The sequence below is a fragment of the Leucothrix arctica genome (assembly GCF_003172895.1).
Lineage (GTDB): Bacteria > Pseudomonadota > Gammaproteobacteria > Thiotrichales > Thiotrichaceae > Leucothrix > Leucothrix arctica.
This window is the reverse complement of the sequence record NZ_QGKL01000042.1, coordinates 575812-747130: the sequence shown is the minus strand read 5'-3', so window position 1 is coordinate 747130 and position 171319 is coordinate 575812. Positions and strand designations below refer to the sequence as shown.

158 protein-coding genes (1 of these 158 cut by a window edge) are annotated in these 171319 nt (G+C 43.1%); 85 read left to right on the top strand and 73 right to left on the bottom strand.

What is annotated here, in order from left to right; genetic code table 11:
• Positions 1 to 74: 74 nt before the first annotated feature.
• Positions 75 to 653 carry a hypothetical protein gene (locus DKT75_RS20535; RefSeq protein WP_109826516.1) on the bottom strand — a complete coding sequence of 193 codons (579 nt, stop codon included), beginning with the start codon at positions 651 to 653 and terminating at the stop codon, positions 75 to 77.
• Between the two features lie 203 nt (positions 654 to 856).
• Here DKT75_RS20535 and DKT75_RS20530 point away from each other — a divergent pair, with 203 nt between their 5' ends.
• The 5 genes from DKT75_RS20530 to DKT75_RS20505 all read left to right on the top strand — a co-directional run bounded on the left by DKT75_RS20530 (position 857) and on the right by DKT75_RS20505 (position 5288).
• Positions 857 to 1426 carry a chalcone isomerase family protein gene (locus tag DKT75_RS20530; protein ID WP_109826514.1) on the top strand — a complete coding sequence of 190 codons (570 nt, stop codon included), beginning with the start codon at positions 857 to 859 and terminating at the stop codon, positions 1424 to 1426.
• A 607-nt stretch (positions 1427 to 2033) separates the two neighbouring features.
• Complete coding sequence (locus DKT75_RS20520) at positions 2034 to 2273, top strand: DUF2798 domain-containing protein (RefSeq protein WP_109826510.1); 240 nt, start codon at positions 2034 to 2036, stop codon at positions 2271 to 2273.
• Positions 2274 to 2287: 14 nt separating this feature from the next.
• Positions 2288 to 2677, top strand: coding sequence for a hypothetical protein (locus DKT75_RS20515; RefSeq protein ID WP_109826508.1), 390 nt, complete (start codon positions 2288 to 2290; stop codon positions 2675 to 2677).
• Between the two features lie 251 nt (positions 2678 to 2928).
• Positions 2929 to 3519 (top strand): YehS family protein, encoded by a 591-nt coding sequence (locus DKT75_RS20510; RefSeq protein ID WP_109826506.1) that lies wholly within the window; start codon positions 2929 to 2931, stop codon positions 3517 to 3519.
• A 191-nt stretch (positions 3520 to 3710) separates the two neighbouring features.
• Positions 3711 to 5288: an inorganic phosphate transporter gene (locus tag DKT75_RS20505; protein WP_109826504.1), complete on the top strand. Its 1578-nt coding sequence runs from the start codon at positions 3711 to 3713 to the stop codon at positions 5286 to 5288.
• 80 nt (positions 5289 to 5368) lie between these two features.
• On the opposite strand, the gene DKT75_RS20500 is transcribed toward DKT75_RS20505, so the two are convergent.
• Both DKT75_RS20500 and DKT75_RS20495 read right to left on the bottom strand, forming a co-directional pair.
• Positions 5369 to 6034 carry a hypothetical protein gene (locus DKT75_RS20500; RefSeq protein WP_109826502.1) on the bottom strand — a complete coding sequence of 222 codons (666 nt, stop codon included), beginning with the start codon at positions 6032 to 6034 and terminating at the stop codon, positions 5369 to 5371.
• Between the two features lie 66 nt (positions 6035 to 6100).
• The gene (locus DKT75_RS20495) at positions 6101 to 6751 is read right to left on the bottom strand and encodes an HAD family hydrolase (protein WP_109826500.1); all 651 of its coding nucleotides are present in this window, start codon (positions 6749 to 6751) and stop codon (positions 6101 to 6103) included.
• Between the two features lie 130 nt (positions 6752 to 6881).
• On the opposite strand from DKT75_RS20495, the gene DKT75_RS20490 reads away from it, so the two are divergent.
• Positions 6882 to 7385 (top strand): chalcone isomerase family protein, encoded by a 504-nt coding sequence (locus DKT75_RS20490; RefSeq protein WP_109826498.1) that lies wholly within the window; start codon positions 6882 to 6884, stop codon positions 7383 to 7385.
• Between the two features lie 52 nt (positions 7386 to 7437).
• Here the strand turns inward: DKT75_RS20490 and DKT75_RS20485 are convergent, their stop codons facing one another.
• The 4 genes from DKT75_RS20485 to DKT75_RS20470 are packed head-to-tail and all read right to left on the bottom strand — an operon-like array spanning position 7438 to position 9943.
• Positions 7438 to 7785 carry a hypothetical protein gene (locus DKT75_RS20485; protein WP_109826496.1) on the bottom strand — a complete coding sequence of 116 codons (348 nt, stop codon included), beginning with the start codon at positions 7783 to 7785 and terminating at the stop codon, positions 7438 to 7440.
• Positions 7782 to 8669, bottom strand: coding sequence for an NAD(P)-dependent oxidoreductase (locus DKT75_RS20480; RefSeq protein ID WP_109826494.1), 888 nt, complete (start codon positions 8667 to 8669; stop codon positions 7782 to 7784). Before DKT75_RS20480 ends, DKT75_RS20485 begins: the two co-directional genes overlap by 4 nt.
• Positions 8659 to 9216 carry a gluconokinase gene (locus tag DKT75_RS20475; RefSeq protein ID WP_211665511.1) on the bottom strand — a complete coding sequence of 186 codons (558 nt, stop codon included), beginning with the start codon at positions 9214 to 9216 and terminating at the stop codon, positions 8659 to 8661. Before DKT75_RS20475 ends, DKT75_RS20480 begins: the two co-directional genes overlap by 11 nt.
• Entirely contained in the window at positions 9170 to 9943 is a 774-nt protein-coding gene (locus tag DKT75_RS20470) for an SDR family oxidoreductase (protein WP_211665510.1), read from the bottom strand. Before DKT75_RS20470 ends, DKT75_RS20475 begins: the two co-directional genes overlap by 47 nt.
• Before the next feature lie 93 nt (positions 9944 to 10036).
• On the opposite strand from DKT75_RS20470, the gene DKT75_RS20465 reads away from it, so the two are divergent.
• Together DKT75_RS20465 and DKT75_RS20460 are read left to right on the top strand one after the other, a co-directional pair.
• Positions 10037 to 10984 carry a 2-hydroxyacid dehydrogenase gene (locus tag DKT75_RS20465; protein ID WP_109826488.1) on the top strand — a complete coding sequence of 316 codons (948 nt, stop codon included), beginning with the start codon at positions 10037 to 10039 and terminating at the stop codon, positions 10982 to 10984.
• A gap of 9 nt (positions 10985 to 10993) precedes the next feature.
• Entirely contained in the window at positions 10994 to 12031 is a 1038-nt protein-coding gene (locus tag DKT75_RS20460) for an L-idonate 5-dehydrogenase (protein ID WP_109826486.1), read from the top strand.
• Positions 12032 to 12062: 31 nt separating this feature from the next.
• Here DKT75_RS20460 and DKT75_RS20455 read toward each other — a convergent pair whose 3' ends face one another.
• Positions 12063 to 12938 (bottom strand): NAD(P)-dependent oxidoreductase, encoded by an 876-nt coding sequence (locus tag DKT75_RS20455; RefSeq protein WP_109826484.1) that lies wholly within the window; start codon positions 12936 to 12938, stop codon positions 12063 to 12065.
• Positions 12935 to 13357 (bottom strand): GlcG/HbpS family heme-binding protein, encoded by a 423-nt coding sequence (locus DKT75_RS20450; protein ID WP_109826482.1) that lies wholly within the window; start codon positions 13355 to 13357, stop codon positions 12935 to 12937. The genes DKT75_RS20455 and DKT75_RS20450 overlap by 4 nt, the downstream gene beginning before the upstream one ends.
• A gap of 88 nt (positions 13358 to 13445) precedes the next feature.
• On the opposite strand from DKT75_RS20450, the gene DKT75_RS20445 reads away from it, so the two are divergent.
• Positions 13446 to 14348, top strand: a complete 903-nt coding sequence (locus DKT75_RS20445) for an SMP-30/gluconolactonase/LRE family protein (protein ID WP_109826480.1) — start codon at positions 13446 to 13448, stop codon at positions 14346 to 14348.
• A 17-nt stretch (positions 14349 to 14365) separates the two neighbouring features.
• On the opposite strand, the gene DKT75_RS20440 is transcribed toward DKT75_RS20445, so the two are convergent.
• Positions 14366 to 15400, bottom strand: a complete 1035-nt coding sequence (locus DKT75_RS20440; protein ID WP_211665508.1) for a LacI family DNA-binding transcriptional regulator — start codon at positions 15398 to 15400, stop codon at positions 14366 to 14368.
• A gap of 224 nt (positions 15401 to 15624) precedes the next feature.
• Between DKT75_RS20440 and DKT75_RS20435 the strand changes: the two genes are divergently transcribed.
• The 9 genes from DKT75_RS20435 (at position 15625) to DKT75_RS20395 (ending at position 27166) form a co-directional block, all read left to right on the top strand.
• A complete protein-coding gene (locus DKT75_RS20435) occupies positions 15625 to 16716 on the top strand; it encodes an ABC transporter ATP-binding protein (RefSeq protein ID WP_109826478.1) in 1092 nt (363 codons plus the stop codon).
• A 40-nt stretch (positions 16717 to 16756) separates the two neighbouring features.
• Positions 16757 to 18085 carry an extracellular solute-binding protein gene (locus DKT75_RS20430; RefSeq protein WP_109826476.1) on the top strand — a complete coding sequence of 443 codons (1329 nt, stop codon included), beginning with the start codon at positions 16757 to 16759 and terminating at the stop codon, positions 18083 to 18085.
• Between the two features lie 94 nt (positions 18086 to 18179).
• The gene (locus tag DKT75_RS20425; RefSeq protein ID WP_170310691.1) at positions 18180 to 19094 is read left to right on the top strand and encodes a carbohydrate ABC transporter permease; all 915 of its coding nucleotides are present in this window, start codon (positions 18180 to 18182) and stop codon (positions 19092 to 19094) included.
• Position 19095: 1 nt separating this feature from the next.
• Positions 19096 to 19965, top strand: coding sequence for a carbohydrate ABC transporter permease (locus DKT75_RS20420; protein ID WP_109826474.1), 870 nt, complete (start codon positions 19096 to 19098; stop codon positions 19963 to 19965).
• Positions 19962 to 20687: a cytochrome b561 domain-containing protein gene (locus DKT75_RS20415; protein WP_211665507.1), complete on the top strand. Its 726-nt coding sequence runs from the start codon at positions 19962 to 19964 to the stop codon at positions 20685 to 20687. The genes DKT75_RS20420 and DKT75_RS20415 overlap by 4 nt, the downstream gene beginning before the upstream one ends.
• Positions 20688 to 20880: 193 nt before the next feature.
• The gene (locus tag DKT75_RS20410) at positions 20881 to 21483 is read left to right on the top strand and encodes an RNA polymerase sigma factor (protein WP_109826472.1); all 603 of its coding nucleotides are present in this window, start codon (positions 20881 to 20883) and stop codon (positions 21481 to 21483) included.
• 7 nt (positions 21484 to 21490) lie between these two features.
• The gene (locus DKT75_RS20405) at positions 21491 to 22753 is read left to right on the top strand and encodes a formylglycine-generating enzyme family protein (RefSeq protein ID WP_109826470.1); all 1263 of its coding nucleotides are present in this window, start codon (positions 21491 to 21493) and stop codon (positions 22751 to 22753) included.
• A gap of 87 nt (positions 22754 to 22840) precedes the next feature.
• Entirely contained in the window at positions 22841 to 24868 is a 2028-nt protein-coding gene (locus DKT75_RS20400) for a hypothetical protein (protein WP_109826468.1), read from the top strand.
• A gap of 129 nt (positions 24869 to 24997) precedes the next feature.
• Positions 24998 to 27166, top strand: a complete 2169-nt coding sequence (locus DKT75_RS20395) for an esterase-like activity of phytase family protein (protein ID WP_109826466.1) — start codon at positions 24998 to 25000, stop codon at positions 27164 to 27166.
• 156 nt (positions 27167 to 27322) lie between these two features.
• Here DKT75_RS20395 and DKT75_RS20390 read toward each other — a convergent pair whose 3' ends face one another.
• The 3 genes from DKT75_RS20390 to DKT75_RS20380 form a co-directional block, all read right to left on the bottom strand.
• Positions 27323 to 28057 carry a DUF1499 domain-containing protein gene (locus tag DKT75_RS20390; RefSeq protein WP_109826464.1) on the bottom strand — a complete coding sequence of 245 codons (735 nt, stop codon included), beginning with the start codon at positions 28055 to 28057 and terminating at the stop codon, positions 27323 to 27325.
• A gap of 389 nt (positions 28058 to 28446) precedes the next feature.
• Complete coding sequence (gene cydB, locus DKT75_RS20385) at positions 28447 to 29451, bottom strand: cytochrome d ubiquinol oxidase subunit II (RefSeq protein WP_109826462.1); 1005 nt, start codon at positions 29449 to 29451, stop codon at positions 28447 to 28449.
• Positions 29441 to 30862, bottom strand: coding sequence for a cytochrome ubiquinol oxidase subunit I (locus tag DKT75_RS20380; RefSeq protein WP_109826460.1), 1422 nt, complete (start codon positions 30860 to 30862; stop codon positions 29441 to 29443). Before DKT75_RS20380 ends, cydB begins: the two co-directional genes overlap by 11 nt.
• Before the next feature lie 451 nt (positions 30863 to 31313).
• Between DKT75_RS20380 and DKT75_RS20375 the strand changes: the two genes are divergently transcribed.
• The 9 genes from DKT75_RS20375 to DKT75_RS20335 all read left to right on the top strand — a co-directional run bounded on the left by DKT75_RS20375 (position 31314) and on the right by DKT75_RS20335 (position 38395).
• Positions 31314 to 31796 (top strand): RrF2 family transcriptional regulator, encoded by a 483-nt coding sequence (locus DKT75_RS20375; protein WP_109826458.1) that lies wholly within the window; start codon positions 31314 to 31316, stop codon positions 31794 to 31796.
• Between the two features lie 165 nt (positions 31797 to 31961).
• Positions 31962 to 33305: an MATE family efflux transporter gene (locus tag DKT75_RS20370; RefSeq protein ID WP_109826456.1), complete on the top strand. Its 1344-nt coding sequence runs from the start codon at positions 31962 to 31964 to the stop codon at positions 33303 to 33305.
• Positions 33306 to 33322: 17 nt separating this feature from the next.
• Positions 33323 to 33901, top strand: a complete 579-nt coding sequence (locus DKT75_RS20365) for a hypothetical protein (protein WP_109826454.1) — start codon at positions 33323 to 33325, stop codon at positions 33899 to 33901.
• A gap of 1 nt (position 33902) precedes the next feature.
• Positions 33903 to 34124, top strand: coding sequence for a DUF6500 family protein (locus DKT75_RS20360; protein ID WP_109826452.1), 222 nt, complete (start codon positions 33903 to 33905; stop codon positions 34122 to 34124).
• Between the two features lie 37 nt (positions 34125 to 34161).
• Complete coding sequence (locus tag DKT75_RS20355) at positions 34162 to 34608, top strand: hypothetical protein (RefSeq protein WP_109826450.1); 447 nt, start codon at positions 34162 to 34164, stop codon at positions 34606 to 34608.
• Between the two features lie 461 nt (positions 34609 to 35069).
• Complete coding sequence (locus DKT75_RS22565) at positions 35070 to 35351, top strand: YdcF family protein (protein ID WP_109826448.1); 282 nt, start codon at positions 35070 to 35072, stop codon at positions 35349 to 35351.
• A gap of 171 nt (positions 35352 to 35522) precedes the next feature.
• A complete protein-coding gene (locus tag DKT75_RS20345) occupies positions 35523 to 36101 on the top strand; it encodes a hypothetical protein (protein ID WP_109826446.1) in 579 nt (192 codons plus the stop codon).
• Positions 36102 to 36318: 217 nt separating this feature from the next.
• On the top strand, positions 36319 to 36969 hold the full coding sequence (locus DKT75_RS20340; RefSeq protein WP_109826444.1) for a peroxiredoxin-like family protein: 651 nt from the start codon (positions 36319 to 36321) through the stop codon (positions 36967 to 36969).
• A gap of 337 nt (positions 36970 to 37306) precedes the next feature.
• Positions 37307 to 38395, top strand: a complete 1089-nt coding sequence (locus tag DKT75_RS20335) for a YeiH family protein (RefSeq protein ID WP_211665506.1) — start codon at positions 37307 to 37309, stop codon at positions 38393 to 38395.
• Between the two features lie 115 nt (positions 38396 to 38510).
• Here DKT75_RS20335 and DKT75_RS20330 read toward each other — a convergent pair whose 3' ends face one another.
• The 4 genes from DKT75_RS20330 to DKT75_RS20315 form a co-directional block, all read right to left on the bottom strand.
• The gene (locus tag DKT75_RS20330) at positions 38511 to 39407 is read right to left on the bottom strand and encodes a tetrahydrodipicolinate N-succinyltransferase N-terminal domain-containing protein (RefSeq protein ID WP_109826442.1); all 897 of its coding nucleotides are present in this window, start codon (positions 39405 to 39407) and stop codon (positions 38511 to 38513) included.
• Positions 39408 to 39515: 108 nt separating this feature from the next.
• Positions 39516 to 40712 carry a succinyldiaminopimelate transaminase gene (dapC, locus tag DKT75_RS20325; RefSeq protein WP_109826440.1) on the bottom strand — a complete coding sequence of 399 codons (1197 nt, stop codon included), beginning with the start codon at positions 40710 to 40712 and terminating at the stop codon, positions 39516 to 39518.
• Between the two features lie 110 nt (positions 40713 to 40822).
• Positions 40823 to 41983: a DUF1501 domain-containing protein gene (locus DKT75_RS20320; protein ID WP_109826438.1), complete on the bottom strand. Its 1161-nt coding sequence runs from the start codon at positions 41981 to 41983 to the stop codon at positions 40823 to 40825.
• Positions 41984 to 42000: 17 nt separating this feature from the next.
• On the bottom strand, positions 42001 to 43296 hold the full coding sequence (locus DKT75_RS20315; RefSeq protein WP_109826436.1) for a DUF1800 domain-containing protein: 1296 nt from the start codon (positions 43294 to 43296) through the stop codon (positions 42001 to 42003).
• A 358-nt stretch (positions 43297 to 43654) separates the two neighbouring features.
• On the opposite strand from DKT75_RS20315, the gene DKT75_RS20310 reads away from it, so the two are divergent.
• Positions 43655 to 45886: an ankyrin repeat domain-containing protein kinase gene (locus tag DKT75_RS20310; protein ID WP_109826434.1), complete on the top strand. Its 2232-nt coding sequence runs from the start codon at positions 43655 to 43657 to the stop codon at positions 45884 to 45886.
• A 99-nt stretch (positions 45887 to 45985) separates the two neighbouring features.
• Here the strand turns inward: DKT75_RS20310 and DKT75_RS20305 are convergent, their stop codons facing one another.
• The 11 genes from DKT75_RS20305 to uvrB all read right to left on the bottom strand — a co-directional run bounded on the left by DKT75_RS20305 (position 45986) and on the right by uvrB (position 58272).
• On the bottom strand, positions 45986 to 48769 hold the full coding sequence (locus tag DKT75_RS20305) for a valine--tRNA ligase (RefSeq protein ID WP_109826432.1): 2784 nt from the start codon (positions 48767 to 48769) through the stop codon (positions 45986 to 45988).
• A gap of 130 nt (positions 48770 to 48899) precedes the next feature.
• Positions 48900 to 49196: a hypothetical protein gene (locus DKT75_RS20300; RefSeq protein ID WP_109826430.1), complete on the bottom strand. Its 297-nt coding sequence runs from the start codon at positions 49194 to 49196 to the stop codon at positions 48900 to 48902.
• Positions 49197 to 49208: 12 nt separating this feature from the next.
• Positions 49209 to 49628: a DNA polymerase III subunit chi gene (locus tag DKT75_RS20295; protein WP_109826428.1), complete on the bottom strand. Its 420-nt coding sequence runs from the start codon at positions 49626 to 49628 to the stop codon at positions 49209 to 49211.
• The gene (locus DKT75_RS20290; RefSeq protein WP_109826426.1) at positions 49628 to 51094 is read right to left on the bottom strand and encodes a leucyl aminopeptidase; all 1467 of its coding nucleotides are present in this window, start codon (positions 51092 to 51094) and stop codon (positions 49628 to 49630) included. Before DKT75_RS20290 ends, DKT75_RS20295 begins: the two co-directional genes overlap by 1 nt.
• A 49-nt stretch (positions 51095 to 51143) precedes the next feature.
• Positions 51144 to 51875, bottom strand: coding sequence for a CPBP family intramembrane glutamic endopeptidase (locus tag DKT75_RS20285; RefSeq protein ID WP_109826424.1), 732 nt, complete (start codon positions 51873 to 51875; stop codon positions 51144 to 51146).
• A complete protein-coding gene (locus tag DKT75_RS20280; protein ID WP_109826421.1) occupies positions 51875 to 52315 on the bottom strand; it encodes an RDD family protein in 441 nt (146 codons plus the stop codon). The genes DKT75_RS20285 and DKT75_RS20280 overlap by 1 nt, the downstream gene beginning before the upstream one ends.
• Positions 52315 to 52902, bottom strand: a complete 588-nt coding sequence (locus DKT75_RS20275) for an anthranilate synthase component II (RefSeq protein WP_170310690.1) — start codon at positions 52900 to 52902, stop codon at positions 52315 to 52317. Before DKT75_RS20275 ends, DKT75_RS20280 begins: the two co-directional genes overlap by 1 nt.
• Positions 52899 to 54398, bottom strand: a complete 1500-nt coding sequence (gene trpE / locus DKT75_RS20270) for an anthranilate synthase component I (protein ID WP_109826419.1) — start codon at positions 54396 to 54398, stop codon at positions 52899 to 52901. Before trpE ends, DKT75_RS20275 begins: the two co-directional genes overlap by 4 nt.
• A gap of 199 nt (positions 54399 to 54597) precedes the next feature.
• Complete coding sequence (gene rpe, locus DKT75_RS20265; protein WP_109826417.1) at positions 54598 to 55296, bottom strand: ribulose-phosphate 3-epimerase; 699 nt, start codon at positions 55294 to 55296, stop codon at positions 54598 to 54600.
• Positions 55297 to 55419: 123 nt separating this feature from the next.
• Complete coding sequence (locus DKT75_RS20260) at positions 55420 to 56016, bottom strand: outer membrane beta-barrel protein (RefSeq protein ID WP_158278931.1); 597 nt, start codon at positions 56014 to 56016, stop codon at positions 55420 to 55422.
• Positions 56017 to 56256: 240 nt separating this feature from the next.
• Entirely contained in the window at positions 56257 to 58272 is a 2016-nt protein-coding gene (gene uvrB, locus DKT75_RS20255) for an excinuclease ABC subunit UvrB (protein WP_109826411.1), read from the bottom strand.
• Positions 58273 to 58377: 105 nt separating this feature from the next.
• Here uvrB and DKT75_RS20250 point away from each other — a divergent pair, with 105 nt between their 5' ends.
• Both DKT75_RS20250 and DKT75_RS20245 read left to right on the top strand, forming a co-directional pair.
• Positions 58378 to 58995 carry a DUF4124 domain-containing protein gene (locus DKT75_RS20250; protein WP_109826409.1) on the top strand — a complete coding sequence of 206 codons (618 nt, stop codon included), beginning with the start codon at positions 58378 to 58380 and terminating at the stop codon, positions 58993 to 58995.
• A 34-nt stretch (positions 58996 to 59029) separates the two neighbouring features.
• Positions 59030 to 59656 (top strand): DUF4124 domain-containing protein, encoded by a 627-nt coding sequence (locus DKT75_RS20245; protein ID WP_109826407.1) that lies wholly within the window; start codon positions 59030 to 59032, stop codon positions 59654 to 59656.
• A gap of 95 nt (positions 59657 to 59751) precedes the next feature.
• Here the strand turns inward: DKT75_RS20245 and metG are convergent, their stop codons facing one another.
• Positions 59752 to 61788 (bottom strand): methionine--tRNA ligase, encoded by a 2037-nt coding sequence (metG, locus tag DKT75_RS20240; RefSeq protein WP_109826405.1) that lies wholly within the window; start codon positions 61786 to 61788, stop codon positions 59752 to 59754.
• 43 nt (positions 61789 to 61831) lie between these two features.
• Complete coding sequence (locus DKT75_RS20235) at positions 61832 to 62824, bottom strand: adenosine kinase (RefSeq protein ID WP_109826402.1); 993 nt, start codon at positions 62822 to 62824, stop codon at positions 61832 to 61834.
• Between the two features lie 224 nt (positions 62825 to 63048).
• On the opposite strand from DKT75_RS20235, the gene icd reads away from it, so the two are divergent.
• The 3 genes from icd to clpA are packed head-to-tail and all read left to right on the top strand — an operon-like array spanning position 63049 to position 66955.
• On the top strand, positions 63049 to 64305 hold the full coding sequence (icd, locus tag DKT75_RS20230) for an NADP-dependent isocitrate dehydrogenase (RefSeq protein ID WP_109826400.1): 1257 nt from the start codon (positions 63049 to 63051) through the stop codon (positions 64303 to 64305).
• Positions 64306 to 64333: 28 nt separating this feature from the next.
• On the top strand, positions 64334 to 64654 hold the full coding sequence (gene clpS, locus DKT75_RS20225) for an ATP-dependent Clp protease adapter ClpS (RefSeq protein WP_109826396.1): 321 nt from the start codon (positions 64334 to 64336) through the stop codon (positions 64652 to 64654).
• Positions 64655 to 64666: 12 nt separating this feature from the next.
• Positions 64667 to 66955 (top strand): ATP-dependent Clp protease ATP-binding subunit ClpA, encoded by a 2289-nt coding sequence (gene clpA, locus DKT75_RS20220; RefSeq protein WP_109826394.1) that lies wholly within the window; start codon positions 64667 to 64669, stop codon positions 66953 to 66955.
• Between the two features lie 113 nt (positions 66956 to 67068).
• Here the strand turns inward: clpA and infA are convergent, their stop codons facing one another.
• Positions 67069 to 67287 (bottom strand): translation initiation factor IF-1, encoded by a 219-nt coding sequence (infA, locus tag DKT75_RS20215; RefSeq protein WP_109826390.1) that lies wholly within the window; start codon positions 67285 to 67287, stop codon positions 67069 to 67071.
• Positions 67288 to 67518: 231 nt separating this feature from the next.
• Here infA and fabD point away from each other — a divergent pair, with 231 nt between their 5' ends.
• The 8 genes from fabD to DKT75_RS20175 all read left to right on the top strand — a co-directional run bounded on the left by fabD (position 67519) and on the right by DKT75_RS20175 (position 73941).
• Complete coding sequence (fabD, locus tag DKT75_RS20210) at positions 67519 to 68457, top strand: ACP S-malonyltransferase (RefSeq protein ID WP_109826388.1); 939 nt, start codon at positions 67519 to 67521, stop codon at positions 68455 to 68457.
• Between the two features lie 18 nt (positions 68458 to 68475).
• A complete protein-coding gene (gene fabG / locus DKT75_RS20205) occupies positions 68476 to 69216 on the top strand; it encodes a 3-oxoacyl-ACP reductase FabG (RefSeq protein WP_109826575.1) in 741 nt (246 codons plus the stop codon).
• Positions 69217 to 69299: 83 nt separating this feature from the next.
• Positions 69300 to 69536, top strand: coding sequence for an acyl carrier protein (gene acpP / locus DKT75_RS20200; protein ID WP_109826385.1), 237 nt, complete (start codon positions 69300 to 69302; stop codon positions 69534 to 69536).
• 117 nt (positions 69537 to 69653) lie between these two features.
• Entirely contained in the window at positions 69654 to 70898 is a 1245-nt protein-coding gene (gene fabF, locus DKT75_RS20195; protein WP_109826383.1) for a beta-ketoacyl-ACP synthase II, read from the top strand.
• A gap of 36 nt (positions 70899 to 70934) precedes the next feature.
• The gene (gene mltG, locus DKT75_RS20190) at positions 70935 to 71966 is read left to right on the top strand and encodes an endolytic transglycosylase MltG (RefSeq protein ID WP_109826380.1); all 1032 of its coding nucleotides are present in this window, start codon (positions 70935 to 70937) and stop codon (positions 71964 to 71966) included.
• A complete protein-coding gene (gene tmk, locus DKT75_RS20185; RefSeq protein WP_109826378.1) occupies positions 71963 to 72601 on the top strand; it encodes a dTMP kinase in 639 nt (212 codons plus the stop codon). The genes mltG and tmk overlap by 4 nt, the downstream gene beginning before the upstream one ends.
• Positions 72598 to 73560, top strand: a complete 963-nt coding sequence (locus tag DKT75_RS20180) for a DNA polymerase III subunit delta' (protein ID WP_109826376.1) — start codon at positions 72598 to 72600, stop codon at positions 73558 to 73560. The genes tmk and DKT75_RS20180 overlap by 4 nt, the downstream gene beginning before the upstream one ends.
• A 33-nt stretch (positions 73561 to 73593) precedes the next feature.
• Positions 73594 to 73941, top strand: coding sequence for a PilZ domain-containing protein (locus DKT75_RS20175; protein ID WP_109826374.1), 348 nt, complete (start codon positions 73594 to 73596; stop codon positions 73939 to 73941).
• A gap of 5 nt (positions 73942 to 73946) precedes the next feature.
• On the opposite strand, the gene DKT75_RS20170 is transcribed toward DKT75_RS20175, so the two are convergent.
• Entirely contained in the window at positions 73947 to 74288 is a 342-nt protein-coding gene (locus DKT75_RS20170) for an MGMT family protein (protein WP_109826370.1), read from the bottom strand.
• A 16-nt stretch (positions 74289 to 74304) separates the two neighbouring features.
• Positions 74305 to 76200 (bottom strand): hypothetical protein, encoded by a 1896-nt coding sequence (locus DKT75_RS20165; protein ID WP_211665505.1) that lies wholly within the window; start codon positions 76198 to 76200, stop codon positions 74305 to 74307.
• A gap of 368 nt (positions 76201 to 76568) precedes the next feature.
• On the opposite strand from DKT75_RS20165, the gene DKT75_RS20160 reads away from it, so the two are divergent.
• From DKT75_RS20160 to ampD, 7 genes are all read left to right on the top strand, one after another.
• A complete protein-coding gene (locus DKT75_RS20160; protein ID WP_109826367.1) occupies positions 76569 to 78152 on the top strand; it encodes a SulP family inorganic anion transporter in 1584 nt (527 codons plus the stop codon).
• 161 nt (positions 78153 to 78313) lie between these two features.
• Entirely contained in the window at positions 78314 to 80542 is a 2229-nt protein-coding gene (locus DKT75_RS20155) for a YgiQ family radical SAM protein (RefSeq protein WP_109826573.1), read from the top strand.
• Positions 80543 to 80668: 126 nt separating this feature from the next.
• Entirely contained in the window at positions 80669 to 81508 is an 840-nt protein-coding gene (locus tag DKT75_RS20150; RefSeq protein WP_109826364.1) for a D-hexose-6-phosphate mutarotase, read from the top strand.
• Positions 81509 to 81887: 379 nt separating this feature from the next.
• Complete coding sequence (locus DKT75_RS20145) at positions 81888 to 82601, top strand: hypothetical protein (RefSeq protein WP_109826362.1); 714 nt, start codon at positions 81888 to 81890, stop codon at positions 82599 to 82601.
• 42 nt (positions 82602 to 82643) lie between these two features.
• On the top strand, positions 82644 to 84338 hold the full coding sequence (locus DKT75_RS20140; RefSeq protein WP_109826359.1) for a vWA domain-containing protein: 1695 nt from the start codon (positions 82644 to 82646) through the stop codon (positions 84336 to 84338).
• 6 nt (positions 84339 to 84344) lie between these two features.
• Positions 84345 to 84731 (top strand): hypothetical protein, encoded by a 387-nt coding sequence (locus tag DKT75_RS20135; RefSeq protein ID WP_109826355.1) that lies wholly within the window; start codon positions 84345 to 84347, stop codon positions 84729 to 84731.
• A gap of 213 nt (positions 84732 to 84944) precedes the next feature.
• Positions 84945 to 85526 (top strand): 1,6-anhydro-N-acetylmuramyl-L-alanine amidase AmpD, encoded by a 582-nt coding sequence (ampD, locus tag DKT75_RS20130; protein ID WP_109826352.1) that lies wholly within the window; start codon positions 84945 to 84947, stop codon positions 85524 to 85526.
• Here the strand turns inward: ampD and DKT75_RS20125 are convergent.
• Entirely contained in the window at positions 85523 to 85918 is a 396-nt protein-coding gene (locus DKT75_RS20125) for a bactofilin family protein (RefSeq protein ID WP_109826350.1), read from the bottom strand. The genes ampD and DKT75_RS20125 overlap by 4 nt on opposite strands.
• A gap of 328 nt (positions 85919 to 86246) precedes the next feature.
• Between DKT75_RS20125 and DKT75_RS20115 the strand changes: the two genes are divergently transcribed.
• From DKT75_RS20115 to DKT75_RS20015, 21 genes are all read left to right on the top strand, one after another.
• Entirely contained in the window at positions 86247 to 86942 is a 696-nt protein-coding gene (locus tag DKT75_RS20115) for a hypothetical protein (RefSeq protein ID WP_109826346.1), read from the top strand.
• Between the two features lie 10 nt (positions 86943 to 86952).
• Positions 86953 to 88278 carry a hypothetical protein gene (locus DKT75_RS20110; RefSeq protein WP_109826344.1) on the top strand — a complete coding sequence of 442 codons (1326 nt, stop codon included), beginning with the start codon at positions 86953 to 86955 and terminating at the stop codon, positions 88276 to 88278.
• A gap of 6 nt (positions 88279 to 88284) precedes the next feature.
• Entirely contained in the window at positions 88285 to 88830 is a 546-nt protein-coding gene (locus DKT75_RS20105) for a GTP-binding protein (RefSeq protein WP_109826342.1), read from the top strand.
• Positions 88827 to 89486 carry a hypothetical protein gene (locus DKT75_RS20100; protein WP_109826340.1) on the top strand — a complete coding sequence of 220 codons (660 nt, stop codon included), beginning with the start codon at positions 88827 to 88829 and terminating at the stop codon, positions 89484 to 89486. The genes DKT75_RS20105 and DKT75_RS20100 overlap by 4 nt, the downstream gene beginning before the upstream one ends.
• A 24-nt stretch (positions 89487 to 89510) precedes the next feature.
• A complete protein-coding gene (locus DKT75_RS20095) occupies positions 89511 to 89873 on the top strand; it encodes a roadblock/LC7 domain-containing protein (protein ID WP_109826338.1) in 363 nt (120 codons plus the stop codon).
• A gap of 8 nt (positions 89874 to 89881) precedes the next feature.
• Positions 89882 to 91612: a FimV/HubP family polar landmark protein gene (locus tag DKT75_RS20090; RefSeq protein ID WP_109826336.1), complete on the top strand. Its 1731-nt coding sequence runs from the start codon at positions 89882 to 89884 to the stop codon at positions 91610 to 91612.
• A gap of 140 nt (positions 91613 to 91752) precedes the next feature.
• A complete protein-coding gene (locus DKT75_RS20085; RefSeq protein WP_109826334.1) occupies positions 91753 to 93021 on the top strand; it encodes a motility hub landmark protein FimV in 1269 nt (422 codons plus the stop codon).
• Between the two features lie 80 nt (positions 93022 to 93101).
• Positions 93102 to 93773, top strand: a complete 672-nt coding sequence (gene cmk, locus DKT75_RS20080) for a (d)CMP kinase (protein ID WP_109826332.1) — start codon at positions 93102 to 93104, stop codon at positions 93771 to 93773.
• A 164-nt stretch (positions 93774 to 93937) separates the two neighbouring features.
• Positions 93938 to 95602 (top strand): 30S ribosomal protein S1, encoded by a 1665-nt coding sequence (rpsA, locus tag DKT75_RS20075; protein ID WP_109826330.1) that lies wholly within the window; start codon positions 93938 to 93940, stop codon positions 95600 to 95602.
• Between the two features lie 193 nt (positions 95603 to 95795).
• Entirely contained in the window at positions 95796 to 96104 is a 309-nt protein-coding gene (locus DKT75_RS20070) for an integration host factor subunit beta (protein WP_109826328.1), read from the top strand.
• A gap of 40 nt (positions 96105 to 96144) precedes the next feature.
• Complete coding sequence (locus DKT75_RS20065; protein WP_109826326.1) at positions 96145 to 97278, top strand: tetratricopeptide repeat protein; 1134 nt, start codon at positions 96145 to 96147, stop codon at positions 97276 to 97278.
• 15 nt (positions 97279 to 97293) lie between these two features.
• Positions 97294 to 97983 carry an orotidine-5'-phosphate decarboxylase gene (gene pyrF / locus DKT75_RS20060; protein WP_109826324.1) on the top strand — a complete coding sequence of 230 codons (690 nt, stop codon included), beginning with the start codon at positions 97294 to 97296 and terminating at the stop codon, positions 97981 to 97983.
• Between the two features lie 94 nt (positions 97984 to 98077).
• The gene (locus tag DKT75_RS20055) at positions 98078 to 99565 is read left to right on the top strand and encodes a B12-binding domain-containing radical SAM protein (protein ID WP_109826322.1); all 1488 of its coding nucleotides are present in this window, start codon (positions 98078 to 98080) and stop codon (positions 99563 to 99565) included.
• A 153-nt stretch (positions 99566 to 99718) separates the two neighbouring features.
• A complete protein-coding gene (gene glyA, locus DKT75_RS20050) occupies positions 99719 to 100960 on the top strand; it encodes a serine hydroxymethyltransferase (RefSeq protein WP_425451410.1) in 1242 nt (413 codons plus the stop codon).
• Positions 100961 to 100969: 9 nt separating this feature from the next.
• Positions 100970 to 101440: a transcriptional regulator NrdR gene (gene nrdR, locus DKT75_RS20045; protein ID WP_109826317.1), complete on the top strand. Its 471-nt coding sequence runs from the start codon at positions 100970 to 100972 to the stop codon at positions 101438 to 101440.
• A gap of 1 nt (position 101441) precedes the next feature.
• The gene (ribD, locus tag DKT75_RS20040) at positions 101442 to 102629 is read left to right on the top strand and encodes a bifunctional diaminohydroxyphosphoribosylaminopyrimidine deaminase/5-amino-6-(5-phosphoribosylamino)uracil reductase RibD (protein WP_245923276.1); all 1188 of its coding nucleotides are present in this window, start codon (positions 101442 to 101444) and stop codon (positions 102627 to 102629) included.
• Positions 102630 to 102632: 3 nt separating this feature from the next.
• On the top strand, positions 102633 to 103250 hold the full coding sequence (locus DKT75_RS20035; RefSeq protein ID WP_109826315.1) for a riboflavin synthase: 618 nt from the start codon (positions 102633 to 102635) through the stop codon (positions 103248 to 103250).
• Between the two features lie 68 nt (positions 103251 to 103318).
• Positions 103319 to 103783: a transcription antitermination factor NusB gene (nusB, locus tag DKT75_RS20030; RefSeq protein WP_109826313.1), complete on the top strand. Its 465-nt coding sequence runs from the start codon at positions 103319 to 103321 to the stop codon at positions 103781 to 103783.
• A 78-nt stretch (positions 103784 to 103861) separates the two neighbouring features.
• Positions 103862 to 104845, top strand: coding sequence for a thiamine-phosphate kinase (thiL, locus tag DKT75_RS20025; protein ID WP_109826311.1), 984 nt, complete (start codon positions 103862 to 103864; stop codon positions 104843 to 104845).
• Positions 104845 to 105339 (top strand): phosphatidylglycerophosphatase A family protein, encoded by a 495-nt coding sequence (locus tag DKT75_RS20020; protein ID WP_109826309.1) that lies wholly within the window; start codon positions 104845 to 104847, stop codon positions 105337 to 105339. The genes thiL and DKT75_RS20020 overlap by 1 nt, the downstream gene beginning before the upstream one ends.
• Positions 105340 to 105445: 106 nt before the next feature.
• On the top strand, positions 105446 to 106315 hold the full coding sequence (locus DKT75_RS20015; protein WP_109826307.1) for an MYG1 family protein: 870 nt from the start codon (positions 105446 to 105448) through the stop codon (positions 106313 to 106315).
• Between the two features lie 64 nt (positions 106316 to 106379).
• Here DKT75_RS20015 and ppk1 read toward each other — a convergent pair whose 3' ends face one another.
• The 9 genes from ppk1 to rep all read right to left on the bottom strand — a co-directional run bounded on the left by ppk1 (position 106380) and on the right by rep (position 117031).
• Positions 106380 to 108530, bottom strand: a complete 2151-nt coding sequence (gene ppk1 / locus DKT75_RS20010) for a polyphosphate kinase 1 (protein WP_109826305.1) — start codon at positions 108528 to 108530, stop codon at positions 106380 to 106382.
• A 283-nt stretch (positions 108531 to 108813) separates the two neighbouring features.
• Positions 108814 to 109020, bottom strand: a complete 207-nt coding sequence (locus DKT75_RS20005) for a hypothetical protein (RefSeq protein ID WP_170310689.1) — start codon at positions 109018 to 109020, stop codon at positions 108814 to 108816.
• A gap of 107 nt (positions 109021 to 109127) precedes the next feature.
• The gene (locus DKT75_RS20000; protein ID WP_109826301.1) at positions 109128 to 109397 is read right to left on the bottom strand and encodes a hypothetical protein; all 270 of its coding nucleotides are present in this window, start codon (positions 109395 to 109397) and stop codon (positions 109128 to 109130) included.
• 83 nt (positions 109398 to 109480) lie between these two features.
• On the bottom strand, positions 109481 to 110665 hold the full coding sequence (locus tag DKT75_RS19995) for a lytic murein transglycosylase (protein ID WP_109826299.1): 1185 nt from the start codon (positions 110663 to 110665) through the stop codon (positions 109481 to 109483).
• Positions 110666 to 110878: 213 nt separating this feature from the next.
• The gene (locus DKT75_RS19990) at positions 110879 to 111505 is read right to left on the bottom strand and encodes a peptidoglycan recognition protein family protein (protein ID WP_158278929.1); all 627 of its coding nucleotides are present in this window, start codon (positions 111503 to 111505) and stop codon (positions 110879 to 110881) included.
• Between the two features lie 131 nt (positions 111506 to 111636).
• On the bottom strand, positions 111637 to 112116 hold the full coding sequence (locus tag DKT75_RS19985; protein ID WP_109826295.1) for a GNAT family N-acetyltransferase: 480 nt from the start codon (positions 112114 to 112116) through the stop codon (positions 111637 to 111639).
• A 149-nt stretch (positions 112117 to 112265) separates the two neighbouring features.
• Complete coding sequence (locus tag DKT75_RS19980; RefSeq protein ID WP_109826293.1) at positions 112266 to 113510, bottom strand: bifunctional alpha/beta hydrolase/OsmC family protein; 1245 nt, start codon at positions 113508 to 113510, stop codon at positions 112266 to 112268.
• Between the two features lie 99 nt (positions 113511 to 113609).
• Positions 113610 to 115019 (bottom strand): pyridoxal phosphate-dependent decarboxylase family protein, encoded by a 1410-nt coding sequence (locus DKT75_RS19975; RefSeq protein ID WP_109826291.1) that lies wholly within the window; start codon positions 115017 to 115019, stop codon positions 113610 to 113612.
• A 2-nt stretch (positions 115020 to 115021) separates the two neighbouring features.
• The gene (rep, locus tag DKT75_RS19970) at positions 115022 to 117031 is read right to left on the bottom strand and encodes a DNA helicase Rep (protein ID WP_109826289.1); all 2010 of its coding nucleotides are present in this window, start codon (positions 117029 to 117031) and stop codon (positions 115022 to 115024) included.
• Between the two features lie 167 nt (positions 117032 to 117198).
• On the opposite strand from rep, the gene DKT75_RS19965 reads away from it, so the two are divergent.
• The 3 genes from DKT75_RS19965 to DKT75_RS19955 are packed head-to-tail and all read left to right on the top strand — an operon-like array spanning position 117199 to position 120099.
• Positions 117199 to 118470 (top strand): aspartate aminotransferase type Ic, encoded by a 1272-nt coding sequence (locus DKT75_RS19965; RefSeq protein ID WP_109826287.1) that lies wholly within the window; start codon positions 117199 to 117201, stop codon positions 118468 to 118470.
• A gap of 31 nt (positions 118471 to 118501) precedes the next feature.
• Positions 118502 to 119476 (top strand): DHH family phosphoesterase, encoded by a 975-nt coding sequence (locus DKT75_RS19960; protein WP_109826285.1) that lies wholly within the window; start codon positions 118502 to 118504, stop codon positions 119474 to 119476.
• 11 nt (positions 119477 to 119487) lie between these two features.
• On the top strand, positions 119488 to 120099 hold the full coding sequence (locus DKT75_RS19955; RefSeq protein ID WP_109826283.1) for an acyl carrier protein phosphodiesterase: 612 nt from the start codon (positions 119488 to 119490) through the stop codon (positions 120097 to 120099).
• A 27-nt stretch (positions 120100 to 120126) separates the two neighbouring features.
• Here DKT75_RS19955 and DKT75_RS19950 read toward each other — a convergent pair whose 3' ends face one another.
• Together DKT75_RS19950 and DKT75_RS19945 are read right to left on the bottom strand one after the other, a co-directional pair.
• Positions 120127 to 122451, bottom strand: a complete 2325-nt coding sequence (locus DKT75_RS19950; protein WP_211665504.1) for a sugar-binding protein — start codon at positions 122449 to 122451, stop codon at positions 120127 to 120129.
• Positions 122452 to 122550: 99 nt separating this feature from the next.
• The gene (locus DKT75_RS19945; RefSeq protein WP_146201413.1) at positions 122551 to 124854 is read right to left on the bottom strand and encodes a CBM9 family sugar-binding protein; all 2304 of its coding nucleotides are present in this window, start codon (positions 124852 to 124854) and stop codon (positions 122551 to 122553) included.
• A 1614-nt stretch (positions 124855 to 126468) separates the two neighbouring features.
• Here DKT75_RS19945 and DKT75_RS22135 point away from each other — a divergent pair.
• On the top strand, positions 126469 to 126861 hold the full coding sequence (locus DKT75_RS22135) for a helix-turn-helix domain-containing protein (protein WP_109826277.1): 393 nt from the start codon (positions 126469 to 126471) through the stop codon (positions 126859 to 126861).
• Positions 126862 to 127001: 140 nt separating this feature from the next.
• On the opposite strand, the gene DKT75_RS19935 is transcribed toward DKT75_RS22135, so the two are convergent.
• Both DKT75_RS19935 and DKT75_RS19930 read right to left on the bottom strand, forming a co-directional pair.
• A complete protein-coding gene (locus tag DKT75_RS19935) occupies positions 127002 to 127973 on the bottom strand; it encodes a S49 family peptidase (RefSeq protein ID WP_109826275.1) in 972 nt (323 codons plus the stop codon).
• Positions 127974 to 127989: 16 nt separating this feature from the next.
• Positions 127990 to 128940, bottom strand: coding sequence for an RluA family pseudouridine synthase (locus DKT75_RS19930; protein ID WP_109826273.1), 951 nt, complete (start codon positions 128938 to 128940; stop codon positions 127990 to 127992).
• Positions 128941 to 129515: 575 nt separating this feature from the next.
• Here DKT75_RS19930 and DKT75_RS19925 point away from each other — a divergent pair.
• Both DKT75_RS19925 and DKT75_RS19920 read left to right on the top strand, forming a co-directional pair.
• On the top strand, positions 129516 to 132584 hold the full coding sequence (locus DKT75_RS19925) for an Rne/Rng family ribonuclease (protein ID WP_109826271.1): 3069 nt from the start codon (positions 129516 to 129518) through the stop codon (positions 132582 to 132584).
• A gap of 297 nt (positions 132585 to 132881) precedes the next feature.
• A complete protein-coding gene (locus DKT75_RS19920; RefSeq protein WP_109826269.1) occupies positions 132882 to 133499 on the top strand; it encodes a hypothetical protein in 618 nt (205 codons plus the stop codon).
• Here DKT75_RS19920 and DKT75_RS19915 read toward each other — a convergent pair.
• The 5 genes from DKT75_RS19915 to apbC form a co-directional block, all read right to left on the bottom strand.
• Positions 133496 to 135208, bottom strand: a complete 1713-nt coding sequence (locus DKT75_RS19915; RefSeq protein WP_109826267.1) for a potassium channel protein — start codon at positions 135206 to 135208, stop codon at positions 133496 to 133498. The genes DKT75_RS19920 and DKT75_RS19915 overlap by 4 nt on opposite strands.
• A 20-nt stretch (positions 135209 to 135228) precedes the next feature.
• Entirely contained in the window at positions 135229 to 135609 is a 381-nt protein-coding gene (locus DKT75_RS19910) for a DUF6394 family protein (RefSeq protein ID WP_109826265.1), read from the bottom strand.
• 50 nt (positions 135610 to 135659) lie between these two features.
• Entirely contained in the window at positions 135660 to 136226 is a 567-nt protein-coding gene (dcd, locus tag DKT75_RS19905; RefSeq protein WP_109826263.1) for a dCTP deaminase, read from the bottom strand.
• A 1-nt stretch (position 136227) separates the two neighbouring features.
• On the bottom strand, positions 136228 to 136689 hold the full coding sequence (locus DKT75_RS19900; RefSeq protein ID WP_109826261.1) for an LEA/WHy family protein: 462 nt from the start codon (positions 136687 to 136689) through the stop codon (positions 136228 to 136230).
• A 68-nt stretch (positions 136690 to 136757) separates the two neighbouring features.
• On the bottom strand, positions 136758 to 137849 hold the full coding sequence (gene apbC, locus DKT75_RS19895) for an iron-sulfur cluster carrier protein ApbC (RefSeq protein ID WP_109826569.1): 1092 nt from the start codon (positions 137847 to 137849) through the stop codon (positions 136758 to 136760).
• A 172-nt stretch (positions 137850 to 138021) separates the two neighbouring features.
• Here apbC and DKT75_RS19890 point away from each other — a divergent pair, with 172 nt between their 5' ends.
• Positions 138022 to 139317: a pyridoxal phosphate-dependent aminotransferase gene (locus DKT75_RS19890; RefSeq protein WP_158278927.1), complete on the top strand. Its 1296-nt coding sequence runs from the start codon at positions 138022 to 138024 to the stop codon at positions 139315 to 139317.
• A 77-nt stretch (positions 139318 to 139394) separates the two neighbouring features.
• On the opposite strand, the gene lolA is transcribed toward DKT75_RS19890, so the two are convergent.
• Positions 139395 to 140030 carry an outer membrane lipoprotein periplasmic chaperone LolA gene (lolA, locus tag DKT75_RS19885; RefSeq protein ID WP_109826257.1) on the bottom strand — a complete coding sequence of 212 codons (636 nt, stop codon included), beginning with the start codon at positions 140028 to 140030 and terminating at the stop codon, positions 139395 to 139397.
• A gap of 7 nt (positions 140031 to 140037) precedes the next feature.
• Positions 140038 to 142662: a DNA translocase FtsK gene (locus tag DKT75_RS19880; protein ID WP_109826255.1), complete on the bottom strand. Its 2625-nt coding sequence runs from the start codon at positions 142660 to 142662 to the stop codon at positions 140038 to 140040.
• A 219-nt stretch (positions 142663 to 142881) separates the two neighbouring features.
• Between DKT75_RS19880 and trxB the strand changes: the two genes are divergently transcribed.
• The 4 genes from trxB to DKT75_RS19860 all read left to right on the top strand — a co-directional run bounded on the left by trxB (position 142882) and on the right by DKT75_RS19860 (position 146239).
• The gene (gene trxB / locus DKT75_RS19875) at positions 142882 to 143841 is read left to right on the top strand and encodes a thioredoxin-disulfide reductase (protein WP_109826253.1); all 960 of its coding nucleotides are present in this window, start codon (positions 142882 to 142884) and stop codon (positions 143839 to 143841) included.
• Positions 143842 to 143853: 12 nt separating this feature from the next.
• Positions 143854 to 144615, top strand: a complete 762-nt coding sequence (gene aat / locus DKT75_RS19870) for a leucyl/phenylalanyl-tRNA--protein transferase (protein ID WP_109826251.1) — start codon at positions 143854 to 143856, stop codon at positions 144613 to 144615.
• Positions 144616 to 144816: 201 nt separating this feature from the next.
• On the top strand, positions 144817 to 145617 hold the full coding sequence (locus DKT75_RS19865; RefSeq protein ID WP_109826249.1) for a hypothetical protein: 801 nt from the start codon (positions 144817 to 144819) through the stop codon (positions 145615 to 145617).
• A 205-nt stretch (positions 145618 to 145822) separates the two neighbouring features.
• A complete protein-coding gene (locus tag DKT75_RS19860) occupies positions 145823 to 146239 on the top strand; it encodes a hypothetical protein (RefSeq protein WP_146201412.1) in 417 nt (138 codons plus the stop codon).
• On the opposite strand, the gene DKT75_RS19855 is transcribed toward DKT75_RS19860, so the two are convergent.
• Entirely contained in the window at positions 146236 to 146799 is a 564-nt protein-coding gene (locus tag DKT75_RS19855) for a GlcG/HbpS family heme-binding protein (RefSeq protein ID WP_109826245.1), read from the bottom strand. The genes DKT75_RS19860 and DKT75_RS19855 overlap by 4 nt on opposite strands.
• A gap of 294 nt (positions 146800 to 147093) precedes the next feature.
• Between DKT75_RS19855 and DKT75_RS19850 the strand changes: the two genes are divergently transcribed.
• Together DKT75_RS19850 and DKT75_RS19845 are read left to right on the top strand one after the other, a co-directional pair.
• Complete coding sequence (locus DKT75_RS19850) at positions 147094 to 147612, top strand: fumarylacetoacetate hydrolase family protein (protein ID WP_109826243.1); 519 nt, start codon at positions 147094 to 147096, stop codon at positions 147610 to 147612.
• Positions 147613 to 147850: 238 nt separating this feature from the next.
• Entirely contained in the window at positions 147851 to 148345 is a 495-nt protein-coding gene (locus tag DKT75_RS19845; RefSeq protein WP_109826241.1) for a hypothetical protein, read from the top strand.
• A 274-nt stretch (positions 148346 to 148619) separates the two neighbouring features.
• Here the strand turns inward: DKT75_RS19845 and DKT75_RS19840 are convergent, their stop codons facing one another.
• The 5 genes from DKT75_RS19840 to DKT75_RS19820 all read right to left on the bottom strand — a co-directional run bounded on the left by DKT75_RS19840 (position 148620) and on the right by DKT75_RS19820 (position 155634).
• Positions 148620 to 150776, bottom strand: coding sequence for a DNA topoisomerase (locus tag DKT75_RS19840; protein WP_109826238.1), 2157 nt, complete (start codon positions 150774 to 150776; stop codon positions 148620 to 148622).
• Positions 150777 to 150938: 162 nt separating this feature from the next.
• Complete coding sequence (arcC, locus tag DKT75_RS19835; RefSeq protein WP_109826236.1) at positions 150939 to 151862, bottom strand: carbamate kinase; 924 nt, start codon at positions 151860 to 151862, stop codon at positions 150939 to 150941.
• 2 nt (positions 151863 to 151864) lie between these two features.
• Positions 151865 to 152866, bottom strand: coding sequence for an ornithine carbamoyltransferase (argF, locus tag DKT75_RS19830; protein WP_109826233.1), 1002 nt, complete (start codon positions 152864 to 152866; stop codon positions 151865 to 151867).
• Between the two features lie 18 nt (positions 152867 to 152884).
• On the bottom strand, positions 152885 to 154126 hold the full coding sequence (locus DKT75_RS19825) for an arginine deiminase (protein WP_109826231.1): 1242 nt from the start codon (positions 154124 to 154126) through the stop codon (positions 152885 to 152887).
• A 44-nt stretch (positions 154127 to 154170) separates the two neighbouring features.
• Positions 154171 to 155634, bottom strand: coding sequence for a YfcC family protein (locus tag DKT75_RS19820; protein WP_211665503.1), 1464 nt, complete (start codon positions 155632 to 155634; stop codon positions 154171 to 154173).
• A 224-nt stretch (positions 155635 to 155858) separates the two neighbouring features.
• Here DKT75_RS19820 and DKT75_RS19815 point away from each other — a divergent pair, with 224 nt between their 5' ends.
• Positions 155859 to 157778 (top strand): PAS domain-containing hybrid sensor histidine kinase/response regulator, encoded by a 1920-nt coding sequence (locus tag DKT75_RS19815; protein WP_109826228.1) that lies wholly within the window; start codon positions 155859 to 155861, stop codon positions 157776 to 157778.
• Between the two features lie 53 nt (positions 157779 to 157831).
• Here the strand turns inward: DKT75_RS19815 and DKT75_RS19810 are convergent, their stop codons facing one another.
• On the bottom strand, positions 157832 to 158434 hold the full coding sequence (locus DKT75_RS19810; RefSeq protein WP_109826226.1) for an HdeD family acid-resistance protein: 603 nt from the start codon (positions 158432 to 158434) through the stop codon (positions 157832 to 157834).
• Positions 158435 to 158661: 227 nt separating this feature from the next.
• Between DKT75_RS19810 and DKT75_RS19805 the strand changes: the two genes are divergently transcribed.
• Positions 158662 to 160224, top strand: a complete 1563-nt coding sequence (locus DKT75_RS19805) for a PAS domain-containing sensor histidine kinase (RefSeq protein ID WP_158278926.1) — start codon at positions 158662 to 158664, stop codon at positions 160222 to 160224.
• A complete protein-coding gene (locus DKT75_RS19800; RefSeq protein ID WP_109826222.1) occupies positions 160217 to 160831 on the top strand; it encodes a response regulator transcription factor in 615 nt (204 codons plus the stop codon). Before DKT75_RS19805 ends, DKT75_RS19800 begins: the two co-directional genes overlap by 8 nt.
• 2 nt (positions 160832 to 160833) lie before the next feature.
• Here the strand turns inward: DKT75_RS19800 and DKT75_RS19795 are convergent, their stop codons facing one another.
• The 12 genes from DKT75_RS19795 to DKT75_RS19740 all read right to left on the bottom strand — a co-directional run.
• Entirely contained in the window at positions 160834 to 161718 is an 885-nt protein-coding gene (locus tag DKT75_RS19795) for a F0F1 ATP synthase subunit gamma (protein ID WP_109826219.1), read from the bottom strand.
• 9 nt (positions 161719 to 161727) lie between these two features.
• Positions 161728 to 163254: an alternate F1F0 ATPase, F1 subunit alpha gene (locus DKT75_RS19790; protein WP_109826216.1), complete on the bottom strand. Its 1527-nt coding sequence runs from the start codon at positions 163252 to 163254 to the stop codon at positions 161728 to 161730.
• Positions 163247 to 164008, bottom strand: coding sequence for a F0F1 ATP synthase subunit delta (locus DKT75_RS19785; protein ID WP_158278925.1), 762 nt, complete (start codon positions 164006 to 164008; stop codon positions 163247 to 163249). Before DKT75_RS19785 ends, DKT75_RS19790 begins: the two co-directional genes overlap by 8 nt.
• Before the next feature lies 1 nt (position 164009).
• Positions 164010 to 164288, bottom strand: a complete 279-nt coding sequence (locus DKT75_RS19780; RefSeq protein WP_109826210.1) for a F0F1 ATP synthase subunit C — start codon at positions 164286 to 164288, stop codon at positions 164010 to 164012.
• Positions 164281 to 164991, bottom strand: a complete 711-nt coding sequence (locus DKT75_RS19775) for a F0F1 ATP synthase subunit A (RefSeq protein ID WP_109826208.1) — start codon at positions 164989 to 164991, stop codon at positions 164281 to 164283. The genes DKT75_RS19780 and DKT75_RS19775 overlap by 8 nt, the downstream gene beginning before the upstream one ends.
• Positions 164988 to 165275, bottom strand: a complete 288-nt coding sequence (locus DKT75_RS19770; protein ID WP_109826206.1) for an ATP synthase subunit I — start codon at positions 165273 to 165275, stop codon at positions 164988 to 164990. The genes DKT75_RS19775 and DKT75_RS19770 overlap by 4 nt, the downstream gene beginning before the upstream one ends.
• Positions 165272 to 165568 (bottom strand): AtpZ/AtpI family protein, encoded by a 297-nt coding sequence (locus tag DKT75_RS19765; RefSeq protein ID WP_109826204.1) that lies wholly within the window; start codon positions 165566 to 165568, stop codon positions 165272 to 165274. Before DKT75_RS19765 ends, DKT75_RS19770 begins: the two co-directional genes overlap by 4 nt.
• The gene (locus DKT75_RS19760; protein WP_211665502.1) at positions 165561 to 165986 is read right to left on the bottom strand and encodes a F0F1 ATP synthase subunit epsilon; all 426 of its coding nucleotides are present in this window, start codon (positions 165984 to 165986) and stop codon (positions 165561 to 165563) included. Before DKT75_RS19760 ends, DKT75_RS19765 begins: the two co-directional genes overlap by 8 nt.
• Positions 165983 to 167392, bottom strand: a complete 1410-nt coding sequence (gene atpD / locus DKT75_RS19755; protein ID WP_109826202.1) for a F0F1 ATP synthase subunit beta — start codon at positions 167390 to 167392, stop codon at positions 165983 to 165985. Before atpD ends, DKT75_RS19760 begins: the two co-directional genes overlap by 4 nt.
• A 189-nt stretch (positions 167393 to 167581) precedes the next feature.
• Positions 167582 to 169456 (bottom strand): aspartate:alanine exchanger family transporter, encoded by a 1875-nt coding sequence (locus DKT75_RS19750; RefSeq protein WP_109826200.1) that lies wholly within the window; start codon positions 169454 to 169456, stop codon positions 167582 to 167584.
• The gene (gene gad / locus DKT75_RS19745) at positions 169449 to 170831 is read right to left on the bottom strand and encodes a glutamate decarboxylase (RefSeq protein ID WP_109826198.1); all 1383 of its coding nucleotides are present in this window, start codon (positions 170829 to 170831) and stop codon (positions 169449 to 169451) included. The genes DKT75_RS19750 and gad overlap by 8 nt, the downstream gene beginning before the upstream one ends.
• Positions 170832 to 170968: 137 nt before the next feature.
• Positions 170969 to 171319, bottom strand: partial view of an ABC transporter permease gene (locus DKT75_RS19740; protein WP_109826196.1) — the end only. Its footprint extends 762 nt past the window's final position; only the last 351 of its 1113 coding nucleotides appear in the window; the start codon falls outside the window, past its right edge; it ends in the stop codon at positions 170969 to 170971.

Here is a 171319-nt window from a genome sequence, read left to right as displayed (position 1 = left end):
ACGTTATTCAAAGAAACCTTGGACATTTGACCCCTATTCAAAGTATGAAGCAGTGGCAATTAGACAAACCTGATTTATTCAAAAAGAAAGTTTACAACCACGCGGTTCTCGACACGTAACTGCTTTTTTGTGTAGCTTGATTGTTCAGTAGCTAATGACTGCTTACCGTCTGCTATGTCATCAATATATTTAAAAGCAGCGTATTGTTTCTTTGTCATCATTTCTTCTGGAGGAAGTTCTTTATAGAGCTTTTGTAACCACTTGCTCGACCTGCGGGTACTCTTCCAAAAAGCTTTGCTTGGGTAATGCGTTATTAGGTGCGCTTTGGTTTCATCATGTAGCGCCAACACTGGTATTGCGCAGTAGCCGTAAAAAGCTTCGTCTATGAACGCGAGTGCTTCTAGTACAGATGACGACGACAGCCACCTAAAAGTGTGTTTCTCATCTTTTGTGGCGGCATAAATACGATAGAAAATAGTACCTCTAGCGCCTTCGATATGTGTTTTTGAGTCTTTAAATAAAACCGTGAACTGGCCTGACGAGTGAGTCACCTCAATGCCTTTTTTGGTGACGCTAAACACCGTTTCTTTAGCACCGAATAGACGGCCTAAAAATGTGGGGTGGATAGTAAAATCTCTTGGTTTAGCGGGCATAATTAAGTTCTATAATTTTGGTTATTAGTTGATGTGCGGAGTATACATAAACAGTGTCAATTGTTGTTATACATTGGCTTTGGATGCTTGCCCTTTTCTAAAATTTAATGTGTTGAGGTGTCAACAGTGAGGTAATCTAAAACCCAATTTTTTATCTAGTCTTTTAGATAAGTACATCATCTAGTAACAAAAAAAGGGGATTTATGAAATCAGTTTACTCAATATTGTTGGGAGTCATGCTTACGTTGTGCACCTTGCAAGCTCCAGCCGCCACTCACTTAGCGGGTGTAGCAGTGCCCGACACTTTGAAGTATGGCAACAAAACCATGGTGCATAATGGTTCAGGTATTCGTAAGAAGTTTTTTGTACAGCTGTATGTTGGTAGTCTTTATTTGTCGAAAAAGAGTAACGATGCCGCTGAGATTTTAGCATCGGAAGATGCAAAGGCGATTCGCTTGGTGCTGATTTCTAATAAGATCACCATACCAAAAATGAAGCAGGCGATGCTAAAGGGTTTACACAGAGCAACCAAGGGCAACTTGGCACCGATTCAGACTGAAGTTGACCAAATACTTGCGGTGTTTGAAAAGGGCGTTGCAGTAAATGATGTTTTTGACATTATTAATGTAGAAGGTGATGGCTTACATGTTCTCAAAAACAGCGAGAAAATTTTAGCTATTCATTCGCCGGTATTTAAAAATGCGTTGTTCAAAATGTGGCTGACTAATGCGGCAGTTGATTTAAGGTTGAGAGCTGGCCTTTTGGGTATGTAGTGTGTTGAAGCACTTAGTGTTGAAAGGCTAAAAGTGGTTTCTACATGTTGGAGCTGCTTCATGTTGAATTTTAAAAAATCAATTTGGATCAGTTTCAATCTCAAAGAAGGTTAAACTGTTTAAGGCTTCTTGCCTATTGTTGCCGCAACTCTCAAAGCTAGGCTTAAAATCGGTGCATACTTTTGGGTATAGCTCGGTTTCCCAGACGCTACAGGTAAATGTGGTCGGGTCGAGATTTATGCACAGTTCTCCAGCTTCCTTGCCGTTTGGCATGCCTGGAAGAGGCGAAGAAATTGATGGAGCAATACAGCAGGCGCCGCAGTTGGGTCGGCATATCATTGGCTGCAACAGTGGCGGATTTTCAGCCAAGTAGCTACTAACGATAATAGTTTGGACGCTTAACTAATGTGATTCTATTAGTACATGCGTCTAAATTATTAAAACCACAACCGCTCAAAAGACCCGTTAAAATTTGTTGTAACAGCAGTTTTCACTCAGCACGTTTGAGGTGCATAATAGACGTTTATTGAAGTGATTAAACAGTCAGCGTCAACACTCCAGTTCTAATAATTAAGTAGCCGCGAGAGGCTAACTTTAGGTAACAATAATGGTTTCACGTAAGCATCAAAAGCTAGTATTTTCCTTTTTTATGGCACTATTAATGTCATGCATTATGTCCTTCGTTATCAGCGTGTTTAACGTAGGCTTGGTCGAGAATATTATTTTTATTTGGCTTAAGTCGTGGGTCTTCGCATTCGCAGTTGCCTTCCCAACCGTATATGTCGTCGCGCCATTTGTGCATAAGCTTGTGGCTTATGTGTTGCATGACGAGGAAGAGAAAGCCTAACTCACGAGGTATTTATGAAAAAATTATTACTACTGACGCTGCTGACATCATGCGCTTACGCAGCAAAAATCGATGTTGAGACATTTAAAACGTCTTTGGATTATGCTCAAGTCACTAAGGTTGAAGCGACTCAAAGTGCTAACGGTAACTGGTGTTTTAATACTACTGTGCGCCACAACGACGAAGGCTGGGAACATTACGCAGACGGTTGGGAGGTACTCGATATGAATGGTAATCAGCTAGGCTATCGCATGCTGGCTCATCCACATGAAAATGAGCAACCCTTTACCCGTAGTTTGTGTGGCGTTGTGATACCTGAGGCGATGACTCAAGTGATGGTTAGAGCGAAGTGTGAAGATCATGGTTATGGGGGCAAGGCGATAGTTGTTATGCTAAAGCAATAGCCTCATAAATTCCTACTACGCTATCTTTTAAAGCTGTTAGTGATTTGATTCACTCGCAGCTTTTTATATTCAAGACGACTTCCAGAGCAACTGGAACGCTTTATTGTGTGGCTTGCCTTATAAATCTATAAAAATAAGTGGATTATGTCTAACTATTAGTCATTAAAATTGATGCGTAAATTAAAAGATCGTCCTTAGGAAAATATTATGATTAATGTTAACCTACGCGCTTATTAAACCTAGGCTTACCCATGGACAATAACGACGTATTACGACGACTGCGCTACTCTTTTGAGCTAGATGACTCAACGATGATCAAGCTTTTTAAGCATTGTGATGTGACTGTAACGCGTGCAGAAATTAGTGCGTGGTTAAAGAAAGATGAAGATCCAGAAGTTGTACAAATTAATGACGCTCAAATGGCGACATTTTTAAACGGTTTTATTGTAGAAAAACGCGGTAAGAAAAACGGTCAAACGCCTCCGCCAGAAACTAAAATGAATAACAATATTGTTCTGGCGAAATTAAAAATTGCACTTGCTTTGCAGTCTGAAGAAATTATCGCGCTAATCACCATGGCTGGTTTAACCATCAGTAAGCATGAGTTGAGTGCCTTTTTCAGAAAAAACTCTCACAAGCATTACCGCAGCTGTAAAGACCAAATTTTACGTCATTTTCTAAAAGGTGTTCAGATGAAGTACCACGACGGTATTGAACCTGTGATTCCAGAGCCAGCACCAAAAAAGCCAGCACCGGCAACAACGGTTGCAAAAAAACAAACGGCTAAAAAAGGTAATCCTTTTCAGTGGCGTCAGACACCGCCAAATGATTCGGGCGAATAAAGACATTACAACAAACATTTAAATCAGGCCTAACACTGATGAAATTGATGGATTATTAAGAATAGTTTTGTATATCAGACGGAACCACTTGTACTTCATTGATATTGTTGGATAAAAAGATTTTTTCACGCCTAATTTTTTTGGGCGGCTCTTTACCAACCTGCGCACCAACAAACGAGGCGGAATCCTACATGACTATGGAATCATCCGAGGCCCGAAAAGGGTTTTTAAAGCTATCCCGAGGGGACGTCATACGTCTCGCTATCTCGATTTCATTTATCATAGGCATCATGCTTTATGTGAAATCGCAAGTGTTCGGTATCCCAAACAGTATGACGCTAATATTCGCCTCTATGGTAGGTGGATACATGGCGGTGAACATTGGTGCAAATGATGTTGCCAATAATGTAGGTCCAGCGGTTGGCTCTAAAGCAATCAGTCTAACGGGCGCCATTGTTATTGCCGGTATCTTCGAAGCTGCGGGTGCGCTTATCGCGGGTGGTAGTGTTGTTAGTACCATCAAAAAGGGGATTATTGACCCTAACATGATTGGTAACCCTGACGTTTTCGTTTGGTTAATGTTAGCAGCGCTTTTAGCGGCAGCAATCTGGCTAAATGCTGCGACTATGTTGGGTGCGCCTGTATCAACGACGCACTCGATTGTTGGTGGGGTGCTGGGTGCTGGTATCGCCGCAGGTGGTTTCGGAATTGCTAACTGGGGGACAATGGGTGGAATCGCTGCAAGTTGGATTATCTCACCCGTACTCGGTGGTTTGATCGCAGCAGGCTTCCTCTACTTCATAGAGCGGCAAGTCATACATCAAAAAGACAAACTAGCGGCAGCGCAAAAAATAATACCCATTTTAGTGGGTATTATGGCTTGGGCATTTAGTGTTTATTTGATCCTAAAAGGTCTTAAGAAACTATGGAAAGCAGACTTCTTAACTGCCTCAATCGTTGGTTTATTGATAGCGGTTGCCGTTGTGTTTATTGCTCGGCCATTGGTTAAGAAAATCTCAGCGCGTATCGGTAATGACCGTGAAGGCGTGAACGAAATGTTCATTATCCCATTGATCTTTTCTGCTGCGCTATTGAGTTTTGCTCACGGTGCAAATGATGTTGCCAACGCGATTGGGCCATTAGCGGCAATCAACGATGCGATTGTTTCAGGATCAGTCAATAGTAAAGCGGGCATCCCGATATGGGTGATGATCATTGGAGCGATTGGAATTGCGGTTGGTTTAGCGCTATACGGCCCTAAACTGATCAAAACAGTGGGCTCAGAGATCACAGAGCTAGATAAAACACGTGCATACTGTATCGCTATGGCAGCTTCTATCACGGTAATCATCGCAACGCAGCTTGGACTTCCAGTTAGTTCGACACACATTGCCGTCGGTGGTGTATTTGGTGTTGGTTTCTTACGTGAGTATTTCGAAGGAAACATGGCGCGTATGTCTGCTGAGATCAAAGAGCATCATGCAGATGATACTGATCCGTCATTGGTAGAAGCATCTTTACTAGAGTTTGAGAGCACGCCTTTGAAAGATAAGGGTGCATTTTTAAGCGATCTTAAAGCGCAGAAAAAAGCAGTGATTGGACTAGGCAAAAGTGATCGTAAACAGATGAAAGCAGTTTACCGTGAAGAACTAGTTAAGCGCTCTATGGTTTATAAGATTGCAGCGGCTTGGGTGATTACAGTACCTGCATCTGGCTTGTTAGCGGCGATTTTGTACTACATGATTCGTGGAATTATGATGCCTTATTGATAGGCAATGATAGGTCTTGATTGAACTCGGCTGGCTACGATGATGTTGTAGCCAGCCATTTTTTTACTTGTTATAAAGCTTTACTTCGCTACTGGCATCTCGCCCACATTAATATCATTCGATATCTGCTTCACTACTTGGTCCATTGCTGACTCAATAGCTTGCTTTAACTTAGCAGGGTTCTTTTTCAAGTATTCTGTAACGTTTAATTTCTCTGCACCTACTGTCCCAATATCGATCTTAGACACCGCTGAGAAGTTGCGTTTGTATATCTTTACTTGTGGGCTGGTTTTCAAAGCAGTGTTTGTTTTCACCGTTACCGACTGGTGATCTGGGTGAAGCATGTAGTTTGCTTTTATATTTAGGGAGTTCTCAGCACTTTCAATCGCTGTCGTACTTGAGTTAACGGTCACGTTGTTTGCGATGCTGTTACCGCCAATGCCTTTCAACTTGTTAGCAAAAGCCGTACGAGGGTTGTATGAGCCCAGTCCAGTAATGATGGGTGCCATAGTACTTCTACGCTGCGCATTGACTGCTGCATCGATACCGGCACCGATTAGACCACCAATAGTGCTTGAACCCTTACTGCTAGGTACATTTATTAGTGAGTCTTGTGACGTGAGGTCAATGACTGATATTTTCTTTGCACCCAGCGCTTTTCTGTCTAGTGTTGCTGGGTTAGACGTACACCCAACAACCGTTGTTACCAATACTGCCGCGATGATTGCCTTTAATCTGTTGTTCATTTGTTACCCCATTATTAATTAAACTAATGGTTGAGTAGAGACGAACGGTAGTTAGGTTAAAAATAATTAGAATTTATATGAGATTACTTCTTCCAAACTTCCTAATACTAGGTGACCCAGTGCGAGTAACTCTTCAGTTGGTGCAATCAAGTCAGGTATTTGCACGACGGTCATATTGGCAGCCACTCCCGCTTTAACACCGTTTGCCGAGTCTTCAAAAGCAATGCAGTCAGTCGCAGCAACATTTAGCAAAGACGCTGCTCTGAGGTAAATCTCGGGCCGTGGTTTGCTGTGTTCAACCTGATCCCCGCCCACAATAATGTCGAAGTAGTCGATAAGTTCAATGGCGCTAAGCTTTGTTTTAGCCATCTCTGTTTTGGTCGATGTAGCAACGGCTATAGGGATACCTAAAGAGCGTAAGTGTTCTAATAACAACTGCGCACCGTGCTTTACCGGGATGGGTTGTGTCGTCAGTCGGTGTTTGTAAGTGGCATGCCAGTGCTCATGGAACAAATCTATATCTGTGCCTTCAGGTAATCCTTTGCGAATGATTTCTTTAGATAGCGTTGCGTTTGTGCCAATGCAGCTGATAACAACATCGTGATGATTACCTAATTTAAAGTGATCACAGGTCTCATTAAATAATTTAACAGCGATCTTTTCACTGTCGATGAGAAGTCCATCCATATCAAAAATGGCTGCTTTAAACTGCTTCATTACGAGTCCTTTGGGTGTATTGATGGCTGAAACTATAACTGACTTTTAGCAAAATATATTCACGTTTGATCGACATTGGAAAGAACAATATTAAGTAAAGGTCAAAAACGAAGAATAAAAGGATAACTCAATGAAATACGTACTTACATTAACTAGTTTGTTATTTCTACTAGTCAGTTTCAATGCTTCAGCCACTACTAATCATTTAAAAACGGTTGGGAAAGCTGAGATGCGTTGGTTGTTGTTTCCACTGTATCAGGTGGAGTTAAAAACAGCAGATGGGCGTTACCAACAAAATCAATACCCGCAAACACTAGATATCTTGTACCGTCGAAATATTGATAAGCAAGACTTGCTGACAGCAACAGATAATCAGTGGCAAAGGCTCGGTATTGGCATGGCACAACGTCAGCAGTGGATTACGCAGCTAGGCTCTATTTGGCCATCAATTAAACGAGGGGATAAACTAGGCTTTAATATTGCTGCAGATGGGAGTAATAATTTTAGTTACAACGGCAAGAATATAGGCGGGGTGAATGATGCTAAGTTTGGTGAGTCATTTTTAGCGATTTGGCTGTCGCCAAAGACTTCTCAACCCGGTGTTCGTCAGTTATTGATTGGCTTAACCAACTAGTATAAAAGTCGCTCTTCATCATGTAATCATAAAGAGCGACTGACAATTAGTCTTACAAGTGCAACATGCCACCTGGATATTCACTCATTTTAGTTACATGGTGATGAATCTTACCCGTGAAATAACGCTCAACGATCTTACCCGTTGCTTCCTTTGAAGCATAACGAGCATTGCACTCTAATGCTTTTTCCATTGTTTCGCGATCAGGGTAAGTGATGCCCAAAATTAATGGGTACTCTGGTGCTCCTTCATCGCGCTCTTCGCTAAACATAACACGTACTTCAGTGTTGCCTGTAAACTGTGTCCAAAGTGGCACTAAGTTATCGTTGACTGCTTGGCGAAATGCTTCGGTATCACCTTCGTGTATCGAACCTTCAAATATTGCATAGCGAGTGATCATGATAAATCTCCTTTGGATGGACCTTCGTAAAATTTCATTAGTGCAGCGTTGTCTAAACCGCCTAGTCCTGCGGTCATAAATACGCGATGTATTTCAGCGCAGACTGCGGTTAACGGCATCGATGTTTGAGTAGCACGCGCAAGGTCTTGAACACCGTTCAGGTCCTTAACCATGTTATCGATTCTCCCGGTTGGGCTGTAGTCGTTTGCGGCCATCTTAGCCATGTACTCTTGCAAAATAGCGCTATCTGCTCGTCCACCCGCTAAGGCTTCGGGAATTTTTGATGCATCGACACCAGCATCCTGTGCCAGTCTAGTAGCCTCTGCAATCGCAACAAAGTTGAGTGCGCACAACACTTGATTGATCAGTTTTGTTGTTTGACCAGCGCCAGATGGCCCCATCAATGTGTAGTTACTGCATAGGTGATTCATCACTGCTTTTGAGTCTTCAAAGTCAGTTTCATCACCACCAACCATTACTGCTAATGTGCCAAGTACTGCCTTTGGCGCACCGCCAGAAAGAGGGCAGTCCAACCAGCGTAAACCTGCTTCTTTAGCTTTAGCGGCAAAGGATTGTGTTGACACCGGGTCGATGGATGACATATCAATAATCATGGTGCCGTTTTTTGCTGTACTGCTGACACCGTTCTCGCCAAAGACTACATGCTCTACCACTTTGCTAGCGTTTAAGCTGAGAATAACGAAGTCAGCATCCGCTGCAGCGTCAGCAGCACTAGTCGCTGCGGTTGCACCTAAGGCTGTGAGTACTGCCACTTTTTCTTCACTTGGATCAGAAACAGCTAAGCTATTGCCTGTCTCTAGTAGGCGGGTCCCAATGGCCCCGCCCATAACGCCGGCACCTATCAGTGCGACTTTATTTGTCATTATTTAACTCCTCAATTTGTTGCTTGATCCGCGAGATTATTACCTCCGGCGAGCCATTGATGTCTACTGAGATTGCGTATTCGTCGGCATCTGGTGTTTCTAGTGTTGCAAGCTGACTTTCGAGCAGTGTGGTCGGCATAAAGTGATCTTTACGACCCGACATACGCTCCATTAACAATGCTTTGTCACCATCTAAATATACAAATAAGATGGGTTCTTTTGCTGACTCTGTTAAGCGTGTTCTGTAAACACGTTTCAGTGCAGAACACGCGCCAACACAAACCGTCGTTTGCTCAGCCATGGTTTCACCAAAGGTTTTTAACCAAGGCCAGCGGTCGTCATCGGTTAAGGCGTCGCCTCTGCTCATCTTGTCGATATTATTCTGCGGATGGTAATCATCAGCATCCAAGAAAATAGCGTTTAATGCTGTCGCTAAGTGTTCCGCAATCGTTGATTTACCAGAACCAGATACACCCATTACAATCAGTAGCTTAGGGGTGTTAGATGCAGGCTGTGATACCTCCATCGACGTAGATTGTTTGTCCATTTACAAAACTCGAAGCGCTTGATGATAAAAATACACATGCGCCAACCAGTTCTTCTAATTGGCCCCAGCGTCCAGTCGGGGTGCGCTTGCATAACCAGTCACTGAACTCGGGATCGTTGACCAAGGCTGCGTTTAATGGGGTATCAAAGTAGCCTGGAGCAAGAGCATTAATTTGTAATCCGTGTTTGGCCCAGTCTGTTGTCATGCCTTTTGTTAAGTTAGCCACTGCGCCTTTAGATGCAGTGTAAGGGGCTATGCCCGGTCGCGCTAGTGCTGTTTGTACTGAGGCAATGTTGACGATTTTTCCTTCACCGCGAGGGATCATATGTTTAGCAACGGCTTGGCCGACGTTAAACACTGAGTTGACGTTAGTTTGCATAAGTCGCTCAAAGTCAGCTGCGCCAAACTCTTCTAAAGGACCGCGATGTTGCATGCCTGCATTGTTGATTAATATATCGATTGAACCTGTAGAAGCCTCAAATGCATTGACCGCTTCAGCGGCAGCAGTATGGTCGGTAACATCAAAAGGCATTTGATGGGTTTCGATACCTAAAGCACTTAACTCATTGGCAGCTTGTTGCAGTTTTTCAGCGTTGCGACCATTTAAGATAACCTCTGCACCCGCTTCGGAAAGTCCTTTCGCAAGCATGAAGCCAATACCTTGGCTTGATCCTGTTATTAGTGCACGTTTGCCTGATAAGTCAAAAATATTCGTTTTAGTGTTCAAAAAGAACTCCTGTAAATTTTTAGGATTAAGCGCTTGCATTTATCAATGATATCGATAACACTGAAAATGTCAACTACGATTAAAGGATAGAATGTGAATAAGCCAGAAATTCTTCAAGTGGGAGCTTACCCAGAATGGGATGAGGTTGTGCTAAACGACCTTTTCAACATGCATCGATATTTTGAGATTGAGGATAAGTCTGCTTATCTAAAGCAGCATGGTGCTAAGATAAAAGGAATAGCCACGCGTGGGGAGCTTGGGGCAGATCGAGCACTTATCGAGTCACTACCATCACTAGAAGTTATTTCAGTGTATGGCGTTGGTTATGATGCGGTTGATTTAGCGGCAGCTAAAGAGCGAAACATTCGCGTTACCAATACCCCTGATGTGCTGACAAATGATGTCGCTGATTTTGGGTTAGCAATGATGTTATCGTTATCTCGTCAAGTGATCGGAGGCTCTGAATGGGTTCGCTCGGGTAACTGGAAAAATACAGGAAACTTTCCTTTAACGTCACGTATTCATGGTAAGCGTGTGGGTGTTTTGGGCTTGGGTCGTATCGGTTTTGAGGTCGCAAAAAGACTGACTGGCTTTGATATGGAGATTAGCTATTCCGATGTCAGTGCTAAAGACTACGCGCCAGACTGGAACTTTATTCAAGACCCTGTGGCATTAGCAGAGTCATGTGACTTCTTATTTGTAACTTTAGCGGCGAGTGCAGAGACACGCCATATAGTAAATAAGGAAGTGATTGAAGCCCTTGGTAAAACAGGCATGGTGATTAACGTCAGTCGTGCAGCTAACATTGATGAAGAAGCGTTGTTAGATGCATTGGAAAGTGGTGCATTAGGTTCAGCTGCTTTGGATGTCTTTGAAGGCGAGCCTGCACTTAACCCTAGATTTTTAGCGCTGGATAATGTGTTGTTACAGCCTCATCAAGCTTCTGGGACCTATGAAACACGAAAGGCGATGGGTGGCTTGGTTCGAGAGAATTTGGTAGCACACTTCGCTGGAAAAGACCTACTAACACCCGTTTTGTGAGAAAATAGTATGCGTGCACTAGTAATTCATGACGCAAAAGATCTTCGGATCGAAGAGCGTGCAGTCCCAGCTCCAATCGCTGGCCAAGTAAAAATTCGAGTAGCAAGTGGTGGTATCTGTGGTTCTGATTTGCATTATTATAATAATGCGGGTTTTGGTACGGTACGACTTAAAGAGCCAATGGTGCCGGGTCACGAGTTCTCAGGGTTTGTTGAAGAGCTAGGTGAGGGCGTAACAGGCTTGGAAAAAGGCCAGTTAGTAGTCATTTGTCCATCGCGCCCTTGTGGTGACTGTGAGTATTGTGACGAAGGGCTACGAAACCACTGTTTGAATATGCGCTTTTATGGCTCGGCGATGCCGTTCCCTCATATCCAAGGCGCCTTTCAAGAAGAGTTGATTGTCGATGCTAAGCAATGTGTTGATGCTACCGGTTTAACCCCAGGTGAAGCAGCGATGGCGGAACCTTTTTCGGTCTGCTTACACGCTGCTCGACGTGCGGGTGAATTGCTCGGTAAGCGTGTACTAGTAACAGGTTGTGGTCCGATTGGTGCCTTAGCGGTTGTTGCTGCGCGTGCAGCAGGTGCTTCTGAGATTGTAGTGACGGACTTGGTCGATAACGCTTTGGACTATGCCAAAAAAGCAGGTGCAGATAAGGTTGTCAATATGGCTAGTGATCCCGACGGTTTGTCCTCCTATACCGAAGGGAAAGGCTATTTTGATGTCTTATTTGAGTGTACAGGGTCTCATCATGCCCTAGCAGGTGCTATCCCCACTTTACGTCCTCGCAGTGTCATTATGCAGTTGGGCTTAAGTGGTGATATGCCTGTGCCTATGATGGCGATTACTGCAAAAGAACTAGAGATTCGAGGCTCCTTCCGTTTTCATGAAGAGTTTGAAATTGCAGTATCGTTAATGAAGTCGGGTTTGGTCGATGTGAAGCCGTTAATTTCTCATTCGTTGCCAATAGACCAAGCGATTGAGGCATTTACTATTGCTAACGATCGTGAACAAGCCATGAAAACACAAATCAGTTTTGCCACCGCCTAAGCGATGACATAACAGATCATGCTTCAACAGATCACTTGGCTTGCTGAGTGGTCTGTGAATGCAGCCAAAGGTAGTAGGCCGAATGGTCTAGCTCACCACCATCATGTTCTTCAACCAAGTTTTTAAAGCTTGCCTGCACACTACTTGCCAGTGGTAGCGACAGCTTGTTCTTCGCCGACAAGGCCATTGCATTATTCAAGTCTTTTAATTGTGACTGGCAACGCCCACCAGGCTCATAATCTCTCTCTACCATACGCTTACCATGCAGCTCCAGTATACGACTATCCGCAAACCCACCTTGAAGTGCCTGTTGTAATACGGCTATATCGCAGCCCGCACTGTCCGCTAGTTTAAACGCCTCCGACACTGCGCCAATAGTGATAGCTACAATCAACTGGTTCGCTAACTTGGCCGTTTGCCCAGCGCCAATAGGGCCAAGTAAGTTAGGCCTACCCATTGCTTCTAAAACAGGTCGTGCCGCTTCCAAGTCTTCTTTGTTACCACCGACTAGTATCGTCAATGTTGCTTCTTCTGCGCCTTTAACACCACCAGAAACAGGTGCATCTAAGTAGCGTTTGTTTTTTCTTAGCGCCAGCTCAGCAAGGTATTTATCACATTCGGGTTCCACAGAGCCCATATTGATAATGGTGGCGTCATCAGGTGCGCTATCGATAACCTTTTGTTTATCTAAAACATTGCGGGTGATTTCTCCATCAGCCAACATACTGATAACGATTTCAGCGGTTTTGACCGCCTCGTTAGGCGATTCATGAACCGTTGCTACATCTGATAGTGCTTGCGCTTTTTCAGGGCTTCTGTTCCATACATGGACATCATGCCCCGCAGTGCTGAGCCGTCTAGTCATTGGCGTGCCCATAAGGCCTGTGCCTAACAGCGCCACAATCATAAAGAAGTCTCGGCGTTTATAGCTAGTAGCGCTGCTCTTGCTACTGCGATATCTTGATCACCTGTGCCTGAGCCGATACCGATACCTCCTAATAAGCTACCTTTAAACCAGATAGGTAAACCACCGGGTAAGCCTGTAATACAACCTTCAGTAGCTGCGGCAATAGCAGGGCGTACTTGTTCTGGTATTTCATTGCTAGCTTTGCCAACTGAGGCGCTAGTCAGTGCTTTAGCAAGCGCACTCTTACGGCTCAAAAACTTTGCACCACTCATGCGAATTTCACCTAATAGCTCTCCACTAGTATCAACAATAACAATGCATTGTGGTTGTTCTTGAGATTCTGCTTCTTTAATCGCAGCAGTTAGCATAAGCATTACCGCTTGGTGGGTTAGTTGTGGTTTATTTTCAAAAAGTCTCATGATAATTCGTCCTTAAATGTGGGTTGCAAAAGCTTAATAAATGCTATACGTTATCGATAACATTATCAATCCAATACTGTAGGTAAGCATGTCATTTATTGAAGCCATTCATCCCAAGTTTTCAACCTATGTTTTAGGAAACGCGCCAGTAAAGCAGATCGCAACTGGCTTTGACTGGGTTGAAGGGCCTGTTTGGTTTGGTGATGCAGGGTGTTTGCTGTTCTCCGATATTCCGAATAATCGAATCATGCGTTGGACACCTAATGTCGGTGTAAGCGTATTTCGGGAGCCATCTAATTATGCCAATGGTCATACACGCGATAGAGAAGGGCGTTTAGTGTCTTGTGAGCACGGAACGAGACGGGTAACACGCACAGAGTTAGACGGTTCTATTACTGTTATTGCCGATAGTTTTGATGGTAAACGTCTGAATTCACCTAACGATGTTGTCGTTAAGTCAGATGGTACGATTTGGTTTTCTGACCCGCACTACGGCATCATGACTAACTACGAAGGTTTTGTCGCCGAGCAAGAACTGCCTTGTCAGGTTTACCGAGTTGACCCATCCACAGGGAAAATCGACTTAATGTTATCTGACTTTGCGGGACCTAACGGTTTGGTGTTTAATCATGATGAAACACGTCTTTATGTCGCAGATACAGGAAAGATGTTTGATGAAGCTGCCGAGCGTCATATTCGTGTGTTTGATGTAACTGATGACGGTAGCTTGTCAGGCGGAGAGGTCTTTCACGTGATTAATCCCGGATGTGCGGATGGCTTTCGGATAGATAGCGATGACAACTTGTGGTCATCTGCTGCGGATGGCGTGCATTGTATTAGCCCAGAAGGCGAGCTGCTGGGGAAGGTGTTAGTGCCAGAGCTAGTGTCCAATATCTGCTTCGGCGGACGTGCTAAACACCAGCTCTTTATTACTGCATCAACGTCTGTTTATACCATCACTTTAAATCGTCAGGGCATACAGCGACCCTAATACTTTATACGTGCGCGCTACTTGGGTGAGGTACTTTCTCGCTCGAGCAATTGCGTTGCGATTTTAATACGTTGCGGTGCTCTTTCTTCTGTTTCGTCATTATCATCAGCAAGTTGGCTAAGTATCACTTTGGCAGTCTCGGTCCCAATTTGATAGTCGCCGGCCTCTAAGGTAGTGATTTGAGGTATTGCATTTGCTGATATGTCATAACCACCAAAACCTGCAATAGCAATATCCTCGGGCACTTTTAGTCCTCTGCGTTGGCAACTCATCATCGCCCCGAATGCCGATAAATCCGATGCGCACATTACTGCTTGAGTGTCTGGATGTTTGTCTATTAAATAATCCATGGCTGCTGCACCTTGAGCCATATTTCTAACAGGCTCTTCAGATATTCTTAAGCGCTCAGTACTTAGGCCTCTTTCTTCTAGGACTTCCGCGAAACCTTCGCATCGATCAGATCCACGGGCATCTTGTTTGGTGTTACCACCAATAAAGCCAATATTTTTATAGCCTTTATCGACAAGGTAGTTGGCCATGGCTCGACCCGCTTTTACATTAGAAAAACCAACTGAGTGTTCGATAGGTGAGCTTGGTAAGTCCCAAATTTCAATCACTGGTACGCCGCTGGCTGCTAAGTAACGTCGACAACGCTCAGTGTGAACACCACCTGTAACAACAATGGCTTCAGGTCGACGCCGTAAAAATGCCTCAACCAATCGCTCTTCTTCTTTGATGTTGTAATCGGTGAAGCCCAATAATACCTGTAGGCCAGAGTCCTGTAAGCCTTCATTTAGTCCACGGATGGTATTAGCGAAGTTGGCGTTATTAATGGATGGGATGGTGACCGCCACGAATCCTGTTTTACGAGATGACAAGCCAGCTGCAGTGCTGTCGAGTACATAACCTAGTTGGTCTGCTGCTTCACGAATTTTCTTACGTGTGCTTTCTGAGGCCGACGCATTAGGGCGCAAAGCGCGAGATACCGTCATCGGCGAGACGCCTGCAAGCTTGGCGACATCAGACATTGTAGGTGGTTTGCTTCGTGGCATATTTTTCCTTGGTGTGGCTTTCAATCTTCAATGTGTTAGCGATAACGGGGTTATTGCGTGATCACTGTTCATGCGCCGTTATATTGTCATTGTTATGTTAACAATTTAATGAACGACAATTTACGCATCTGCTTATGACTTGTCAAAAAAATCATAAACAAGTTGCATCAGTCAATCCTATGTATTATGTTATCGATAACATTAAATCTCTCGGAGGAGACAACGTGCCAGAAATACGCTTTGATGGTGTCAGTAAAAGTTATGGGGAAATAGAGGTATTACCCGCTTTTGACATGAAGTTAAACGATGGTGAATTTACTGTGCTAGTAGGCCCATCTGGTTGCGGTAAATCAACAACCCTAAGAATGTTGGCGGGCTTAGAAGATTTATCCAGCGGACAAATTTTATTTGACGAGAAAAAGATAAGTCACCTAGAACCTAAAGACCGAGATATCGCCATGGTATTTCAGGATTACGCACTTTACCCACATATGAATATTGCGCAAAATATGTCCTTTGCGTTGAAGTTACAGAAAGTACCGAAGCCAGAAATTAAGAAGAAAGTTGAAAACGTCGCTGAGATTTTAGGTATTCATAATCTATTGACGCGTAAGCCCGGTGAATTGTCTGGTGGACAGCGTCAACGTGTGGCGATGGGACGTGCGATGGTAAGAGACTCATCAACTTTTTTGTTTGATGAACCACTGTCTAACCTTGATGCCAAGCTTCGCGCAAAGATGCGAACAGAGCTCGCTGAGATGCGAAACACCTTAAACAAAAATATGGTTTACGTGACACACGATCAGGTTGAGGCAATGACGCTCGGTGATCGTATTGTAGTAATGGCCAATGGTTTGATCCAGCAGCAGGGGTCACCTGAAGAGCTATTCAAATCACCCGCTAATAAGTTTGTTGCTGGTTTCATTGGAAGTCCATCAATGAACTTCCTTGACGCTTTTATTGTTGAAGAGTCAGGCGACCTTATCGCCAAAGGAGAAGGCTTTTCATTAAAGCTGAACCCTGATATGGCGAGTATTATTAATACGTTGTCGAGCAAGGACGTCACGCTCGGCATTCGACCTTCCTGTTTTGAGCTGTCCCAAGGTAATGGTGATGGTGTTGATGAAATTAAGTTAACGACTGTTGTTTCAGAATATTTAGGTGCGCAGTCGGTCCTTGTTACACGCTGTTGTAAACAAGATGTATTGGTCGAAGTTCAGAGTGCATCACCTATTCCAGGTGGTCAGGAAATGACGTTTAGCGTTAAACCTGAAGACATTATGATGTTTGACAAAAAGTCCGGGGTAAGACTTTAAACCCTAAGATATTTATTTGTTTGATTTTGGAGGAAACGATATGATAAATGCTATTAAAATCGCTGCAACATCCGTTGCTGCACTATCACTGACTGCAAGTGTGGCACTTGCAAATCCGTATGCACCTTATAAGGGTGATACGTTGGTGGTAAATTTCCCTGCACATCCGCATTATAACGCGGTGATGAAGGTCCTTCCTGAGTTCACGAAAGAAACAGGAATTAAGGTAGAAGTTGACCAACTACAATACCTGAAAATGCGTGAAAAGCAGACCTTGGAGTTAACGAAATCAAAAGGTGATTATGACCTTCTGGCTTACGTGGTCTTTTCTAAAGCGGATTATGTATATGCCGATCAGCTAGAAAATTTAGCGCGTTATTTTATGAACCCAAAACTGTCTGATCCTAGCTATGATGCTAGCGATATCATCGATGGTTATATAGGTAATATCGGTGTTGCTGGCGGAGAGAAAGGTTATTTACCGGGCCCAACAGGTTCTCTGTATGGTATGCCTTTTGGTTCGGAAACATCGATCTTAGGTTATCGCAAAGATATCTTTGAAAAGCACAACTTAAAAGTCCCTGAAAACTACGATGAGCTGTTGGATCTTGCATGCAAGATTCCTCAGCTAGAGCCGGGTATGGGTGGATTATCGTCTCGTGCAGCATCTGGTCACCATGCAAGTCATGCGTTCTTATTACACCTTGCGCCACTAGGCGGTCGTATCTTTGACGATGAGTGGAATCCCATCGTTAATAACGAAGCAGGTGTTAAAGCGGCTCAAGCGCTAAAGAAGATTGTTGATTGCGGGCCTGAAGGTGCGCGTACTTTCGGTTTTGCCGAAGCAGGTGCAGCATTCTTACAAGGCCGTACTGCAATGTTCCTAGACTCCACAGTATTTGCGGGTCAGGTAAACGATGCTAGTAAGTCAAAAGTCGTTGGTAAAGTAGGTTGGGCAGCACATCCTGCGGGCACACGTCGTGGTTCTCAGACAGGTGGCTTTGGTATTGCTATTCCTAAAAATGCACAAAACAAAGAAGCAGCATTCTTATTGCTTCAGTGGCTTACTTCAAAAAAGGCTGATCGTTTAATTGCATTAGCGGGTGGTAACCCATCTCGTTATTCGACGCATAATGATGCTGAAGTTAATGAAAAATACCCACACATGAAAGTGTTTGGTGAGGCATTAAAATATGCTGATCCTGACTGGCGTCCAATCATTCCAGTATGGGGCAAGATCAATGCTGATCTAGGAACAGCCTTGTCAAAAGTATTGACAGAAGACCTAGATATCAAAGAAGCACTTGACGGTGTGGCAGAGCGTACCAAGAAGATTATGGATCAGGCGGGTTACAACACCTGGAAGTAATTTAGCACCTGTTTAGGGGCAGAGCCTCAGTGTTCTGCCCCTAACTTATCAATAAGTAATGTGTCTTAATCAGTTAATCAGGATAGTTTTTAGTATGTTGCGAATCAATCCGAACCGCATGACCCCTTATATGTTCTTGGCACCCGCTGCGATCATCATGGCGTTTGCGTTACTGTACCCCATTGGATATATGGTGTACGCCAGTTTCTTAGACTGGAACCCAAGCCAACGCATCGGTGAAGCTGACTGGGTTGGTCTGCGAAACTATGCGAATTTGTTACAAGATGAAAGCTTTCGCGAGTCGTTTTTCGTCACCATTAAGTTTGCATTTGCTGTTGTAACATTGGAAATGATAATCGGTGTAGGTCTGGCGCTGCTGCTGGATAGAAATATCCGAGGCATGTCGATGCTGCGTACCATCTTCATCTTACCAATGATGATAGCGCCTATTGTTGTAGGTCTAATGTGGCGATACATGTATCACCCAACCGTGGGTATATTTAACCAAACATTGAAAAGTTGGGGTTTTGAGCCGATACCATGGCTTTCAGACTCAAATTGGTCACTAATATCAATCATCATTGCTGACATTTGGCAGTGGACACCCTTTATCTTTATTTTAGCCTTAGCCGCATTACAGTCATTACCACGTTCAGCGCTTGAAGCTGCTCGTATTGACGGTGCTACAGGTTGGCAGCAGATTTTCTACATCAAGATACCGCTAATGATGCCTGTGTTGATTGTGACAGCGCTGCTTCGTTTGATCGACGCGTTTAAAGTACTAGAAGTTATCTTGGTCATGACTAATGGTGGCCCAGGACTTTCAACAGAGATTATGTCATTACGTATCGCAAGAACAGCCTCTGAGTTTAGAGAGCTAGGCGTCGCCGCTGCGATGTCCAACCTGCTGTTATTGTTATTATTTGTTTTAACCGTTGGTATGTTTATCTACAACAAAATACAAGAAAACCGCGCGGCGCGCATTCGCAAAGTAGCAGAGGAGGCTTAAAATGAGTACCACTTATAAACGTCAAAACCCTGCATTTTATGCACTGATAGCCGCATTGATCATGATGTCCCTTGGACCAATCATTCTGATGCTGTCTACCTCGTTGCAGTTAAATGTCGATATCATGAGTGACTCATCATCGTTCTTCTTTATGCCAACCATGAAGAACTACGAGACGGTCTTGTGTAATGTCCTTTGGTATACGCCAGAGCATGTAGATTATTGTAACCCTAGCTTTGCACGATCACTCGGTAACTCGTTAATTGTTGCCTTAGTGTCAACCGTCATCACGTTGATTGTTGGCTGTATGGCAGCTTACGCGTTGGTACGTTTCCGCTTTATGGGACGTGGCACGATTTCTATGTCAACGCTAATGATGCGTATGGTCCCACCAGCGGTATTGCTAGTACCAGTATTTGGTATCTGGACATTCCAATATGGTTTAGATGGCACCTTCACCGGTATTGTCCTTGTCTATGTGGCGATGAACTTACCGTTTGTTATTTGGATTTTGCAGAGCTTTATTATCCAAGTGCCCATACAGCTGGAAGAGGCGGCTAAAATGGATGGCGCAAGTCCATTGCAGGTGTTCTTCTTAGTAGTACTACCCGTGATCAAGCCCGGCCTTGCAGCGGCAGCGATCTTCACTTTCCGTATCGCATGGAATGAGTTCTTACTCGCCAATGCCTTGTTAGACAGAAACACACGTACCGTTCCCGTGACCATCGTTAACTCTCTGACTGAGCATGACATTGACTGGGGCGTAATCATGGCAACGGGTATGTTGTTGGCTGTTCCACCGATCATCTTTACCTTCCTTGCTTCTAAGCAAATCATTACTGGAATGACTGCTGGAGCTGTTAAAGGGTGATTGATTGGCTCCTTGCATCGATCGATCCAAGCCGAGCACACGATGTATCATTCATCGTGTCTTGGCATGGTCGGTTCATGGTGCTGTCTTGGGGTGTGCTGCTACCACTAGGTATTTTAGTGGCACGCTTTCTAAAAATAACGCTTAAGCAAGACTGGCCAAATGAACTCGACAATAAGTTTTGGTGGCTGTGGCACTTGAGGCTGCAAATCAGTGGCAGTGTTATGATGTTAATAGGTTTACTGCTTATCTTAAATAAACCTGATCCTTCAACAGATGATTTCATACATTGGTACTTAGGATGGGCTGTAAGTTTGATGGGTGTCGCTCAAATTATATCTGGTTGGATGCGCGGCACGAAAGGTGGTCCAACGGATGTTGCGGAAGATGGCTCGATGCATGGCGATCATTATGAAATGACCACTTACCGCAAGGTGTTTGAGTACTATCATAAGTTTGTTGGGTACTCAGTATTGCTGCTATCAGCCGCCGCTATTTTGACTGGAATGTGGCGATCGAATGCGCCAGTTTGGATGTGGATTGGGCTGCTGGGCTGGTGGATGATGTTGATTATTGTATTTGCTTATTGCCAGTCTAAACAGATGGCGGTTGATACTTACCAAGCAATTTGGGGTAGCAACAAAGAGCATCCGGGTAATGCCATGAAGCCAATAGGTTTTGGTATTAGAAGACGACCTGAAAATCATCAAAAAAAAATATAGTCGTCATCAAATAACACTAAGAAGTTTAGTGTTTATTACAATTTTTAGTATTTAGTAGAAATGTGATTTATTAAAATAAAGCCTATTTTGTTTATTTTACTATCTATATTGGAATATTAAATAGCTTAATTTGTCTCAATAAAAACTCCCTTACTGTATTATTATTGATTGTTAATAATGATATAAGGCAATCATGAATAAACAGGCTGTTGATACGACTAAGGCTGACAGTTGTTCACAAATGCTATGTAATTTGCTTGATCAGACAAATGATAGTGGGGCGGCTATCTTGAGTATGGTTGAACGGTACATACACCACTTCTCTAGTGTTTACTGCAATTTAGACTTTCATGATAGACAAGAAATTCATCAAGAAGTGTCTTTAAAGTTGATATGTCACGGAGAAAAAGTAAGGGATAACTGTACAAAAGCATGGGTTTATACCGTCGTGAGAAACCAGTGTATCAACCACATCCGAAAGCGAAATGGTCAGCGCTCTGTTATTACGGGCTATGAAGACCCTGAACAGACAGCGACTACTTGTGGTGTTCCTTATATTTTAAGTAAGGGGTTAGAGACAGGAATGCAGGACCAACTAGACTGCTTGCAAAAAATGTTTGGCGTCATCGAGTCCGAGAAAACGGGTAAGTCTGACATCACGCTCTATACACTTTATGCATTTGGGCTCAGTTATACCGAAATATCGGAACGTTCTAAGCGAACTGTTGGCGCTATCGGACAACGCATTTGTTTGCTCAAGAAGAAATTAAGCAATCTTGTGCTTGAGCATTGTTAGGAGATGTATGTCGCAAAAAGATAATGATCAAGATCAAACATTAATCGCCAAGGATGATAAAGAGCAGTGGTACAAAGTTCTGCATGGCGAGATAGCGCCTGATGCCGATAATAAAAATCATATCAATGCTGCCAAAATACGGAGTTATTTACTGACGCGTGATGAGGTCACGGCGGTTAATAGCGTCGATGATGAGTACCTAGACACAATCTCCGCAGAAGAAGCGAGAGTCATTTATAGAAGAACGGTTGAAGAAGCAAAACGCAGAGGTGGTACTTCTTGGCGAAATGTTTTTAAAACGTATGGTGTGGGCATTTTAATTGGTGGACTTTCTGTTTACGCATTGCTGCTGACTTATGGTGTGGGTAACAGAACCTCTGAGTCGGAGTTGGCAGATCATTCACATTTAAACTTCTCTGATTATCCTGCTCTGAATGAAAATGAAAATGTAGGCACTTTGCCTAATATGTTGTTAATACCGGGTGGTGTTACTAACAAGGGATGCTCTAAGGGTTGGGACGACCTTGCTGGTGGCTGTAGGCCCACCGAGTTTCCTCCACACGCTGTTACGGTTGAGCCTTTTCTAATATCACAGCATGAAGTGACTTACGGCCAGTTTAGAAAGTTTATCGCTGCGGCTAAGTACATTACCGATGCGGAGCGGGAAAATAGAGGTTGTGTACATGAAGATACAACTAAGCCTGGAGGTCCTTTTGTGATGAAGCCAGAACTGACGTGGGAGTCACCGGGCTATTATCAAGATGATAGCTATCCTGTTACATGCGTGAGTTGGAGTGATGCTCAAAACTATATTGCATGGCTAAGTAAAGAAACCAAGACAAGCTACCGTCTACCTTCTGAATCAGAGTGGGAGCACGCTGCTCGAGGCGGTAAGGCGACAGCTTATCATTGGGGCTCTGTCGCTAACAATAATCAGGCGAACTATAGCGGTGAATCTGGCAAGGACCTATGGAAGTTTGCTTCACCTGTTGGTCAATTTCCTGCTAATAAGTTCTCCGTGCAAGATACCTCTGGGAATCTTTGGGAATGGGTTCAAGACTGCTGGCACGATACTTATGATGGTGCACCGGTGGATGGTAGTGCTTGGGAAGTTTGCAATAATAACAGTCAAAAAGTCCGTCGCGGTGGCTCCTGGGATATGAATGCAGCAGGTATTCGTTCAGCGATTCGTAGTAAGGGAGCAATTCACGATAGAAGTAATTTGTATGGCTTTCGTGTTGCTAGCGATTGGCAAAATCCGAATAAATAAAATATTTTTAATAACTACCCCTTAAGTTTTCTATTTTCATTTGTTACTTGGTATTGAGGAATCCCTCAATAGATACAAGGAGAGAACATGAGACAGAGGAAATTATCAAAACATATTGCTTTGATCACAGCAGCTTTGTTGTTACATGGTTGCGGAGGTAGTAGTAATTCGAGTGATGAAGTTGAAATCATAGACCCACCCACATTGACGGGGGTTTTTTTAGATAGCCCCGTTGCTAACATCGACTATAAAACCTTTGACGGTGATGTTGAAACTAGGTCTGGCGTAACAGATATCGATGGTAAATACGATTACGAAGCGGGAGAGACTGTTGTCTTCTCAATTGGTGCTTTAGAGTTTCCGCCCGTGGCTGCTGCCGCGACGGTAACACCGTTAGATATTGCAGATACTGATGACCCTAATGATACCGAAGCAGTGAATATGATTCGCTTGCTTCAAACATTGGACAAGGATGGAGACCCAAGTAACGGGATTGAGATTACAGATACTGCAAAAGCAGTTGCTAGTCCGATTGATTCATTTAATGTTTCAGACGAAGACTTTTCAGCATCAGTTCAAACGTTGATTACTAGTGGTGGTCAAGATGATGAGCCGACAGAGCTTGTTAGTGCTGCTGAGGCAGTTGCTCATTTTGAAGATACGCTTGCAGATAGTGGTGTCACGTTTAATACACTAACTGGCTCATGGCAGTTAACAGGTGAAGAAGCGGTAATCTTTCACTTTTTGCCTGATGGTCGTTACCTAGCTATGCAGTGGGAAGAGGTAAATGGTTCAGAAGGTTTTGAGTACGGTACTTACACTGCCACCGACGGTAGTATAACTTTTGTTACTCGTGAAAATAATGATGGGTATGCGCTTACTTGTGATGAAGATAGAGGCGTGCTTTGCGATGGGTCTAATGGTATAGAGCCCGGAGTTTGGGGTTATTCCTTTTCTGATGAAGGACAGTTAGTCTTTTCAGTGCCAGAAGATGGTGATTTTGGCTTTGATAAGCTAGAAGCAACGGACTCACCTATTGATGGTTTATGGGAGAACCGTGACGCAAAAAATTTACTATTCTTTACTAAGGGAAGCGCTACTAGTGCTGGTTACTTCTTTTACGTCGACTATGGGTCAGAGGGTGATGATTACGATACTAATTTAGACGTAGGTACTTACACTACTTTGGTTAATGAGGGTAAAACTGAAATAAAGGTAATTTCTGAAAAGCAATACAATCGCTTCGGTTTAGACTGCGAAGTGTTAGAAGAGGGTGATAATTGTGATGTGTATGAGCCAGGCTATGAAGTCGTCAATAATCAGTTAGCTATTAGTAACGAAGCAGAGGATGAAGATAGTGCACGTAGAAACTATTTGGATCGTGTTTTTGCGAATGATAATGCACCTGCGAATACCGCTAAGCTTGTCGCACAAAAGCATTATGCTTCTGATATTGCTGCGAATGAGGGCTATGGTATAGAGATTGAAGATGACTACAGAACTAGACTTCTAACAGATGATGTTGACACTGAGGCACCTAGCTCGTTTAAGGCAACGTTTAAGATTGATGAATCAGCAACATCCCTTCAACGTGGAGTAGATAGTAGCGCAGGCTTGGAAACACGTATGTACGCTTATTATCAGTTCCCAAATAATGAGGATCTTAGTCTTTCAGTGTCTTTACGTTTGCGCTATTACGGCGAAGAAGTAACAGCAAGGTTTATCTTGGCAAGTGAGCTTGTTACTGAGGTTGAAGTGATTGAAACGGTAACACTTGATACAGACTTCACAGGTAACCACACAATGGAAATGGCTTGGGATAGTGATTCTTCATCCTTTGACTTTAGTATTGATGGTGTTGAAGTAGGTAGTACACCACTTGCTAGTTTTACCTCAAACGAAGAAGTTGTTGCAGCTGGTGGTTATACGTTTAACCCAGCTCTATTTCAAAGCGTTAGATTCAGAGTTGAAGCTTACAATGTCACGAAAGTTGATGACAGTGGCCTCATCACAGTTCACTTAGATGAGTTCAGCACCAGCGGTGGTGTTTATGATGATTTCACTGGTGGATTGATTGATAGTGATAAATGGTATTACCAATCAGAAGAGCGTTAATCTAGTTACCTGATGTAAACCGAAAGTGCCCTTATTTGGTTTTGCCGAATAGGGGTATTTTTTATTGTGTCATTACCTTGTCACATATCCTTTGTATGTTACCGTCAAATTTAACAACTTGGGCTAACTATGATTCGCACACTTCTTTCGGCATGTTCCGTCGCCGCACTTATCGCTTCTGCACCTGCAATGGCAGAAATGAATTTCAATCGTATCGCATCATTCGCAACGCCAACTAATATGGCGGCTGGTGAGGATACTAAGCGTGAAACCTCACCAGAAATTATTGCAGTAACAGCAGACGGTATGACACTGGTTTATACGGATAGCCCGTTAGAATCTTTAGGTCTAATCGACTTAACCGATGCAAATTCACCCAAGCCATTAGGTAATATCTCATTAGGTGGCGAGCCAACATCGGTTGCGCTTATTGGTAATAACGCTTTTGTAGGCGTGAACACTTCAGAGAGCTACGTAAAACCTTCAGGTATGCTGAAAGTTATCGATATAACAACCAAAGAGGAACTAGCACGGTGTGATATTGGAGGGCAGCCAGACTCGGTTGCTGTGGCTAAAGACGGAACTTTCGTTGTTGTTGCGATTGAAAATGAGCGAGACGAAGACTTAAACGATGGTGAAATGCCACAGATGCCAGCGGGTAACGTGGTGATGTTTACCGTTGCAGATGACAGAATTAATTGCGGCTCTAAAAAGGTGATAGACCTAACAGGGCTTTCAGAGGTTGCTCCAACCGACCCAGAGCCAGAGTTTGTGTCAATTAATGGGCTTGGTGAAACCGTGGTCACGCTTCAAGAGAACAACCACATAGTCATTCTCGATAAAGACGGCAAGGTGATGAAGCACTTCTCAGCGGGTAGCGTTGATCTCGTGGAAGTAGATCTTAAACGTGATGGTGCATTGACGTTTGATAAGACACAAAAAGGCCGTTTACGTGAGCCTGACTCAGTAAAATGGATGGATGATGAGCACTTCATAACGGCAAATGAAGGCGACTACAAAGGTGGTTCACGAAGCTGGACAGTGTTTAATAAAGACGGCTCAGTTGTTTATGAAAGTAACTCTACCTTTGAGCATGCGTTAGTACAGATTGGTCACTATCCTGAAAAGCGTTCGGGCAAAAAAGGTGGCGAGCCTGAGTCTGCTGAAACAGGTGTTTTTGAGGGTAAGACTCTAGCCTTTATTGGCTCTGAGCGTGGTTCAGCGGTTGCAGTTTACGACATGAGTAACCCTGCAAAGCCAGTGTTAAAGCAGATGTTGCCATCTGGTATTGCGCCAGAGGGCGTGGTTGCGATTCCTTCACGTAATTTGTTGGTGACGGCTAACGAGAAAGACCTTGTCGAGGATGGCGGTGTACGTGCTCATGTAATGGTTTATCAATATCAGGATGCGCCAGCGAACTACCCACAATTAACCTCGGCAGGTGCGGATGAGTTAATTGGTTGGGGTGCGATTTCAGGCATGGTTGCTGACGCTAAACAGTCTGGCAAGGTTTATGCCGTAAATGACAGTTTTTATAGTATGCAGCCTACGATTTTTGAGATTAATGCAACGCAAAAACCAGCACTAATTACTAACGCAATTCTTGTGACGCGTGACGGGTTACCCGCTCAGAAGTTAGATATGGAAGGAATTACTTCAGACGGTAAGGGCGGCTTCTGGATTGCTTCGGAAGGTCGTTCTGACCGTGAGATTCCTCATGCGCTATATAACGTTAACGCTAAAGGCGAGATTACTGCTGAAGTGGGTTTACCTACAGCGTTGATGGAGGTTGAGAAGCGCTTTGGTTTTGAGGGTATCACTAAGGTTGGCGACACACTGTGGATGGCGGTGCAGCGTGAGTGGAAAGATGACCCTAAGCACCATGTGAAATTGGTGGCTTACAATACTAAAACTGAGGAGTGGGGTGCGGTTCACTATCCTGTCGCTCAGTCTAAGCAGGGCTGGGTTGGACTTTCTGAGATAACGGCACATGGTGATTATGCTTATATAATTGAGCGTGATAATCAGCTTGGTGATGCGGCAGTCACTAAGAGGATCTATAAAGTTGCATTGGCGGATATGAAGCCTGCGAAGCTCGGTGGTCAGCTGCCTGTTGTTAAGAAGGCGTTGGTGCGTGATTTAGTGCCTGATTTGAAGTCATTTAATGGTTATGTGCAGGATAAAGTTGAGGGGTTAGCAGTTGATGTGACTGGAGAAATGTTTGTTTCTACGGACAATGATGGTGTGGATGATAGCTCTGGGGAAACTTTCTTTTGGTCGGTTGGGAAGGTTAAGTAAACTTAGCTAACAACTACAAAATATTGATGGCGATGAAGGTTGCTCGGTGAAAGCCCCAACATTAGGTTGTTGGGGCTTTTTTTGTTAAGTTCTTTCGATTATGCGGTGTATTAGCTTGTCAGAGATGGAGAAGTTGTCAGCAAAGAATTCTGATGATCACTTAGCAAAACGTCCAATAAAGTCCATGATACGGGCAGCATTAGCCCCTCTATCTCCACGTCCAATACGAGAGACACTTCTGATATCAACGCGACTTGCTGCGCCTTCTGCAGTGACTACAACCACCACGTCATCCGCAAATTGATATACAGGGGTACGTGCTGTTGCCTCAAAGCGTAACGCTTCTTTGTCTTGTGCGACGATTTCCCAACCCATTGCTTGACCCACACGAAGTGCTTCTGTGAAAGCATCGCTTGCTGCTAGCTTAGATTGAATCGGAGCGACGTCAGGGTAAGTTTTCTTTTGTTGTGCTGCAATGTCAGGGCCACCGTACTCAAGTGTGTTTCGTGCGCCCGGACGTGTTTCATCCAGTACTAAAAATAAGGGTGGGTTAGTAGTATTGGTCGTTATGTCATGTATCGCTGGTGCGTGAACGGGTGGATTAACGAATGACAGTATCATTGGTGTAAGAAGACCTAGACCAATGAAGCTCGCGATAATGGCTTTAAGCACGCCTTCCTTGCCGCACACAACGAGGTATATAAACCCTAAAATGCTTAAACCAGTCACGGCATAACCAATAGGATTCATGTAAGTACGAACCATACCGAAGCCAACGACTGGCTCCCAAAGACCAAAACGTGCGCCGCACATCATTACTGCTATAGCCAAAAGTGCAACGACTGCTAAAAGTAGCAGGATAGTACCGATGCGAGATTTGTTAGAATTCATAGTTAATTACTTTGAGTTTGGCCCTAGGTAGGCACAACACCTAACCTTGAATAGGGCAGTTATAATGATTATGGAATGACTTAGAAAATAATTTTACAGATCAATTTGAAGCGGTCCTCTTGAACTGCGAGCACATAATATCAGTGCTTAGTAAGGGTGGGTAGAGTGTGACTAAAGGTTAATTTATAACGTGCTAGAAAATACTGAGGCACTTCTTAATTAAATAAAAAGTGCCTCATTAGTCGGTCTCAGGTGCTTATATAAAGTGAATGACTTTGTTTACTACAGAACTACCATTTTGATAGCCATAGCAACAACGCTAAGTACAACGACGCCAGCAACCCATAAGGCAATAAACCACACTAGCTGCTTTGATTGTTTGTTAGCCATTAGTGATAGCCCTCGTCAGGATTTACCTTACCTCTAAATACCCAGTAAGAATACGCGGTGTAAATCAAAATAAGTGGTACTAAAAATATCGTACCCGCTAATGTAAATTTCAAACTAGAGTCTGGCGCAGCTGCTTCCACAATCGTTAGACTTGGCGGAACGATATTGGGATAAAAGCTAATAACAATACCGATAAAGCTAAGGATAAACAGACTCAAAGACGCTAGAAAAGGCTGTATTTCCTTTTTGTTTTTCAGTCCTGTGAAGAGTAACCAAGTACACAGTCCCACTAAGCTCGGCACAAGTACGCTAAAGATACTGCCTGGTAAACTGAACCAACGTTGGAAGTAGGCGGCGTCCTGAAAAGGCGTGAGTATGCTGACGAGACCAAGGAACCCTAAGGTGCCTATGCCTAACCATTTTGCATAACCTCGCATTTTAGACTGTAGCTCACCTTCTGTTTTAAGGATTAACCATGTTGAACCAAGTAAGCCATAACCCACAATAACGGCAAAACCAGTGAGTATTGAGAATGGCGTTAACCAATCCCACCAACCGCCAGCGTAAGCACGGTCCACGACTTTGATGCCTTGTACCATTGCCCCTAACGCGATTCCTTGGGTGAATGCAGCGACGATTGAGCCACCAAAAAAAGCTGCGTCCCACACCGGTTTCCAAGAGACGGTTCTCCAGCGATATTCAAACGCTACGCCACGAAATATCAGTGCTAGCAACATCAAGGTAATAGGCATATACAATGCTGGCATAATGACCGCGTAGGCTAGCGGGAAAACTGCGAACAGCCCACCGCCACCCAACACTAACCAGGTCTCATTGCCATCCCAGACTGGGGCGATACTGTTCATCATGACTGACTTGTCTTGCTCGGAGTCAGCGAATGGAAACAGGATACCAATGCCGAGATCAAAACCATCTAACATCACATAAGTGAGTACCGCAAACGCGATGATGATCGCCCAAATAAATGATAATTCAATGTCCATGCTTATCTCCTGATGCGTCATCTGAACCAATTGTTGCGACTAATGACGGACTAGCCGTACGGATAGGGCCATCTTTTAAACCAAGGTGTGGTGTTGATGCGTTTTTGTTCATCATGCGTAAGATATAGAACGTACCTGCACCAAATACAAAGAAGTACACGATAATAAATGCGATTAGAGACGCTGCTACTGCGGGTGCTGCGACAGGCGCTAAGCTGTCTGATGTGCGAAGCAGCCCGTAAACCGTAAAGGGTTGGCGTCCTACTTCAGTGGTGACCCAGCCTGCTAGCACTGCCACAAACCCCATGGGTGCCATCACAATGGCTGCGCGTTTTAGCCATGAGTCATCGTATAGTTTTCCACGAAGACGTCTCCAAAGGCTCCATACGCCTAGCCCTAACATGGCAAATCCTAATGCAACCATAATGCGGAAACTCCAGAAAACGATAACAACAGGTGGTTCGTCCTCATCTGGAATAGTATCTAGTCCTGCTAGCGGTGCATTTAAGTCATGCTTCAAAATTAAACTCGAGAGTTTAGGTATCTGAATAGCGTAGTCGATACGCTTTTCTTCAGCGTTTGGTATGCCAAATAATATGAGCGGAGCGCCGTCAGGGTGACTGTCATAATGTCCCTCCATTGCCATAACTTTGACGGGTTGGTGCTCCAAAGTATTGATTCCGTGAAAGTCGCCGACGGTAATCTGTAGCGGGGCAACAATAATGAGCATCCACATTGCCATAGAAAACATTTTGCGTGCAGCAGCGTCAGCTTTGTTGCGTAACAGGTGTAATGCACCGACACCACCGACAACCAACGCAGTCGTCAGGTATGCGGCTAATACCATGTGTACCAAGCGGTACGGAAATGATGGGTTAAAAACTATTTGCCACCAATCTTCTGGAATGAATTGTCCAAGCTCATTGATGCTGTAACCCGCGGGTGTTTGCATCCAAGAGTTAACGGATAATATCCAAGTGGCTGAGAGCAAGGTTCCAAACGCAACCATCGCAACGGCAAACATGTGTAGTTTATCGCCAACACGCTCTCGTCCAAACAAGGCGACACCCAAGAAACCCGCTTCTAGGAAGAATGCGGAGAGCACTTCATACGCCATGAGTGGACCGAGGACAGGGCCTGTTTTTTCAGCAAACACGGACCAGTTGGTGCCAAATTGGTAGGACATAACGATGCCTGAAACAACACCCATTCCAAAGGCAACGGCAAAGATTTTTTTCCAATAATTAAATAATTGAAGATAGGTTTGATTTCGAGTTTTTAGCCATAGACCATTTAGCACAGCCAAGTAACTGGCCACACCAATCGAGAAGGCGGGAAAAATAATATGAAAGGAGATGGTAAACGCGAACTGTATCCGCGCAAGAGTCTCCGCTGTGAATGTGTCCAACATAATTAAGTACTCATTAAAGTTTAATTTGAATTTTGTAAGCTAATCGCAATTTAAAGTAATATTTTAAATATAGCTTTAAGTTGGAATCAGACAACTCTTATAAAGTATCTGATGATAAACTGTTACTTAAATTTTAGTAGTGTTATCACCGTGAAGTGTACCCTTGTGGGTTGTAGTATGGGCTTCAGAGAATCTAGAGATATTATAAATGTATTTTCAAATCCACCCTTGATAGCATCAACAAATAAGAGGTTATTGCTTGAGACCCATTATAAATATTGCTTGTGTAGTTAATGGTGAATCATGAGTAATCAATGAAAGTAGTTTTTACGGCTAGGCGTAAGGCTTTTGGCCAGTTTGGTTAGGCTGCTTAGTTATATTATAAGGTATATTTAATATATACTTTATAAGTGCAAGAATAAATATTCTAAAAAGGTGGGGAGGATTTTTGATGAAGTTAACCAGCTATACCAATTATGCAATGCGTTGCTTGCAGTTGGCTGCGCTCAAAAGTCCAGAGCTTGTGCGGGTTGATGATGTGGCGTTTATTCACAGCGTGTCGCGTCCAAACATTGTTAAGGTAGTTCATCAGCTGGGTAAAGCTGGCTACTTAGAGACAGTGCGTGGCCGCGGTGGTGGGTTTCGTTTAAACCGTCCAGCTGAAGAGATTATTGTCGGCGACATTATTCGGCTAACAGAAGGGCCGTTAGATATTGTTGAGTGCTTTAATCCTGAGGAAAATACCTGCCCATTGATTGGTATTTGTAAGCTATCTAAGAAAATTCAAGAAGCGACTAACGCATTTATGGATGTACTTGATGAAGTAACTATTGCTGATATTGCTTCTAACCGTATTCCGTTACTTAGCCGTATCGATTTTTTAGAAAACAACGGAAAAGAAGTGACGCTCGATAGCGCTAAGGTTGTCATTTAATAGATTGGCGTAATACTAGGCTAAGCAGCTTACTTGTTGTGAGTGCTGTAAGGTGTTGATAATTTGAAGCCATAGGTGAGGTAATCGTCAAATTAGGTTGTGATTTGCGCTTTAAGAGGGGCATTATTCTCTCTACGTGTTAAACAGCTAAGACCTCGGAACAACATGCAAGCCTTCAAAAACCTCACCAGAAAAACAGTATTCGACATAACTTCACTCGCATGGCCAATGGCTTTCAATGCGGTTTTATTACAGTCAGTCACTCTTATTGATCTCCTTCTAATTGCGTCATTGGGCGAGGTGTCGTTAGCGGCCTTCGGTGTTGCTGGCGCGATTGTTACCTTTATTATAGGTATTCAAGTTGCCATCGCGAGCGGCACGCAGTTTGTTTTATCGCGTGCTATCGGTGCTGGTGATATTAAAAAAGTCGGTGTAGAAGTAGCCGCGGCATGGATCGTTAATCTGGCCTTTTCATTGCTGGCAATGTTGCTGCTATTATTCGGTGCAGACCCGTTGGTTAGAGCCATTATTGCCGATGAATCGGTTGCGGTGCAGGCCACTAGTTATATTGAAATATCGTTGTGCTTACTGATATTTTCATCGTTCTCTCAAGTGATCGTGGTGTACTTCAACTCTTATAAAAACACCCGCATCCCCCTTTACGGTTTCTTATTGGAAATACCGTTTAATGTCGTGTGCAGCGCAATACTGATTTATGGTTTATGGGGCGCACCAGAGATGGGGTTAGCTGGCGCGGCTTGGGGAAGTGTTGCTGCAATTTTCATTCGTTTTGGTTACTTGGCGTACCGTTTTAAGCAAGAAGTGGATAAAGGACGCGTCGGTGGTTTTGGTGCGGTTAACTATGCTGCCACTAAGTTACACCTGCTTGAAGTGACACCCGTTGTCTCTAATTTTGCAGTGTTATTAACGGGACAAATGATGTTCCAAGTGTTGTTTGCACAGCTGTCAGTCTCTGCTTTTGCAGCGATCACTTTGATCATGCCTTGGATAAAAATCGGTGGTTTATTTGTAAACTCCTGGGCCAAAGCTAGCACCATTTTTGTGAGTCAGTTTATCGGTAAAGGGGATGTGAAAAGCATCAAACCTTTTGTGTTGCAGTCGAGTCTTGTTGCAACACTCATGTCTATTGTCATGATGTTTTGTTACTTCCTGTTTAGTCAGTCGCTTCCGCATATTTACAATAATTTGTCACCTGAAACGATCACAGCATTGGCTATTATCGCGCCTTCATACATACTTATTCCAATCTTCCGTACGAGTAATATGTTCTGTGGAAACATGATCAGGGCGATGGGTGAGAGTTACAGTATTGTGAGAATAAACTTCGTGACGTTATGGCTGATTGCATTGCCAACGGGGGCGTTGTTGATCTATTTGGATGCGCCATTATTGATGGTGTTTAGCATCATTTTGTTTGATGAGATGATGAAGTTTTACAAGTTTAGAAAGACGTTGATGCGGACGTTAAATAGTTACGTAGTGCTTTAATAAAAGAGGAAATAATTATGAATATCCAGCGTAAAACTGCCAGTGCTTTTGTAGGTACTATACTTTTAATGACAAGCTACCAAGCTCACGCATTGAGTTGTATGCGACCTGACCCTGTTCAGATGTGTCAGTTGATGCAAGAGTCACAACAAAACCCAGTGTTGGTGAATGGCGAGTTGCGCTTGGATAAGGTTATTTCTCAAGAAACAAAGCAGGGTGTGGTGGGTAGTAAAGGCCCAGCCGTTGCCGATTATTTGTTTACGGGGAGCATTAGCGATAAAGCTGGAAAGCGAGAGGTTAAGGGTGCCAAGTTGCGCATAACTACTTCCTGCATTGCCAGTTGGTGTGCGCGTTTACCAGAAAGTAAAACGAGTGGGTACTTTTTAGTAAAACCGGATGGAACAACGGGTATGACTTTGCAGCTTGGTGCATGTAGCGCTCAGCCGTTTACTGTCACAGAGCAGCAAGCGGCATTGCTTGAAACGTGCGTCACTCTGGAGCCTGTTGTCCCTGTATTGCCTGTTAAACCCGTTAACAATAAAGTTGGTTCTCAAATATTTTCTCAAGGTAGCGCTGCCAAAAAGTTAGTTAAGTAACATGAGAGCGAGCTTAAAAGAGAAAATCATCAAAGTGTGTGATGAAAAGATAGAGAAGAAAGGTACGAACGTTGGCTTGTCTTTTTACGCATTTTTCGCGAATAAAAATGATGATCCTGCGCTGTTGATGGAAGCAGCTGAGTGGTGGATCAAGACGCATGAGTTGGATCATTTTGAGAAAGCAGTAAAAATTAAGGCGATGGTTGAGTCTGCTTCGGGGTGAGTTTAAAAATGCTAACAATTGCTTCCATAGTCGATAAATGAAAATAATTTATAACACTGTTCTGTATGCGTCCTTATTGGTTTTTACCGTTCTTTGGCTAAGCAGCTATACCCATCACTCCGCCATTGGTATAGACCACGATCAGCAAGTCGAGTCAGGTGTTTTACATTACTACTATCGACTCAACTGGACAGGGCATGGTTCGGTTTGGGTAGGTTATGGAAGCCATCAAACAAGTGCGAATCCAAACCGTAAGTTAGAAAAGCTCGACCCTGCGAGTGCATTACTCAAGCCTGTTAAGCCACTTCCTGACTCTGCTACAGTTTGGAACCGGCTTGGCTTTTGGTATATCAACAGCGCAAAACCTACGCCAATTTTTTGGGTAGGGGTTCCAAGTTGGATACCGATATTACTTCCGCTATTTTTGATACTTTTAGGTAAACACCGAAAGCGTTCTGGTGGCTTATCTGAGGGTTCACTTTGACTCATAAATTTAGATTATTCAAGAACCTGTAAATGACAGTGATGCTCGTCTATAGGGTATTTCTTTTAGTAGGCTGTTTGATGTTTATACCTTTTCTCGCACTTACTAGCGAGTAGGTGTCAAGACCCGTCTGTTCATAAATTCTTTTTCTAAACAGTTCGGGCTTTTCACGGTACCACTTTTTCATTGCTTACACGGGCGTTAAGTGCGCTAAGTTTCGCTGTATAATGTGGTCATTATAGGTCTTCATATATTGATTAAGCGTCAGCGTCACTTCTCTAGCAAGACGGTGTTTACCAAATTTAAACAGACAATGATGACTAGGGTCTAAACAACTAGAGGCTGACTCTTTTAAGTGGTGTGCTAGGTTTATAACGGTATTTGATGTTGTTGAAAATGCTCTAGAAGAAAGACACAAGGCTGTGTATGGAAGATAAATAAAAATTAATGAGCAGCGTTAAATTGTCATCCATTTTGTTCCAAAAAAGGATGTTAACTCTCGAACGATCCAGAAACACCTCTACTACACCCATAAAATAATACAGGAAAATAACCTTAATTCTGCGATTATCGTCAGTGAACCACTGCATATGAAGCGTGCAATCATGATGGCAGAAGTTTTGGGTATTGATGCTTTTTCCTCACCAACTCCTACCACTAGGTACAAAGGCTTAAAAGTTAGAGTTAGCTTTCTAGTTCGAGAGATTTATTTTATTCATCATTATTTTGTAACTGGCGACTAAGTAAAGTAAGGCGTAAGTAGACTAGTCGCTTCCGACACTGTGAGCGAGTTTTAGTAATCCTATGAAAGGTCGTGTTAGGCAGTCGAACCGTCATCATCACCTCAATATTCTGAACTACTATGAAAATTGCCATTACAGGCAATTTCTATAACTCAGAAAGAGGATGACGTAATGAAAACATGGAAGTTAATAACTTGCGCAGTGACGCTAACATTCGCTAGTAGCGCTTGGGGTTACTCTGTCGAAGAGAAAAATCCATTCGCAGCTCTACAGTGGACGTTTGGCGATAAATCATTGAAGCCAGATGTGTTAGTGGGTTACCGCTCAGTTGACGTTGAAACTGATGGTGATGTTAGTGGTTGGCAAGCGAGCGCGTCATACGCACCTCACGAAGGTATCGATAAGCTTAAAGTTGAAGGTGTCACGGGTGATGAAGATGTCCAATACACCTATGGTGCTGGATATAGTTTGCAAGAGCGAAAGGCGCTTCTTACGGGTGGTGTGACGGGTAACTACTTAACGGCTGGGGCTGATGTAGTTCTAGGTCATAGAAAAAAGGTCGAAGCGTATTTTGGTGTGACGACTTTAGATGGCTACGACGTGCCAAATGAGCCAGTAAGTAAAACTGACTCATCGACGACAGATAGTGCGAGTGCTGACACTTTCGTTGAAACGGATACAAGTACTGTTGCTGTAAATGATGACCTTCAAACGGAATACTTCCCAGAATATTCTGACTGCGGTTGCTAAATAATAAAGCCGACTACAGCAATTGTAGTTGGCTTATCATTGCTCGAAAGCTTAGTCGTACCATCAATGTCATGAATAGATAGTAATTCTTTGACTGCTGCTAAATGTGTCTCTGCCTTGACTAAGTATTTGAATGGGGCTTAAATCACCGCATCTACAACACCTCAATATTCGTTTAAATACACATATTTACGGCTACCCAAACAAGAGGCAAAACATGACAAGTTTAAAAGAACAAACTGATGCTAAAGTGGCAGCAGGGCGCAAAGGTAATCCTGAGTTTATGAAAGGCGTTGATGAGGAGATTGCCAAGGCAAAAGCTTTTCAACAAGGCAGTGAAGCCTTGGAAGTGGGTCAGAAAACACCAGACTTCAACCTATCAAGCGCAGAAGGTAAGTCGGTTTCGTTAACTGAATTACTCAATAAAGGCCCTGTAGTCGTTACATTTTATCGTGGTAGCTGGTGTCCTTACTGCAACCTACAGCTGAAAGCACTACAAGCTCGTCTAGCCGACATTAATGCGCTTGGTGCTGAGTTAGTGGCAATTAGCCCTCAAGTCCCTGATGACTCTCTGACAAAAGATGAAATTAGTGGAATGGACTTTGTTGTATTGTCTGACCAAAGTGCAAAAGTTGCGTCAGAGTACGGTGTTGCGTGGGAGGTGCCTGAGTATTTGTTAGAGCACATGAAAGTAGACCGTGGACTTGATCTAGAAGCCATCAATAACGGAAATGCAAATATACTCCCGATTCCTGCTACGTTTGTCATCGGGCAAGATGGTGTTGTTGCATGGCGTTTTGTTGATGTTGATTACCGTACACGTTCAGAGCCACAAGACATTATCGATGCCTTAAAACAGTTAGACTAAAGTCACTCTAAAGATATTCCAAGTAAAGTAGCGGTGATGCAATTTATAGTATCACCGCTTTACTGTGCACCATTCAGCTAATCATTTCTTTGATTGAGCTAAAGCAGTCTTCACGCATAAGTCCCTAAAGCTATAAAGCAAACGCTGAAATCAACACAAAACAAAAATTATTAGTTGACAAGAGTGGAATAAATTATATTGGTTTTTGTGATAAGTGTTACTTATTAGTTAGGCTTATGCCTATATCAGATATATCCATTGGTTGCGGTTTAAGCTTAAGCGCATGATGCGTTTAGAAGGAGTTTAGGGTGTTTGCTCATAGGGCACAGTCTTAATCATGAAGCTATTTGTGGCAGTCGGTACTCCTATTTCTTCCAATCAACTAAGTAATATTGGGTACGCCTACATGACTATTTCTCCGATTATCGATAAACGAGTGGCTCAGTGGAATAAGCTGTTTGCTGGTTTTGCGGTATCTGCCATTGTTGCGGTGACAGCACAGTTTTTTTCTGAACACTATGGCGCTCCTGCCATGCTCATGGCGTTACTATTAGGTATCGCTTTCAACTTTCTCTCAGAAGAAGGTAATTGCGTTCATGGTATTAGTTTTACCGCAAAAACAGTGTTGCGGTTTGGGGTAGCGTTGTTAGGTGTTCGCATTAGTGCTGAGCTTATTGTGGGCCTAGGGCCTGAGCTCATTGGTATGATCATAGTCGGTGTCTTTTTAACGATTGGTCTAGGTTTTGTGATTGCTAAACTGTTAGGTAGAAACTGGCGTCTTGGGCTGTTGACTGGAGGTTCTGTGGCTATTTGTGGTGCTTCTGCTGCGATGGCTATCGCTGCAGTATTACCTAAAAACCAATACTCAGAGCGCAACTTGGTCTTTACCGTATTAAGCGTCACCTTGCTTAGTACTTTTGCGATGGTGCTTTACCCAATCATTGCAGAATCTTTAGCGCTTAGTCCTGTTGCAACAGGGGTATTCTTGGGAGGAACGATTCATGATGTCGCCCAAGTCGTTGGTGCGGGTTTTAGTGTGTCACAAGAGACAGGCGATACCGCGACTTTAGTAAAGTTAATACGAGTGTGCATGCTTGCACCAGTCGTTTTATTGTTTGCTATAGTGATACGCGCTAAAGGGCTTGAAGATAATTCTGAAGGTAGTCGACCACCGCTAGTGCCGAGTTTTATTATTGGCTTCTTAATATTAGCGACAATTAACTCGCTAGGACTTATACCAGAAAGTGTCGCGCAGTTTTTCAGTGATGTATCGCGCTGGGCGTTGTTGATCGCGATTGCCGCTGTTGGTATGAAAACATCTTTACGCCGAATGTTAGATGTCGGTGGGCAAGCGGTATTGTTGATCGTCTTAGAAACGGTATTCATTGTGGGGTTTGTACTTGCTGGCTTGAGCTTGTTTGTTTGAGTGCAAGACTATTCAGTCGAATTATTAGATTAAGCGTAAAAGCTGTAATGTAATAAGCGTAAAAAAGGCCGTTATCCTTTTAAGAATAGCGGCCTAGGCGATATAAATTTAATATTTAGTCGTTACTATGAAGCGCAGTGTTTAAGCCGCCCCAAGTAGATGAATTGCTGACAGATGCTTCTACTTGACCAGAGATGCTGTTACGACGGAATAACAAGCCTGACTGACCTGAAAGGTCACGTGCTGCAACAATGCCGCCATCTGGTGCTTTAACTTTCGTTCCAGCAGTAAGGTATAGACCTGCTTCAACAATGCAATCATTACCCAACGAAATACCCAAGCCAGCGTTAGCGCCCAATAGGTTTCTTTCACCAATTGAGATAACCTGCTTACCACCGCCAGACAGTGTACCCATGATAGACGCACCACCACCGATATCAGAACCGTCACCAACAACAACACTTGCGCTGATGCGGCCTTCAACCATTGAGCCACCTAATGTACCTGCGTTGAAGTTAACAAAACCTTCGTGCATAACGGTTGTGCCAGATGCAAGGTGTGCACCGAGACGAACACGGTCAGCATTACCAATACGAACGCCTTCAGGAATCACGTAGTCAGTCATACGAGGGAATTTATCGATAGACGTTACGTTTAGGTGGTGTTCTTCGCCAGCAATCAACTCACGTAGGCTTTCAACGTCTGTTGCTAGTACTGGGCCAGCAGATGTCCATGCAACGTTGTTTAGCAAGCCAAACACGCCATCTAGGTTGATCTTATTAGGCTGTACCGCACACTCAGATAGTAGGTGTAAACGTAGGTATGCATCTTCAGCAGACTTCGGTGCATCATTAATTTCTAGTTCTACTACAACGAAATCACTTTTGATTGCGCCCACTTTAAGTGCCAAGCAATTACGTGCGATTTCTTTGTTTGAACGTGGGAACCATACATCTAGTACTTTTCCAGTGTTTGAGTCTGTATAACGATGTCCGATACGCTTGATTGTCATTGTCTGTTCTCTTTGTTTGATTATTTAAATAGTTGCGGCAAAGTATACTGTCTAGCGGTACACGATGCTAAATACTGAGCTAAATAGTTGAGTAAGGCTTGTGTGTAGTTACAGCGACTCAATAAAAGTTCTAATACGTTTTGCAGCTTCAATGCACTGCTGTGTCTCAGCAACCAGTGCTAGACGAATTCTATTTTTACCGGGGTTAATGCCGTTAGCTTCACAGGACAGGTAGCTGCCAGGAACAACATTTAGGTTTTGCTGTTCGAAGAGGTCACGAGTGAATTGCACATCATCAATAGGTGTTTTTGCCCAGAGGTAGAAGCTCGCGTGAGGTGTCGGTATGTCCATTACTGGTGATAGTATTTCCAACACGGCTGCGAACTTTTCACGATATAGACGACGGTTTTCTTCTACGTGTTTTTCATCACCCCATGCAACGATGCTGGTCGTTTGGGTGTGTGGAGGCATCGCGCCGCCATGGTACGTTCTATACAATAAGAAAGCTTTAATGAGCGCAGCATTACCCGCAACAAAACCCGAGCGTAAGCCCGGTGCATTTGAGCGCTTAGATAAACTATGAAACACCAAGCAGTGTTTGTAGTCATCATTTCCAACACTGTGAGCGACTTCGAGTAATCCTATTGGCGGCTTACTTTCGTCTAGATAAATCTCTGAATAGCATTCGTCAGAAACGATAGTAAAGTCATATTTTTCAGCAAGTACTAGTAGCTTTTTGATTTCACTTGCAGGTGCGACGGTGCCTGTCGGGTTACCCGGTGTGCACATGAAGAAAAGTTGGCAGTCTTGCCATGTTTGTTCGTCAATTGCATCTAGGTCGGGTAAAAAGCCATTCTCTTCCGTGCAATTTAGGTAAACAGGTTCTGCGCCTGCTAACAATGCTGCGCCTTCATATATCTGATAAAAAGGATTCGGCATTAACACCTTGGCATTAGGCTTACGCTCAATCAGGCATTGTGTAATTGCAAACAGTGCTTCACGCGTGCCGTTTACTGGCAGTGTCTGTGTTTCTTGGTCAACACCATTCTCTGGCAAGTTAAAGCGCTTAATTAACCAGTCAGCAAATGCTTTGCGTAGCTCTGGTTTGCCTTTCGTGCCTGGGTAGCTGGCAATCTCAACAATACTTTCACGCAAGCTATCTAAGATGAGAGTGGGTGTCGGATGTTTTGGTTCACCAATGGATAATGATAGCGGAGTTAGTTCTGGGTTAGGCTGGACGCCTTTTTTCAGAATCGCTATCTTTTCGAAGGGGTATGGCTGGAGACGGCTAAGATCAGAATTCATGGCACTTTAGGTAAGATGCAAAAAGGCGAAGTATACCTTATCTTTAGCGTTTTTGAGCTAAAAAAAGTGCCAACAATGTGGCACTTTTTAAATCGTATCTTAAAACTTAATCAAACAAATGGGATGGTCTTGTGACCTTGCCAAGGGTGATTACCTTGACGCCAGACACGTTGAGCCATCGTCGCATACATTTGACGGAAGTCTGTCGTATGAGCAACGTTACCGTTAGGATCTAGTTGTTCCATGTTCGGGTGTTGTCCATAGAGTCCACCACGAATACCACCACCCATAACAAACTGGGCAGAAGCTGTTCCATGGTCGGTTCCACCAGCGCGATTTTCAGCAGCACGACGACCAAACTCAGAATAACTCATGATAACAATACGATCCCACAAGCCTTGTTGCTTCATCTTGTGTACGAATTGACCTAGCGAATGGTTAACTTGGTAAAGGTTATTGTTATGTCTTCCAGTTTGACCAGAGTGCATATCAAAACCATCTTGAGTAACCTTGTAAACAGGGCAATCAATACCAGCGGTAATCATTTGAGCAACAGAGTTTAGGCTGTGCCCAAAAGCACCTTTCGAATTACTTCTAGTTTTCTGCTTTAAGCTACGAGTCATTTTCTCACGAAGCTGCTGGCCTGCCTGAAATAACTGATGTTGCGTCGTCGTCAGGTGGGCCAGTGCGGCAGTGGAATTTACGGGGGTAACATCTTGTATTGAACGTGATTGGTTCACGAACATTCGCGGGCTTTGCATAGCAACACTATTCATGTTTGCGCTTTGAAGCGGTCCGAGGCTGCTGCCATCTGGACTCACACAAATGCCATGCAGGCCTGCTTTATAATTAGGTAGTACTTGCGACAACCAGCCATCCGAGATGAATTGGTTGGCGTTCGAGCCTGAATCCCAAATATCCATTGAGCGGAAGTGGGACAACACAGCACCCTGATAGCCTAGGCCTTGAACCCATGCCATATCACCTTGATTCCAAACTTTCATCAGTTCGGTCAGGTTAGGGTGCATACCCATATTGCCTTGAGCAAGCGTTAGTACGCGCTTTTCAGGAATGTGGATAGTCGGGCGCAGTTTTTTGTACGCTGGGTCTCTATAAGGTACCAGTGTATTGAAACCATCATTACCGCCTTTTAGTTCAACTAAAACAACGATTTTTTCAGGAATACTGCCATTTGCCGAAAATGCTAACTCAGGTGCTAGTCCAGCTGCTGACATTAGACTTGAGTATTTTAAAAATTCTCTACGATCCATAATATATACCTCAGCAGTTAACTAACTTGATAAGCAGGGTCTAGTACTAACGCTCTAACGAGACGTTGACGACCAGGCTGTGTTGGGAGGGGATGCAGTGGCTTAACAGGTATTAACCACGCCATAAGCTCCTCGTCGCTACACTCAGGCATATGCCTCATGAATAGCGGGTCGTGTTTCCCTCGCAAGTTACCGCGGGTTAAATTGGTCATTAGGCCGCTTCGGCGCATTAATGATTGTGTACTGATCCATGACTCACCGCCATCCCAGCCTTTAACACTTGGCTGAGCAAACAACGACTGACCCATTAACGATAAGTTATGTGCAAGGTTGTTTTTACGTAGACGGTATGGAAGCGTTCTCATGGTACCGATCGCAAGCTCTACGGGTGACTTGATCAGTCCACCCATATTTGCCGGATGCCAAAATACATCACTCGTTAACACGGCTGTGAGCAGTGTTTTGATGTCGTAATTTGATGTGCGGAAAATGTGTGCCCATTTACGTGTATAACCAGGGTTTGGTCGCGACGTGTTGATGAACTCTTTCCACATTTTCTCAGCAATAGTTTCTGCTGTGCGCGGGTGTTGTAACAAAATCTTAAGGATATCGTCGCCGTTAAAGTTGCCACGCTTACCCATAAAGGTTTTAACACCCGTATCATGTTGCTCTGGACGATTAATGAACTTACCCGTGCGATCATCAATGCTCCAGCCAGTAAAAGCACGTGCAGCGTTTTTGATGTCGTTTTCAGAGTAGTAAACTGTGCCACCCATGGTGAACAGCTCTAGTACTTCACGCGCAAAGTTTTCATTTGGATCGTCTTTAATGTTGCTGTAACCATCAAGGTAAATAAGCATTGCAGGGTCTTTCGATACGGCCATTAACATGTTGCCGTAGTTACCCAGTGCATTTTTACGGAGCATCACATTTTGATGATACAGTGCGCTCGGTTGCTTTGTGCCTGCGATGGTAGACGGAAAGTGGTTACTCCAAAACAGTGTCATTCGCTCAAGGAATGGTGTTTTGGTTGTCAGCATATGATTCGCCCACCAGGTTTGTAGTGCGGCACCTTCATTTTTCGACATGCGCATCATGTTGCGCTGTCTGCTGACTGACTTTCGGTTTCCAACAGTTTTTGTCCAAGACGACGTTCTTGGTGGTCTTGGAAGTGTGTAGTCGACATAACTTAGCGTATGAGCGACAGCGTCGTTCATTGTTAAGTTTTTATATCGTTGGATAGTTGCCCATTCTGCACCCATACCTGTTCTAGATACCAAGTGCCGGGCTTTAACTAAGCCTAGTTTCCCCATTTTATAACGCTCGCATTATTTTTGTTATTGTCCTTGTCAGACAGTAACTGATTAAATTGGTTCATTGGTAAATTATATATTGTGTAGGTTGAAGTGATGTTTATAGCACCTAATGAATCGATATGATTTATTTTTAAACATATTAATGTTTTTAAAAATTGTGTACAATGTAGGCAATAAATTTTGTATACCTAATAAAAACAAATAGCTACAATATATATGAACCTATATTCTCTGCTACCTACCAAACTTGCAAGGATACTAACAATAAAACGCTTTTTTTTCTGTTACGGTTTAGAAAGCTATGATTAAAATATGTTAATCTCACCCCCGATTTACTGCATATCAAGGATGAAGCATGCAACAACCGATTAGCGCAGGCACGGTTATAAGTCACCGATATCAGATACAAAAGAAGATTCACGATAACACCTTTAATTCGTGCTATCTCGCGGAAGACACTGAAAATAGTAACCGCTTAGTGATGCTCTCACTACCCCGTATTGAGTTACTAATCCTACCAGACTTCACACCCGCTTTTGATGAAGTCTGTGTGAAATTAATGAGATCGTCTTTCCCAGGGCTACTTAAAGTGCTTGGGCATGGCGAATACAATTCACAGCCTTATGCTGTGCTGCAATATGTCACGGATGAGACATTGGAGCACGTACTAGGGCGAAAACGTATTTCTGAAACGAAAGTTGATATGGACTCAGTACTAGATTGGGCAACCCCCTTAGCTAGTACTTTGGATGAGTTACATGAGTCTGGTTATGTTCATGGTAGCTTGAAACCTTCTTCTGTATTTATCGGTTCACAGAAAATTTTGATGGGTGACTTCATTACTGAATATGCCCTTCAGTTAATGGGTAAGTTCAAAAACGGTATTACTACGTTAAACGTAGATCAGTACTTGTCACCTGAGTACCTCAAGAGTGCTTACACTGCAAATTACGATCAATATCTACTAGCTACCATGGTTTATGAAGCGTTGGCAGGTAAAGTGCCTTTTGCTCGCACCAAAGGGGGTGAAGACTATCGTATGCAGGTAGCGACTCATGTCTCTCCTTTGTTAACCGCACACCGTCCTGAATTAAAGTCAGTGTCTGACGTGTTAGCAAAAGCGATGAAGCGTAAACCGACAGACCGTTATAAGTCGTGTCGTGCATTTATTTCGCAGTTACAGGAAGCACAGGCCGCTGAGCCACCGAAGCCACCACCACAGAAGCGAGTTGTGATTACGACACCTTTTTCTGATGAGCCGGAAGAGGACGAAGAAGCTATTGTGACTTCTATTAGAGCGACGAAGCAGCGCTCCGGTAGTAAAAAGGGTTTAGTTTGGCTAGGTGTTTTGTTTGTTACTGGTGGAGCTGCTGCTTATACCGCAGTTAATTATCCTCAGTATTTTGGGCTTGATGCTCAAAAAGAAGCTGCGCCTGTTGTCGTGCCAGTTTCAATTGTGCTTGCGCCAACTTCTACTCCTGCTGTTACGCAAAGTGTACCTACTGCAACTGCTGTGTCTACCGATGTTATTAAGGTAGAGACTGTAGCTTCTGGCGTTGACAGTGCTTCTGTTTCTCCTTCACCAGCTGAAGCTGTTACTGAGAAAGAAGAATCAAATCAAGTAGAAGTATCAAATCAAGTAGAAGTATCAAAGCAGCTAGAAACACCATCACCAAAAACGACAGAGAAAGAGGTTTTAGGAGATGAGACTGTAGATGACTTACAGCGTGTTATTAGTAAAGCGTTGGATACGGGTAGTGAGAACTTTAAAGTAACGACTGCCGCAAAGGAAAGCAAAGCGGTTTTACACAATGATTTAGATAAGGCTGTGATACAGGCGTTACTAAATGGACAGGAGGCCTTTGCCAAAAAGACTGCTGTTGAAAAAGTTGATGTAGATAATACTACTGATCCTGCTAGTCCAGCACTCAAAGCGGTTGATAAGAGTAAAGTCGGTGAGGCTGAAGAAGTCAATAGCACTCCAGCGGCTACTTCGGACGTTAAAGAAACGGTTGCCGCGGTTGATGGAGAAAAGCCTCTTCCTGCTTCTGTGGTTACTAACGAAAGTGGTGATACTTCTGCTACTCAAGCGACTGAAGAAACTGCGACAGTCAGTGTTAAAGAAGCCCAAATTTTGGCACAAGCGGGTGTTTCTGCGCCGGTTGAAGCGACACCAGCGGTACAAGTGCCTGCAGTTGTAAAAGCACCTGTTGATCCATTGGTGGCAAAGCAAGCAGAGCGTAAGAGGTTGCAGGTTTTAAAGCAGCAGAAAATTTCACGCATCAAAGGCATTACCGATGACTGTACGATTGGTGGAAAGATACTTAAGCAAGCGTCTTTAGGAAATCTTGCTTATGTTAAAAATTGCCTATCTGTTGGTGTTTCAGCGAATCTCAAGCAAGGTAATGGTTGGAGTTTGTTACATGTCGCAGCACGTGGCGGTAGTCTAAATCTTTGTAAGCTACTTCTTGCTAAAGGTGCGATTGTTAATGCTAAAGCGCCCAATGGTCAAACTGCGTTAGATATGGCTATTTCGCTTCGAAAGGATAGAGTGGCTGCTTATTTAATTACTCGTGGTGCTAAGTAGGTAGAGATACTACTTAGCATAGACGGTAACGTTGAATGATCAGAAACAAAAAAGGCCCAGCAAATGCTGGGCCTTTTTAATGCCTATTGAAACAATAAATTACATCGCTTCAATCTTTACCAATTGCTGCTGAAGTTGATCAAGTGCTGCTTGCTGTTCATCAGCTTGCTTTTGAACTTGAGCGACAACATTCTCAGGTGCTTTGTCAGTAAATGCTGGGTTATTTAAACGTCCCAATACACCTTGTAAGCTCGTGTTGATCTTCTCGATTTCACGATTCAGTCGCTTTATTTCAGCGTCCTTATCAATCAATCCAGCTAACGGGATTAAGATCTGCATATCACCAACGAGGGCCGTTGCCGACTCCGGTGCAGTCTCATCGCTAGTTAGCCACTTCACAGGCTCTATCTTCGCTAGGGACAGGATTTCACGGGTACAGCTTGCATACAACGCTTGATCTTGTTCCGTCCAGTTAGCAATTAAGATAGGTAAAACTTTGCCCGGCTTAATGTCCATTTCTGAACGAATCTTACGAATGCCGACAATAAAGTCTTGAGCCCATGTCATACCACTTTCAGCTTCAGCATCATCCAAACTATTGTCAGCAACTGGATAGCTTTGTAGCATGATGGTGTCATCAGTGATCGCTAGTAGCGGCTTGATGTCTTGCCAAATTTCTTCAGTGATATACGGCATGATTGGGTGTAGTAAACGAAGAATAGATTCGAATACAGTGACCAATGTGTAGCGTGTACCGTGCTTAGCAGAATCACTTACGTCATCTGCAAACAATACTGGCTTAGATAGCTCTAGGTACCAATCGCAATACTCGTGCCATGTGAACTCATACAGTGCTTTTGCCGCAAGGTCAAAACGATACTTCTCAAAGTGCTCAGCAACTTCAGCAGAGGTCTTTTGAAGGCGAGATACAATCCAGCGATCTGCTTGAGATAACTCACGGTTTGGATTATCTAGACCAATATCTTTGTCTTCAGTCTGCATCATTACATAACGCGCACCGTTCCAAAGCTTGTTACAGAAGTTTCTGTAACCTTCGATACGTTGCAGGTCAAAACGGATGTCACGACCAGTCGACGCAAGTGCTGCAAAGCTAAAGCGCAATGCATCAGTACCAAACGCTGGGATACCATCAGGGAACTGCTTAAGCGTTGCTTTTGCAATGCTATCGCGCGTGTGATCCTGCATTAGATTTTTGGTGCGCTTCTCTAGCAAGTCATCAAGGGTGATACCTTCGATAACGTCTAGTGGGTCAATTACATTACCCTTAGACTTGGACATCTTCTGTCCTTCAGCGTCACGGACTAGACCGTGCATGTAGACTTCTTTGAATGGTACTTCACCATCCATAAACTTCAGACCAAACATAATCATTCTGGCAACCCAGAAGAAAATGATGTCAAAGCCAGTAACCAATACGTTTGTTGGGTACCATGTTTGAAGGGCTTCAGTTTTGTTTGGCCAGCCTAGTGTAGAGAAAGGCCAAAGTGCTGATGAGAACCAAGTATCTAGCACGTCAGTGTCTTGACGCAGTGCTAACTCAGAACCAAGTGAATACTTTTCACGAACAGCGGCTTCGTCTTTACCAACGTAAACTTTACCAGAATCGTCGAACCATGCTGGGATTCTATGTCCCCACCAGATTTGACGAGAAATACACCAGTCTTGGACATCGGTCATCCAACTGAAGTACATATTTTTGTAGTTATCAGGTACGAACTTAATACGACCAGATTCAACCGCTTCGATCGCAGGGCCAGCGAGTGGCGCAACTTTTACGTACCACTGATCTGTCATGTAAGGCTCGATTACCGTACCTGAGCGATCACCACGTGGAACCATTAATTTATGATCTTTAACAACATCAAGTAAGCCAAGCGCATCTAAGTCAGTAACGATTTTCTTACGAGCATCGAAACGATCCATACCGATATAAGCTTCCGGTACTGTGTCATTCATCTTAGCGCTATCATCAAAGATATTGATAACTTCAAGGTTGTGACGTGCGCCAACTTCATAGTCATTGAAGTCATGAGCAGGGGTGATCTTAACGCAACCGGTACCTTTTTCAGGGTCAGCATAGTCATCGCCAACGATAGGGATCAAACGACCTACTAGCGGTAGTTTGATGAACTTACCAATAAGGTGCTGATAGCGCTCATCGTCAGGGTGGACTGCAACACCACTATCACCAAGCATTGTCTCTGGGCGAGTCGTTGCAACAATCAGGTGCTCATCTGTCGCGTTACCTTGCTCATCTGCAAGCGGGTAACGGAAGTGCCACATGTGACCGTTTTCTTCTTCGTTTAGTACTTCGATATCTGACAATGCAGTGTGAAGTACTGTGTCCCAGTTAACTAGGCGCTTACCACGATAGATAAGACCTTCGTCGAATAACTGTTCGAATACGTTACCAACAGAGTCAGATAAACCATCATCCATAGTAAAGCGTTCACGAGACCAGTCAGGTGAAGCACCTAGGCGACGTAGCTGTTGTGTAATTTCACCACCAGACTCTTCTTTCCAGTCCCAAACACGCTCAACAAACTTATCACGACCTAAGTCATGACGCGTTTTGCCTTCAGCATTTAGTTGGCGTTCGACGACCATCTGTGTAGATATACCCGCATGGTCTGTACCTGGCTGCCAAAGCGTATTATCACCTTTCATGCGGTGATAACGAATCAGCGAATCCATGATCGTATCTTGGAATGCGTGGCCCATATGTAGCGTGCCAGTAACATTCGGAGGTGGGATCATGATGCAGTAAGGATCACCTGTGCCAGACGGTTGAAAGTAGCCCTGAGATTCCCAGTGCTTATACCAACGTTGCTCGATGTCCTGTGGGTTATACGTTTTATCCATGCGAATACAGTCTGATAGTCATCTTGAAAGATGAAATTATAGCCCGAATCACTGCATAGATGCAGTGATTATTCGCATTTGGGTTATCGTGTATTGATTCTTTTAAATGTATAAGTGACGTACTTAAAAATTAAGAGAGTTCTTTGTTTTTACTGGGGGTTTTATTGCCTTTGATTCTCTTAACAGGTGGTGTTCTTGTTCTACTGGCTTCAGCACGGATAGCATGGGCGCGGCTTTGTGATCCCATTGTATCTTGGCCAATTGCTGATTCTAATTCATCGATTCGTGAATTTAGGTCATCAACGTAATTTCTGTTCTTTGATTTTCCGGCAGCATTAGACTGTTGACGAAGCTCAGGGTTACCTGGGACAACAAGGTCTGACACAACTGGAATGTACTCGGATGCTTTCGACGGGGGATTCGACATCTCTATAACTTCCTACAGTTGATAGTACTGCAAATTATAGCCTCTATCTCGATAATAGGCATATCTTTTACGACCATCGGTTAAAATATCGGGGGTTTGATCAAGAATCTCTGCCATCTTTGTAAAGCGGGAGAAAAACTTGGGTTGTTCATTCGATAGATTAATTAAGTAGTCACAGTCCTCATGAGGTTCATAATCATGAGAAATTATTATGCGTTCCTTGTCTGCATTTTCGATAATGGCATGCGGAATAAAACTGGTAGGACTGAAGCTCCACAGTAAATCATCCAGTTGACGAGACGTGATAAGAGAGTCTGTGTGGATGTGGATATGGTAGCCACGGTCGTATGCTTTTTGTGCCACACGGCAGGCTAAAAAAAGCCTACCGTGTAGATTGTCTTGCTTACCGACATAAAAACTAATTTCTGTCATTAGGCCTGATCAATTAAGAATTGAGTCAGTAGTGGAACAGGGCGTCCAGAGGCTGCTTTACCTGTCCATGCTGTACCAGCAATGTCTAGGTGAGCCCAACGATAGTCTTCAGTAAAGTGACTTAGGAAGCATGCCGCAGTAATTGTACCGGCAGTACGTCCACCGATGTTGCCAATGTCAGCGTGCTCACTCTTCAGTAGCTTCTTGTACTCATCGTTCATTGGTAATTGCCAAGCTTGGTCGCCAATACTTTTACCTGACACCATGATCTCATCAGCAAGTGACTGATCATTAGCAAGTAGGGCGCAGATCTCGTGACCTAGAGCGACAATACAAGCACCTGTTAGCGTTGCAATATCAATCACTAAACGAGGCTTGTACTTGCCTGCATAAGTCAGTGCATCACAAAGCACTAAACGACCTTCAGCATCTGTATTCAATACTTCGATTGTTTTACCAGACATTGATTTAACGATGTCACCTGGCTTAGTCGCGCGTGCACTAGGCATGTTTTCAGCCGCTGCTAAAATACCAATGACGTTAATAGGTAGCTTCATCTCTGCAATTGCTTGGATAGTACCGGTAACACTAGCAGCACCAATCATGTCGAATTTCATTTCGTCCATGTTTGCGCCGGGCTTAATTGAAATACCACCCGTATCAAATGTCACGCCCTTACCAACAAGTGCAACGGGTGCTGAATCATCACCAGCACCGTTGTATTTGAATACAACCAGTTTTGATGGTTGATCACTACCATGACCTACTGATAAGAAAGAGCCCATTCCAAGCTTTTCCATGTCAGCTTCTTCAAGAATCTCAACATCCAGTGCGTCAAACTCTTTAGCCATACCTAATGCTGTTTCAGCAAGGTAAGTCGGTGTGCAAACATTACCTGGTTGGTTGGATAGATCGCGAGATAATTTAGAGCCATGCGCCATAGCGGTTGCTTGCGTAAGCGCGGTATCTGTATTGGCAACGTCACCACTAAAAGCAATCGTCATCGATACTAGTAATGATGGCTTACTTTGCTCTGACTTATGAATGTTAAACGTGTATTGCTTATCAGCGACTGCAAGAATCGCTTGCGTGACTGCTGCAGCTGAATCACTTGCTAAATCATCACCTAAGAAGCTAGTTGCGCTTGTAATAGAATCAGTAGGTAGTGCTGCAATCGCCGCACTAACACATTTCTTAAGTGCGAAAGCATCAAAAGCTTTTTGCTCACCACATCCGACTAATACAACGCGTTTAGCAGTAACACCTGCAACGCTATAAAGTGTGTGAACTTGTTCTGCTTTACCTGTGAAATCACCAAACGCAAGTAGTTCAGAAATCGCGCCGTTTGATGCTTCATCAATAGATTTTGCAGCAGCAGACAGTTGCTTGTCTTTGTAGATCGCGATTAATAAGCAATCGCCAGCGGCATCCTTTGCAGAAAGGTTACTTGTAACTGAGTAGTTCATTCGGTATCCGTTTTATTTGTTGTTAGCATGGCGCTTATTGTGCCATGTTTTAGTTGAATATGGCCATTTCTAGCACGGCAAAAAAGTTAAATGTACCGTGTAGTGTGATAGGTAATAAGAGTGAGTGACTGGCTATACGCGCGACGGCTAATATAATGCCGAAAACGAAGACAGTGATCAGGTCAAATGTGCCGTATTGGGTGTGTATCACGGCCCATGCGGCTGCACTAAAAACAATTGCTGCCCCTGTACCGAGGTGGCTTTGTTGTAGTCCTGAAAAAAGGAAGCCACGAAACAAACATTCTTCAAAAATGGGTGCGGCAATAACCACGGCAATCAGCAGTAACACAACGTTGTCACAGCTTTCCCATAGTCTCTTCATGAAGTCAGACGTTTCATGCGAAATGACATAAGCAAATAGGCTCGTGATGGCGATAAAGGCGATCATCACTAGCTGCCAGTTAATCAGATCTCTTTTGGTGTACGAGTAAAGTGATAGATACTGTTTTATGCTCAAACTGCGTAGATGAATAATCAACAGTAAAAATGCCGTAGCAGTGATGGCACCGATGATACTAACCAAACTAACCGCAGTGGCATCAGAACTCATGATTTTTAATAGCGCAGACCTTTCCATTTCTGGAAAGTTGGCCATTTGAGAGTCAGTATAGTGTTGCAGTGCTGAGGTTTGAGCAAAGAGAAAAACAACCAGCGTCAATAAGGTAAACACGATAGTTTGCCAAAGTGGAATACTCGGCGCTGGTGCAGTGTTTTGATCCATTACTTAATGTCGATAATATTTGAGTGAGAGGCCTTATCGTGCCAAGTACGTTTGTTCTTATCGACGAGCATCCATAGGTAGCCAGCACCGCATGGAATCCAGCTAATCAAGGAATAAAAAAATCGAAAGAAAGCCTGAGTCCATGTAACAGGTAAGCCGTTGTCTTGTACTAGTTTAATTTTCCAAGCGCGCATGCCGAGCGTTTGACCGCCATGCGTCCAGAACCATGCGTAAAACACAAAGCATAAGACCATAATGTAAACGAAGAATATTTTGGCAGTTTTCGAGCCTGCTTCTACGTTCTCAAGACCAAAAACGCTTTGTACGATTACCATGCTGAAAAAGCCAAACACCAACACAAAAGACAGTGCTAATAATGCGTCGTAAAACATGGCGCAAAGGCGCTTAACAAAGCTAGCGGGTGGGTAGGCTGGATCCATTAGCGTGTCTCGGCTGTTAAGAAGTTTTTAAGCATGTCATGGCCGTGTTCACTCAAAATAGACTCTGGGTGAAATTGCACGCCTTCAATATTTAGCGTTTTATGACGAATACCCATGATCTCATCCATTGAGCCATCTTCATTTTCGGTCCAAGCAGTCACTTCCAAACAGTCTGGGAGTGTTGCAGCCTCAATGACTAATGAGTGATAACGCGTTGCCGTATAAGGGTTATTTAAACCTTTAAATACACCTTTGTCAGTGTGGTGCATCAAGGATGTCTTACCGTGCATGATTTGTTTTGCACGAATAACGTTTCCGCCAAATGCTTGACCAATGGCTTGATGACCCAAGCACACGCCAAATAATGGAATCTTGCCAGCAAAGGTTTCAATCGTTTCTAAGCAAATACCTGCACCAGACGGTGTACCCGGACCCGGTGAAAGCATAATACGTTCAGGCGCCATTGCTTTAATGTCATCGACCGTGATTTGGTCGTTACGGTGTACTTCAACATCCGCGCCTAGCTCGCCTAGGTATTGAACAAGGTTATAGGTGAATGAGTCATAATTATCTAGCATCAAAATCATGAGATTTCTCCTTCATTTTTTTCGGCATTATCTAAGCCTGCAGATACTTCGCTAACGGCTGAGAAAATAGCTCGTGCCTTATTCATTGTTTCATCCCACTCGGACTGAGGTACAGAGTCATAAACGATACCTGCACCGGCTTGGACATACAGCATTTCGTCTTTAATGACCGCAGTACGGATAGCAATGGCCGTATCCATATTGCCGTTCCATGAGAGGTAACCGACTGCGCCAGAGTAAATACCGCGTTTAGTTGGCTCTTGCTCGGCAATAATTTCCATCGCACGAATCTTTGGCGCGCCACTAACCGTTCCTGCAGGGAAGGTTGCACGGAGTACATCCATAGCACTCATGCCGTCTTTCAGCTTACCGTTGACGTTAGATACGATATGCATAACGTGCGAATAACGTTCTACTAGCATGTTCTCAGTCAGTTCTACGGTGCCTATTTCACTGACTCTACCTGCATCATTTCGACCGAGATCGATCAGCATCACATGTTCTGCGATTTCTTTAGGGTCAGATAATAGATCTTTCTCAAGTGCAATATCTTGTGCCTTATCAACACCTCGTCTACGAGTGCCGGCAATAGGGCGAACCGTTACTTCATCATCTTCTAAACGCACTAAAATCTCAGGTGATGAGCCTACAATTTGGAAGCTATCCAGTTGTAAAAAGTACATATAAGGAGAAGGGTTTAAACTGCGTAGCGTGCGGTATAAGTCCAAAGGGCGTGCTTTGAATGGAATGCTCAAGCGCTGGGACAAAACTACCTGCATGATGTCGCCTTCACAGATGTACTCGCGACCTTTGCTCACTGCTGCTTTAAACAACTCTTCTGGGAACTCAGAAACGAAGTCTTCTTCTTTAACCTGTGTATAGTGTTCGGCACGATCAAGAGGATAGACCATTGGCTCACGCAGCTTCTCGTAAAGTTCTTGCAGCCTTGTTTGTGCTTGATCGTAACCATCCGCATCAGCATGAACGACGAGATATAGTTTGCCGGCTAAATTATCAAAGACAACCACCTCATCTGACACCATCAATAGGATGTCAGGTGTGTTGATAGGATCTTCTTTTTTAAAAGCGGCAAGCTTTGGCTCAATGTAACCAATCGTTTCATAGCCGAAATAACCGACTAAGCCACCCGTGAAACGCGGTAGCTCTGGGATTTCTGCAACTTTAGAGGCATTTTGACGATCTTCAATCCACGCAAGCGGGTCTTCAACCGTAAATTTCTCACGGCTAACACCGTCAATTTGAATATCGATTTCTTTTTCGTGAATGTGGATAGTCTCACGAGCAGGCAGCCCAATAATGGAATAACGACCCCATTTTTCGCCACCTTGAACGGATTCAAACAAGTAGCTATAAGGCGCATTAGCTAGCTTAAGGTAGGTGCTTAATGGGGTGTCTAAATCCGCTAGTACTTCACGAACTAATGGGATTTTGTCGTAGCCTTGCGCAACGCAAGCCTGAAAAGTATCTCTTAACATAAGTATAAACCTGTAAAAACATGTGTATTTGGGTGAAAGTTCGCGCTAGTCGAGCTTCACCATCGCCAATGCTTGTACAGATCTAATAACATCATATGTTTTCCGAGTTGATTTGACATGAGTCTAACTTTTCCGATTAATGTTGTCACGGGGATAATCGCCTATGGGTCTTGCCTGTAAATCGTGTTTGTTTATGCCTCTATGAACTGACTGTTGCTAGCTGCTCTCTAAGCTGACGACAAACAGTGTCGTAGTGGTTTGGATCAGTCTTATCTGCTGCACCAAAAATAGCAGAACCTGCAACAAAAGTATCCGCACCAGCGGCTTTTATTTCAGCAATATTGTCTATCTTAACGCCACCATCAATTTCCAGTCTAATATCTAAACCTGAATCATCAATACGCTTACGTGCTTGTCTTAGTTTATCAAGCGTACCCGGTATGAAAGATTGACCGCCAAAACCTGGGTTAACTGACATTAGTAGAATCATGTCTACCTTATCCATTACATAGTCAAGTACATCTAGTGATGTTGCAGGGTTAAAGACTAAACCTGCTTTACAACCATGGCTCTTGATGAGCTGTAGTGTACGGTCAACGTGCTCAGAAGATTCTGGGTGGAAGGTAATGTAGCTTGCGCCCGCGTTAGCAAAGTCAGGAATGATTCTGTCGACAGGTTTCACCATGAGGTGGACATCAATATCGGCTGTTACACCGTGCTTGCGTAGTGCTTCACACACTAATGGCCCAATGGTTAAGTTAGGAACGTAGTGGTTGTCCATGACATCAAAATGCACGATGTCAGCACCTGAGCGTAAAACATTATCAACTTCTTCACCAAGACGAGCAAAGTCAGCGGAAAGAATAGAAGGGGAGATAAGATCGATTTGGCGTGCCATGGTAGTCATTCCTAGCATTTTTCAAAAGAATGATAATGTACTAGAAATAGCAGCTTGTTGCATAGACAAAAACAAGAAAGGCAACCATTTAGGCTGCCTTTCTTAATATCGGTCAAATGAGTTTTATAGTGTTTCTAGCTCAATACCTAGGCTCATTGTTGTAACGTCTGTTTTTCTACCACCTGCTGTCTCAACGTCAGAGATTGACTCCCACTCAGCACGAAGTTTCATTGTTTCGTTTAGACGTACTTTTGCGCCAAAGCCGTAGTTGATGCTGAAGCCATCTTCGTCACCGTCGCTGTTATTGCTAGTCCAGCGCGTTGCGCCGATCTTTCCTAATGCTTCAACAGAGTCATTAATTTCATACTTACCAACCGCAGAGATAGATAGCGCATCGATTTCAGCCGTTTCTCTTCCTGCTTCGCCTTCACGGTTTAGATCGCCAATGCTGTTATAAGCGACTTCAGCATCGATCATGTCATTAATCTTGTAACCACCGTATATTTTCCAAGATGTGTCGTCTTCAGTGCAGCTAGATGATGTACCACAGTAGTCATCAGCTTCTGATTGGCCAAATGCGCCACCAAAGAATACGTCTTCAAAGAATTCACCACCTTGAGTGCTAGCGTTGTTCACTTCAAAGATATTTGCGTGTGCTGACATCGCACCAAGTAGAGGAATTAGAGCAACTGCTAAACCAATTTTTTTTATAGTTTTCATGGTTGGGTCCATATTGTAGGGGGGTTATTATTATTTTTATGTAACTTTATTACCAGCTCTAGTCTTTACTAGAGATCTAATAATAGGATTTACGGGTTGATATTGTAAATGATTCCAAGATGAACGGATTGACCACTAATCTTCATCTGTTTTGTTTTATTGACTATAGGTGGGGTAAAGCATGACTAAAGCCGTGGCGTGATCAGCTTTAGTCATACTGCTAGAAAGTGTTGTTTAAAGTTAGCCGCTTAACAAGGTTTGCTCTCGAAGTTTGGTGATCTCATCACGCGTTCTAGCCGCTTCTTCAAACTCTAGGTTTTTAGCATGCTTAAACATATCCTTTTCTAACTTGGCTATCAGCTTGATGGCTTTTGCAGGAGTGAGTGCCCGGTAGTCTGTTTCTGACTCAGCGACTTTCTTGCCTTTATCCGAACGGCCACCAGAGCGACCTTTGCTATAGGCGCCTTCCATGATGTCAGCAACGCGCTTATGGATAGTTTTAGGCGTGATGTTATTGGCTGTGTTGTGCGCGATCTGTTTCTCACGACGACGATCTGTTTCATCAATGGCTTTCTGCATTGAGTTGGTAATGCGGTTGGCGTATAAGATTGCCCGACCTTCTGAATTACGTGCTGCACGACCGATGGTTTGAATTAAAGATCGTTCAGAGCGAAGGAAGCCTTCTTTATCTGCATCTAGAATGGCGACAAGGGTCACTTCGGGCATGTCCAAACCCTCACGGAGTAAGTTAATACCGACTAAGGCGTCAAACTCACCAAGGCGTAAGTCACGTATGATCTCTGTTCGCTCTACTGTATCAATGTCCGCATGTAAGTAACGTACCTTAATGTCATGTTCCATTAAGTAGTCGGTAAGATCCTCAGCCATTCGTTTAGTTAACGTGGTAATTAACGTTCGTTCATTTTTAGCCGCACGTATATTGATCTCTGACATCACATCATCAACTTGAGAGTCTACAGGACGAATTTCTATGGTTGGGTCAATCAAACCGGTCGGTCTGACTACTTGCTCTGCTACATTGTCACTGTGTTCGTTTTCATAGTTACCGGGTGTCGCTGATACATGAACAGCTTGAGGTATTAAACGTTCAAACTCTTCAAATTGTAAGGGACGGTTATCTAAGGCAGACGGTAATCTGAAACCATATTCAACTAAGTTATTCTTCCTTGATCGATCGCCTTTATACATTGCCCCTATTTGCGGGACGGTCGCATGAGACTCGTCTATTACAACCAAAGCCTCTTCAGGTAGGTAGTCGAATAAACACGGTGGAGGTGAGCCGGGAGGTCTTCCTGAGAGGTAGCGAGAGTAGTTTTCGATACCTGAGCAATAACCTACTTCCATGATCATCTCAATATCATAAAGGGTACGTTCTTGCAGTCGCTGTGCTTCCACTAGACGTCCATTGGCATGAAGTACCTTAAGACGTTCTCTTAATTCATCCTTTATCTTATCTACGGCACCTACTAAAGTTTCACGGGGGGTTACATAGTGAGTCTTAGGGTAGATAGTGAGGCGAGGGACTTTGCGTAGCACTTCTCCTGTTAATGGATCAAAGTAGCTTAAGTTCTCAACTTCATCATCAAATAGTTCAATGCGGACCGCTTCAATGTCTGAGTCAGCAGGGTGGACGTCGATGACTTCCCCACGCACGCGGTAGGTACCACGAGACAGTTCTATGTCGTTTCGTGTGTACTGTAATTCTGCGAGGCGTCGTAGGATGCTTCGCTGATCGATTTTTTCACCGCGATCAAGGTGGAGTATCATCTTCAAATATGAGTCAGGGTTACCCAAACCATAGATGGCGGAGACCGTTGCAACGATAATTACGTCTTTGCGTTCTATTAAGGCCTTTGTTGCGGACAGCCGCATTTGCTCAATGTGTTCATTTATCGACGCATCTTTTTCAATAAAGACACCAGAAGCAGGGACATAGGCTTCTGGTTGGTAGTAGTCGTAGTAAGAAACAAAGTATTCCACAGCATTGTTGGGGAAGAATTCTTTCATTTCCCCGTAAAGCTGTGCGGCTAGCGTTTTATTGTGAGCCATTAGGATGGTGGGGCGCTGTGTTTGCTCAATGATATTGGCAATGGTAAATGTTTTACCTGAGCCTGTAACACCTAATAATGTTTGATGCAGAAGACCGTCATTAAGCCCATCCACAAGTGATGCTATAGCTGTTGGCTGGTCGCCAGCAGGCTGAAAATCTGTGTGCAGGTCAAATCGTGTTGTCATAGGGTTTTCCGATAGCGCTCATGCATTCGTCGGAATATGCATGACCCAATCTGTCTCTATTGATAGGATGGAACGTAATACTAACAATTATAACCCCCCATTATCATGACTTCTATTAAGCTTACTGCTTTAATTTTTATACTTGCTAGCTCTGCTGCTGATGCTAGTTTATTTCGCTGGGTTGATGAGAGTGGGAAGGTGCATTTTTCTGACAAAATTCCACCATCCATTGCTCAAAAAGGACATACCTCTTTAAACAAGCATGGTATCGAATCTGAAGTGGTTAGCTCTTCTGCAGAGTTAAAGCGTCAGCAAGAAGTACACGAAAAGAAAAAAGAAATTGAGACTGAAAAAACGGCAGCTATGCTAGTCGAAGAAGAACAAAAAAAGAAAGATGACATGTTACTTTCAACGTATGACTCACGCGGAGAGTTAATGCGTGCGTTTAATAACAAATTATCACTGATTGATCAGAGTGTTGAGATCTCTACGGCTAGAGAAGAGAACTTGGTGCAGAAGCTGAAAAGACTTCATAGGAAGCATAAAGCGTCAAAGAGCGAAATGAACCGGATGACATTGTCACTCCAGATTGATAATGCAGAGAGTACGTTGGCGGATTATAGAGCGCTTATACTGTTGAATAGAACAGATAAGAAAATACTGACAAAGCAGTATAAAACTACGCTTTCACGTTTTGATGACTTAACACAAGCAAGCGAATAATTTCGCAGTCTTGTCGCTAATAAAAATAATTATAATGAAAATTCTTTATTTAACAACAGCACTAATTATGCTCGCTTCTTTGCCTGTACATTCTGGCTTGTATCGCTGGGTGGATGCTGATGGCAAGGTTTACTATAGCGATGTGGTCCCACCTGATGTGGCACAGAGTGGTCATACTAAGCTGCGCCAGAATGGAATGGTCGCAGAAACAATTGAATCAGCTGAAGCTCGCAAGCGTAAAATCAAACTCGATCAAATCAAGTTAGCGCGTGATGCGGTTGAGAAGGAAGAGCAGAGACGTAAAGACTTGCAAGAAATGAGAGATACTCAGTTACTTGCTATGTTTGCGAGTACAGAAGAGTTAATTAAAATTTACGAAAGTAAACTAGAGATGACTGATGGCAGTGTTGCTATTTTGAAGACTAGACATAAAAAATTATCGGAGAAGTTATCTGATATAGAAGCGCGATACGAAAGAATGGTGAACCCTAATACTAAGAATATGTTGGGTATTAAAATAGACACTATTTTGGATGATCTTCATGTCTATCAGCAGGCGATTACTGAGAACCTTATCGAGAAAACTAAGATAAAGAAGCGGTATAGAAGTGACTTGGAGCGTTTTGAGCAGCTTAGTGCTAAAAAGAAGAAAGTTAAGTAGTCGTTCTTTAGTGCTTATCACAATCAAAGAGGGCTAGAGGCTTTGTCAGCACTCTAGCCCTATAAAGATAAATGACTAAGATATTCTCAGTCGTTTTACTTAACTCTCATACCTGCTTCAGCGCCAGGGTCTGGTTGAAGTATAAATAGGTCACTTCCTCCAGGGCCTGCAGCTAGAACCATGCCTTCTGACATGCCAAAACGCATTTTACGCGGGGCTAAGTTAGCCACCATGACTGTTTGCTTGCCAACTAATGACTCAGGGTCGTAAGCTGACTTAATACCAGCAAACACTTGGCGTTTCTCACCACCGATATCTAACGTTAAGCAAAGTAGCTTATCAGCACCTTTTACGTGATCAGCTTTTTCGATTGTTGCTATACGAAGGTCAACCTTATCGAAATCTTCATAGGTGATTTCAGGTTTGATCTGGTCATCAGTCAAATGCTTGCTAAGTTCAGGTTTGTCAGCTGCTGCCGCTTGAATCGCTTCCAACACTTGCTTGTTCTCGTCGAGCATCGCTTCAATCTGTGTAGGTTCAATACGCGTCATTAGTGCTTTAAACTTTCCAAGCTCATGATTAAGCAATGGTGATTGAGCTGACGTCCAATCCATTTCACCTGCATTCAAAAACTTTTCAGCGTTTTCTGCAAGCTCAGGCAATACAGGTTTAAGGTAGCAAAGCAGGGCGCGGAACATGTTCACACCTTGTGTGCAGATACCTTGTACTTGATCTTTAGTTTCTTCGTCCTTGATTAATACCCAAGGCTTGTTCTCATCAATGTACTGATTAGCAAGATCTGCCAATGCCATGATTTGACGCATTGCTCGGCTGTACTGACGTGACTCATAGCTTTCTGCAATTTCATCGCTAGCTGCTGTGAATTTTGCATATAGCTTAGGGTCTGGTAGCTCAGCTGATAGTTTGCTGTCAAACTTCTTGTTGATGAAGCTAGCACAACGAGAAGCGATATTGACAACCTTACCCACTAGGTCGCTGTTAGCGCGCTGCTGGAAGTCTTCTAGGTTTAGATCAAGATCATCAATCGTATTATTTAGCTTTGAAGCAAAGTAATAACGAAGTTGTTCCGCAGGTAAGTGATTCAAGAACACACGTGCTTGAATGAACGTACCGCGAGACTTAGACATCTTCTCGCCATTCACTTTCAAGAAACCGTGGCAGTTTACGCTTGTAGGTAAACGGTAACCCGCTGCTTCAAGCTGTGCTGGCCAAAATAATGTATGGAAATAAGCGATATCTTTACCGATGAAGTGATGAACTTCAGCTGTTGAGTCTTTCGCCCAGTAGTCATCGAAGTTTTCGCCGTTCTTGTCGCACAGGTTCTTAAATGAAGCTAGGTAGCCAATTGGCGCGTCTAGCCATACATAAAAGTACTTGTCTTCAGTGCCCGGGATTTTGAAACCCCAGTAAGGCGCGTCACGAGAAATATCCCAATCAGAAAGGCCATCTTCAACCCATTCATTCATTTTATTAACGACTTCTTTCTGTACTGAGCCGCTGGCTAGCCACTTCTCTAAAAACTCTTTAAAGTTGCTTAGCTTGAAGAAGTAATGCTCACTGTCTTTTTCAATCGGTGTTGCGCCTGTCACAACAGAGTATGGGTTTACAACTTCGGTATTCGAATAAGTCGCACCACAGACCTCACAGTTATCACCGTACTGATCTTTTGCGCCACACTTAGGGCATTCACCTTTGATGAAACGATCGGGTAGGAACATTTCAGCTTCAGGGTCGTAAGCCTGCTTAATCACACGTGTGTCGATATGACCTGCTTCTTTTGCCGCGAGGTATACCTGCTCTGAAAGAATACGGTTCTCTTCCGAGTGAGTCGTGTGGTAGTTATCGAACTGGATATTGAAACCCGCAAAATCCGCGCGGTGTTCCGTATTCATATTATCAATCAATTCTTGAGGCGTGATGCCTTCCTGTTGAGCGCGCAGCATAATCGGTGTGCCATGTGCATCATCCGCACACACGTAGTAGCAGTGATTGCCGCGCAAGCGTTGGAAGCGTGCCCAAATATCAGTTTGAATATATTCAACCATATGGCCAATGTGTATCGGGCCATTTGCATAAGGAAGTGCGCTGGTTACAAGAATTTTACGAGTCATTTTCAATATCCGTGTTGTTTCGGCTTGTATCTGTTGGAGTATATCAGCAGTATTTTGCGATCAGAGTTTGTTGCTCTGCTTTCTCAAGGCGTGTACCGAAGCGAGAAACAATAATTGAAGCTGCTTCGCTTGCTAGGTTACCCGAGTGTAGATCACTAAAGCCGTGTGTTAGACCAAACATGTAAGCACCTGCAAACATATCGCCCGCACCATTAGTGTCAACAGCTGTTGTTGGAACAGAAGCAATTTTAACACGCTCGCCGTTTTTAATGATTACAGCACCCTTGTCACCAAGTGTAAGTACTAATGTACCTGCTAGTTTCTCTAGTTCAGCGATAGCGTCATCAAGGTTATCTTTGCCTGTGTATGTTGTTGCTTCTTCTTCATTACTGAAAAGAACATCAACACCACCGTCAAGAATTTCAGTCACGCCATCCTTGAAGTAAGTCACCATTGCAGGGTCAGAGAAAGTGATTGCTGTTTTAACGCCATTCTCTTTCGCTACTTTACGTGCAGCCATAACTGCGTTGCGAGAAGTGTCTGACGTAACTAAGTAGCCTTCAACATAAATGTACTCAGATTTCTTAAGTGCATCTAGGTCTAGTTCATCTGCAGAGAAGTCTGAAGTGATTCCTAGGAACGTGTTCATTGTTCTTTCAGCGTCAGGTGTCACCATCACAACACAATTACCGGTGATACCTTGAGACTTAACCGCACCTAGCGCTGTTGTAACGCCCGCTTCTTCCAAGTTTTCTTTGTAGAAGTTACCGTCAATATCGTCTGCAACCTTACACGCGTAAAAAGAGTTTCCACCTAAGTTACTCACGGCAACGATGGTATTTGCTGCTGAACCGCCACCTGTACGCTTTTTAACGCCATAAGATGATGTTAAATTCGCTGATATTTTTAATTTTTGTTCTTCATCAATTAGCGTCATTAAGCCTTTTTCGATGTTATTTTCCTGTAAAAAGCTTTCTTCTACTTCAAATTCCATGTCAACAAGTGCATTACCAATGCCGTAAACGTGATAACTCATATTCTTTTCTCTATTGAATTTTGTGAATGGGGGACTATATTAAAGCATTATGCCGTCATATAAACGATTAGTTTTATGATTGAATTTTATTATAAGAGTCAGAATAAGTATCAGTAATACAAATAATGACGGGGATTCATTGTGCGATACTTTAGGGGGTTGGCTTAGTCTCTGTAGCGAGGGTTTTCGCGAAATGAATTTTAATAGACAATTAGGAGTATAAGATGGGATTTCAGCATATTATTGCGCCTGCTCAAGGCGAAAAAATTACAACAAACGCAGACTTTTCACTAAACGTACCAAGCAACCCCGTTATTCCTTTTATAGAGGGTGATGGAATCGGTGCTGATGTTACCCCTGTTATGAAGAAGGTAATTGACGCTTCTATAGCAAAAGCATATGGCGGCAATCGCAAGATCGAATGGATGGAGATTTTTGCGGGTGAGAAGGCAAATAATCTATACGGTGGTGACACTTGGTTACCTGAAGAGACGTTGGATGTCATTAAAGATTATGTTGTTTCTATTAAAGGACCACTTACTACGCCTGTTGGCGGCGGTATGCGCTCTTTAAATGTAACGATTCGTCAAACGTTGGATCTTTATACTTGTCTACGCCCTGTACGTTATTATGAAGGTACGCCGAGCCCACTGAAAGACCCGACTCAAACTAATATGATGATCTTCCGTGAAAACTCAGAAGATATCTATGCAGGTATTGAGTGGGAGCAAGGTACACCAGAAGCTGAGAAAGTTATTAAATTCCTTCAAGAAGAAATGGGTGTCACTAAGATTCGTTTCCCGGAGACTTCAGGTATTGGTGTAAAGCCGGTTTCTAGAGAAGGAACAGAGCGTTTAGTGCGTAAGGCTTTTCAGTATGCTATCGATAATGACCGTGAAGTTGTTACAATAGTACACAAAGGCAATATAATGAAATTCACTGAAGGTGGATTCAAGGCTTGGGGTGTTGATCTTGCTGTTAAAGAATTTGGTGCGACATTATTAGACGGTGGGCCTTGGTTATCCTTTAAGAACCCCAATACTGGTAAAGATATCATCCTTAATGATGTGATTGCAGATGCGTTCTTACAGAATATCTTGTTATATCCTGAGAAGTACTCAGTTGTTGCTACACTGAACTTGAATGGTGATTACATCTCAGATGCGCTAGCAGCTCAGGTTGGTGGTATCGGTATCGCACCAGGTGCTAACTTGTCTGACAATATAGCTGTATTTGAAGCTACTCACGGAACTGCACCTATGATTGCTGGGCAAAATATAGCAAATCCTGGGTCTATTGTTCTGTCTGCTGAAATGATGTTGCGCCACATGGGCTGGTTAGAAGCTGCTGACCTTGTAGTAAAAGGTATTTCTGGCGCTATAACCGCAAAAACAGTAACCTTCGATTTTGCGAACGAAATGGATGATGCAATAGTTCAAACAACTGCAGAGTTCGGTGATCGCATTATCGATAATATGTAAATAAAGTTCCGGAGAGCTGGGAAGAACGATGGCAGATAAGCATGAGATAGATGACGATTCTGGTTTGGCGGTAGAGGAATCCCGCCCAGAAGTTAAAGAACCAAAGCGTTATAGCGTTATACTAGTGAATGACGACTTTACTCCTATGGAGTTCGTCGTGGAGGTACTAATGGTGTTCTTTAGTCTTGATCATGAGGCTTCTACACGAGTCATGCTAAACGTGCACCAAAAAGGCAAAGGCGTTTGTGGAGTCTTCACTAGGGAGATTGCAGAAACCAAAGTCGTTATGGTGAACGAGCATGCTCGTGAGTCCCAGCACCCTTTGTTATGTACCATGGAAGAGGCCTAAGGAGACTAAGTTATGCTGAGTCCAGAAGTTGAATACTCGATAAATAGCCTATTTAGGGAAGCCAATGAGAAGCATCACGAATTTGTGACTGTGGAACATTTACTATTGGCGATGACAAAGAACCCTTCGGCAGCAGATACCTTGCGAGCGTGTGGTATTAATATTCCATTACTGCAGCAAGATCTAGAAAGTCACATTGAAGAAAGTACACCGATCTTAGTGGAAGATGATGGACGAGAAAGTCGTCCTACAATCGGCTTTCAGCGCGTTTTACAGCGTGCGGTATACCATGTTCAAGCGTCGGCTAAAGAAGAAGTAACAGGTGATAGTATTCTTGTAGCCATTTTTGGCGAAACAGAATCACATGCGGTTTATTATCTTGCTAAGCAAGAGATGACTCGTTTGGACCTTGTTAACTTTATTTCTCATGGTATCCACAAAGAAGAAGATATTTCTTTTGACAATCTTTCAGTGGAAGAGGATCAAAGTGATGCGGATACTAATAGAGATGAGCAAGAATTTTCAGAGGATGAAGCGAAAGCTAGTCCACTGGAGCGTTTTGCAAGCAATCTAAATCAGGTTGCGGCAGAGGGTAAGATTGATCCTCTAATCGGTCGTGATGAAGAAGTTGAACGAGCTATTCAAGTGCTTTGTCGTCGCCGTAAAAATAATCCTTTGTTGGTTGGTGAAGCGGGTGTGGGTAAGACTGCTATCGCTGAAGGTCTGGCAAAGCGTATTGTTGATAAAGAAGTTCCAGAAGTATTGGCTGATGCAACGATCTATTCATTAGATTTGGGTGCGTTGGTTGCTGGTACTAAATATCGTGGTGATTTTGAAAAGCGCTTAAAAGCAGTGCTCAATCAAATTCGCGATGAAGATCATGCGGTTCTGTTTATTGATGAAATACATATCATCATTGGCGCAGGTGCAACGTCTGGTGGAACGATGGATGCTTCAAACTTGATTAAGCCAGTGTTGGCGTCAGGTGAATTGAAGTGCATGGGTTCTACAACGTATCAGGAATATCATAGTATCTTTGAGAAGGATCGTGCACTTGCTCGACGCTTCCAAAAGATTGATGTGAATGAGCCGTCTGTTCCAGAGACAATTAAAATCCTTAAGGGTTTGAAGTCGCGCTTTGAAGAGTATCATGATGTTAAATATACCATGCCTGCACTTGAAACAGCGGTAGAGTTGTCTGCACGTTATATTACTGATCGTCGCTTGCCTGATAAGGCAATCGATATCATTGATGAAGCAGGTGCTCATCGCCAGTTACAGCCAAAAGCGTCACGTAAGAAAACAATCAACGTTAGTGATATTGAATCAATCGTAGCGAAAATAGCACGTATTCCACCTAAGGCTGTTTCTAGTTCTGATATGGATGTGCTTAAAAAGCTTGAAGAAAATCTTCAGCGCGTTGTGTTTGGGCAAGATGAATCAATCAAGCAGATTGTCACGGCTATTAAAATGGCGCGTTCAGGCTTGCGAGATGACCATAAGCCAATTGGTTCGTTCCTATTTGCAGGTCCGACGGGTGTTGGTAAGACTGAGGTAACGAAGCAGTTATCTGAGCATCTTGGTATCAAGCTATTGCGATTTGATATGTCTGAGTACATGGAGCGTCATACTGTTTCTCGTTTGATTGGTGCGCCTCCTGGTTATATTGGTTATGACGAAGGTGGCTTGTTAACCGATGCTGTTAACAAAAACCCACATGCGGTACTGCTTTTAGATGAAGTTGAGAAGGCTCATCCGGATGTGTTTAACTTGTTGCTACAGGTTATGGATAACGGGTCTTTGACTGATAGTAATGGCCGTAGTGTTGATTTCCGTAACGTTATATTGATTATGACTAGTAATGCGGGCGCACAAGATATCAGTCGTAGCTCAATGGGCTTCACGCAGCAAGATCATTCTTTGGATACTACTAAGGCGATTGAATCTACGTTTACACCGGAGTTTCGTAATCGTTTGGACGCTGTTGTTCAGTTCAATCCATTACCGGAGTCGGTCATCACGTCAATCGTTGATAAGTTCTTAATTCGACTGGAAGTGCAGTTGGATGAAAAGAAAGTTAGCTTGGTGGTAGATGATAAGGCTAAGCGATGGTTAGCGAACAAAGGCTATGATGTTAAAATGGGCGCGCGTCCTATGGAGCGTGTTATTCAAGAAAACATTAAACGACCTTTAGCTGATGAGATCTTATTCGGAAGCCTTGTTAAGGGTGGTCTAGTTCGAATTACAGAGAAGGGTGATAAGCTTGTTTTGAATTTTGAAACGGAAGCTGAGCCTGCTTAACACCTGAGTAAGTGCTCAGATACAGAAAAGCCCGCTACTTAGTAAATAAGTAGCGGGCTTTTTAGTGTTTGGTATTTGATAATCAGAAACTAAGCTGACTACATAGATGCAAACTATTTACTACGGTAAGTGATTCTACCTTTGGTTAAGTCGTATGGTGTCAACTGAACCGTTACCGAGTCACCCGTTAGTATACGGATGTAGTTCTTACGCATACGACCAGAAATGTGTGCATTCACAACATGTCCGTTTTCTAATTCAACTCTGAAAGTTGTGTTTGGTAGTGTCTCAATGACAGTACCTTCCATTTCGATATTTTCTTCTTTAGCCATGTGTTCCAGTATAATTGCTATAGAGTATAGAGCGGCGTATTATCCACCACCTGCTTGATTACACAAGTCATTTCTCTATATTGGGGTGTTTATTTGAGTATTGTTCTACAATAACCAGACATTACACAGGGGTAATTGATTGCGTAATGAAAAGTCTAGGTATAGGTGTTGGATATATTAGCTTCATCTATGTATGATTCGCCCACACATTTTAAGCGCAGGTACTAGTGCATGAATTTCGCAGCAGTTTTCCCGGGCCAAGGCTCACAGTCTCTAGGTATGGTTGATGATTTGTCGTCAAGTTTCCCTATCGTTAAACAAACATTTGAACAAGCGTCAGATGTGTTAGGTAAAGACCTTTGGGAGATTGTTACAGCCGGTCCTGAGGAGTTACTGAGTCAAACAGAGATCACGCAGCCATTGATGTTAGCGGCGGGTGTGTCTGTGTGGCGCGTGTGGCAGCAGCAGGGTGGTGCAATGCCAAGTGCTATGGCCGGTCATAGTCTAGGTGAGTACAGTGCTTTAGTCGCTAGCGACACATTAGGCTTTAAAGTTGCTGCTGCATTGGTTGGCACGCGCTCTAGTCTTATGCAGGGTGCAGTTCCAGAAGGTACTGGTGGGATGGCGGCTATTCTTGGTCTGACTGCGGATCAAGTGGTTGAAGGCTGTACTACGGCTTCAACGGCAGATTCTGTTGTCGAGGCTGTTAACTTTAACTCGCCAGAGCAAACGGTTATCGGTGGTCATGCCGAAGCGGTAGATCGCGCATTAGAAGTTATGACTGAAATGGGTGCTAAGCGTGTTATAAAGTTAGCAATGAGTGTGCCTTCTCACTGTAGCCTATTAAAGGGTATTAGCGTTAATATGGCTGAAGCTTTAACGGCAGCGACATTTAAACAGGGTATTGTTCCAGTTTATCATAACGTGAGTGCAGCAACGTCGGCCTCTTTAGATGGTGCTCGCGAGGCAATGGCTGAGCAACTTTTCAAGCCAGTACGTTGGGTGGAAACTATTCAAGCACTTGAAACTCAGGGCGCTGACACCATAATCGAGTTTGGACCGGGTAAAGTTCTCTTCGGTTTAAACAGAAGAATTAATAGAAAGCTGGGTAATTTGATGGTGAATGACCAAGCTTCATTAGAAAAAGCACTAGCAGCGACGCAGGAATAAAGAATGATTTTTGATAAAATGCTTGATGGTAAAGTTGTATTAGTTACTGGCGCTAGTCGCGGTATCGGTCGGTCGATTGCTGAGAAACTAGGTGCTGCTGGCGCACTAGTAATTGGTACTGCAACATCTGATAAGGGTGCTGCTGCAATTTCAGAGTACTTTGCGGCTGCAGGTATCAATGGTTCGGGTAAGTTATTAAATGTATCTGACCCTGAGTCTATTGCTGCTTTGTTAAAAAATATTAATGACGAGCATGGCGCAATTGAGATACTTGTTAATAATGCAGGTATCACGCGTGATAATTTGTTAATGCGAATGAAAGACGATGAGTGGGATGATATTATCAATACCAACTTGAGTTCAGTATTTCGTTTGAGCAAAGCATGTTTAAGAGGCATGATGAAGGCACGTAGTGGCCGTATTATTTCAATAGCATCAGTGGTTGGTGCGACGGGAAATGCAGGTCAATGCAACTATGCAGCAGCGAAAGCTGGTATCGTAGGTTTTTCTAAGTCATTAGCTCGAGAAATCGGTTCACGTGGTATTACCGTGAATGTCGTCGCTCCGGGCTTTATAGATACGGATATGACAAAAGCGCTATCTGAAGATCAGCGTAATGCCATGTCCTCAACGATTCCATTAGGCCAGCTTGGACAGCCAGAAGATATTGCGAATGCAGTACTGTTTTTGGCGTCTGATATGGGGAACTATGTAACGGGTGAAACCTTGCATATTAATGGCGGTATGCACATGGCGTGATGCCATATTGCTTTGTAGCTTGTGTACTCTATTTTGATTATAATAGTACGCATATTATGTTTTTTAAATAAGGAAGAAATATCATGAGTGATATTGAAAAGCGCGTTAAGAATGTTGTTGTTGAGCAGTTAGGTGTTGATGAAGCAGAAGTAGTTAATACTGCATCTTTCGTCGATGATTTAGGCGCGGATTCACTAGATACTGTTGAGCTTGTAATGGCACTAGAAGAAGAATTCGGCACTGAAATTGCTGACGAAGATGCTGAGAAAATCACTACTGTTCAACTAGCTATTGATTATATTAACTCGCAGCAAGGTTAATACCAGATTCAAATAAGCCGCAGTTTATTCACGTAAACTGCGGTTTTTGTGTAACTGGATTATGTAGATATATTTATTTTTTTGTAAATATTATGAAGCTTTATAGGGTATTTCATCATGTCTAAACGTCGTGTAGTGGTTACTGGGCTTGGTATTGTTTCACCTGTTGGTTCAAAAATAACAACAGCTTGGGGAAACATTACCGCTGGAAATAGCGGAATAAACTTAATCAGCCCTGATTTGTTTGACACTAGTGAATTCAGTGTAAAAATTGCTGGAAATATAAAAGACTTTAACGCTGATGAATACATTAAGCCTAAAGATCAACGTAAAATGGATCCTTTTATCCATTATGGTATCGGTGCAGGTACTGATGCGTTGACTGACTCAGGTATTATCGTAACTGAAGAGAATGCCGAAAGTATTGGTGTGATCGTAGGTTCTGGTATTGGTGGTATTACTACCATCGAAAAGAATTTAAATGCTTACCGTGACGGTGGGCCGCGCAAAATTTCTCCTTTCTTTGTTCCAAGTAGTATCGTGAACATGGTTGCGGGAAACTTATCAATCATGCATGGACTAAAAAACCACAACATGTCCCCAGTCTCTGCCTGTGCAACTGCTACACACAGTGTTGGCGATGCAGCGCGCATGATTAGTTATGGTGATGCCGATGTGATGTTAGCAGGTGGTGCTGAAATGGCGACTTCGCCACTAGGTATCGGTGGTTTTGCTGCTGCACGTGCACTCTCTACTCGAAATGATGACCCTACCGCAGCAAGTCGTCCGTGGGATAAAGACCGTGATGGTTTTGTACTTGGTGATGGTGCAGGTGTATTAGTACTCGAAGAATATGAAACAGCAAAGGCACGTGGTGCAGAAATTTACTGTGAGTTAGTTGGTTTTGGTATGAGTAGCGACGCTTTTCATATGACCTCTCCATCTAAAAATGGTGAAGGCGCTGCACGCTGTGTTAAAAATGCGCTGAAAGATGCAGGCTTGAATCCTGAAGACATTGATTATATTAACGCTCATGGAACATCGACGCCTGCGGGCGATGTCGCTGAAACGATGGCACTAAAATTAGCGTTAGGCGATTACGCAAATAAAGTCGCTGTTAGCTCTACTAAGTCTATGACGGGACATTTACTCGGTGCAGCGGGTGGTATTGAAGCTATATTCAGTATTCTTGCGCTTAGAGATCAAATACTCCCTCCAACCATTAATCTTGATAACCCTGGCGAAGGTTGTGATCTTGATTATGTTGCAAACACAGCACGTGATGCTGAAATCAATGTTGTCATGAGCAACTCTTTTGGTTTTGGCGGCACTAATGGGACGTTGATCTTTAAAAAGATCTAACGTTCCAACTATTGAATTGGCAAGCGAGACAGAAAGATGAAAGCAGTTTTTAAAACATTTTTTATACTACTTTTACTTTCAGCAATCGCTGTTGGTGGATATGGTTATATTGAATACGAGAAGTTCACAAAGCAAACGGTAAGTGAGTCTGCTCCTAAAAGCTTCCTTATTGCTAAAGGAAGCAGCATTAAGCGTGTCGCTTTAGAGCTTGAAAAACAAGATATTATTAAGCCAGCTTGGCAGTTCCAAGTGTTAGCTAAAATCACCAAGCAAGACACAAAAATTAAAGCAGGTGAGTTTCCATTAGAGGCGGGGATGACAGCACAGCAGGTGCTCGATCGTTTCACGTCTGGAAAAACGATTAGTTACAACAGTAGTATTATCGAAGGCTACACTTATAAAGATCTCGTCAAAAATATTAAAGCTGATCCTAATCTAGTGCAGACGCTAACTGATGAAGATTATGCTGACATTATGACTAAGATAGGCTCTAAGTTTAAAAAACCAGAAGGTTGGTTTTTCCCTGATACTTATAATTATCCTCGTGGTACGACTGATCTAGAATTTTTAAAGCGTAGTCACGCTGCAATGGTTAAATACCTCAATACAGAGTGGGAAGGGCGAGATCCTTCAGTACCTTTAAAGTCACCTTATGAAGCACTGATTTTGGCTTCAATTGTTGAAAAAGAAACTGGGGTTCCAGAAGAGCGCCCGTTTATTGCTCAAGTATTTCACAATCGATTACGTAAGGGCATGATGCTTCAGACTGATCCTACAGTCATTTACAGCATGGGCGATCGATTTAAGGGAAATATTCGTAAGTCCGACCTTAGGCGAAAACACCCGTTTAACACTTATACTCGAACTGGCTTGACTCCAACACCTATTGCAACGCCAAGTGCTGAAGCAATTGATGCGGTATTGCACCCTGAAGACACGAAAGCGTTGTACTTTGTTGCTCGCGGTGATGGCACGTCACAATTTAGTAATAGTTACAGAGATCACAAGCGAGCAGTTGTTAAGTATCAGCTTCGTGGTAATGCTAAAGCGTATCAGGGTGACAAATGAGTACTAAGAAAGGCTTGTTTCTCACCTTTGAAGGTATAGAAGGCGCAGGTAAAAGTAGTAACGTTCAATACGTTAAGCAACTACTAGAAGCTGCTGGTAAAGATGTTGTTGTTACCCGTGAGCCTGGTGGAACTGAGGTTGGTGAGCATATTCGTAACGTGCTTTTAGATCCCGATCTACCAGCGATGCACTCTGATACTGAGCTGCTGTTGATGTTTGCCTCTAGAGCTGAGCATTACCAGTATAAAATATTGCCGGCCTTACAAGGTGGTCAGTGGGTTTTGTGTGATCGATTTACTGATGCTAGCTATGCCTATCAAGGTGGTGGACGCTCTATTGATATGGAACGTATCAGGCGTTTAGAATCTTGGGTGCTTGGTGATTTTAAAATAGATAAAACGCTATTGTTTGATCTACCAGTGGCTGTTGGTTTATCTCGTGCTAAAGCTAGAAGTGCAGCAGACAGAATTGAACAAGAAGAAGCGAGTTTCTTTGAGAAAATTAGACAATGCTATCTTGATCGTGCAGATGCTGAAGCGACACGTTTTGAATTGATTGATGCTGAGCAGTCTATAGAAAATGTTCAGCAACAGTTAGACAAAGCCGTGGCTGTTTTACTTGAGAATGCAGGGTGATTTATCCTTGGCAGCAAAAAAGCTGGGATACGTTAAAAAGAGTCGTCGGGCAGGGCAATATGCCTCATGCTATTTTGTTAGCGGGGCCTGAACATACGGGTAAGCATGATTTTGCTCTAACCTTGGCGCAGTCATTACTGTGTGAGTCTCGTGATGAAACTGGTTTTGCCTGTGGTGTTTGTCAGAGTTGTCATATTTTTAAAGCGGGCTCGCACCCTGATTATACCTTTATCGGTCTAGGTGAAAAAAAGACCCAAATTGTCGTTGATCAAATTCGGACCCTAAATGATTTCGTTCACTTAAGTCGTAGCTATCAAGGAAGTCGTGTAGTGCTACTTTCTCCTGTTGAGCGTTTAAATATTAACGCTTCAAATAGTCTACTCAAGACGCTTGAAGAGCCACCAGAACGTACCGTATTACTGCTTGTAAGCTCAAACCCATCTGAACTATTGCCTACCATTAAAAGCCGTTGCCAGTTACTACACTTACCACAGCCGACTCTAGAGCAAGCCTCTGAGTGGTTAAGTACTCAAGAGTTAACGCACTCTGTTGATGATTTGTTAGCAGCGAGTCTTGGTAAGCCTTTGCTTGCTAGAACCTTAGATCAGGATGAGCGCTTGGCTGTTCGTAAGCAGTTTGCGGGTGACATCTTAAAATTACTTAGAGGGAGTTTATCCCTTGTAAGTGCCGCTAAAAATTGGGAAAAATCACCTAAGCAAGATTTAATTGATTGGCAGCTACAGTGGGTGGAGTTGATGATTAAAGGGCTCTATCAGTCGGATGATATTAAAAAAGACGTGATTACGCCGCACTTACAAAAACACATGAAAGCAACGCCTCAAGCGCTTTGGCAGTTGCGAGATGGGTTGCTTGAATTAAAACAACATGTCCATACATCGTTAAATACTCTTCTGTATACTGAAAACATGTTAGTTTTATGGCACAGACAGGCTCTATAATTTAAAGCGAATAACAATAAAAAGATAAACATTATGGAACAACAGGATCCAACAGTACGCAACGTCGTCTCTGTTACACTTAAAGATAAAGCCGCACTTCACGCTAACTACATGCCTTTCATTCGAGGCGGTGGTTTGTATGCCGTAGCTGACAAGCCTTACAAGTTAGGTGATCAAGTCATTCTTTCTCTTAAAATTGACTCGGTAGGTAAACGCTTCGCGATTCCGGGTGATGTGGTTTGGATGTCACCTAAAGACTCAAGTGGCAAGCATGGTATTGGTGTTCGGTTCGGTGGTCGCACTAAAGATAATGTTCGTGTTTTCTTGGAAAGTATTCTTGGTGATTTAGCAAAAAAACCATCGGTATATCACGCTTACTAAGTTCTTTATTCAAAACCCCAGATAAGTTTGTCGAGATCTTCCTCAACGTCTTTGTTAGTAGGTATGACTTTACCGTTTAGTAACTGACAGCCTTCACTCTCAAGTAGCTTTTTTTGTTTATTGTAAGTGTTGCTGTCCTGCGGAAACGCCAAAGTAGCGTCTGATTTAATGACTCTGTGCCAAGGCAAGTCATAACTGCAGCGAAACATGGCTTTACTCACCATGCGTGAATGCCTAGGAAAGCCCGCTTTTCTTGCAATATCGCCGTAAGACATCACGCAGCCACTAGGTATATTAGCGACTACATGATGTATTTTAGGGTCAAATTTTGATCGAAACTCATTCATTTAAATCTAACTAATCTTATTCCCATGCGTTAGGAGCAGAAGGGTCATTTAATAATTGGTTGATCGCATTTGCTTCGGCGCTACTCGGGTTGTTCCATGTAGCACGCTGTACTACTGGTCTTTTCAAGTCAGTGGATGTAGCTGATGCTTTCAATAGGTGCTTAGATTTATTTATTGTTGGTACGCCTGGTTTAAAGCGGCGATTCATTACATAAGTTCCTGGGTTATGCTTAGGTTTGCTCTTTCGTGCTACATGGCCCGAGTTTGAGCATGCATACCACCAGCACTTATTGGTTTTCTGGAAGTACATTAGTGCACGGTATTTGGGTGCTTCAGAAGCATCTTGAGCAATATGTTCTTTGATCCCCCAGCTACCAATCCAGCTGAAGTGGCGAGGCGCAGAGAACGCGATAAATAGCTTTCCGCCTGCTTTCTTCCAGCCTTCCAAAAACTCAAAATAAAGCTTAGCCATTCGTTCATCTTTATTTGCTTGGATTAGGTATTTATTAGAAGAGTCATCGACACTATGTGTTTTGTAAGCAACTAGGTGTTGTCCGCCTTCATAGGCTATCAAATCAACCCCATACTTTGCAGCAATACGGTTTTGTTGTGTTACCATTTTTAAGGTATTTGTAACCGAGTAGCGATTTTTCTTAGAACGCATCAGCGCAAATACTTCATCTAGACTATCAATGCGTTTCTGTGCTTTTTGACTAGCGTGAAAATAAGGTGCAATGGCCAAAGCGTCAACATGTTTAAAGGCTTCTTCATAACCTAAAATCATATGAGACATAGGTAGGTTGGTCGTCATGCCACCCATTACGCGGACAAGTCTGTTATTGCCTTCAAATGCGGTTTCCCATAGTTTGAATATCTCAACGCTACGTTTAGAGTAATACTTTAAACCACGATATATAACGTGTTCGTCTAGCCCTAGACGCTCACCCATATTTTGCATGTGATGTGTTTGCGAGAAAACACCGTTCCAAGTTTCATTGCTGTATTCAATATAGGCTTTGAGGTCAGGGTTTAGGTTTGCACTCACATACTCTGCATATTTCTGTATAAAATCGTTGTTAGCGCGGTGAGGTAAGCTAAACCATGGGTCAGCACCCGTTAGGTTGGCTAGCTTGACCATAACTTCAAGGGGTGCTCCGCGTACGCCTTCTTTACCCCCCCAAGTTGCTTGTTCTGTTTTTGGACGATTTTCCCACATACCTAATGGGTTACGTGTAATGCCTGACATGTTCATCAGGCGAATTACGCGGAAGTCTTTCATGAAGTTTAAGTACTCTGGATTAAATACCAGTTCTTCATGGTGTTGCGCGAATGACTGATAAGGATTACTGGGCCCACAGTCTTTCTTTTTGCTTACCTTGCGAAATGGATTGCCTTTGCAAATCCCACCCGGCATCAATATGCGAATATTACGCAAGTGATTATTGGGGTTGGTTTCGATAATTGTTAGCGATGCACTGATTTTTTTATTTTTGCCTGGTCTAATTTCTATCAGGTCTCGCCCAGGAAGTCTTCTTACTAATTTCGCATCAACACCGTAGCGTATCTTACCCTGACCTTCATAAAAAACGTTATAAACCGCACTTGGGATGCTGTCAGCAGGGTAGCCGCCAATAAAACGAGTTCCAGCAAAGCCTCCATTGAGGTTTTTCGGCCAGCCATTGTCATCATACTGAATGCTGCCCTTGGTGAGCCAAGGTCTAGCTTCTTCAAAGGGGAGTGCTAATTTAAATAGGTTTATAAACGGAACACTGGAGTCCATATCCATGGTCTCATTGGTGTTGATACCTAGTGGAGAGGTACGGTTACCAGTGAAAGCATTAGCTCCAAAAGAGGCAAGCGTTATTGTAAAAAATATCAGCGCACTGATACTTTTTTGATAATTATTTTTCATGAGGGTACTTCAAGTTGTAAGGCTAAACTTCGGGAACTAGCTTCGCTTTCCTATATTGTATTGTCAGATTAAATCGGGGGATTCGTTACCATAAATACATAATTTACATACTATATATTCACCTTTGGAGTGAGAGTCAATATATTTGGAGTTAATATAGCTTACATTGATAAAATTTATGCGGTAGTTGTAATAGATAGGCTCACCGTTTATATAATCTAGCGGTGCAGTAGGTAAAGTTCAAAATAGGTTGGCTTATGTATGGCATCGTTTATGGGTAAACTATTTAATATTAAAGGATTTATTCATAGCCGAGGCGGGCCTGATGTGTAAAAATCCCCACCTTTAAATTCTTAGTCAGCTATCTAATGTCTTTTCTGAAACAACTCTCTCCTCTAAGCCCAAAAGACGATGTTCTTTCCGGTCTTACAGTGGCACTTGCTTTAGTGCCTGAAGCCGTCGCTTTCGCTCTTGTAGCTCAAGTTGATCCCTTATTAGGTTTGTATGCCGCATTTATCATTGGTCTTGTGACCTCGGTATTTGGTGGGCGCCCAGGAATGATTTCTGGTGCAACGGGTGCGATCGCTGTTGTACTAGTCAGTTTAGTTGCTCAGCATGGTGTTGAATATCTATTTGCTGCTGTTGTATTGATGGGTATCTTGCAAATTATCTTTGGTGCTTTCCAGTTAGGTAAGTTTATCCGACTCGTACCTTACTCTGTGTTCTTAGGGTTTGTTAACGGTCTGGCTTTGGTAATATTCCTCGCTCAGATGAAGCAATTCCAAATCAAAGATGCTGATGGTGTATATCAGTGGATTCAAGGCACACCGCTTATTATTATGTTAGTGTTGGTTGTTGCGACCATGGCAATCATTCAGTACTTGCCGAAGCTGACTAAAGCTGTCCCTTCAACGCTGGTTGCGATTGTTGCGTTAAGTGTTGCCGTTTACCTGTTTAACCTAGATACACGAACGGTGGGTGATATTTCATCCGTTGCTGGAGACTTGCCAAAGTTCCACATTCCTTCAGTGCCATTTACATTAGAAACACTTTGGATCGTTCTTCCATATGCCATCATTATGGCGCTAGTTGGTTTGATCGAGAGTTTGCTAACACTTAACTTAGTCGATGCGTTAACTGAAACTCGTGGTCAAGCAAACCGTGAAAGTATGGCTCAAGGTTTAGCTAACTTCGTCACAGGCCTTTTCGGTGGAATGGGTGGTTGTGCGATGGTTGGTCAAAGTATTATCAACATCAACTCAGGTGGTTCAGGGCGTTTGTCTGGTATCACTGCTGCACTCGCGCTATTGGCAATCATCCTGTTGGGCGCACCATTAATTGAACAAATCCCAGTTGCTGTATTGATTGGCGTTATGTTTATGGTTGTTATCGGAACATTCAAATGGTCAAGCTTGCGTTTATTTGGTCGCGTTCCTCATCTTGATCTAATCATTACGGGTATTGTAATGATCGTGACAGTATTTGCTGATCTTGCGGTAGCCGTTATTTTGGGTGTTATTTTGTCAGCGTTGGTATTTGCTTGGGAGCACGCGAAGAAAATCCGTGTTCAGAAGTTTACAAACGATGGTGGTAATACTGTTTATGAGCTGATTGGTCCGATCTTCTTCGCATCTATTCATAACTTCCAAGAGTTATTTCAGCCGAATGAAGATGCGCAAGACGTTATCATCGATTTCAAACGTTCACGGGTGGCAGATCACTCAGCATTAGAGGCTATTGATCAGCTGGCTGAGCGCTTCGAGAAAGCCGGTAAGCGCCTTCACTTGGTACACCTTAGTCCAGAATGCCGTCTACTATTAAATAAGGCGGGTGATTTGGTAGAAGTGAATGTTGTAGAAGACCCAGTCTATGCAGTTGCTGCCGGACTTACGTCAAAAGAAATAGACGCATATGCAATGCGTAGTAAAAAATCAGGTGCTGCTAGCCACTAACGCTTCATCTGTGTGAAAAATGAAAAGGCCATGTGAATTTTCGCTCCATGGCCTTTTTTTATTGTGTGTGAAATGGGCTATCTATGCCTTTATTTAAAAAGAACCTTATTGTTTTCTCTCAGGTTATTTGTTTAATGTGGCGAAACCGCTATAATCGCGCGATGAATACACCTGATGCTCGCGACATATTTTCGCACCGTAAATTTTGGCCCCACAAATTTGGACCTGCTACTCAACTTCCTATGACTCGTGAAGAGATGGATGTTCTAGGCTGGGACTCGTGCGATATTATTATCTTAACGGGTGACGCTTATGTTGATCATCCTAGCTTCGGTATGGCGATCATTGGTCGACTACTTGAGTCTCAAGGCTTCCGTGTTGGAATCATCGCACAGCCAAATTGGCACAATGTTGACGACTTCCAGCGTTTAGGCAAGCCGAACCTGTTCTTCGGAGTAGCGTCAGGTAATATGGATTCGATGGTGAATCACTATACTTCGGATCGTAAACGTCGCTCAGATGATGCTTATACTGACGGTGGTGTTGCGGGTAAGCGCCCAGATCGTGCAACGATTGTATATTCACAACGAGCGAAAGAAGCTTATAAAGGTATTCCAGTTGTTATTGGCGGAATCGAAGCGAGTTTGCGTCGTATCGCACAGTATGACTATTGGTCAGGGAAAGTACGTCGTTCTATTCTGGTGGATTCAAAAGCAGACCTGTTGGTGTATGGAAATGCTGAGCGTGCGATTGTTGATGTGGCACATCGCTTGGCTAGTGGTGATAAAATCACAGAGATCACTGATCTTCGTGGTACTGCGTTTATGCGTCAAGGTATTCCTGAGGGCTGGACGGTTATTGACTCAACGAGTATTGATGAGCCAACTCACTTAGATCATCCAGTCGCTGATCCGTATGTGGATACGACTAAGCAGAATGATTGCGAAAAAAGCAATACAGATGCTGTGACTAAAATTGAGAAAGAAAACGAAGGTGCTAAGCAAGTTGTTTTCTTTGATCATCGTCCTAAGAATATTGACCGTGATACCAGTGTTATTCGTGTGCCGTCTTATGATCAGGTGGTTGAAGATAAGTATTTGTACGCTCACACTTCGCGAGTATTTCACTTAGAAACAAACCCAGGGAATGCCCGATCGCTAGTTCAGCGCCATGGTAAGCGAGATGTATGGCTTAACCCGCCACCAATTCCGCTCACTATGTCTGAGTTTGATAAGATGTTTGAGTTTCCGTATACCCGTAAACCTCATACAGCTTATGGCGACTCTATAAACCCTGCTTACAACATGATTAAGTTCTCAGTGAACATCATGCGTGGTTGTTTTGGTGGTTGTACGTTCTGCTCTATTACAGAGCATGAAGGTCGAATTATCCAGAGTCGTTCTGAAGATTCAATTATTCGTGAAGTTGAGACGATTCGCGATAATGTACCTGGCTTTACTGGAAATATTTCAGACCTTGGTGGCCCGACTGCAAACATGTATCGTTTGCAGTGTAAGAGTAAAAAAATCGAAGCATCTTGCCGACGTTTATCCTGTGTATTCCCAGGTATCTGCAGCAATCTAGATACCAATCATAAGCCGTTGATTAATGTCTATAAGCGAGCACGTGAATTACCGGGCATAAAAAGAGTCTTTATCGCATCTGGTTTGCGGTATGACTTGGCAGTTCAAGACCCTGAGTACGTGAAAGAACTAGTGACGCATCATGTTGGTGGTTACTTGAAGATTGCACCTGAGCATACTGAAGCTGCACCATTGGCTAAAATGATGAAGCCGGGTATAGGTAGTTATAACCGATTCAAGCAGTTGTTTGATAAGTACTCAGAGGAAGCGGGCAAAGAACAATACTTGATTCCTTACTTCATCTCTGCTCATCCGGGTACGACGGATGAAGATATGTTGAACTTGGCGCTTTGGTTGAAGGAAAGTAATTTCCGTCCAGATCAAGTGCAAGCATTTTTGCCAACACCGGGTGCGCTTGCTTCTGCGATGTATCACGCCGGCGTCAACCCGTTGAAAAAGGTTGATCGAGTTACATCAGAGCTTGTAGGTACTGTTCGTGACCCGGGACAGCGTCGTTTGCATAAAGCATTCTTGCGTTACCATGCACCAGAAAACTGGCCAGTCATTCGCCAAGCGCTAAAGAGCATGGGTCGTGAAGAGTTGATTGGTAATAAGAAGAGTTGTCTTGTGCCTGCTTGGGATCCTTCAAAGCCACGCTCTAAGTCTACAGGTGGTAGTGGTAGCGATTTACATCATCGTATTCGCGTAAAATCACCCGGCAGTAAAGGGCCAGTTAAAGGTAAGGATGGACGTGGAGGACGAGGCGGTAAAGGGCCTAGGCCACCAGCGTCTGGTAAACGAACCTAGCTGATATTTAAAGCGCCCTAAGTACTGAGTATTTAGGGCGCTTTTTATTGATTATAGAAACGCTATTGCGATTAACTCAGTCGCTAGCGACACTCAGTCATAATTAAAAAATTATAAGGTATATCTATGCTTTCTCTACCGTCGTCTATTAGCTACCAGCAACAACCCGGTATGTTAAAAACACTGATGATTGATAATCAGTTTGCTACTGCTGAAATAGCATTATTCGGTGCACACATGCTGAGTTTTATCCCGAAGCACGTCCAGCGAGAACGTTTATACGTCAGCGATTCAAGCATTAGAGATGGGAAAAGGGCAATCCGCGGTGGTGTGCCTATTTGCTGGCCATGGTTTGGTGGCTTAAATGAAGGTTATCAAATGCACGGCTATGCAAGAGAGCGTGTTTGGGAGTTGATTAGTGCGACTGAAAAAGACGATTGTACTGAGTTAGTTTTATCTTTAGCAGACACTATTGGTGAAGGTTTTTTTGGAAAAGCGACTGTCTCAGTGGCGATTTGCGTTGGAAAGACTTTGTCTATGTCATTGACGACGACGAATGTTGGAGATGATGCTTTTGAGTTCAGTACAGCACTACATACTTACTTCGCAGTTGATGACATTAATAGGGTTGAGCTAGTGGGTATGACCGGAGACTACACGGATAAGGTGAACGATTGGGCAATTGGTACGACGCCCGTGCCTTATAGATTTCCAGAAAGAACTGATCGTATTCATTTTAATCCAGCTAAATATTTGACGATTGTTGAAGGTGATAATACAGTTAATATCGAATCAGCAGGGCATGACAGTATTATTGTATGGAACCCAGGTGCGGAGCTTTCAAAATCGATGACGGATATGTCGGATGATAGTTACCTGAAAATGTTATGTGTAGAAACGGGAGTAACACAGGGTAAAAAGCTTGCGGTAGGTGAAATACATACTATGAGTTTAATTGTTGATTAGATGTTGTTTTCAACATAGATAAAACCTTACTGCAAGATTAATAGTTTTTATTTTAGATGAAAAAACACCGTGTATCACTTGACTTAAAAAAATAATAAGCTTGTCCACAGAAGCTGTGGATAACTCTGTTAGCAGTATCATTTAAGGTAGGCTAGAGCCTTTGTTTATAAGGCTTTCAGCGAATTGATTAAAAAATAACCAGTATCAAAATGCACTGTATATCAACCACTTAAGTTGCACCGTTTATTGAACTAGAAAAATACCGTAAAATAGCGCCACAAACGGTTAGTGATGATGAGGGCTTTTTAGTTGCATGTGCGGTGCTGTACATTACGCATGTCACAATGACAGTTACTCGATAACGTGAGACACTTTATCCATGATTAAACGCTATACTTATATTGCACTATTACTCTCATTAATCTCATTCGGTGCTTTCTTTTGGTGGTTTCAAGGGAACATTATTGCTATAGGGATTTATGCTGTTATTGGCTTGGTGTCTGTACTGTCAGTACCTGTGCTATATCGCATGGCAGGGTATTCAAATGCTGACGATGTTGAATGGTTGGCAGAGCGTGAGGCAAGTGAGCATGAGGAGATGCGTCAACGCTTAAATACAATTAGCGCGGATCTTGAAGCGCTTGGCTTAAATGAAGGTAAACGTCAGGTTACTTTACTGACCGATATCATCGACGACTATCATTCGGTGGTTGAAACGCGCTTCTTCGGTAAAGCTAGTGTGCCCACTACTTACTTAGGCGCTGCACGTTCCGTTCAGAAGCATGCTATTCAAAACCTTGCTGACGTTGTTGCAGTTGGTCATAGCTTATCAACACTGTCTAGAAATCATAGACAAGCTAATGATGTTGAAAATACACAGCAGCAAGCGCGCCATGAAAAGCAAAATGAGTTATTGAGTAATCAGCAGCAGCGCCTCGATGGTTTATTTGAAGAAAATAACAAAATGTTTCACTCTCTTACTGAAACAGCTGTCGAGATTGCCAATATTCGATCATTTAGTGACTATGAGCGCACTGACGCCTTAGCTCGGCTAGTTGCATTGGCGCAAATTGCAAATAAAAGCGGTCGTTAATCTAACGGTTGCAGGTACTTCCTAAAAATACAGGATAGAAAAATGTCACAGTTATTCAATAAAACAATAATAAAAAAAGTAAACGTTCTAATCATGGCCTCTACTGCTGCACTAGTGTTGACTGCGTGTGATGTTGTCGTTGACTCGGCTGAAAAAGCCGCTGAATCAATTCATAAGCTGGTTGCTGAAACTATTGAGCCTAGCTACAGAGAGAATCAAGTACGTGCCAATATTCAATTAACGCAAACTAATTTGTTATCGATGCTGCCTGACTTAGCTGAGTATCCGATGACGCTAAACGCACGTGATGATAACTCGACAGAAGCGGTTGAAATATTTACTTCTTCTGAAAAAGCAGGAACAGGCCGTGATGGTTTCTACGTTGAATTAGCCACCGCCTTCAATAACCAAAATAATCGTATCGCTAATGGTAAGCGAGCGAAGATAGCTGTTCGTAAAATGGCGTCAGGTCTCGGTGCGCAGTTCATGCAAGCGCGCCGTTATATGCCCGATGCTTTCTCACCGAGTAATACCTTGTGGGGTGACTTACTTAATGCCAATGGTGTACCGCTTGTTTCAATCGCTGATGTAACCGCGCCTAACACTGCCGGTATCGTCGTTAAAAAATCTAAAATAGATATGATCACGACCGATGGCAAGTTAGATGTTTCAAAGCTACTGACTAACGTAAGTAGCGGTAGTTTTGCGATGGGGTACACCAACCCTTACCAGTCAAGTACGGGTCTTAACTTCCTGTTGACCATCCTTAATTCCTTTGCTGAAGGTGATGAGTCACAAATGTTATCACCAGACGTCGCGAGTGCTTTTGAAGCTTTTCAGGCAGGTGTACCGTTTGTTGCGCAAAATACGATTCAAATGCGTGATGCTGCTCAAGGCAGTGGGGTTCTGGATGCATTAGTGATGGAGCACCAATCATGGGTGAATGTAACAGGTATGAACGATTATGAATTCGTACCTTTTGGTGTTCCACATAACAGCCCATTGTATGCGACGCCTGAAGCCGACCCTGCTGAACGTGAAGTATTGGCTTTGTTTGCGAAGTTTATTGAATCACAACAGTCTCTAGCTAAGCGTTTTGGTTTTGGCCAGTCGGCTAGTGAAACGTCATACAGAATTATTGATGGCACCATCATTGGTCAGGCTCAAAAACTCTGGAAGCAGAAAAAGTCAGGTGGTCGTCCTGTTGCTGCAGTCTTCGTTGCTGATGTCTCTGGCTCAATGGAAGGGACTCGTATTAAAAACTTGAGAAAGGCACTTGTTGAGTCATCTGACTTAATTAGCTCAAATAACTCGATTGGATTAGTGACATACAGCGAAAAGGTGAATGTTGACTTGTTTGTGCGCCCATTCGATGTTCAGCAAAAAGCGTTGTTTAACGGTGCAATTGGCCGCTTACAAACAGGTGGTAAAACAGCGACTAATGACGCGGTAATGGTCGCAGCTGAGCTTCTATTAGAGTATGGAAAGACCAGCCCAGATCATAAGAAAGTTATTTTCCTATTGTCAGACGGCTCAACCAATCGTGGTTTGACCTTTGAGGACATTGAAAAGTCTTTAGAGTGGTCAGGCATTCCAGTGCATACGATTGCCTATGAAGTTAATGGCCAAGATACTGATCTCAAAGCAATGGCCGCTTTAGCGGAAGGCGCATACGTTGAGTCAAGTTCAGGCTCTGCTTCATATCGTATCGGTAATTTATTGAATTCGGAGATGTAGTCGCTGATGAAGCTAATTAAGGTTTTTGCGTTATTTTTGGTATTACATGGCTCTGCTTGGGCAGGCGCTCACTTTTACCTAAGTCAAAATAAGCCTGAAGTCTTGGTTGTGGTTGATACCTCATACGCTATGAAAACGAAATTCAGCGAGGTGAGTGACTGGATTGATGATTTCGAGTCGGGTTCTCGTTACAAAACGGTTGTGATAGGGACTGATAAGGCATTGTTAGGTGAGCTATCAAAGCTGAAGGCGCAGTCAGTGATTTTTCGTACTGCTTTTGGTCGTATGACAGATGCAAGCTTAGATCGTTATGCAAAGTATCCAGCTAAAGAGAGAATATTGCTTTCTGACGGTACTGTTAAGTCAAAGGGGTGGAAGGTCATTAGTTTTTAATTTTACTTTTAATGGCTAGTTGAGCGTGCTAATTGTGGTTTCTTTGGCCGAACATTAAGGAAAAGTTAATCTTTAGCAATGTATCTATGAATTACTTGTCAAATTGTGGTGGCGGATTTATTCTAAAGGCTCCCCAATCTAGCAGTACTTTTGGCTCATCCTATTTTAGTTTGAGCCAATTTTTTCTAATAAAAATAATTTGGTTGGGTGAATATGCAAATCTCTAAAAAAACGGGCTTGATAGAGGGTGTCAATTTTCTGGCGTCGCCTAATCATGATGATCGTACAGATGAAAACGACATTAGCTTAATCGTTGTTCACAATATATCTCTTCCGCCAGAGCAGTTTGGTAGCGAACATATAAGTCAGTTATTTACAAATTGTCTTTGTCCTGATGAGCACCCGTTTTTTGCTGAAATAAATCATCTTCGTGTGTCTAGCCATGTCTTAATTCGGCGTAATGGCGACATTGTTCAATACGTACCTTTCCATAAGCGTGCATGGCATGCAGGAATTTCTAGTTATCAAGGTAGGGAAGTGTGTAATGACTTCTCGATTGGTATAGAGCTAGAGGGTACGGATAATCAGGCATTTTGTGATGAGCAATATCACTCGCTAAATGTGTTGGTGCCAGCCTTGCAGGATACTTATAAAGGCTTGGCAATTGGTGCTATAACGGGTCACGAAGATATTTCACCGGGTCGCAAAACAGATCCAGGGCCGTACTTTAAGTGGGAAAAGGTGGCAGAGCCATTAGGTGTTGACTTGCCTGCTAAAGCCGAGGTCTGTCGTTAGCTTTTTAGTTCTTCTTTAGCTTCCTTCATGGATATGAGATGTCCGGATAGATGTGCACCTTGGTCCAACTCGATGTCGTTGTAATGAACATCACCGATGACTGTAGAGCCTGTTTTGATGCTAATGCGATGACTTGCAAATACATTTCCCGTGACTTTACCCTTGATCTGGATGTACGGAACACGAATCTCCCCAGTTACCGTAGCGCCTTCTTCAATCAGTAGGGTTGCTTCAGAGTCAGGCGGGGAAATGATATTGCCGTAAACATTGCCTTTTAATTGTAGCAATCCTGAAAAAGAAAGATCTCCCACAAGTTTGATATCTTCTTCCAGTTGTGATGCGACACGACGCGGCTGTACAGGGGGTAAAGACTTGGTTTTTTTTCCAAACATATGCTCTGAGACCTTCGGAACTTAGTTATGAATTTAATAAGGTTGAGGGGGAATTAAATTCAAGAGAATGTTGAGTAGCGATGTTAGTATATCCCCTGAATATTTTTTATTACAATGATTTACTTCACTGATGGCTATGATATTTATATTATCGAAGTCATAGAATTTTTGTATAGATATAAGATACATATCATCAAAAGTGCTTTCTGGCACAATCTTTATAAAGTTTAATCTACCGTATATCTTTTTATTCATCTTTCTTATAAAGTCTACGCCTTAATTCCGTAACTCCTTGAGTGTCAAACTGGATTTTGGGTACTAACATTTTATGAGTGTAAACCATACAAGTTCGGATTCGTCGAACGCATATAAGCTACCTGCTATTTTTAGTTTAGAAGGCCTAAAAGTTTTGCAGTTGGGTGCTAATGACTCAACAGATGCTAATCGACGCTATTTGGCTCACCACGTAAAACGTTACCCGCTTGATTTACGAGTACAGGTACAACGTATCTTAATCAATCAAGACCAAGGTCATCTTTCTGGTGCCTTACAAGACTTATTTATAGCCCTTAAGGATAATGGCTTAAAACTTCGTCAAATGGTTTATAGTCGAGTACAAGCGCACTTAGTCAAAGAAGAGCAGGACTTTTTTTCCAATTGGCTGGAGAAAGGTTATGACGAATCTTACAATGACCGCTTTATTGAAGGGTCAGTGTTGTCGATAGGTTTGGTCTCAAAAGGATTACCTTTATTATCCCTGAGTACTAAAGCGTCAAGTAGCTATACTAGTCATTATCAAGAAGCCGTTGATTGCCTAGAGTATGGGCAGCTTGAAGTCGCGCAAGAGTTACTGGAACAAGAAATGTTGAATCCAGAAGGGGATTCTCGTACTGAAGAAGAGCTGTTAAGAGTCTACAGTTATACAAAAGATTACGAGAGTAAGGAACGTTTGTTGGCTTTACTGATGGAGCAAGGCCGAGAACTGAGTCCTGACTGGAAATTGTCAAATACCAAGGAAGGGTGACAAAAACTCAATGATAGATCAATCACAGCAGAACTCTGCTTTGCGTGTTTGCCTAGAGGATGTGGGTACACATAATAGAGCCGTTCTGGATTTCTTTTTTGCTAAGCTTGGGCAGCATACTTTTCGTTGTGTTGACTCTCAAGTTGAAGCTAATGTACTTATTATCGATTACGACTTTCCGCCTGCCCGTCAGCGTTACGAAAGTGAGTACCAAGAATGGCAGAAGCCCGCCATTATTTTATCTATTTCTGAAGTTTCTCTCGATAACGTCATTTGGTTGCCAAAGCCTTTAACAAGTCGCTCATTATTGGATGCAGCAGCGTCCGTCAGAGCATTGCTTAAAGTAGATGTTAGTGATGAGGCTATCGAGAAGTTAAGTAATCAGAAAATTGCAAAAAACATCGAGTCTTTTGTTGCTGAGAAGCCTGTGTCATTACAGCGTCCAGTGATAAAAAAAGCGGAAGTACTTGTTAGTGTCCCGTTAGTTAACAAAGCAGAAGTTGTTGAAGAGACTAAAGCTGTCGACTATGACACTCAGTCGGTCAAACAATCCCCAGTTAATTTGCCAGTCGAAAAAAATGTAGAACCAAGTATGCCTGTAAAGACTAGTTTAACCGATCAGCAACAAGCACAGCGTTGGGTCGAGTTATGTGGTGATTTACCTGATTTTGATGTTTCTGCAAATCTTGTGAGCATGCAGGCAGAAGAGAGTTTCTTCATCTCTAGTGTCAAAGATGCCGTTAGGTTAGCAAGGCAATGCCAGCAAGGCGTGTTGCTTAACTTCCCTCAAGCAAAAATATTTGTACTGCCTGAAATTCACCGAATTTTCTGTACGGTGTCAATCGATGGTCCTGATTTTATAGCACTGATCCGAGACTGTAATTCAGGTGATGGCGGTAAGATGCATATTCTGAGTACACCTGAAATTCACGAGCTTAATGAGCTGATATCGAATCAAAGTACTTCATTATATGACCTTGAGTCATTTGTTTGGACTAGTGCTTTACTCTCTGCTCATGGCTTACTGCCTAGGGATTTAGACCCTAACAAAGTGGTTGGGTTAAAACATTGGCCAAGTATGACGCGTGTCGCATTGTTTCCGCATATAATGCCGATCGCAGCGCAATGGGCAGCTCAGGGAATGAATGCTTTTGATGTGGCCAAGACCCTAAATGTTCCTCAACGTTATGTTTTCTCTTTTTACAATGCGGCTAATACCCTCGGTTTGATCGAAATGGATCCTGAAAAATTGATTAAGAAGCAATCTACAACTCGTAAAGCCGAAGCCCCTCGTGGTTTGTTCTCGCGTTTACTTAAACGTTTGGTTGGGGGTTAAGGAAAAATGAGTACTGCGAATAAGAAAATAATTTTTACAGGGCCGGTTGGTTCAGGCAAGACAACGGCCATTCGCTCAATCAGTGATATTGAAATTGTCACGACAGATGAGCAAGCATCAGACATGACGCGTGCACGTAAAGAGTCAACTACGGTTGCTATGGATTACGGCATGATCAAACTGGGTGATACGGAACGCGTCCATTTATATGGTACTCCGGGCCAAGAGCGCTTTAGCTTTATGTGGGATATTTTGACGGAAGGCGGCATTGGCCTAGTGTTGTTAATTGACAACTCCCGCAAAGACCCTCAGCAAGATTTGAAATTTTATACACACGCCTTTCGTGACTTCATTGAAGCACAGCAGCTAGTTGTTGGTGTCACACGTATGGATACACACCGTGTACCCAATGTGCAGGATTATCGCGACTGGTTAGATCAGTTAAAAATTACAGCACCTGTCTTTGAGGTTGACGCACGAAAGCGTGAAGATGTCTCTATGTTAATGCAGGCGATGTTGATGTCATTAGCCCCTGGAGCTGAAATATTATGAGTGATTTTATTTCAAGTGAAGACTTATACTTGAGCGTAACGCCTGGTGGGAGTTTTTATTCTGTTCAAGATGATTCTGATGGTTTTGGCCGTGAGTTCATAAAGCGTTTGTTAACGGTCGATGAAACACCCGTGTTTAACTTGGCTGCTGCTCAAGCGTTGAGTGGGTTAAATGATGAGACCGAAACGCTAGAGTTTATTCAACTACTACAAGATGCTGGCTTCATTGCTGGTCAGAAAAATACCGAGGTAGCACCCTCTGGTAGCTTGGAAAGTCTACTGCCTGGTTTGTTGCAAAGTCTATCGAGTGATGGGCGGGCAGTTTTGGCGGAAGGGCAAGGCTTGTATCTGGGAAGTTCAGGCTTTCCTCATGAAGCAGCGGAAGAGCTGGCAGCGTTAAGTGCTAGTTTGACGGCTATTTATAAAAGGCACAAAGATGTGCTTAAAGGTAATTTGGGCTACAGTCAGCGAGCATGGGGTTTGATCGATGCTGCTGGAAATAGTGAGATTGGCTTTTGGCCATTATATATCGGCAAAGATCGATTCACTTTGATTATTGGTGGAATGCCGCAGTTAAACCAGTCGGCATTCACACAACTAATTTGGGCTTTAGAACGACGTTACGGCTCAAACAGTTCCATAACATTAAAAAACTAAAATACATTTTACGGGAGTAAACGCATGCGCGCAGAAATGTTAAATTCGATCTTAAGCGACCTCAATGGATCAACAGCGGACATTGAAGCATCAGCAGTTTTATCTAAGGATGGCCTAATGATGGCTGCACTACTGCCTGCTGCAATGGATGAAGATAGAGTCGGTGCGATGAGTGCTGCTATGTTGTCTCTAGGTGATCGTACAGCTCAAGAACTTGCTCGTGGTACACTAGAGCAAGTGCTTATCAAAGGTGATCACGGTTATATTTTGATGACACATGCTGGAAACGAGGCCGTTGTAACGGTGCTTGCTAAGCCCAATGCTCGTTTAGGCTTAATCTTTTTAGATGTTAAACGTGCTGCTGAAAGTATTGCTAAGATTCTTTGAGATTTCTCATGACTAATCGTACTCATTCACTGATATTACAATTGAAACCTCGTGCGTTGTCGGCAGCGATAGGCTTAACACTATTTGCTAGCGCAGTATCGCAGGCTGATAGTAACTACGGTCCAATCGCTCCGGGCGAGACACTCAGTAAAATCGTGAGTGAAAACTACCTTGTCAGTCCGCATTCCGACATTGTTATTATGCGTGAAATATTCCGGTTAAATCCGGAGTCGTTCATCAATAATAATATGGGCTTGCTTAAGCAGGGTGTTGAACTTGTCCTTCCTGATGATAATAGTATTCGTCGTTCAACGGGGGGGCAGGTAGTCAATGTTCCTGTTGCACCAGTGCCTGTTCAGTCGAGAATGCGATTAGTTACGGTCCAAGAAAGTTTAAGATTAGCGAATAAAGAAAGTGATGACCTAAAGATTAGTTTGTCGCGTACTCAAGCCGAGTTATCTAGTTGGAAAGTACGTTTTGAGAATGCACAAGCTCGTCTCTCAGAAGTTACTGAAAAAGTTGTCGATACAGCACCTACTTCACTGGGTAATGATACTTCCCTAGCTTCTTTAGAAAGTAACCTTAATAAGGTGAGAGGAGAGCGTGAAGCAGCAAAAGACCAGTTGGTTGAAGCTCAAGAAGTATTAGATGATTTAAAGGTCAAGCTAGAAGAGGCTGTATCCACAGAGTCTGAGTTAAAGGCGTTGCTTGAAGTAACACGATCATCTGAAGCAGATCTCAAGACTGAGTTGAAAGCTGCTAATGATGCACTAGCGCTATCAAAAGAATCACTTACTGAGTCTGTTGAGTCGGCATCGTCACTCAAACAGGGTTCTAGTCAACAGTCTGTTGCACTTATAGCGGCTGAGCTAACTAAACAAAGTCTTGATAAAAGTACTGCGTTAATTGTAGAAAAAGATCAAGAAATTGCGTTGTTGAAAGCCTCGGTTACGGATCTTGAAAAACAGTTAGAAGCAATTCCGGCTCCTGTCGTTGCGACGACTAGTGTTAGTAGTAATGCTGTAAATATTGAGGCGAATAAAACAATTGCTGATCTAAATCAGCAAATTGCTATTTACCAAGAAGAAGTAAAAGAACTTAAGTCTCAGAATGATGAGCTTGTTAATGAGTTGATGGCGTCAGCTGCACCCGTTGGTGATATGGATTCTATGATGGAAGTAGATCCATTGGTTACTGACGGACTCTTGCCTGAAGAAAGTGTGATAGCAGAAATTAGTGACGATTCAATTGAAAGCAGTAATGTAGGGTTTTTTAATCGTTCAGTTACCTTGCCTACATGGAGTGCTCTTCTAGCGATGTTAGCACTTGGGTTAGCTGCATTTATGGTGATTTTAGGTCGTCGAAATAAATCTATACCAGCAGTTGGCTCCAACGCGACTGGTATGGAAGACGTAGTATTTAAAGCTGGTAACTTAGATGCTAGAGATCAAGATGTAGAGGCACTAAGAGTACCGCCTCGTCGAGACCCTTCTCGAGTTGCTATTCTTGACCCATCAATGACTGGGGAGCTAGGTAATGAGCCTGCTGTTCAATCAGAGTCAGAAGTATCTAAGTCATCAAATAGTGATGATTCAGAGCTAAAGCTTGTAATGGCTGAGGCTTATATTGAGTTGGCCGATAGCCAAGCAGCGAATGAGTTATTACATGAAGTTCTACTGGAAGGTACCGCTCAGCAGAAAACTTCAGCTGAATTGTTAATGTCACGTTTAGCAGGGTGATTTTTTAATACCACCCATCGTTTTTTTGATGGGTGTGAATTTTTTGAGTGATACATTATCTCTGGGGAAGATTCGCTCCACAGGTGATCTGTATTTGATTTTACTGGCGGATCTTCAGCATTAGCTGGAGTATAAAAATAATGATATCGTCATCAAATCGGGTTTCTTCTAATGTCAGTAAGCTTTCTGCTGCACTGATTATATCAAGTTTAACGTTTTATTCTGGAGCTGCTATTGCAGACCAGGCGTATGGGCCTGTGCGCTCCAACGATACCTTGAGTAAAATTGTTAATCGATATTATGTCGGACCTAAGCGTTCCCCAATGGGTTTGATGGTCGAAATTGTTGAAAAAAACCCACAAGCTTTTGTCCGCGGAAATATGAATCTGCTGAGACGAAATGCACTTTTATCGCTACCCGGCAATGACTGGTTAAAAGATGAGTCAACATTCGTTACTCCGGATGATGCATCTATAGCGAAGCTCGCCAATACACTGAAAATTACACCTGCAAAAGCGGATACTAATAAGTTAGGTGTTCAAGATCGATTAGTCTTTTTAGAGGCAGAGCGAACAAGTTTGATTGCTCAGGTTGCTGGCCTGAAGCGAGAAAATGCAAGGTTAATTCAACGAGTCTCTTTATTGGAAAACCAGAGTAAGCAATCTGATGAACAGTTGAGACTACTTGATTCAGAGATAATTAGAGTGACCAAGCTTCTGAAGAATAATCAGGGTGCACCGCTGTCGCCTGCAGACCTATCTCAGGTTGAAGCACTACAGCAGCAGCTTGATGATGTGAGAAATGAAACACTAAATCTGAAGACTCAGCTTGAAGCGGCTCAGTCAGATCTTTCAGATAACCGTGAAATACAGAAACAAGCAGATAGAACTATTGCGCAGTTGACTCAAGAGAATGAGCAACTTAATGCTCTAATTGATGATGCTCAGCCTGGTGTTCATTATTTTGGTGATGCTGAGGGTAATAACAGTATTGTTATGTTTAACGATAGATTTAAACTACCTATCTGGAGTATGGTTGCTGGTGGAGCACTATTGTCCCTAATACTAGTTGCGCTATTGTCGACTCGCCGTAAAGAAACAGATGGTGTAAGTATAGTTGCCGATGAGAAGGTGGCTCTACCTGAAAACAGTTACGATGATTTACTAGAGAGTGATGATTCATCTTTAGAAAGAGGCTTTAGTCAATCAGCAGTTAGTGAGCCAGAAGAAAATGTCTATAAAATGTTTGATGAAGGTAGTCTCGAAATGGACCTTAAGTTAGATATGGCGAAAGCCTATTTAGAAGTGTCAGATTTTGAGTCTGCAAAATCAGTTTTAGAAGAAGTTATCGAAGGTGGTAGCGAGCTTCAGCAGCGTCAAGCAAACAGATTGATGAAGCAGGCTGCATAAGTCTGAAGTGATAGGGTTGGTTAGTTGTCTTCAAACAAGGCATAATTTACCTAATTAGATTTAAGTGAAGCTTGGTAGTGATGAGTAATACCCCTGTTATAACAATCGATGGTCCCGCTGGTTCTGGTAAAGGCACTATTGCGCAACGCATTGCCAAAGAAATGGGCTGGACTATTCTAGATAGTGGCGCCCTCTATCGTCTAGTCGCCTTTGCAGCGATTCAAAATGCTTGTTCTTTTGATGATGAAGTTGGTCTTGCTGAGATCGCTCGTAACTTACCTGTCACTTTTGAAGCACAAGATAATAATATTGTTTTGGCGTTACTTGATGGCGTTGATGTTAGTCAATCTATACGTAGTGAAAAAGCAGGTGATGCAGCATCAAAAGTTGCCGCAGTTATCTCAGTAAGAGAAGCGTTACTTCAGCGTCAACGTGACTTTGCCCAATTACCAGGGCTTGTTGCTGATGGTCGTGATATGGGGACGGTTGTTTTTCCTAATGCGACTTTAAAAATATACCTCACAGCGAGCGCAGAAGTTCGCGCCCAAAGACGTTTAAAACAGTTGAAAGATCATGAGCTTAATGATAATCTCGCCAGCCTAATCAGTGATATACAAGAACGCGATGCGCGTGACATGAATCGAAAGCACTCTCCATTACGCCCTGCAAAGGACGCACATGAGATAGATACTAGTGATTTGTCTATCGAAGAGGTTGTTGCCAAGATTCTGTCTTTCTATAAGTCTCACTGAAAAAGAACATTAGAGTTACTAACACCCTGTTAGCAAAAACGATATTTATATCAGCTATTTAGTAACTTTACTTAGTCTATTTTCAAGCTTAATAATGAGTTTGAAAATTAACTTAACCCGACGTTAGCAGGGTGCTGTCGTTTATATATTTAAGGTTTTATACCATGAGCGAAAGTTTTGCAGAGTTATTTGAAGAGAGTTTGACGTTTATTGAAATGACGCCAGGTTCTTTAGTCAACGCAACAGTTGTTGAAGTAACTCCAGATTTTGTAACGGTTAGTGCAGGCCTAAAGTCAGAAGGCGTTATTCCTGCTGAGCAATTCAAAAACGAAGCCGGTGAAATTACCGTTGTAAAAGGCGATGTTGTTGAAGTTGCATTGGAAAGCGTTGAAGACGGCTTTGGTGAGACTAAATTGTCTCGTGAAAAAGCTCGCCGTTTACGTGCTTGGGAAGTGTTGGAAGAAGCACTCGAAAATGACGAAATTATTACTGGTATCATCAGCGGTAAAGTTAAAGGTGGTTTCACCGTTGAGCTTGGTGATATCCGTGCTTTCCTACCTGGGTCATTGGTTGATGTGCGTCCTGTACGCGACACGACTTACCTAGAAGGAAAAGAGCTAGAATTTAAACTTATCAAGCTAGACCAGCGTCGTAACAACGTAGTTGTTTCTCGTCGTGCGGTTGTTGAAGAAGAGTACAGCGCTGAGCGTGATGCACTTCTTGAGACACTAGCTGAAGGTAAGGTAGTTAAAGGTATCGTCAAGAACCTGACCGACTACGGTGCTTTCATCGACTTGGGCGGAATTGACGGTCTTCTACATATCACTGATATGGCTTGGAAGCGTGTTAAGCATCCTTCAGAAATCATCCAGATGGGTGATGAAGTTGACGTTAAGATCCTTAAGTTCGACAAAGAGAAGAGCCGTGTATCACTAGGTCTTAAGCAATTGGGTGAAGATCCATGGCAGGACCTTGTTCGTCGTTACCCTGTAAACACTCGTTTATTCGGTAAGGTGAGCAACTTGACTGACTACGGTTGTTTCGTAGAGATCGAAGATGGTGTTGAAGGTCTTGTTCACGTTTCTGAAATGGACTGGACTAACAAGAACGTTAACCCATCTAAAGTCGTTACACTAGGCGATGAAGTTGAAGTAATGATCTTGGATATCGACGCAGAACGTCGTCGTATCTCTCTTGGTATGAAGCAGTGTAAAGCTAATCCATGGGATGAGTTTGCTAAGTCATTCAACAAGAACGACATCGTTAAAGGTAACATCAAGTCAATCACTGACTTCGGTATCTTTATCGGTCTAGATGGCGGCATCGACGGTCTAGTACATCTTTCTGATATCTCTTGGAATGTTCAAGGTGAAGAAGCTGTACGTGATTACAAGAAGGGCGACGAAGTTGAAGCAATCGTTCTTGCTGTAGATCCAGAGCGTGAACGTATTTCTCTAGGTATCAAGCAAATGGATCAAGACCCATTCTCTGCTTACCTAGCTGCTAACCCTAAGGGCACAATCGTTAAAGGAACAATCACTGAAGTGACTCCTAAGATGGCTAAAGTTGACCTTGGCGATGGTATTGAAGGATCTCTACGCGCTTCTGAGCTTTCTCGTGACCGTGTTGAAGATGCAAGCACTATCTTGAAAGTTGGCGAAGCAGTTGAAGCTAAGTTCATGGGCGTTGATCGTAAGACACGCATGATGAACCTATCTATCAAAGCGAAAGACTTTGCTGATGAAGCTGAAGTAATGAAAGAGTATAGTAATCGCTCTTCTTCAGGTACTTCACTTGGTGATATCTTCAAAGAGCAGATGGGTGAGTAATTACAGATTTTCTCTGTAAAGAAAGCTTAAGCTAGTTGGTTTACGGACCAATTAGTCTGCTATAAAAAGCCTGATGCGCACATGTGTATCAGGCTTTTTTTATTTAAATTCAAGATCTTAATAGATTTCTCTCTATTATTTTTTTAGGAGTCGTAGTAAACTCCCATCGAACAAGAACGAGGAACACAGAGCAATGACTAAATCCGAAATTATTGATATTCTTTCTAGAAAACAGAGCCACTTAAGTGGTCGTGATGTAGAGCTATCCGTTAAAATATTACTAGAACAAATGAGTGATACTCTATCGTCAGGAAGTCGTATCGAAATCAGAGGGTTTGGTAGCTTCTCTTTACACTACCGCGCAGCACGTCGTGGACGTAACCCTAAAACAGGTGAGACAGTAGATTTGTCGCCTAAGTACGTTCCTCACTTTAAGCCAGGTAAAGCACTGCGTGACCGTGTAGATGCCTCTAAAGAAACCTTTCCGATTACTGAACAATAGATATTGCTTTTAGCGCTGTTGTTATTGAGAAGAGCTACTCATGATTGAGTTACTATTTTTACTGTTGCCTCTAGCATTTTACTCGGGTTGGCGAGCATCAGGAAAAAGTCTCAAAAAACAATCGCCTGAAAAGCGTCAGCTTTCTGATAATTTTGTAAAAGGTGTAAATTTCCTTTTAGATGAGCAACCCGATAAAGCACTGGATGTATTCCTTAATCGTCCAGAAATCGACGAGTACACAGCAGAAACTTATCTTTTGTTGGGAAATCTATTTCGTAATCGTGGTGAAGTAGATCGAGCCTTAAGTGTTCATCAAAATCTAATTGGTAGAGCATCGCTCAGTCGCGAACAAAAAACCATAACTATGCTTGCACTAGGTAAAGACTTCCTTGCTGCAGGTATGATGGATAGGGCTGAAAGTGTTTTTACCGAATTGTTGCAAACAAACCCTAGTGATGTTGACGCTAGAAAAGCGTTACGTAATATTTACGAGCAGACACAAGAGTGGGAAAAGGCAATTGAAGTCACTCAATTGTCAGCTAGCGAAGATGTTAGTCATTTAATTGCTAACTATTACTGCGAGCTTGCCGAACAAGCGCTCCAGACAGGACATATTCAACAAGTTAATGAGCTTTTAAGTAAAGCCTCAGAATCTGCTCCAAACTCCAATCGAATTAAGATTCTTCAAGCTGATGTTCAATTAATGCAACATGAGCACTTTGCTGCAAGTAGCTTGTATTTAGAGGTGGCTAAAATAGCGCCTCAATTGTTGGCTATGATCTATCCCTCAATGGTAAAGGCCTATACTGAAGCTAATATTATTGGCGATTTACAAGGCCAGCTGTTTCAGTTATTCGAAACATCCTCTGATGTGAAAGTACTTGAGTTCGCTTTACGCTTAGCGATCGAGCATGGCCCAAATGAGGTTGTTGCAGAGCGTCTACCTGAGGTATTGACTACTCGCCAATTAAACGTGCGTACAATTAGTAAAGCAGTGACTGTGTATCAAGCACAAGACAGTGATAATGAACCGCTGAAACTCATTGATAGTGCTATGGGTAAATACCTATCTAGCCAGCCAGGTTTTCAGTGCCTTCACTGTGGATATAAAATGCACGATTTTTTATGGCGCTGTCCAGCGTGTAACCACTGGGACGAAGTTGCCCACGTTTAGTTTTAGGAATAACTTATGTCTAGTATGTTAATTATTGCGTTGGATTTCCCAACGGCTAAACAAGCGCTTGAGTTTATTGAGCCACTTTCTCCAAACGATTGTATTTTAAAAGTAGGTCTACAACTCTACGTTGCATCAGGCCCAGAATTCGTAAAAACATTAGTTGCAGCAGGTTATAAAGTATTTTTGGATCTTAAGTTTCATGATATTCCTAATACTGTTGCAGGTGCGTGCCAAAGTGCTGCCGACCTAGGTGTTTGGATGATTAATGTTCATGCAAGTGGCGGCCCAGTGATGTTAGATGCTGCAGCTAATGCGTTAAGTACTTATGATAAGCCACCTTTGCTTATTGCCGTCACAGTACTCACGTCTATGAATCAAATACAACTTGAAGCTACAGGTGTGTCTGGGGAGCCTGAGCATCAAGTAAAGCGTCTTGCGGCTTTAACGGCTAACCACGGATTATCGGGTGTCGTTTGCTCCGCTCAAGAAGCAGAGATGCTTCGTGCAGAACATAAAGATGAATTCTTGCTCATAACACCCGGTATTCGTCCTACTGGTTCTGATCAGGGAGATCAGCAGCGTATTATGACGCCTGAAGCAGCCAAAGCTGTTGGTGTTAACTACATTGTAGTTGGCCGTCCAATTACTCAAGCCAAGCAGCCTTTGTCAGTGATTCAATCAATAAACTTATCACTTAAATAATTAGCGTTTTACTAGTGACATCGATAAATGATATTGATCAATTATTTGTTATGTCGATGCTACTTTTATCTAAATTATGTCCTATAAATAGGGCATGGAAAATAAAACTCAAACCAGTAATATTCTATTCGTAGATCTTAATAACTTTGCAGCATACCCAACGCTAGCCGTCGGTTATCTAATAAAAAGTTTGCGACAGGCCCACTATAACGTTGAGTTATTGAGTCCGTTAGCCCTTGGTGTTCCTGCCTTTACACGAGATAACCCTGAGACGTGGAAAGATCAGCTGATGCGGCGACTGTATTTTTCAGGCAACCCTGTTATGCGCTTATCCCGAGACTTTCTAAGGGAGCAACTTGCAAAGCGAAATACTAAACCGCACCCTAAAATGCTTTCCGAATTAGACAAGGCAATAGAGAAAAAGCCTTCAGCAATTCTAATATCGGCTTATTTAGATCATTTTGAGATGTGTAAGATTATTGGGGAAAAAGCTAAAAAACAGGGAGTACCTGTTCTTCTAGGTGGGCCATTCTTTAATCTTGATCGTGTTACAAAGCAATGGCTTGGCTTAGAGGGTATCAATGCTATCGTTGGTGGTGAGGTAGAGTTTGAGCTGGTTGATATTGTCAAGGATATGCTTGCGGGTAAAGATCTATCTGATCATGAAGGTGTGTTTACCATTAGGCAAAACACCGAAGTACAACCATTACTCCCATTACAGCAGTTAAATCGTTTACCAGCGCCTGATTTTACAGATTTTCCTTGGCAGAAGTATCCACACAAGATTGTTCCAATTATGTCCGGTCGAGGATGTAGTTGGGGAGCCTGCACTTTCTGTGGTGATGTTGTGTCAGCAAATGGTCGCACATTCCGTTCACGAGGCTTAGATGCAGTACTCGATGAGCTGCGTGTTCAGTCTAATATCCACAGTAGTAGTGACTTTATTTTTCTCGATATAAAATTAAATTCGGACTTAGATGTTTGGTATGGCTTAATAAATAATATGCAGAAAACAGTACCCGGGGCTAGATGGATAGGTACCGTACATGTGAATCACCTAGGTGATAATGGGCTTGATCGGGAGAGTTTATTTGCTGCTAAGAAAGCGGGTCTGACACGGATTTCTTTTGGTTTGGAGTCAGGAAGCCAAGTGTTATTAGATACAATGAAAAAAGGCACAAAAGTAGAGGAGGCGGGTGAATTTTTAAAGAATGCTTATGATGCAGGGATCAGTGTCAGAACATCAATGATGCAGAGTTTTCCCGGTGAAACGGCTGAGGACTTGCGTCTCACCGTTGAGTTTATTAAAAAACATGAAAAGTACTTAGACCGAATTCGTCTATCGCGTTTTAAGCCGTTGCCTGATACACCGTTTGATCGTATTTACCAAAAACAGCCTGATCGATTCCCGTATATGAAAAACTTTAAATGGGATTACAAACTAGCTCGTGGTCTGTATCAATATTATCCTCCAAGGGATGCTGAATACCGAAAGCAAAAGAACTTACTGCTAGGTCTCGTTTACGATATCAACCGTAAAACTCTGCGAGATGATGCAAAAGAGTTCAATGGTATGATGTAATCGACCGGAATGGGGAGATTTTGCTAGCTATGAAATTCGGGTTTCCGATACACTATACAGCTCTGTAATCGTATTGCAGAAATGACCCCATACCAGTTTTTAGAATTGCCGTAGCTTTAGCTAAAAGGAATAGTAAACGTGTTTAACATTGATATGAATATTGCCGACTATGATGCCGAGTTATTTGAGTCGCTTGCTGATGAAGCACAGCGCCAAGAAGACCACATCGAACTAATCGCGTCAGAAAACTACACAAGCCCTCGTGTAATGGAAGCGCAAGGCTCTGTACTTACTAATAAATACGCAGAAGGCTATCCTTCAAAGCGCTACTACGGTGGTTGTGAGTTTGTTGATGTTGCTGAAAGCTTAGCTGTTCAACGTGCGAAAGATTTGTTTGGCGCTGACTACGCAAACGTACAGCCTCATTCAGGTTCGTCTGCAAACCTTTCTGTTTACATGGCACTACTTAATCCAGGTGACACAGTCTTAGGAATGAGCTTGTCTGACGGTGGTCACTTGACTCACGGTTCACACGTAAGCTTCTCTGGTAAGGTTTACAACGCAGTTCAGTATGGTCTAAATAATGAGACTGGCGAAGTAGATTATGATCAAGTTGAAGCACTAGCGCTTGAGCATAAGCCTAAGATGATCATTGCTGGTTTCTCTGCGTATTCTCGTATTATGGATTGGCAGCGTTTCCGTGACATTTCGGACAAAATTGGCGCAATTTTGTTTGTTGATATGGCTCACGTTGCTGGTCTAGTTGCAGCAGGTGTTTACCCATCCCCTGTACAGATTGCTGATGTTACGACGTCAACAACTCACAAGACGTTACGTGGTCCACGTGGTGGAATCATCCTAGCTAAAGCTAACCCAGAGATTGAGAAGAAGCTTAACTCTGCGGTATTCCCTGGTACACAGGGTGGTCCTTTGATGCACGTTATCGCTGCTAAAGCGGTTTCATTCAAAGAAGCGATGGAGCCTGAGTTTACCACTTACCAAAAGCAAGTGGTTAAGAACGCTCAAGCAATGGCTAATACATTCATCGAACGTGGTTTTAACATCGTTTCTGGTGGTACTGATAACCACTTGTTCCTACTTGATCTGATTGATAAGGGACTGACGGGTAAGGTTGCTGACGCTGCACTAGGCAATGCTCACATTACAGTAAACAAGAACTCTGTACCCAATGACCCACAGTCTCCATTCGTGACTAGCGGAATTCGTATTGGTACGCCTGCAATCACTACACGTGGCTTTAAAGAGCAAGAGTGTATTGATCTGACTAACTGGATTTGCGATATCTTAGAAAATATTGATGACCAAACTGTTACTGACGCTGTTAAAGCTAAAGTAAGTGCAGTTTGTAAGCGTCTTCCAGTTTACGCAGAGTAAGTTAAGCGAATGCATTGTCCCTTTTGTAGTGCCACAGATACTCGAGTTGTTGACTCACGCTTAGGCCCTGATGGAGATCAGGTTCGTAGACGCCGTAAATGCGGTAGCTGCGATGAGCGTTTCACAACCTATGAGTATGCCGACCTTAATATGCCACGTGTTTCAAAAAGCGATGGCGTAGGGGAAGCGTTTAACGTGGACAAAATACGCGCAGGGATGATGCTAGCGTTAGAAAAACGTCCGGTCAGTATGGATAGTATTGATCGGGCGATTCAACAGATTAAGAAGAAAATATTAAGCAGTGGCTTACGTGAAGTAGAGTCGCAGTGGATAGGCGAGCGAGTGATGGATGAGTTGCGTGAGTTAGATGGCGTAGCCTTTATCCGTTTTGCATCGGTTTATCGCAGCTTTAGTGATATAGACGAGTTTGTCAAAACGATTAACTTGATGGAAAGTAAAGCAGCTACCCAAAAGAGTTAATATGACTGACATTCGACACTTGCAGTACATGGTCCGAGCCATTCAACTTGCGAAGCGTGGTCAGTACACAACGCACCCAAACCCCCGAGTGGGTTGTGCCATTGTTAAAAATGGTAATGTCATTGCCGAAGGTTATCACCGTCGAGCAGGGCAACCACATGCCGAAATTGACGCCCTACAAAATTTATCCGAATCACCTGTTGGTGCTACTGCTTACGTTACTTTAGAGCCTTGCTCACACACTGGTAGAACACCACCATGTTCAGATGCATTAGTGAAAGCAGGCGTATCAGAAGTTGTTATTGCTATGCAAGACCCTAATCCTCGCGTTGCGGGTCGTGGCATTAAGCGTCTGAAAGATGCAGGTATTAAAGTCACTAGTGGTGTTTTAGAAGCGGAGTCTCGTGCGTTAAATCCTGGGTTTATAAAACGGATGGAGCAGGGTTTGCCCTTTGTTAGAGTTAAAATGGCGACTAGTTTAGATGGACGTACAGCACTTGCCTCAGGTGAAAGTAAGTGGATTACAGGCGAAAGTGCCCGTAAAGATGTACAGTTTTATCGTGCTAAATGTGATGCGATTTTGACGGGTATCGGTACTGTACTAGCTGATGACCCTTCATTAACCGTTCGCCTTACCGCCATTGAGTTAGATATCGAAGGTGAAGTCAGGCAGCCAACGCGTGTTATCTTAGATACTCAACTGCGCTGCCCACCATCTGCTAAGATATTATCGTTATCGGGTAAGACACTTATTTACACTGCGGTGAGTGGAAGTGCAGTTATGATCGATGAAGCAACGAACAAGACCACTATAGACAAAGCTGCTAGCGTAACAGCCGATAAGATTTCAGCTTTAGTTCAAGCGGGTGCTGAGGTCGTTGTTGTTGAAAAGGATGCTAACGGCACTATATCGTTAGTTGAAGTATTAAAAGACCTAGCTAACCGTGAGATAAACGAAGTACACACCGAAGCAGGCTCAAAGCTTTGCGGGAACTTGCTAGAAGCAGGTTTGGCCGACGAGTTATTATTGTATATGGCGCCACATTTGTTAGGTAGTGACGCGATGGGTGCTTTTAATCTCCCAAATTTGACCACCATGCAACAGAGAATTAACCTGAAAATTCAGGATATTCGTGCAATTGGTGATGATTGGCGTATCATAGCCGCCCTTGAACAGACGCAGGTTTAGACCATGTTTACTGGAATTATTCAATCAAAAGGCACCGTCGAAACACTTACCCCAAAGGGTGGAGATGTTGAGCTAACTATAGCAACGGGTAAGCTTGAATTATCTAATGTTGTGCTAGGTGATAGCATCGCTGTAAATGGTGTGTGTCTGACCGCTGTAAAACTAACCGAAACAAGCTTCACTGCTGATGTGTCAAAAGAGACGTTGTCTCTTACATCTTTGGGTGATTTAGCCCTTGGGTCTCCGGTTAATCTTGAAAAAGCACTAACCTTAGAAACTCATTTAGGTGGTCACTTAGTCAGTGGTCATGTTGATGGTTTGGGTGAAGTTATTGAGCGCCGTGATGATGGTCGTTCGGAATGGTTCAAGGTGCGTACACCAGCGGCACTGGCAAAGTATGTTGCTGCAAAAGGTTCGATCACTATTGATGGTACAAGCCTAACGGTTAACCGTGTTAATGGCTGTGATTTTGAAATCAATATCGTGCCACATACAATTCAAGAAACAATTATTGGTAACTATCAAGCAGGCACAAAGGTTAACCTTGAGGTTGATCAGATTGCACGTTACTTAGAGCGCTTGTTATTAGGCGATAAAGCGGCAATTAGTACTGAAGACTAGCTCCTAAAGAAAAAATGGCGCTAAGTGTTTATAATACTTAGCAATGGTTCCCCTGATTAAGAAATCCAATGACTGATTTAAGTAACGAAAAACTACAGATTACCCAAAAACAACTTGCTCGTAAGCTTGCATTGATTGCTGTATATCAATGGCAGATGACCAAGAATAGTTATCAGGATATCTATCTAGCCCTTCAAGATGACCGTGATCTTTCTAAGGATTTCCGTAAGTGTGACGCTGCCTACTTCCAAGGCCTTGTTCGTTACGTGATTGAAAACCATGAAGAGATCGACGCAACATTCACTCCATTATTGGACCGTGGTATTGACCAGTTAGATCAGATTGAGTTAGCTGCTTTGCGTCTTTCTACAACTGAGTTAACTAACCATATTGAAGTACCTTTCCGTGTCATCATTAACGAGTACGTTAATTTGACTAAGAAATTTGGTGCAGAGCAAGCTCATAAGTTTGTGAATGGCATGCTGGATAAGTTGTCAAAGCAGATTCGTACTTTGGAAGCCGGCAATTCTTGATTGAGCGCTTAACTGCTCAGTTATTGAAGCAGTGAGTAACTCAGTTAATTGCTCAGTACACAGCTAAGAGACGATATAATGGCGGGTGAGTTTGATTTAATTGCCCGTTATTTTGATTGGCCTGCGCAGTCCTCTAGTGTCGCGTTAGGTATTGGTGATGACGCTGCTCTCACTAACTTAAGCCTAAACCACAGTCTTGTGGTATCGGTTGATACACTAGTTTCAGGCGTACATTATCCTGTTGATTCCAATATTGAAGACGTTGCTTACAAAGCACTGGCCGTAAATATTAGTGACATTGCTGCGATGGGCGCAGAATCAAAATGGTTTACCTTAGCGCTGACACTCCCTGAATACGATGAAGCATGGCTGCAATCCTTTTCAAAAGGCTTGAAAGCTGCAGCGGCTGAGTATGGTGTCGATCTTATCGGTGGCGATACCACTCGAGGTCCACAAACGCTAAGTATTCAGATCATGGGTGAAGTAGCGTCAGGAAAAGCGCTTAAGCGTAGTACAGCTAAAGCAGGGGATGTTTTATTCACTACGTCAACACTAGGCGATGGTGCCGCGGGTTTAGCGGTACATTTTAATAGCGATGACTTGCTCGTTCAAAGCCCGGTCAAAACAGACAAAGCACAATCCGAGGCACGTGAATATTGCCTGTCACAGCTAAACCGTCCCACTGCGCGCCTCGTTGAAAGTCGCGTCATTCGCAATTATGCTAATGCATGTATTGATGTGTCTGATGGCTTACTCCAAGATCTATCCCATATTTTAAAAGCATCGCAGTTAGGCGCAGAACTTAATACAGACGAGATCCCATTATCAGATCAGTCAAAGTTGCTGTTTGGTCATGAGAAAGCATTAGCTTATGCATTGAGTGGTGGCGATGACTATGAATTGCTATTCAGCGTACCTCAGGCGCTCTGTGAGAAACTACAGGCAGAAATGACAGCCCATGGCTTGCCTTGTCATCGTATCGGGCAATTAAACGCACAAACAGGCATTATTAAAGACCAGCATGGTCATCCATTAACAGCTAGCGGGTTTCAACACTTCTAATGAATAAAGTAATTCCACAAAAAGAGCTGAATAAGGCGGTCCTCAGTTCACCTATCCACTTTTTAGCATTTGGATTTGGTAGCGGCTTAGCGCCATTCGCTCCGGGTACTTTTGGTACGCTTGCCGCAGTGCCGCTGTATTTGTTATTTCAGTCACTAGATATAGTGAGCTATTGCCTAATGGTCGCAGTGGTTTGTGCAGTCGGTATTTGGTTATGTGGCCGCTCTTCTGAAATGTTAGGTGTGCATGATCACGGAGGCATTGTTTGGGATGAGTTTGCAGGTTACTTCATCACCATGATTGCCGCGCCTGCAGGGTGGATGTGGATCATCATTGGTTTTGTACTGTTCCGTATCTTAGATATCTGGAAGCCGTGGCCGATTAAGTGGGCTGACCAAAAAGTGGAAGGCGGCTTGGGCATTATGTTAGATGACATTATTGCAGGATTTATCGCATTGTTAATCATGCAGATTGCCGCGTACTTCATCGCTTAAACCTGTTTCTTCTAAGTCATTTCAAATATTTGTGTATAGCGAATATGCTGCTTTTATGAGTAATATTACGTTATACCCCCCCCCTAATAAAGCTATAAGACATTCAATGAATATGAAAACAGTAGTCACTCACAACGGTAACTTTCATGCAGACGACGTGTTTAGCGTTGCAGCACTTAAAAGCATATTGCCAGCCTTTGAGCTGGTACGTACCCGTAAGCCAGAACTGATCAGTAAAGCCGATATCGTGATTGATGTAGGTGGGGAATATGATCCAGAAGCAGGCCGTTTTGACCATCACCAACGTGGCGGTGCGGGTGAGCGTGAAAATGGTATTCCATACTCTTCATTTGGACTGATTTGGAAAAAATATGGCTTGGAGTTGTGTGATGGTAACCAAGAAGTCGCTGACTCTGTTGAAGGCAGTTTAGTATCAGAAATTGATGCGATCGACTGTGGCCATGTTGTGGGTGTTGCTCAAGGCATTAGCCTTAGTCAAACTATTTCAATGTTCAATCCAACGTGGCAAGAAGACAGTCATTTTGATGAGTGTTTTGATGAAGCAGTTAGCTTCGCATCGCGTGTGTTAACACGATTTATTGCATCCGCTAATGGTGGTATCAGTGCTAAAGCAATTGTGGCTAAAGCGATTGAAGAGGCGGCTGATCCAAGAGTGATTGTTTTAGAGCAATACACACCGTGGAAAAGAACGGTACATAAGCTATCTGAAGTCGCATTATACGTTGTATACCCGTCATCTACGGGTCAGTGGCGAGTTCAAACTGTCCCAGTAGAGCCAGGCTCTTTTGAAGATAGAAAACCACTGCCTAGCGCATGGGCTGGACTTTCTGATGACGCGCTTAAAGAAGTAACGGGTCTTGATGATGCGATGTTCTGTCATAACGGTTTGTTTATTGCGGGTGCAGAGTCACTTGAAAGTACGATGAAGATGGCTGCTATGGCGCTTGAAGCATAAGCAATTGCTAATGAGCGCAGAGTAAAAACATACTCTGCGCTTTTCTTTACTAAGCAGTAATGCTCTATTTTTTAGAAGAACGTTTAGGCTTCGTTTTCGGGGGATGAGTCATCTCTGATTTAGGCATACTGGGTAGTACACCTGTATCCAAATACTTGTGTATCGCTTCTTGAGAGCGAATACGTGAGCGACTACGTCGAGGAGCAAACTTATTTGACTGCTCAGCATCGATCACTCGCGCCTTAGTATTATCATTCCACTGAAGATCAAGAATGTCCTGAAGCGTTTTCTGGTGATCAGGGTCTAGGATCGGGCATAACGCTTCCACTCGATAATCCAGGTTCCGTGTCATCAAGTCAGCAGAACCAATAAAGTAGCTTGGCTTACCCCCGTTATGAAACACAAAGACTCTTGGGTGCTCAAGGAAACGGTCAACAATGCTAATGGCTTCGATATTCTCAGAAAGGCCGGGTAAGTTAGGTTTGAGAGAAGTCATCCCGCGAACAATCACCTTAATTTTTACACCCGCTTTGCTTGCTTCGTACAACAGCATATTAATGTCGTGATCTACAAGACTATTGCACTTTATTATGATTGCCGCAAACTTGCCCGCTCGGGCATTTGTAATTTCTTGCTCAATTAAAGCAGTGATTTTTGGTCGACTAGTATGGGGTGATACTAGTAAGTGCTTATAGTTTGGTCTTTTGTAGTTATAACGAAGGAAATCAAATACGTTGTACAGGTCTTTCCCTATCTCTTGCTGATATGTTAACAGAGAAAAATCAGTATACAAGCGCGCTGTTTTTTCATTAAAGTTTCCCGTACCCACATGACTATAATAACGTCGTTGGCCATTTTCAGTCCGCTCGATAAGTAATAACTTACTGTGAACTTTTAAGCCTGGCACACCAAACTTCACTTCAACACCAGCATCAGCAAGTTGTTGAGCCCAGCTGATATTTGCCTCTTCGTCAAAGCGCGCCTGTAATTCAACCACTGCTAGCACACGCTTGCCGTTTTGGACTGCGTTACTTAACGCATCACAGACGCGTGAGTTTTTTGCAGCGCGATAAAGACATATTTTGATGCACGTCACTTTAGGATCTAGTGCTGCCGTTTTAAGCAAGTCTGTTACTACATCAAACGAATGATAAGGGTAATAAAGCAGTACATCTTTTTTACGTATTATAGAGAAAATACTGCCTTTTTGATTTTCGATAGCAGAGACTTGTAACGTCGGTAAAGGAGTGAACTCTAGGTATTTTGGCCCAACATTTGGGAAGCTCAATAAGTCTTTAGAGTTGTGGTAGCGACCACCTGCCAACAAGCTGTCGTAACGACCGAGCTTGAAGCGTTTCTTTAAAAGGTCTAATAGTGTGTCTGGCATTTCACTGTCGTAAACAAATCGCACGGCTTCAGCAGTACTTCTAGCCTTCAAGCTAGTCGCCATTTTTTCTATAAAGCTTTCACCTAGACCCGCATCTATTTCTAGCAGCTCTGCATCTCGTGAGAACTTAATAGTATAGGACTTTGTGTCGTCTATCGTGATGACACCTCTGAATACCTCAGGCATACAAAAACGAATGATATTTTCTAGAACGATAAATACTTTACCGCCACGCTTTTTTAGGTTTGGAATCTGTACAAATCGAGGAAGCCGATCAGTAGGAACCTTAACTAAAGCATGATGGTGCTTGTTTTTAGAACTAATCTCTACCGCAAGGTAGATCAATTCGTCAGTCAACCCAGTAAGTTCAATGTTCTCTGTTAGGAAAATGGGCTCTAGCTCTGGTAGTACCGTTTTACGAAAGTAATCTTTTACAAACTGTGCTTGCGTATCAGAAAGCTGCATCTCATTAATAAGATAGATATGACGTCGGCCGAGCTCCTTCAGAACCGCTTTGTAGGTTATATCAAATTTACTCTGAAACCTTGCGACTTCTCGTTGGATTTCTTTTAATAAAGAAGTGTATTTCTCTTTATCTTTTGACTTACTTAAAGAGATCAAGCGACGTACTTCCGCGACTCGAACTCGAAAAAATTCATCAAGGTTATTAGAAAATATACCTAGATAACGAAGGCGTTGGATGACTGGAACCGATGGGTCGTCAGCTTCCTGTAGCACGCGTGCATTGAAAGACAACCAGCTTAATTCTCTGGAGGTGAGAAATTCGGATTTGAGGTCTTCAAGCCTCTTTGTCACAGGTTCATTCATGTTGATTCCTTTCTCATTTTTATTACATCTTTCCTAAAAACTCACTATGACAGTTTATGCAATTGTAGTGAGTTCAAAGGATAATTTTTGTGAGTAAATGTGAGTATAGTTCAGGAATAGGGGGATACCTCTGAACATATTCAAATTTCAAAAGGTAGTGTATAGGTTGTAAAGGTGTGGAATATGAATATGGTGTGACAATTCACGTTTACTATAAGACAGGTATACGACTAAGTAGTTATAAAACAAACACTAAGTATTATTTTATTATATTTGTGAGATTTTAATCATCGAACTCGCCTTTTTCGTAGTGCTTAAGAAACTTCTTAATAAAACCTCTTAACTCACGTGATGCTGAGCTATCTATGTCTTGGCAGGCATCAATGAAGCGTTTTCTCTGTTCGGTATCGAGTCGAATAACCAGTTGTGCTTCTTTATTTGTTTTACGTTTCTTTTTCTTATCACTTACTGTCCTAGTATCGCTATCCATGAACATTATCCTAAGGTTTGAGCTTCAAAGTGAAGAAGTATAAAGCAAAAGGAACTACGCCTCGACCCTACGAAAAAAAGGGTTGAGGCGTCTTTGCATTGCGCAGATTATTTTTTAGTACTTTTCTTAACTGCTTTCTTAGCTGCTTTTTTTGCAGCTTTCTTTTTTGCTGTTTTTTTAACTTGCTTAAGCACTGCTTTAGTTGCTTTTTTAGCTGCTTTTTTCTTCGACCCTTTCTTCACTAGCTTAACGGCTGCTTTTGATGCTTTCTTTACTGCTTTCTTCGCATCAGCTTTCTTTACGCCGACTTCTTTTACTACTTTAGTCGCTAACTTAACGGCTTTTTTCTCTGCTTCTTTCATTGTAATTTTAGACATTTCTTTATTTCCTTAGTAATTTGAAAAGCAAATATAATGTATATACATTGTATTGTAAATAGCTGTACAGTGTGTTTTTTATATTACAGCTTTTGAAAAAACGTTAAATCAGGGTAACCATCCGCAGGTAATCTCATCTGCTGCTGTACCAAGCGCACAGCTCTTCGTGTCTCTTCACCAATGATGCCGTCAATTTTAGTCACCCGTAGACCACGGGCTCGTAATTTACTTTGCAATTGTTTGACTTGAGCGACACTTAACACTTGTATCGGTGCATTCCCATAACGCACTTGTCCCGCACCGGCATAGCGAGAGGCAAGGTAGGCAGCACTGGTTGAGTAAACGGTTGATTTATTCCAGCGCAACATAACGTCAAAGTTTGGGTAGGCTAGAAAAGCAGGGCCATTACGTCCCATGGGTAATAATAAAGCGGCATTGCCAGACGTTCTTAGTGGTCGACCAGAGACGTCAGTAACCCCTTGTTTTGCCCACTGTGCGACAGGTAGCTTTTTACCAAGACGTGCTAATGCCCAATTCATTTGTACTGGGACTTTGACCTCTACTAACCAAGGTTGACGTGATTGCCAACCATATTGTCGTAGCAGGCTTGCAGCTGAGGCTAACGCATCTGCACGTGAATGAATCAAATCACGACGACCATCACCATCATAATCCACTGCGTGTTTGTTATAACTTGAAGGAATAAATTGTAACTGGCCCAATTCCCCGGCCCAAGCACCCATCATCTCAGGAACCTTTATATCGCCCCTTTGAATTAGTCGTAAGGCATGCATTAACTCATTATGAAAAAAGCTGCCACGGCGGCAGTCATAGGCTAAAGTGGCGAGTGCACGAAGTGTTTGTACATTACCGGTGACATTTCCAAAGTCAGACTCTAGCGCCCAGTATGCGGTTAAGACTGGAGCAGGAACCCCAAACTGTCTTTCAATGCGTTGAAACAGTGGACGGTCTTCGCGCATCTTTCTTTGACCGTTAGTTAAGCGGTAACTATTCGCTTTATTGGCCGCGTATTGGAGGAAGGTTTGAGACACCGTATTTTGAGAGCGGTCTAGCTCAATCACACTAGGGTCGTATTGAATATTGTGAAGGGCATTATTGACTAGGTTAGCAGGGATGCCAGATGCGGTGGCTTGATGCTTAAAGCTATTCAACCATTGCTGGAAGTTGCCCGTATTTTGACACTCCGCAAGCGCAGAGCCGCTGAGTAGTGAACCGCTTAGGAGAAGGGCTGAGGTGATATGTCTCATCGTTAGCCTTTTTATTGATGAATATAATGAGTGATGTGTGGATCTTGAGTCTCGGACCACTTTAACAGAGTCAAGGTTCCTGAGTTAGCAGCGTGACCGCTATAACAATCGTTTACATTAGGCAGTTTTTAGCTACTTCACCTGATGAATTCCTACAAATGAATAATTAGTCTATTGCTGTGCAATGCTGAGGATTTTCTAGCAGATTTAAGACTAAAACAATGATGTTTTTTCTTGTAGCTTGTGAAGTATTTCATTTTCACCGACACGATCAAACCAGTGCTGTAACCTTACTCCTGGGCATAACGTTGACGCGTGATGTCGATGAGTACTTATATTGGCTGGATTAATACGGTAGTGAAGCGCCCGATTGGCGACTAGATTTTTTAATGACTCAAGCGCTTGATAACTGGGATTTTCAACTTCAAAGTTACCAATCATAGCAATCAATAAATTGTTATCTGTGCCGTAGTCTGTAGAACTGCCACCAACGAAATCTGCGCTTCTGCCTTGGTAAATCGTACCGTCTGATGCGATCAGATAATGGTAAGCGATATCTCCCCAACCTCTGTCTTGCATATGGTAACGCCTAGCGCTTCTGAGTCGTTCAAGGTCACTCTCACCGATTTTGTTTTGGGTGGCAGTGTGGTGAATGGTAATTTTGTTGATTGATCTAGAGTGGTAGTTGAGCTTGTTATTGTTGGTGACAAGACCGTGCTTATTCCAGTGATAGTTTGAAACTACGCCCAGCGCTGAGTTATTTTGGCAAGCGACTAAGGATGTTGCTATTACTAAAAGTGACAGCCAGAGCGCCGTGTTTTTTGTGGGATTGTTTTTCAAGTATCGGTCCGTGATGTGTCATCAACATATAGTGTGATATGGCTTCAATATAGGAAGCTGAACCTTTATGGGAAATGAATACAGGCTTACTGTTAAATGAATGTAATCTAAATTGGCTGGTTTGTAATGGCTTATTTAAAAGTCAAAATCGAGTTACTTGATTTACACGCCTTAAGCGCTATATCAAAACCATTTTTAATATAGAAGTTGGATAAGTGCGGCGAACAGGTGAGCCAGTATTTAGCGTTACTTTTCACAAGATGCTGAATCACTAGTTTTCCATAGCCTTTACCACGGTTATCTTCCTGCACAGAAAAATAACAAAAGTTTTTATAACCTGTATTTTGTAGCTTCTTTGAAACATCTGAATGCTCTGGTGAGAGGAATTCATTAAAGACAACGGACTCTGATATGAGCGCTCCACCCACACAGATTTCATTTTCTAATATCACTAATATTTCAAAAGAATCAGACGCTGGATGGCATAGAAAAGTAGGGCCATGGAAATCTTCAATAAAGTAGTCGGGAACCCACTCTTTGAGGATTTTCTCTAGTTGGCGAGCATAAGTGCTCTTAACATCAACTGAAATTATTTTTACTAAATTTTTCATCTAAGTATAAGGCTTAATTAGCAGCATAACTTTATGTTCGCTCGGATTCCCTAGGTTTGACTTAAGCAATTCTGCTCTGTTAGAAATCCAATGAAATGATTGAATTTCTAACAGAACTATACGGAATCAAGTTTTAACTAACAACAAACTTATCCCTCGCGAGTCCTAATTACCAAGTCACCCTCAAGCGTACGATGCACTGGACAACGATCTGCAATTTCAATCAGTCGCTTACGCTGTGCATCCGTCAAATCACCCTTCAATTCAACATCACGCGTAATACGCTCAATCTTGCCGCTTTCGCCTTCGCAGTCAGCGCAATCATCTGTATGAATACGCTCATGATTCAACGTCACATTCACATCTTCTAGAGGGATTTTCTTATGATTAGCATACATACGAATCGTCATAGATGTGCAAGAGCCAAGTGCCATTAGCAGTAAATCATAAGGGGTAGGGCCTAAGTTTCTGCCACCCATGCTTTTTGGTTCATCCGACAATATCTGATGATCATCCGAGTACAAGCCACGTAAAAACTTCTTATCTTTTTCGGTAATTAGCACATCACCGTGCTTTAGCGCCTTTACACGCGCCACCGCATTATCAGCGACGACATCTGCGCTAGGTACTTCGTCTAAGTAACGATCTGCCCAGCTAGCAAGCGTCTGTGCGACATATTCTGCATCTTTAGCTGAGCTTAGTAGATGGTCAGCGTCATCTAAAGAGACAAAGCTTTTCGGGTGCTTCGCTGCTTGGAATATCTTACTTGCTTCATTGACCGACACAACTGTATCAATCGGCGAATGAAATACCATAATCGGTAAGTTTAACTTGCTGATGTAACTCACATCATCATGCTTGCGTAGCTCGTCCAGCATCTGTCTGCGCACATTAAACTTTCTAATGCCTAGGTTGATCTCTACGTCAGCATCCTTTTCCATTTCGTCAGTAGGGCACGTAAATAAGTGCTCTACATGGTCAGCAGTGGCAGGTGAGCCAATGGTAACGACTGCTTTTATCTGAGGCATTTTGTGTGCAGAGCCAAGTACCGCTGTGCCACCTAAGCTATGTCCAATAATTAGCTGTGGTGCGCGGTAGTTACGTTCAAGCATTTCATAAGCTGAAACGAGGTCGTCAATATTGGATGAAAAGTGTGTATTTGCAAAGTCACCGTCGCTATTTCCTAAACCCGTAAAGTCGAAGCGCAATACTGCAATTCCGTGCTTAGTCAGTGCGCGTGCAACGCGAGAAGCTGCTGCAATATCTTTACCGCAAGTAAAGCAGTGAGCAAATAGTGCATAGCTGCGAATAGGAGTGTCATCCTTAGGTGTTTCTAATGACCCTGCTAGTTCGATTCCAAGGTTGTTGGTGAACGTGACTTTTTGACGAGGCATGGCAGTACTTCCTAACAATAATGGGTTAATACAAACAGTACGTAATTTTTAAGTGTTTAGATTGTACTTATGCTAATGATTTTGTTCAGTGATGTCTTCTTAGGTTTGATTACCGATATCCACGATTTCATCAAGCAAACTGTCTAAATGTGACGTTTCAATACGGTTGTTGACCAACACTAAACGAATGCCAAGTTGATCTTTAACGGTCGCATAGTCGATATAGAAGCTGCCGTTTTCTTTCATCTTGGTGAGTATGTCTAGGTTGAGCTGGTCGCGGTTAGTTGCATCGATTGTTGCGTCGGGTACAAAACGGAAAAATAGGTTTAGATAGTCTGGCTCGAGTATCATTTCTAATTGCTCGTGTGCGTTAACTTGTTGAACAAAGTACTGAGCAAGTTGCATCGATTTATCGAGTTGATCGCGGTAACCGTGTGTACCTTTATAACGCCAGTCTAGCCATAGTTTGAGTGAGTCTACGTGACGGCCACACTGGAGTGATTTTTTGCCGTAGTTATGGTCTGAGTTTTCATCTTCATGAAATAAGTAGGCCTGGCCACCACCACTACATGCTGACTCTAATATGCCATGCTCACGCACTAAAATAGCTGAGCAAATTAAGGGGAGTGACATAAATTTGTGTGCGTCCCATGTGACAGAGTCGGCACGCTCAACCCCTCTCATAAGATGCTTGTGTGTTTCACTAAACAGCACTGGGCCTCCCCAGGCTGCATCAACGTGTAGCCAAAGGCCAAACTCATCAGCCAGATCTGCTAGTGCTTCTAACGGGTCAAATGAACCCGCTACCGTAGTACCGGAGGTAGCACCAATACAGTAAGGGTGCTTGCCGAGTTTCAGGTCTTCAATGATCGCCAATCGAAGCGCTTCTGGGTCTATGCGGTTTTGTTCGTCAGTGTTTACTTTGCGTAGGTTGTTTGTACCTATACCGAGAGTAAATACGGCTTTTTCATAGGAGTAATGACATTGGTCTGACACATATATGACTGGCTGCTGGCCGCGAAAGCCTTCTTGTTTTATGTCAGGCCAGCGTTTATGTAAGCCACAATAGATGCCCACAAGGTTTGCATTGCTGCCGCCGGTGACCATGATGCCGTCGCCACTCTCAAAGCCTACTAACTCATTAAGCTTAGTAATCAGTGTTTCTTCCATGAGTGTCGCCACGGGAGCTACTTGGTAGGTGTGAGCGGCAGTATTAGTGACCGTCGTTACCCAGTCACCTGCAATCGCTGCGCTGGTACTGCCAGAGAAGAGTTGCTTCATGAAGTGAGGGTGACTAGTACGCGTGCAGTAGCGAAGGTATTGTTTAATATCGTCGATGATGCGGTCGTGCGAGACGCTTTCATCATCTAACGTGAGATTCAAACATTGCTGTAAGTCGTCAGCGCTTAAGTACTCACTAATAGCTACGTCAGCGTTATCATTTTCTGATAAATACTCGATGAGTAGCTCAGCTGTTTGAAGCATGAGTTGTCTATCATTTTTAATCATTGTTAGTCGTCAAGCATGTCTTGTAAGTTGTTAATGAAACTTTTTGCCGTTTCCTTTTGTTTCTCAGGTGATACCGTGGTGCGGTCTTCCCATTCGATGTGTTCTTCTGGTAGCTCATCTAAGAAGCGGCTAGGGTCACAGGTAATCTTTTCACCAAACTTGTTACGTGTTTTTGCAAAGGTAATGGTCAGGTGTCTTTGAGCACGGGTAATACCTACGTAGGCAAGGCGACGCTCTTCTTCTAAACCGCCATCTTCCATCGAGTTAGCGTGAGGCAGTATTTCTTCTTCCGCGCCCACCAGAAACACGTAAGGAAACTCTAGTCCTTTTGATGTGTGTAGGGTCATAAGACTGACTGCATCTTCATCGTCGTCTTCTTGGTTGCGCTCTAAGATATCCATCAAGCTCATGTGTGCCACGATATCGGCCAAGTCTTGGTGCTTACCTTCGCCTTCGTTATGCAAGCGCTTAATCCAGTCGATAACTTCTTGCACGTTTTCCATGCGTCGCTCGGCCATTTTCGGTGAGCTACTGGTGGTGTGCATCCAATCTAAATAATCGATATCACTGATGACTCGCTCGACTACTTTGTGTGGTTCCATCTCTCGTGCGGCAAATGCGACTTCATTTATCCATTGGCTAAACGTCGCTAGGCGCTGACGACCGCGCTCTGTTAGTTGCGTAGCTAAACCCATTTCTGTAGAGGCTGCAAACAAACTAATACCACGATTATTTGCATAGTCGCCTAGCTTTTCCATGGTGGTTGCACCGATCTCACGCTTAGGGGTATTCACTACGCGTAGGAAGGCTGCATCATCCGCCGTGTTGCTGATCAGACGAATATAGGAGAGGGTGTCTTTAACTTCCGCACGGGAGAAAAATGATGTACCGCCACTGATCTTATACGGAATATTATTTTGTCTTAGGTAGCGCTCAAACAAACGACTTTGGTGGTTGCTTCGATAGAGAATCGCGAAGTCTTTATGTTCTGCTTTATCACGAAAGTTGTATTTCATGATCTCGCCAACAACTCGCTCTATCTCGTGCTCAGCGGTACGGCAGGGGATTATGCGTATCTTTTCTCCATGACCTAGCGCACTCCACAGCTTTTTGTCAAACAAGTGAGGGTTGTTGGAGATCATGTAGTTAGCACTGTCTAGAATGCTGGATGTTGAGCGATAGTTTTGCTCTAGCTTGACGAGTTTTAAGTTCGGGTAATCACTACGCAGCTGGTTGATGTTCTCAGGCTTGGCCCCACGCCATGCGTAGATAGATTGGTCATCGTCACCAACCACGGTTAATTCGGCACGGACACCGGCTAGTTGGCGAACGAGTCGGTACTGACAGTTGTTGGTGTCTTGGTACTCATCGACCAACAGGTATTGAAGCTTGTTTTGCCACTGACTTAATATTTCAGGGTTGCTATCAAACAATTGCACAGGCAATACTATCAGATCATCAAAATCTAAGGCGTTATACGCTTTTAATTGTCGTTGGTAGCGTTGGTATACTTTTGCCGCTAACAAGTCGTTCGGTGTCATCGCTTGTTCAAAGGCTTGCATAGGGGAGACGAAGTCATTTTTCCAGCGTGAGATAACCCATCGGAAATCTTCTTCTGGCTCAGCCATTTCTTCGCCGCCACGCATCATCAGTTCTTTGATAATGGTATCGGTGTCTTGTGCGTCTAAAATACTAAATCCGGACTTATAACCGAGGGCTTTGTATTCCTTACGAATAACTTGTAAGCCTAAGTTATGAAATGTCGCAACGGTTAGGCCACGCGCTTCATCTTTGCTCAATAGCTGAGTTGCACGTTCCTTCATCTCGCGTGAGGCTTTGTTAGTAAAGGTAATGGCAGCGATTTGCTTACCTTTTACCCCTGCATTACGGATTAACCATGCGATTTTTTCAGTGATTACGCGTGTTTTTCCAGTCCCTGCGCCCGCTAAAACGAGTAAAGGAGTGCCGATGTGTTCAACAGCTGCTTGTTGTTGTGGATTTAAGCCTGGCATTTAGAAGTTTTCTACCCGAGTAGGAGTGCGATTATAGACATTTTGTATGTCCTCATAATAGCAGAGCTGTTATCTATTCTAAATTCTTATTGTGATGTTTAACTATAGGGATTATCTTGGATGCATTGGCTTTTTGTTTAACTTAATTAAGAGTACTTTACCAACTCATGTCACTAAATAATGCAACCCCAGAAGCACTTAAGCAGCTAGAGCAAACGCTCACCGCAGAATATGAGAGTTTAAAATCTCAAAACCTCAGTCTCGACCTAACTCGTGGTAAGCCTTCCTCAGAGCAATTAGATCTATCTGACTCTCTAGATGGTATTTTAGACGGTGAGTTTATTGATTCAGCGGGTGTTGATACTCGTAACTACGGTGGCTTGCGTGGAATTATCAGTGCAAGACAGCTGGGTGCTGATTTATTAGGAACTGAAGTCGCGCAGACGATGTCGGTAGGTAACAGTAGTCTAAACATTATGTATATGGTCATGTTAAATAACTATCTCTACGGCTGTCGTGGTAAAGACACTGCATGGGGTGAGTTAAAAGCGCCTAAAATGTTATGTCCTGTCCCTGGCTATGATCGTCACTTTTCCATTACTGAAAACTTAGGCATTGAAATGATCAATGTTGATATGGATGAGAATGGTCCTGATATGGATCAAGTTGAAGCATTAATCAAAGCTGATAGCGACATTATTGGTATCTGGTGTGTGCCTAAGTACTCTAATCCTAGTGGCGCAACTTACTCAGATGACGTGGTTGATCGTATCGCAGCACTGGGAAAAATTGCCAACAGTAGTTTCAGAGTCATGTGGGATAACGCATATGCTGTTCACGACTTGATTGAAGATTTTAAACAACTAGCGAATATTTTTGAGCGTTGTAAAGCACACGGTACGGAAGATAGTGTTTGGCAGTTTGCATCGACGTCTAAAGTCACTCATGCCGGTTCTGGTATTAGTTTTTTGAGTAGTACTGAGGACAACCTTAAGAATTTTGAGAAATTGTTGGGTGTTACTACCATTGGTGCAGATAAAGTGAACCAACTTCGTACCGTAAAGCTACTGCCTAATATGGACGCGACGTATGCCCATATGGCTAAGCATCGTGCGATATTAGCGCCTAAGTTTGACTTAGTGTTGACTGAATTAAACAATGAACTAGACAGTCAATACGCAACATGGACAAAGCCTGAGGGTGGTTATTTCGTATCTTTGGATACACAGCCAAACTTAGCGAAGACAGTGATCGCAATGTCTTCAGAGGCTGGTGTGGTGCTAACTGGCGCAGGCGCACCGTTTCCATATGGAAAAGATCCAAAGGACTGCAATATTCGTATAGCACCAAGCTTTCCCCCTACGAACGAGCTTAAAGTTGCACTCAGTGTTCTGATTGTTTGCATAAAACTAGCTACAGTGCGACAAGTAATGTCATAATTCAGCCAAAATAAAATTCAGGATCCGCTAAATGAAGTACATTGATGTTTTTAATGGTGACGCAGATGGTATCTGTGCGTTGCTGCAATTACGTAACGCACACCCAGTAGATAGTGAACTGGTTACAGGTGTTAAACGCGATATTAAACTTCTTTCTCGAGTAGACGCTTCTTCAGAAGATAAGGTGACTGTTTTAGATATTTCTCTGGACAGTAACCGCGATGGCCTACTTAAAGTCTTAGAAACCGGTGCTAGTGTTAGTTATTTTGATCACCACTTTGCGGGTGATGAGTTAATAACTCACGAAAACCTTACAACACATATCAATACTGCTGCTGATTGCTGTACTAGTACATTGGTTAACCAAGCACTTGAAGGTAAGTACCAGCATTGGGCTATTGTTGGCGCATTTGGCGATAACCTGAAAAAGATTGGTGCTACCTTAAGTAAGGTGTCAGGTTTGACTGATGAGCAAGCTGATCAATTAGAAAAGCTTGGCATCTACATGAATTACAACGGTTACGGTGCAACGGTTGATGACTTGCATTTTTCACCTGCTGAGTTGTACTTAGCAATGAAAGATTACGCGAGTCCGTTTGAGTTCTTCAAGCAGGGTAAAGAAACATTTGAGAAACTAGAGCAAGGTTATATTCAGGATATGGCTGCTGCTGAGCAAGCACCGTCAATTCATGAGACAGACATTAGTGCTGTGTTTATGTTGCCAGACGAAGCTTGGGCACGTCGCGTCAGTGGTGTGTTCGGTAATGACTTAGCAAACAAGTTTCCGGACCGAGCCCATGCGGTAATCACAAAACGTAATAATGGAACTTACCTAGTAAGCGTTCGCGCACCGTTAAACAATAAAACGGGTGCAGATGAGATTGTTCGACAGTTTCCAACAGGGGGTGGACGCAAAGCTGCAGCAGGTATTAATGAGCTGCCAGAAGATCAACTACCGTTGTTTATTGAGACGTTAGACACTTTTTATAAAAGCCATAAGAGCTAAGTAATTAATCTATGAACTATCTAGCGCACCTTTACCTTTCTCAAGATGAGTGTTTATCGAAAACCGGCAATATAATGGCGGATTTCCTTAAGCATGTAAATCTTGCGGAGCAACCGCAGGGCATCTTGGATGGAATAAAAAACCACCAAGCAACAGATAAGTTCACCGATAATCACCCTTTGATACTTGGGTTAAAACGTGAGTTTGACCCAAGTTATCGCCGCTTTGTGCCCATTATTATCGATGTGGCGTATGACCATATGTTAGCAAAGTCATGGGATAGGTATCATGATGAAGATCTACGTGTTTTTACTGCGCTTAGTTATACTCAGTTAGCTGCTGCTGAAAGGTACATGCCGACAACGATGAGTCATCGTTTGCGCGAAATATCTAAGCATGATTGGCTAGCAAGTTATGTTGGGGTCGAAGCTGTTGAAAAAACGCTTATAGCGATCAGTAACCGAATGCGTTTTGATAATCACTTAGATCAATCATACGGCGAAGTTTTACAGCTTTATCATCTTATTGAAGAGACTTTTCATGATTTTTTTCCAGAACTTTGCGCTCATATTAGAGCGCAAAATATTGAAAGTCGTGCAAAGGTACTGTGTGAAGTTTTTTAACTGGCTTTTAATCGATAGCCCTTCTGGTTAGTTTTCTAGGATCAACTCTCCGAACAGTTGAGGGTTTTTCCAAGCCTGATCCATAGTTGCATTCCATGAGATCTTCGCATCACGTTGGTGGCTATTGTCATCATCGTTTACTTCAATTTCAAAACCTAAGCGCGCACCAGCTTTAGGTTGTATATTTAAAAATGTCCACGGTATTGTCGCTTCTAGACGGTAGCCTGTTGGTGTTTTAACCATCTTGCTACGAATCTGTTTTGTATCTTTTTTCGGGGAGTTGCCACCAATTCCTATTGTTGGGTCATTCATTCTAAACGTCAGCTGAAAGTCATTGACACCATCATAGGTTTTCTGGCGGCTACCATCTGCATCGATATAAATTTCAATGGAGTCATCAGCCCAAGCTTGTTCGGAATCTTTGATATGCTTATCGTCTTCAATCCCCACCCAAAAGTGCAATCCGGTTTTATCCCAACCTGCACGCCAAATAGCTGACAAGTCATTGCCACTATTAATCGTCCCTTTAATGAGCTTATCAAGTCGGTGAGCTTTAGCGCCGTGTAAGCCCGCTGATTGACGTTTTATGCCTAGAGACATTGGCTTAGGTGTCGTCGGAGCCAGTCCAGTCACTAAGTGTTGTGGAATAAATGCAGGCTTAGGTAGGCGAACTTGTTGGCTCGTTTCACAAGCAGCCCACCAACAGCGCTCGCCACGGTTAAATGCCATTAAAGCTCGGTACTTTGGTGTCTCAGTATTCGCCTGATTGATGTATTCTTTAATCCCCCAGCTGCCATGCCAAGTGAATGGGCGCGGTGCAGAGAAAGCAACGAACAAATGACCACCAACCGCTTTCCAAGCACTCAAAAAACGGTAGTACTCGCGTGCCATACGCGGGTCACGGTTAGCAGCAACCAAAAAGGGTGTCGCGCCTTCCGTTAACTTGTGTGTCGAATGGTCAACCAAATGCTGACCACCTTCATAAGCAATTAAATCGACACCGTAAGCCTTTGTTACTTCAGCTTGATTACGAATGATTTTCATCAAGTTATCAATGGAATAGCGGTTGTCAGCAGCTGACATCATGGTAAAAACATCATTGACGCTTTTAATCAGCGGGAGTTGCTTTTGATCAATATAAAAATAGGGTGCTATGGCCAGTGCATCAACGTATTGATACGCTTTTTTATAAGCGAGAATAGTCTCGGTCATGCTTGGATCAGTGGTAAAACCACCCATGATGCGGACTAAGCGACTGCTGCCATTAAACGCGTTTTCCCATAGTCTAAATATATGGACACTTTGCTTTGAGTAGTATTTAAAACCTGCAATACGACGGTCTTTGTCTAACTTTTGACGAACACCTTGTTGCTTCATGTGTTCAGCTTGCGGGACAAATACAGAGTTCCACGCTTCGTTCGTGTACTCAAGATAGACTTTTAGGTTTGGTTTTAGGTATTGGTTTACGTAACGTGCAAAGCTAGAAATGAATTGATCATCGGCCATGTGTGGCACGTTAAACCATGGGCTAATATTGAGCTGGTTAGCCAGTTCGACCATAATTTCAATCGGTACGCCACGAACACCCTCAGGGCCACCCCATGTCGCGCTTGTCAAACTAGGGCGGTCACGCCAATGTTTAATGTTGTTACGAGTAATGCCTGACATGTTCATGAAGCGAACGACTTTGAAGTCCTTCATGAAATCTAGGTAGTCAGGATTGAACATGACTTGTCGGTGATGATCAGCGAAAGACAAAAATGGTTGGCCAGGACATTGCTCAGCAGTATCAACGCGCTTGAAAGGGTTATTGATGCAAATGCCACCCGCCATCAATACTCGAATATTACGAATATAATTTTTAGGGTTACTTTTATCAATGAATAGTGTGGCTGTAATTGTCTTATCAGCCAGTGGTTCAAAACGAATAAGATCTTTACCTGGTAAGCGCTTTATTAACTTTGCGCTTCCACCATAACGCATTTCGCCTTCACCTTCGTAACGCACCGTGTAAACTCCTTTCGGTAACGCTTCAGCAGGAATGTGGCTTAGAAAGCGTGTACCCGCTTGCCCACCATTAAGGTTGCTTGGCCATCCGTCTTTATCGTAATCAATCTTACCTTTAGTCAACCAAGGGCGAGCGGCTTCAAATGGTAGTGAGAAGCGGAAAAGGTCAACAAAGGGAAGGCTTGAGTCAACTTCCATCGCCTCGTTGGTATTCATACCTAGAGGTGATGCTTGATTAACAAAAACGGGTGCTTGCCGTGCTTGCTCAGAGAGAGCTGGCGCCGAACAAAGAGTAAAACATAAAAGAATAAATAGTTTTCTAAAGCTTTTATTGTGAGTGATCACTTTCATACACCTTGGTGTTATTTTGCTTATACGGGTGCCAATATGACTGAACGGTACCTATTAAGTTCCGCCCAGCCAAATGAAATAATCATGATACATTTAATTACTTAAAACAAGCTCTCCGAACATTCTTGGATTTTTCCAAGCCTGATCTGTTTTAGCATTCCAAGCCAATTTTGCATCACGTTGATCACCACTGTCATCATCGTTAACCTGGATATCAAAGCCTACGCGGTGACCATGCTTAGGTTTAACGTTAAGCGTTGTCCACGGGATAGTTGTTTCAAGTTGATAGCCATTAGCCACTTTGATCATCTTATGTTGAATAGCATATATCTTGTGAGGAGGCGTACGACCACCTACAGTCAACTTCTGATCATCCATGCGATACGTTAGCTGAAAGTCATTCCAGCCATCGTAGCGACTCTTACGGCTGCCATCAGCATCAATGTAGATTTCGATAGAGTCATCTGCCCAAGGTTTAGCGGAGTCTTTTACTAAACGGTCATCAACAATATTAACCTTCACATAAAGGTTCTTATCATCCCAGCTTGAACGCCATGAGCCTGCTAAGTCACGACCACCGTGAATCGTACCGTTGATTACGCGGCGCATGTTGTTCTGTGCTGCTAACTGAATGCCATTTCTCGCATGACCCTGTTTACGGATCTTTACAGATAATGGCTTTTCAAAGTCAGGAGAATCTCCACTATAGATTTTTTGAGCGACATTGATTGGCTTTGGTAAGCGCTTAATACTTGTTGAGTTGCACGCAGCCCACCAGCATTTATGACCTTTTGCAAAACCGATTAACGCACGATACTTAGGCGCTTTGTGCATCGGTTGGTTAATATACTCTTTGATTCCCCAGCTACCGTGCCATGTGTATGGACGTGGTGCAGAGAATGCAACGAATAACTTACCACCGGCTTTTTTCCAGCCTTGTAATAGACGGGTATAAAGCGTTGCCATGTGCGGGTGACGATTGGCTTGTATAAGGTATGGAGTCGCACCTTCAGTAACTGAGTGTGTTTTACTTTGTACAAAATGTTGACCACCTTCGTAAGCGATCAAATCTACACCGTAACTTTTAGCGATTTCAGCTTGTTGGCCTACATTTTTTAGTGTGTTAGCAATTGAATAGCGGTTGTCTTTAGCTTCAAGCTGTTGGAAAACTTGTCCTACGCTACGAATGCTCTTCATGCGCTCTTGGCTTACATAGAAGTAAGGTGCAACTGCTAGTGCATCAACATTTTTGTATGCATCACGGTAACCTAAGATGGTATGAGATAGATTCATATCACTCGTTAGACCACCCATTACGCGCACTAAGCGTTCTTTGCCACCAAACATTTGCTCCCACATCTTAAAGATACGGGTGCTTTGTAGTGAGTAGTATTTAGCACCTGCAACGCGTCGGTCTGTATCCAACTTGTAGCGAGTACCTGTTTGCTTCATGTGTTCTGCTTGAGGAACAAATACATCGTTCCAAGTTTCGTTACTGTACTCAACATATGCCTTTAAGTGAGGCTTCAAGTTACTACGCACATATAATGCATAGCGTTTGATGAAGTCATTATTAGCGTTATGAGGAATGCTGAACCAAGGATCAATATTTAACTTGTTTGAAAGCTTCACCATGATTTCAAGTGGTACACCACGACGACCTTCTTTACCGCCCCAGGTGGATTGATTAAGGTTAGGGCGCTTAGTCCACTGTGATAGGTTATTTCGAGTAATACCTGCCATATTCATGAAACGTAAGACTTTAAAGTCTTTCATGAAGTTTAAGTAGTCAGGGTTGAACGTGATGTGATTGTAATTATCAGCAAATGATTGATAGTTACCACGGCACTGACGAGCTGTAGAAACACTACGTAATGGATTGTCCGCGCAGATACCACCAGGAAGCAAAATACGAATATTACGTACATAATTTCTTGGGTTTGATGAGTCGATAGTCAATGTGGCAGTGATCTTCTTATCACTCATTGGCGTCATTGTGATTAGGTCAACACCTTGTCCACGACTAACAACTTTGACACTACCACCATAACGAATGCGGCCTTGGCCATCGTATTTTACGGTATAAACACCTTTTGGTAGTGCTTGTGGGTCGATCTGGTTTAAGAAGCGAGTGCCAGCTTGACCACCGTTTAACAGCTTAGGCCAGCCATTTTGATCATACTGTACGTGTCCTTTAGTAAACCATGGGCGTGCTTCATCAAACGGCATTGATAATTTAAATAGATTTACGAAAGGTAGGCTGGTGTTATTTTCCAATGCTTCATTGGTATTTATTCCGAGCGGCGAGCCAAAATTTACTAATGGTGCTGCTGCGGCTGTATTCATGGAAAGTGCAAATAAGCAAGTCCATGCTGATTTCCTTATTAATTTTTTCACTTTTTATCATCCCTTAATGTCTAGTTCTAGATCGTCATATTTCCCCCATGACATCTAGACTCAGTCGGCTGAGTTCTGGGCTCAGTCCTTCCTTATTGTTATTACTTAAAATTTTAGATGAAATTGACTAAATGTAGGATGAATGGAGTTGACTAATATTGCTTGCTTTAGGGGTAGAAGTATTAACCATTATTAATAAGCCCTTGCGGGTCAAAAGTAGGTGTGATTCGTTTCACAAGTAGCGAGTTACGCTAAAAATCAATGGTTAATTATGTGTTTTAATTAAAAATTTTAATTAACAATTTGTCTAAATTTTATTAAATTACGTTTTAATGAATTATTTGGACAAACTTTTGGTGGTTAAATCTGGGGCTTTGTAGCTTAAAGATGAAGTTTATGGCTTTAAATATATAAAAAATAAGCCATTATGTAGATAATAGAGGGGTTATATTTCTTTTTGGGAGTATTTTTCACCTATTATACATGGTGAAAAAGTGCTGAAATCCACACACAAGAGCACTATTGCTCTATTTTTTGTCTTTATTTTAAGTTTTTTCGTGATTTAGTATCTTTTTTGATTGATTATTCAGCTATTTTACTTTAACTCAAAGCTAGTTAGTTTTGCAGTTTGATGTGTTTTTACCGTGAATCCGAAATATAGGGTTAGGGCGGTGCTCTATATTTTTCTGAACCCCTGTGGCTGAAGTGAACTCTAAAATGCTTCCGTGTGATCGCTGCTTGGGTTGGGCCATTTGTTTTAGCTAGTTTCTTATTAGTAGATGCCTCTAACGCATTAATAAGTAAGTTCTTTCATTTGCCAGTGAAATAAACACAGTAGTCATTGAGTTATCAATTTTCATTCGCTGTTACGAGTTCTTCTGTATTACTTGTTTTGATTAGTCTGGACTTATAAATACTTACTTATCAATATCATACGATTTAATTGTCTGACTAATAAGGTTATCTTAAGTGTATTGATTTTCTGGTAACTAGCGTGTCTCATTATAGAAAGTGATTTCTCATTAATAACAGCTAAGTGTCTGACTTAAATCAATATAGAGTACGTTCTTTATTGTTGTTTCAATACGATTGTTACGCCTTTATGGTCAGTATTTAAGGCATACACCTAGCTATATTAAACTACGCATAATGCGGATGCTTTATGTAACTTCGGCCGCAAGGATAATGGTTAGACCTGCGGCCGATTTTGCATAGGGCTAATTATGCGATGTCTAACAACCATTGGGGTTGTAAGGGGTGAAACCCCATACGTTTAACGCTGCGCAGCATTCTCCCTAAGCTGTTTTTCCAGTCTGTCTACCAGTTCCATATAAGTGCTCGTTATTTTACTGCTACCACCTTGATAACTAATACTACGGTGTTTGGTGCAGCGCTGGGCAGAATGCCGCGCGCACCAACTGTAAAAGCAAGTCCTAGACGTTCCTGTAACACGTCTTAATAGATTACTTAAATTAGACCATAACTAGTACTCTGTTAGTACATAGTCATAATTTACTGTACCGTTATACTACCTGTTTTATTCCTTTTGTCCTTTGTTGGTACTTTGTTAGTGCAGTGTACTTTATAGTGCTGTTTTTGACTCAGGACTTAGATATGAGAAATTTGTTTGCTCCGGTGATGACAGTGGCACAGTTTGCAGAGTGCGTTGGTGTTTCCGAAGGTGTTGTGACTGGCTGGGTCAAGCGTGAGTACATACCTACAGTAAAGATCGGTAGGCACAGACTAGTCAATATTATTCTGCTTTCTGCAACTCTAAATGACGACGCTGATATTCTTGATCTTCCAAATATCATTGAGCGTGAAGAAGTTGCTACTAAGGCTACGGAGTATCAACAAAAGTCTAATGTTGAACATCAACATTGGGAAGAAATCAAAGAATCGTTTGATATGCGTCCGCGTAATGAGCGCCGCGCACTGTTGAAGAAGCACGGGTCTAAAGATGCAGCATGCCAGTGGCTTGTTAATCAATTAAACAGCGCACAATAAATAACTTCGCATAATTAATATTATGTTAAATATTTTATTTCGAGGTATCTTCCCAAACTCTCATTCATTCCATACAAACAAAAATGGCACCGTAAATCTACGCTGCCATTTTCTTGCTACTTCATATTTCTACACAGCAATTAATTCAATTTAAAATCTTGCGCGGAATTTAACGCTGAACGCACGCTAGTACCAAGGCGTTTAGATAGACGTTCAAAAATATCACTTTGCTGTGTGAACTCTACAAGACGTTCTGCTTTAAGCTCTTCACGTGCAACACTTCGAGTTGAACCAATTGCATCAACTAAGCCAAGTGCTTGTGCTTGATCACCACTCCAGAATAATCCGCTAAACAGATCAGGATTTTTAGTAACATCAATTCTATCGCCACGGCCAGCCTTAACCGCATCTATGAAATGTTTGTGTGTGTTACCCAGCAAACTTTCCAAATGAGCAATGTCTTGTGGTCGTTGTGGTTTAAATGGATCTAATAGCGCTTTATTTTTACCTGCTGTGATTTGACGGCTTTCAACACCAATTTTTTTCATTACATCGACAAAACCAAAGCTATCCATACGCACACCGATCGAACCAACGATACTCGACTTGTCTGCGAATATTTTCTGAGCTGCTGCAATTATGTAATAACCACCTGACGCACATACATCTTCAGCGACGGCGTAAACTTTCTTTTCAGGATATGCGTCACGTAATCGCATAATTTCTTCATAAACCAAGTTGGATTGTACTGGGCTTCCACCAGGGCTATTACAACGTAAAACAACGCCTTTAGCACTTTCGTCTTTAAACGCTTTTTGCAAAGCCGGAATCAGATTGTTTGCACTAGCAGATTCACCATCCATAATGACGCCGCTGATAGTCACCATCGCTGCATAATCCTCGCCATCAACCATCGCTGATAGTTTCGGATCAGACAGTTTAGCCATGTTCGTCATTGCACCAGCAATACTTAGTATAAAAAGCAGCGCAAATATCAACATTATAACTTTGAAAAATATGTTCCAGCGTCGAGTTCGTCGTTGTTCAACAATTCCCGCTAATGCGACTTCTTTAAGTGCACCTAGTGCTTGATTGTTCTCATCTATAAGCATTTAGTATTACCTTGGATTATTTTAACTTGGTCAATGCTAACGCGAGATCATCAGCAAGTGGTATTTCAATATTGTAAGATTTGCCAGAGTGTTCAAGCTTAAAATCAATCTTATAAGCGTGTAAAAACAATCGTTTCAAGCTGGTAGCACGAGCAAATTCTCGATTTTTTGTGAAGTCTCCATACTTGCTGTCCCCAGTAATTGGATAGTCTAAGGCGGCCAACTGAGTGCGGATTTGATGCATACGACCAGTCAATAAACGAACGCTTAAAAGGCTGTTGTTTTCGAAACTTTGGAGTGGCTCAAAGATACTTTCTGCAAGTTTACCGTCGCCCTCCTCATTCACTCTCATATTTTGCTGGCCGTCAGTATCTCGAGATAAACGATTTTGGATATGTTGTTTACCACCACGCCATTTTCCAAATGTCAGTGTTTGGTAATGCTTACTGATTTGGCTAGATTGAAAAGCTGCGTGTAGCGCCAATAATGTCGTTCTATTTTTAGCTAATAATAAAAGACCACTGGTTTCTTTATCTATGCGGTGAACTAGTTCTATAAACTCAAGTTCCGGGCGAAGTTGTCGAAAGGCTTCGATAACACCATGATCATTGTCAGTTCCCCCGTGTACTGCTACACCAGAAGGCTTGTTCAGTATTACAAGATCATCATCTTCAAGGTGTATTGAATTTTGAATAATTTTGAGCAACCGATCACTTGCTGGGCGTGGTTCGGTACTCTCAGGAACATCTTTAATGGGCGCAACACGAATTTCCTCCCCTAAGACTAGTTTCCGAGTCGGCTTGATGCGTTTTTTATCGATACGAATCTCCCCTTTTCTCAGTAACTTATAGATTGCAGACTTAGGAAGAAACTTGTATTCCTTCATTAAAAAGTTATCAATTCGCTGGCCTTCATTTGAAGCAGTCACGGTGATAAAACGCACTTTATTGGTAGTTATTTCAGACATGGGCGAATCATAACATTGAACGTCGTGAAAATACCTTAGGAACAATGCAGTATATAGAGGATATTTGTATTGCTGGCATGTGACAAAATTGTTATATTCCCTCTGGTATTCATAGAATACAACAACTTGGGGACGTTGTTAGTTGTAAAGCGCGTGACAAATTGGAGCTTACGACTAAAATCCCATCTACAAAGATTACAAAACGGCATTCGTTTTTAAACGGAGCCTTCACTGTCATTTGGACAATTAGTCAAACAAATGACATATATCAGGAAAGAGACCGCACACACTAGCCGTCTCAGTTAATAGTTCCTTATGCCAACATCGGTAGCAGTAAGCTGTTTTGATCGATGAAAAATATTCAAAGACTGTGCAATCAAATTGATCCGCGCTGTCTTTATACACACTACAATTACGTAGAGGGATAATATAAAAAACCCTCACAATTTCAAACTATTGTAATGTCCGCCCTACTTTCTATACATGGGCGAGGATCTGTATTGCTCATGCGAGTATAGCGATACGGACTATGGCTAAGTGAACTGTTATCTTATTAACAGGAAACTCACAACTTAATGAAAAGAATAGCAATTAATGCCACGCAGTCCGAAGAAATTCGTGTAGCTATGGTAGACGGTCAGTACCTTTATGACCTTGATATTGAACATCCTAATCGCGCTCAAAAGAAATCTAACATTTACAAGGCTGTTATCACACGCGTTGAGCCTAGTCTTGAAGCGGCGTTTGTAAATTACGGCGCTGACCGTCACGGTTTCCTTCCATTCAAAGAAATTTCAAAAGAATATTGGAAGCCAACAAATAAAAAGACTGAAGGTCGCCCTAACATCAAAGATGTTATCAAGGAAGGCCAAGAGTTAATGGTCCAAGTTGATAAAGAAGAGCGTGGAAACAAAGGTGCAGCACTAACTACATTTATCAGCCTTGCTGGTCGTTACTTAGTACTAATGCCAAACAATCCTCGTGCAGGTGGTGTATCTCGTCGTATTGAGGGCGAAGATCGTCATAAGATTCGCGATATCCTAGCGCAACTAGATATCCCTGAAGGCATGGGTTCTATTGTGCGTACAGCAGGTGTTGGTCGTGAGTTAGACGAACTAACATGGGATATGGAGTACCTTAAGACATTATGGGCGGCTATTTCTCAAGCAAATACTGAACATAAAGCGCCTATTCTTTTATACCAAGAGAGTAACGTTATCATCCGTGCGTTGCGTGATTACTTCCGTAATGATATTGGTGAAATCCTTATCGATAATGAAAAAGTTTATGCGCAAGCACATGACTTTATCTCGGCGGTAATGCCTCACAACCTTCGTAAGCTTAAGCTCTATACTGATCCAGTACCTTTGTTTAGCCGTTACCAAGTTGAGAATCAAATTGATTCTGCTTTCCATCGTGAGGTTAATTTGCCTTCTGGTGGTGCGATCGTTATTGATCACACAGAAGCGCTTATTTCTATCGATGTTAACTCAGCACGTTCTACACGTGGTCAGGGTATTGAAGAGACAGCGCTTAACACTAACCTTGAAGCGGCTGATGAAGTTGCTCGCCAATTACGTTTACGTGACTTGGGTGGTTTAGTTGTTATCGACTTTATCGATATGTTGCCTAACCGTAATCAACGTGAAGTTGAAAAGCGTCTACGTGATGCGTTGAAGATGGATCGTGCACGTGTTCAAGTCGGTCGTATTTCTCGTTTTGGTTTGCTTGAAATGTCTCGTCAACGTTTGCGTCCTTCTCTGGGTGAGTCTAGCCAGATCATTTGCCCTCGTTGTAGTGGTGAAGGTACGATCCGTGGTGTTGAGTCACTTGCGCTTTCTATCATGCGTTTGATGGAAGAAGAAGCAATGAAGGATATGACGGTTGAGGTGGTTGCAGAAACACCTGTTCCTGTTGCAACGTTCTTGCTTAATGAAAAGCGCAAGCCTATGAACGATATCCAAGAGCGTCTTGGTATTCGTATGACGATTATTCCTAATCCTGATTTAGACACGCCTCATTATGAGATTACGCGTCTTAAAGAAGATGAGGCTGATGATCTACCTAAGACTTACCAGCGCATGACTAAGAGTACTGCACTGGATGCAGGGTCTACGCTGACTGAGCCTGCTGCGCCAATAGCTGCACAGCCTATTGTCTCTCAAGTACGCCCTGCTACGCCGGCACCTCAATCTTCTGCTTCGAAGCCAAATATTATTTCTCGTCTAGTGAGCTCACTATTTGGGTCTAAGAAAGAAGAAGTGGCTGAGCAACCTAAGCCTGTTCGTAAGCAAAGTAATAACGCACGATCAAATAGTGATGATAATCAATCACGCAGTCGTAAGCCGAATACTAACAAGCCTCGCAACAGCAACAAGCCTAAGCCGAATAATAGCCGTAGTAAGCAAGCAGACACAGCAGAAGACAAAACTAAGCCTAATACGCCGAAGACTGAAAAGTCTCCGAATACTAGAGCTAAGAGTGTTGAAAAGAAGCCGCGTCAGCCGAAAAGCAAGACGACTAAACCAGCTACTCCTGTAGAGGGCGATGTGGATGGTAATACGATTCAACAAAGCCCTGCTAAAACTTCTGGTGATAAGAAGCGTACAAACTCTAGAAGTCGTAAACCACGTGGTGAGAAAGGTACTAAGGATAACTCTCCAGCGGTTGTAGATAACTCTCAGGAAAGTCAAGATCAAACCCCTATTGAGATTAATATCCCGCTAGCGAGTAGTAGTGATAGTGTTTCTGATGCTAAGCCAGTTGCTAAGAAGCCGCGTAAGCGTCGTTCATCTAGAGGTTCTAAGTCTGCTGATAATAATGGGTCGACTGAAGTGACTGCTAATACAGTTCTAGAGAATTCAATTGCAACGACTGTCGTTAGTAGTGCGGTTGCCGCTGACCAGTCCAGCTCCAACGATGTTAAGCCTGATTATGAAGCTCAAAACAGAGCTGCTCAGTCAAATGAGCCTTTAGAGATCACGATTAAAGAGCCTAAAGCGGAGCCAGTAAAGAAGCCGAGAACGCGTAAGCCTCGTACCCTTAAAGCTAAGACTGAAAGTTCTGAAGTTTCTGCTACAAAAGTTTCACCAACTGTAGCAAGTACTGAAAGTAAAGCGACTGAAGTTGAGCAAGAGATTAAGTCTCAACCTGCAGCGGTTGAGAAAGCTAGTTCCTCAGAGAAGCCTGCTGAGACAAACTCTCCTGTAGCAGCTAAAACCAATACGATGACACGTAAAACAACTCGTCGTGTGCCGACCAAGAAAGCGACTAAGCCTAAAGATGCTGTAATAGTAGCTGATAAAGTGGTCTCGCCAATCAGTGAAGTGAAGCCAGCTGAGCCTAGTGTTAAGCCTGTTGAAGTTAAAGTTGCAGATAAATCTGTTGTGCCTGCTGCTACGACAACGACTCGTCGTAAAGCATCACCAGTTAAGAAAGCTACAAAACCTCGTGTAACGACTGAAAAGACGCCAAGCAAAGAGGTTGCACCGGTTGTAGTACCTGTTATACCAGCAGTGCCTAAGCCAGTGATTACGACGACGAAAAAAGTATCTACTGTTAAGGTTGAAGATAAATTTTCTCCAGTTGTGGCTGAAAAGCCTAAGCAAGGTGAAATCACCTTGGGTGATGATTTTTCAAAGTAAGTTTGTAGTTAGTTAATAAAAAAAGGCCAGTTTACTGGCCTTTTTTTATGGATGTCTGCTAAGGAGCATTGAAATAATACTTCTTGGTAATTATTAGGAAATCGTAATATCCATATCAGCTTTATCCCTTCATTCTTCCCTATTATATGTGCGATAATGCCTAATATATCGCTATTTTAGTCTTATAATAATAAAATATCTCATACATCCCCCAAACTTACATTATACGAATACAGTAATATGCCCATTTATAACCACACCGATAGCCCGCATCCATCAGGTTTTAGAGGATTTCGTGTGACCCGATATTTTGCGAGTGAAAAGAAAAACCGCCAAAGCTGGTTAGGTATCAAGAATAAAGATGCTGACGCAGTTCACGAAGAAGCCAAAAAACTACTAGCTGAGTGGGATTTTGAAGCAATGCTTGAGAAGAGTCAGCGAGATCGACTGAAAATAGAGCGTCCTCAGAACTCTGCTTACATCACTGGTGTGTCAGGCATTAAAATGAAGTTTGTTCGCCACACTAAGCGTCGAGAATCACGTGCGAAGCAGCCTAAACCGGGTCGTAAAAAAATATATACATCTGTTATCTATACACCTTACTTTGTCGTGTCCGGCAGTGTCGAAGGTAAAAAGTACATTCGTAAGTTCAATATCAAAACGCTGGGGTTTGATCATGCGTGGATGAATGCAGTGACTTACTTAGCTGAAACGAAAGGTATTAAGCAGTTTAGTCACTTGCTTGCTAAGCGTCCTTCTGTAGAGCAGTTTAATCTGATTAGATCGTGGCAAAACAGCAAAGGTTATGAAATTCCAGAACTGCGTCTGCCTGATGAGTTATTGGCAAAAAAGGAAGTCGATATAAAACGGAATCAAGAAGAGTTGATGACACGAAATCTTAGGATGATGAGCTAGCTTTTACGAGCCTCTAGCTGCTCTTTGTAAGCGATTATTTTTTTCCAAACCCAGCTGTCTGGTAACAATTTCCCCGTAAGTACGTATTGTAAGTACTGATCGTTTCGAGTGGTTATTTGTATATTGTGGTGTGCCTGTCGATTGCCGCACATAAGGAACCGATCACCTTTGTGAACGATGCGGTTATCTTCAGGGAGCATCACGTTACCATCACCACGCTTCAGAAATAACATGATGGCTTGAATACTTTGATCACGGTCGTCAGGGTGACGCAGCAAGTCTTTTACCAGTACTTGTGATTGCTCTAGTCGAGAAAATAGTGCTGGTGTTGTTTTCTTATCAACGGTTAGCTCCCAAAGCTCAGGGAAGTCATTGCCCATTACCCCAATCATTCTGGATGCTAATATATTTGCACGAGCCTTTTTAAAACGGCTGACGATTCGTAAAAAGTCACCTAGCAATGGTGTTCGGATTAGGGCAAAAATCTTGTCAGAAATCAAGTTTCCACGTCGCATGACAAGATCAAGATTGGCTGCTTCGAAGATGGGTTGATTTTTCTCTTCGTTTTGGTGCGCTATACGGAAGATATTTTGATTGATCTCAAATGCAGTCATTAGAACAGATAAGTTATCAGGGTCATTTCCTGTGCCAGCGATAATCCCAACGGCCTCATCAATACCTGCCTTTTTAAGCGTTGCCGCTTCTGTTGGACGTCCTATCACGGTACCTGATGGTAAGTCCCTTCGGTTACGGTCAGGCTCGATTACACACAGTGTTTCACCAATCTCATCTAAGTAGCGATAGGCTGCACGCCCAAAATCACCAAAACCACAGATAATCCATTTACCATTCTTGGGCGTGTAGATTTCATCAACTCGTTTATCACGTGAGCCAGTAGTCCATTCGTATATTAAATGTAATGCGGGTGAATGAATGGCTAACGCAAGACGCGAGGCAAAGGTTTCAAACGGGTTGATTACTTCGTTAGCACCAAAGGAAAGTATGTTTGATTCAGACTCTTGACTGTCTGCTCGTGCAATGAGGCGTACATTTTTATTGAGTAATTGTGCGACGATTGCAATTGTCAGATTTACTCTGTCATTGTTAGCTAAGGATATGATTCCAGAGCAACAGCGATGGTTGATACCTGCTATTTCTAAAATTTGTGCGTCAGAAGCATCTGCTTTTAGCCAGAGCGGTGAGATGGCAAGGTCATTGACCTCAAGTTCGTTAATTGGGCCTTCTTCGGGGTCTAATATGACCGAGAGTATGCCATCTTCGGCTAAGTCATTGACAAGCATGCGCCCTGTTTCACCATAACCACAGATTAGGTAGAACGGTTGACGTATTCTGCTCACGCTACGTTTGAAGCTATTGATTTTAATTTGTTGGCGAAATGCGGGGTCTTGGAATACATTTAATAGCGAACCAACACCGTATAACCAACTAATAACCGTGGCGTATAAACAAACCAGCGTCCAATAACGTTGCTCTTGAGTGAATTCGTAAGGAATTTCACCAAAACCAATTGTTGTACCCATGAAGCTAACAAAGTAGAAAGCATCAAAGAATGACATTTGGTAAGGATCATGGTTTCCATCTTCTCCTGGAATCATTACATACCCCGTCATTGAGATGGCGTAAACCAAGATCAATGTAATCAATGGAGAACGTAAACGACGTAATAAGAGATAGATTAGGTTAGACATGGCAGTTGCCGAATGCTGGCCTAGCGGCGCAGATTAACCGTTTCTGAAACCAATAAAATGACTGAGATAATGTTAGCTAGCAATGCACCACCACTGAGTGACACGATTGTTGCCAATGTGTCTGCCTCAAGTGGTAGTCCAGGTTGTGAGTTTATACCCCAAATGATGGCGGCAAATATCAACTGTAAGTCAGCCACTAAACTAGTCGCAAGAAATACTGAGCCAAGGTGTGTTCTATCGCCAAACTTCAACACGGTAGCAATAAGACTAACGACTATCGCCGCAAATAACTCATACACATCGTGATGAAGTGGGTTTGAGAGATCTCCTAAGAAAAAACCAAAATTCAGTGTCAGTGCAAGCACAATGAAAAATGCAAAAACAACCTTTTCAGTTCTCATGGGTCAATCTCGTTTGTTAATTTGTGAAGAATGGCAGAGCCACACTGCTATTAGGTGCGTGGTAATGTAACGCCAGTTTGCCCTTGGTATTTACCGCCACGGTCACGGTAAGAAGTTTCACATTCTTCATCTGACTCAAAGAACAACATTTGTGCAACACCTTCATTTGCATAAATCTTTGCAGGCAGTGTTGTTGTATTTGAGAACTCTAAAGTGACGTGTCCTTCCCATTCTGGCTCTAATGGCGTGACATTAACGATAATACCACAGCGAGCATAGGTAGACTTGCCTAGACAGATGGTTAACACGCTGCGTGGAATGCGGAAATATTCTACGGTACGCGCTAATGCAAATGAGTTTGGCGGAATAATACAAACGTCAGATTGCACATCGACGAAGCTATTTTCGTCAAAGTTCTTCGGATCTACTACCGCAGAGTTTATGTTGGTGAAAATTTTAAACTCGTTAGCACAGCGAACATCGTAACCGTAGCTCGATGTTCCGTATGAGATAATACGTTCTTCATTGACAGAACGTACTTGCCCTGGCTCGTAAGGTTCGATCATTCCATGATCTTCTGACATCTGGCGAATCCAGTGGTCTGCTTTGATACTCATATCAAGGTCTCAAATTGGTGCTGCCTGTGCGGGAAAATGGAATATTCAGCCATGGCAAGTGAGCTGATCCTGCTAATTCATACTGCATTGTGCCCTGTCCAAACAAACCTGGCAACATACGCGCTATATTTACAAAGCTGACCTTTAATGGCACTTGTACTTGTTTAGTCTGGCGTGCAGGAATAGTAAATGATTGATCGCGGTTACCGTTAGCGACTTGGATTTTATTGATGCTTAAAGCATAGTCAAATCCAGTTAACGGTAAAGGGAATGCATTTGGGTTAGTGATGTTAAGAATGAAGTTTGCGTCGCCGCCCTGCCAGTTTAAACGTTCAAATTGAACATCTTTAACGGAAACTTGTGGTGGCTCAGCAATGCCTTTGATTCTACCGCCGGATGAGCTGCATGCGGTTATTGAGAAAAGGCTTAGTATTATAATTAGTTTTGATATAATTTTAGTCATTAGTCCATCTTAAAACAAAAGAGTCGCACAATAAACCCATGCGACTCTTTGTCGATAAATGGTCTATTCTATGACTTGTGAATCACGATATTAGGGAATTTATTACTGTAATCCTTTGATTTCTCAGCAAGCTTTGCCGCCATGGTACGAGAAATATCATGATACATCTCACTAATCTTACCGTCTGGGTCAGAGATAACCGACGGCTTTCCGTCATCTGCCTGTTGGCGAATATTGATATCTAACGGTAAAGAGCCTAAGAAATCCACATCGAAATCTTTAGACATGCGCTCTCCGCCACCTTCACCGAAGATATGTTCTGCATGACCACACTCAGTACAAATATGAATGCTCATATTCTCAACAATACCCAGTACAGGAACCGCCACTTTTTCAAACATAGCCAAGCCTTTTCGTGCATCGAGTAAGGCGATATCTTGAGGAGTAGTAACAATAACAGCGCCACTGACAGGGATCTTTTGTGACAGTGTTAGCTGTGCATCACCTGTTCCTGGAGGTAAATCGACGATTAAATAATCCAAATCTCCCCAGTTAGTGTCACGAAGCATTTGCTCTAGTGCCTGTGTCACCATAGGGCCACGCCAAATCATTGGAGTATCTTCTTCTACTAAAAAGCCGATCGACATGGCTTTAATACCAAAGTTTTCCATTGGCTCAAGCGTAGAGCCGTCCTTAGACTCAGGTGTACCTGACATGCCCAGCATGCGTGGTTGGCTTGGGCCATAGATATCAGCGTCTAACACCCCTACTTTTGCACCATCTGCGGATAGGGCTAGCGCTAAGTTTGCAGCCGTTGTTGACTTACCAACGCCTCCTTTACCAGAGGCAATTGCAATAATATTTTTAATGCCTTCAATACGCTTTAGTGATTTTTGAACAGCATGAGCCACGATATTTTGATTCACAGTCACTTCTGAACTAATAACGTCTGCTGTTGAAGATAGAAGTCCTTCTATTTCTGACTTAAGTGCATTGGCGTATTCTCCGGCCGCATATCCAAGCTCTACAGTTACAGAGGCCTTACCTGCATCAATTTCAATTGATTTAACCGCACCACTACTGACAATGTCATTACCTTGATATTTGTCATTTATAATTTTCAGGGTATTTTCGATTGTTTCTTTTGAAAGTTCGCTCATGCGTACTTCTCCATCGTTTGGGGTTTGGCCTAAGAAGTTTACACCAAGCACTTTCATTCAAGAACAATAAATAACATCACTTATAAATATCATTAGAAATACAGTTTTAGGGTCGCAGTTAGCGCAGGCTTTGTTAATATGTCGCTACCAACTAAAACAAGAGTAGATAAACGTGCGACAGAATTTATTACGGGCAGATAATAAGCTTCTAAACTACCCCATTCGTGAAGTGGTCACTATTGGAAAGCAGTTAGAAAAGTTAGGCAATCTTTCAATGGTCTGGGAGAATATTGGTGATCCTATTACCGCAGGTGAGCAGATGCCTGAATGGATCAAAGAGATTGTCCGAGAGAACTCGGTTACAGATAAAGTCTTTGCCTATACAGACACGCGTGGTTATTTACCCACTCGAGAATTTGTCCTAAAAAACTTCTCTAATGAAAAAATATGTACTGTTGATGATATTCTATTTTTCAATGGTCTAGGAGAGGCAATTAATAAGGTAATTAATAACTTACCTAGAGAAGCTAGAATATTAGTACCCTCGCCTACTTACCCGTCTCATGCGACTGCTGAGGCAATGCATGCCGGTTGCTCATTTATCTCTTATAACTTGGACCCAGAAAATGACTGGGAGCCTAACCTTGAAGAAATAGAAAACAAAGTTAAATACAATGATCATGTTGTGGCGATTTTGGTGATTAATCCTAACAACCCAACAGGTCGCGTTTTTAAGCGCGAAACCCTCGAAGCGATCGTTAAAATTGCCAAAGATCATGATTGCTTTCTGATCTTTGACGAAATCTATCATTCAATGGTCTTTGATGGTGTAGAGAACGTATTGCTGCATGAAATAATCGGTGATGTACCAGGTATAAGCATGAAAGGCATCAGTAAAGATGTTCCTTGGCCGGGTTCTCGTTGTGGTTGGATTGAAGTATACAACTCAGAAAAAGATGCTGAGTTCCATGATTTCATTAACATGATTTTATTGGCTAAAATGTTAGAGGTTTGCTCGACGACATTACCTCAAATGGTATTACCTCATATTTACTCGTCACCCAAGTTTAAAGACTACCTGCAGGGGCGTATTGAAAAGTATCATCGTAGAGCTGAGCAAGCAGTAGCTTTTTTCGAACAGATACCACAAGTGCGTGTATCGATGCCAGGTGGCGTCTTTTACTTTGTTGTTCAGTTGCTCGACTTACCCCGCTCACAACTGAGTGCAACGACTAAGGCATCGCGTTTATACCTAAATGAGTTGTTATCCGAAAAGCTAGTCGCACCTGACTTCCAGTTTACTTATGAGTTAATGGCTTCAGAAGCTATCTGTGTTGTACCTCTGAGTGGTTTTGGCTCATCATTAAACGGCTTTAGAATGACACTATTGCAAGAAGATGATGAAGTCTTCACTGAAACACTTGAAGCATTAGGTCGTGGCATCACAAAGTATTACGCAAACGCTTAGTTTCAAAAGCATACAGACACAAAAAAGCCACCTTTACGGTGGCTTTTTGCTATCTAAAGCGAGATCAAATTAAACGATCAACGTGCTTTACCGATCACATCTACACCCTTAGGTGCTTGGAAGTAAAAAGTACCGCCGCTGATTGGTATATTGCTTTGCGTGTTTAAAATGATATCAGTGCGTTGGCCAAGCTGGTCATGCATAACCATACGTTTCAGATTACCTTTAACATCCAATCCCATTTCAATGCTCTTGAAATCACGACTTGCTTGCTTAGGTGTTAGTTGGAACCAATCTTGTCCACCACGTGCAGGTAGCGCTTTAATGTGAAAGCGTGCAGCGGGTACATCTCTTCTTGTTAAGAAAGACATAGGCGTTGAAGATACAGCAGAGTTAACTGGCTTAATTGTTACTTGCTCTAAGTCTTCATCATAAATCCAAAGATTCTTACCATCACTAACCAGTTCTTGTGGCTCAGGAGTCATATAAACCCAGCGGAAGCGACCCGGGCGGCTCATATACATCAAACCAGAACTGTTTTGTATTGCTTTGCCTTTCTTGTCAAACACTTGTTGCTTAAAGCTACCTTTCAAGCTGGTCACTTTAGTAAAGAATGAATCAAGGCGTGCTCGTGCTTCTTTAGCATCTGCAACCGCTAGCTGACTCATGCTTGTAGCTGCAATAAAGACAGCTGTTAAAATTGTTTTTTTCATGTATTCCTCAGTCTTTCACAGGTGGTGGAGCTAGTACTTCGCGTGTTCCATTGGATTGCGTTTCACTAACAACACCGGCTTTTTCCATATCCTCAATCATTGAGGCTGCGCGGTTGTAACCAATCTTAAGGCGGCGTTGCAAGTATGAAATCGATGCTCGTCGTGACTCCGTCACAATACTAACACCTTGGTCATACAGCGCATCACCCTCGGAGTCCGCTAATGGTTCTAATCCGGGGATGGGCGCACTCGCACCGCCAGTATCCTGTAGGACATCATCCAGATACTTGGGTTCCCCATTTTCTTTGAGGTAGTTTACAGTGACTTCAACTTCTTCGTCACTTACAAATGCTCCATGTATACGCTGAGGTAAACCTGTACCAGGAGGCATGTACAACATATCACCATTACCAAGTAGCTGCTCAGCACCACCTTGGTCAAGAATGGTTCGTGAATCAATTCTAGTGGATACTTGGAAGGCGATTCGAGATGGAATGTTAGCTTTGATCAAACCAGTAATAACATCTACAGAAGGACGCTGTGTCGCAAGGATTAAGTGAATACCTGATGCACGTGCCTTCTGAGCTAATCGAGCAATCAACTCTTCTACCTTCTTACCGACTACCATAATCATGTCAGCGAACTCATCGATGACAACAACGATATACGGGTAAGGCTCAAGAATCGAAGGCTGCACATCTACATGCTTAGTAGGGTCAAAGCTAGGATCAGTAATTGGCTCACCACGATCAATGGCTTCCTGGACCTTCTGATTGTATCCAGCAATGTTACGCACTTTCATGTACGACATAGCGGCATAACGACGTTCCATTTCACCCACACACCAGCGTAATGCATTCGCTGCATCTTTCATGTCAGTAACAACAGAGGTTAAGAGGTGAGGGATGCCCTCATAAATACTTAGCTCAAGCATTTTAGGGTCAATCAAAATAAGCTTAACTTGCTCAGGCGTCGACTTGTAAAGCAGACTCATAATCATTGCGTTAACCGCAACTGATTTACCAGAACCGGTTGTACCCGCTACCAACACATGAGGCATTTTCGCAAGGTCAGCAATGGCAGGGTTACCCGCGATTGTCTTACCCATTGCAATAGTGAGTGGTGACTTTGATTGCTGGAAAATCGGAGCATTCAAAATTTCACTAATCGCGACAAGCTCACGGGTATCATTGGGTATTTCGATACCAATGGTTGTTTTACCCGGAATGACTTCAACGATACGAATACTAGGAACACGCATACTACGAGCAATATCTTTGCTCAACCCTGAAATACGACTTACTTTTGTACCCGGTGGTAGGTCGATTTCGAAACGTGTAACAACAGGGCCAGGGAACCGGTCAACAACTTCAACACCATTGATGCCGTAATCAGCCAGTGTTGTTTGAATGCTATTGGCTAGATCATTTAACTGTTCTTCAGAGAATTTGTCTTGATTCGCGGGTGCTGGCTCTAAAAGGTCTAAAGGAGGAACTAGTCCTAGCTTTTCCGTTGGTGGTCTTTTGTTAGCAGTAGCTGGTGCGCTTACTTTTTTAGGTGCAGCGGGCTTTTGCTTTGGAAGTGCGACTGGGCTTAAGTATTCTTCCTCATCGTCAAAATCATCCTCTACAGCAGCGGGTGCTTGAGCTGGAGCAATAGGTGCGGGTCTAGTGATTTTGACTGGTGGAGCGCTTAATGGCTCTGCTTGAGTCTTAACAACTTCACGAATAGTTGGGATTTCATCTAGTTCGTCCAGTTCATCCATCTCGTCTATATTAATCACAAGCTCTTCTGGCTCTGCTTTCGCAGCGCCCTTACGTGAGACTAATGCACCGACGCCGGCTACTGCAGCCGCTGCTGCGATAGATAGCTTTTTTGCTTTTGTTTCAGTTTTTGCAGGTGGTTGAGCTTTTGGCGCTGAAGAGGCGCTACTTACAGCTGCTACTTCTTCTTTAGCTTTCTTCTTAGGTAAACTTATTTTAGGCATCTTAGGCATTTTGAGCCTACTTTCTTTCTTACCTTCAGATAGGTCGTCTGGGTCGCCCATAACCTTTTCAAATAACCAAAGTGCCCATTCCCCTACTTTGTCGACAACCTTTAACCAAGATATATCCAGTATTAGGGTAAGGCCCGCAAAGAAACCGCAAAATAGCGCTACGGTAGAACCAAAGTCACCGAGTACCGCGACCATTGCCTTAGCCATCATCAAGCCGAGTAAGCCACCTGCTTTAAAAGTTAGGCTACTCTCTGGCCATAGTAGTGTCACTAGGCCACAACCGCAGAACAGTGCTAAAAATACACCCGTTACAGTTAACCAAGTATTTAAACCACCTTGTCTAGGCATTGGTCTAAATAAGAAAAAGCCTACATATAGTAAGGCTAACGGTATGAGATAAGCTAAGTAACCTAAAAACCCAATGAGGATACTTGCTAAATAGGCGCCAGCAGGGCCTGCTTTGTTTTGAATAATAGCGTCGCTATCAAATTGTATAAAGCTGGGATCTTGTGGATTAAATGATACTAGTGCCAGCAGTATGACTGCGCTTAAACATGAGAAAAATAAAATACTGGTTTGCTGCAAGCTTACTATTTTTTTTGCATTAAGCTTATTTCCAAATCCGTTGTCTGCCAAAACCTACTCCATGAAGTTCACTTCCCGAACGGGATATAATTATTATAATGTATGAAAAATGGCTACTAATTGTAATTATTAAGCCATGTCACGCCCCTGTTGACAGGTGATTATAAAGGTTTGAGGCAAGAAAAAGAACATTTATTATACCCGTGATTTACCTTAAGAGCCCCTTTCCGTACTATTGCACCCACTAACTACATAATTCAGGATTTTTCCATGCAAGATACGAAACATTGCCGCTTATTGATTCTTGGTTCTGGCCCTGCCGGTTACACTGCTGCTGTCTATGCTGCACGTGCCAATTTGAATCCTGTTTTAATTACGGGTATGGAACAAGGTGGGCAGCTGACAACGACAACAGATGTTGATAACTGGCCTGGTGATAATGATGGTGTTCAAGGTCCAGAGTTAATGGATCGCATGCGCAAACATGCTGAGCGCTTTAATACTGAAATGATTATCGACCAGATTGCGAGTGTCGATTTCAGTAGTCGTCCTTATAAATTACAAGGAGATACTGGGAGTTATACATGTGATGCATTAATCATTTGTACGGGTGCTTCTGCAATGTACCTAGGCCTTGAATCTGAAGAAGCATTTAAAGGTAAAGGTGTTTCTGCTTGCGCAACGTGTGATGGTTTCTTTTATCGTAAGCAGCGTGTAGCGGTGATTGGTGGTGGTAATACTGCGGTCGAAGAAGCGCTGTATTTATCTAACATTGCTTCAGAAGTATTCTTGGTACACCGCCGTGACTCTCTTAAGTCTGAAAAGATCTTACAAGATCAAATCTTCGAAAAAGCGAAAAACGGCAACATCACTATTCTTTGGGATAACGAACTAGAAGAAGTGCTAGGTGATAAGTCGGGTGTGACAGGTATGCGTATCAAGCACACTAAGACCAATGAAACACAAGATATCGATGTTCATGGTGTGTTTATTGCGATTGGTCATAAACCAAACACAGGTATTTTCGAGAGCCAACTAAACATGAATGGTGGTTACATCGTTGTGAATAGCGGCAGTAACGGAAATGCAACGGCAACAAGTGTGCCTGGTGTATTTGCTGCGGGCGATGTGATGGATCATATTTATCGTCAAGCGATTACTTCAGCCGGTACAGGCTGTATGGCTGCGCTAGATGCTGAAAAATATCTTGATGCACTCAGTGAAGTCTAACCGAATAATCCAATGTCTAATTCGGAACTAACTTACTTAGAACCTAATGCGATCGATGAGGCATTTCCTCCGCCAGAAATGGCGTGGGATGAGCCCAATGGCCTTATTGCTATTGGTGGGGACTTGTCCCCTACTCGCTTAATTAATGCTTATCATGCTGGTATATTCCCTTGGTTTAATGAAGATGAACCTATCTTTTGGTGGAATCCTGATACTCGTTCAGTCCTATTTCCAGAAAACATTTCGTTTTCAAGAAGCTTGAGAAAGACGATTAGAAATAAAGGTTACACCATTGCTTTTGATAGAGATTTCCAAGGTGTTATAGAGGCTTGTGCTGCGCCACGTTCTTATAGTGAAGACACGTGGATTTCTCCTGAAATGCAAAATGCTTACTATCGCTTGCATAAGATAGGTGTTGCTCACTCTGTAGAAGTCTACAACGCGCATGATGAGCTTGTGGGTGGGCTTTACGGTATCAGTAGTAATGGTGTGTTTAGTGGTGAGTCTATGTTTAGTACTGAGCGCGATACGTCAAAAATTGCGTTTGTAGCACTTGCTTGGTATGCCCAGCATGTTGGTTATCGTCTAATAGACTGCCAAATTGAAAACCCGCACTTAGTCAGCCTTGGTGCTACTAATATTCCCAGAAAAGATTATTTGAAAATATTAAAAACATCAGTTCATCCTAAGGGGGCTGACTGGGTTTTTGATACATCTGTGGATCTCTCTCGTTGGCAACCTGTTAAAAGTGACTTGGTTTTACCTATTTTTTAAGGTGCTGAATCAGGTTCAAATGTTGCCGATAAGCGGTACTAAAAAGCAGATGAAAAACATTTTTAGTTAATTGTTTCAAATACTTAGAATATATTTGCGGAAATCAGAACTTATCCTTAAGATAGCCGTCTCAACGCTTAGTAGCACAGGATGTGCTGCGTTTTTATTCCAAAAAAAACGAATCAATTAGGAAGTAATAAAATGATTAAGCCCCTCAGTTTATTAAGCATTAGTACGATTGCTTTGCTGGCAACGACTCAAGCTCATAGCCATGTACTGTGTGCGCCAAATAATCCCCAGCTAATACAGAGCCACTCTCACAACCAAGCGTATACAGTGCCTCGTATTCAAGTAAGTCAGCAAAATAACCAAAAGCATGTGCAGGCTCAAAGAGCGCGTCAACAAAAGGCACTTGCTAACCAGCAGCGAATTACACAGCAGCGACGTGCCCAAGCGCTTGCGCAACAGAAGCAAGCACAAGCTAGAAAAAATGCAGTTATTCAGCAGCAGCGTGTTGCAGCTCAACGTGCTCAAGCAGCACGTCAAAAGGCAGCACTTATCGCGTCACAGCGTGCAACAGCTCAAAGAAGACAAGTAGTTAGTAAGCCTGTGTATCGTACGCCTGTTCAAACGGTGCGTTACGTAGCGCCTGCTCCTGTTGTTTATGTACAGCAGCCAGTTTACCGTGCACCAGCACCAACTAGAGTTTATAGACCTGCTACGTCGTATGTATCAGTTCAGTTATCAAGTGGCTCAAATAGACATTATCACCAGCCTGCAGCGCGTGTTCAGCAGCGTCATGTGAATACCTATAACTCAGGTCGTCACAATAACCGCATGAATGCACAAAACAGACAGTTCCGTTCAAATGGTAATGCACGTGCTGCGTATCGTTATGCGCCTCAAGCTCACCGTAGTAATGGAAGTCGCCATATCAATGGTGGTAATAACCATCAGAAAGGTCACTCTGGTAAGGCTGTTTATTACAACACGCATAAGTAATTGCCTAATTTAATTTTATCTTAATGGTTAATAACGGTGTATCTGTCATGGATATGCCGTTTTTTTTGCATTTAATATTTACATAACTGCAATAAAATTAAATGTGCTAAAAATAAACAATAAAGAAATTGAACCGAAATGGTTATTATTTCATCTAACCCTGTGAATAATGATTTTTGTCTAAATTTATCCACTTGGGGAAGAAATGAATAACAATAAACTAAGACCCGTTATGTTAGGTGCCGTTTTAATTGGCTTGATGAGTGTACAAGCCAGCTATGCTTCAGTTGAGGGTGTTATGTCCATCCAAGGAAAGCAAGCTAAGTCGATAGTACAGGGCAGCAATCTTGGAAAATTAACGCCTAGGGAAGTAAAGAAATTAACACGCGAGCAACAAGACATTAAAAAGCTTGAGCAAAGTATGAAAGTAGATGGGGTCATCAGTTCTGAAGAGCTGAGTGTTTTATTTGCTAAGCTTGAGATATCACGAAAGAATATAAATCGCTTATCAAGAAACAGTATAAGTACTTCTGCTAAGACCGCAAAGAAATTGTCATCCAGAGATGATCAAAGTCGGTCAGCTAGATCGTCTAGCAGAAGTATCAATGAGTTAGGGCGCTAGTCCTTACTTTTAACTTCAGGCACTTCAGCTTTCGCTTCTTCTAAAGCGACTGCTTGCTCTTTATCAGCAATAATGGCGTCAATTACTACCTGGGCGCCAGCTTTTGCACATAAGTCATCTTTAGCACCTGTACTTGACCCACTCACACCGACAGCACCATAGATAATGTCATTGACAGTAATCAACACACCACCTGCTGACATAAGTACGCCATGGCTCCGCCCTACTGCAGTATCAGAAAGGTCTGCTAGTTGAGTTGTGTTCTTTTGAAAGTTAGCAGCGGTATACGCTTTTTTACGACTTAGTTCAGATGAGATAGCACTAGCATTAGTATCTCTTAAAATAACTTGAGTGAGGCCATTTCTGTCTACGACAGTAGCGCTCACATTTTGCGTGTCCTTTCTACATTCTGCGATGCTACTTTGGGCTGCTTCAAGTGCAGATGCTAGGCTCAACTGATGAAACAAAGTCGTATTTTTAATACCGCTATTGTCTGCTGCGATAAGTGGTGTAGTCAGTATTACTGCGAGGCTTAATACGAGGCTTTGTTTAAGTTTCATTGCATGTCCTTTTTTCTAATTGGTTTTGATTATATTAGTTGCCGTAGTGACTGTAGGGTTCAAGCTTAAGGTTAAAATAGCCCAGTTAATACTATAAACTCTATACATATAAGTTAACTGGGAGCGTAACACTGATATGCTGCCTTAAAAGTAATCAAATAACGCTATAGGAATTTACGTATGAATTTGGGTAGTTGTATTTATAAGCATAGCACCGCTGTCTTTATCGAGAGTGAATAGCAATATTACTTACCGGTATTGTCAGACCCCTTAGCGTCTGAACATTGGCAAAGTATGCAGTTGCTTATAGCGCACCCTTCTCGTGAAGAACTACTTGCATCAGTTGATCTATCTAAAGATATTCGAGTCAGTAGAGACCAAATTCAACTGCTAGCGCCAATTCCTCGACCTAATAAAAATGTCATTTGCATGGGTCTTAATTACTTTGACCATATCGCCGAAGCCGCTTCGGCTGCTGGCCGCACGGCACGTAAACCAAAAGCGCCAATTGTCTTCACCAAGGCGAATACATCAGTGATTGGTCCTGACGCTGCAATTCCCGATGATCCTGAAGTCAGTGAGCAATTGGACTGGGAAGTCGAGTTAGCAATCATCATTGGAAAGACGGGTAAAAAAATCCCTGTAGACAAAGTACATGAGCATATTTTCGGTTACACGATTGTGATTGCAACAGGAACCCCCGATGGTGTCGGCTTTGCCCGAACGCCTGCAGAATATTTAAAGGCTGGTGATGTTGTTACGTGTAAAGTTGAAGGTATCGGTGTCTTAGAAAATACTTTAGTTGCAGTTTAAAATTGTGATTAGTTTTTTTTATGGCAATCTTGCTAAGATACAGTGGCTTAGTAACCTTACCGCTACTTTATAGCCAATATTTTGAGGGAAAATTGAACTATATTAGTGGAAACCGAACTAACTGATAAATTATTGCAATATCTAACAACCGTAAACAGGATGCATATTCTGTTATTTATCGATACAATACGCTGTATGCCTCTTGCAGAATAGCCCCGTACTTTAGGATCTCCTGGTGATGAAAGTTTTTTATGTTTCGGCATTAATTTTGATGTCATTCCATGCCTCAGCTGCACAAAACTCTCATCTAAATGACTTTGCTAATATCTTTGATAAATACTGTTTTGATTTCAAAAATGATCACAGTGCTGCCGGTGCGCTACTAGAAAAAGATGGCCATACTCGCAACCCTGAGTTTCAAGATGCTTATGAGATCGTTATAGGCACAGTTGATTATGCAGTCACTCCACAAAACTACGATTGTACGGCAGATGTTTTGATCAAGCGTAATGGTAAGTCACTTTTTACTCACGCTGAACTCAATACCTACTTAATCAAAGAGTTTGAGTTAACTGAGACAAGTCGAAGTTCTTTTGACGATGTGGCGCTGAATAACCGCAACACTCAAATTCGTCAGACAGACTACACTGCACCGTCAGGTCATAACTACCGACTTCTATTCCCATTAGATAATCAAGAAAGTTATTACATGACTTTCACGATTGATTGGTAGTCACCTACTTTCACGGTCATAAGCGACCTATTACTTCATTTGCTCGCTTAATCTTTAAAGTTTTTTTCGTAGCTGCTGAATACCTCTACTGCTGCTTTATAAAATATCCAAAGAAAGAACAGTACTATCATTGCCGTCATCAGTAAGAACATTGCGGCCTCCGTGCAATGGCAATCACCGAATAATATCGGTAGATCTGTCTATTCAGACTCAAAAGGCCCTATAAAGTTGCAGACATTACCGATATAGCAATGAGGCATCAGATTTTAGAACATCATTCCTCATTTGAGCTAGGCACACCTTCGCGATCAAATGCCCGATAATCACAACTTGGGTATTTGCTACAGCCCCACCAAAAAACACCCTCTTTTTTAGCTGGCCGACGAATCAAGCCAGAGTCACACTTCGGACAACAGTGTTCTGTTGAAACAATCGCTTTAGTATCTTCCAGCGCTGGTTTCCCTTTTACATCAGAAAACGTCGCCTTACATGTCGGAAACTCTGAGCAACCCCAAAATGGTACTTTTTGTTGATTTTGGCGAAGTCTTAAATGGCCTTTGTTACAAACAGGGCAAGCCACCGAGCTAACATGCAAATCCATGCCCTGCACTTTCACTCGCTCAATCTCATCCGCGATGATCACATTTACCTCACCAATTAAGTCTTGATAGTCCATCAACCCAGACTCAATACGCCGCTGTTTTTCATGCCATAGCGCCGTTAAATCAGGTTTAACCGCAAATGGTGGTAGTGCGTCATGGAACTCACGGCCAATACTAGTGCTCGTAACATGACCATCGCACTGCTCAATATAGTCTCGGGAAAATAGTGTTTCAATATGTCCATGACGTGTTCCGGGCGTCCCGATACCCACAGACTCGCCTTGTTGGTCTGCATCTTTCTCAAGCAATAAGCGTTTGATCGCCGGATCAGTCACGTAGTTAGCAATTCGTGTCAGATCAAGTAATAACGTTTTCATGGTGTAACGGTCTGGCGGCACTGTTTGTTTATTGATAACAGTAGTATTTAACAGCTTGGCATGATCATAGTGGGTAATTAATTCAAAACTGTCCTTCGCAATACCATCCAGTGCATGAGTGCTTTCATCGCCATCCATAACTGCACGCCAACCGGCATCAACATTCACTTTACCTTTAGCTTCAAAGGTATGACCAGCAATCTTAAACAACATGCATGTTACACGAACGCGCTCTTCAGGATAAAACTGTGCCAAATAAGACATGGTGATGAGTCGGTAAATCCGTTGCTCCTGCTCGCTCAGTTCCGCTAAGTCAGGCACGCTAGCCGTTGGGATAATCGCATGATGCGCACCCACTTTTTTAGAATCAAATGCAGCACTTTTATGGTGGCTGTCACAACTCTCAGCTTCTGGGAAATTAGCTGTGAGCTTTTCAATCAGTATCGTTGCTTCTCTAAAACGCTCGTCACTTAAGTAGCGACAGTCACTACGACTGTAGGTAATTGCTTTATGCGCATCACGAAGTCGCTGAGTGGTATCCAATACCTGCCTTGGTGAATAGCCATATTTCTCGGCCGCTTCGGCTTGTAAACTCAGCAAGCTATGAGGTAATGGTGGAGATACCTTCTGTTCTTTTATATCAACCGACTCAATTTTTACTAGGGTGTTCGTGGTTTCAGCCACTATCTGGTCAGCAAATGCTGGGTCAATCAGGCGCTGTAACGGGTCAACTAAGTCACCGGGTTCAGGCAAGTAGTGAGCGACTATTTGCTTTCCTTCAACCTCAATCGTGGCTTGTATCGTTTGATAGGTATAAGGCCGGTATTCGTCATGTCGTTTATCGCGTGCGACGATGAGTCCCAGTATTGGTGTTTGCACTCGTCCAACCGATAACACACCCACATAGCCCTGCTTACGTGCTAGTAATGTATAAGCGCGGGTTAAGTTGAAACCATAATGCTGATCACACACTGCACGAGCCAAGGCTGACAGCGACATACCACGATAATGGTTATTGCTACGCATGCTTAAAGAGGCGCGTAGGATAGCTGCAGGGTTATTATCATTAATCAAAATACGCAGCACAGGTTTATCTAACCTTGCATATTCAATGACTTCATCCACTAAGCGTTGACCTTCAGGGTCAGGCTCACCCGCATTAACCAGTTCATCTGCGGAACGGGCTAATTCAATAATATTAGTCAAATGCTCACGCTGATTATCCAGTGGTGTATAGCTTATTGGCCATTCCATGGGTAAATAGTCTAGTGACCATTGTTTGAAATCTTCATTGTGCTCTTCGGGCTTTCTTAAGCGCAATAGGTGTCCGGACAACCAAGTCACCTTCTCGTCGTCAATATCAAAGCAGATACCGTCTGGCACGGACGGGCCGCCCAGCGCAATTGAGATGGATACAGCGGTTTCTTTTTTCTCTGCGATATATAAACGCATGATCATCCTTAATTGTGCACTTAATAAAGACTAACAATTTTAAAGGATTATAGCGTTATTTTACGGCAGAATATTAGTTGTTCATGCTAATTCATTTGAAAAGTTAAAATAGCCAAAGGCCCACCCACCATTGGCGTTTTAAACAAGCTGTTTAGACAGCAATTACATTAACGGCACATGCTTAGAAATTATGGTGCCTGCGGCTCCTTCCACAATTTTCAAAGCATCACTTAAGGTGCCAATACCTGCATGGCCACCTGTCGCATTAGCAAAGTCACACGCCGCTTCAACCTTGGGTTGCATAGACCCTTTGGCTAAAGGCAGCTTACTCACTGTCTTTGCAGAAATCTGTCTGATCGGCATTTGCTTTGGTGTACCCCAGTTTTCATAAACCGCATCAACATCAGTCAACATTAGTAACATATCGGCCCCAAGCTTTTCGGCAAGTAAGGCACTCGCCCTATCCTTATCGATAACGGCTTCAACACCCATAGTGCTTCCATCTGGTTGTCGTACAATTGGAATACCGCCACCGCCCGCACAAATCACGATGATGCCATGTGTTAGCAATAGCTCAATCACGGGAATATCGGGTATCGAAATGGGTTTTGGTGAAGCAACGACTCGACGGAAATGGTCACCATCCGCTGCGACTGTCCAGCCTCGTTTTGTGGCCAAACTATCCGCTTCTTCCTTGGTATAGATAGGCCCTACAGGCTTAGATGGGTCGCTAAACGCAGAGTCATTCGGGTCAACTTCAACCTGCGTCAGCAGCATCACGACTTGTTGTCCCGCAGGCAGCGCATTCTCAAGCTCTTGCTCAATCAAATAGCCAATCATGCCTTCAGTTTCAGCACCCAATACATCCAAGGGATAAGCCTCATCCGGTTTATATGCAGCGCCTTGTAGCGCCAACAAACCGACTTGAGGGCCATTTCCATGCGTAATAATGACTTGATGGCCGGCCGCAATCACTTCAGCGATTGACTGAGTGGCAACCTTTGTATGGGCACGTTGATTCTCCACAGTTAAAGGCTCGCCACGCTTCAATAAGGCATTACCGCCCAGTGCTATGACTATCAGCATGACTAGTCTCCCATCATTGAAACGAGTACCGCTTTAATCGTATGCATACGATTTTCGGCCTGATCAAACACGATGGATGCTTCAGATTCAAACACCTCTTCAGTCACTTCCATGCAGTCCAGTCCAAACTTTTCCTTTATCTCCATACCTGTCGTGGTATCGGTATTATGAAACGCAGGTAGGCAATGCATAAATTTCGTATTCGGGTTGCCGGTTTTTTGCATCAATTCAGTATTCACTTGATACGGTGTTAGCAAATCAATGCGCTCTTGCCATTTCTCTGGTGCTTCACCCATCGATACCCATACATCGGTATAAATAAAATCGCAGCCTTTTACCGCTTCTGTAGGGTCTTCCGTGACTAACAAATTAGTGCCAGTTTCGGCGGCTACCGACTCTGCATATTGAATAATCTCTTTTGTTGGCCAGCACACTTTTGGCGCACATAAACGCACATTCATGCCTAGCTTGGCGCCACCAATCAATAAGGAGTCACCCATGTTATTTTCAGCATCACCGATAAAACAGTAGGTAATTTCAGTCATTGGTTTTTCACTGTGCTCGCGCATGGTCAATGCATCGGCCAAAAACTGCGTTGGATGATATTCATTGGTGAGGCCGTTAAACACCGGGACGCCAGAGAACTCAGCCAGTTGCTCAACAATCTCCTGACCGAAACCACGATACTCAATACCATCGTAAATTCTGCCTAGTACACGAGCGGTATCTTTAATGGTTTCCTTGTGACCGATATGTGAACCGGTTGGGCCTAGAAAAGTAACATTAGCGCCCTGATCATAGGCGGCAACTTCAAAGCCTACCCGGGTTCGTGTTGAGTTTTTTTCAAAGATTAGCGCGATGTTCTTTCCCTTTAAACGCTGCTGTTCCGTTCCCGTGTATTTAGCAGACTTTAAATCAGCGGCCAATTTCAGTAAGAATTTTACTTCAGTCGGGCTGAAATCTTTAATCTTTAACAAGCTTCGATTACGTAAATTGAATGGCATTTTGTAACTCCTTAATTATTAAGCAACAGGGTCGCGTTGGATAGGGCAAGTCATGCAGTGAGCACCACCACGCGCACGGCCTAACTCAGCGCCTCGGGCAGTAATCACTTCGATACCGGCTTCGCGTAACTTGTCATTAGTAAAGGTGTTGCGCTCATAACCAATCACCACGCCTGGCTCTAGCGCAAATACATTATTGCCGTCGTCCCACTGCTCGCGCTCGCGCTCATAGCTATCGCCGCCGGTGGCCACGACCTGTAACTTTTTAATGTCCAAACACTCTGCGGTTACATCAAATAAGTCTTTCTTTTCTTCACGAATATCAACCGTTCCCGCAACATCCCCAGCGCGTAATGAGTAGCACTTAATGGTTGAAGCAACTTCAACATAGCTGGTGGCAGTATCGTGACCGCATAAGCTAAATACCGTATCCAAATGCATCGCTGAGCGTGCTTTCGGCATTTCACAAGCAACCACACGTTGTGCCGCACCGGAGGCAAATAATGACTTAGCCACCTGCCCCACCGCTTGTGGTGTTGAGCGCTCACCCATGCCAATTAAAACAGTGCCATTACCGATAGGCATCACATCGCCACCCTCAAGCGTTGCTGGGCCGTGATCAATATCAGGGTCACCCCACCAGATATTCATCGCTTGCGCGGTAAATAAAGGGTGAAAACGATAGATAGCCGCCATTAACAGCGTTTCCTGTCGGCGCGCTTGCCAATGCATTGGGTTTAGCGTCAGACCGTTATAAATCCAGCAACTATTGTCACGTGTGAAAATAGCGTTTGGAACAGGTGGAATAACAAACCCCTCAGAGCCTAGGTAACTGCCAAACATGCCATGAGGTTTAAACGGAAGGTCATGAACAGCGATACCCCCAATAAGGAACTCAGCTAAGTCAGCAGGCTTCATCTCATTGAGCCAGCCTCTTAGTTCGTCTAACATGCCAACGCCGACTTGATCTTCGGTAATGCGACGGTCTAACACCCAAGTACGGCTTTGAGGCGAAGACAGAACTTCCGCGAGTAACTCATGAACATCTAACACATCGATACCGCGCTCTGTCATGCGTAAGCAAAAATCAGCATGGTCCTTTTTTGCCTGTTCTACCCAAAATACATCGTCGAATAATAGCTCGTTGCAATTCATTGGGGTGACACGGGTATGTGCCAAACCCGGTCGGCATACGATGACTTTATGCAATTTTCCAACTTCAGAATGAACACCGAGTGCTTCGGTTAAGTTATGAGACATGCTATTTACCTTTTAACAGTTCTACGTCTGTAGATAATTGATTATTAAGCCATTGCACCGAGACTAAGTGCCGCCATAATGAGAATAGAAAGGATGATCAATAGTGGCCAAACAAAGCGTATCCACTTGTCGTAAGACACTCGTCCAATCGCAAGACCACCCACGACAACAGCCGAGGTTGGTGTAATCAAATTAACGATGCCACACGCTGATTGGTAAGCCGTTACCACAAGCTCACGACCGACGCCTGAAAAGTCAGCGAGTGGCGCCATGATTGGCATACTCAAGACCGCTAAGCCTGAAGTGGAAGGCACAAAAAATGAAAGCAGCACTTCGATGCCGTACATAACATTGATGAAAACCACGGCTGAATAGCCTTTTACGGACTCCGCAGACCAGTTCAAAATGGTGTCGGTAATATGCCCTGCATCCATCACAACCACGATGCCTCTTGCGATACCAATGATTAAGGCAACACCCAGTAGATCACGCGCACCTTCAACGAAGGCATCGCTAAATCCTTTTTCACCGACTCGACCAATCACACCAATAACGAGTGCTGAACCAAGAAATAGTGATGCCATTTTTCCCATCCACCAGCCTTGCGATGAAACACCCCACACCATCACGGCGAAAGTCAGGGAAAACACCACCAAAATAACCGACTGAGATTTAGTCAAACGTGCATCGTCTGCGGCGACTTGCTTCAGAAAGAACTCTTTATTGCTTTCATTTTGTGCGGCCACGATGGACTTGCTTGGGTCTTTCCGAACTCTATGGGCATACCACATCACGTATGCGGTACAAATCAACCAACCCACCACCAAAATAACTAAGCGCAATGTCATTCCTTCAGTGAAAGGAATACCTGCAGCGTTAGAGGCAATCGTCGTTGCAAATGGGTTGATAGTAGAGCCCAGTACGCCAATGCCAGCGCCGAGCATTATGATCGCGACGCCTGTTACTGAGTCGTAGCCAGCGGCAATCATGATAGGAATGATGAGGATATAAAACGCCAGCGTTTCTTCCGCCATGCCGTAGGTTGTTCCTCCAGCAGCGAATAACGCCATCATGATGGGGATCATCCATATTTCTTTCCCCTTCATGCGAGTCATCGCACGTGCTATGCCAGTATTGATAGCACCTGTAGAATTAACTACACCCAGAAAGCCACCAATTACTAGCACAAATAAAGCGACATCAATGGCATTAGCCATCCCTGAGTCAGGATCGTAAAAGCCTTGAATGGGCGCCATGAGAATGTCGGAGATGCCCTGATGATTTGCATCCACCAGCTGATAAGTGCCGGGTACGGGAACATCTTTACCTAAGGCTTCATTTTGGACTCGGTCGAACTGCCCCGCAGGTACGATCCAAGTTAGCGCAGCCATGAATACAATTAGGCCAAACAGAATGGTATAAGCCGTCGGGAATTTTGATTGTATCGCGTTGACCATGCCCGATTTCTCGGTGGGTGGTTGTAGCGGGCTTTCGGTTGAATTAGCCATTTGGTATCCTCCAATAGTGTGTAAACACGCTGTGCGTACACTAGAACAACTGATGAGGATTAACTTTAGGGCTTAGTGCTGTGACTAACTATCCGTAGATGTGCTTAACGCACTACGTAGTTGCCACAAGTGTCTACGTACTAGTTAGATCTTTCTGTGAATATTCATCCCTATTAAGCTAAACTTACTAGGACCTTGGTCTAAATATTTCATCTGAGAATAATATGACGAAATCTGACAGCGCTATAAAGACAAGCAAAATCGACACGATCAATGAGCTTAATTTAAGTAATGTGCTGGAAAACTCTCTGAATGAAATTTACATATTTGATACAGCCACTTTAAAGTTTATCCAAGTCAATAAAGGGGCGCGAAAGAATCTGGGCTATGGCATGGATGAGCTGTTGGCTATGACGCCGGTAGACATAAAGCCTGAACATACCAATGAAACGTTTAACCAAGTCATCAAGACGTTGGCATTGGATGAAAAACAAAAGATTCAATTCAACACGCTACACCGCCGTAAAGACGGCACTGAATACCCTACAGAAGTGCACCTACAAAAAATGCACTTTGACCAAAGGTCTGTGTATGTCGCGATCATTATCGATATTACAGAACGAGTGCAGCGCAAGTTAGACCTTGTTCAAGCCCACGCCTTTCTTGACTCAGCACCGGATGCGACCGTGGTTGTTGATAACCTTGGCAATATAAAAGTAACCAATCATCGAGTGGTTGAGTTACTGGGTTATAGCGCGAGTGAGCTAAAGCTTATGAACGTCGATGATTTAGTGCCACAGCCTTATCGATCCGCACATGCTGCTCATAGAGATACGTTTTCTAGTAACCCCATAGCACGAGGAATGGGGACTGGTTTAGACTTATCGGCGGTAACGAAGGATGGCCGTAACCTTCCTATTGAAATTAGTCTCAGTCCCATTGATACCGCTGATGGCATGATGGTGGCCGCTGCAATCCGTGATATTTCTGCCAGAAAAGCGTTTGAAGAAGAGCTACGACTGGCAAAGCAACAAGCAGAAGATGCGACTCAAGAAAAGTCTCGCTTTCTGGCCGCTGCGAGTCACGATCTTAGGCAGCCATTACAAGCCTTACGACTCTACCTCTCTACACTATCGGTTCAACTAGACCAACCCAAGCAAATAGAACTTAGCGAAAAAATGAATTTATCGCTCGACTCTATGGGTGGCTTATTGGACGCGTTACTGGATATTTGTACGCTTGAATCGGGCTCGATTACTCCCCACAAAGTTGAAGTACCGTTAGTTGATTTTCTCAAAAAAATGGAGGCGTGTAATTCGGAACAGATCGCAGCGAAAGGTTTAACATTTACCTGTTCTCCAGTGACGTGTGTTGTCAAAACTGACCCTGCATTGTTGGCGCGCATTGTTGAGAACTACCTCACAAACGCGATTCGCTATACCTGCGCTGGAACAATTAGTATTGACTGTCAGTTGCATGATGAACACGTGTGTATAGCGGTGTCTGACACTGGGCAAGGCATTCCAGAACACGAGCTCGAGGGTATTTTTAATGACTATCATCAGCTTAATAATCCGGTGCGAGACAGGACTAAAGGCTTGGGTTTAGGCTTGTCGATAGTGAAAAAAATCGCAGGTATTCTTGATCATAATACTGCTGTTTCATCGGTAGTCGGCAAAGGCTCAACGTTTAGTGTTGATGTGCCTTTAAGTCAATCTTCACTGTTAGATGCTTTAAATGAAAGTGATAATAATCATTCGTTTACTAAAACTATGTCATGTGATGGTTTAACTGTTTTGGTTGTTGATGATGATCCTGCAATAGTCGATGCGATGGCAGAACTGCTCGGTGTTTTTGATATGGATGTGGTGACTGCGAGCTGTGGTAAAGAGGCGCTTAAACATATTCAAGAAGGTACTCAGCCTGACTTTATTTTGACCGACTACCGACTTCCTGAGATGAATGGCGTGGAGCTTATCAGTCAACTTAGAGCGGCGACTAAGAAGTCGATTCCTGTGGTCATTATGTCTGGTGATATTTCGGATCAGACGTTGGAGGCGGGCAAACTAGAAAATTGCACGGTACTAGCTAAACCCGTCAATATCGATCAACTACTGTCATTGATTAAACCTGCTGGCGCGTAGACTTCGGAGGTATGTGTACAGCTCGAAGTCTACGCGTTAAACGTGTCCTTAAGTCAGGCTTGGTCTTTGGTTAATTGACGCTGCATCCAACCCATATACAGTAGAGCCCAACCATCAAAGAATAGACTAATAGAAATATATAGACCAATGATAATTAGCGTGCCTTCTGGCCAGCTCATTAGAAATAATACTGCCAGTGCTAATGATGTCACCCCATTAAAAATCATCCAACCCCAGCCTTTTACTGGACGTAATAAGTAGGCAAATGTAAAGCTACTCAGTGCATCTAATACTAAGTAAACCAGTAGCAGTGAACCAATAAAGGCAACACCACGGAGTGGGTAAAACAACATTAAGCAACCAGTGATTAATAGTATGATTGGTTTCAACCACTGAACCCAGCCATATGATTTGTAGTTATAGATGTGTACTAGCCAAAAAATACTCCCTAACAAGAGAGTGGCTCCGATGATCAATGTGGCCTCTACTGCGATCACACCAGGTAGTAGTACCCCAAGACAACCTGTCAGTATGAGTAATATTCCGATAATGATGGAGTAAGTGCCAAACTTAGGAATCATAGCAAGCACCTCAAGTTGGGCATCTTTAATATCATTACTTTGTATCGTTTCATTGTTCATGCTTGCTTGTGTCATTACCTTATTCCTTAAAAAGTATCAGAAAACGATCTTTATCATGGCAATAAGGTTACGCTTTTTAAATCGCTGAAACAGTCGAGCTTATACGTAGTTTGATTGTGGAAAGTACTTAGTGCTGCTGAGTATTTATCGAAATTTTGAAATAAACCATTGCTATAAATGACGATAATAATCATATTAGAAGATCCCTGATGTCTATTGTTTTTACCCCCAAAGATACTCAAATGAAACCTGAAATAAGCAAAAGTGATTCTTCAGAAGACACCTTCTTAGAAAATATTGTAGAGCGTTTGCCCTGTGTGATTTTTAGGTGTTTGAATAACTGTGATTGGACAGCTTTATTTGTCAGTCAAGGCGCATACGACCTAACTGGGTATATCGATCAAGAATTAATGGATGAAGGCGTACCATCCCTCAGGTCATTAGTCGTTCCTGAGCAACAAGCGCATGTTTGGGAAGAAATACAAACAGCCATCAAGCAAGAACTTCCTTTTGAAGTGACTCACCGCCTCATTACAAAAACAGGCGAAGAGAAATGGGTCATGATAAGAGGTGAGGCAAATTACACCGCAGAATACTGCACCTCCCCTGACGCAACCATTCCTAAACTCATACTTGACGGTATGATGTTTGATGTCACAGATCAGAAGTTGACCGAACTGAAAGCCCAAAAAGACAGTGATGGGCTTCATGAAATTATGGTCGAGTCTATTGAGGGCGTGCTGATTCATCGAAATGAGCGGGCGCTATTTGTGAATAAGTCGCTGATCAATATTTTGGGTTATGAGAGTTACGATCAAGTTTTAGAACTAGAAAAAGTATCAGCCTTATTTGCTCCCTACGAGCGTTATCGCATGGATGGGTATATTCAAGCTCGAATGAACGGTGAAGCAGCACCGACAAATTATGAAGTAGACGCTCTGCATCGAGATAGCTCGATCAGGCACTTGGAAGTTAAGTCAAGCCTCATTTATTGGAGAGAAAAGCCAGCCATCTTGAGTGCCTATATTGATAGGACCAAGCTTAAGGTGGCACAGCAAAACGCAGAGCGCCAGCGCCAAGAGTTCTCTCATACCAATAGACTCAACATGCTGGGTGAAATGACCGCCAGCATTGCACATGAGCTTAACCAGCCGCTAACCGCCATCGTTAGCCGCTGTGCTGCTGCAAAAAACCGAATTAGCACAGACAATCCTGACTTAGGGAAAGTTAAACAAGCACTAGAAAGCATTGAAGAACAAGCGTTACGCAGTGGCGAAATTATAAAGCAGCTGCGTGCGATTGTGAAACCCAAAACTAATCAGTACGAAACTGTGAATTTAAATGACTTGTTAGATGAGTGTCTTAATTTCATTAAAGTTGAAGGTTTATTTTTTAATACTCGAATAAAAACAAATATCACCCCAGAACTACCATTGGTTATAGCTGACGCGACTCAAGTTCAACAGGTTATTTTAAACCTCATCCGTAACGCTAGCGATGCGATGCAAGGCTTAACCAATAGCGACCGATGTATAAAAATCTCTGCGATACCGCACGATGATAGTGCCGTACAAATTTCAGTGTGTGATAGCGGTAAAGGCATCACCGATAAGCAGGAAGAAAACCTATTTCAGTCATTTTACTCTACCAAAGAAGACGGCATGGGGATGGGGTTATCCACTAGTCGATCCATTATTGCCGCACATAACGGGCACCTTTGGTTTAGTCATAATACTGAGCAAGGTGTCACCTTCCGCTTTACATTGCCGATAGATGTTGATCAACAAGGAGTAAGGAATGACTAATCAGAGGCTGACTGTATTTATTGTTGATGACGATCAAGCTGTGCGTGATTCGCTGACAGACTTAATGGATTCAGTAGGACTGACGACCACAAGTTATGCGACAGCCGATGACTTTCTGGCTGACTATTCTAAGGAACGAATGGGTTGTTTGGTATCGGATATTCGGATGCCGGGCATGAGCGGATTAGAGTTACAGCAAGAGCTGAATCGTCGTGAAGCGATGCTGCCTATTATCCTTATCACTGGGCATGGTGATGTCCCTATGGCTGTACAGGCGATGCGAGATGGCGCGTTAGACTTTATTCAAAAACCGTTTCGTGATCAGGCGCTCTTAGACCTTGTGAATCAAGCCCTACAGAGTTGTGATAAGCAACAAAACTTACAGCAACAGACAGAGTCCGTTAAAAGTCACATTCATGACCTGACACGACGTGAAAACCAAGTAATGGAGATGATTGTGGAGGGTAAAGCCAACAAGGTAATCGCTATTGATCTTGGCTTGAGTCAGCGCACCATCGAAGTTCATCGAGCGAATGTGATGCATAAACTAGAAGCACGTTCGGTAGCTGACTTAGTACGAATCGTGACACAGTCAATGCAGTCGTAGATCTATTGTTTGTCATCTGACATCGCTTCGAAACTAGCAATAATGTCGAGTAGTTCATTGGTAATAATATCTTGGCGTGCTCGACGATATTCACCTTCTAATTCTTCAGTATGTTCATCCAAGTTTTTCTCAGCAGATTGCATGGCCGTCAAACGACTGCCGTGCTCCGCAGACTGACTCTCCGCACACGCTCGAAACAGCGAGATAAAAAAGTACTGATTGATTAAGGATGAGAGTAATTGATCACGATCCATCGTGTAGGTCGGTAGGCTAGTACCGGGCCAGTCCTCTCTATCAACCGTATGGTACTTGTCCAATTGCAAAGGTAATAAGGCAAGTTTGTTCGGTTGATACGACGCTCTATTATTAGGATGGTTATAGAAAAGGTAGAGGTCTTTTAGGTTTCCTTGTTCACGCCAATTATCTATGAATAACAATATCTGTTGTACGCTGTTGACGATCTGGCTGGCACTTGCTGGCAAGGTGAGTACTTCATCCGCTGGATGCCCTGCTCTTTCTAACAAGTCTCCCGCTCGTAATCCAAGGCAAAGAATTTTTGGCTTCACCTCGCCTGACAGAGATTTCATATGCTCAAGTGCATGCTCGGTAATATCTTCGTTAAAGCGCCCACACATGCCATGATCAGAGCCAAAAACAATCGCAGCAAAACGACCACTTTGAGCAGGTGGGTTAACAACTTGCGTCAAGTTGTCACGCATGACGATATTCAAACCTAACTCTACGGTGTGCCAATAATCCACTAGCGACTCTATTGCCATTTCATATTGATGGATATTTGATGCAGACAACGCCTTCATGGTCGACACGATATTGTGCAGATCATTCATGCTTTTGATTTTTTGCTGTAATCGCTCTGGCGTTTCCATAGTGATTCCTTATCCCTTGATCACGCCAATGAGGAAGTCCATGAGAGACTGCCAGTCTGCGTCGCTCAGCTTTTTCCCAGCATCCACTTTTGTAGCAAGAGGCTTCATCTGAGTGTCTAAAGCCGTGGCGATTTTTTGTTGTGTCTTAGCCAGTTGGTCTAATTCGACCTGATCAAACAAACCTTCATTGACTGCTTTAAGCATCGCAATTTGTTGAATAACCGTCAGTGGTTTGTGTTCTGCTTGCTTTAACACTTCACGTACACGTTTACCCCGTGTAATAGCCGCTTGGCTTTCGTCATCAAGGCGGGAGGCAAAACGCGCAAACGCTTCAAGTTCTTCAAATTGAGAATAGGATAAGCGAAGATCACCTGCTACCTCACGGTACGCAGGTAACTGTGCTTTACCACCCACACGCGATACTGATCTACCCGTGTCAACCGCCGGTAATAATCCTTTACGGAACAATCCGGGTGATAAGTAAATTTGGCCATCAGTGATAGACACCAAATTAGTAGGTATATACGCGGATATATCCTCAGCCTGCGTTTCAATGATTGGTAGTGCTGTCATCGAGCCGCCACCTAGTGCGACAGAAAGCTGTGTTGAACGCTCAAGTAGGCGCGAATGAATATAAAAAATATCCCCAGGGAAAGCCTCACGACCCGGTGCTCGTCTCAGCAGTAGTGATAACTCGCGGTAGGCGCGTGCATGTCTAATCAAGTCATCATAAACGATTAGCACTGGCTTACCTTGATCACGAAACCACTCGGCCATGGTCGTAGCGGCATAAGGGGTCATGTACTGTAAACCCGGCTGATCTTCGCCTGATGTTACAACGACAATGGTTTGTTCCAGCATCTTAGCTTCACGAAACGTCTCGACCACCCTTGCGACTGCTGTACCTCGTTGACCGATGGCACAATAAATACAGATCATCTCTGTGCCACGTTGGTTGATGATGGTATCAATCGCTACTGAGGTTTTACCCGTCTGGCGATCACCCACAATTAGCTCACGTTGGCCACGACCAATAGGTATCAACGCATCTATCGATTTAATACCGGTTTGTAACGGCACTTTTACCGGCGCTCTATCCATGATTGCTGGTGCTTCACGTTCCATCGGCATACGTGTATGAATATTCAGTTGAGAACCACCATCAAGGACCTTACCTGTGGCATCTACTACTCGACCTAACAAGGCATCACCGACGGGTGTGTCTGCGACATGACCAGTACGTCTAACAACCTCGCCTGCTTTTATTTTTGGGTCATCGCCAAGCAATATGACACCGATCTCTTCAACACCAAGATTTAGCGTAATACCTAAAACATTCCCAGGAAATAACAATACCTCTTCAGAAAATGCGTCAGGCAAACCTTTAACACGCGCAATCCCGCCACCGACAAACGTAATAATGCCCGTCTCAGTCATCAATAAATCTGCGGCAGGTTTTGCCAGTGCTTCCGTATAAATTGATGCTACTTTATCAAGCGAGTTTTGAAGGTCTTGTGTTGGCTTTAAGTCAGGCATTAGATTCTGACTCCCTATCAAGGGTTGCTAATAATTGCTGATCTAACTGTTGTAGGTGGCCCTGCATATTCCAGTCAACTTGATAACCGTCAGTTTGAAGCGAGATACCACACAGTAAATCACTGGACACCTTGAACTCAATCTCGGTTGAGTTATTGATGACATCACCAATAGACTGTCTAATCTTTTGTTTGGTGTCAGTATCTAGCTCAAAGGCACTGATGACATTCATTACCTCGGTAGTCTCTTTTAAAGTCTGAAGCACCGTGTCGTCTAGCTTATTTAGGCGTAGTAAAAACACTTCAATAATCTGTTTTTCAAGCGTTGTATCAGCCAGCTCCCCGAGCACTTTACGACCAGTATCTTGAATCACTTTCACAGACGTTTTACGTAAGTTTTTGAGGTAGTCCTGCTGCTCCTGCTTTAACCCATGCTGCCATAAATCACGCTGCTGCTTCACGTCTTCACGCGCTTGAGTCATGAGCTGCTGTCGCTGTTGTTGAGCGTCGGCTTCAGCCTGTTGTAAATGTGTAGCGCTATCTTTTTCTAGAGCCGCATATTTACGTTCGTATTTTTCCATTGTTGACTGAGCGGTTTGCTCGCGCTGTTGTGCGTCAGCAATGTTATCTGCAATTGCTTGTTGGCGTCTGTCCATCGCATCAATCACAGGGCCGTATAAAAAGTGCTTTAACAACCACACCAATAACAGAAAGTTGACGATTTGAGCGCTTACCGTGAGCCAGTCGATTTGCATGTTAGTTGCCTGCTGCTGTTTTTGCATATTCCCAGAAAGGATTAGCAAAAATCAGGATCATAGAAACAACAAAACAATAGATAGCCACTGACTCAATCATCGCCAGACCCACAAACAAGGTACGGGTAATAGTGCTAGATGCATCTGGTTGTTGAGCGATGGCAGTCAGTGCCTGAGCAACTGCTCGAGACTCGCCAAATGCTGGCCCGATCGAGCCGATGGCAATTGTTAGTCCGGCAGTAATAATTGAAACAACAGCAATGATGCTATAGCTATCCATTTTGATCTCCTTTTGGTATTTTGTCTGGTTGAGGTTGTTCGTGTGCAGAGGTTGCAGACGCAATGTAAACCATCGACAACATGGCAAATATATAGGCTTGAACAGTGCCGGTAATAAGCCCTAGCAACTGCATTAATAATGGAAAGAAGAACGGTGTCAGACTCAGTAAAATACCGACAATGACCGTGCCACTCATAATGTTTCCATAAAGCCGTATGGCTAATGAAATGGTGCGAGTGAGCTCACCAATAATGTTAAATGGCAGCATCAAAGGTGTTGGTTCGATATATTGCTTAAGGTAAGCACCGACACCATCGTTAGCGATACCAAATAGCGGCACTGCTACAAATACACTAATGGCTAATGCCGTAGTGGTTGATAGCGAGCCTGTTGGTGCGACAAAGCCCGGTATTAACTCCAGTAAATTAGACGTTAAGATAAATATAAATAACGTACCAATAAAGGACAGATAGCGAGCGGCTTCCTGCCCGCTAACCTCTTTTATTTGGGCTTGAATGCCAGTCACTAGCACTTCCAGTAAGTTCTGCCAGCGCGGGATTTCTGCTTCAATCGTTAGCTTGCGTGTAATTAGCCATGAGCCACCGACAAGCAAGATCATAACGACCCACGTAAAGGCCAGCGTCGCGTTTATATGCAGGAAACCCCACTGCCAATAAATAGTACTGTCAGGTGTAATGCTCATGCGGTTGCCGGGCCGTAGCGTCTATTAAGCATCAAGCGCATCAAGGTTAGGCCGATCAGTCCAGTCACCAAACCCTGCCAACTTGCAGTGAGCATGATGAGATAAAACACCGACATCACAAACCCATTGCGTAACAACAAGCTAGAGATCATAAGTAGCCCAGGGTTGTTGATTTTAGGCAGTTTTAAAAGCGTTAACCAAAGGCCGAAAAAATAGATATAACCCGCTAAGCCACCGATTAAAAAGCTAATAATGAGTGCCAGTATATTTGTAGAATCTATCATTTTTTATTCTCCTTTTGTATCCAAAACCATGCGTTAAAACAGCCAATAATGAGTCCGACAATCAGTAAGTTTAACGTCCATGAAACGTGTCCAATCGTGTGGTCATCAATCCACTTTCCCAGTAAAACACCAAGCAACGTCGGGACAACAACCGCCCAGCCAACGAGACCAAACATGCCTAGACCAAACCACACTGAACGATGCTTTTCTTCCTGTGCACGTATTTTGATTTCTGCTTTACTGTCTACAGACTTCAAAAATCGATCTTGCTGTTGTGGTTTATTCTTATCCATAGCGTTGTTTCTCAAGCTGTATAAAGTGTCGCATCACCCCTGCTTCCAACCGAGCTAGCGCACTACGAGCAATACGTTGTTCTTCGTCTAATTTAATAAAGTGTTCTTTCACAAGTGCATGTAAATGATTCAAGTCATCACCACGCACTGCATTAAAAACAGATACCAATACTTCGCTGCCATGTTTTATGAGTGTCCCAATATCGACTGCTACGTATTGTTCTTTGCCGTCTGCATGAGTAAAGGTCAAAATGCCCGGCACCAGTGCGGCCACAAAATCAATGTGTCTTGGCAATAAGCAAAAGCTGCCATTTTGTGCTTCTGCAATCACCTTAGTTACCGACTCTTCTAGCAGCACGTTTGTGGGTAATAGCAACTTCAGCGTCATGGCGTTGCTTGGGGGAGTCGTTTGAGTCATGACTTAGCCACCGCTTCATCGATTGAGCCGATCATGTAGAGCGCCTGCTCTGGGTAATCTACAAACTCATCCGCAAGAATACGTTCACAACCCTCAATGGTGTCCTCTAGGGCAACGGTGCGGCCAGTGTTCCCCGTAAACTGTTCTGTGGTATGGAAAGGTTGCGTCAGAAAACGTTCTAAATGTCTGGCGCGACTAACGACTTTACGATCTTCAGTCGATAACTCCTCAAGGCCCAACATAGCGATAATATCTTTCAAATCTTCATATTCGGCGAGCGTGCTACGCACTGACTGAGCCACATTAAAATGACGCTCACCTACTACGCTAGGATTCAACATTTTAGAGTTTGACTGTAACGGGTCCATCGCGGGGTAAAAGCCTTGAGAGGCGCGTTTACGCGATAACACCACCGACGCTGAAAGATGCGCGAAAGTATGAGTCGCTGATGGGTCTGTTAAGTCATCCGCAGGTACATAAACCGCCTGAACAGAGGTAATAGACGCAGAAGCGGTGCTACAAATACGCTCTTCAAGCTCAGATAGCTCGGATGCCAGTGTCGGTTGATAACCAACGCGTGATGGAATGCGTCCCATAAGGCCAGACACTTCTGTACCTGACTGAATGAATCGAAAAATGTTATCAATCATCAACAATACATCGCGCTTCGCCGTATCTCTGAAATACTCAGCGATAGTCAATGCAGCATGTCCGACACGAAAACGAGCACCTGGAGGCTCGTTCATTTGACCAAACACGAGTGCGGTATTATTCAAAACACCCGCCTCACCCATTTCACGATAAAGCTCTTCGGCTTCACGGCTACGCTCACCGATACCGCAAAACAGACTGACGCCTTGATATTGTCCAGCGGTGTTATTAATAAGCTCGGTGATGAGTACTGTCTTACCCACTCCCGCACCACCAAATAAACCCGACTTACCGCCTCGCTCTAATGGCGCTAATAAATCAATGGCCTTAATGCCTGTAGTGAATATTTGCTGTTGTGTAACTCGGCGCGACAAAGGAATGGGAGCTTGATGAATGGAGTTATGTTTGTCTGTTTTAAGTGGCTCACCATTGTCGATGGTATGACCTAATACATTGATCATACGACCCAATAGTTCTTCGCCCACGGGCACTTGTAATGGCGCACCTGTATCGATGACCGTAGTGCCTCTTGATAAGCCTCTAGTGGCTGCCAGTGCAATGCACCTTACAGTTGTATCATTGATGTGGGTTTGCACCTCAAGCATCAGTGGTGGCTTACTGTCGATGCGTAAAGCTTGACGGCGAGCAGGCAAAGGATGCGTGAAGCACACATCAACAACGCTGCCGTTAACTGCACTGATATAGCCCAACGGTTGTGAGTCATCAGTGCTAGATGTATTCGCTTGTGTTTTCATTATATGAACTACTTCTCACCGAGAAAGACAACAGTTTCATAGTGTCATTTGACTGGGGTATTGGTAATCCGTAGTTAAACGTAGATGGACTGTGGATTGTACGTAGAACGACTTTACTAGAGATAATGATTCGCAGGCCTCAGGAGACCAACGAATCACAACTTCAAACAACGACGTCGAACTACGGTACTAGGTGGTGAGTACCATCGAGAAGTAACCACCAATTAATGCCAGAACAGTCGTTAGCGCATAACTGACTGGGTATGGCACCGCAGCGACTGAGCTGCCCGACTCTTCAATAATCGCGTTTAGGCCCGGTGTACTGTTACGTGCACCTGTTGTTGCACCATCGGCAATAATTGCGTTTAGACCGAAGATTTTGATACCGACCCAGAAAGCGATGAATGGAGGCACTAGTGCACCCACCACACCGATTAATGCAAGCCACATAATAGTATCGCCACCCAGTGCCGAAATAACCTTCGGCCCCACGTTAGCTGACAGAACCGCGACAAAGGCATTCAGACCAAAATCTTGCAGGAAGCTACGTGCACCCTCATGAACTGGGCCACCGAACTCAGGGTTACGGCTTCTGAAATAACTCACACCCACACCCGCAAGGATACAGCCTGCTGACGTTCCCAAAGCAAAAGGAATACCTGAAATGTGAACCGTCATAATACCCACTAGATAACCAATTAACATGGCGATAGCGAGGTACAACACTTCCGATTTCATGGTCGGTAAAATGACGTTTCCACCTAATTTCTTAGCCGCTAGCTTAAGTGCTGAGTCAGGCCCCGTCAGACGTAATACATCACCAAAACGAACATCCGTTTTCGGGCCAATAGGTAATTCATTACCGGCACGAAACAGTGCTTGTGGCTCAACGCCGCCAGTACCCTGACTTTCGAGCTCTTCAAACGTCTTACCAGAGATCGCATGTGAGCCTACATGCACATCGGCAACTTCGATGGGCACATTACGTGCCAGTAGATTGTCTGACTCAGGGCCAATTAACTCGCCTTCATTGAGAATAAGATCATGTACATTGGCGCGAAGGGTAACGATATCACCTTCTAAAATGGTCAGATCATCAGTCAGCTCAATAATTGCATCATCACGGACTACCCGCAAAATAGGCGCTTCAGGGAAGTCTGCAGTCAATTGTGCAATGTTGCGGCCCACGAAACTTTTGTGAGTCACGACAAAGGCACGCAAGTCATAAGGTGAGAAAGCCATGTCCAATGCGCTGGGAGCACCCGGTACTGGGTGTGTTGCTCCGCCACTGAAATCAGCTTCAGCCAATTTCGCTTCGGCACGAGCGTTGCGCCCAAAGATACGGGGAAGGTAGCGAATCAATAAGATGATTCCGATACTTGATAGGACGTAACTAATGGCATAAGCAGCAGCCATATTAGCGCCAACTTCTTCAATAGACATGCCCGCAGGAGGAACATAAGCGCCACTACTCAGCGCACCCTGACCTACCCCTAAAATGGCAGTAATGGTGTAGCTGCCTGAGATCAAACCCGTTGCATAACCTGGCGCAAGGCCGACGAGCTTTGCTCCAAAGAAGCAAATGATCCAGTTTAGACTCCAAACAACCAGCCCAATTACCACAAACGCTAAACCACCCTTACGAAGCCCTGAAAAGAACTGTGGGCCAACTTTTAATCCCAGTGCATACATGAACAACAGCAGCATGAAAGAGGACAAAACCCCCGGAATGGAATAGGTAATGTCATAAGCACTTTGAGCGATCATAGACAAAATCACACCCACCAGTAGCGTTCCCGCAGTGGAGCCTAGCGAAATGCTCTTAACGGTAAACTTACCAATGTAAGTACCTAGCGCGAGTGCCAATAAAATAAAGGCAATGGGTTGGTTGTCTAACAGTTGAAAGAAACCATGAGCACCGGATTCAACAACGGGCTCTACCTTATCGAAGATTTGTCCAATGACACGTTCTCCGTCAGCAATCATCTGGTTTCCAGCTGCTGAGGCTGTATTAGCGAGAAAGAGTATCGGCAGGCCCACCCTAAGATTAAATGCTTTACCCATGGTGGAATCCTGCTTTAGCAGTAGAGTTAGGAATTGGGTTGTTAGACAAATGTTCAATCGCTGATTTTATGTCTTTGAGTACTAGTTGTGCTAAGTCACGACTGACACCATGACGTATCAATATACGCTGTACCACGGTATCTTCTCGGTCAGATGGCAATGGGTAAGAAGCAATCTGCCAGCCACGCATGCGGACACGTTCAGACACGTCGTAAAGTGTAAAGCCGTGATCTCCTTCGGTAAGTCTATAAGCGACCGCAGGTAGACCACCGTGACCATCGTAAACCATTTCAAATTGATCAATTTTAGCTAGCTCAGCGCCAAGCCATTGTGCAGTGTCAGAGCAAGCCTGTTGAACAGCAGTGTAACCGTCACGCCCTAATCGTAAAAAGTTGTAATACTGTGCAATGATCTCACCCCCTGGGCGTGAGAAATTAAGCGCAAAGGTCGGCATGTTGCCGCCGAGGTAATCGACGTAAAAAATCAGCTCTTCTGGTAGATCTTTTTTAGCTGCCCAAATAATCCAGCCGACCCCCAACGGTGCTAGACCGTATTTATGGCCAGAAGCGTTGATGGATTTTACTCGATCAAGCTGAAAGTCCCAGACAATGTCACGTTGAATAAACGGTGCAATAAAGCCACCTGATGCCGCATCTACATGAATGGGGATGTCTAAACCAAGGTCACGCTGCATCGAGTCTAGCTCATGCGCTAGCGCCTCTACAGGCTCATAAATACCGGTGAAAGTGACCCCCAGCGTCGCAACAACACCGATTGTGTTTTCATCACAATATTCCCGTAAATCTTTTGGCTCAATCCCTAGAGAGTCACCTTTTAGCGGTATTTCACGAATTTCTACGTCGAAGTAGCGTGCGAATTTTTTCCAGCAAATCTGTACTGGCCCCGTCACAATATTTGGTTTGCTGGTGTCTTTTCCTTCGGCTTCGCGACGTTTACGCCACTGCCATTTGAACGCCAAGCCACCAAGCATCGCTGCTTCACTCGACCCTGTGGTCGAGCAACCGACTGTTTCCCATGAGTGCTGTGCATGCCACAGTTCACCAATGATATGTACACAACGGTTTTCGAGTTCAGCCGTTTGCGGGTACTCATCCTTATCGATCATGTTCTTATCAACAGCTTCGGTCATTAGTTGCTTTGCTTCATCTTCTACCCAAGTGGTACAAAACGTTGCAAGGTTCTGTCGGGAGTTACCATCGAGCAACAGCTCATCATGAATTAATGAGTAAGCGACTTGAGGCTCCGTTCGATTCTCAGGCAAGCTGTATTTTGGAAGGCCCTTTTCCGAAGAAGCAGATTCATAGACATCTTCTAAGCTAGGGTTTTCATGTGACGTTATTTGATGAATTGGCATGAGAGAAACCTCTGATTTAAAACAACTATCGTATTTAGAGGTCGATTTTCTCACTTACACCCAAATTTATAATCCGTAGATGGACGTAGTTAAATTGTGGTTTATACGTAGACGCCCTATTTTTAATACAAAACGCTCTAGTACATACGGTGCTTAAACAGCCAGCCTGAAAACATAAGGCTTACGATACTGATGATTAGCATGGGCCAGTACTGGTCTATTAGAAGACCGTAGCTGTTGCCCTCTAAAAATACCCCTCTGACAATAATCAAAAAATAGCGTAAGGGGTTCAGATACGTTAACCACTGAATGACTTCAGGCATGTTGGCGATGGGGGTTGAAAAGCCAGACAGAATAACGGCGGGTACGAGAAACAGAAATGCCCCTAATATCGCTTGTTGTTGTGTGACTGAAATCGCGGAAATCATCAGTCCAACACCTGTTGCAGATAACAAGAACAGCACAATGCCGAGGTATAGCGCACCAAT

Bases quoted from the DNA above. Each gene is read 5' to 3' on its own strand.
- DKT75_RS19840 (WP_109826238.1), bottom strand. From the start codon at position 150,776: ATGCGTTTATATATCGCAGAGAAAAAAGAAACCGCTGTATCCATCTCA.
- DKT75_RS19865 (WP_109826249.1), top strand. From the start codon at position 144,817: ATGATTAAGCCCCTCAGTTTATTAAGCATTAGTACGATTGCTTTGCTG.
- DKT75_RS19910 (WP_109826265.1), bottom strand. From the start codon at position 135,609: ATGAGAACTGAAAAGGTTGTTTTTGCATTTTTCATTGTGCTTGCACTG.
- uvrB (WP_109826411.1), bottom strand. From the start codon at position 58,272: ATGACAACACGATTTGACCTGCACACAGATTTTCAGCCTGCTGGCGAC.
- DKT75_RS20170 (WP_109826370.1), bottom strand. From the start codon at position 74,288: ATGAATGAGTTTCGATCAAAATTTGACCCTAAAATACATCATGTAGTC.
- ribD (WP_245923276.1), top strand. From the start codon at position 101,442: ATGACTGACATTCGACACTTGCAGTACATGGTCCGAGCCATTCAACTT.
- DKT75_RS19980 (WP_109826293.1), bottom strand. From the start codon at position 113,510: ATGCCTCGTCAAAAAGTCACGTTCACCAACAACCTTGGAATCGAACTA.
- DKT75_RS20125 (WP_109826350.1), bottom strand. From the start codon at position 85,918: ATGTTTGGAAAAAAAACCAAGTCTTTACCCCCTGTACAGCCGCGTCGT.
- rpsA (WP_109826330.1), top strand. From the start codon at position 93,938: ATGAGCGAAAGTTTTGCAGAGTTATTTGAAGAGAGTTTGACGTTTATT.
- DKT75_RS19855 (WP_109826245.1), bottom strand. From the start codon at position 146,799: ATGAAACTTAAACAAAGCCTCGTATTAAGCCTCGCAGTAATACTGACT.
- DKT75_RS20005 (WP_170310689.1), bottom strand. From the start codon at position 109,020: ATGGATAGCGATACTAGGACAGTAAGTGATAAGAAAAAGAAACGTAAA.
- DKT75_RS20455 (WP_109826484.1), bottom strand. From the start codon at position 12,938: ATGATTGTGGCGCTGTTAGGCACAGGCCTTATGGGCACGCCAATGACT.
- DKT75_RS20110 (WP_109826344.1), top strand. From the start codon at position 86,953: ATGATAGATCAATCACAGCAGAACTCTGCTTTGCGTGTTTGCCTAGAG.
- DKT75_RS20480 (WP_109826494.1), bottom strand. From the start codon at position 8,669: ATGACAAATAAAGTCGCACTGATAGGTGCCGGCGTTATGGGCGGGGCC.
- rpe (WP_109826417.1), bottom strand. From the start codon at position 55,296: ATGGCACGCCAAATCGATCTTATCTCCCCTTCTATTCTTTCCGCTGAC.
- DKT75_RS20335 (WP_211665506.1), top strand. From the start codon at position 37,307: ATGAAGCTATTTGTGGCAGTCGGTACTCCTATTTCTTCCAATCAACTA.
- DKT75_RS19815 (WP_109826228.1), top strand. From the start codon at position 155,859: ATGACGAAATCTGACAGCGCTATAAAGACAAGCAAAATCGACACGATC.
- DKT75_RS19965 (WP_109826287.1), top strand. From the start codon at position 117,199: ATGTCACTAAATAATGCAACCCCAGAAGCACTTAAGCAGCTAGAGCAA.
- DKT75_RS19780 (WP_109826210.1), bottom strand. From the start codon at position 164,288: ATGGATAGCTATAGCATCATTGCTGTTGTTTCAATTATTACTGCCGGA.
- DKT75_RS20535 (WP_109826516.1), bottom strand. From the start codon at position 653: ATGCCCGCTAAACCAAGAGATTTTACTATCCACCCCACATTTTTAGGC.
- DKT75_RS19850 (WP_109826243.1), top strand. From the start codon at position 147,094: ATGCAGTTGCTTATAGCGCACCCTTCTCGTGAAGAACTACTTGCATCA.
- DKT75_RS20115 (WP_109826346.1), top strand. From the start codon at position 86,247: ATGAGTGTAAACCATACAAGTTCGGATTCGTCGAACGCATATAAGCTA.
- DKT75_RS19770 (WP_109826206.1), bottom strand. From the start codon at position 165,275: ATGATAGATTCTACAAATATACTGGCACTCATTATTAGCTTTTTAATC.
- DKT75_RS20495 (WP_109826500.1), bottom strand. From the start codon at position 6,751: ATGAAGCAGTTTAAAGCAGCCATTTTTGATATGGATGGACTTCTCATC.
- DKT75_RS20430 (WP_109826476.1), top strand. From the start codon at position 16,757: ATGATAAATGCTATTAAAATCGCTGCAACATCCGTTGCTGCACTATCA.
- DKT75_RS20155 (WP_109826573.1), top strand. From the start codon at position 78,314: ATGAATACACCTGATGCTCGCGACATATTTTCGCACCGTAAATTTTGG.
- DKT75_RS19975 (WP_109826291.1), bottom strand. From the start codon at position 115,019: ATGATTAAAAATGATAGACAACTCATGCTTCAAACAGCTGAGCTACTC.
- DKT75_RS20305 (WP_109826432.1), bottom strand. From the start codon at position 48,769: ATGGATAAAACGTATAACCCACAGGACATCGAGCAACGTTGGTATAAG.
- DKT75_RS20160 (WP_109826367.1), top strand. From the start codon at position 76,569: ATGTCTTTTCTGAAACAACTCTCTCCTCTAAGCCCAAAAGACGATGTT.
- DKT75_RS20235 (WP_109826402.1), bottom strand. From the start codon at position 62,824: ATGAGTTATCACGTTTACGGCATTGGTAATGCACTTGTTGACATGGAA.
- DKT75_RS20055 (WP_109826322.1), top strand. From the start codon at position 98,078: ATGGAAAATAAAACTCAAACCAGTAATATTCTATTCGTAGATCTTAAT.
- DKT75_RS20065 (WP_109826326.1), top strand. From the start codon at position 96,145: ATGATTGAGTTACTATTTTTACTGTTGCCTCTAGCATTTTACTCGGGT.
- nusB (WP_109826313.1), top strand. From the start codon at position 103,319: ATGACTGATTTAAGTAACGAAAAACTACAGATTACCCAAAAACAACTT.
- DKT75_RS19795 (WP_109826219.1), bottom strand. From the start codon at position 161,718: ATGGAAACGCCAGAGCGATTACAGCAAAAAATCAAAAGCATGAATGAT.
- DKT75_RS19790 (WP_109826216.1), bottom strand. From the start codon at position 163,254: ATGCCTGACTTAAAGCCAACACAAGACCTTCAAAACTCGCTTGATAAA.
- tmk (WP_109826378.1), top strand. From the start codon at position 71,963: ATGAGTACTAAGAAAGGCTTGTTTCTCACCTTTGAAGGTATAGAAGGC.
- DKT75_RS20380 (WP_109826460.1), bottom strand. From the start codon at position 30,862: ATGTTGGACACATTCACAGCGGAGACTCTTGCGCGGATACAGTTCGCG.
- DKT75_RS19785 (WP_158278925.1), bottom strand. From the start codon at position 164,008: ATGCAAATCGACTGGCTCACGGTAAGCGCTCAAATCGTCAACTTTCTG.
- DKT75_RS20425 (WP_170310691.1), top strand. From the start codon at position 18,180: ATGTTGCGAATCAATCCGAACCGCATGACCCCTTATATGTTCTTGGCA.
- DKT75_RS20275 (WP_170310690.1), bottom strand. From the start codon at position 52,902: ATGATTTTGATGCTAGATAATTATGACTCATTCACCTATAACCTTGTT.
- DKT75_RS20315 (WP_109826436.1), bottom strand. From the start codon at position 43,296: ATGGGGAAACTAGGCTTAGTTAAAGCCCGGCACTTGGTATCTAGAACA.
- thiL (WP_109826311.1), top strand. From the start codon at position 103,862: ATGGCGGGTGAGTTTGATTTAATTGCCCGTTATTTTGATTGGCCTGCG.
- DKT75_RS19955 (WP_109826283.1), top strand. From the start codon at position 119,488: ATGAACTATCTAGCGCACCTTTACCTTTCTCAAGATGAGTGTTTATCG.
- DKT75_RS20360 (WP_109826452.1), top strand. From the start codon at position 33,903: ATGAGAGCGAGCTTAAAAGAGAAAATCATCAAAGTGTGTGATGAAAAG.
- DKT75_RS20095 (WP_109826338.1), top strand. From the start codon at position 89,511: ATGCGCGCAGAAATGTTAAATTCGATCTTAAGCGACCTCAATGGATCA.
- DKT75_RS20390 (WP_109826464.1), bottom strand. From the start codon at position 28,057: ATGAATTCTAACAAATCTCGCATCGGTACTATCCTGCTACTTTTAGCA.
- DKT75_RS19845 (WP_109826241.1), top strand. From the start codon at position 147,851: ATGAAAGTTTTTTATGTTTCGGCATTAATTTTGATGTCATTCCATGCC.
- mltG (WP_109826380.1), top strand. From the start codon at position 70,935: ATGAAAGCAGTTTTTAAAACATTTTTTATACTACTTTTACTTTCAGCA.
- DKT75_RS19765 (WP_109826204.1), bottom strand. From the start codon at position 165,568: ATGGATAAGAATAAACCACAACAGCAAGATCGATTTTTGAAGTCTGTA.
- DKT75_RS20490 (WP_109826498.1), top strand. From the start codon at position 6,882: ATGAAATACGTACTTACATTAACTAGTTTGTTATTTCTACTAGTCAGT.
- DKT75_RS20405 (WP_109826470.1), top strand. From the start codon at position 21,491: ATGTCGCAAAAAGATAATGATCAAGATCAAACATTAATCGCCAAGGAT.
- DKT75_RS20300 (WP_109826430.1), bottom strand. From the start codon at position 49,196: ATGTCGAATCCCCCGTCGAAAGCATCCGAGTACATTCCAGTTGTGTCA.
- glyA (WP_425451410.1), top strand. From the start codon at position 99,719: ATGAATATTGCCGACTATGATGCCGAGTTATTTGAGTCGCTTGCTGAT.
- ampD (WP_109826352.1), top strand. From the start codon at position 84,945: ATGCAAATCTCTAAAAAAACGGGCTTGATAGAGGGTGTCAATTTTCTG.
- DKT75_RS20510 (WP_109826506.1), top strand. From the start codon at position 2,929: ATGGACAATAACGACGTATTACGACGACTGCGCTACTCTTTTGAGCTA.
- DKT75_RS20100 (WP_109826340.1), top strand. From the start codon at position 88,827: ATGAGTGATTTTATTTCAAGTGAAGACTTATACTTGAGCGTAACGCCT.
- DKT75_RS19820 (WP_211665503.1), bottom strand. From the start codon at position 155,634: ATGGCTAATTCAACCGAAAGCCCGCTACAACCACCCACCGAGAAATCG.
- infA (WP_109826390.1), bottom strand. From the start codon at position 67,287: ATGGCTAAAGAAGAAAATATCGAAATGGAAGGTACTGTCATTGAGACA.
- DKT75_RS20145 (WP_109826362.1), top strand. From the start codon at position 81,888: ATGATTAAACGCTATACTTATATTGCACTATTACTCTCATTAATCTCA.
- DKT75_RS20355 (WP_109826450.1), top strand. From the start codon at position 34,162: ATGAAAATAATTTATAACACTGTTCTGTATGCGTCCTTATTGGTTTTT.
- arcC (WP_109826236.1), bottom strand. From the start codon at position 151,862: ATGCTGATAGTCATAGCACTGGGCGGTAATGCCTTATTGAAGCGTGGC.
- dapC (WP_109826440.1), bottom strand. From the start codon at position 40,712: ATGAATTCTGATCTTAGCCGTCTCCAGCCATACCCCTTCGAAAAGATA.
- cmk (WP_109826332.1), top strand. From the start codon at position 93,102: ATGAGTAATACCCCTGTTATAACAATCGATGGTCCCGCTGGTTCTGGT.
- DKT75_RS20020 (WP_109826309.1), top strand. From the start codon at position 104,845: ATGAATAAAGTAATTCCACAAAAAGAGCTGAATAAGGCGGTCCTCAGT.
- icd (WP_109826400.1), top strand. From the start codon at position 63,049: ATGGGATTTCAGCATATTATTGCGCCTGCTCAAGGCGAAAAAATTACA.
- DKT75_RS19750 (WP_109826200.1), bottom strand. From the start codon at position 169,456: ATGGGTAAAGCATTTAATCTTAGGGTGGGCCTGCCGATACTCTTTCTC.
- DKT75_RS19935 (WP_109826275.1), bottom strand. From the start codon at position 127,973: ATGCTTATAGATGAGAACAATCAAGCACTAGGTGCACTTAAAGAAGTC.
- fabD (WP_109826388.1), top strand. From the start codon at position 67,519: ATGAATTTCGCAGCAGTTTTCCCGGGCCAAGGCTCACAGTCTCTAGGT.
- fabF (WP_109826383.1), top strand. From the start codon at position 69,654: ATGTCTAAACGTCGTGTAGTGGTTACTGGGCTTGGTATTGTTTCACCT.
- DKT75_RS20370 (WP_109826456.1), top strand. From the start codon at position 31,962: ATGCAAGCCTTCAAAAACCTCACCAGAAAAACAGTATTCGACATAACT.
- DKT75_RS20090 (WP_109826336.1), top strand. From the start codon at position 89,882: ATGACTAATCGTACTCATTCACTGATATTACAATTGAAACCTCGTGCG.
- DKT75_RS20250 (WP_109826409.1), top strand. From the start codon at position 58,378: ATGACTTCTATTAAGCTTACTGCTTTAATTTTTATACTTGCTAGCTCT.
- DKT75_RS20340 (WP_109826444.1), top strand. From the start codon at position 36,319: ATGACAAGTTTAAAAGAACAAACTGATGCTAAAGTGGCAGCAGGGCGC.
- DKT75_RS20400 (WP_109826468.1), top strand. From the start codon at position 22,841: ATGAGACAGAGGAAATTATCAAAACATATTGCTTTGATCACAGCAGCT.
- DKT75_RS19900 (WP_109826261.1), bottom strand. From the start codon at position 136,689: ATGACTAAAATTATATCAAAACTAATTATAATACTAAGCCTTTTCTCA.
- DKT75_RS20345 (WP_109826446.1), top strand. From the start codon at position 35,523: ATGAAAACATGGAAGTTAATAACTTGCGCAGTGACGCTAACATTCGCT.
- fabG (WP_109826575.1), top strand. From the start codon at position 68,476: ATGCTTGATGGTAAAGTTGTATTAGTTACTGGCGCTAGTCGCGGTATC.
- DKT75_RS20105 (WP_109826342.1), top strand. From the start codon at position 88,285: ATGAGTACTGCGAATAAGAAAATAATTTTTACAGGGCCGGTTGGTTCA.
- DKT75_RS20035 (WP_109826315.1), top strand. From the start codon at position 102,633: ATGTTTACTGGAATTATTCAATCAAAAGGCACCGTCGAAACACTTACC.
- gad (WP_109826198.1), bottom strand. From the start codon at position 170,831: ATGCCAATTCATCAAATAACGTCACATGAAAACCCTAGCTTAGAAGAT.
- DKT75_RS20330 (WP_109826442.1), bottom strand. From the start codon at position 39,407: ATGACAATCAAGCGTATCGGACATCGTTATACAGACTCAAACACTGGA.
- trxB (WP_109826253.1), top strand. From the start codon at position 142,882: ATGCAAGATACGAAACATTGCCGCTTATTGATTCTTGGTTCTGGCCCT.
- DKT75_RS20070 (WP_109826328.1), top strand. From the start codon at position 95,796: ATGACTAAATCCGAAATTATTGATATTCTTTCTAGAAAACAGAGCCAC.
- DKT75_RS19995 (WP_109826299.1), bottom strand. From the start codon at position 110,665: ATGAGACATATCACCTCAGCCCTTCTCCTAAGCGGTTCACTACTCAGC.
- DKT75_RS20365 (WP_109826454.1), top strand. From the start codon at position 33,323: ATGAATATCCAGCGTAAAACTGCCAGTGCTTTTGTAGGTACTATACTT.
- DKT75_RS20500 (WP_109826502.1), bottom strand. From the start codon at position 6,034: ATGAACAACAGATTAAAGGCAATCATCGCGGCAGTATTGGTAACAACG.
- DKT75_RS20375 (WP_109826458.1), top strand. From the start codon at position 31,314: ATGAAGTTAACCAGCTATACCAATTATGCAATGCGTTGCTTGCAGTTG.
- DKT75_RS20000 (WP_109826301.1), bottom strand. From the start codon at position 109,397: ATGTCTAAAATTACAATGAAAGAAGCAGAGAAAAAAGCCGTTAAGTTA.
- DKT75_RS19810 (WP_109826226.1), bottom strand. From the start codon at position 158,434: ATGACACAAGCAAGCATGAACAATGAAACGATACAAAGTAATGATATT.
- apbC (WP_109826569.1), bottom strand. From the start codon at position 137,849: ATGAGCGAACTTTCAAAAGAAACAATCGAAAATACCCTGAAAATTATA.
- DKT75_RS20320 (WP_109826438.1), bottom strand. From the start codon at position 41,983: ATGGATCGTAGAGAATTTTTAAAATACTCAAGTCTAATGTCAGCAGCT.
- DKT75_RS20410 (WP_109826472.1), top strand. From the start codon at position 20,881: ATGAATAAACAGGCTGTTGATACGACTAAGGCTGACAGTTGTTCACAA.
- argF (WP_109826233.1), bottom strand. From the start codon at position 152,866: ATGCCATTCAATTTACGTAATCGAAGCTTGTTAAAGATTAAAGATTTC.
- atpD (WP_109826202.1), bottom strand. From the start codon at position 167,392: ATGAAAACACAAGCGAATACATCTAGCACTGATGACTCACAACCGTTG.
- DKT75_RS20175 (WP_109826374.1), top strand. From the start codon at position 73,594: ATGGAACAACAGGATCCAACAGTACGCAACGTCGTCTCTGTTACACTT.
- DKT75_RS20165 (WP_211665505.1), bottom strand. From the start codon at position 76,200: ATGAAAAATAATTATCAAAAAAGTATCAGTGCGCTGATATTTTTTACA.
- DKT75_RS20015 (WP_109826307.1), top strand. From the start codon at position 105,446: ATGAATATGAAAACAGTAGTCACTCACAACGGTAACTTTCATGCAGAC.
- DKT75_RS19985 (WP_109826295.1), bottom strand. From the start codon at position 112,116: ATGAAAAATTTAGTAAAAATAATTTCAGTTGATGTTAAGAGCACTTAT.
- metG (WP_109826405.1), bottom strand. From the start codon at position 61,788: ATGACTCGTAAAATTCTTGTAACCAGCGCACTTCCTTATGCAAATGGC.
- DKT75_RS20475 (WP_211665511.1), bottom strand. From the start codon at position 9,216: ATGGACAAACAATCTACGTCGATGGAGGTATCACAGCCTGCATCTAAC.
- DKT75_RS20290 (WP_109826426.1), bottom strand. From the start codon at position 51,094: ATGAACTACTCAGTTACAAGTAACCTTTCTGCAAAGGATGCCGCTGGC.
- DKT75_RS19925 (WP_109826271.1), top strand. From the start codon at position 129,516: ATGAAAAGAATAGCAATTAATGCCACGCAGTCCGAAGAAATTCGTGTA.
- DKT75_RS19805 (WP_158278926.1), top strand. From the start codon at position 158,662: ATGAAACCTGAAATAAGCAAAAGTGATTCTTCAGAAGACACCTTCTTA.
- DKT75_RS19760 (WP_211665502.1), bottom strand. From the start codon at position 165,986: ATGACTCAAACGACTCCCCCAAGCAACGCCATGACGCTGAAGTTGCTA.
- DKT75_RS19930 (WP_109826273.1), bottom strand. From the start codon at position 128,940: ATGTCTGAAATAACTACCAATAAAGTGCGTTTTATCACCGTGACTGCT.
- DKT75_RS20505 (WP_109826504.1), top strand. From the start codon at position 3,711: ATGACTATGGAATCATCCGAGGCCCGAAAAGGGTTTTTAAAGCTATCC.
- DKT75_RS20310 (WP_109826434.1), top strand. From the start codon at position 43,655: ATGCAACAACCGATTAGCGCAGGCACGGTTATAAGTCACCGATATCAG.
- DKT75_RS19825 (WP_109826231.1), bottom strand. From the start codon at position 154,126: ATGTCTCATAACTTAACCGAAGCACTCGGTGTTCATTCTGAAGTTGGA.
- DKT75_RS20245 (WP_109826407.1), top strand. From the start codon at position 59,030: ATGAAAATTCTTTATTTAACAACAGCACTAATTATGCTCGCTTCTTTG.
- clpA (WP_109826394.1), top strand. From the start codon at position 64,667: ATGCTGAGTCCAGAAGTTGAATACTCGATAAATAGCCTATTTAGGGAA.
- DKT75_RS20085 (WP_109826334.1), top strand. From the start codon at position 91,753: ATGATATCGTCATCAAATCGGGTTTCTTCTAATGTCAGTAAGCTTTCT.
- ppk1 (WP_109826305.1), bottom strand. From the start codon at position 108,530: ATGAATGAACCTGTGACAAAGAGGCTTGAAGACCTCAAATCCGAATTT.
- trpE (WP_109826419.1), bottom strand. From the start codon at position 54,398: ATGTTAAGAGATACTTTTCAGGCTTGCGTTGCGCAAGGCTACGACAAA.
- DKT75_RS20460 (WP_109826486.1), top strand. From the start codon at position 10,994: ATGCGTGCACTAGTAATTCATGACGCAAAAGATCTTCGGATCGAAGAG.
- DKT75_RS20515 (WP_109826508.1), top strand. From the start codon at position 2,288: ATGAAAAAATTATTACTACTGACGCTGCTGACATCATGCGCTTACGCA.
- aat (WP_109826251.1), top strand. From the start codon at position 143,854: ATGTCTAATTCGGAACTAACTTACTTAGAACCTAATGCGATCGATGAG.
- DKT75_RS20485 (WP_109826496.1), bottom strand. From the start codon at position 7,785: ATGATCACTCGCTATGCAATATTTGAAGGTTCGATACACGAAGGTGAT.
- clpS (WP_109826396.1), top strand. From the start codon at position 64,334: ATGGCAGATAAGCATGAGATAGATGACGATTCTGGTTTGGCGGTAGAG.
- nrdR (WP_109826317.1), top strand. From the start codon at position 100,970: ATGCATTGTCCCTTTTGTAGTGCCACAGATACTCGAGTTGTTGACTCA.
- DKT75_RS20450 (WP_109826482.1), bottom strand. From the start codon at position 13,357: ATGAGACTTTTTGAAAATAAACCACAACTAACCCACCAAGCGGTAATG.
- DKT75_RS20260 (WP_158278931.1), bottom strand. From the start codon at position 56,016: ATGAAAACTATAAAAAAAATTGGTTTAGCAGTTGCTCTAATTCCTCTA.
- DKT75_RS20135 (WP_109826355.1), top strand. From the start codon at position 84,345: ATGAAGCTAATTAAGGTTTTTGCGTTATTTTTGGTATTACATGGCTCT.
- DKT75_RS20520 (WP_109826510.1), top strand. From the start codon at position 2,034: ATGGTTTCACGTAAGCATCAAAAGCTAGTATTTTCCTTTTTTATGGCA.
- DKT75_RS20295 (WP_109826428.1), bottom strand. From the start codon at position 49,628: ATGACAGAAATTAGTTTTTATGTCGGTAAGCAAGACAATCTACACGGT.
- DKT75_RS20395 (WP_109826466.1), top strand. From the start codon at position 24,998: ATGATTCGCACACTTCTTTCGGCATGTTCCGTCGCCGCACTTATCGCT.
- cydB (WP_109826462.1), bottom strand. From the start codon at position 29,451: ATGGACATTGAATTATCATTTATTTGGGCGATCATCATCGCGTTTGCG.
- lolA (WP_109826257.1), bottom strand. From the start codon at position 140,030: ATGAAAAAAACAATTTTAACAGCTGTCTTTATTGCAGCTACAAGCATG.
- DKT75_RS20280 (WP_109826421.1), bottom strand. From the start codon at position 52,315: ATGGATCCAGCCTACCCACCCGCTAGCTTTGTTAAGCGCCTTTGCGCC.
- acpP (WP_109826385.1), top strand. From the start codon at position 69,300: ATGAGTGATATTGAAAAGCGCGTTAAGAATGTTGTTGTTGAGCAGTTA.
- DKT75_RS20140 (WP_109826359.1), top strand. From the start codon at position 82,644: ATGTCACAGTTATTCAATAAAACAATAATAAAAAAAGTAAACGTTCTA.
- DKT75_RS22135 (WP_109826277.1), top strand. From the start codon at position 126,469: ATGAGAAATTTGTTTGCTCCGGTGATGACAGTGGCACAGTTTGCAGAG.
- DKT75_RS19960 (WP_109826285.1), top strand. From the start codon at position 118,502: ATGAAGTACATTGATGTTTTTAATGGTGACGCAGATGGTATCTGTGCG.
- DKT75_RS20285 (WP_109826424.1), bottom strand. From the start codon at position 51,875: ATGGATCAAAACACTGCACCAGCGCCGAGTATTCCACTTTGGCAAACT.
- DKT75_RS20420 (WP_109826474.1), top strand. From the start codon at position 19,096: ATGAGTACCACTTATAAACGTCAAAACCCTGCATTTTATGCACTGATA.
- DKT75_RS19775 (WP_109826208.1), bottom strand. From the start codon at position 164,991: ATGAGCATTACACCTGACAGTACTATTTATTGGCAGTGGGGTTTCCTG.
- DKT75_RS20530 (WP_109826514.1), top strand. From the start codon at position 857: ATGAAATCAGTTTACTCAATATTGTTGGGAGTCATGCTTACGTTGTGC.
- DKT75_RS20440 (WP_211665508.1), bottom strand. From the start codon at position 15,400: ATGCCACGAAGCAAACCACCTACAATGTCTGATGTCGCCAAGCTTGCA.
- dcd (WP_109826263.1), bottom strand. From the start codon at position 136,226: ATGAGTATCAAAGCAGACCACTGGATTCGCCAGATGTCAGAAGATCAT.
- pyrF (WP_109826324.1), top strand. From the start codon at position 97,294: ATGTCTAGTATGTTAATTATTGCGTTGGATTTCCCAACGGCTAAACAA.
- rep (WP_109826289.1), bottom strand. From the start codon at position 117,031: ATGCCAGGCTTAAATCCACAACAACAAGCAGCTGTTGAACACATCGGC.
- DKT75_RS20445 (WP_109826480.1), top strand. From the start codon at position 13,446: ATGTCATTTATTGAAGCCATTCATCCCAAGTTTTCAACCTATGTTTTA.
- DKT75_RS19800 (WP_109826222.1), top strand. From the start codon at position 160,217: ATGACTAATCAGAGGCTGACTGTATTTATTGTTGATGACGATCAAGCT.
- DKT75_RS19860 (WP_146201412.1), top strand. From the start codon at position 145,823: ATGAATAACAATAAACTAAGACCCGTTATGTTAGGTGCCGTTTTAATT.
- DKT75_RS20150 (WP_109826364.1), top strand. From the start codon at position 80,669: ATGCTTTCTCTACCGTCGTCTATTAGCTACCAGCAACAACCCGGTATG.
- DKT75_RS19915 (WP_109826267.1), bottom strand. From the start codon at position 135,208: ATGTCTAACCTAATCTATCTCTTATTACGTCGTTTACGTTCTCCATTG.